The 230,686-nt window shown below is 35.7% G+C and carries 191 protein-coding genes and 1 tRNA gene (1 of these 192 cut by a window edge); 80 read left to right on the forward strand and 112 right to left on the reverse strand.

Annotated elements, in window-relative coordinates; translation table 11 throughout:
* The first annotated feature begins 233 nt into the window (after positions 1-233).
* Positions 234-1,514, forward strand: coding sequence for a dicarboxylate/amino acid:cation symporter (locus tag BLT04_RS01040; RefSeq protein WP_089752819.1), 1,281 nt, complete (start codon positions 234-236; stop codon positions 1,512-1,514).
* A gap of 168 nt (positions 1,515-1,682) precedes the next feature.
* On the opposite strand, the gene BLT04_RS01045 is transcribed toward BLT04_RS01040, so the two are convergent.
* The 8 genes from BLT04_RS01045 to gyrB form a co-directional block, all read right to left on the reverse strand.
* Positions 1,683-2,534, reverse strand: a complete 852-nt coding sequence (locus BLT04_RS01045) for a diacylglycerol/lipid kinase family protein (protein ID WP_089752821.1) — start codon at positions 2,532-2,534, stop codon at positions 1,683-1,685.
* A gap of 43 nt (positions 2,535-2,577) precedes the next feature.
* Complete coding sequence (locus BLT04_RS01050; protein WP_089752824.1) at positions 2,578-3,357, reverse strand: DUF3298 domain-containing protein; 780 nt, start codon at positions 3,355-3,357, stop codon at positions 2,578-2,580.
* Between the two features lie 171 nt (positions 3,358-3,528).
* A complete protein-coding gene (locus BLT04_RS01055) occupies positions 3,529-4,353 on the reverse strand; it encodes an RsiV family protein (RefSeq protein WP_089754160.1) in 825 nt (274 codons plus the stop codon).
* 118 nt (positions 4,354-4,471) lie between these two features.
* Positions 4,472-6,406, reverse strand: a complete 1,935-nt coding sequence (locus BLT04_RS01060) for a transglutaminase domain-containing protein (protein ID WP_089752826.1) — start codon at positions 6,404-6,406, stop codon at positions 4,472-4,474.
* Between the two features lie 2 nt (positions 6,407-6,408).
* Positions 6,409-8,301, reverse strand: a complete 1,893-nt coding sequence (locus BLT04_RS01065) for a DUF3857 domain-containing protein (RefSeq protein WP_089752828.1) — start codon at positions 8,299-8,301, stop codon at positions 6,409-6,411.
* A gap of 236 nt (positions 8,302-8,537) precedes the next feature.
* A complete protein-coding gene (locus tag BLT04_RS01070; RefSeq protein WP_089752830.1) occupies positions 8,538-9,800 on the reverse strand; it encodes a hypothetical protein in 1,263 nt (420 codons plus the stop codon).
* 484 nt (positions 9,801-10,284) lie between these two features.
* On the reverse strand, positions 10,285-11,400 hold the full coding sequence (locus BLT04_RS01075) for a hypothetical protein (protein WP_089752832.1): 1,116 nt from the start codon (positions 11,398-11,400) through the stop codon (positions 10,285-10,287).
* A 325-nt stretch (positions 11,401-11,725) separates the two neighbouring features.
* Positions 11,726-13,660 carry a DNA topoisomerase (ATP-hydrolyzing) subunit B gene (gene gyrB, locus BLT04_RS01080; RefSeq protein WP_089752833.1) on the reverse strand — a complete coding sequence of 645 codons (1,935 nt, stop codon included), beginning with the start codon at positions 13,658-13,660 and terminating at the stop codon, positions 11,726-11,728.
* Positions 13,661-14,081: 421 nt separating this feature from the next.
* Between gyrB and BLT04_RS01085 the strand changes: the two genes are divergently transcribed.
* Positions 14,082-15,425 carry a cytochrome ubiquinol oxidase subunit I gene (locus tag BLT04_RS01085; protein ID WP_089752835.1) on the forward strand — a complete coding sequence of 448 codons (1,344 nt, stop codon included), beginning with the start codon at positions 14,082-14,084 and terminating at the stop codon, positions 15,423-15,425.
* On the forward strand, positions 15,422-16,426 hold the full coding sequence (locus BLT04_RS01090; protein WP_089752837.1) for a cytochrome d ubiquinol oxidase subunit II: 1,005 nt from the start codon (positions 15,422-15,424) through the stop codon (positions 16,424-16,426). Before BLT04_RS01085 ends, BLT04_RS01090 begins: the two co-directional genes overlap by 4 nt.
* Positions 16,427-16,470: 44 nt before the next feature.
* Here BLT04_RS01090 and BLT04_RS01095 read toward each other — a convergent pair whose 3' ends face one another.
* The 5 genes from BLT04_RS01095 to BLT04_RS01115 all read right to left on the reverse strand — a co-directional run bounded on the left by BLT04_RS01095 (position 16,471) and on the right by BLT04_RS01115 (position 20,724).
* Positions 16,471-17,292: an OmpA family protein gene (locus BLT04_RS01095; protein WP_089752839.1), complete on the reverse strand. Its 822-nt coding sequence runs from the start codon at positions 17,290-17,292 to the stop codon at positions 16,471-16,473.
* A 106-nt stretch (positions 17,293-17,398) separates the two neighbouring features.
* A complete protein-coding gene (gene lysS / locus BLT04_RS01100) occupies positions 17,399-19,099 on the reverse strand; it encodes a lysine--tRNA ligase (protein WP_089752840.1) in 1,701 nt (566 codons plus the stop codon).
* A 112-nt stretch (positions 19,100-19,211) separates the two neighbouring features.
* Positions 19,212-20,138, reverse strand: coding sequence for a 23S rRNA (adenine(1618)-N(6))-methyltransferase RlmF (rlmF, locus tag BLT04_RS01105; protein ID WP_089752842.1), 927 nt, complete (start codon positions 20,136-20,138; stop codon positions 19,212-19,214).
* Positions 20,139-20,140: 2 nt separating this feature from the next.
* A complete protein-coding gene (locus tag BLT04_RS01110; protein WP_089752844.1) occupies positions 20,141-20,506 on the reverse strand; it encodes a c-type cytochrome in 366 nt (121 codons plus the stop codon).
* Entirely contained in the window at positions 20,506-20,724 is a 219-nt protein-coding gene (locus tag BLT04_RS01115) for a hypothetical protein (RefSeq protein ID WP_089752847.1), read from the reverse strand. Before BLT04_RS01115 ends, BLT04_RS01110 begins: the two co-directional genes overlap by 1 nt.
* A gap of 133 nt (positions 20,725-20,857) precedes the next feature.
* Between BLT04_RS01115 and BLT04_RS01120 the strand changes: the two genes are divergently transcribed.
* The 12 genes from BLT04_RS01120 (at position 20,858) to BLT04_RS01175 (ending at position 31,761) form a co-directional block, all read left to right on the forward strand.
* On the forward strand, positions 20,858-21,502 hold the full coding sequence (locus BLT04_RS01120) for a hypothetical protein (RefSeq protein ID WP_089752849.1): 645 nt from the start codon (positions 20,858-20,860) through the stop codon (positions 21,500-21,502).
* A gap of 239 nt (positions 21,503-21,741) precedes the next feature.
* Positions 21,742-23,169, forward strand: a complete 1,428-nt coding sequence (locus BLT04_RS01125) for an anthranilate synthase component I family protein (RefSeq protein WP_089752851.1) — start codon at positions 21,742-21,744, stop codon at positions 23,167-23,169.
* Between the two features lie 10 nt (positions 23,170-23,179).
* Positions 23,180-23,782 (forward strand): anthranilate synthase component II, encoded by a 603-nt coding sequence (locus tag BLT04_RS01130; protein WP_089754162.1) that lies wholly within the window; start codon positions 23,180-23,182, stop codon positions 23,780-23,782.
* Between the two features lie 36 nt (positions 23,783-23,818).
* Positions 23,819-24,805, forward strand: a complete 987-nt coding sequence (trpD, locus tag BLT04_RS01135; RefSeq protein WP_089752852.1) for an anthranilate phosphoribosyltransferase — start codon at positions 23,819-23,821, stop codon at positions 24,803-24,805.
* A gap of 117 nt (positions 24,806-24,922) precedes the next feature.
* Positions 24,923-25,159 (forward strand): GIY-YIG nuclease family protein, encoded by a 237-nt coding sequence (locus BLT04_RS19160; protein WP_394331108.1) that lies wholly within the window; start codon positions 24,923-24,925, stop codon positions 25,157-25,159.
* Positions 25,160-25,219: 60 nt separating this feature from the next.
* A complete protein-coding gene (gene trpC, locus BLT04_RS01145) occupies positions 25,220-25,996 on the forward strand; it encodes an indole-3-glycerol phosphate synthase TrpC (RefSeq protein WP_089752854.1) in 777 nt (258 codons plus the stop codon).
* On the forward strand, positions 25,993-26,631 hold the full coding sequence (locus tag BLT04_RS01150) for a phosphoribosylanthranilate isomerase (RefSeq protein ID WP_089752856.1): 639 nt from the start codon (positions 25,993-25,995) through the stop codon (positions 26,629-26,631). Before trpC ends, BLT04_RS01150 begins: the two co-directional genes overlap by 4 nt.
* A gap of 67 nt (positions 26,632-26,698) precedes the next feature.
* Complete coding sequence (gene tnpA, locus BLT04_RS01155) at positions 26,699-27,151, forward strand: IS200/IS605 family transposase (protein ID WP_089754164.1); 453 nt, start codon at positions 26,699-26,701, stop codon at positions 27,149-27,151.
* 88 nt (positions 27,152-27,239) lie between these two features.
* Positions 27,240-28,421 carry a tryptophan synthase subunit beta gene (gene trpB, locus BLT04_RS01160; protein ID WP_089752858.1) on the forward strand — a complete coding sequence of 394 codons (1,182 nt, stop codon included), beginning with the start codon at positions 27,240-27,242 and terminating at the stop codon, positions 28,419-28,421.
* A 182-nt stretch (positions 28,422-28,603) separates the two neighbouring features.
* Positions 28,604-29,338, forward strand: coding sequence for a tryptophan synthase subunit alpha (trpA, locus tag BLT04_RS01165; RefSeq protein WP_089752860.1), 735 nt, complete (start codon positions 28,604-28,606; stop codon positions 29,336-29,338).
* A 31-nt stretch (positions 29,339-29,369) separates the two neighbouring features.
* Entirely contained in the window at positions 29,370-30,131 is a 762-nt protein-coding gene (gene lipB, locus BLT04_RS01170) for a lipoyl(octanoyl) transferase LipB (RefSeq protein ID WP_089752862.1), read from the forward strand.
* Between the two features lies 1 nt (position 30,132).
* The gene (locus BLT04_RS01175) at positions 30,133-31,761 is read left to right on the forward strand and encodes a TIR domain-containing protein (protein ID WP_089752864.1); all 1,629 of its coding nucleotides are present in this window, start codon (positions 30,133-30,135) and stop codon (positions 31,759-31,761) included.
* A gap of 91 nt (positions 31,762-31,852) precedes the next feature.
* Here the strand turns inward: BLT04_RS01175 and BLT04_RS01180 are convergent, their stop codons facing one another.
* The 8 genes from BLT04_RS01180 to BLT04_RS01215 form a co-directional block, all read right to left on the reverse strand.
* Positions 31,853-32,482: a peptide deformylase gene (locus tag BLT04_RS01180; RefSeq protein ID WP_089752866.1), complete on the reverse strand. Its 630-nt coding sequence runs from the start codon at positions 32,480-32,482 to the stop codon at positions 31,853-31,855.
* A gap of 89 nt (positions 32,483-32,571) precedes the next feature.
* The gene (locus BLT04_RS01185) at positions 32,572-33,444 is read right to left on the reverse strand and encodes a ChaN family lipoprotein (RefSeq protein ID WP_089752870.1); all 873 of its coding nucleotides are present in this window, start codon (positions 33,442-33,444) and stop codon (positions 32,572-32,574) included.
* Positions 33,445-33,632: 188 nt separating this feature from the next.
* Positions 33,633-34,661, reverse strand: coding sequence for a hemin-degrading factor (locus BLT04_RS01190; protein WP_089752872.1), 1,029 nt, complete (start codon positions 34,659-34,661; stop codon positions 33,633-33,635).
* Positions 34,662-34,763: 102 nt separating this feature from the next.
* Positions 34,764-35,534, reverse strand: a complete 771-nt coding sequence (locus BLT04_RS01195; protein ID WP_089752874.1) for a heme ABC transporter ATP-binding protein — start codon at positions 35,532-35,534, stop codon at positions 34,764-34,766.
* Positions 35,531-36,574 (reverse strand): FecCD family ABC transporter permease, encoded by a 1,044-nt coding sequence (locus BLT04_RS01200; protein WP_089752876.1) that lies wholly within the window; start codon positions 36,572-36,574, stop codon positions 35,531-35,533. The genes BLT04_RS01195 and BLT04_RS01200 overlap by 4 nt, the downstream gene beginning before the upstream one ends.
* On the reverse strand, positions 36,558-37,436 hold the full coding sequence (locus BLT04_RS01205) for a heme/hemin ABC transporter substrate-binding protein (protein WP_089752878.1): 879 nt from the start codon (positions 37,434-37,436) through the stop codon (positions 36,558-36,560). Before BLT04_RS01205 ends, BLT04_RS01200 begins: the two co-directional genes overlap by 17 nt.
* 23 nt (positions 37,437-37,459) lie before the next feature.
* Complete coding sequence (locus BLT04_RS01210; RefSeq protein WP_089752880.1) at positions 37,460-38,542, reverse strand: HmuY family protein; 1,083 nt, start codon at positions 38,540-38,542, stop codon at positions 37,460-37,462.
* Between the two features lie 10 nt (positions 38,543-38,552).
* Positions 38,553-40,697, reverse strand: coding sequence for a TonB-dependent receptor plug domain-containing protein (locus BLT04_RS01215; RefSeq protein WP_089752882.1), 2,145 nt, complete (start codon positions 40,695-40,697; stop codon positions 38,553-38,555).
* Positions 40,698-40,792: 95 nt separating this feature from the next.
* Here BLT04_RS01215 and BLT04_RS01220 point away from each other — a divergent pair, with 95 nt between their 5' ends.
* Together BLT04_RS01220 and BLT04_RS01225 are read left to right on the forward strand one after the other, a co-directional pair.
* Positions 40,793-41,596, forward strand: a complete 804-nt coding sequence (locus BLT04_RS01220; protein ID WP_170828406.1) for a T9SS-dependent choice-of-anchor J family protein — start codon at positions 40,793-40,795, stop codon at positions 41,594-41,596.
* 197 nt (positions 41,597-41,793) lie between these two features.
* Positions 41,794-43,068, forward strand: a complete 1,275-nt coding sequence (locus BLT04_RS01225) for a T9SS type A sorting domain-containing protein (RefSeq protein WP_089752886.1) — start codon at positions 41,794-41,796, stop codon at positions 43,066-43,068.
* Between the two features lie 204 nt (positions 43,069-43,272).
* Here BLT04_RS01225 and BLT04_RS01230 read toward each other — a convergent pair whose 3' ends face one another.
* The 3 genes from BLT04_RS01230 to BLT04_RS01240 all read right to left on the reverse strand — a co-directional run bounded on the left by BLT04_RS01230 (position 43,273) and on the right by BLT04_RS01240 (position 45,043).
* Positions 43,273-43,563, reverse strand: coding sequence for a putative quinol monooxygenase (locus BLT04_RS01230; protein WP_089752888.1), 291 nt, complete (start codon positions 43,561-43,563; stop codon positions 43,273-43,275).
* Between the two features lie 86 nt (positions 43,564-43,649).
* Complete coding sequence (locus BLT04_RS01235; protein WP_089752890.1) at positions 43,650-44,537, reverse strand: sulfite exporter TauE/SafE family protein; 888 nt, start codon at positions 44,535-44,537, stop codon at positions 43,650-43,652.
* 98 nt (positions 44,538-44,635) lie between these two features.
* Positions 44,636-45,043, reverse strand: a complete 408-nt coding sequence (locus BLT04_RS01240; RefSeq protein WP_089752892.1) for an RrF2 family transcriptional regulator — start codon at positions 45,041-45,043, stop codon at positions 44,636-44,638.
* Positions 45,044-45,236: 193 nt separating this feature from the next.
* Between BLT04_RS01240 and BLT04_RS01245 the strand changes: the two genes are divergently transcribed.
* The 8 genes from BLT04_RS01245 to BLT04_RS01280 all read left to right on the forward strand — a co-directional run bounded on the left by BLT04_RS01245 (position 45,237) and on the right by BLT04_RS01280 (position 50,846).
* A complete protein-coding gene (locus BLT04_RS01245; RefSeq protein ID WP_089752895.1) occupies positions 45,237-45,665 on the forward strand; it encodes a DUF4268 domain-containing protein in 429 nt (142 codons plus the stop codon).
* A gap of 2 nt (positions 45,666-45,667) precedes the next feature.
* Complete coding sequence (locus tag BLT04_RS01250) at positions 45,668-45,979, forward strand: hypothetical protein (RefSeq protein WP_089752898.1); 312 nt, start codon at positions 45,668-45,670, stop codon at positions 45,977-45,979.
* Positions 45,980-46,038: 59 nt separating this feature from the next.
* Positions 46,039-46,608, forward strand: coding sequence for a Crp/Fnr family transcriptional regulator (locus tag BLT04_RS01255; RefSeq protein WP_089752899.1), 570 nt, complete (start codon positions 46,039-46,041; stop codon positions 46,606-46,608).
* A 76-nt stretch (positions 46,609-46,684) separates the two neighbouring features.
* Positions 46,685-47,422: an SDR family oxidoreductase gene (locus tag BLT04_RS01260; protein ID WP_089752901.1), complete on the forward strand. Its 738-nt coding sequence runs from the start codon at positions 46,685-46,687 to the stop codon at positions 47,420-47,422.
* A gap of 899 nt (positions 47,423-48,321) precedes the next feature.
* Entirely contained in the window at positions 48,322-49,161 is an 840-nt protein-coding gene (locus tag BLT04_RS01265; protein WP_089752903.1) for an SDR family NAD(P)-dependent oxidoreductase, read from the forward strand.
* Positions 49,162-49,336: 175 nt separating this feature from the next.
* Positions 49,337-50,251 (forward strand): helix-turn-helix domain-containing protein, encoded by a 915-nt coding sequence (locus tag BLT04_RS01270; RefSeq protein WP_089752905.1) that lies wholly within the window; start codon positions 49,337-49,339, stop codon positions 50,249-50,251.
* A gap of 50 nt (positions 50,252-50,301) precedes the next feature.
* Positions 50,302-50,538 (forward strand): hypothetical protein, encoded by a 237-nt coding sequence (locus BLT04_RS01275; RefSeq protein ID WP_089752907.1) that lies wholly within the window; start codon positions 50,302-50,304, stop codon positions 50,536-50,538.
* Positions 50,529-50,846 (forward strand): type II toxin-antitoxin system RelE/ParE family toxin, encoded by a 318-nt coding sequence (locus BLT04_RS01280; RefSeq protein ID WP_089752910.1) that lies wholly within the window; start codon positions 50,529-50,531, stop codon positions 50,844-50,846. Before BLT04_RS01275 ends, BLT04_RS01280 begins: the two co-directional genes overlap by 10 nt.
* Before the next feature lie 46 nt (positions 50,847-50,892).
* Here the strand turns inward: BLT04_RS01280 and gldG are convergent, their stop codons facing one another.
* The 13 genes from gldG to BLT04_RS01345 all read right to left on the reverse strand — a co-directional run bounded on the left by gldG (position 50,893) and on the right by BLT04_RS01345 (position 70,036).
* The gene (gldG, locus tag BLT04_RS01285; RefSeq protein ID WP_089752912.1) at positions 50,893-52,560 is read right to left on the reverse strand and encodes a gliding motility-associated ABC transporter substrate-binding protein GldG; all 1,668 of its coding nucleotides are present in this window, start codon (positions 52,558-52,560) and stop codon (positions 50,893-50,895) included.
* A gap of 4 nt (positions 52,561-52,564) precedes the next feature.
* A complete protein-coding gene (locus tag BLT04_RS01290; RefSeq protein ID WP_089754166.1) occupies positions 52,565-53,293 on the reverse strand; it encodes an ABC transporter permease in 729 nt (242 codons plus the stop codon).
* Positions 53,294-53,376: 83 nt separating this feature from the next.
* Positions 53,377-53,925 carry a CopD family protein gene (locus BLT04_RS01295; RefSeq protein WP_089752914.1) on the reverse strand — a complete coding sequence of 183 codons (549 nt, stop codon included), beginning with the start codon at positions 53,923-53,925 and terminating at the stop codon, positions 53,377-53,379.
* Positions 53,926-53,997: 72 nt separating this feature from the next.
* Positions 53,998-54,531, reverse strand: a complete 534-nt coding sequence (locus BLT04_RS01300) for a hypothetical protein (RefSeq protein WP_089752916.1) — start codon at positions 54,529-54,531, stop codon at positions 53,998-54,000.
* Positions 54,532-54,552: 21 nt separating this feature from the next.
* The gene (gene kbl, locus BLT04_RS01305; RefSeq protein WP_089752918.1) at positions 54,553-55,749 is read right to left on the reverse strand and encodes a glycine C-acetyltransferase; all 1,197 of its coding nucleotides are present in this window, start codon (positions 55,747-55,749) and stop codon (positions 54,553-54,555) included.
* A gap of 197 nt (positions 55,750-55,946) precedes the next feature.
* Positions 55,947-57,875 carry a M1 family metallopeptidase gene (locus BLT04_RS01310; protein WP_089752920.1) on the reverse strand — a complete coding sequence of 643 codons (1,929 nt, stop codon included), beginning with the start codon at positions 57,873-57,875 and terminating at the stop codon, positions 55,947-55,949.
* A gap of 80 nt (positions 57,876-57,955) precedes the next feature.
* Entirely contained in the window at positions 57,956-59,428 is a 1,473-nt protein-coding gene (gene dacB, locus BLT04_RS01315) for a D-alanyl-D-alanine carboxypeptidase/D-alanyl-D-alanine endopeptidase (protein ID WP_089752922.1), read from the reverse strand.
* A gap of 159 nt (positions 59,429-59,587) precedes the next feature.
* A complete protein-coding gene (priA, locus tag BLT04_RS01320) occupies positions 59,588-62,035 on the reverse strand; it encodes a replication restart helicase PriA (RefSeq protein WP_089752924.1) in 2,448 nt (815 codons plus the stop codon).
* A 304-nt stretch (positions 62,036-62,339) separates the two neighbouring features.
* Positions 62,340-63,248 (reverse strand): AEC family transporter, encoded by a 909-nt coding sequence (locus tag BLT04_RS01325; RefSeq protein WP_089752926.1) that lies wholly within the window; start codon positions 63,246-63,248, stop codon positions 62,340-62,342.
* A 112-nt stretch (positions 63,249-63,360) separates the two neighbouring features.
* Positions 63,361-65,841 carry a beta-mannosidase gene (locus BLT04_RS01330; RefSeq protein ID WP_089752928.1) on the reverse strand — a complete coding sequence of 827 codons (2,481 nt, stop codon included), beginning with the start codon at positions 65,839-65,841 and terminating at the stop codon, positions 63,361-63,363.
* A 172-nt stretch (positions 65,842-66,013) separates the two neighbouring features.
* Entirely contained in the window at positions 66,014-66,676 is a 663-nt protein-coding gene (locus BLT04_RS01335) for a copper homeostasis protein CutC (protein WP_089752930.1), read from the reverse strand.
* Between the two features lie 58 nt (positions 66,677-66,734).
* Entirely contained in the window at positions 66,735-67,727 is a 993-nt protein-coding gene (locus BLT04_RS01340) for an isoaspartyl peptidase/L-asparaginase family protein (protein ID WP_089752931.1), read from the reverse strand.
* A gap of 56 nt (positions 67,728-67,783) precedes the next feature.
* Positions 67,784-70,036, reverse strand: coding sequence for a glycoside hydrolase family 20 protein (locus tag BLT04_RS01345; RefSeq protein WP_228421883.1), 2,253 nt, complete (start codon positions 70,034-70,036; stop codon positions 67,784-67,786).
* A gap of 106 nt (positions 70,037-70,142) precedes the next feature.
* On the opposite strand from BLT04_RS01345, the gene BLT04_RS01350 reads away from it, so the two are divergent.
* Positions 70,143-70,955 carry a DUF4197 domain-containing protein gene (locus BLT04_RS01350; protein WP_170828407.1) on the forward strand — a complete coding sequence of 271 codons (813 nt, stop codon included), beginning with the start codon at positions 70,143-70,145 and terminating at the stop codon, positions 70,953-70,955.
* A 255-nt stretch (positions 70,956-71,210) separates the two neighbouring features.
* Here the strand turns inward: BLT04_RS01350 and BLT04_RS01355 are convergent, their stop codons facing one another.
* Entirely contained in the window at positions 71,211-71,864 is a 654-nt protein-coding gene (locus tag BLT04_RS01355) for a CoA transferase subunit B (RefSeq protein ID WP_089752934.1), read from the reverse strand.
* A 424-nt stretch (positions 71,865-72,288) separates the two neighbouring features.
* On the opposite strand from BLT04_RS01355, the gene BLT04_RS01360 reads away from it, so the two are divergent.
* A complete protein-coding gene (locus BLT04_RS01360; RefSeq protein ID WP_089752937.1) occupies positions 72,289-74,094 on the forward strand; it encodes an ABC transporter ATP-binding protein in 1,806 nt (601 codons plus the stop codon).
* Between the two features lie 61 nt (positions 74,095-74,155).
* On the opposite strand, the gene BLT04_RS01365 is transcribed toward BLT04_RS01360, so the two are convergent.
* Positions 74,156-74,857 (reverse strand): CoA transferase subunit A, encoded by a 702-nt coding sequence (locus BLT04_RS01365; RefSeq protein WP_089752938.1) that lies wholly within the window; start codon positions 74,855-74,857, stop codon positions 74,156-74,158.
* A 180-nt stretch (positions 74,858-75,037) separates the two neighbouring features.
* Positions 75,038-77,779 (reverse strand): fibronectin type III domain-containing protein, encoded by a 2,742-nt coding sequence (locus BLT04_RS01370; protein ID WP_089752940.1) that lies wholly within the window; start codon positions 77,777-77,779, stop codon positions 75,038-75,040.
* 289 nt (positions 77,780-78,068) lie between these two features.
* Here BLT04_RS01370 and rplS point away from each other — a divergent pair, with 289 nt between their 5' ends.
* Positions 78,069-78,425 (forward strand): 50S ribosomal protein L19, encoded by a 357-nt coding sequence (rplS, locus tag BLT04_RS01375; RefSeq protein WP_089752943.1) that lies wholly within the window; start codon positions 78,069-78,071, stop codon positions 78,423-78,425.
* A 571-nt stretch (positions 78,426-78,996) separates the two neighbouring features.
* Here rplS and BLT04_RS01380 read toward each other — a convergent pair.
* The 5 genes from BLT04_RS01380 to rpsA all read right to left on the reverse strand — a co-directional run bounded on the left by BLT04_RS01380 (position 78,997) and on the right by rpsA (position 88,551).
* Positions 78,997-79,992 carry an alpha/beta fold hydrolase gene (locus BLT04_RS01380; protein ID WP_089752945.1) on the reverse strand — a complete coding sequence of 332 codons (996 nt, stop codon included), beginning with the start codon at positions 79,990-79,992 and terminating at the stop codon, positions 78,997-78,999.
* Between the two features lie 82 nt (positions 79,993-80,074).
* A complete protein-coding gene (locus tag BLT04_RS01385; protein ID WP_089752947.1) occupies positions 80,075-81,055 on the reverse strand; it encodes an EamA family transporter in 981 nt (326 codons plus the stop codon).
* 122 nt (positions 81,056-81,177) lie between these two features.
* Positions 81,178-83,790, reverse strand: coding sequence for a T9SS-dependent M36 family metallopeptidase (locus BLT04_RS01390; RefSeq protein WP_228421884.1), 2,613 nt, complete (start codon positions 83,788-83,790; stop codon positions 81,178-81,180).
* 149 nt (positions 83,791-83,939) lie between these two features.
* A complete protein-coding gene (locus BLT04_RS01395) occupies positions 83,940-86,540 on the reverse strand; it encodes a T9SS-dependent M36 family metallopeptidase (protein WP_185114301.1) in 2,601 nt (866 codons plus the stop codon).
* A gap of 220 nt (positions 86,541-86,760) precedes the next feature.
* The gene (gene rpsA / locus BLT04_RS01400; protein ID WP_089752953.1) at positions 86,761-88,551 is read right to left on the reverse strand and encodes a 30S ribosomal protein S1; all 1,791 of its coding nucleotides are present in this window, start codon (positions 88,549-88,551) and stop codon (positions 86,761-86,763) included.
* A 663-nt stretch (positions 88,552-89,214) separates the two neighbouring features.
* On the opposite strand from rpsA, the gene BLT04_RS01405 reads away from it, so the two are divergent.
* Positions 89,215-90,522 carry a DEAD/DEAH box helicase gene (locus BLT04_RS01405; RefSeq protein ID WP_089752955.1) on the forward strand — a complete coding sequence of 436 codons (1,308 nt, stop codon included), beginning with the start codon at positions 89,215-89,217 and terminating at the stop codon, positions 90,520-90,522.
* 75 nt (positions 90,523-90,597) lie between these two features.
* On the opposite strand, the gene BLT04_RS01410 is transcribed toward BLT04_RS01405, so the two are convergent.
* Positions 90,598-91,491 (reverse strand): SMP-30/gluconolactonase/LRE family protein, encoded by an 894-nt coding sequence (locus tag BLT04_RS01410; RefSeq protein ID WP_089752957.1) that lies wholly within the window; start codon positions 91,489-91,491, stop codon positions 90,598-90,600.
* 176 nt (positions 91,492-91,667) lie between these two features.
* On the opposite strand from BLT04_RS01410, the gene BLT04_RS01415 reads away from it, so the two are divergent.
* Both BLT04_RS01415 and BLT04_RS01420 read left to right on the forward strand, forming a co-directional pair.
* The gene (locus BLT04_RS01415) at positions 91,668-92,012 is read left to right on the forward strand and encodes a MerR family transcriptional regulator (protein ID WP_089752959.1); all 345 of its coding nucleotides are present in this window, start codon (positions 91,668-91,670) and stop codon (positions 92,010-92,012) included.
* A gap of 92 nt (positions 92,013-92,104) precedes the next feature.
* On the forward strand, positions 92,105-93,391 hold the full coding sequence (locus BLT04_RS01420) for a ComEA family DNA-binding protein (protein WP_089752961.1): 1,287 nt from the start codon (positions 92,105-92,107) through the stop codon (positions 93,389-93,391).
* Positions 93,392-93,539: 148 nt separating this feature from the next.
* On the opposite strand, the gene rluF is transcribed toward BLT04_RS01420, so the two are convergent.
* The 6 genes from rluF to BLT04_RS01450 form a co-directional block, all read right to left on the reverse strand.
* A complete protein-coding gene (rluF, locus tag BLT04_RS01425) occupies positions 93,540-94,262 on the reverse strand; it encodes a 23S rRNA pseudouridine(2604) synthase RluF (RefSeq protein ID WP_089752963.1) in 723 nt (240 codons plus the stop codon).
* Positions 94,262-94,756, reverse strand: a complete 495-nt coding sequence (locus BLT04_RS01430; protein ID WP_139166198.1) for a hypothetical protein — start codon at positions 94,754-94,756, stop codon at positions 94,262-94,264. Before BLT04_RS01430 ends, rluF begins: the two co-directional genes overlap by 1 nt.
* Before the next feature lie 80 nt (positions 94,757-94,836).
* On the reverse strand, positions 94,837-95,535 hold the full coding sequence (truB, locus tag BLT04_RS01435; RefSeq protein ID WP_089752967.1) for a tRNA pseudouridine(55) synthase TruB: 699 nt from the start codon (positions 95,533-95,535) through the stop codon (positions 94,837-94,839).
* Between the two features lie 60 nt (positions 95,536-95,595).
* Positions 95,596-96,414, reverse strand: a complete 819-nt coding sequence (locus tag BLT04_RS01440; RefSeq protein WP_089752970.1) for an undecaprenyl-diphosphate phosphatase — start codon at positions 96,412-96,414, stop codon at positions 95,596-95,598.
* Between the two features lie 171 nt (positions 96,415-96,585).
* Positions 96,586-96,882: a DUF3098 domain-containing protein gene (locus BLT04_RS01445; RefSeq protein WP_089752972.1), complete on the reverse strand. Its 297-nt coding sequence runs from the start codon at positions 96,880-96,882 to the stop codon at positions 96,586-96,588.
* 3 nt (positions 96,883-96,885) lie between these two features.
* Complete coding sequence (locus BLT04_RS01450; RefSeq protein WP_089752975.1) at positions 96,886-97,785, reverse strand: cell division protein FtsX; 900 nt, start codon at positions 97,783-97,785, stop codon at positions 96,886-96,888.
* 91 nt (positions 97,786-97,876) lie between these two features.
* Here BLT04_RS01450 and rsmA point away from each other — a divergent pair, with 91 nt between their 5' ends.
* Positions 97,877-98,647 carry a 16S rRNA (adenine(1518)-N(6)/adenine(1519)-N(6))-dimethyltransferase RsmA gene (gene rsmA, locus BLT04_RS01455; RefSeq protein WP_089752977.1) on the forward strand — a complete coding sequence of 257 codons (771 nt, stop codon included), beginning with the start codon at positions 97,877-97,879 and terminating at the stop codon, positions 98,645-98,647.
* 71 nt (positions 98,648-98,718) lie between these two features.
* Here the strand turns inward: rsmA and BLT04_RS01460 are convergent, their stop codons facing one another.
* From BLT04_RS01460 to BLT04_RS01495, 8 genes are all read right to left on the reverse strand, one after another.
* A complete protein-coding gene (locus BLT04_RS01460) occupies positions 98,719-101,076 on the reverse strand; it encodes a choice-of-anchor L domain-containing protein (RefSeq protein ID WP_089752979.1) in 2,358 nt (785 codons plus the stop codon).
* A gap of 106 nt (positions 101,077-101,182) precedes the next feature.
* Entirely contained in the window at positions 101,183-104,764 is a 3,582-nt protein-coding gene (locus BLT04_RS01465; RefSeq protein ID WP_089752981.1) for a choice-of-anchor L domain-containing protein, read from the reverse strand.
* Between the two features lie 173 nt (positions 104,765-104,937).
* The gene (locus BLT04_RS01470) at positions 104,938-107,304 is read right to left on the reverse strand and encodes a choice-of-anchor L domain-containing protein (protein ID WP_089752983.1); all 2,367 of its coding nucleotides are present in this window, start codon (positions 107,302-107,304) and stop codon (positions 104,938-104,940) included.
* A 236-nt stretch (positions 107,305-107,540) separates the two neighbouring features.
* Complete coding sequence (locus BLT04_RS01475) at positions 107,541-108,071, reverse strand: DUF1003 domain-containing protein (RefSeq protein WP_089752985.1); 531 nt, start codon at positions 108,069-108,071, stop codon at positions 107,541-107,543.
* A gap of 10 nt (positions 108,072-108,081) precedes the next feature.
* Positions 108,082-108,852 (reverse strand): TIGR02757 family protein, encoded by a 771-nt coding sequence (locus tag BLT04_RS01480; protein WP_394331103.1) that lies wholly within the window; start codon positions 108,850-108,852, stop codon positions 108,082-108,084.
* A 4-nt stretch (positions 108,853-108,856) separates the two neighbouring features.
* Positions 108,857-109,771 carry a ribonuclease Z gene (locus BLT04_RS01485; protein ID WP_089752987.1) on the reverse strand — a complete coding sequence of 305 codons (915 nt, stop codon included), beginning with the start codon at positions 109,769-109,771 and terminating at the stop codon, positions 108,857-108,859.
* Between the two features lie 328 nt (positions 109,772-110,099).
* Positions 110,100-110,675 carry an RdgB/HAM1 family non-canonical purine NTP pyrophosphatase gene (gene rdgB, locus BLT04_RS01490; protein WP_089752989.1) on the reverse strand — a complete coding sequence of 192 codons (576 nt, stop codon included), beginning with the start codon at positions 110,673-110,675 and terminating at the stop codon, positions 110,100-110,102.
* Positions 110,676-110,788: 113 nt separating this feature from the next.
* A complete protein-coding gene (locus BLT04_RS01495) occupies positions 110,789-111,619 on the reverse strand; it encodes a CPBP family intramembrane glutamic endopeptidase (protein ID WP_089752991.1) in 831 nt (276 codons plus the stop codon).
* 157 nt (positions 111,620-111,776) lie between these two features.
* Between BLT04_RS01495 and BLT04_RS01500 the strand changes: the two genes are divergently transcribed.
* The 3 genes from BLT04_RS01500 (at position 111,777) to BLT04_RS01510 (ending at position 115,915) form a co-directional block, all read left to right on the forward strand.
* Entirely contained in the window at positions 111,777-112,970 is a 1,194-nt protein-coding gene (locus BLT04_RS01500) for an MFS transporter (RefSeq protein ID WP_089754172.1), read from the forward strand.
* Between the two features lie 147 nt (positions 112,971-113,117).
* The gene (locus BLT04_RS01505; protein ID WP_089752993.1) at positions 113,118-114,713 is read left to right on the forward strand and encodes a peptide chain release factor 3; all 1,596 of its coding nucleotides are present in this window, start codon (positions 113,118-113,120) and stop codon (positions 114,711-114,713) included.
* A gap of 233 nt (positions 114,714-114,946) precedes the next feature.
* Entirely contained in the window at positions 114,947-115,915 is a 969-nt protein-coding gene (locus BLT04_RS01510) for a DUF4349 domain-containing protein (RefSeq protein ID WP_089752995.1), read from the forward strand.
* Between the two features lie 170 nt (positions 115,916-116,085).
* On the opposite strand, the gene BLT04_RS01515 is transcribed toward BLT04_RS01510, so the two are convergent.
* Positions 116,086-116,451 (reverse strand): hypothetical protein, encoded by a 366-nt coding sequence (locus BLT04_RS01515; RefSeq protein ID WP_089752997.1) that lies wholly within the window; start codon positions 116,449-116,451, stop codon positions 116,086-116,088.
* A gap of 22 nt (positions 116,452-116,473) precedes the next feature.
* Positions 116,474-117,613 carry an acyl-CoA dehydrogenase gene (locus BLT04_RS01520; RefSeq protein WP_089752999.1) on the reverse strand — a complete coding sequence of 380 codons (1,140 nt, stop codon included), beginning with the start codon at positions 117,611-117,613 and terminating at the stop codon, positions 116,474-116,476.
* 253 nt (positions 117,614-117,866) lie between these two features.
* Between BLT04_RS01520 and BLT04_RS01525 the strand changes: the two genes are divergently transcribed.
* On the forward strand, positions 117,867-119,645 hold the full coding sequence (locus BLT04_RS01525; protein WP_089753000.1) for an AMP-dependent synthetase/ligase: 1,779 nt from the start codon (positions 117,867-117,869) through the stop codon (positions 119,643-119,645).
* 462 nt (positions 119,646-120,107) lie between these two features.
* On the opposite strand, the gene BLT04_RS01530 is transcribed toward BLT04_RS01525, so the two are convergent.
* Together BLT04_RS01530 and BLT04_RS01535 are read right to left on the reverse strand one after the other, a co-directional pair.
* The gene (locus BLT04_RS01530; protein WP_089753002.1) at positions 120,108-120,884 is read right to left on the reverse strand and encodes a zinc ribbon domain-containing protein; all 777 of its coding nucleotides are present in this window, start codon (positions 120,882-120,884) and stop codon (positions 120,108-120,110) included.
* 2 nt (positions 120,885-120,886) lie between these two features.
* A complete protein-coding gene (locus BLT04_RS01535; protein ID WP_089753004.1) occupies positions 120,887-121,984 on the reverse strand; it encodes a Nif3-like dinuclear metal center hexameric protein in 1,098 nt (365 codons plus the stop codon).
* Positions 121,985-122,046: 62 nt separating this feature from the next.
* Between BLT04_RS01535 and BLT04_RS01540 the strand changes: the two genes are divergently transcribed.
* Together BLT04_RS01540 and BLT04_RS18830 are read left to right on the forward strand one after the other, a co-directional pair.
* Entirely contained in the window at positions 122,047-122,874 is an 828-nt protein-coding gene (locus BLT04_RS01540) for an ion transporter (protein ID WP_089753006.1), read from the forward strand.
* A gap of 43 nt (positions 122,875-122,917) precedes the next feature.
* Positions 122,918-123,076, forward strand: a complete 159-nt coding sequence (locus tag BLT04_RS18830) for a hypothetical protein (RefSeq protein ID WP_170828408.1) — start codon at positions 122,918-122,920, stop codon at positions 123,074-123,076.
* A gap of 79 nt (positions 123,077-123,155) precedes the next feature.
* On the opposite strand, the gene BLT04_RS01545 is transcribed toward BLT04_RS18830, so the two are convergent.
* The 5 genes from BLT04_RS01545 to dnaE form a co-directional block, all read right to left on the reverse strand.
* Positions 123,156-123,926: a T9SS-dependent choice-of-anchor J family protein gene (locus BLT04_RS01545; RefSeq protein WP_089753008.1), complete on the reverse strand. Its 771-nt coding sequence runs from the start codon at positions 123,924-123,926 to the stop codon at positions 123,156-123,158.
* Between the two features lie 406 nt (positions 123,927-124,332).
* On the reverse strand, positions 124,333-126,303 hold the full coding sequence (locus BLT04_RS01550; RefSeq protein ID WP_089753010.1) for a T9SS type A sorting domain-containing protein: 1,971 nt from the start codon (positions 126,301-126,303) through the stop codon (positions 124,333-124,335).
* A gap of 136 nt (positions 126,304-126,439) precedes the next feature.
* Entirely contained in the window at positions 126,440-129,085 is a 2,646-nt protein-coding gene (locus BLT04_RS01555; protein ID WP_089753012.1) for a fibronectin type III domain-containing protein, read from the reverse strand.
* Between the two features lie 178 nt (positions 129,086-129,263).
* Positions 129,264-131,603 (reverse strand): T9SS type A sorting domain-containing protein, encoded by a 2,340-nt coding sequence (locus BLT04_RS01560; protein ID WP_089753013.1) that lies wholly within the window; start codon positions 131,601-131,603, stop codon positions 129,264-129,266.
* A gap of 349 nt (positions 131,604-131,952) precedes the next feature.
* A complete protein-coding gene (dnaE, locus tag BLT04_RS01565; protein ID WP_089753015.1) occupies positions 131,953-136,611 on the reverse strand; it encodes a DNA polymerase III subunit alpha in 4,659 nt (1,552 codons plus the stop codon).
* Between the two features lie 284 nt (positions 136,612-136,895).
* On the opposite strand from dnaE, the gene BLT04_RS01570 reads away from it, so the two are divergent.
* The 3 genes from BLT04_RS01570 (at position 136,896) to BLT04_RS01580 (ending at position 142,289) form a co-directional block, all read left to right on the forward strand.
* Positions 136,896-139,013: a S8 family peptidase gene (locus tag BLT04_RS01570; protein ID WP_089753017.1), complete on the forward strand. Its 2,118-nt coding sequence runs from the start codon at positions 136,896-136,898 to the stop codon at positions 139,011-139,013.
* Positions 139,014-139,088: 75 nt separating this feature from the next.
* The gene (locus BLT04_RS01575) at positions 139,089-141,161 is read left to right on the forward strand and encodes an alpha-ketoacid dehydrogenase subunit alpha/beta (protein ID WP_089753019.1); all 2,073 of its coding nucleotides are present in this window, start codon (positions 139,089-139,091) and stop codon (positions 141,159-141,161) included.
* Positions 141,162-141,257: 96 nt separating this feature from the next.
* On the forward strand, positions 141,258-142,289 hold the full coding sequence (locus BLT04_RS01580; protein WP_089753021.1) for a bestrophin family protein: 1,032 nt from the start codon (positions 141,258-141,260) through the stop codon (positions 142,287-142,289).
* Between the two features lie 332 nt (positions 142,290-142,621).
* Here the strand turns inward: BLT04_RS01580 and BLT04_RS01585 are convergent, their stop codons facing one another.
* From BLT04_RS01585 to BLT04_RS01595, 3 genes are all read right to left on the reverse strand, one after another.
* Complete coding sequence (locus BLT04_RS01585) at positions 142,622-143,626, reverse strand: glycosyltransferase family 2 protein (RefSeq protein WP_089753022.1); 1,005 nt, start codon at positions 143,624-143,626, stop codon at positions 142,622-142,624.
* Positions 143,627-143,848: 222 nt separating this feature from the next.
* Entirely contained in the window at positions 143,849-144,238 is a 390-nt protein-coding gene (locus BLT04_RS01590) for a branched-chain amino acid ABC transporter substrate-binding protein (RefSeq protein ID WP_139166199.1), read from the reverse strand.
* Positions 144,239-144,318: 80 nt separating this feature from the next.
* Positions 144,319-145,482 (reverse strand): THUMP domain-containing class I SAM-dependent RNA methyltransferase, encoded by a 1,164-nt coding sequence (locus tag BLT04_RS01595; protein ID WP_089753026.1) that lies wholly within the window; start codon positions 145,480-145,482, stop codon positions 144,319-144,321.
* 136 nt (positions 145,483-145,618) lie between these two features.
* Between BLT04_RS01595 and BLT04_RS01600 the strand changes: the two genes are divergently transcribed.
* Both BLT04_RS01600 and BLT04_RS01605 read left to right on the forward strand, forming a co-directional pair.
* On the forward strand, positions 145,619-146,344 hold the full coding sequence (locus BLT04_RS01600) for a class I SAM-dependent DNA methyltransferase (RefSeq protein WP_089753028.1): 726 nt from the start codon (positions 145,619-145,621) through the stop codon (positions 146,342-146,344).
* Complete coding sequence (locus tag BLT04_RS01605; RefSeq protein ID WP_089754174.1) at positions 146,344-147,072, forward strand: ZIP family metal transporter; 729 nt, start codon at positions 146,344-146,346, stop codon at positions 147,070-147,072. The genes BLT04_RS01600 and BLT04_RS01605 overlap by 1 nt, the downstream gene beginning before the upstream one ends.
* A 94-nt stretch (positions 147,073-147,166) precedes the next feature.
* Here BLT04_RS01605 and BLT04_RS01610 read toward each other — a convergent pair whose 3' ends face one another.
* Both BLT04_RS01610 and BLT04_RS01615 read right to left on the reverse strand, forming a co-directional pair.
* Positions 147,167-148,543, reverse strand: coding sequence for an OmpP1/FadL family transporter (locus tag BLT04_RS01610; RefSeq protein ID WP_089754176.1), 1,377 nt, complete (start codon positions 148,541-148,543; stop codon positions 147,167-147,169).
* A 54-nt stretch (positions 148,544-148,597) separates the two neighbouring features.
* Entirely contained in the window at positions 148,598-149,623 is a 1,026-nt protein-coding gene (locus BLT04_RS01615; protein ID WP_170828397.1) for a prolyl-tRNA synthetase, read from the reverse strand.
* 177 nt (positions 149,624-149,800) lie between these two features.
* On the opposite strand from BLT04_RS01615, the gene proS reads away from it, so the two are divergent.
* The 5 genes from proS (at position 149,801) to dnaJ (ending at position 156,487) form a co-directional block, all read left to right on the forward strand.
* Positions 149,801-151,276 carry a proline--tRNA ligase gene (gene proS, locus BLT04_RS01620; RefSeq protein WP_089754178.1) on the forward strand — a complete coding sequence of 492 codons (1,476 nt, stop codon included), beginning with the start codon at positions 149,801-149,803 and terminating at the stop codon, positions 151,274-151,276.
* 128 nt (positions 151,277-151,404) lie between these two features.
* Positions 151,405-152,709, forward strand: coding sequence for an OmpA family protein (locus BLT04_RS01625; RefSeq protein WP_089753033.1), 1,305 nt, complete (start codon positions 151,405-151,407; stop codon positions 152,707-152,709).
* A 112-nt stretch (positions 152,710-152,821) separates the two neighbouring features.
* On the forward strand, positions 152,822-154,156 hold the full coding sequence (locus BLT04_RS01630; protein ID WP_089753035.1) for an Nramp family divalent metal transporter: 1,335 nt from the start codon (positions 152,822-152,824) through the stop codon (positions 154,154-154,156).
* A gap of 574 nt (positions 154,157-154,730) precedes the next feature.
* Positions 154,731-155,267: a nucleotide exchange factor GrpE gene (locus tag BLT04_RS01635; protein WP_089753037.1), complete on the forward strand. Its 537-nt coding sequence runs from the start codon at positions 154,731-154,733 to the stop codon at positions 155,265-155,267.
* A gap of 101 nt (positions 155,268-155,368) precedes the next feature.
* A complete protein-coding gene (gene dnaJ / locus BLT04_RS01640; RefSeq protein WP_089753038.1) occupies positions 155,369-156,487 on the forward strand; it encodes a molecular chaperone DnaJ in 1,119 nt (372 codons plus the stop codon).
* Positions 156,488-156,575: 88 nt separating this feature from the next.
* Here the strand turns inward: dnaJ and BLT04_RS01645 are convergent, their stop codons facing one another.
* Together BLT04_RS01645 and BLT04_RS01650 are read right to left on the reverse strand one after the other, a co-directional pair.
* On the reverse strand, positions 156,576-157,472 hold the full coding sequence (locus tag BLT04_RS01645) for a DUF808 domain-containing protein (RefSeq protein ID WP_089753040.1): 897 nt from the start codon (positions 157,470-157,472) through the stop codon (positions 156,576-156,578).
* 176 nt (positions 157,473-157,648) lie between these two features.
* Complete coding sequence (locus BLT04_RS01650) at positions 157,649-159,307, reverse strand: hypothetical protein (protein ID WP_089753041.1); 1,659 nt, start codon at positions 159,305-159,307, stop codon at positions 157,649-157,651.
* Between the two features lie 378 nt (positions 159,308-159,685).
* On the opposite strand from BLT04_RS01650, the gene BLT04_RS01655 reads away from it, so the two are divergent.
* Positions 159,686-160,555 (forward strand): alpha/beta hydrolase, encoded by an 870-nt coding sequence (locus BLT04_RS01655; RefSeq protein ID WP_089753043.1) that lies wholly within the window; start codon positions 159,686-159,688, stop codon positions 160,553-160,555.
* 46 nt (positions 160,556-160,601) lie between these two features.
* Here the strand turns inward: BLT04_RS01655 and BLT04_RS01660 are convergent, their stop codons facing one another.
* From BLT04_RS01660 to BLT04_RS01675, 4 genes are all read right to left on the reverse strand, one after another.
* Entirely contained in the window at positions 160,602-161,312 is a 711-nt protein-coding gene (locus BLT04_RS01660; protein ID WP_089753045.1) for a DedA family protein, read from the reverse strand.
* Between the two features lie 73 nt (positions 161,313-161,385).
* Positions 161,386-162,498, reverse strand: a complete 1,113-nt coding sequence (gene prfB / locus BLT04_RS01665; RefSeq protein ID WP_089753047.1) for a peptide chain release factor 2 — start codon at positions 162,496-162,498, stop codon at positions 161,386-161,388.
* A gap of 75 nt (positions 162,499-162,573) precedes the next feature.
* Complete coding sequence (locus tag BLT04_RS01670) at positions 162,574-163,680, reverse strand: NAD(P)/FAD-dependent oxidoreductase (protein WP_089753048.1); 1,107 nt, start codon at positions 163,678-163,680, stop codon at positions 162,574-162,576.
* A gap of 126 nt (positions 163,681-163,806) precedes the next feature.
* Complete coding sequence (locus BLT04_RS01675; protein WP_089753050.1) at positions 163,807-165,168, reverse strand: AAA family ATPase; 1,362 nt, start codon at positions 165,166-165,168, stop codon at positions 163,807-163,809.
* A gap of 202 nt (positions 165,169-165,370) precedes the next feature.
* On the opposite strand from BLT04_RS01675, the gene BLT04_RS01680 reads away from it, so the two are divergent.
* Together BLT04_RS01680 and BLT04_RS01685 are read left to right on the forward strand one after the other, a co-directional pair.
* Entirely contained in the window at positions 165,371-166,282 is a 912-nt protein-coding gene (locus BLT04_RS01680) for an ABC transporter ATP-binding protein (RefSeq protein ID WP_089753052.1), read from the forward strand.
* Positions 166,275-167,114: an ABC transporter permease gene (locus BLT04_RS01685; protein WP_089753055.1), complete on the forward strand. Its 840-nt coding sequence runs from the start codon at positions 166,275-166,277 to the stop codon at positions 167,112-167,114. Before BLT04_RS01680 ends, BLT04_RS01685 begins: the two co-directional genes overlap by 8 nt.
* 154 nt (positions 167,115-167,268) lie before the next feature.
* Here the strand turns inward: BLT04_RS01685 and msrB are convergent, their stop codons facing one another.
* The 4 genes from msrB to BLT04_RS01705 all read right to left on the reverse strand — a co-directional run bounded on the left by msrB (position 167,269) and on the right by BLT04_RS01705 (position 169,758).
* Positions 167,269-168,369, reverse strand: coding sequence for a peptide-methionine (R)-S-oxide reductase MsrB (msrB, locus tag BLT04_RS01690; RefSeq protein WP_089754181.1), 1,101 nt, complete (start codon positions 168,367-168,369; stop codon positions 167,269-167,271).
* A 20-nt stretch (positions 168,370-168,389) separates the two neighbouring features.
* Complete coding sequence (locus BLT04_RS01695; protein WP_089753057.1) at positions 168,390-168,842, reverse strand: DUF417 family protein; 453 nt, start codon at positions 168,840-168,842, stop codon at positions 168,390-168,392.
* A gap of 79 nt (positions 168,843-168,921) precedes the next feature.
* The gene (locus tag BLT04_RS01700; protein WP_228421886.1) at positions 168,922-169,173 is read right to left on the reverse strand and encodes a hypothetical protein; all 252 of its coding nucleotides are present in this window, start codon (positions 169,171-169,173) and stop codon (positions 168,922-168,924) included.
* A gap of 33 nt (positions 169,174-169,206) precedes the next feature.
* Entirely contained in the window at positions 169,207-169,758 is a 552-nt protein-coding gene (locus BLT04_RS01705; RefSeq protein WP_089753061.1) for a sigma-70 family RNA polymerase sigma factor, read from the reverse strand.
* Between the two features lie 756 nt (positions 169,759-170,514).
* Between BLT04_RS01705 and alaS the strand changes: the two genes are divergently transcribed.
* From alaS to BLT04_RS01735, 5 genes are all read left to right on the forward strand, one after another.
* Positions 170,515-173,118, forward strand: a complete 2,604-nt coding sequence (alaS, locus tag BLT04_RS01715) for an alanine--tRNA ligase (protein ID WP_089753065.1) — start codon at positions 170,515-170,517, stop codon at positions 173,116-173,118.
* A gap of 80 nt (positions 173,119-173,198) precedes the next feature.
* Positions 173,199-173,951: a hypothetical protein gene (locus BLT04_RS01720; RefSeq protein ID WP_139166200.1), complete on the forward strand. Its 753-nt coding sequence runs from the start codon at positions 173,199-173,201 to the stop codon at positions 173,949-173,951.
* Positions 173,951-174,634: a hypothetical protein gene (locus tag BLT04_RS01725; protein ID WP_089753069.1), complete on the forward strand. Its 684-nt coding sequence runs from the start codon at positions 173,951-173,953 to the stop codon at positions 174,632-174,634. Before BLT04_RS01720 ends, BLT04_RS01725 begins: the two co-directional genes overlap by 1 nt.
* 131 nt (positions 174,635-174,765) lie before the next feature.
* Positions 174,766-177,195, forward strand: a complete 2,430-nt coding sequence (locus BLT04_RS01730) for a DUF5686 family protein (protein WP_089753071.1) — start codon at positions 174,766-174,768, stop codon at positions 177,193-177,195.
* Between the two features lie 11 nt (positions 177,196-177,206).
* Positions 177,207-177,443 carry a hypothetical protein gene (locus BLT04_RS01735; protein WP_089753073.1) on the forward strand — a complete coding sequence of 79 codons (237 nt, stop codon included), beginning with the start codon at positions 177,207-177,209 and terminating at the stop codon, positions 177,441-177,443.
* Between the two features lie 27 nt (positions 177,444-177,470).
* Here the strand turns inward: BLT04_RS01735 and folP are convergent, their stop codons facing one another.
* The gene (gene folP, locus BLT04_RS01740) at positions 177,471-178,355 is read right to left on the reverse strand and encodes a dihydropteroate synthase (RefSeq protein ID WP_449384764.1); all 885 of its coding nucleotides are present in this window, start codon (positions 178,353-178,355) and stop codon (positions 177,471-177,473) included.
* Positions 178,356-178,612: 257 nt separating this feature from the next.
* On the opposite strand from folP, the gene BLT04_RS01745 reads away from it, so the two are divergent.
* The 4 genes from BLT04_RS01745 (at position 178,613) to tpiA (ending at position 181,591) form a co-directional block, all read left to right on the forward strand.
* The gene (locus tag BLT04_RS01745; RefSeq protein ID WP_089753076.1) at positions 178,613-179,179 is read left to right on the forward strand and encodes a DUF1599 domain-containing protein; all 567 of its coding nucleotides are present in this window, start codon (positions 178,613-178,615) and stop codon (positions 179,177-179,179) included.
* Between the two features lies 1 nt (position 179,180).
* The gene (locus tag BLT04_RS01750) at positions 179,181-180,311 is read left to right on the forward strand and encodes a BT_3928 family protein (protein WP_089753078.1); all 1,131 of its coding nucleotides are present in this window, start codon (positions 179,181-179,183) and stop codon (positions 180,309-180,311) included.
* 77 nt (positions 180,312-180,388) lie between these two features.
* Positions 180,389-180,736, forward strand: a complete 348-nt coding sequence (locus tag BLT04_RS01755; protein ID WP_089753080.1) for a tellurite resistance TerB family protein — start codon at positions 180,389-180,391, stop codon at positions 180,734-180,736.
* 96 nt (positions 180,737-180,832) lie between these two features.
* Entirely contained in the window at positions 180,833-181,591 is a 759-nt protein-coding gene (gene tpiA, locus BLT04_RS01760) for a triose-phosphate isomerase (protein ID WP_089753082.1), read from the forward strand.
* 172 nt (positions 181,592-181,763) lie between these two features.
* Here tpiA and BLT04_RS01765 read toward each other — a convergent pair whose 3' ends face one another.
* The 3 genes from BLT04_RS01765 to dnaG all read right to left on the reverse strand — a co-directional run bounded on the left by BLT04_RS01765 (position 181,764) and on the right by dnaG (position 186,470).
* Positions 181,764-183,023: an esterase-like activity of phytase family protein gene (locus BLT04_RS01765; protein ID WP_089753083.1), complete on the reverse strand. Its 1,260-nt coding sequence runs from the start codon at positions 183,021-183,023 to the stop codon at positions 181,764-181,766.
* Positions 183,024-183,745: 722 nt separating this feature from the next.
* Entirely contained in the window at positions 183,746-184,435 is a 690-nt protein-coding gene (gene clpP / locus BLT04_RS01775; protein WP_089753087.1) for an ATP-dependent Clp endopeptidase proteolytic subunit ClpP, read from the reverse strand.
* Between the two features lie 52 nt (positions 184,436-184,487).
* Positions 184,488-186,470, reverse strand: coding sequence for a DNA primase (dnaG, locus tag BLT04_RS01780; protein WP_089753088.1), 1,983 nt, complete (start codon positions 186,468-186,470; stop codon positions 184,488-184,490).
* Between the two features lie 347 nt (positions 186,471-186,817).
* Here dnaG and BLT04_RS01785 point away from each other — a divergent pair, with 347 nt between their 5' ends.
* The 9 genes from BLT04_RS01785 (at position 186,818) to BLT04_RS01825 (ending at position 196,520) form a co-directional block, all read left to right on the forward strand.
* Positions 186,818-188,614, forward strand: a complete 1,797-nt coding sequence (locus BLT04_RS01785; protein WP_089753090.1) for a T9SS type A sorting domain-containing protein — start codon at positions 186,818-186,820, stop codon at positions 188,612-188,614.
* 159 nt (positions 188,615-188,773) lie between these two features.
* Positions 188,774-189,181: a tRNA (adenosine(37)-N6)-threonylcarbamoyltransferase complex ATPase subunit type 1 TsaE gene (tsaE, locus tag BLT04_RS01790; protein ID WP_089753093.1), complete on the forward strand. Its 408-nt coding sequence runs from the start codon at positions 188,774-188,776 to the stop codon at positions 189,179-189,181.
* Between the two features lie 69 nt (positions 189,182-189,250).
* Complete coding sequence (locus BLT04_RS01795) at positions 189,251-190,444, forward strand: alanine dehydrogenase (RefSeq protein ID WP_089753095.1); 1,194 nt, start codon at positions 189,251-189,253, stop codon at positions 190,442-190,444.
* The gene (locus tag BLT04_RS01800; RefSeq protein ID WP_089753097.1) at positions 190,444-190,815 is read left to right on the forward strand and encodes a DUF4258 domain-containing protein; all 372 of its coding nucleotides are present in this window, start codon (positions 190,444-190,446) and stop codon (positions 190,813-190,815) included. Before BLT04_RS01795 ends, BLT04_RS01800 begins: the two co-directional genes overlap by 1 nt.
* A 202-nt stretch (positions 190,816-191,017) precedes the next feature.
* Positions 191,018-191,788 carry a sensor histidine kinase gene (locus tag BLT04_RS01805; protein ID WP_089753099.1) on the forward strand — a complete coding sequence of 257 codons (771 nt, stop codon included), beginning with the start codon at positions 191,018-191,020 and terminating at the stop codon, positions 191,786-191,788.
* Positions 191,766-192,476: a LytR/AlgR family response regulator transcription factor gene (locus BLT04_RS01810; RefSeq protein ID WP_089753101.1), complete on the forward strand. Its 711-nt coding sequence runs from the start codon at positions 191,766-191,768 to the stop codon at positions 192,474-192,476. Before BLT04_RS01805 ends, BLT04_RS01810 begins: the two co-directional genes overlap by 23 nt.
* A gap of 110 nt (positions 192,477-192,586) precedes the next feature.
* Positions 192,587-192,976 carry a hypothetical protein gene (locus BLT04_RS01815; protein ID WP_089753103.1) on the forward strand — a complete coding sequence of 130 codons (390 nt, stop codon included), beginning with the start codon at positions 192,587-192,589 and terminating at the stop codon, positions 192,974-192,976.
* 95 nt (positions 192,977-193,071) lie between these two features.
* Positions 193,072-195,357: a cation:proton antiporter gene (locus BLT04_RS01820; RefSeq protein WP_228421887.1), complete on the forward strand. Its 2,286-nt coding sequence runs from the start codon at positions 193,072-193,074 to the stop codon at positions 195,355-195,357.
* Between the two features lie 317 nt (positions 195,358-195,674).
* A complete protein-coding gene (locus BLT04_RS01825; RefSeq protein ID WP_089753105.1) occupies positions 195,675-196,520 on the forward strand; it encodes a prephenate dehydrogenase in 846 nt (281 codons plus the stop codon).
* Positions 196,521-196,715: 195 nt separating this feature from the next.
* Here BLT04_RS01825 and BLT04_RS01830 read toward each other — a convergent pair whose 3' ends face one another.
* The 8 genes from BLT04_RS01830 to BLT04_RS01865 all read right to left on the reverse strand — a co-directional run bounded on the left by BLT04_RS01830 (position 196,716) and on the right by BLT04_RS01865 (position 204,741).
* Positions 196,716-198,134: an L-serine ammonia-lyase gene (locus BLT04_RS01830; RefSeq protein ID WP_089753107.1), complete on the reverse strand. Its 1,419-nt coding sequence runs from the start codon at positions 198,132-198,134 to the stop codon at positions 196,716-196,718.
* A 229-nt stretch (positions 198,135-198,363) separates the two neighbouring features.
* Complete coding sequence (locus BLT04_RS01835) at positions 198,364-199,707, reverse strand: ammonium transporter (RefSeq protein ID WP_089753109.1); 1,344 nt, start codon at positions 199,705-199,707, stop codon at positions 198,364-198,366.
* 108 nt (positions 199,708-199,815) lie between these two features.
* Positions 199,816-200,457, reverse strand: coding sequence for an alpha/beta hydrolase (locus BLT04_RS01840; RefSeq protein WP_089753111.1), 642 nt, complete (start codon positions 200,455-200,457; stop codon positions 199,816-199,818).
* 62 nt (positions 200,458-200,519) lie between these two features.
* Positions 200,520-201,296 carry a hypothetical protein gene (locus tag BLT04_RS01845; RefSeq protein ID WP_089753112.1) on the reverse strand — a complete coding sequence of 259 codons (777 nt, stop codon included), beginning with the start codon at positions 201,294-201,296 and terminating at the stop codon, positions 200,520-200,522.
* A gap of 293 nt (positions 201,297-201,589) precedes the next feature.
* A complete protein-coding gene (locus BLT04_RS01850) occupies positions 201,590-202,216 on the reverse strand; it encodes a YceI family protein (RefSeq protein ID WP_089753114.1) in 627 nt (208 codons plus the stop codon).
* Positions 202,217-202,294: 78 nt separating this feature from the next.
* Complete coding sequence (locus tag BLT04_RS01855; protein WP_089754187.1) at positions 202,295-202,861, reverse strand: YceI family protein; 567 nt, start codon at positions 202,859-202,861, stop codon at positions 202,295-202,297.
* 147 nt (positions 202,862-203,008) lie between these two features.
* Entirely contained in the window at positions 203,009-204,064 is a 1,056-nt protein-coding gene (locus tag BLT04_RS01860; RefSeq protein WP_089753116.1) for a glucokinase, read from the reverse strand.
* A gap of 113 nt (positions 204,065-204,177) precedes the next feature.
* On the reverse strand, positions 204,178-204,741 hold the full coding sequence (locus tag BLT04_RS01865; protein WP_089753118.1) for a hypothetical protein: 564 nt from the start codon (positions 204,739-204,741) through the stop codon (positions 204,178-204,180).
* A gap of 284 nt (positions 204,742-205,025) precedes the next feature.
* Here BLT04_RS01865 and BLT04_RS01870 point away from each other — a divergent pair, with 284 nt between their 5' ends.
* Together BLT04_RS01870 and BLT04_RS01875 are read left to right on the forward strand one after the other, a co-directional pair.
* Positions 205,026-206,405, forward strand: coding sequence for a DUF1800 domain-containing protein (locus BLT04_RS01870; RefSeq protein ID WP_089753120.1), 1,380 nt, complete (start codon positions 205,026-205,028; stop codon positions 206,403-206,405).
* An 88-nt stretch (positions 206,406-206,493) separates the two neighbouring features.
* Positions 206,494-207,678: a DUF1501 domain-containing protein gene (locus BLT04_RS01875; protein WP_089753122.1), complete on the forward strand. Its 1,185-nt coding sequence runs from the start codon at positions 206,494-206,496 to the stop codon at positions 207,676-207,678.
* A 60-nt stretch (positions 207,679-207,738) separates the two neighbouring features.
* Here the strand turns inward: BLT04_RS01875 and BLT04_RS18835 are convergent, their stop codons facing one another.
* From BLT04_RS18835 to BLT04_RS01885, 3 genes are all read right to left on the reverse strand, one after another.
* A complete protein-coding gene (locus BLT04_RS18835) occupies positions 207,739-207,876 on the reverse strand; it encodes a hypothetical protein (RefSeq protein WP_170828410.1) in 138 nt (45 codons plus the stop codon).
* A gap of 50 nt (positions 207,877-207,926) precedes the next feature.
* Positions 207,927-208,955 (reverse strand): helix-turn-helix transcriptional regulator, encoded by a 1,029-nt coding sequence (locus tag BLT04_RS01880; RefSeq protein ID WP_089753124.1) that lies wholly within the window; start codon positions 208,953-208,955, stop codon positions 207,927-207,929.
* A gap of 183 nt (positions 208,956-209,138) precedes the next feature.
* Positions 209,139-209,471 (reverse strand): HopJ type III effector protein, encoded by a 333-nt coding sequence (locus tag BLT04_RS01885; protein ID WP_089753126.1) that lies wholly within the window; start codon positions 209,469-209,471, stop codon positions 209,139-209,141.
* Positions 209,472-209,569: 98 nt separating this feature from the next.
* Here BLT04_RS01885 and BLT04_RS01890 point away from each other — a divergent pair, with 98 nt between their 5' ends.
* The 3 genes from BLT04_RS01890 (at position 209,570) to BLT04_RS01900 (ending at position 212,579) form a co-directional block, all read left to right on the forward strand.
* Complete coding sequence (locus BLT04_RS01890) at positions 209,570-210,952, forward strand: RtcB family protein (protein WP_089754190.1); 1,383 nt, start codon at positions 209,570-209,572, stop codon at positions 210,950-210,952.
* Between the two features lie 186 nt (positions 210,953-211,138).
* Positions 211,139-211,888: a nucleotidyltransferase domain-containing protein gene (locus BLT04_RS01895; protein WP_089753128.1), complete on the forward strand. Its 750-nt coding sequence runs from the start codon at positions 211,139-211,141 to the stop codon at positions 211,886-211,888.
* A gap of 82 nt (positions 211,889-211,970) precedes the next feature.
* Positions 211,971-212,579, forward strand: coding sequence for an AAA family ATPase (locus tag BLT04_RS01900; RefSeq protein ID WP_089753130.1), 609 nt, complete (start codon positions 211,971-211,973; stop codon positions 212,577-212,579).
* Positions 212,580-212,657: 78 nt separating this feature from the next.
* On the opposite strand, the gene BLT04_RS01905 is transcribed toward BLT04_RS01900, so the two are convergent.
* Positions 212,658-213,509 (reverse strand): hypothetical protein, encoded by an 852-nt coding sequence (locus tag BLT04_RS01905; protein WP_089753132.1) that lies wholly within the window; start codon positions 213,507-213,509, stop codon positions 212,658-212,660.
* Between BLT04_RS01905 and BLT04_RS01910 the strand changes: the two genes are divergently transcribed.
* Positions 213,484-213,912 (forward strand): hypothetical protein, encoded by a 429-nt coding sequence (locus BLT04_RS01910; protein ID WP_228421888.1) that lies wholly within the window; start codon positions 213,484-213,486, stop codon positions 213,910-213,912. The genes BLT04_RS01905 and BLT04_RS01910 overlap by 26 nt on opposite strands.
* A gap of 59 nt (positions 213,913-213,971) precedes the next feature.
* On the opposite strand, the gene BLT04_RS01915 is transcribed toward BLT04_RS01910, so the two are convergent.
* The 4 genes from BLT04_RS01915 to rpsO all read right to left on the reverse strand — a co-directional run bounded on the left by BLT04_RS01915 (position 213,972) and on the right by rpsO (position 217,938).
* Positions 213,972-214,325 (reverse strand): hypothetical protein, encoded by a 354-nt coding sequence (locus BLT04_RS01915; RefSeq protein ID WP_089753134.1) that lies wholly within the window; start codon positions 214,323-214,325, stop codon positions 213,972-213,974.
* Between the two features lie 134 nt (positions 214,326-214,459).
* Positions 214,460-214,891 (reverse strand): cold shock domain-containing protein, encoded by a 432-nt coding sequence (locus BLT04_RS01920; protein ID WP_089753136.1) that lies wholly within the window; start codon positions 214,889-214,891, stop codon positions 214,460-214,462.
* A gap of 351 nt (positions 214,892-215,242) precedes the next feature.
* Complete coding sequence (locus tag BLT04_RS01925) at positions 215,243-217,435, reverse strand: polyribonucleotide nucleotidyltransferase (protein ID WP_089753138.1); 2,193 nt, start codon at positions 217,433-217,435, stop codon at positions 215,243-215,245.
* A 233-nt stretch (positions 217,436-217,668) separates the two neighbouring features.
* Positions 217,669-217,938, reverse strand: coding sequence for a 30S ribosomal protein S15 (gene rpsO, locus BLT04_RS01930; protein WP_089753141.1), 270 nt, complete (start codon positions 217,936-217,938; stop codon positions 217,669-217,671).
* Between the two features lie 172 nt (positions 217,939-218,110).
* Here rpsO and BLT04_RS01935 point away from each other — a divergent pair, with 172 nt between their 5' ends.
* The 3 genes from BLT04_RS01935 (at position 218,111) to BLT04_RS01945 (ending at position 220,909) form a co-directional block, all read left to right on the forward strand.
* Positions 218,111-218,662 (forward strand): pyruvate decarboxylase, encoded by a 552-nt coding sequence (locus BLT04_RS01935; RefSeq protein WP_089753143.1) that lies wholly within the window; start codon positions 218,111-218,113, stop codon positions 218,660-218,662.
* Between the two features lie 160 nt (positions 218,663-218,822).
* Complete coding sequence (gene mgtE / locus BLT04_RS01940) at positions 218,823-220,145, forward strand: magnesium transporter (RefSeq protein WP_089753145.1); 1,323 nt, start codon at positions 218,823-218,825, stop codon at positions 220,143-220,145.
* Between the two features lie 26 nt (positions 220,146-220,171).
* Positions 220,172-220,909: an ABC transporter substrate-binding protein gene (locus BLT04_RS01945; protein WP_089753147.1), complete on the forward strand. Its 738-nt coding sequence runs from the start codon at positions 220,172-220,174 to the stop codon at positions 220,907-220,909.
* Positions 220,910-221,115: 206 nt separating this feature from the next.
* Here the strand turns inward: BLT04_RS01945 and BLT04_RS01950 are convergent, their stop codons facing one another.
* Positions 221,116-221,565 carry a GAF domain-containing protein gene (locus BLT04_RS01950; RefSeq protein ID WP_089753149.1) on the reverse strand — a complete coding sequence of 150 codons (450 nt, stop codon included), beginning with the start codon at positions 221,563-221,565 and terminating at the stop codon, positions 221,116-221,118.
* 14 nt (positions 221,566-221,579) lie between these two features.
* Positions 221,580-223,007 (reverse strand): nicotinate-nucleotide adenylyltransferase, encoded by a 1,428-nt coding sequence (locus BLT04_RS01955; protein ID WP_089753151.1) that lies wholly within the window; start codon positions 223,005-223,007, stop codon positions 221,580-221,582.
* 54 nt (positions 223,008-223,061) lie between these two features.
* Here BLT04_RS01955 and BLT04_RS01960 point away from each other — a divergent pair, with 54 nt between their 5' ends.
* Both BLT04_RS01960 and BLT04_RS01965 read left to right on the forward strand, forming a co-directional pair.
* The gene (locus tag BLT04_RS01960) at positions 223,062-223,829 is read left to right on the forward strand and encodes an MBL fold metallo-hydrolase (RefSeq protein WP_089753153.1); all 768 of its coding nucleotides are present in this window, start codon (positions 223,062-223,064) and stop codon (positions 223,827-223,829) included.
* Positions 223,830-223,907: 78 nt separating this feature from the next.
* Positions 223,908-223,987: transfer RNA gene (locus tag BLT04_RS01965), tRNA-Leu, on the forward strand.
* Positions 223,988-224,233: 246 nt separating this feature from the next.
* Here the strand turns inward: BLT04_RS01965 and BLT04_RS01970 are convergent.
* The 6 genes from BLT04_RS01970 to BLT04_RS01995 form a co-directional block, all read right to left on the reverse strand.
* The gene (locus BLT04_RS01970; RefSeq protein WP_089753155.1) at positions 224,234-225,031 is read right to left on the reverse strand and encodes an HAD family hydrolase; all 798 of its coding nucleotides are present in this window, start codon (positions 225,029-225,031) and stop codon (positions 224,234-224,236) included.
* A gap of 82 nt (positions 225,032-225,113) precedes the next feature.
* A complete protein-coding gene (locus BLT04_RS01975; RefSeq protein ID WP_089753157.1) occupies positions 225,114-226,190 on the reverse strand; it encodes a UDP-glucose--hexose-1-phosphate uridylyltransferase in 1,077 nt (358 codons plus the stop codon).
* Entirely contained in the window at positions 226,150-227,337 is a 1,188-nt protein-coding gene (gene galK, locus BLT04_RS01980) for a galactokinase (protein WP_089753159.1), read from the reverse strand. The genes BLT04_RS01975 and galK overlap by 41 nt, the downstream gene beginning before the upstream one ends.
* A gap of 71 nt (positions 227,338-227,408) precedes the next feature.
* Positions 227,409-228,062, reverse strand: a complete 654-nt coding sequence (gene fsa / locus BLT04_RS01985) for a fructose-6-phosphate aldolase (protein WP_089753161.1) — start codon at positions 228,060-228,062, stop codon at positions 227,409-227,411.
* A 46-nt stretch (positions 228,063-228,108) separates the two neighbouring features.
* Positions 228,109-230,142, reverse strand: coding sequence for an alpha-glucuronidase (locus BLT04_RS01990; RefSeq protein ID WP_089753163.1), 2,034 nt, complete (start codon positions 230,140-230,142; stop codon positions 228,109-228,111).
* A gap of 144 nt (positions 230,143-230,286) precedes the next feature.
* Positions 230,287-230,686 carry the end of a glycoside hydrolase family 43 protein gene (locus BLT04_RS01995; protein ID WP_089753165.1) on the reverse strand. Its footprint extends 569 nt past the window's final position, so 400 of the gene's 969 nt are visible here — the last part of the coding sequence; its start codon lies off the right edge, out of view; the stop codon is at positions 230,287-230,289.

Consider the following 230,686-nt stretch of genomic DNA (forward strand, 5'->3'; position numbering starts at 1 on the left):
ATCCTCGACTCCGCTCAGGATGACATCTCTAATGCTATCTGCTAAATTATGCATTCAATTTTTAGCGATGTCAGGCTGAGCGGAGTCGAAGCCTTTTAAATAAAAATCTTAAATTAATTATATCGATTAATTTCGGCGGGGCTTTCAGCCCCGCCGAAACTTTTCATGACAAATATCATATTATCAGGATAATTTTCTTATTTTTCGTGCTTTAAAAATCAAAAACTTTTCTTTTGAAAGCAAAAAAAATCTATCAGCAGCTTTATTTTCAGGTTATTATAGCAATTATTGCGGGAATTCTTTTAGGCAGATTCTATCCTGAACTCGGAGAAAAAATGAAGCCTTTGGGTGATGGTTTTATCAAATTGGTAAAAATGATCATTGCTCCGGTCATTTTCATTACACTGACTTTGGGAATTGCACATATGACCGATCTTAAAAAAGTGGGCAGAATTGCTGTTAAAGCAATGATTTATTTCTTTACCTTTTCAACTTTAGCATTAATTATAGGTTTAATTGTCGGAAATATTTTACAGCCCGGACATGGCTTGAATATCGATCCGGCAACACTTTCCGGAGATGTTTCACAATACCAGCACAAAGCTCATGAATCGACATTAACGGGTTTTATGATGAATATTATTCCTGAAACACTATTTAGTCCGTTGGTTGGAGAAAATATTTTACAGGTGCTTTTAGTTGCTATTCTGATGGGAGTTGCCTTGGTTTTAACGAAAGAAAAAAGCCAGAAAGTAACTGACTTCCTTCAGGATCTTTCAACTCCAATTTTCAAGATTGTGCATATGCTCATGAAGCTGGCTCCAATCGGGGCTTTTGGGGCCATGGCTTTTACCATCGGAAAATACGGGCTCCATTCTGTTTTAAATCTGATATTTCTGGTCGGGACTTTTTATATCACCTCTATCCTATTCGTTGTTTTAGTTTTGGGAGCGGTGGCCTGGTACAATGGTTTCAGCATTTTTAAACTGATGTATTATCTTAAAGAAGAGCTGCTTCTTGTTTTAGGAACCAGCTCATCAGAATCTGCACTCCCCGGAATTATGGAGAAAATGGAGAAAGCCGGCTGCTCAAAAGCAATTGTAGGTCTTGTGGTTCCGACGGGATATTCTTTCAATCTTGACGGGACCAACATTTATATGACGCTGGCTTCTTTATTTATCGCTCAGGCTTTGAATATTCATCTTCCGCTTGAAAAACAGCTGATGCTTCTTTTGGTTGCGATGTTGAGCTCAAAAGGTGCTGCAGGAGTTACGGGAGCAGGATTCGTGACGTTGGCGGCGACTTTGGCGGTCGTTCCTGAAATTCCAATTGCGGGAATGACTTTAATCTTGGGAATTGATAAATTTATGAGTGAATGTCGCGCTTTGACCAATGTTATCGGAAATTCTGTAGCCACTGTGGTTGTAGCTAACTGGGAAAAACAATTAGATAAAGAACAACTGCATTTTTGTTTGAATCATCCTAATGAAGTTGAAAAGAAACTGGAAGTTTGATTTTTGCATTAAAAAAAAAATTCTCCTTGTTTTTCTAAAATTAAACACTCATTTTGTCATTCCGTAGGAATCTCAATAATACTATTAAAAACTTAGTCTGGATTCCTACGGAATGACAAATTATCCGCTAGATTGCGTCATCATTTCCGACTACGTTCTTCGCAATGACTAAATCAAAATATTCAAACTTGAAGGTTGAACTTTGACATGAATCGGGGATTTTATTTTATTGAATTCTCCGTCAAGATGCCAGTTTTTAGTATTAACTTTAAATTCGATTTCTGAAACAGGAAGATAAGTGATGTAATCGTCGTCTTTCAGCTTTTTTGTAAACATCCTGAATGCAAAAAGCGGTGAGTAGGTCAACGGAAATTTTTTAACTAAAACCATATCCACCAAACCGTCACTTTTACTGGCTTGCGGGGCGATGTAAGCATTATTCCCGAATTGACGGGTGTTTGCGATGTTCACCATTAAATATTTACCATTGTACTGCTTATACTCTTCAGTAAAAAATTTAAGCTTAATGGGTTTATAGCTAAAAAATGTTTTTAGTGAAACTTTGATATAATTTTTGAATCCGCGCGTGGTTTTTTCAAATTCTTTTACCACTTTTCCGTCAAAACCTGTGCCCGAAACATTGATGGAAAGCTTGTCATTGACTGTAAAAGTGTCAATTTTCCTGGATTTTTTTGCTTTTATCTTCTCTAATAATTCATCTAAATTTTTGCTGAACTGTGTTTCATTAGAAAAACCATTTCCCGAGCCTGCCGGAAAAATCGCCAAAATTTTCACTGTATTAATTAAATTCTTTGCAACGGTTGAAATTGTTCCGTCTCCGCCAATTGCCACAAAAATATCTACTTCATTAAAATGTTTTTGTATAAAATCATCCGTTCCCGGAATAGATTCTGAGACATAATATAAAGGATTGTCAACTTTAGTTTTAAGTTCGTTAAGAAACGGCTGATAATTCTTTTTCGCTGAAAAAGGATTGATGATAAAAGCTACTTTTTCCATTATCGCAAAAATAGAAAATGCTTCTGATCTGGAAGCATTATTGTTAATTAATTTTCATTCTTTCTTTAAATTCAGGATTCAGAGTGCCTTTTAAATCTTGCCATGAAGCCGGGACAACGATGTCACCCATAGGATATCCAGGCATAAAAACATCAAGATTATAATGGAAATAGAGGTTTTTTTCGTCAAAATAAAAATTTTTGTTCGGAGAAATAGACTGAATTGTAAGATCAGAAAATTTTAATCCTTTTTTATTGTTATCAAAATTTTTCTTCAGAATTTCCGATAATTTTTCTTTAGATATTAAAGTAATATCTTTCAGCTGTAGTTTTTTATTATCTTTTATATCAAAAGCCCTTTCAAAATAATTGTAGCGTCCGTGAGCACCTCCATCAATTGTTTTTTTGTAATACTGAATTTGTAAATAATCATTTTTTAAAGACTTTATCCTCATATCAGAATAATTTTCCCAAGTCTGAGCATAATAAATATCCGCGTTTTTCTTTTCTTTTTTCACGAAATCGTAATATTCTTCTTTTTCTTTTTTGAGAAAATTAATCATTTGACTTTTAGAAAAATCTGTCATTCCTTTTTTATCAAAATAAATACTGTCAAGTAATTTTTTATCTTTTAAGGTTGGAAAAATCAACAATTTCGAAGAATATTTCATCGTTACCGAATCAAAAACTTTTACGGATTCATGAATGCCGATTGAATCAATTGTAAAATTTTCTTTGTTAGAAAGTTTTTTGTTTTCTGATTTTTTACAGCTAAAAATTAAAAATAAAGAACAAATTGAAATTATTCTAATATAGTTTTTCATTTGAATGTTTTTATTTTTCAAGCAAAATACATTCCGTAAAACTTCATTCTCATTATTCAAAAGAATGGTTAATTTATTAATTTAAAGCAATTTAAAGCCTATTCAAAAATTAATTACATATAATCTAATCATCAATTAAAATTAAATTACAAAATTATGTTTTTAGAATATTTATTTAATTTTCATTCTTTCTTTAAATTGAGGATTCAATGTACCTTTTAAATCTTCCCATGAAACAGGAATTACGATATCACCAGCTGCAAAAGCGGCAATTTCATACGGACTGTAATGAAAATACAGGTTTTTCTCATCAAAATAAAAATTTTCCGTTGCTGGAATTACATCAACTAAAAGCATTTCGGAATTATTGACCGTTCCGTTTTCATCTGTCGTTCCGCTGTTCATTTTATTGATATTTTTCATTAAAAGCTGTTCAATTTTCTTTTTTGGAATTGAAGTAATATCTTTTAACTCTACTTTTTTATTATTCTTTAAATCAAAAACCCTTTCTGAAAATCCGTAATTGTCATGAGCTCCGCCTTCATAAGAACTTCCCAGATATTCGATATGCATATAATCATTATAATTTGATTTTAGATTAATATCTGAGCTTGTATACCATTTTTGAGCGAAATTAATGGTAGATAACCAATCTTTACTATCATTTTTTACAGATGCAAAATAATCGTTTCTGTCTTTTTCTAAAAATGTTTTTAATCCCTGTTTTGAAAAATCTTTAATTCCTTTGTGGTTAAAATAAATGCTGTCTAACAGTTTTTTATCTTTCAAAGTAGGGAAAACAAGCAATTTTGAGCTAAAACCCAGGCTTAATGAATCTCCTAATTTTATAGAATCATCGACAGTAACAGAATCAACGACAAATTTTTGAACTGTTAAAGTTTCAGTTTTCATAGATTTATTGGTAGTTTCAGGCTTTTTACAGGCCGTAAAAACGAAGAAAGAGGAAAGTGCAAAAACAGCAACCGTATTTTTCATAATTTTGATTTCCTGTATAAATGCAAAAACCATTCAAAAGATGAATGGTTTTGTAATAATTCTGAAACTTTAATTAATTAAGCAATTAATTAACAACAAAATCTTGATCTTTAGCTGATTACTTTTTAATCAAGCTGATCACCTGATTTTCCTGTTTTGAAGCAACACCCCAAATTTGTTTAAAAGCAGGATAATAATCTTTAGGATAATCTGCACTTGCAACCTTTGTTGTGGATACAATTTCTATTTTATTTCCTTTTTGCTCGGCAACATAGCTGTACTCAATTTCTTTGTCATCCGTTACAATCTTTTTATTTTTCGGCATTTCTTCGATCGCATATCCTTCTGGAATTTCCAAAACAATCTTTTTTGTTCTTACATAAGGTGAAATAAAGTCGATGGTGTATTTTCTTTCCTCGGTCTGGTCAAATTCATTAGAATTTTTGTTTAAAAACAACATCGGGTTGATAATCATCTTTTTTCCTATTTTATCAATCAAATTGTCTGAAGAAAAATTCATCGTACTCTCAAAATCACCGTTTTCGAGAACTTTAGAATCTATTCCGGTGAAGTCTATTGCAAAATTTTCTTTGTACTGCTTTTTATATTTTTCGGCATTATCGTCATAGTTTTCTTTCGCAAACATTGCATAACCACCGGTATCTTTATCAGAATATGTTCCGGAAATACTTCCGTCTCCATTGATTTTTGCATTAGCTGTAAGATAAGTGAAACTTGGTTTTGCGTTGGTCATTTGCAATTGTTTTACTTTCTCTTTTGACAGTAAAATCCCGAATTGATTCCAGTCCTGCGGAGGCAGCTGATCTACGGAAGACTGCTTTGAAGTAGCATCATATAAGTGATAGCCTTCTTTTGTATCAACGGCTGCAATGACAAAATTCATATTCGAAACATTTGGAGAAGCAATATTAATTACACCGTTGCTTACGGTAGAAATCAGAAGTGGATCGGCCTTAATACCGGCCTCACGAAGCATCATTACCAAGAAAAGATTGATTTCCGCACCATTTCCTGTTTTTGTTTCTAACAATTTTTTAATTCCATCCTCAGTATAAATTCCTCTGTCGTTGTTCCAGGTAAAAGTTTTTTGCACATATTTGAAAATCGCATCTGCTTTTTGAGATTCCTCTTTTAAGTCCGAAATACCAGCAGGCATATTTTCCTTTGCCAACTTTGATTTTTTCAATTCGCCGCCAAAATCTTCATTTTCATAAAGCCTTTTCATGATCTGTTCCCAAGATGATGAATATAATTTTAATTCTTTAAAATTGGTTGAATGTACCTCGGCACTTATTTTTGTTCTGTAATTTCTGTCATTTTTTACAAATTTTTCGGTCTTAAAGCCCTTTAGATTTTCATAGGCAAATCTGTACGTTCTGTATTGCGTTCCGTACAATGTTTTTTCTTCGGCAATTCTGTATTTAGGATCTAATGATCCGGTGTAATTGATATTATATGAGATATTTAGAGGATTATCCAAAACATATTCCGTATAAAGAGAAGGGGTATCCATTTCAATCAAAATCTCGGGAATTCTGAATAAAAAAGGAGAAATAACTTCATACTGATATTCTATCACAGAGCCGTCTTTTACGTTTGGAAAGGCAAATTTTGTCATCTGCACATATTTACTTTCCTTACTTTTATATTTAGAGCTTTTATCCACTTTTGTCGCAACTGCAGCTCCGTTTTCAAGATTATATGTAAAAGCTTTCATCTTATTCAGCAATTCTTGTTCGCTGCCACTGCCCTGATATAAAGGGATTTCAAGATTTAACCAATCTTCTGCTTTATCTTTATTATAAATTTTAATTCTGTAAAAATAGTTCTTATGGAGATTTCCAGTAGAAGCGTCAATCATAAAATGTACGGATCTGTAAAGGATTTCAGCCGGCGCATTCTCATCTAATGTTGATTTTTTCTTGGATAAATCTGCATCATTAAATTTCGGAGGTTCAAGAAATTCATGTTTTTGAGCATCAATAAGGGTTAAATTTATTATACAAAAAGTGAATAATAAGAGTTTTTTCATGCTTAGATTTTAGTAATTAAAATTTTTGAATTGTCGATGTTGATTGTTTTTTTTCTGAAATTAACATAGTCATTATATTTTTCCTTTGGATAAAGGCCTTTATTAATTCTGATGGTTCTGTTTACTTTCAATTCATCACCATTTTTTACAAAACTTAATTTATATAAGCCAAATTCGGAATTTAGGGTAACATTTTCCGGAATTTCGTCTATTTTATAGTTTTTAGGAATGGTAAAATTGATTTCATATTCATCTTCAAAAGACTGTCTTAGTTCAAAAGGAAGCTCTCTGTTTTCTTCATTTTTATAAACATTATCTGAAAAAATAGGAACAGCTCTGAAAATAATGCTGTTTCCAGCGTTTTTAGAATAATTATTGGCTTTAAAATCAAGATCAAATTTTGCAATTGCATTGTCTCTGTCATTAAGAAAATTTTTCATTTCAATTTTTTCAAAATGCAGCACATCCAGAAGATTTTTTACGGCCTCATTTCTGTCTTTTGGTGAAAGATTGGTCAAAGCCATATTATTGTCATACTGAATTCCTGTAAAAGAAAAATTGCCTTCTCCCAGAATACTGTTGTCTTCATTAAGCTTGATTTTAAGAAGCTGCTTTTCTTTATTTTGTTCTGCAGAATAAATAGGGGTATCAATAAGCTCGATCCCGTTTTTCCTGATAGACAATACATTTCTGTCTGTTGTGGTGTAATTTAAATGATTAAAAGCAACCTGTTGTGAAGTGTTTTCCAGCCAGATATTTCCTTTTTCTGTCGGAATCATCAAAATAACGTGATTCCCACCCATTTTTGGAAAAGCCGGATCAAAAGAAATCGGCGACGCGCTGGAGTTTATCACCGAATAATAAGAAGGGATTCCGGCCTCATCGAGCAACGTTTTCATATAATTGGTAAGACCTTTACAATCTCCGTAGCCTTTTTTATCGACCTCATCCGGCAACATCGGCTGCCAGCCACCAATTCCCAATGCTACAAAGATGTATCTTGTTTTTGTCTGCATGTACTGATACAGCTTTTTCACTTTTTCTTCGGTTGTCCCCTGTAAATTAAGGGCTGCCACCTCAGCTTTAATAGCAGGAGTCGACACAGAAACAGGCTGTAAAATACTGTTATAATACCAGGATCCGAATTCTCCCCAGTTATTCATGCTTCCCTGCTTGCCTTCAAGATTAAATTTTGTTAACGCAAAACTCACTTTCGGTAAAATTTTTACAGGTTGTGGCAATAAAAATGCGTCATCGATTGCAGGAACGTTTTTATAAGCATATGTTTTTTCTGTTCCGTTATCACTTTCAATGACAGAAGTATAGTTGTATTTTGAAGGATAAGTCTTGGTTTTAAGCTCTATTCCTGATTTATTAATGATTTTTATCTGAGCTTCTTCCAATGAAGTATTGGTAGACTTAAAAGGAATAAAATCCGGCAGGAAAACCGTATTTTCCTCTCCAATCTGGTAAGAAAATTCAACTGTATAAGGATATTGTGTAGGTGTAAACGATAAGGCCATTACCCTGTTATCAGAATAAAATGTACCTTGGGAATTGTTGGCGAAGTCCCCAAAATCAGATTTTGAATAGGATTTTAGTTTTTTTCCGGCTTCATCATAGATATTTACCTTTACATCTGAGATACTGTTTCCTTTTTCGTACGGAATATATATTAATGCTTCAGAATCTCCATCTTTATTTAAAACGGTGGTTGCTGTGTAATATTGATATTTGATATCATCAATTTTATTAATCAGAATAGTTGTAAGATCCTTTCTGATAACGGCATTTGCATTTTTCTTAAGATTTTCAGGAATTGCAGAGGCCGGATAAGTCTGTGCATAATAAAGCGAAGCAACGGTCAGGGCTCCAATACAAAGTATTTTCATCATGGTCATTAAAATTAGGCAAAAGTAGTGAAATCTTAATAACTGTTAAAATTAAATTTTATTGCATAAGAAGAATTTCATTTTTAATCCTATGAAAATAGAATTCGTAACATGTTTAAAGGATCAGCTTCAACTTAATTATAACAACAAAATAATCAGCATTGCCAAAAAAGCAACACTGATTACCGAAGATATTAAACACTTATTTAAATATTATTTGAATTTAGAATGTAATTAAATTATTTTAAACGTTTTACTGAAAATACTGTAATCGGTAAAGCAACATTACCCGTAGCAGCAGTATTCTCAGTACCCCTCATTACAATAACTCCCTGTGATCCGGGATTTCTCTGGACAGCGAATGTATATGTTCTTCCGGCTACTAAAGACAGTGTTCTGTTGCTTGACAAGTTTATTACTTGCCCCGTTTTAATATCAGCCAACGTCTCCATGGCATACCCTACCCAAGCACCTGTAGCAGCATCATAAACTCCGAAACGGAAATTCCCGGTAGCAGGACCACTACTTGCCTGTAATGAAAAATTCATAGATACATAATAAACACCATCACTTTCAACCGTAAAAGTATTGGTAGTTGCAGAACCTGTAAATTTATTTTTGTTGTCAATTATCTCATCAGTCATTTGTTGAATTGGGGCTAGCTCACTACTTACAGCAACTGGTATAGTCCAGTTATCGACCAATCTGGTAACAATTTCCTGTGCGATCTGAAGTTGCCCGTTAATAGCAATTACCGTCCCTACATCACTCGGTATTACAGGAATAACTCCTGCAGTATTCCATGTGGGAGCTGCTCCCGGGCCGTTTGAAGTAAGAACCTGGCCTGCAGTTCCTGCTCTTCCTGCAGTAGTTGCATTTCCTCCTACATTTAATTCATTCGTAATCTGTAAAGCACCATTTACATGTAATGTTTTTTGAGGTGTTGTTGTCCCGACACCCATATTACCATTTGGTAACATTGTAGCCACAGTAGCCAATGTCTGACCATCACCATAATTACCTGAAGGATTAGATCCTACATTAAACTGTAATCCCTGCTCTGCACCAGATGTATTAATAGAAGTTGTATTTTTTGTGATATTAAACCATATATTGTCCCAACCACCATAATCTGTACCACTTCTCATTCCAAAAGAATTGCCTATAATATCAAGCTTTATTAATGGGGCACTTGTTGCAATACCTACATTCCCTGTCCCTTTTATACGCATCAGCTCATTAGAAGCAGTAGCGCTTGCAGCAGAAAAAAAGGCATGATCTGAAGTTGCAGCATCTGTCTGATACCGTAAAACACCGGGATTTACTCCGAAACCATAAACCTGATGGTCATTATTTGCTGTTTCGTACATAACTATTTTACGATTTACAGTTTCATTTTGAAATTGCAAAGGAGCATGAGGAGTAGTTGTGTTTATTCCAACTTGTGCGTCTATTGTTGCTGATAATAACGTAACAACAATTGAAAACGTAATTTTTTTCATCGTTTTTAATAATGTTTCTGTTTTAAGCTAAAGTGTTTTTAGAATCGTATTTTACGTCACAAAGAGAAAGAAAAATTGAACCAACTGCCAAAAAAAGGGTATACTATTTATATACCACTTTCATATAAAAAACTGATATACAGATAATTAAATTTGATTCTAAAGCGTAAAAAAAACACAAAAAAATTCGATAAAAATTTAGAAAAATTAATTATATAATATAAATTGATTAATAATATTATGAATACATTTTATTTAGTAAAATAAAAATACTACAATAATAAATTACAATGTATATAATTTATTCATACCATTATTATTAACAAATCAAATATAAGTGATGAGGTTTTTGTTTTAAATAAATTGAGACTGCTATTAAGCGGCATCGTTTTATTATTATTTATAAAATGTGATTAAAAAAAAGCCAGAGCAAAAACAGCCTGACTTTCATTTGTGTAAATAGAATCCGATTTTTTTGAATGAATTAATTAATTCTGGTGAGGACTATCGTATAAGCTTTCGTAATATTTCCATTATTTGTAACATTAATTGTCCCTGCAGAAGGAATCGTTAATGTATAATTGAAAGAGGTTGGATTATCACCTCCTGCACAGCCCACTTTACCTGTCCAAGTAACTGTAATGGTATTTCTGTTGACTTGATTGAAAGCAGGAGATTTATTAGTTCCACCGCTACTTAGCAATCCTCCTAACCCATTAATAGAGAAATAACTATTGGAAGAAATATTATTTACATAAAATTCTGCTGTTCCAATATCTGCACAGGCATCACCTACTATAACAACAGCTTTATATATCCCACCATCAACCATCCCCGTAATCACCGTACCGGTAGCACCGCTAAGTATATTACCTGAAGTATTTGAAGTCAATCCCCCATAAGTAGCAGAGGGCGATGCTTTAACCAAGACCCCGTTTGCATCAGAATATACGGGTGTCACAACTGTTGCACCGGAAACAGGAGTTATTGTTCTTACTCTTGTGGTGCCGTTTACATCCAATTTGTTAGTGGGTGTTGTTGTGCCAACCCCCATATTTCCGGTGGCTAGCATCGTGGCAACTGTTGTTAATGTCTGACTGTCTCCATAGGCACCGACACTGTTAGATCCTACATTGAACTGTAGTCCTGATTCTGCACCGGATGCATTAATCGACGGAATACTTGGCGTTACATTAAACCATAAATTATCCCAACTTCCGGAGGTCACAGAATTCCTTATCCCAAAAGTAGTTCCTATAATATCTAGTTTTGCCAAAGGTGCACTGGTTGCAATACCTACATTTCCTGTACCTTTTATACGCATCAGCTCATTAGAAGTTGTAGCACCCGTACCTGCAAAAAAAGCATGGTCAGTGGCCGTAACATCTGTCTGATACCGTAAAACACCAGGATTTACACCAAATCCATAATATTGGTTGTCATCATTTACTGTCTCGTATAATACTATTTTACGATTAACAGTTTCATTTTTAAATTGTAAAGGAGCATGTGGAGTGCTTGTATTAATCCCCACTTGAGCAATAACGGTCGAAAAAAGACCTGTTAATGCAATTAAAAAAAATAAAAGTTGTTTTTTCATCTTATTTTATATTTACGTTAATATTATTTCAAAGAAATTATATATCACTATGTAAAAATATAAAAAATACCAATACAACGATAAAAAATTTACATAAATATAATATTACACAAAATTCATTATTACATTTTTAAATTTTCATTAATTTATTTAAATAAATATTAATCCATAATAAGTGAATAATAACATGAAATTTACATTATTTATAAAGGAAATTGATATTTTATAAGAAATTGTTAGTTCATAAATTTAATCACTGTTCAAAGCTGCTACAAAAAAAAGACTTCATTGCTGAAGTCTTTCAATTTTATTTAAACTAAATCAATTATACATCGATCTTAGCATATTTTGCATTCTTTTCGATAAATTCTCTTCTTGGCGGCACCTCATCTCCCATCAACATTGAGAAAACACTGTCTGCTTCCACTGCATTATCAATAGTAACCTGTTTAAGAATTCGGTGTTCAGGATTAAGTGTTGTTTCCCAAAGCTGTTCAGGATTCATCTCTCCAAGACCCTTATAACGTTGAACTTCAACACCTTTACCATCCGGAGACATATCTAAAGTAAATTCTTCACGTTCTTTTTCGTTATAAGCATATACTTTTTTGTTTCCTTTTTTCAATAAATACAAAGGCGGTTGGGCAATATAGATATATCCGTTTTCAATTAATTCTTTCATAAATCTGAAGAAGAAGGTAAGAATCAATGTTGAAATGTGAGATCCGTCAATATCGGCATCGGTCATGATCACAACTTTGTGGTATCTCAACTTCGCCATATTCAATGCTTTACTATCTTCTTCTGTTCCTACAGAAACTCCAAGAGCAGTATAAATATTCTTGATCTCTTCGTTATCGTAGACTTTATGAAGCATAGATTTCTCTACATTCAAAATTTTACCTCTTAACGGAAGAATAGCCTGAAAATGTCTGTCACGGCCTTGTTTAGCCGTTCCGCCTGCGGAATCTCCCTCTACTAAAAACAGTTCAGATTCTGCCGGGTCTTTAGAAGAACAGTCAGATAATTTCCCTGGAAGTCCTGAACCGCCCATTGGAGATTTTCTCTGAACCATTTCACGGGCTTTTTTCGCTGCCTGTCTTGCTTTTGCTGCTAAAACCACTTTCTGAACGATGATTTTTGCCTCGTTAGGATTTTCTTCCAGGAAATTAGAAAGCATCTCCCCTACGATTTTATCAACTGCACCGGAAACTTCAGAGTTTCCTAATTTTGTTTTTGTCTGACCTTCAAATTGAGGTTCCATCACTTTTACAGAAATCACGGCAGTTAATCCTTCACGGAAGTCATCACCTGTAATTTCTACTTTTTCTTTCTGAGGAATCCCCAAATCATCAGCATATTTTTTCAAAGTTCTCGTCAAAGCACGTCTGAAACCTGCCAGGTGAGTACCTCCTTCATGGGTATTGATATTGTTGACATATGAATGAAGATTTTCACTAAATGACGTATTATAACGCATTGCAACTTCCACCGGAATATCATCTCTTTCAGCTTCCATGAAAATTACATTTTCCATGATAGACTCACGGTTTCCATCGATATATTCTACGAATTCTCTCAGCCCGCCTTCAGAATGGAAAATTTCTGTAGGAAAAGAGCCGTCCTCGTTAGGCTCTCTCTCATCGATAAGAGTGATGGTGATTCCTTTATTAAGGAAAGCCAATTCTCTTAATCTCGTTGCAAGAGTGTCGTAATTGTAAACCGTTTCCTGGAAAATCGTAGCATCCGGCTGGAAGAAAACATCTGTCCCTCTTTCGTCGGTAGTTCCTATTTCGGCAACATCGGCCAATGCTTTCCCTTCTGAATATTTCTGTTGATATAATTTACCGTTAAGGCTTACCGTAGCGACCAATAACGTTGAAAGCGCATTCACACACGAAACCCCAACCCCGTGAAGACCACCGGAAACCTTGTAAGAATCTTTATCAAATTTTCCTCCGGCTCCGATTTTGGTCATTACTACTTCCAGAGCAGATTTTTGTTCTTTTTCGTGAAAATCTACGGGAATACCTCTTCCGTTATCTTTTACAGAAATACTTTCACCTTTATGAATTGTTACTTTAATCGTGTCACAGTATCCTGCTAAAGCCTCATCAATAGAGTTATCTACTACTTCATAAACCAAATGATGGAGACCTCTAACTCCTACATCTCCAATGTACATAGATGGTCTTAATCGAACGTGTTCCATCCCTTCTAAGGCTTGGATACTACTAGCTGTATATTGTTTTTGACTCATATAAAAATTGATATTTTTGCCTAATGCAAAGACTTACAAATATCGTGATTTTTTTCGACTTATGAAAGTTAAAATGTGTCAAAAAACATGATTTTAACATAAAAATGCAGACTAAAATATGTTTGGATTTATTTATTTCAAAATCAGTTTTTTACTGATCTGTATTAAATAACTGTATAAAATTCTCTAATTAATTTAATAATGCAAATAAATTATTTAAACAGAGAAATATTCATTTTATTTTATGATTATCTCTTACCATTCTTGATATTAAATCAACAAAACCGTTATCCGACAAAATCTTGCTAACCGCAATAAAAAAGATCAAAGTTAAAGTGTATAATTTAAACTATAACTGTCTTAAATCATGTAAAAACATCTTTAATTTATACGTAAATTTATTTACTCAAAATTTGATATTATGGACGATTTTCTTGCCGCCCGTGCGCAAATGGCCATGTCTCTCGGTTTTCACATTATTTTCTCCTGTGTAGGTATGGTGATGCCTTTTTTAATGGCTTTTGCCCACTGGAAATATCTGAAAACCGGAAATGAAATGTACAAAGGACTCACCAAAGCATGGAGCAAAGGAGTTGCTATTCTTTTTGCAACCGGAGCCGTGTCCGGAACGATGCTTTCTTTCGAGCTCGGACTTCTCTGGCCTGCCTTTATGAAGCACGCAGGCCCGATTTTTGGAATGCCTTTTTCACTGGAAGGAACCGCTTTTTTTATTGAAGCCATTGCCATCGGATTTTTCCTGTATGGCTGGGACAGATTCAATAAATGGTTTCACTGGTTTTGCGGGTTTCTGGTTGGTTTAAGTGGATTAGCGTCAGGAATTTTAGTTGTTGCCGCCAACGCCTGGATGAATTCTCCGGCAGGTTTTGATTATGTGAACGGACAGTACATTAATATAGATCCGATTAAAGCAATGTTTAATGACGCCTGGTTTCCACAGGCTTTACATATGACAGTGGCAGCTTTTTGTGCGACCGGATTTGCGGTGGCTGGCGTTCATGCTTATTTAATTATGAGAAAAAAAAATGTGGAATTTCATACAAAAGCCTTTAAAATTGCAGCAGGATTTGCTTTGATCGGAGCTTTTGGAGCTCCTTTGAGCGGTGATGTCGCTGCAAAATCGGTTGCGGAAAGACAACCCATCAAATTAGCCGCAATGGAAGCCCACTTTGAAACAGAAAAAGGAGCAGCTTTTGTGATTGGCGGAATTCCTGATGAAAAAAAAGGTGAAATAAAATACGCCCTCAAAATTCCAAAAGTACTGAGCTTTCTGGTAAGTAATGATTTTAATGCCGAAGTAAAAGGCTTGAAGGATTTCCCAAGAGATAAATGGCCTCCAATCTCGGTTGTACATTACGCTTTTCAGATTATGATCTTCTTCGGAGTTGTCATGATATGTATCGGAATTGTGTATTTATACGCAACATTTTTCAGGAAAGAATGGCTGAATAAAAACTGGCTGTTAAAAACATTTTTATTCGCAACACCTTTCGGATATATCGCATTGGAAGCAGGCTGGACAGTAACAGAAGTCGGTCGACAACCCTGGATCATTTACGGAATTATGAGAACGGTCGACGCCGTTACTCCAATGCCGGGAATACAGTATTCTTTCTACTTTTTTACGGCGATTTTCGTTTCATTATCATTGATTATTATTTTCCTTTTGAGAAGACAGATACAGATGGTTCCGAAACTTTACGACCCTACCGATATTCAGTTTAACGATAAAAACAAGAAATCATGATCTACGTTGTAATAGGCTTTCTCTGGCTATCAATTTGTTTGTACGTGATCTTGGGCGGAGCTGATTTCGGAGCCGGAATTGTAGAGCTTTTCACCAAGAAAAAGAATCGTCCTAAAACGAAAACCATTATGTATGAATCGATTGCGCCCATTTGGGAAGCAAATCATATGTGGCTGATTATTGCGATCGTAATTCTTTTTGTCGGTTTTCCTGAAATTTACACTACGCTGTCAACTTACCTTCATATTCCGTTGGTTTTAATGCTTGTAGGAATCATTGCGAGAGGAACGGCATTTACTTTCAGACATTATGATGCTGTAAAAGATGACTGGCAGCAGGTTTATACGCAGATATTTTATTTTTCAAGTTTATTGACACCGTTTGTCTTAGGATTAATCGCTGCTGCGACGGTTTCACATTCTATCGATACGGATGCGACAAACTTTTTAGATTTATATATTTTCAGCTGGCTGAATTGGTTTGGAGTGGCTGTAGGATTATTTACCGTCTCCATTTGTGCTTATCTGGCTTCTATATTTGCTTTAAGAGAAACCATCGACCGTGTAGAATTAGGTTTAATGATTAAAAAATCAAAACAAACCATGATTTTTGTTGTCATTACAGGAATTTTAGTGTTTTTAACGGCTTACATTTCTGATATTCCGCTTGTTATGTGGGTTTTCTCAAAACCATTGGGAATTATGGCTACGGTTTTTGCAACGATTTGCCTGCTATTAATTTTAAGAGCAATGAATAATCGCAAACTACTTCCTGTACGAGCTTTGGCAGGTTTTCAGATTATTATGATTTTAGTGGCTGCGACGTATCAGCATAATCCAAATATTATTTTGTTTGCTAACGGACAGCACCTTTCTTTACTCGAACATGTTGCCGCTCCGAAAACAATTTCAGCGTTGGGCTGGGCATTGATGTTGGGTTCTTTATTTATTTTACCGTTTTTATTTTACCTGATGTTTTCTTTCAGCAGACAGAGAAAATAATATTTTACCATACAAAACCCGTTAAAATTTGACGGGTTTTTATTTTATTTTTTAAGTAAAACCAATTCCACTCTTCTGTTCCTGATGCGATCAGCTTCCGTATTTTCAGGATAAATTGCCGGATTAAGATGACCGAGCCCGATTACTTTTATCCGCTTAGAATCAATTCCCTGTTTTTGTAGAAATTCTTTAATGGCATTCGCTCTCGTCCATGAAAGATTGAATGTTCCTAAATCAACATCTTCTCCATCAAAATTCTCATAATCACAGCAGATATGACCTTGCAGCTCAACCTCCAATGTAGGGTTATCATTTAATATTTTAAAAAGTTGTCTAAGCCTTGCATTGCCGCTCTGAAGCCAGATATGACGATTTCCGATAAAATTGATATCGGGAAGTGAAAAAGTATCTTTCACTTTCATTTCAGAAATTTTTGTAGTAAAAAAGCTTGGTAAGGTTTTCTGTGAAATCTTTTCTCCCGCAACCAACGTTCTTTCAATAAATATATCTACTCTCCTGTTTTTTTCGCGTAATTCTTCTGTGTTGTTATCATTAATCTGTTTTTTTTCACCCAAACCGGCTGTACTTTCCAGTTTTATATTATTTCCGATTTTTTTCTGTAAATATTTACTCACAGCGTTGGCGCGTTTTTCTGATAAAATCTTATTAAATTCATCACTTCCGGAAGGATCGCAGTTCCCGAAAACCCTGAAAGTAAGATTGGTTTTTAATTGAGCCAGACTATCTAATTTATGTTTAGACTTTTCGTTAAGATCAAAACTATTATGTAAAAAATAAACAGATGTAATCATTTGTGCATGAATTCCGACAAACAAAAAAAGCAGGCAAAAAAGAAAAAGTTTCATCGATTGTAAGTTTTCTTTAAAACGGGAAATATGAATTTATAGTTTATAAAAACAAAAAAATTCCTGAAATTGTTCAGGAATTCTATTTATTGGTTGTGATTAATATTTAAGCTAATTTCATTAAAATATTCTCATCAATCTTCTCAACTTTCACTAAATTATTTTTAGTTAAAGTTTTAGAAGCTTTATCCCATTTTTTACCGGATAACTGACTTCTTTCTTTCACTTCAGCTAAAGAAAACGGCTCTTCTTGTGAGTTTAAGATTTCAAGAATTACCTTTTCGTCTTCTCCCAATTCAATTTGAGGAACGGTTTTTTCCGGTCTCATTTGAGGGAAGAATAAAACTTCCTGAATCGAAGCGTTGTCCGTTAAGAACATGATCAATCTGTCCATTCCGATTCCTAAGCCTGAAGTTGGCGGCATCCCGTATTCAAGGGCTCTTAAGAAATCTTCATCGATAAATTGCCCAGCTTCATCATCCCCTTTTTCAGATAATTTTAACTGATCTTCAAAACGCTCTCTCTGATCAATCGGATCATTTAATTCTGAATAAGCGTTGGCGATTTCTTTTCCGCAAACCATTAATTCAAAACGTTCCGTAAGGCCTTCTTTGCTTCTGTGTTTTTTCGTTAAAGGCGACATTTCGATCGGATAATCTGTGATAAAAGTCGGCTGAATAAAGTTTCCTTCACATTTTTCACCGAAAATTTCATCGATTAATTTTCCTTTACCCATCGTTTCATTGACTTCAATTCCGATAGATTTTGCGAAATCGAACAATTCCTGCTCAGATTTTCCTGTAATATCAAAACCTGTGAATTTCATGATCGCATCGGTCATAGAAATTCTTGGATAAGGTGCTTTCCAGCTTATTTTATGTTCTCCGAATGTGGATTCAGCGTTTCCGTTGACCTGGGTTGCACAGAATTCTAATAATTTTTCCGTGAAATCCATCATCCAGTTGTAATCTTTGTAAGCTACATAGATTTCCATGGCTGTAAATTCCGGATTGTGGGTTCTGTCCATCCCTTCATTTCTGAAATTTTTCGAAAACTCATAAACCCCGTCAAAACCACCAACGATCAATCTTTTCAGATATAATTCGTTCGCAATTCTTAAATATAATGGAATATCTAAAGCATTATGATGGGTAATAAACGGTCTTGCAGCCGCACCCCCGGGAATCGACTGTAAAATTGGCGTTTCAACCTCAAAATATCCTGCATCATTAAAGAAAGTTCTCATCGCGTTGAACAGTTTTGTTCTTTTCACGAAAATTTCCTTGATATGAGGATTCACCGTTAAATCAACATAACGTTGTCTGTATCTTAATTCTGCATCATTAAAACCGTCATGCACGACTCCGTTTTCGTCAGTTTTTGCCTGGGGAAGCGGTCGTAAAGCTTTGGTAAGAAGTGTAAAATTTTTAACTAAAACTGTTTTTTCTCCAACCTGTGTAGTAAACAGATCTCCTTCAATACCGATGATATCACCGATGTCTAAAAGATGCTTGTACACTTCATTATATAACGTTTTATCTTCTCCTGTACAGATTTCGTCTCTGTTAAAATATACCTGAATTTTACCTGTAGAATCTTGCAACTCAGCAAAAGAAGCCTTTCCTTGAATTCTGCGGGACATCAATCTACCAGCGATCTTCACCTGTTTACTTTCAGCGAAATCCTGTTTTATAGATTCTGTAGTATCTGTAATTTTGTATTCCTCCGCCGGGAATGCGTTGATCCCCATTTCAACAAGCTTATTCAGCTTTTCTCTTCTAATGATTTCTTGTTCTGATAATTGCATTTCTTATTTTTCTAAAAGCGTACAAATTTAGTAAATATTTACAAATTTTTAGCGTAAAATATTCCTTAATAATATGATATAAAATTCAATTTAAATTATAGTGAAATCTAAATTATAAGAACCAATCTTTACGATTTTGTTGAGGAATAAATGTCCAGGCCAATATCCTGCTTATTTTCTGACCTTGAGCCATATCAATGATTTTGAAATCAATTGCTTTGACTTTCTTTAAAAGTGCTGTTAATTTATGTAAATTGTCCTTTTTAGAAACCAGGCACGTAAACCACAGAACCTGTGTTGAATACAAAACACTTTCATGAATCATTTTTGTGATAAAAGCTATTTCACCACCTTCACACCATAATTCAGATTGTTGCCCGCCAAAGTTAAGCAGAGGTTTTTGAACTTTGGATTTATTGATATTTTTTGTTTTCCTAAGATTTCCTTTTAATGCAGATTCCTCCGAATCATGAAAAGGAGGATTGCACATCGAAAATGTAAACCTATCTTTTGGATTAATAATATTTTTGAAAATATGATCTGAATCTGGCTGCTTCTCTAAGTGAATTACATCTGATAAATCCGGATTATGATCTAAAATTTGCTGAGCATTTTCCAAAGAATCCTGATTGATATCTGTTCCCAGCATTTTCCAGCCGTAAGATTTGTGGGCAATTAAAGGATAAACAAGATTTGCGCCTGTTCCGATATCCAATCCTGAAATAGAAATTCCTGTAGGAATTTTACCGTGCTCTTCAGCTAATAAATCTGCAATATAATGCACATAATCTGCCCGTCCCGGAATTGGCGGACAAAGATTAGCGTCAGGAATATCCCAATTTTTAACTTTATAAAAGTGCTGCAACAAAGCTTTATTAAGCAATTTCACCGCCTTAGGAAGACTGAAATTAATGGTTACCGTCTGATAAGCATTAATAAAAACATACTGTTTCAATTCCGGCACACAAGAAATAAGCTGCTCAAAATCATAAGGATCGCGATGCAGATTTCTTGTGTGCAGACTTGATTTTTCAGTCATATTTATTTTTTCTGACTCAGAATATATTCTACCATTTTTTTGGCATCTTCTTTAGAGACCTGCGGATGGGGCGACATCGGCACATTTCCCCAGACTCCGCTTCCGCCTTCTATGATTTTCGAAGCCAGCAGCTCAACATCTTTTTCGGAATATTTCCCCGCAATCTCCTGATAAGAAGGCCCTATCATTCTCTCATTAGTTGCATGACATCCCGTACAGTCAAGAGTTTCAATGATTTGCTGTCCGGTAAGATTACTCGCAGCAGGTTTTGAAACATCAGAATGAGAAGACACAACCGATGGATCTTCTTTTTTAGAACAGGAAACAATAAATAAGCCTATTAATCCTGTCAAAAATAATTTTTTCATTATTTCTTTGCTGTAGAATCTATTTTAGCAGCTTCAGGAGTTGGTGTTGCAGCTGTTGCAGCCGGAGTAACAGCAGGTTTTGCCGTAGAATCAACCACTGTTGGCGCTTCCGGCTCTTCCATCATTGTATTGCTGTCTTGTAAGTCATGATTAGGCTTCTTTGAGCAATTAACTACAAATAAACTTCCGATAAACGCGATTGCTAATACTTTTTTCATTGTTTTCTAATTTGGAGCAAAAATATAAAAAATAAACTTTTAAAAGACTGACATCTGCCCTTTTTTAATCATATTTTAAAGAATATTTATTATTAATAATGATTATATTTAACTTCATTTTTAAATTCAAGCTATGGTCAGCCTTTCAAAAATCCTGTTTTTCACAAGCCATCATGGTTTTTATACTGTGATTATTCTGTTTTTAGTCTTTGGTTTGCTTGCAACGGTGACTAAAAAGCCCTTGTTTTTGATTCCTATTATTCCCCTAGCGATATTAAATGGTTTTGCCGGACAGTTTTTAAATGCTTGGTTCTTAAATAAATATGGTATTGAAAGCACTGCAATTATTACTTCTGATGTTGAAACCAATTCTACGTTGAATGATCAGTATATTCATGATTATGAAGCCATTGTCAAGAAACAGGACGGAAAATATGTTTCGACTTCCTTTTCAACGATGTCTGCTGCGATTTATCCTATAGAAAATGCCATCAGAATTCCACAGGTTGACAAGCCTTTTCCTGTAAAATATATTCCGGGATATGAAAAAAATATTGTCATTCTTTACGATCAGTCGGATGAAGGTAAAATCCTTCAAAAGTATGAATTACAGGCTCCTGTAAATTCAGCAAAGATTAAATATGATGCTGATCCTGGCAATAAAGAATTTGTGGAAGAATATATTGCTGCACTTGAAAATTATTTAAAAAATTACGACGATCCGAAATACAAAATGAAGCTTGATGAACTGAAAAAACAAAACAAAATGAAAAAATAAAAGATTTTAAGTTTTTTTAATTTCAGAATTATTTGTTTTTGTATAAAAAAAATTTCTACATTTGTCACATGTTTACAATGAACAACAATAATTGGTGGTGGCTTTCAAACTCTTCGTCGGGTCTGGAGGTATTGTCATGTTGTTAATCAGCAGAAATAATATTCAAAATATATACAAGACTTTGACGAAATTCGTTAAAGTCTTTTTTATTTATAAATTCATCTATAATAAAACTACAAATGTTTAACAAAAAGATAAAAATAAAAACCGTTTCCAAAAAAACATTGGGTGACCTTCAAACCCCGATGAATATGTATTTACAGATCCGTGACAAATTCAGGGATACCATTCTTTTGGAAAGTGCTGATTCTAAAAATATTGACAATAATTTTTCATTTATCGCTATCAACGCTGTTGCAGGTATCGAAATTAAGAATTTAAATGAATTTGAAATAAAGCTTCCCAGACAAGAGCCTATCAGACAATTCATTATCGAACATAAAATTGCGGATGTTTTTGAAAATTTCACCAATATTTTTGAATGTGAAAAAACAGATGATCCTGTAGAGCAAACGGCTCAAAGCCTTTTCGGATATACGAGTTTTGAAGCGGTACAATTCTTTGAAAATGTGAAATTTAAACCACAAAGTCCGGAAGTTGAAATCCCGATTCTCCGCTACAGGTTGTACCAATATGTCATTGCGATCAATCATTATAATGATGAAATGCATATTATTGAAAATCAGCTTGAAGATGTAAAATCCGAGTTATATTTGCTTGAAAGCATCATTAAAAATCAAAATTCCGTCATTTATCCTTTCCAAAAAAACGGAAAAGAAACTTCGAATCTTACGGATGAAGAATACATCAAATTGGTAGAAACTGCGCAGAAACACTGCATGAGAGGCGATGTTTTTCAATTGGTGCTGAGCAGAAGATTTGAACAGAAATTCCAGGGTGATGAATTCAATGTTTACCGTGCCTTGAGAAATATCAATCCGTCACCCTATTTATTCTTTTTTGATTACGGAAATTATAAATTATTCGGATCAAGCCCTGAAAGTCAGTTAATTATAAAAAATAACAAAGCAATTATTCATCCGATTGCCGGAACTTTTAAAAGAACCGGGCATTTTGAGACTGATTTACAGTCTGTTGAAGAATTAAAAGCCAATGCTAAAGAAAATGCCGAACACACCATGCTGGTCGATTTGGCCCGAAATGACTTAGGGAAAATCGGAAAAAATGTGACGGTTACCAAATTAAAAGAAATCCAGCTTTTTTCACACGTTATTCATATGGTAAGCGAGGTTACTGCAGAATTACCCGAAAAAACCAATCCGTTTGAAATGGTTGCCACAACCTTTCCGCAAGGGACTTTGAGTGGTGCTCCCAAACATAGAGCGCTACAGTTAATCAATCAATATGAAAAAGATTCGCGTGGATATTACGGAGGCTGCATCGGAATCATCGGTTTAAATGGTGAATGCAATCAGGCCATTATGATCCGCACATTTTTAAGTAAAAACAACACCTTATATTATCAGGCTGGAGCAGGCTTGGTTGCAAAATCCAATCCCGAAAGCGAGTTGCAGGAAGTTAACAACAAATTAAATGCACTGAAAAAAGCTGTTGAAAAAGCAGAAAAACTGGTTTATAATCATTAAAATTAAAAAAATGAACAATAATATACAACATACAAATCCTGAAACTAAAGTTTTAGTTTTTGATAATTATGACAGCTTTACCTATAATCTCGTGCAGATTATAGAACGGATTTTAAATGAAAAAGTGGACGTAATCAGAAACGATGAAATTACTTTGGAAGAAATTGCAAAATATGATAAAATTATCCTTTCCCCAGGCCCGGGAATTCCTGAAGAAGCGGGTATTTTATTAGATTTGATTAAAAAATATGCGCCCACAAAAAGTATTTTGGGAGTTTGTCTTGGTCAGCAGGCGATTGCAGAAGCTTTTGGAGGAAGTCTGATTAATCTTTCTGAAATTTTTCACGGGGTGGCAACTTCCGCAGACTTTGTAAAAAATGATACTAAAATTTTTAAAAATCTGTCCTCCGGAATGGAAGTCGGAAGATATCACAGTTGGGCAGTAAATCCGGAAGATTTTCCAAACGAGCTGGAAATCACAGCAATAGACAAAGACGGAATGATCATGGCATTGCAGCACAAAACATATGATGTGCACGGCGTCCAATTTCATCCTGAAAGTATTTTAACACCTGACGGAGAAATTATCATTAGAAACTTTCTTTTAAATTAAATAAAAGGGTGTTTATTATCTATAAAAACTATACAAATGAAGGAAATATTACAATATCTTTTTAATCATCATACTTTGTCTAAATCTGAGGCAAAAGCAATTATGATTGAAATTGCCCAAAATAAATTCAATGTTATTGAAGTTACCGCGTTTATAAGCGTTTTTTTGATGCGAAATATCACGCTAAAAGAGCTGGAAGGTTTCCGGGAGGCTCTTTTACAGATGGCAATTCCCGTAATTTTAGAAACGAATGATGCTATAGACATTGTCGGAACCGGAGGCGACGGAAAAAATACGATCAATATTTCAACGCTGGCAAGCTTTGTGGTCGCCGGAGCCGGCCAGAAGGTGGTTAAACACGGAAATTACGGAGCTTCAACCATTACCGGATCGTCAAATATAATGGAAGAATTAGGCTATATTTTTAAAAATGATTCCGAAATGTTGAATAAAGACCTCGAAAAAACCAATATCTGCTTTCTCCATGCGCCTTATTTTCATCCCGCTTTACAATCGGTCGGCGCTCTGAGAAGATCTTTGGGATTGCGAACTTTTTTCAATTTGCTTGGTCCGTTAGTCAATCCCGCGAAGCCTCAGTTTTCAATGATCGGAGTTTATAATTTAGAGATCGCCCGAATTTATCAATATCTCCTGCAGAAAGAAAATAGGGACTTTATTTTAGTTCATGGCTTAGACGGATATGACGAAATCAGCTTAACTCATGACACTAAAATCATCACTAAAAAGGGTGAAGAAGTTTATTCAACTGAAGATTTAGGCTTTGATTCCATTACCCCTGAAAGTATAAAAGCGGGCGAAACAACTCAGGAAACAGCAAAAATTTTCATGAATATTTTACAGGGAAAAGGAACAAAACAACAAAATTCTGTTGTGTTGGCGAATGCCGCAGTCGCACTTCATCACACTAATAAATTTGGGAGTTATGATGACTGCCTTTTATTGGCTAAGGAAAGTCTGCAAAGCGGGAAAGCATTGAAAAGCCTGGAATTGCTGTTGGAATAGATTAAAATTATCAGTTATAAATGAATTTTTATTTCCTGTCTTGTCATTCAGAACGAAGCGCAGTGGAGTGAAGAATCTATTTTAAACATCATCATAAAACAGTTCTTTATATAGGGCATAACAAACGATTTAAAAACCAGATTATATTGGAATAAAAATCCCGTAGTAGAAGATAAATTTCATTTCACAACAAAATATAAATGCTTTTATCTAATTTATTATGAACATTTTCAGGATGTTGAACAATCAATTGCTCGAGAAAAACAAATTAAAGGCTATTCAAGAATAAAAAAAGATAAATTAATAAATAATTTTAATCCAAATTGGGACTTTTTAAATGAAACAATAGAATAGATTTCTCACTCCACTACGTTTCATTCGAAATGACAATATAAATAAAAAACACAGATACAAATGACAATTTTAGATAAAATTACAGAAAGAAAAAAAGAAGAAATAACTTTCTCAAAATCAAAAATCTCTATTGAAAATTTAAAAAAATCAGCCTTTTTTGAAAGAGAAAATTTTTCATTAAAAGAATCCATAAAAAATAAAAACGGAATTATTGCCGAATTTAAAAGGCAATCCCCTTCAAAAGGAATTATTAATGATAAAGTTTCTTCTTTGGAAGTGGTTTCAGCCTATGAAAAATACGGAGCAAGCGGAATTTCAATTCTTACTGATAAAGATTTTTTTGGAGGAAGTTTTCAGGATATTTTAAATGTAAGAAATTATATCAATATTCCTATTCTGCGAAAAGATTTCATAATCGATGAATATCAGCTGTATGAAGCAAAAAGCATCGGGGCGGATGTCGTTTTGTTGATTGCTGCGTGTCTTTCTCCCAGTCAGGTTCAGGAATTTACGGAATTTTCGCATGAATTAGGATTAGAGGTTTTACTGGAAATTCATACTGAAGATGAACTGAAACATTTTAACCAAAAAATTGATTTAGTAGGAATTAATAATAGAAATTTAAAAGATTTTAAAGTTGATTTACAACATTCCGTCAATTTAAAAAATCTTCTTCCGAAAGGTGTTTTATCAGTTGCCGAAAGCGGAATTTATTCTATTGAAGATTTTAATTATTTAAAAGAAAAAGAATTTGACGGATTTTTAATGGGCGAATATTTCATGAAAAATGAAAATCCGGCAAAAGCTTTCGAAGAATTCACAAAAGTTGTATTATGAAGTTAAAGGTCTGCGGTTTAACACAAATTGATCAAATCCATGAATTAATTTCTATGGAAACAGATTTTCTTGGATTCATTTTCTATGAAAAGTCACCAAGATATGCTTTAAATCATCTGAGCCTGGAAGATATTTCAAAACTAAACCATAAGGGAAAAATTGGAGTTTTTGTGAATGAAGAATTAGATAAAATTATAGAAATAGCAGGAAAAGCAAATCTGAATTTTATACAGCTTCATGGCGATGAAGACGAAAATTTTATTTCAGAATTAAGAGAAAAATTAAAACCGGAAACGGGAATTATCAAAGTTATAAGGATTGGAAACCGGACGTTAGAAGCAGGAAATGAAATTCAACAAAAAGTCAACCAGCAACTCAAAACCAGCAACTACTTTCTGTTTGACACCGATTCAAAAGCGTTCGGAGGAACAGGAAAACAATTCGACTGGACTTTATTAAACGAAATTGAAATTCCTCTTCCTTATTTTTTAAGCGGCGGAATTTCAGATGAAAATATCGATCAAATTAAAATTTTAACCCAAAAACCTTTTGCATTAGATATCAATTCAAAATTTGAAATTGAAGCAGGTTTTAAAGATGTTAATAAAATAAGAGAATTTAAAAAATACATATAAAAAGGAGTCCCGAAGGGACGATTTAATACAGGATTGGATGCAGTCCAATTATAAAAAAACACAACAGATGCCACAATCATTAGTAAAAAACTACGTCCATATTATTTTTAGCACAAAACATAGGGAAGATTTTATCGATGAAAGTATTGAAAAAGAATTATTTGCCTACATCGCAATACTTTGTAAAGATTTTGAGAGCACAGCCCTGCAAATTGGAGGAACAGATAATCACATTCATATTCTCTGCTTACTTTCCAGAAAGATAGCTTTGATGAAATTGGTTCAGGAAATTAAGGCACATTCATCAAAATGGATAAAAACAAAGGGAAGGAAATATGAAGATTTCTTTTGGCAGGAAGGGTACGGAGCTTTTTCTGTCAGTGAAAAAAATATTTTCCCGACGATTAATTATATAAAGAATCAACGGAAACAACATCAACAACAAAGTTTTAAAGATGAATTGCTCGAAATTTTAGAAAAACATAGAATTAAATATGATGAGAAATATTTATGGGATTGATTGTTCGATATATGTTTAATTGGATTACATCCAATCCTGTATTAAATCGTCCCTTCGGGACTCTTTCTTAACATTTAAAAATTGTAAAATGAATTATAAAAACCCTGATAAAAACGGATATTATGGCGAGTTTGGAGGTGCTTTCATTCCCGAAATGCTGTATCCAAATGTAGAAGAGCTGCAGAAGAATTATCTTGAAATTATCGAGTCGGAAGATTTTCAACGAGAATATCAGGATTTATTAAAAAATTACGTTGGACGCGCAACTCCTCTTTACTTTGCTAAAAATTTAAGTAAAAAATATAACACAAAAATATATTTAAAAAGAGAGGACCTCAACCATACCGGAGCTCATAAAATCAACAATGCTTTGGGACAGGTTCTATTGGCAAAACGACTGGGGAAAAGTAGAATTATTGCAGAAACAGGTGCCGGTCAACATGGGGTAGCAACAGCAACGGCGTGTGCTTTGCTTAATTTGGAATGTATCGTTTATATGGGAGAAATTGATATCCAAAGACAAGCTCCGAATGTCGCAAGAATGAAAATGTTGGGTGCTGAAGTTATCCCCTCAACTTCAGGTTCAAAAACATTGAAAGATGCTGTAAACGAAGCATTAAGAGACTGGATAAACAACTCAACAACAACTCATTATGTGATCGGAAGTGTGGTTGGCCCACATCCTTTTCCTGATCTGGTGGCGAGATTTCAGAGTATCATTTCAAAAGAAATTAAAGAACAGCTTTACGAGCATATCGGAAGAGAAAACCCTGATTTTGTAATCGCCTGTGTTGGTGGCGGAAGCAATGCAGCAGGAGCTTTCTACCATTTTGTGAATGAAAAAAACGTACAACTCATCGCTGCAGAAGCGGGCGGTTTTGGTGTTGATTCCGGGAAATCGGCGGCGACCACTTTTCTGGGAACTTTGGGCGTTTTGCATGGAAGCAAAAGCTTGGTAATGCAGACAAAAGACGGTCAGGTTATCGAGCCGCATTCAATCTCTGCCGGGTTGGATTATCCGGGAATCGGGCCTTTTCATGCTCATTTATATAAAGAAAAACGTACCGAATTTTTCAGTATTAATGATGACGAAGCTTTGAAATCTGCGTTTGAGCTGACAAAATTGGAAGGCATCATCCCGGCGTTGGAAAGTGCTCATGCTCTTGCGGTTTTGGATAAGAAAAAATTTAATGAAAATGATATTATTGTGATTTGTCTGAGCGGCCGCGGCGATAAAGATATGGAAACGTATCTGAAGAATTTGCAATAATATTTGGGCGATAAATTCCGTCTTCCACTCCCGCTTTTTTATTGCGCTTTGCTTCATAAAAAGAGCTCCGTTCAAGCCGGATCGCATATTTGACATCAAAACAACTTTGTTATTTCAAAGACTTTTAGAAAAGAAAATTTTTAATCTAGAAATTTATTTTCCTTTAATTTTAAATAATTTAAATGAAAAAATTAAACATTTACTTCACAGCAGGAATTCCGCAACTGGAAGATACTCTCGATATTATAAAATTAATACAGGATTCCGGAGCTGATATGATGGAAATAGGAATGCCTTATTCTGATCCCGTTGCGGACGGACCCGTCATTCAGAAAGCCCACGAACTGGCGTTAAAAAACGGAATGACAATTGAAAAACTTTTTTCTCAATTACAATCAATTAAAAATGAAATCAAAATTCCGGTTATTTTAATGGGATATATTAATCCTGTTTTGAGTTTTGGCTTCGAAAAATTCTGTGCAAAATGTTCCGAAATCGGGGTTTCTGGGTTGATTATCCCTGATCTTCCGCCCATTGAATTTGAGAAAAATTACCAGAAAATTTTAGAAAAATACACTCTGAATTTCACTTTTTTGGTAACTCCTGAAACTTCTGATGAAAGGATTTTGTATTTGGATGCTCTGAGTTCGGGGTTCTTATATGCTGTAAGTTCTTCATCCACAACAGGAAATGAAAATACAGTACTTAAAAATGAAAACTACCTTTCAAAATTAGCATCTCTTCCTTTAAAAAACCCCGTAATGATCGGTTTTGGAATTAAATCAAAGCAGGATTTTGAAAACGTCACCGAAAAAGCAGACGGCGGAATCATCGGAACTGCCTTTGTGAATATTTTACTACAAAATAGAGATTGGAAGAAAAAAGCTATAGATTTTGTCCATTCCATAAGAGCATAAAAATCACTAAATTTGTATATCAAAAAATGGTATGAATACAAATCAAAATAAAGCAGTAGAATTCGAAGATTTAGGTATAAAAGAATATCAGCCATCCTGGGATTATCAGGAAAAACTGATGAAAGATATCATCGACATCAAAATTAAAAATCGAGAACTACCTGCTGAACAACATATTACAACTCCCAACCATTTTCTTTTAGTAGAGCATCCTCACGTTTATACCTTAGGAAAAAGCGGCCATGAAGAAAATATGCTGGCCGGAATTGACCAGTTAAAAGAAATTGATGCAACCTTCGTGAAAGTCAATCGTGGTGGCGATATCACCTATCACGGTTACGGGCAAATTGTTGGTTATCCGATCTTAGATCTTGAAAATTTCTTCACGGATATTCATAAATATATGAGAAATTTAGAAGAAGTAATCATCCGGACAATTAATGAATACGGCCTTAAAGGTGAGCGTTCTCCCGGAGAAACAGGCGTTTGGCTGGATGTTGGAAAGCCTTACGCCAGAAAAATCTGTGCGATGGGTGTAAAAGCTTCCCGTTGGGTAACATTGCACGGTTTTGCATTGAATATAAACACTGATATGCGGTATTTTGAGTATATTATCCCTTGCGGAATCAAAGATAAGCAGGTGACTTCTTTAAAAAGAGAGCTTGAAAGAGACTTGACTCCCGAAGAAATGGAAGATATCAAAGCCAAAATCAGAAAGCATTTTGCGGATGTTTTTGAAGCGGAATTGGTGAATAATAGATTTAAAAGCAATAATAATAAAGCTATTAAATAAAATGAACCAATCAAAAGTTGAAAAAACCATTTTTATTTCATATTCATGGCAAGACTTTGAAGTCGCTGATAAAATTGAAAATGATTTAAATTGTTCAGGTATAAAAATTGTCAGAGATGTTAAATTGGAATATAAAGATAACATCTTTGATTTTATGAAACGAATCAAAAATGAAGATTATGCATTGTTATTAATAAGTAATAGTTATTTAAATTCTGTCAACTGTATGAGAGAAGTTTTAGAAATAATAACAAACCAACAAGAGTTTTCAAAAAAAATTTTACCTGTCATACTACCTAACACAAAATTATTTAAGGCTGAAGATCGCATCGATCTCATCAAAAATTGGGAAAAAAGAATTGAAGATTTAAATATTAAACTTAAAAGTCTTAACAACTTATCTAATACAGAAGAAATCATTAAGACAATTGGAGATTATAGTAAGATAAGAGATTCTATCGACATCTTTACACAAACAATAACACAGCTTAACTGTAAAAGTTTTCAAGAACTCGACAATGCAAATTATCAACCTTTATTAGAACACATTGGAATTTTAAAAGACGATTTAATAAATCTTATAATTAGAATTTCTCAAATTAAAGATTTATTAGAAAGAGAAATAGAAATCGATAAACTTTTAGAAAAAAATCCTAATCAGGAAAGCTTTATTTTTTTAAAAGCTAATATTGCACTTAATGAATCAAAATATGAAAAAGCAAAATTACTATTTAATAAACTTTTAGAAAAAAATAAACATCCTATTATTTATAATAATCTAGGAATTTGTTTACAAAATCAAGGTTTAATAGATGAAGCAATTATTGAATACAAAAAGGCTATCGAAATAGATACACAAGAATCTAGTCTTGCTTATACAAATTTAGCTCTTCTTCAACATGAAAAGTACAAACTTTATGATGAAGCTGAGAAAAATTATTTGAAAAGTTTAGAATATTACTATACGTGTTCGGTAGCTCACGCAAATTACGCAAATTTATTAGTCGAAATGAATAATTATTCTAAGTCAATTTTTCATTATGAAGAAGCTTTAAAATACTATTCACCTAATGAAAGTAATATAGAACTTTATTCAATATATTATTCTTTATCATTTGTATTTCATACAAAAATTAAAAATTTTGACGCAGCGAAAAAGAATTATTTAGAATGTTTAAGGCTAAATTCAGAAAATTTTAAAGCTCATTGCAATTTTGCTGTACTACTAATTCATGAGTTTAAAGATTTTAATCAAGCCGAATTTCATTATAAAGAAGCATTAAAAATAAATCCTAAAGATCATATTACATTGAATAATATTGGGAATTTTTACATGAAACAAATGGATAATGAAATCTTAGCTGAACATTATTATAATGAAGCTATTAAATTTAATAATTTATATACACAACCGTATATAGGATTAGGAATATTAAATTTTGAAAAAGATATTTTGAAATCTAAATTATTTTTTGAAAAAGCTTTAGAAATAGACCCAAAATTCTCACAAGCTCATTTTTATTACGCAAAATTACTTTCAAGTAAATTCAATGATCCTGAAAATGCTAAAATTCATTATATAACATCTGAAATATTAAAATTAGAAAATCAAGATAGTAATATCAGATAAATTTATCTTAAAAAATGAGAATAATAGTCTTAAACTGTCTGCTTTATTAAGGGAGCTAAAATACAGTATTTATTTTTCTAAAATTCTTTAATTATCTCATCTTAGAATCACTTTTCTTAAAAGCATCAACTTTTAAATAAGAATCATTTTTCTCTTTTTCTTTTTTATCTGAAATTAAAATCCCGAAAAGATGGTCAATTTCATGCTGAAAAATCACGGCTGTAAAGCCTTCTACAATTTCTGAATACTTCTGACCTTTTAAGTCAATATATTCCAATTGAATGACCTTACTTCTGTAAAACTGGTCTCTAAAATCAGGAATTGATAAATCACCTTCCGGACCAAGATTCTGTAGTTCGGATCTCCACACAATTACAGGATTGATAAAATATTCTAACGGTTCACCCTCTTTATCAAAACGTTGCACCCAAATAATTTTCCGGTTAATTCCGACTTGTGGCGCAGCAATGCCTACTCCGCCGTCGGTTGACAAGAGAGATTCTTTCATTCTTTTAACCAAAGTTACAGTGTTCGGATCTGCAGGATCAATTTCCGTGGAAAGGGTTAAAAGTGTTTTATGCTGATTGTCATCGGTTGTCTGAAAAATGGGCAACGCTGAATTTTTATCACCTTGATTAATGATTGCAATTTCGGCAGAAGTTAATTTCTGAGCATTAATTATACCAACGAAAAGTATGAATAAAAGGGATAGTTTTTTCATTTTCTGATGAATGTTTTACAAATATAATTAATGTGATTTAAAATGTGAGGGCTGAGCGGATCCGAAGCCTTCATCATAAATTATAAACCTTAAAAAGTCTTCGTCATATCACTCGGAATGATCAGATTAAAATTAGTTGGAATATACTCTTTTTCAGGAACTTTTAATTCAGGATCTTCCGATTCAAAAACAGAAATGACCGCCATTTTCAGGTTTGGGTTTTTCTGTTTGATATACCAATAAATTCCACCGAATTCCTTGCTGTGATAATTTCCGTTATAATGAATAAAAGTTTTTCCAACCTGAAAATTTTTCAGAATAGATTCGGCCATTGTTGCGTCTTTTATAGCTTGTGCCGAGATAAAATTCATGACCTTTGTTCCTTCTGCATGATCTCCCATCATGGCTTTCATTTCAGGATAACCGGGAGTTTCCAGCGTTACTTTTATGGGCAATTGAGCGATGTAATTTTTCTCTTTTGAGGGCAAGTTTTTCAACGATTCCAAGCCTTCTTTTGCGGTCTGGGAAGCATATTTCCTGGGAATATTGGTTGCTATAAAATTCAGTTTTTTAGCTTTAGCGAAATCAACCAACGGCTTGTAATCTGTGGTATAATTATTCCATAAACGGGCAGAGTCTTTCAATGTTTTAGCATCAAATTTCCCGTCCAAATATTGGTTTAATGGAGGCTGATTATCTCTTTCAAACATTTCGGCTCCTAAAATAAGCTGTCCGTTTTTCTTTTCAAACAATGCTTCCGTAATTTTAAGCTGCAGCCAGTGATTGATGGAATTATTATGATTTTCACCAAAGAAAACAACATCGTATTCAGCCAGTTCTTTGATTAATTTATCGGTCTTAATTTCCTTTCCTTTTTGATCATAAAATTGATAGGCTTTAAAGTTTTGAGCATTGATAACATTGAAACTTATCAATAATATGGCTAAGAAAATATTTTTCATTTTTATTTATTTAATGAATTTTTTAAACACTAATGTCACGAATTGTTTTCACAAATATCACAAATAATAGTAAACATAGCTTTAAAAATTAGTGTGATTAGTGAGAAAATATTTGTATTAATTGTGTTTAAATGAAAAAAAAGCCGCCCTGCAAAAAACAAAACGGCCTTCTAAAATCATCTAACTATTTATTTTCCCAATTCTGCTACAAGGTCTTTCCACTCTCGTAATTCAGGAATTCCGGGCTTTCTTTTTCCGAAGAACTGCACGATGAAGTCACCTTCTTTGTTGAAGACTTCAATAGCTGTAACTTCACCGTCTTCGGTTGGTTTTTTGACAATCCAGGCTTCTGCAATTTTCGTTACATCAAGGTGTAAATTAAAATCAGGATCCATTACGTTAAACCACTGCTGGTGCCAAAGTGTTTTCTTTATTTCTCCCGTGTGGATTTGGATAATTCCTCTGTTTCCGACAAAAATCATGATCGGAAGGCCCTTTTCAGAAGCATCTTCCAAAACATTTACCACTTTTGCGTTATCAATTTTTGTAGCAAAACCTTCCGGAGCCAATCTCAACGCCTGGGTTCTGCTTACTCCGAATTTTCTTGTCATCATAAAGAAATCGTGCGTATCCTTCAATTCTGTCCATGCTTTTTTAAAACCTTCAGAATCGATTTCGGAATCAGCTTTTTCAGGAGCTTTTGGGGCAGCTGCTTCAAATTCAAAAGCCTGATTTTGATCTTCAGCCTTGAATTTTTCAACAATAATATCAAAAGCAGCCTCATTGCTGTCTTTTGTCAAATAAATTTTATGTAAAGCCAAACCGTCTTTTCCGAAAAACTGAAGGCTTTTTTTATCACCTTCAACCACAGCAAAAGCAAATTTCCAGTGATTAAGGAAAATTCTCAAATCAATGTCTTCACCTACAAAAAGCTGCGCATGCGGGCTGCTGAAATCTCCGTTCAGGTAAGTTCCTTTTCTCTCATGAACGCATTCGTCGTTGCGTGTAAGTGCCATCACTTTTCCTAACTGCTCAGTTTCAGTCAGGATGTTTTGAAACTCGGGCTTCAGGGCCGTTACGCCTTCCCCAAGGTTTGTTAATAATAATTCAGCCTCGCTTACACCAAGCTCTACCGCTGCATTTCTTATTCTTACATGTGGATTTTCTGCTTTAAGAGCTTCCCATTTTCCTTTTAGATCGTTTACTAATGTGCTCATTTATTTTATTTTTTTATGGTTAAAACTGTATAATTTCTTGTTATTGTTTCATTTCCGGTTTTAATTTTCACTTCTTCCTGCATTTCGGTGATTTACTCCATATTATCCAAAAATAATCATTGGGTTATGGGTGATCGGGTGATCGCAGATGGTGCAGGGAAAATTGTAGGCTGCGCTGATATTTTCAGCAGTAAAAACTTCCTGTGGTGTTCCATAAGCGGAAACCTTTCCTGATTTCATTAATAAAATTTTATCTGCATATTGTGCGGCTAAGTTCAGATCATGAAGAACAACAATAGCTGAATTGGCCTTTTTAGTGAAATTTTTAATAATATCTAAAGCTTTATATTGATGTTTAATATCTAAATTATTCAATGGTTCATCTAAGAAAAGCAGTTTGTGGGCAATTTCGTTCTGCAGTTGCGCCATGACTCTCGAAAGGTGAACACGCTGTTTTTCTCCACCCGACAATGTATTGTATTCTCTGTCTTTTAAATGAAAAACATCTGTTTCATACATCATATTATTCATGGCTTCAAGGTCTTCTTTTCTTGGCTGGGCATCGAAATACGGATAACGGCCCATCATAACGACATCTTTCACTTCCAAAGGAATATCGTTGCTGTTGTGTTGTGAAAATTTTGCTTTATTTTTAGATAACTCTATTATTTCCCAATTATTCAGGTCTTTATTTTTAAACAAAATATTCTGTGCTGATTTTATTTCATTCGCCAAAACACTCAGTAAACTTGATTTTCCGGCTCCGTTTGGGCCGACAATTGCCAAAAATTCACCATATTCCAAATGAACATCAATACCATCCAGAATGTGAAATTCTTTATGCTTATAACTGATTTGATGCGCTTTAATCATGAAAGTGATTTTTTAAACTTAATTAAAATAGCAATAAAAATCGGGCCTCCTATCACTGAAGTTAAAATACCGATCGGCAACTCCGAGGGTGCGACAATACTTCTGCTGAAGGTATCGGCAATTAACAGTAACACACTTCCTAAGATCGCTGACAACGGTAAAATAAAGGTATAATTTGATTTAAATAAAAGCCTTAAAATATAGGGTACAATAAGGCCGACAAAGCCGATTGTTCCTGAAAACGCCACGCAAGTACCTATCATCAAAGAAGTTATGATTATAATCTGTCTTTTTAATTTTTCAACATTAATTCCTAAATGCTGTGCGTCTCTTTCGCCTAACATCATGGCATTCAAAGCTTTCCCTTTTGGGAGTATAACAATATAGGAAACGGTTAAAACAATTGCCAGCACTGCGTTTTTCGTCCATGTTGCTCCGGCAAGGCTTCCCATATTCCAGAATGTAAGATCCCTTAGCTGCTCATCCTTAGATATATAAATTAAAAATCCTGTAATTGAAAAACCGATTGATGTAATTGCGACTCCGCTCAGCAGCATCATGACGACATTTGTTTTTCCTACACTTGTAGAAATTCTGTACACGAGCATCATGGCCAGTAAAGCTCCTAAAAAAGCAGAAATTCCTGTGAGTGAAAATTGCACCATTTCAGGAAGATATTGCTTAAAATGCCCTCCTAAAACAATCGCAATTGCCGCCAGTAATGTTGCTCCTGAGGTAAGACCAATCGCTTCTCCCGTTGCCAGAGGATTTTTAAACAATCCCTGTAAGCTGGTTCCCGAAACAGCGAGCATGCTTCCGATGAGGATTCCCATGATAATTCTTGAGGCACGAACGTCCCAAACCACATATTTATCACTTAAAGATAAATCGGAATCTCCCTGTATTACTTTCCTTAAAACTTCAAATGCGGATTGACCGCCAAAGTCATAAACGCCAGTATTAAGTGACCATACCGCAATGATAATCAGCAGTATGGCACTTATTATAATGTAAAAGTAAAGTTTACTTTGTGTTTTCAATTAAAAGTTTGTTTAATCCTACGGCAGCTTCTCCTAATCTTGGTCCGAAACCTGAAACCAAGCCTCCGTCCATTGCAATAATTCTCTTATTTTTACCTGCATTTGTCTGCGAAACGCCAGGCATTTTTAGGGCGCCCTCATTTCCTCCGGCACCTTGTAAACCGCTTGTGAAGAAGAATAAAACATCAGGATTTGCTTTTACAACGGCTTCCGGTGTTAAAGGTTTGAAATCTTCGAAATCATTCACCGCGTTTTCACCTCCTGCAAGACCGATCAAAGCAGCCATTGGTGTGTTTTTTCCTGAAACCATCAGCATATTTCCTCTTGCATAGATGAACAATACTTTCGGTTTTTTGGCGATGGGCTTGATTTGTTTTAAATCAGCATCGATTTTATCATTCAATTTTTGATAATCTGTGCTACCGATTGCTTTTGCTACGTCAGCGATTAATTTCTTGGTTCCGTCAACTGTAAATTCCTGTTTAAAAATTTCAGTCTGAATTTTTGATTCCTGGATTTTTTTCATTAATTCAGGGTTGATGTCTTTGTCAGAAGCTAAAATTAATGTCGGGGAAACCGCCATGATCGGCTCAATTGTCATTGATCTTACGTGACCTAAATCTTTAGCTGTAGCTTTCAATGATTCCGGGTAAGTGCTTGTCACATCGGTTCCTACGATCTCTTTTTCGTGACCTAAAGCGGCTACGATTTCTGTAATTCCACCATTAAGTGTAACGATTTTATGAGTAGATTTTGGAGCTTCAGAACTTACTTCTGTTGTATTTTCTTTTTTAGCACCATCTTCTTTTTTGCAGGAGTACACTGCAACAAGCACAGAAGCTGCAAGAATGAATTTTTTCATGATATACTATTATTTGATTTATTTTATAAAGGTTTGTATTCGAACTGAGGCCTTCCTCTTTCTCCCGCGGCATCCGTTAATCTGGTAAATCTTAGCTTAAAGTAAAAGCCTTCCGCGTCTTTAACAATATAAAAACGATCGCCATATACCTCAAGACCGTTTGTTCCAACAGGATTTCTCCAGTTTGCACCAATAACACGCTGGTCATTATAGATAAATTTAGACTGATTGATATCCGAAGCTTTAAAATTATTGTAAGCTTCAACTCCAGATCCTGAAGTCACCACTACCTCGTACGCCCCGGCCCCGCCAACAGTATTGACGTTCACAAAATCAGCATAAATATAGCTTCCGGCACCTGTAATGATGTTTGTAAATACCGTAAAGCAGATATCCCATTTCTTTTTTTCAGGCTGAATTGTGACTTCTTTATTATTTTTTAAGCTAATGAAATTATAATTATAGGCTGCATTTTTTGCAATCGTTAATTCTTTATGTGTGGTTGAATTAAGCTCTGCATATTTCACTTTATAACCGTCTCCGAATCTTACAACCTGTACCTTCATCCAACCTCTGCTGTCTCCTCCAGTCGCGACAGAACCGGTTGCGACAGTTCCTGTGAAGATTTCTTTCCCCATATTTACAAGGTAAATCCCATTTTCAGAATCGTCTGCTTTTATTTCTCCGATTGCGGTATAGCCTGCCGGGAAATTACCGTTTACATCATCAATATAAGCCTCATTAGCCGGATTAAAATTAGCTACCTGAACCTGATCTTTCAAAGTCGTAAGGCTTGCTTCCGTTACCAGATCTATATTGGTAGCATTGGGAATTTTTCCGGCAGCCATCATAATTGATGAATTTAAAACTACCTTAAAAGCACTTCCCGAATACAATGCAAGATCCCAATCTGTTCTTTTAGTAACAGTCTCATTATCAGTTCCCAAATCAATCCAAACCTGATTAGGCTGTGTAGCACCGCCAACATTAGGGTCTACCCTTGCGCCGTCTGAAGGAGCAACAATCACAGGATCTTCGTTATCATTAATACAAGACTGCGAAATAAAAGAAGCTCCTATTAAAAAGCAAAAAAGTATTTTTTTCATTTTTAAATCTTTAAAAATTATAATTTAATCTGGCAAAATAGCTTCTGCCGTAAAATAGGTTCTGTTGATCTGATGCAGCATTGTGGCTGTCTCCCGACTGAATGGTATTTCGTACGCTGGAGACATCAAAAATATTTTTCACCCCGGCACTGATCTCAAAATGATTCTTAAAAAACGGCTGGCTTACTGTAAAATTCATCATGCTGAAATCTCCGAGCTCACCCAAAACATATTGCCCCGGATCCTGCGGATCACTGGCGTTTGCCTGGTGCGTATATCGTTTTTGAGTTCCTGAATATTTATAATAAAGAGCAAATAAGGTCTTGGTGGAGGGCAGCGTGTAATTTGCGGCTACATTGGCTTCAGTATAAAAATTAAAATCATCGGGCGAGGTGATATTCCCGGTATTTAAGATCTGTGAAATCCCAACAACCGAAACTCCCGTATTAAAGGTAAAATCCCCTTTTCTTATGTTTATCCCGCCTCCGAATAGGATTGATTTATAGTTATCTACGTTTAAATAAGTCAGCTTCAACGGGCTGTTGCTGATTACAACATCTACAATTCTGTCTTTTACATCAAGGTACATTCCGGAAGCGCTGAAATTGAATTTCCAGTCATTTGAAGATTTTGTATTGTAATCCCAGAAAATTCCTGCCGAATAGCCGGTTTCGGGCTTAAGATTTTCATTTCCTCTTATATCATGGTTGAAATCAACCCTCATGGTATATAATTCGTCATAAACCGGAAATCTGTTTGCCGAACCAAAAATGAAACGGAGATCAGACTTTTCAGTGGTTTTAAATCTTGCTGTTACTGAATAATTATATTGGGAATCAAACTTGTTACTTAAGGCTAATCTTACACCGGGACGCAATGAAAACCAACTGTTTACATTCCATTCTGCGGATAAAAAATTAGCATAATTAAAAATAATTCTGTTGATGTCTGTATTTTCGCCGGTTGTCCCAAAATTTCCGTCAATATTGCTGGCAAAGCCTTTTGTACGGTCTAATTCATATCCCAATTGAAAATTAATTTTCTCACTATCCAGAAAATTGCTGAACATCCCTCTGGAATACATGACTTCAGATTTATAAAATGTCTGATTTTGCCCTCTGGAAAGCTCTTGTCTGTTGGGAACATCGTATTTATAATCCTGAAAATCCCTTTCCTGGGTCTGATATGAAAAATCACCGCTGTAATTGATTCTCGAGCCTAATTTTGTCTGAATATTAAACTGATGGATCCATCTTTTTGTAGTATAATCCGTATCATTAGAAGTGTATGTTCTATTGCCGGCGCCTAAATATAATTCTTCAACAATCGGATTATACGAATTAATTTTCTCCGTAAGAAAATTCACTTTATAGAAAAAGCTTGTATTATTTTTATTATAGCGTATTACGCCATTTGTCGTCAGCTGATCTTTTGGCATCCATTCATATCCGCGGTTTCCGTCATTATTTTCGGTGAAATATTTATAACCGCCGTATTTCCCTTTATATCCTTGAAAATCATTATGATTGATATCTGCCGAAACCGACCATCTGTCATTAATTTTATATCCCACATTTAAAAACTGAATATGTCTTCCATTTCCTTTTTTAAACCAATCATAATCTTTATTTACTGTTTCTTCCTGTAAAGAAGCCTGCGCTGTGAATTTTTTACCGTAATTTTTCTTTGTAATAATATTAATTACACCAGCAACGGCATTATTTCCGTATTCAACACCCATTGAGCCTTTTACGACTTCAATACGCTCAATATTATTAACATTTATTTTTGTGAGATCGACTAAGTTTCCCATTCCCTGGTCGCTTACGACAGGAATGTTATCAATAAGAATTTTAGTGTATTCACCGCTTAATCCCATGATATTCGCGTTTGAATCACCGCTTCCTCTATTCGGCTCAATAAGAATATTAAGATTTTGATTAAGAACTTCCGCTACATTGGTAACCGCCATATTCTTAATCTGTTGCGCATCAATAACTTCAACTTTATAAATAGATTTATTAATTGACTGCTGCATATATTGCCCTGTGATGACAATCTCTTCTATTTTTTTCTGATTAAGAGAATCTTTTTCCTGTGCATTCATCCAAAAAACAGTGGATAAAGAGAGAATGGAAAGCACTTTCTTCTTCATAGATGCAAAAATTTTCGACAAATATAATGCTTTATTTAGAACAATTAAAAATAAATTATTACTTTTGTGGAATAATTCTAAATAAAAATAACGTTATGAAATTAAGACTACTTCTTGGAACTCTAATGCTTACGGCTATTACGGCAAATGCACAAGTAGCCACGATCAACGAAAATTTTGACGGCTTTACTTCCGGTAATAATACTTTTCCACAAAACGGATGGAGCACAATAATGGCTGCAAACCCAATGCCTTTTCCTCCTGCCCCATTAATGATCGTTACAACGGATGCTAATAAAGCTATTCAGGCTTATTCCGGAAACAATACAAATGCCCCATCGTACTTAGTTACACCTCAGATTGTAGCACCTTCAGGAGATAAATCCGTATCTTTTACCGTTACTCTTGCATCTCCTTCGCCTGGCCCAGGAAGCGTACAGGTCGGTCTGGCTTCTAATCCGGCTGATATGACAACATTTGTGCCGGTAGGAAATTCTACAACTTTATCTACGGTTGGTGCAATTCAAAATATTACCGTTCCAATTCCTGCTTCAGCTTCACAATATATTGTATTCAGATTTACCCCTACAGCAGCTCACGTTGCGATACAAATTGATAATGTTGTGTACAACACGACTGCTTCATTAGGCACAACTGATACAACAAAATCATCAGAAAATGTTAAATTTGCTGTAAATTCTGACAACACAGCATTACAGTTTGTAGCTAAAAAAGAACCGAAAAACATCCAGATTTTCTCTGCTTTAGGGCAAAATGTTGCCGAAGGTAAATTAAACGGACAAAAATTTGATATAAGCGCTCTTCAGACTGGCGTTTATTATATTATTATTGAAACTGCAGAAGGTTCGGTAATAAAATCAAAATTCATTAAAAAGTAAGATTTATTAGACTAAAGCTTATCTTAAAGGCTGATTTATGAAATTCATGAGTCAGCTTTTTTTATTAAAAAACATCTGATATTTGATACTTACTAAAATTTAAAACAAGACAAATGTCATGTTTTTATTTAGAACAATTAAAAATAATTTAATAGTTTTGTAGAATCATTCTAAATAATAACTAACATTAAGATATAATGAAAACAAAACTACTTCTTGCTTCAGTCTTTGCTTTGAGCGTGCAACAAACCGTAATTGCTCAAACAGATACAAACGGATACACAACGGTAAACCTTACAACAGGGCCTAATTATCAGAACCGAGTTTTTTTTGATTTTAGTGCTAATAATATTGTTTCTCAACCCGCAGACGCTTGGGATATTGCATTTTACAGAAATTCAAGCATGAGCTTCGGAACAAGGATTAATGATGCGCAAAATGTTGAAGTCTATCAGGCTTCTAATGTTTCTACGGACTGGGATGCTATTAATATCGCAAATATTGCATCTTGGGGAAACGCTTTGTACAATCCGGATCAGACGACAACTCTTCAGGAAGGTGCCTTCGAACAAGGAACTGCGTCTTACGGATGGGGAGATTATAACCCAGGAACTCACCATATTGAAGGAAAAGTAATTTTTGTTTTAAAATACTTAAACACAAACACTTATTATAAATTTATGATCACTGATTATTTCGGCGGTTATACATTCAAGTATTCAAAATGGAACGGTACAACATGGGATGCCACTCAGACAAAAACCATCGCCAATGGTACTGATGATGCGTTTTTCAACTATTTTTCTTTCACAACAGGAGATAAAGTTGCCAACCTTGAGCCGCCAAAAGCAAACTGGGATTTAATGTTCACCAGATACTGGACTTTCTACGGCGGAATTATGATGTACAGACTGTCCGGAGCGATCCAAAGCCCAAATATTTCCGTGGCAAAAGTACAGCCGGAAACTCAGGAAACAGCTGCTGCTACTCTTCCTGTTTCAGGATCATTTTCCAACAACATTACCACCATCGGCCACTCCTGGAAGCCCACAACCGGAGTTTATAACGATGTCGTCTATTATGTAAAACAGGGATCTGATTATTATAGGATGTATTTTACGCAAAATGGCGGCGCAGGTACAGGAAATATGTATTTCAAATATAAAAATATAACATCAGTTTTAGGGGTTACTGATATTGCCAACAAAAAAGCATCTTTCGGAATCTATCCGAATCCAACTACGGCTGATAAGCACGTTACCGTTTTATTTGATATTAAAGAAAAAGTAAACAACAAAGGCCATGTAGAAGTTTACGATCTATCGGGTAAAAAAGTGTATTCAGCGGAATTGACCAATCAGGCAGGTTTTTACAAACAGGATTTAAATTTATCTCAGCTTCCTTCAGGAAATTATCTAGTGAAAATCACTTTCGGCGGAAGCACAGAAACGAAGAAATTAATAGTGAAATAAGTGAAAAATTGAATGGTGAAATGTGAATTAACTTCGTTGTCAAATTTTAAAAATTGAATATTCACGATTAACAATTCACTTTTTTGACCATTCACAAAAATAAATTTTAATACTTTCTATTTTTTCTAATAAAAGGCTGCACACAAATTGTGGACAGCCTTTTAGCATTTATTTTAAGTTAGAAGCTAGATATTAGAAATTAGCTTACAAAATCTTCGATCCTTTATAAATTTGTGTTGAGCTTTCAAGCATTTTTGAGACATCGCGTCTGAAATCCAGAAGATGATCCTGCCCGTTGTGGCGGTTCAGGTGCTCTTCACTTTCCCACAATTCAACCATAAAAAAAGTACCTTTATTATTTTTATCTTCAATAAGGTCATATTGCAGGCAACCCTCTTCTTTTCTGGTTTCTCTTACCAAAATCTGAAAACGTTCCACTGCTTCCATCAGATAATTTTCATTAAATTTAAAAAGCGCAACTACATATAAATTCATATAATTTTTTTATGACGTAAAAGTAAAATATTTTTAAAACCGAAAATATTTTTATCTCTTTTATTTTTCCACAATTGAAGAAAATTTTATTTAAAAACTGATTTATAGATCGTTATCAGGCTCATTAAGATGACTAAAATTCCGATGATGAGAAACATCTTTTTAACAGGAAGTTTTGCGGTAAGCATTGCAGAAAAAGGAGCTGTTATAATTCCGCCGATTAAAAGTCCGAGAATTATATTCCAATGTTGGATTCCTAATGTAAAAAAGAAAGTGATTGCAGCACTTATGGTTAAAATAAATTTGGCGACTGTTGAGCTTCCGACCGCAAATCTTGGCGTAAAAGCATTTTTAATTAAAGTTCCTGTCACCAACGGGCCCCATCCTCCACCGGCGAAAGAATCGATAAAACCACCGATAATGCCTAATCTTACGAGGTTTGTCTTCCTTTTTAATGCTTTATTCTGTTTTGGCTTAAATGCATTCGATAAAATCTGAATCCCGAGATACAACGTGTAAAAAGCAATAGCTGCTTTTGTAATTTTTGAATAATATTCACCTAAATAAGTCAGTGCCAAAGCCCCGAGGATGGCCCCAATCACTGCCGGGACCGCTAGTTTTTTTACTAAACTTTTGCTTACATTTTTAAGCTTGATATGACTGATGCTTCCCGCTGCCGTTGTAAAACTTTCTGCAGAATGAATGCTTGCACTCACAATATGCGGCGGAATATTCAGGAATAAAAGGGTCGTCGTACAAATTACTCCGTAGCCCATTCCCATTGATCCGGCGATAATTTCAGCTAAAAAACCCACCAAAAGCATCCAGTAAAAAATATAATTGTCTTTTGCTAAAATGGTTAAAAGCTCATCAAGATATCCGACTTCATACATAGTAAAAACCACGATGAACAATACCGCAACCGTCGCAAAAAATATATTAAGCCTGAGTTGAACTTTATTTGAAATCACCATATCAAAATCATTACAATTTCATTTGAAATCATGCAAATATCTTAATAAAACATTATCCCACAAAATAAGTGGACTAATAATTTCAAAAAAGGATCAGATCAATCGATCAAATCCAGTAAAGTTTTTTCTTCTAAAATTTTAAGTGAAGCATCTCGGACTTCGATCAGCACATCATGTAAACTACAGTGCTCTTCGTTGCAGTCGTCACATTTTTCGTAAAAATTAAGACTTACACACGGCAGCAACGCAATTGGGCCGTTAACCAGACGAATAATCTTTGCAAGCTTCACATTTTCAGGGTTTTCTTTAAAAAAATAACCGCCTCCTTTTCCTTTTTTACTATCCAGGATGTCGGCTTTTTTTAATTCAAGCAGGATATTTTCTAAAAACTTTAAAGGAATTTTCTTGTGTTCCGCAATCTGGGAAATAAGAATCGGGCCGTCATTCCTTTTTTCCACGAGATATGACAGTGCCTTAAAAGCATATTGAGATTTTTTCGATAGCATTACAGCAAATTTAAGAAAATAGTTTGAATATTTTTTTAATACAAATTATACTGTTTTTTTTCACTAATTGCACAAATAATAAGTCTTTAAAACCTGCATTTTTAAGGATTTATAATATGAAAATATTAAGTTTTTGTATTCAGTCACAATTTCTAATTTTGCGATTTTCCTCTTAATTGATTAAGTTTGTCCCATGTTCAGTAAACAGGAAGCGCAACAATTAAAAAAAGAGTTTTGGACGGCCTTTGGAAAGTCTTTCCCAAGAAAATGGCTATTATATGATACCAAAGTCAAGGATTTTTCATTTAAATTTAATGCTGATAACAAAAAAGCGGAAGTTTCTTTAGATATAGAAATGAAGGATGAAGTTTTCCGAAATGCATATTATGAGAAGATCTGGTCTCTGGAAGATATTCTGAAAGATTTTATCGGAGACTTTCAGAAAGAAGAATATTTTACCCTGGAAAACGGAAAAATTATCGCTAAAATCTGGGTTGAAAAACATGGCGTTTCTATTTTTAATAAAAATACCTGGCAGGAGATTTTCGAGTTTTTTGTTGAGAAAATGGATGGTTTTGAAAGGTTTTATTATGAGTATGAGGATTTTATAAAGGATGTTTAATTATGAAAATCAGATATTGTTGGCGTTGTAAAATGGATGTTCCTATGCTTGATGAGGAAGAAGGGAACATTGCATCACAATTATATACAGAAGGTTTTCAGGAAATTAAGAAAACTAAAAAGCATACTGTGGAAAATTTCAAAAAACTCCTCGATTATTATAAAGATTTAACTGGTTTTGAAGAAACAAATCCTAATGCAATTATGCACCATTTTATTGATATGTATGGTCCCAATTGCGAAAATTGCGGGAAACCATATAGAACGAAAACAGCGACTTTCTGTCCGAAATGTGGAAATAAAAGAAAATTTTAACAGATCACTTTTTACCAAATGGCAAATGCCACCACACTTACATTCATTAACTTGCATTCATGAAAGAATTATTTGATTTTATATTAAGGTTTGGAAATCTCAATCAACAACAGATAGATTTTATTGCAAGCAAGGCTCAGGAAATTGACCTTCCGAAGGATCAATATTTTTCTGAAGCCGGAAAAATTGCAAAGCAGGTCGGATTCATTGTAGATGGAATTCTCCGGGTTTGCTATTACAATAATCAGGGTGAAGAAATCACAAAATATTTCATTGAAGAAAATAATCTGGTTGTAGATCTGGAAAGTTTTGATAATCAAATCTGTTCGAGCGCTTATGTTCAGGCTGTTACAGATTGTAAGCTCATCGCTTTTCAAAGAAAAGACTGGCTGGAGCTTTTACAAACGATTGTTGGATTTGATGCGATTGTACATAAAATTATTTCAAGAGCGCTGATGCAAAAAGTAGAAAGAAGAAGCCCGCTCGTTTCGGAAGATGCGACGACACGGTATTTAAAATTTTTAGAGATCTATCCTACTGTTGTCAATCGGATTCCGCTTTCGTATATTGCTTCGTATTTGGGCGTTACACAGTCTTCTTTAAGCAGAATCAGAAAAAATATCCGTTAAATTTCTCTTTTTGCCAAATGGCAAATGGTTTCTTGTTTAATTGGCGGAATTTTACATCATCAATTAAAACAAAGAAATGAAAACAGTATTAATTACAGGGGCCAACAGAAGCATTGGGCTTGAAACAGCAAAACAACTTTCAGAAAAAGGATTATTCGTTTACCTCGGAAGCCGCAACCTTGAAAACGGTGAACAAGTCGTAAAGGAATTAACCGAAAAGGGCTTTCAGAATATTAAAGCGGTAGAAATAGATGTTACCAATCCGGATTCAATTTCAGCAGCTAAAAGTAGTATTGAAAACGAGCAGGGAAAACTGGATATTCTCATCAACAATGCCGGAATTCTGGGAGTAATCCCTCAAACGACAACTGAAACTCCGGTTAAAGACATTCAAGATGTTTTTGACACCAACTTCTTTGGTGTAATTCGCGTTACTCAGGCTTTTTTAGATTTGCTTAAAAAATCGGACAGCCCGAGAATCAGCAATATCACTTCCGGGCTTGGTTCATTAACATTACACAGCGATCCGAACTGGAAATATTACCATGTAAAAAACGCGGCGTACGGACCGTCAAAATCCGCTTTAAATGCTTACACAATCGCTTTAGCGTATGAATTACGAGAAATGCCGTTTAAAGTAAACGTTATTGATCCAGGTTATACGGCAACGGATTTCAATGCGCACAGCGGTCCGGGTTCCGTAGAAAGTGCCGCTTCTTTTATCATTAAGCATACTTTGACTGACGACAGTGCACCGTCCGGACAATATTATAGCAATGATATTGAGGATGAAACGGGAATTAGTCCGTGGTAAGATGGTGAATTGTTAATTGGTAATTGTGAATTCTGTCATTTGTAAATTGGGCATTTTATTACCAGTATCTTTTTTCAATTACTAAACCTTATAGGTTTTAAAAATCTATAAGGTTTGATCACTACAATTTTCCACATCGTTTGTTTTCTCTTATTGATCCAGGCTCGAATCTTTCCAGATTAATTTAAAATTTTGCTTAGATCCCTACGGGAAGACAAATGGTGTGGTTATTTGACTATTTAAATAAATGACTGCAACCCTAGCCCCGATTGAAGCTTTGTTTGAGCTCATTTTCGGGGTATTTTTTTCGGCTGCGGCGGCAAAGCCGCCGCAGCCGAAAAAAATATCCCCAAAATAGCGAGTGCGGAAAGCGGGAAAAAGCTCCAAATAAAAATTAAAAACAACTGTTCGATGTAATCAAATTGCTCCTTAAAATAAAAATTTACAATTCGACGAAGTCAAAAAGCTCCAAATAAAAATTAAAAACAACTTTTCGATGTAATCAAATTGCTCTTTAAAAAACAAAAAACGATAATCCAGAGCTTCAGAAGCTCTCAACTACTGTCAATTTTTGCCGGCGGAACATCAGAAAGTCTCAAACTATATTAATTCTTTCCGCCGGAACTTCCGACAGAGCAAACCTATTTCGATTTTCTTCGTCGGACATTCAGAAAGTGTCAATCTGTTTGGATTTTCATTGTCGGAACTTCCGACAGCTCAAAACAATGTAAGCTCGAGTTGTCGGAAGTTCAGACAGGAGAAAAGTTTTTATACGATCTGAAAACCAGACAAAATTTTAAATTCACGATTCGATTACATCATTCGTTGATTGGGCTACTTTTACGATTCGGCATCTTCCCATCTTTGTACCATCATTAACAACAATAAAATATTTAAAAATGGAAACAAAAAAAGTATGGTTCGTAACAGGAGCCTCAAAAGGTTTAGGATTAGCTTTAATTAAAAAATTATTAGAACAAAATTACCGCGTAGCCGCGACAACCAGAGATGTACAGGCTTTAATCTCTGAAATTGGAGAAGCATCGGACGTATTTTTACCGCTTGAAGTAAGCTTAACGGATAATGAAAATGTAAAATCTGCCATTGCAAAAACAGTTGAACATTTCGGACAATTGGATATCGTGGTGAACAATGCCGGTTACGGTCAGCTCGGTACATTGGAAGAACTTTCTGACAAAGAGGCAAGAGCCAATTTTGATGTCAACGTTTTCGGAACGCTGAATGTGATCAGAAACGCAATGCCTTACCTTCGTGGGCAAAAATCAGGACATATTTTCAATATTTCTTCCATTGGAGGTTATTCGGGAAATTTTCCGGGATGGGGAATTTATTGTTCCACAAAGTTTGCTGTGGCAGGCTTGACAGAAGCTTTGGCAGAAGAAGCTAAAGATTTCGGAGTAAAAGCAACCGTTGTTTATCCGGGATATTTCAGAACCGATTTCTTGTCGAAAGAGTCTGTAAGAACACCCGAAAACTCGATTCCGGAATATGAAGCGGCAAGAAATTCTGAGCAGGCCCATCTTGATGAAATTAACGGAAACCAGCCCAACGATCCTGAAAAAGGCGCTGAAGCAATTATTACGATCAGTGAAGCGCAAAATCCGCCCGTACATTTCTTATTGGGAAGCGGTGCATCAGAGTTTTTAGACACTAAAATAGCTACGATTAAAGGAGATGCCGATAAGTGGGAAAGCCTTACGTTATCGACTGTGATTTAATTTTTAAAAAGCTTTAGAGATCCTTCGACAGGCTCAGGATGACATTCTGCTAATACTAACCGTTTAATCTAGACGCAAAGTTTTACACGTGTCATCCTGAGCCTGTCGAAGGATCTCAGTCTAAAATATTTTTACATCCAAAATTAATTTCAAAATAATTAATAACTTAGTCATTATGAAACAGACATTTCGTTTTAATTCTATTTCTGAATTTCATGCTTTCTGTAGTCTTCCGAATCCTGAGCATCCGTTGGTCAGTCTGATAGATTACAGCAAAGTACGATATCCTGTAGACGACAGCGAATTGAAATGGATCCAGAATTTCTATTCGATCGGCTTGAAAAGAAATGTGAATGCTAAGTTCAATTATGGACAGCAGGAGTATGATTTTGATTCCGGGGTATTGTGTTTTGTTTCTCCGCTTCAGTTTTTGAGCCTTGAAATGAAGCCCGGTGTTGAAGTGGAACCAACCGGATATTTACTGCTGATTCACCCCGATTTCCTTTGGGGAACTTCTTTAATTAAAAAAATAAAATCTTACGAATTTTTCAGCTATCAGATCAATGAAGCTCTTTTTCTTTCGGATAAGGAAGAGAAAATAATCGTTGACCTCTTTAAAAATATTGAAAAAGAATATCAGACGAATATCGATAAATTCACCCAGGAACTGATTGTTGCCCAACTGGAACTGTTCCTGATTTATGCCGAACGTTTTTACGAGCGTCAGTTTTTTACGCGAAAAAAATCAAGTCACGAATTGCTGGCAAGATTTGAAGAAGTTCTTTCCCAATATTTTGAAAACGGAAATCTCATCGAAAACGGTATTCCTTCCGTGAAAACCATTGCTGAACAGATGAATATTTCACCCAATTATTTGGGAAGTCTGCTTCGTATTCATACCCAACAAAATACGCAGCAGCATATTCAAAATAAAATCATTGACACCGCAAAAGAACGCCTGAGTACAACTAATCTCTCCGTAAGTGAAATTGCTTATGAATTGGGATTTGAGCATCCGCAGTCTTTTAGTAAGTTGTTTAAACAAAAGGTGAAGCAGTCGCCGGGGGAGTTTAGGAGGTTGTTTAATTGAGATCCTTTCTTTAAAAATTAATTTGTAATTTTGATTCAAATACATCAGTCGTGGATATTCAAACCAGAAAATTAAATTTAATAACCTATCTTGCTCAACTTCAGGACGAAAGTTTCTTTGAGAAAATTGAGGAATATATTTTATCAAAATTAGATAAAGAAGATCATACTAAACCGTTTTCAGTTGAAGAACTAAATAAACGAATTGATCAATCATTAGAAGATTCTAAAAATGACAAAGTTATTGAGTCGAATGATTTACTTTCTGAAATTAAGCAATGGCAGTAAAGATATTCTGGACAGATTTTGCAAAAGAGCAATTAAGGAACATCTTTGATTATTATAAATTAAAAGCGAGTCCTAGAATTGCTAAAAATCTTGTTATCGGAATTGTTGAAAAGACAAATACTCTGGATTTTCAACAAGAAATAGGACAAAAGGAAGAATTGCTTTTATCAAGAAAAGAAAATTTCAGATACTTGATTTACAAAAACTATAAAATCATTTATTGGTTTAACGAAGAAAAGAACCAAATTGAAATTAGTGATGTTTTTGATGCAAGACAAAACCCTGTTAAAATTCAAGAAAGACAATAACTTAAATAACAAAAAAAGAGAAGCTCACACTTCTCTTTTTCTATTTCTATCCAAACTTCCTCTTCCTCAACCAGAAGAACAATCCTCCCAAAATACCAATAATGGCTAAAGGAAGCAGCAAATTAAACCATTGCCAGTAATTTCGTTCTTCACCAATCAGGTATCGGTCGAGAAGTCTTTCTTCGATATTACGGTTTCTTAATTCCATCAGATTGCTGTCATCCAAAAGATAATCTAAAGCATTTTTTAAGAACTGTTCGTTTCCGAAACGTTCCTGTGTAAGGACATCCATTCCCAGAGGTAACGGTTTTCCTTTTACGACTTTATTTCTTCCGACGTCTCCGTCTGCGATGACGATCATTTTATTTTCAGGACTTGAAGCTTTAAAGCCTGGATACGATTTTCTTTCAATTCTTGAAGCGTAAGCCGAAGTAAATTTCCCTTGTAAGGCAACCGCAAAAATCTTAGGCGTGCTTGGTTTTTCCATTTGTCCGAGACTGTCGACGCTGTTGATTTCCTCTAGGCTGACATAATTCGGAACCTGCTTCAGCAATGTTCTTTCGCTAGATTCAAAGAGAACATTGGTCTTAATATTTTTTCTTCCCAGCGTATCAATCGAAGTCGGAAATTCAAATTTAACAGGATTAATATTTTTCGTTATCGGATTATCATTTTCTGCAATTCCTAAAGGAAAATAAGGCCACGGCTGTGTAGAATATTGTGCATTTCCGGCAACTTCCCCTGCGACAAACTTTAATTTAGCAAATTTCTTTACATCTTTTACCAAAGCCGGATTTATTCTTAATCCATAATTGAAAAAGAAGTCTGTCATATTAAGATCTACGGGGAAAGGCATCAGTTTTTCTGATCTCATCAAAGTATCCATCTCGGCGTTTACTGCATCGATCATCCAAAGCGTTTTCCCTCCATTCATGATGTATTGATCCAAGATCACTTTTTCCTGATCTGTAAATGCTTTTCTCGGTTTTGCAATCACCAAAGCGCTCATCTGTTTCAGCAATGGAACATCAGCCAGACTTAATTCTTTCTGATTTTTAGGAATAATGGGTCCCGCATTGTAATTTTCCAGGGCAAGGCTCATGAATCCCTGAAATTCTCCCGGACTTAATTCATCCTGATTGACCAATACACCAACTTTTTTGAAGCTTTCATTGGTTGCAATTTTAAGCCTGGAAACTAAATTATATTCTAAATTTTCAATAGATTTATTAAGCAATTCAGCATTATCGGCATAATTTTGTTCTACGATAAGTGGTACGGTGACTTTATTTTTTCCGTTTTTAATAAGAGCATAAGGATAAATTTCTATTTGTGATGTTTTACCGCTTTTTCGATCGTCCAGCACAGAAGGGAATATTCCTCTTGCCAATAAAGTGTCTTTCGGAATTTTTGATTCAATAGGATTAACAAACTGAAAATCAACATTTGGATTTACTTTTCTGAAGTTTTCCAGCATGAATTTCGTTTCACTCTGAAGCTGCTTAAAATCTGCAGGAAAATCTCCCTCCAAATAAACATCGATCATAAAAGGTTTTTTAACCGATTCCAATACCTTAATTGTGCTATCGGAAAGGGTATATCTTTTTTCTTTTGTTAAATCTAATCTGATTCCCAAAACGGCAAGAATGATGGCCAATGGCAAAATAACATACAGTAAAATTCCGAATGGCGATTTGAATGGTATCTTCTTCATAATTCTACTTCTTTTTATTGATAAAATGGTTGGACAAAATTAACGTAACACCGATGATAAAAACAAAATAAGCGACATCTTTAAAGTCGATAAGACCTCTCGTAAAGCCCATAAAATGTTGATAAAAACCAATATTCTGCAAAATAAAATCTACACCGCCTAATAATTTATAGCTTGCTAATTGTTCGATCCCAAAATACATAATGAAACACATGAAAACGCCCAACAGATAAGCCATAATTTGGTTTTGAGAAAGCGAAGAAGCTAAAATCCCGACGCCCGAAAAAGCAGCGATCAGAATAATCAATCCGAAATAACTTCCGAATGTCATTCCCATATCGATATTTCCTGCCGGAACGCCCAAAACATAGACTGTATAAAGGTAAATCAGTGACGGAATCAGGCATAAAATCCCAACGGTCCAAACTGATAAAAATTTTCCGAGAATCAAATCTGAAACTTTCAACGGTTGTGAAAAAAGCCAGTTTAATGTTCCGGTCTGCTGTTCTTCCGCAAAAGTTTTCATAGATAATGCCGGAATAATGAACATCAACAACCAGGGAACCAAAACGAAATAACTCTGTAAAGAAGCCATTCCGATATCAAAAATGTTGGAATCATTCTCGAAAAAAAATAAAAACAATGTCGTTATCAGGCTGAAAGCTGCGATGATAATCCACGCGCTCCAGTTCCCGAAATAACTCCAAAGTTCTTTTTTAAAAATTGCAATCATAGTTTTTAAATTTGCAGTAAGCAATATGCTATAAGCAGTAGGCAAAAGTTTATCGCTTACTGCCTTTAGCCTAAAGCAATTATTTATTTTTTCTTGTTTTTATTAACCAGCTTAACGGTCATCATGATCAAAAATACCAAAACGAAAAATCCTGTGATTAACTGCCACCAGTATTCAATAACTCCATTTTTCAGAATCACTGTAAAGACGACCAAAAACAGAATAAAAGTTGCAATTTCGTTCGCCTGTCTTAATTTTATATTGGCAGTTTCAAGGGTATTTCCCTTAAGTTCTTTTAATTGTAAAACTTTTTTCCAGCACCAGTAATGATAAATTGCCAGTCCGACCAGAAAAGTTAATTTTAAATGAAACCAAGGTGTTTTCATTAAGCCTGAATTCATGAAAATCATTATTATTCCGCACACCGCCATGATAATTCCGGCGGGAACAGTAATGATATTCCAAAGTCTGCGAGCCATAAACGCATATTGTTCTCTTAAAATCTTCTTCTTTTCCTCTGCAAATTCATCGGTATCTTTATAGTAAACAAAAATCCTCACGAGATAAAAAATTCCCGCAAAATAACTTACCATGAAGATAATATGTAAAGCTTTTATTATCGTGTAAAGCATTTATCAACCTTTTTGAATATTATGATTTCAAATTTTTTATCCTAATATCTAGATTTAAAAATCATCTTTAAATTATTGGGCCACTGAAGTCTCCATAATTGATTGATCAGGTTTCAGCTGAATTCTTTTTGCACCCAAATTGGTGTAATATTTTTCCAGCTTATTTAAATGATCGTCGCTTGTTTCCTGACCTTTTATCTGATAACCATAATCGCTCCAGATGCGTATATAAAACACATCTTTTACTAAAACCCGGTAATTTGACTGCTCAAAATTCTTGGTAAGATAATTATCTAAGTCTTTTTTAGAATTAAATTGATAGACAAAAACGCCTCCGTCATGCAATTCATCTTTAGGATTATCATAAATAAAACTATAGATTTTTTTAACTTTAGACGCAATTTCTTTATTGGCAATTTTGGAAATAACATCAGGATTATCCGTTACAAATGGCATGTGGGTAATGCCGATATTTTTCATTTCCTGATTTACTTTTACAGGTTGCATTCCCTGCAGCGTAACATTTTTAAGATCAAAATCCATAATGTTTTGTGCAAAAAAACTTTGAAAACAAACAAAACCAATGATCAGCAATATTTTTTTCATAAACCTGATTTTTATATTTAATTAAGAAATTACTCCAAGCTCCTTTCCTACTTTTTCAAAAGCAACAATTGCCTTATCCAAATGCGCTCTTGTGTGAGCCGCGGAAAGCTGAACTCTGATTCTCGCTTTTCCTTTCGGCACAACCGGATAGAAGAATCCGATCACGTAAATCCCTTCATCCATCAGCTTTTCAGCCATTTTCTGAGCTAAAGGTGCGTCGTACAGCATTACCGGAACGATCGCAGCATCACCATCAGGAATATCAAAACCTTTAGCCTTCATTTCTGCTCTGAAATATTCTGCGTTTTCCATTACCTGGTCACGAAGCGAAGTGTCATCTGAGATCATATCCAACACTTTTAAAGCTGCACCCACGATTCCCGGAGCCAAAGAATTGGAGAATAAATACGGTCTTGAACGCTGTCTCAACATATCGATAATCTCTTTTTTACCGGAAGTAAATCCTCCCAAAGCACCACCAAGGGCCTTTCCTAGCGTAGAAGTAATGATGTCTACTCTACCCATCACTTCGTTGGCCTCGTGTGTTCCACGGCCTGTTTTTCCAATGAAACCAGTTGCGTGAGAGTCATCAACCATCACCAAAGCATCATATTTATCCGCTAAATCGCAAACTCCTTTCAAATCTGCAACGATGCCGTCCATTGAGAAAACTCCGTCTGTCACAATAATTTTGAAACGGTGATTTTTTTCAGAAGCTGCAATTAACTGAGCTTCCAAATCCGCCATATTATTGTTTTTGTAACGGTATCTTGCTGCTTTACAAAGACGTACACCGTCGATGATTGAAGCATGATTTAATTCATCCGAAATAATTGCATCTTCTTCCGTGAACAAAGGTTCAAAAACACCTCCGTTGGCGTCAAAACAAGCGGCGTAAAGAATAGTATCTTCAAGACCTAAAAATTCAGCAATTTTTTTTTCCAACTGCTTGTGAATATCCTGAGTTCCGCAGATAAAACGAACGGAAGACATTCCGTAACCATGAGATTCAATCATGTCCTGAGAAGCCTTCATCACCTCCGGATTGTTTGATAATCCCAGATAATTGTTGGCACAGAAGTTCAACAGCTTTTTTCCGTTGGCTTCTATTTCCGCACTTTGCTGAGAAGTAATGATTCTTTCTCTTTTGTAAAGTCCGTCATTATCAATATTTTGTAGTTCGTTCTGTAAATTTTCAAGATACTTTTTAGAGATCATTTTAGATAATTTTTTGGATGCGCTAATTTAATAAAAACGCTGTAAACTATTCGCTTTTATGATGGTTTATTATAAAATTTTGATTTATATCTATAATTTCAGCACATTATCCTTTCTGGCAATGTGAATGATGATTTTTTTCAAGAAGAATATATTCAAAATAAAAAAGCCTCCAAAAATGAAAGCTTTATAATTATTTAATGTTTGAGAAATTTGATATTCTTATCCTTAATTGAAAAAACGTAGGTTCCGGGAATCAACTCTGAAATATTGATCGGTTTTCCAGGCCGGTATTTTTCTTTTCGGACTAATTTTCCGTCACTGAAATAAATCGTAAATTCAGTTTCCTTTTTTATTCCTTTCAGATACAATTCATTTCTGGCAGGATTTGGATATAAAGTGAATTCTTCAAGATTTAAATCTGCCACAGACAAAGTATTATCCTGTGTTACGGTAGAATTTTTTTCCAGCATCTGATATTCATAATTAAATTCAACACTTGCTACCGGAAAAGGAACAGTTTCTGTGAAATACTGATTATTTGTCGTATTATTTAATGCAAAATAAGCAACCTGACCGCCTGTTCCGTTCACTTTTATGGGCAAAGGCATTTCAAAGAAGCTTACTGTCGGGCTGCTTTGAGTCTGTGAAGCCTTGAATGCAATTTGATTACCTACCTGCTTCCATCTGATATCATAAGTCGGATAACCTTCTCCATATACCCAATCATTGAAAAATTCTGTAAAATCTTTTCCTGTAGACTGTAATAAAGACGCGCTTAAATCCGTACTTTTTGCGTAATTATACGCCAGATTCGGTCTTGAATGATATTCTTTAATGGCCTGATAAAAAGCCGTATCGCCTAGCACCCATTTAATCATTCTTACAATATATCCACCTTTAGAATAAGACAATCTTCCGCTGAAAATAGCTCCGATATTGCCTAAATTGCTATCTGCCACATAAGTGGTGCCTCCTGGAGAACTTGTGATATAGTTTTTTTCATTTAATAAGTAAGTCATGAATTGTGCGTTACTCATTAAAAGTTTTTCATTAGCCAGGTGTTCTCCAAATGTTGCAAACCCTTCATTCAGCCAAATGTCATTCCAGGCACCACAGGTTACTTTGTCTCCAAACCATTGATGTGCAAGCTCATGAGCGATAACCGGTCTTCCCCAGGCACTCATTGACGACATCGTTTGATGCTCCATGCAAACTCCGCCATAATTAAATTCCATGTGGCCGTACTTTTCATTTCTAAACGGATAAGGGCCGAAATAGGTTTCAAAAGTATTCATAATCTGCTTGGTCCATTCAATATCAGACATTGCAGAAGCATTGTTGATCGTTGACGGATAAAGATAATTCACAAAAGGGAAAGGTGGATTTCCCATCGTATCATTGAGCTTGACAAAATTTGTAACTGAAAGAGCAACCAAATATGCCGCTGTTGGATACATTGTTCTCCAGAAAGTCAGTTTTTGGCCACCCGGAAGAGCTGTTTCAGACATAAATTTCCCGTTTGCAGCAACACTATACTGTGAAGGCGTTGTAATTTTAAAATCAAATTGATCGATCTTATCATTCATACTTTGCTTCGTCGGAAACCAGTCTTGTGCTCCGTAAGGTTCACTTAAAGTAGAAACAATTGCTGTTCCGCTCTGTGAGCCCGTTGAAAAAGCATCATTATCTAACGCAGGTGGCCCTGAATAAGTTATCGTTAAAGAATCCAGGACATTTGCTGGAAGAGGTGACTGAAAATCAATCTTCACCTCTTTTGTCGGAAGCTGTTGAAAAACCAATGTATTCCCGTGATACTGAACCTGAGAAACCGTTAAAGTATTAGCCAGATCAAAATAAATGCTGCTCATACTCTGTGTCGGCTTAAAATGAGAAGTCACCGAGCCTGAGATATTATAAACAGACGGATCCAAAGTGACATCCATTCTCTGATACTGCAGATCATAGTTTAAAGTATTGGGATTGAGGTTGTAAGCAGTCATTTTATTGGCAAAAGATTGCGCTTCCTTTGCGATCATCATTCCTTTTTTCTCAATATTTTCATTTTGAGCATGAAAGGAATGAAATATAAAAACACTTACAACGAGAAAGTATAGTTTTTTCATAATAACATATTATAATCAAAGATAAAAAAAACCTTCTAATCATTGATTAAAAGGTTGTTATAATAATAAAATAAATATTTTTAAAGATCTAATGCCGGCTCTAGAATTTTTTCCATTCTTTTCTTCACCATATCAACAGATCCTGCATAATTATTAACCATTAATGAAAAAACTAAAGTTTTCCCTGAGTTAGTTTTTAGGTATCCTGCCAAGGCTTTAACTTTATTTAACGTTCCTGTCTTCGCAAAAACCTGTCCGTTTCCTGTTCCTACAAACATTCTCTTCAATGTTCCAGATTGTCCGCCAACCGGTAATGAGTTTAAATAAGTCTTATAATATTTTTCATCCATTAAAGATGTTAAAAATTTTGCCTGAGAAATCGGTGTAACATTATTACTTCTTGAAAGCCCGCTTCCATCCATATAATTTAAACCAATCATATCAAAACCTTCATCCTTTAAGTGACTGGTAACCACTGCTCTTCCTGATTCAGAAGTCTGATCACCCAATTTCTGGAAACCAACTGTTTTTAACAATGCTTCGGCTAAAGAATTGTCACTATGCTGGTTTGTATAGAAAATAATATCACCCAACGTAGGAGATTTATAGGAAGAAACCAACTTCCTGCTTTCCAAAGCATTGTCTGTCATTTTAGGCATTACTTTTCCTGTAATTGACAATCCGCTTTTGATCATTGTTGCTCTTAAAGTATTTGCTAAAAAGGCAGGCGCATCGGGAATTTTTGTTGTTAAAATTCCGTCACCTTCGTACTTTTCAGCATACACCATTTGGCTGTTGTAAGGCGAAACGTAGAAATATTTCTTTTCTGCAGAGAAAGTGCTTCCTTTTTTTACGATCAGCTTTTCGTTGGCAGGATTGATCTCACGGGTAGTACCAACCGGCAAATAGTAATTATTGTTTTCTAGCCACACAACATTTTCCGGAAGTCTTGAAATATTACCTTTGAAAAGCGCTGTCTGAATAATAATATCACCATTTACCTTTTTGATTCCCTCGCGAGAAAGTCCGCCGATGAAGTCTGAAACGATATCCCTGTAAGACCAGGCTCCAGCTTTATTTGTCCCTAAAGATGGGTCGCCGCTGCCTATTACATAAAGATTTCCGTTCAAAACACCGTTTTCATCTACACTTCCTGAATACTCCAGCTGGGTCATCCAACGATAATTTTCCCCTAACAGATTCATTGCCGTTTCGGTGGTTAATAATTTCGTTGTAGAAGCCGGAACCAAAGGAGTGTTTTCATTGTACGAGGAAATTACTTTCTTCGTTTTCGGGTCATACACTACGAATCCCCAGGTTGCATTTTTCAGCACAGGGTCGGTCATCATTGTGTTTACATTGATATCTACCAGTTCTTTGGGCGACAAAATAGCTTTTTCTACCGCCGAAGTAATCGGGGAAGGTAAGTTTAAACTACTTTTTTGATTGTCATAAGCCTGAGAATAAAGAACGGTAGAAACGGTAGATTGGGCAAGGATAAAACCAGTGGCCAACACCGTAATACCTGAAATATATTTTCTGAAATTTACCATCTATTTTGTATTTACTTATATTTTTGATCCGTTAAAAATCAATTAGTTAAATCGATAATTAAAAGACCAAACATATAATCAACGTTCAAAAGTAGAAATTATTGCTATAAGTTGGTTACTTCCGATATAATAAAGTGCTATAAAGTTTGTTAAAAATTGTTAAATATCCACAAAAACGTCTTTTTTAATGCTTTGATAGGCAGTGATTTCTTCAAATTCTTTTAGACTTATCAAAACGAGCTTCTTGAATTCCTCATACTTTTTTCCTCGTGGAAGCTTCAGCATGATCTGAAATTGATACAAATTATTCAACCTTGCAATCTGAGATTTTTCCGGACCCAAAACACAATCTTCTGGCAAATATTTCCGTAAAACCGAACCTAAAAACTGTGACGCACGGTTTACTTTATCTTCACGCCTGTGCTTCATTTCGATCATGATTAATTTTGTAAAAGGCGGATAATGAAATTTTTGGCGTTCCTTCAAGAAATATTCATAGATTTTTGAGACTTCATTCATTTTAATTAACTGGAAAACAGAATGTCCCGGATTAAAAGTCTGAATCACAACTTTTCCATTTCCGGAAACCCTTCCCGCTCTTCCGGAAACCTGAGTGATAAGCTGATAAGCCCTTTCTTCCGCCCTGAAATCCTGGACATATAACATAGAATCTGCTTTTGGTATCGCAACCAATTCGATATGGTCAAAATCCAATCCTTTGGAAATCATCTGAGTCCCTACAATAATATCCGTTTCGCGGTCTTCAATTTTTTCGTATAATTTTTCGTAGGCAAATTTTTTCCGCATCGAATCCACATCCATTCTATCTACTTCATTATCAGGAAATATTTTAGAGACTTCTTCGTGAATCTGCTCTACGCCTACTCCTCTTTCATTCAGATTTTCGGAATGGCATTTCGGACAGGTTTTTGGCTTTGAAGCCCGTTGACCGCAATAATGGCATTTCATTTCATTGGCAGCTTTGTGATAGGTCAGAACGACGTCACAATTGGAGCAATAATTGACGTAGCCACAGGTTTCACATTCCACGACATTGGCATAACCACGGCGGTTGTGGAGAATTATAGTTTGATTTTTCTCGTCTAAATTTTTCTTAATTTCTTCAATTAATTTTAATGAAAAATTTCCGGAAATTTTCTTGGAATCCTGAGCCTCTTTAAAATCAATCAGTTCAAATTCAGGAAGTTTCACATTTCCGAACCTTTCATTCAGGAAAACATATCTCAATTTATCCTTTTGGGCTAAATAATAGCTTTCCACAGAAGGGGTTGCAGAACCTAAAATCACTTTTGCATCATAGAAATTTGCAAAGACCAATGCAGAATCTTTTGCATTAAAATAAGGTGAAACTTCTCTCGGTTTGTAAGCAGAATCGTGCTCTTCATCAACAATAATCAACCCTAAATTCTGATAAGGCAAAAATAAAGCATTCCGCGTTCCGATCAGGATTTGAATATCATTTTGCTTGATTCTTCGCCAAACTTCAACACGTTCAAAATCAGTTAATTTCTGATGATAAAAACCAAGCTGGCGGCCGTATTTTTTTTCTAATCTTTGGGTAATTTGTTTGGTTAAAGAAATTTCGGGAAGTAAAAACAGTACATTTTTCCCTTCATTAATGCATTCTTCAATTTTATCTAAATACAAATGCGTTTTCCCTGAAGAAGTTACCCCGTGAAGCAGCACATTTTTGCCTTCATTAAAAGCTTCGTCAATCTCAATTTTCGACTGCTTCTGAGGCTCGGAAAGGTCTTCTATTTCTTCTGTTTCACCGTTATAACTTTCAATCCTGTCTTTCTGAATATAATATTCTTCAATCAATTCTTTATCTAAAAGTGGCTTAAAATGCGACTGTGCAAAATGACCTTCTGCAAAAACATCCGATTTTTTTATAAAATTCTCCGGATTATCAGATTGTCTGGATAAAATAGATAAGAAAAGCTCTTTCTGCTTTGGAGCTTTATCCAGTTTTGAAAGGATTATCGTAAGATTCTCATTGCTTAAAAGCTTCTCATTAATTTTAACGTAAGCAACTTCTTTTGCTTTATATTTTTCCGTTATTTTTTCATCAATTTCAATGTATTGAAGATCAATCAGTGAATTGATGGTTTTGATAATATCTTTTTTAGGAATAAATGCTTCAATATCCGTCAAATTGATTAATTGGCGTACTTCCAGAGCCTGAACCATGTACATTTCATTGACATCCAGGATCTCAAAATCAATAACCGCGTTTGGCTTTAATTTTAAATAGGTTTCACTTTCCAGCTTTAAAGAAGACGGAAAAGCAAAACGGTAAATTTCGCCCAAATTACACAGATAATATTCTGAAAGCCAGTTCCAAAAATGAATCTGCTCACTCGGAAGGATCGGCTGATCGTCCAAAATACTAATTACTTCTTTTACAACGAAATTTTCAGGCGTCTGATTATGGATTTCAAAAACAATTCCGGTATAAATTTTCTTCCCGCCAAAAGGTACCAAAACGCGCATTCCTGCTTGAATAACAGACACAATCTCATCAGGAATTCTGTACGTGAAAGTTCCTCGTAAATTTAACGGTAAAACAATTTGAGCGTATGGCAAGGGAAATATTTAAAGTGTAAAATTAGATCTTTCTTTAGAGAATTGCAATATTTTGTTTAGTCCATTGCGAGGAATGACAAAAGCTGAAAATAATGACTTCAGTCCTAGCCCGGATTGCAACGACATCCTTTTTGGTTGCGGGCGGAGCGAAGCGGAGCCCGTAACCAAAAAGATATAGTAGAAAGCCGGAAAAAGCTTCAAATAAAAAATAAAATAGCTTTTCGATGTAATCAAATTGCTCCTGAAAATAATTCGTGATAAATTGGTAATAATAGATTTCTGATTTTGAATGACAAATCTATATTCAGAAAAAGAATTCAATAATTTTATACCAGACCGCCGAAGTAAAAAGTCCAATAATGATGCTGAATCCGATGGTTAAATTTGTAAGTTTCGTATTCAATCTGAATTGTTCTGCAATGATGCTCGAAGTAAGAACGGCCGGCATTGCAGATTCAAAAATGGTGATTTTTGCAATGTTTCCCTTTATTCCAAGCAATAAAGCCAGCCCTAATGTGATAGCAGGCGCTACAATTAATTTATACAACATTGAAACCGACATTTGAGGGATCAATTTTTTCCAGCCATTGAATTTTAACTGTAATCCGACTGAAAATAAAGCTAATGGACTGACTGTCGCTGCCAGTTTATCAAAAAATGGTTCTGCTGAAGTGAAATCCATGAACTGAGATAAAATCAATGCCGCAATACAACCAATAAGCGGCGGAAAAGTGATTAATCTTTTTAAAATAAATCCTGCACTTATTGTTCCTGATTTGCTTCCTCCTTTTAAAGCGGCAATAATTCCTAATGTTGAAAGCGAAAAAAACATAGTCTGATCACAAATGATGGCAATACTTAAAAAACTTTCGCCATAAAATGCAGCAACCAGCGGAAAACCGACAAATGAAGTATTACTATAACCGCTCACCAGCTCCAGCGTACTTCTCGACCGTCTTGAATATCCCTTGCTTCTGCTGTAAAACATCATGAAGAAAAAACAGAAAACGGACGTCAAAAAAGTAGCGATAATCGGGAAAAACATTTCTGTCGTCCAATGAACTTTCGGTAAATATTTAAATGAAACCGCAGGAAGCGCCAAGTAAAGAATCCATGTATTGATGCCTTTGTGAGCTTCGGGATGGATCGATTTTGTCGCTCTCAGAATCATTCCGGCCAAAATACAGACTGCTATCAGAACAAAATTTACCATATGCGAGAAATAAGAGTCAAATTTACGCCGATTTTCCAGTTGAGAATAAAAACTGATATTTTTTACATAGTTTTTACTGCTTCAAATAAGGAAAATTAAAATGTTAAACATATTAATTCATTGTATCCCAAAGACTCATCACCTCAACTTTTTCCAAAGGTTTTGAAAGTCTAATTCTTTTTGATGTTTTTGGAAGCAGATCAAAGAAATTGTCACTGAAATGAGTATCCCCCATTAAATAAACATCTTTTGCTAAAACGTCTGTGGAAATTTCAATTTCTGTCGGAGAAATTTTCTTGATTTTGATATTAGGCTTTGGAAGCTTTAAATCTTTCGGTTGTACAAAAAAATGATTGTTTTGAGCGATAATTTTGTTATTTGCCTCTTTTAAAGTTAATCGTAAAAAGACTTCATCTTTATTTGAATTAGAAAGTAAATTTTTAATTTCAATTGGTTCAAATTTTACAATTTCTTCTAAATTTTTTCCGCTTGAAACCATTTTTTTATTTAAAATTTCACCATTAAATTTTATAATCTGAATTTCCAAATTAACATTTTTAAAATCTTTCAACTCATCATTAATGGCGTAAAAATTCAGAATTCCATCTTTTTCTTCTGTCAAAATCACTTGATTTTCAAAACTTCTTTTAATCTGATAATGCAGCGCTTTCCAGTTTCCCAAATAATCAATCGAAGACCATGAAACCACTGGCCAGCAATCATTTAACTGCCAATATAAAGTTCCCATATTGTAAGGTTTTGCTCGGCGGTGGGCTTCAATCGCAATCTGCATTCCGCGGGCTTGCAACAATTGAGAGACATAATTATATTTCACAAAATCTGTCGGAACATTATAATCACGTTTTATATAAGAATTGATGATTTCCCAGCCTCTTCCGTGTTTTTCGTGAGCTTTTATGGTTCCGTTTTCTAAGTTTAAGTCCGGATTTCCTGAAAACATTGATTTCGTAGTTTCCAATGTTGGCATTCCCTGAAAACCGTATTCAGAAGCAAATCTCGGGATTTTTTCATTAAAAATTTCAAACGGCTGCTCTCCCCACCAAACGCCCCAATAATGGGAATCTCCTTCTGTCAGGCTTTCTTTGTGTCCCCAACCAATTGATGGCGAACTTGGCCAGTACATATTTTTATCAGCCGTCAGATTTTCTTTTAACGTATTGGGAATCAATTCATGGAAAACTTTTTTATAATCTTTCCAAACCTGCAGAGAATCTTCTTTTGAATATTTGAGCTGCTTTTGATAACCCCAGTTGACAATCGCTTCATCCACTTCATTATTTCCGCACCACAAAGCAATTGACGCATGATTTTGAAGTCGGTTGACCTGATCTTTTACCTCTTCTTTTACATTGTTTAAAAATGCTTCATCGGATGGATAAAAACTACCCGCAAACATAAAATCTTGCCAAACCAAAATTCCGTTTTCGTCACAGGCTTTGTAAAATTCATCGTCTTCGTAAATTCCGCCGCCCCAGACACGAATCATATTTATATTCGCTTCTTTGGAATCTTTAATCAATTTTTGATATTTTTCTTTCGTAATTCTTGGTGAAAAACTGTCAGATGGAATCCAGTTTGTACCTTTTGCATACATTGGATTTCCATTGACTTTAAAATAAAAAGATTTTCCTTTTGCATCTTTTTCCTGAATTAATTCAATTGTTCTTAAACCAATTCTTTCAATTTTATCATCTATAATTTTTGAATCTTTTTGCAAAGAAATTTTTATATCATACAAATTCGGATCGCCCCAACCATTTGGCTGCCAAAGCTTTGGATTATTAATTGTAAAAGGAATCTCAATTGTGTTTTCCCCTTTTTTTAATTGGAAGCTTTTTGATTGATTGTTAATGGAAACAGCATATTTGCCTTCTTTTTCAGCAATGATCTCGGTATGAATACTTAATTCCGCTTTTTGTTTCGTTAAGCTTTTTTGTTCAATTTTTATATTTTCAAGTTTGGCATTATTCCAGAAACTCAGTTTTAAATCTTTCCATATTCCGGCTGTAACCAGTCTCGGTCCCCAATCCCATCCGAATTGATATTGCGCTTTTCTCACAAAACTTCTTGGAGATTCAGGCATTGTAAAAGGAACTTTTTTTGCCAGTTCTTTTCCGACATTTACGGCAGATTTAAATTTAACCTGTAAAATATTTTCACCAGGTTTCAAATTTTGCTTAACCGGAATTTCCCATTTTCTGAACATATTATCTGTTTTTCTCAACAGTTTTCCGTTCAGATAAATTTCTGAAAACGTATCCAATCCATTAAAAATCAAATCAATATTTTGATTTTCTAATTCTTTTGGTGAAATTGTAAATGAAGTTTGATAATCCCAGTCTTCATTTTCTATCCATTGCACTTTCTTTTCATTCTCATCTTTGTAAGGATCGGGAATAATTTTATGGTCCATCAAATCCAAATGAACCGTTCCCGGGACCGAGGCGGTCATCCAAGAATTTTCTTTTGCATTTTTGAACTGCCATTTTTCAGAAGATAAATTTCGTTCTGAAAACTGCGCAAATAGTATATTCTGAATGAAAAGGAAAGCAAAAAGGATAGTTTTGTTCATTAATTATTGTATTTAAATAGCGTTACGTTTGTCATTCTGACGAAGGAAGAATCTCTACACATATAAATAAACCACTAAGTTTTAAGTTAAGCTTTTAAGAATATTAAGTTGAGATTCTTCACTCCACTTTGTTGCGTTCTGAATGACAAACAAACCGTTTTTTTAAGAAAAATTATTTACTCTTCAAAGCAACAACCTCATCTGCATTCGCAAAAGAACCACCATCCGTAATCGCAGAAGAATGGAAATATCCAGCTTTTGTAACCTCTCTAATTTCTTTAATATTTTTTGAACGAAGCCCGCCGCCAACAAGAATTTCGATTCTTCCGTTGGATAATTCCACTAGTTTTTTAAGGTTTTCTTTACCTTCAGAAACGTTTGACTTTTGACCTGAAGTAAGAATGGTTTTAAAGCCACATTCAATTACTTTTTCTAAAGAATTTTCCAAATCTTTCGCTCTGTCAAAAGCTCGATGAAAAGTACACGGAAGAGGATTTGCCAATTCAACTAATTCTTTATTTTGCCCCATATTTACCTCATCATTTTCATCTAAAATTCCGAAAACAAAACCGTCAACATTTAATGATCTTAACTGAATTAAATCCAATTTCATCTGCTCAAATTCAGCATCAGAATACGTAAAATCTCCACCACGAGGACGAATCATAATGAAAATCGGGATGTTTATTTTCTCTCTAAGTTGTTTTGCGATTTCAAAGCTTGGCGTTGTTCCGCCTTCGCTTAATCCGTCGCATAATTCTATTCTGTCTGCTCCGCTTTCAAAAGCAATGATTGCTGATTCGGGGTTGAAGCAGGCTATTTCTATTTTTGACATTTGGGTTTAGGGTTTAGGGTTTAGGGTTTAGCAAAATTAATTTCTAATTTCTAACTAATTATTTTAAAGCAAATTCCGGTTTTTCCAAGCGGTTTCCTTTTTGGTCATAAACGGCATAATTAAATCCGTCCTGAATACAATACGAACCATACTCACCCTTTTTATTCAGAGCAATAAAACCAACCTGAATATCTTTTAAATTCTTATTTCTTCTCTTAGTAATCTGTACAATTCTTTCAACTGCTTCTTTACAAGCCTGTTGCGGACTTTTACCTTGTCGCATCAATTCAACCACAAGATGAGTTCCTACCATTCTGATCACTTCTTCACCATGACCTGTTGCCGTTGCTGCACCTATCTCATTATCAACAAATAAACCTGCTCCGATAATTGGAGAATCGCCTACTCTGCCGTGCATTTTAAAAGCCATTCCGCTGGTTGTACAAGCTCCGGAAAGATTTCCTTGCGCATCCAAAGCGATCATTCCGATTGTATCGTGATTTTCAATGTTGACGATAGGTTGGTATTTGCTGTCTTTTAACCATTCTTTCCACTCTTTTTCAGATTCGGCAGTCAGAATACTTTCTTTCTTAAAACCTTGAGAAACTGCAAATTGCAAAGCTCCATCGCCCACTAACATTACGTGTGGTGTTTTTTCCATCACGGCTCTTGCCACAGAAATCGGATTTTTAATGTTTTCAAGACAGGCAACCGAGCCGATATTATAATTTTCATCCATAATACAGGCATCCAACGTCACTCTTCCGTCTCTGTCGGGGCGTCCGCCATATCCAACGCTTCTTTCTGTCGGATCATTTTCAACCAAACGAACACCTTTCTCCACGGCATCCAATGCTCTTCCGTTTTTTCCTAAAATCGTCCAGGCTTCTTCATTTGCCTTTAACCCGAAATTCCATGTGGAAATGACGATCGGTTTGTTGACAATTTTATTATTTTCAGGTAAGTCTTTAGCAATTAAATCCAACGGATTCAACAATAATGCTGAAGATGCCAATGCGGTGTTTTTTAGAAATTTTCTGCGTGAGTTCATTGTTTTTTAATAGGTATTAGTATTTAGGAACTAGGGCTTAGAAAAACTGTAAAAGTTTAGTTTACTCTGATTTCATCAACAAAAAGCCATGCTTTTGAATCTGCTCCCGGATTTCCGGCCGGTATAATTCCTGCGTTTTCTATTTTAATTTTAATATATTTTGAATTTTGGTTTCCTACGTTTAATTTAATTTTCCCTTTTGCATTCTGGATCTCATCTTTTCCTATTTCCTTGATCATTTTGAAATTTTTATTATCATCAGAAACAAAAATTTGGGCGGATTTTGCCATATGTATCCAACTGCCTTTATTTTCTAATGTATTAAAATAAACTTCCGTAAAATTAGTTTTATTTCCGAAATCAATTGTTGCCACAACATCTTTTCCCTGAAAACCGAGCCACGTTTTACCTAACTGCCTTTGATTTCCAATAATTCCGTCAATTAAAGTGAAAGCTCCACCGAAAGAATAATTTTCGCTCGGCTGTTGTTCTAAAGTAATATTTTTTCCTGTTGATTTTGAAATTGTAAATTGTTGAGAAGAAACTGCACTTTTTAATTGTCCGTTTTCAAAATAAGCTGATTTAACGGTCATTGATTTCGAAACAGGAATCGGGTTTTGATAAGCCTGAGAATTAGAATTCGGGTTTGTTTCATCTAAAGTATATCGGATCCCGCTTGGATTTTGTGAAGTTGAAAGCTCATAAACCACTCCATTATTTTTCGGAATTACCTTTCCTGAAACATTGTAAATGCTTTTTGCATAATTCACATTCATTTTATCCAAAACCTTGAATTCGTTGATCACTCTTCCTTCAAATTCTTTATAATTTTCCGGATCGGAAGTTCCCCAACCAACTTCTGAAAGTGCCATCAATCTTGGGAAAATCATGTACTGAACCTGTTTAAAATCTTCAATATATTCTGTCCATAAATTCGCCTGAACTCCTAAAATATATTTTGCCTGCTCAGTATTCAATTCTGTCGGAATTGGGTTGTATGAATAAACTTTATCCAAAGGCGTAAATCCACCAAAAGCATTAGGTTCCGTTGCAGGATCTCCCTGATAGTGATCAAAATAACAATAAGATCCCGGAGTCATTACAGCAAAATGATTTGATTTTGCGGCTTCAATTCCTCCGTTTACGCCCGTCCAGCTCATGACAGCAGCATTTGGCGCTAATCCGCCTTCCAGAATCTCGTCCCAGCCGATGATTTTTCGCCCTTTAGAATTGACATATTTTTCAATTCTGTGGATGAAATAACTCTGCAATCCATGTTCATCTTTTAAATTATTTTTCTTGATTAATTCCTGACAATGAGCACATTCCTTCCATCTTGTTTTCGGGCATTCATCACCACCAATGTGGATATATTTTGAAGGAAAAAGAACCATCACCTCATCCAAAACATTTTCTAAAAACTTAAAAGTCTCGTCTTTCGGGCAAAAAACATCATCAAAAACGCCCCATTTTGTGGCGGGTTCGAAAGGTCCTTTTGTACATGCCAATTCAGGGTATGCCGCTAATGCAGCCAAAGCATGTCCCGGCATTTCAATTTCCGGAACTACTGTAATATGTCGATCCTGAGCATATTTTACAACATCTTTTATCTGATCCTGCGTGTAAAAATAGGGGCCGTAAGGTTTTCCGTCAAAAGTATTGTCAACATAAGCCCCAATCATTGATTCTTTACGTTTTGAACCGATTTGCGTTAATTTCGGATATTTTTTAATTTCAATTCTCCAACCCTGATCATCTGTCAAATGCCAATGAAATGTATTTAATTTATACATTGCTAAATAATCGATATACTTTTTCACTTCCTCAACGGTGAAGAAATGACGGCAAACATCCAAATGCATCCCTCGCCAGGCAAATTTTGGCTGATCTTCAATTTTTAAGGCTGGAATTTGCTGATCATTTTTAAATTCTTCAAATAACTGAATCAATGTCTGAAGTGCTAAAAAATATCCCTGTTTTGTATAAGATTTAATTAAGATCTGTTTTGGTGTGATTTCCAGTGAGTAAAATTCATCATTTTGTGTTGAATTTTTTGATTTTGAAAGCTGCGAATAGACCAAACATGCCTTTGATTTATCTGAATTTTGAAATTTTAACCTTGAATTTAAGCTCTTTTTAAAATATTCCGTTTCTTCTTTTGGCAGGTCATTACTTAATGTAAAAACATCAGAAATAGTAAATTTTCCTTCAGAAAGTTGTAAATTTTGAGGATAAGGGATTAAATTTAGTTTTTTTTGAGAAAAAAGTACATTTGAAAACAGAATAAAAAGAAGCAGCAAATAACGCATTATTGGATATAATTAAGGTTTTGGCTAATATAATTATTTTCTGAAAACTTCTATAAGATTTTAACCTATTACATAATAAATCATCTAAATTTGCAAAAAATATAAGATGAGAAAAACTTTTTTCCTGGCTGCAGGACTATTCATTTCAGTTTCGACACAGGCACAAATTTTAGACATTATCAAATCAACCGTAAAGGATAAAACGGGAATTGATCTTACAAAACCTGTACAAACCGGCACATCGACTACGACTACGACAACAACTCCTACAAAATCAACGTCTACATCTCCTGTAAATTTAGGAAGTCTTACCTCAACACAGATTTCAACAGGGTTAAAAGATGCGCTAAGCCTCGGAGTCACAGAAGGCGTTAAAAAACTGGCTGTAACAGATGGTTTTTTTAAAAATGAAGCCGTAAAAATCTTAATGCCTGAAAAATTAAGAAAAATCGACACTACACTTCGTGCCGTTGGTTTGGGAAGTTTAGCCGATCAGGGGGTGAAATTGCTTAACAGAGCTGCCGAAGATGCTGTAACTGAAGCGACTCCGATTTTCACCAAAGCAATTACGTCTATGACCATTACAGATGCAAAAAATATTCTTTTAGGCTCTGATAATGCGGCAACAAACTATTTACAGACTAAAACTCAAAGCCAGTTATTTACAGCTTTCCAGCCAAAAGTAAAGGCTTCTTTGGGAAAAGTGGGTGCTGATTCTGTTTGGAAAAGCTTAATTTCTAAATACAATACCCTAACGGGGCAGGCTGTAAGCACCGATCTTAACGAATATGTAACCACAGAAACCATCAACGGCGTATTTAAAATGGTGGCACAGAAAGAAAGCGGAATCAGAAATAATTCTGTAATGAGAACGACGAGTATTTTGCAGAAAGTGTTTGGGGCGCAGGATGGTAAATAGTTCTTTTGTCTTGAAACAAAAGAACGAAGAATTCAAGACTTGGAAACTTTCGCTAAAAATTAAAATTTAATCCTAAAATTCCCAAAACTTGCGCGAATTTATTATTTGTTCTTCGGTTCAAAATTTGTCTCGCGCTTCAACAGTGGGAATTTTTTTAACGGATTAATTTTTAATTTTCTTAACGCTACATTTTCCTATGTCGATTAAATTACGTATAAAAAAACCTTGTCTCAATCGACAAGGTTTTGTTTTTATTTAGAATTGCATTTCAGGAATTTCTCCTTCAATGATCAGATCTGCTTCGGTAGATTTTATGATGTGTTCCACGGAAATTCCCGGTGCTCTTTCAACCAATTTAAAACCAGCGGGAGTTACGTCTAAAACTGCCAATTCGGTGACCACTCTTTTCACGCAGTTTACACCGGTTAAAGGAAGTGTACATTTTTTAAGAATTTTACTTTCTCCTGCTTTGTTGACATGCATCATCGCAACAATAATATTTTCGGCAGAAGCTACCAAATCCATGGCGCCGCCCATTCCTTTTACCATTTTTCCTGGAATTTTCCAGTTGGCGATATCTCCGTTTTCAGAAACTTCCATTGCTCCAAGAATGGTAAGATCAACTTTCTGACCTCTGATCATCCCGAAACTAAAGGCAGAATCGAAGAATGAGCCGCCTTCTAAAATAGTGATCGTTTGTTTTCCCGCGTTGATGATGTCTGCATCTTCTTCACCTTCAAAAGGGAAAGGTCCCATTCCCAACACTCCGTTTTCACTTTGGAATTCTACGGAAATACCTTCTGGCACGTAGTTGGCAACCAAAGTCGGGATTCCTATTCCAAGGTTTACATAGTAGCGGTCTTTGAGTTCTTTTGAAATTCTTTGAGCAATTTGTTCTTTTGTGAGCATATTAAAAACTTAGCCTGCAATTTAAATATTTTCACTTGAATACAAAAGGGCTTTATTATTCAAAATTATGACTATCATCCGAGTTCGGGATAAGCTTTCTTTAATAATATCTTTAGGCAAGTCTCCAGAAATAATAATAAAGCTGTTTAAACTTTTTACTTTGAACCATTAAGTTTTGATTAAGATGTTAATAGTATTAAGAACAGCTTCGCTTTTTAGCTTAAAAATAAGGATGATTAAACTTAAATTCTTAATCAAAACTTAATGGTTTAAATATTTGATATTTTTTAATAAGTTTAAACAAATTCAATGTTATTTTTAACACAAAGATTTCTTCTATTTTATGGAATGAAAGATTATTATAAAAATTATTAACACCGTTAGTCAAAATAATATTGTTAATTTTGTGCAATTATTATTAGAAATGAAAATACTTTTAAAATATCTTAAGCCTTACCAATGGCTAATCATTCTTTCTTTGTTTCTGGCAACCGTCAATCAGGTTTTTTCTTTATTTGCGCCGGCCATTACAGGGAATATCCTTGATAAATTGGTTACACATCCCAACTTTTTTGATAAAGAAAAGCTTTTACCCAGAAATATTGACCAATATTTATACGGAGACGGAATTTATCACGGTGTGTTTTACTTTTTAGGATTGCTTATCGGAACAGCGATGGTAAGCCGAATTGCCAAAGCTTTTCAGGATTATGCAGTAAGCGTGATTACTCAGAAATTTGGCGCGAAAATATTTACAGACGGCTTAAAACACTCAATGGCACTGCCTTATCAGGAATTTGAGGACCAGAGAAGTGGTGAAACGTTGTCGATTTTAACGAAAGTAAGAGAAGATACTGTAAAATTTATCACGAGCTTTATTAATATTTTCTTCGGAATTTTGGTGAGTATTATTTTCGTTTCGGTGTATGCGATCCGTTTGCATTGGTCGATTATGCCGGTGTACATCTGCGGAATTTTCCTGATTGCCTTTATTACCAATTTGTTAAGTAAAAGAATCAAAAGCATTCAAAAAAATATCGTTTCGGAAACCACAGCTTTAGCCGGAAGTACCACGGAAAGTTTAAGAAATATCGAAATTGTTAAAAGTTTAGGATTAACCAATCAGGAAGTGATCCGTTTGAATAATAATACATATAAAATTCTTGGACTTGAGCTTAGAAAGGTGAAAAGCATCCGTTCTTTAAGCTTTATTCAGGGAACGATGGTGAATTTTCTGCAGCAGATGATTACCATGACCTTATTATTATTAATTTTTAAAAACATTGTAACTCCGGGGCAGTATTTGTCACTTATGTTTTATGGATTTTTTATTTTCGGACCGATGCAGGAAATCGGGAATATCATCATTTCTTACCGTGAAGCAGAAGCTTCTCTTTTTAATTTTGATAATTTAATGAAAAAAGAAGTGGAAGAAAAACCACTTCATCCCAAACAAATTGGCGCGATTGAAGAACTGGAATTTAAACACGTTTCCTTCAAGCATCAATCGGCTCAATATAAAGCATTGAATAATATTTCTTTTGATGTTAAAAACGGTGAAACCATTGCTTTTGTCGGGCCGAGCGGTTCAGGAAAAAGTACGTTGGTAAAATTGCTTGTCGGATTGTACAGGCCTCAGGAAGGGAATATTTTTTATAATTCTATTAACGGAAAGGAATTTGATTTTGATGAATTGAGGAATCAAATAGGTTTTGTAACCCAGGATACCCAACTTTTTGCAGGAACCATTAAAGAAAATCTTCTTTTTGTAAATCCTGATGCCACAGAAGCGGAACTGGAAATTGCTTTGCAGAAATCAAGCTGTACTGCATTGCTGGAAAGAGCAGAAAAAGGCATCGAAACCGTTATCGGTGAAGGCGGACTGAAATTGAGCGGTGGAGAAAAACAGAGAATTGCCATTGCAAGAGCACTTTTAAGAAAGCCTCATTTATTGATTTTTGATGAAGCAACTTCAGCATTGGACAGCATTACCGAAGAAGAAATAACCTCTACGATCAAAGATATTTCTAAAGAAAAAGAACAAATTACGGTTCTCATTGCGCACCGTTTAAGCACGATTATGCATGCAGACCGAATTTATGTTCTGGAACGCGGACAGGTTATAGAAATGGGCTCCCACGATAATTTAATTGCTGAAAAAGGCTTGTATTACGCGATGTGGCGACAACAGATCGGGGAAAGGAAAATGCTTATTTCACCGGAAGCATAATATAAATAAAGCGCTGAAATAATTCAGCGCTTTGTTTTTATTTTAAATATTTCAAAAAAGATTAATCTCTTTTTCTTACCGTTCTCTGTTCAATTCTTTTTTCAAATTTTTCTCCCTGGAAAATCCTTTGAATCATAATTCCCGGAATGTGAATCTGATTTGGATCTAATTCTCCCGGTGCTACCAATTCTTCAACTTCAGCAATGGTAATTTTTGCTGCACCCGCCATCGGATGATTAAAATTTCTTGCCGAACCTTTGAAAATTAAATTTCCTGCATGATCGCCTTTCCAGGCTTTAACGATAGAAAAATCAGCGTCGTAGGCATGTTCTAAAATATGAGGCTTTCCTTTAAAATCTTTTACTTCCTTACCTTCTGCTACTTCAGTTCCGAAGCCTGCAGGCGTATAAAAGGCAGGAATTCCGGCTTGTGCCGCTCTGCATTTTTCCGCCAAAGTTCCCTGTGGAGTAAGCTCAACTTCTAATTCTCCGGAAAGCATCTGTCTTTCAAACTCGGCATTTTCTCCTACATACGAGGAAACCATCTTCTTGATCTGTCTTTTGTGAAGCAATAAACCCAATCCGAAATCATCAACACCCGCGTTGTTTGAAATGCAGGTAAGATCTTTTACATCGCTCTCTACCAAAGCATTAATTGAGTTTTCAGGAATACCGCAAAGTCCGAATCCACCCAACATTAAAGTCATTCCATCCTTAATTCCGTCGATGGCTTCCTTTGCATTTTTTACTCTTTTATCTATCATGAAACATTAGATTTTTCTGTTGGCTAAATTTAATAATTTTTATTATATTCTGTTCTTAATAATCAGAAAAAGCGAGAAGTTATCTTCCCGCTTTTTATTAATCTAGTCATTGTTTGATTGGATTTTATCCAATCCTGTAATAAATCGTCCTTTCGGGACTTTCTTATTATATTTTATATTTTACTGAACAATCAATTTTAATGTAAATAATTTTCTTGTGTGAACTTTCACGAAATACACGCCTTTCGGAAGATTTTCATTCACTAAAGAGAACCTTTGATTTTGAACATTATCTGATTTGTAAAGCAACTCTCCGGATGCGGAAAGCAATTCAATTTTCTCGATAGGATAATCACTTTTTATGAATGTCGGCTGTCCCGGCTTTGTAGGATTCGGATATAAGATCACATTCTTTTCTGTTGAGTTTTTCACTTCATCCGTTCCTAAGCTTGCCCCCATTACCTGGAACTGCACTCTATTTGAAACCTCTGTATATGAATCATTTGTAAACATTACCATATAATAATTCCCTGGGGTTGTCGGTAACGCTGTACCCTGCATTGTCTTTGTACCCTGTGTAATTCCGTCAAAATAGGTATAAGAAATAAAGTTATCATCCGGTGTTGTGATACTTTGAGGATAAATTCCCAGCCAGTCTTTGATAATTCCAGGAGAATCCGTCCAGGAGGCGGTGATATTTTCACCTAAAGTATAAACAGGCTTGTTGATCCAAAGCTCGGTAACGATGTCTCCCACTTTAAAGAAAACTTTTTCGCCAATTGCTGTATATCCATCTTCCAGGAAATACTGAGCATAATAATAACCTTTCGGAAGCCCTGTAAAACTCAATGTTCCCGCAGGTGTTGTCACATAACTCCATTTAATAGAAGGTGTCGGTCCCGGAACCTGACCCATTTTGTAAATTCCGATCCAGTCTTTAACCAAATTTGGTCCGTTTGTAAAATTAACTGTAACTGTTCCGCCTACAGGATAAGTATCTGCCGTTGTGGTCAATACAACTTTCGGCCCTACATAGAAATTTTTTCTTGGTGTAATTTCTGTGTATCCGTTGTTTGCGAAAAACCCTGCGAAATACTGACCTTTATTTGCAATTCCGTTCGGGAAAGTAGCTGTTCCGGCAGTTTGACCGTTTGTGTAAAGGTATGCCTGTGAAGTTACGGATGCTGGGGTTTGTCCTTTTTTATAAATTCCCACCCAATCCTGCTGATTTCCTGGACCATCTGTGAAAGTTGCGGTAATTGGCTCATTTTGTGCATATTCTGTCTTATTTAAAGTAAAAGTAGGATTTGAAACTACACTTCCTGTTACTTCAAATTGTTTTGGATCACTCCAGTCGCTCCACTCTAAATTTCTGTCTCTGTAACGAACTTTCACATAATAAATCCCGTTGGTCACTGAGTTTGAAGCAATGGTAGCTTTCGTAATATCAACGCCTGCGTTTACGTTTTTTGTAATATCGGGTGTTCCGTTTCCATCTTTTCCGAACCAGTCTTCGTAGTCGCGGTAAAATTCTTTTTCAATCACAGAAAAATCCGCTGCTTTGCTGATTAAGAATTGAGTTGTATTTAATAATTCTCCGTTTGTCGTGGAAAAAGCGCTTCCATTTAATGTTAAAGGCAAAGTAACCGGAGCTGAAAAAGTGTTTGTAACACTAGGTTTTACAGGTTTCGGCTGATTTTTATACCGGTGAAAACTATCAACCAATTCATTATATTTTTTATGATAAACTCCGCCGATCGAATAAGATTCTACGTTTACTTTTCCGTTGGTAACGTCAACTTCTACGATCTGATACGTCCAGTCAGTCAATGTTTTCTGAACATCATCAAAATCCTGCTCGTTTGACATTCCCCAATACTGATCCCAAGCCGTTCCTCCAGAAATAAGCTGATAATTCGGAGTGTCTTTCAACTGACCTCTGTGGTATAAATGATGGTGCGCTCCGACGTGCATTAAATATTTACTTGAAGTCGTCAAAAGCGGAACCGCATTGTTTCTTACCCAAGTCGAAATATCACCCACATATTGCTCTGCCTGATACGGTCTGTGGCTCAAAGAAATGATCCAATCTACGGTAGGATCGTTGTTTGCTTCATTTAAAATCTGCTGAAGCCAGGTTTGCTGAGCCGAACCTGTGTGTTCTGAGCTTAAGCTTATAAATAAAACATTTCCAGCTTGTTGAGCATAATAATTCTCATTTCCTGAAGAGATGTTTTTGTATTTAATTTCATCAATATAAAAGTGAGCATAGTAAGAATTCATTCCTAAACTTCCGTAAGTCTCGTGATTTCCAACTGTGGTCTGGATCGGAAGATAAGGTGATAATTTAATATTTTTCTTAAAATGTACATTTTCGTAGTGATCCAACGTCCCCACATCTACCTGATCTCCAACCATAAAGGTCAAAGCAACATTGTCTGACGGATCAGAATCCGGTCCGAATTTTTCTTTTAATTTTTTGTAAGCATTCAAAGTTAACGTATCATATCTCGGCTCAGCCTTAATCTGATTGTCACCCATGATCAGAAAACGGATTTTGCCGTTCGCTGTTACAGGCTGTCCCGGCAAAGGAAGGGTTCTGAAATTGTAAATTGCAGATTCTCTGTTGCCCGTTTTTATTTTGTAATAATACTTTGTGTTGGGCTGTAAATTGGCGATTTTTGCGGTGTGGTAATAATAATTGTTATTATAGCCTGTGTCTGAAAAAATATTAGTCGTTCCTGTGAAAGTAACATTTAAATTGGTTTCCGATGTTCCGTAAGTCACTGTTGTTTCGTTATCAGAAGATGTTTTCCAGTTGACGATCATCGAAGTGGGCGTCGGATTTTGCAAATAGGGAAACAACGCCTGCCCAAATGCCATCTGGACGACAAAAAAGAAAAAAAATAAGTACTGTTTCATTGTAGTTCTGTTTAAGTGTGTCTGTTTTAAAATTGTGTGTCAGGATTTGAAAAGCATTGATTGATTGCTTTTTACCATCGTGCAAAAGTAAAGTTCCCATATAAACTCAGTCTAATGGGAACTTAAAGGAAGTGTTAATTTTTGAGCAAAATTTCTCTTAAAACTTTATGTTATTTAATGTTTAATTGTTTGGAATATTTGAAAAGTATTTCATATATTTGCAACCTGTTATTCAACCTCTGACGAAGTCCGTGTAAGTTGCTTAGCCTAAACATTTTATTTATTAATAATGGATTTATTAAAGTACGTACAAGACAAGTACATTACAAAAAAAGAATTCCCAGAATTCAAAGCCGGTGATACAATCACTGTGTATTACGAAATTAAAGAAGGTCAAAAAACAAGAACTCAGTTCTTCAAAGGGACAGTTATCCAATTAAGAGGTACTGGTTCTACAAAAACTTTCACTATCAGAAAAATGTCTGGTGATGTAGGTGTAGAAAGAGTTTTCCCTATCAACATGCCTGCTCTTCAAAAAATTGAACTTGACAGAAGAGGTAAAGTTAGAAGATCTAGAATCTATTACTTCAGAGATCTTAGAGGTAAGAAAGCTAGAATCAAGGATGCTTCTTACAAAAAGAAATAATTCAGACAACAATACATACAAAAAGAGGCTGTTCATATTTGAGCAGCCTCTTTTTATTTTTGCCATTTCGAACAGACTGAAGGTGCGAATGTGGTTCAGGAGCGATGAAGTAATCTCAAACTATTTAAATTACTCATCATCGATTACTTTTTATTATTTAACTATTTGACTACGTCGAATCGTTATTTTTATTTATTTTAAGGAGCTATTTGATTACATCGAAAAGCTGTTTTATTTTTTATTTGAAGCTTTTTCCCGCTTTCCGCACTCGCTATTTTTAGGTTTCGGCGGCGGCAAAGCCGCCGCCGAAACCTAAAAATGAGCTCAGACAAATGCTACAATCGGGGCTAGGTCTTTGTTGCTTCATCAACAGCCGAAGCTTTGTCAAGGTTTAAAATTTTTACAAGACTCTCAACATAAAGGCTAAGACCTACAATAGTTGTCATAAAAATTCAACAATTTTTCTATCATTCCGTAGGAATCTCTATAAGACTTTCACGATTTGATCCCTAAAAAATAGGTTTAGATTCCTACGGAATGACAAAATGGCTGTTTAATTTTACTGTCGAAATTATTTAATAAAATCATACAAAGCATTCCAGAATTTATCATAAACCTCAATATGCGGAAGATGCCCTACATTATCAATTTCCACTAATTTTGATCCGGGAATCTGCTGCTGGGTTTTCTTTCCTAATTCCTGATACTGTCCCATCTTCGGTTGTAATTCTTTTGGTGCCCTTTCCTTTCCTATCGCGGTTCTGTCTCTCGTCCCGATGATTAATAAGGTCGGAACTTTAATATTTTTAAACTCATAACAAACCGGTTGATTATAAATCATATCCGATGTCAAAGCCGCATCCCAAGCTACTTTCGGATAATCAGGATGCAATGTCCAGCCTACAATTAAATCAAGCCACGGCTGGTATTCTGCTTTCCATTTATTGTCGTAGTAAAATTTTAACTGATAATTTTTGTAAGATTCAGCCGTATTTTTTAATTCCGACTGATAAGCCTGATCGATAGTCTGATAAGATGCAAAAGTTTTATAATCCTCCAGCCCAATTGGATTTTCTAAAATTAATTTCTGAACTTTTTCAGGGTAAAGCAATACAAACCTGGTCGCGACCATCCCTCCCATCGAGTGACCTAACACTATCGTTTTATCAATTTTCAATTCATCCAAAATCGCTTTTGTATTTTCTGCCAATTGTGAAAAAGAGAACTGATAGCTTTGAGGTTTTGAAGACTTTCCAAAGCCAATCTGATCGGGAATAATTACCCTGAAACCTTTGTCTGAAAGATCATTTGCCGTCTGTTTCCAATACGCTCCGTTGAAATTTTTGCCGTGGAGAAGAAGTATTGTTTTTCCATTAGAATTTCGGGGCTTTACATCCATATAAGCCATTTTAAGCTCCTGATTCTGAGTTTTTAAATCAAGAAAATGAACTTCATAAGGATATTGATAATTTGAAAGCTCGGCATCCAAAGGTTTTATCTGCGAAAACAATAAATTAGGAGTGATTGTTAGCATTAAAATCACAACAGCATTCTTAAAATATTTCATGAGATTTATTTTATTTATTAAAATTAAAAAACCGTTCCAAAAGAAACGGTTTTTATCATTATTTTTAATTTAATTAATATTTTTATGATGCTTCTGTCAAGATAAGCTCTTTTTTTGAAGGTAAATTCATCAAAACAATGGCGAAAAGAATTAAGGCAATTCCTATCCATTGAATAAAAACAACCTGCTCTCCCAACAAAACAAAAGCCATTGTTACAGAAACCGGAAGTTCTAATGATGAAACAATGCTTCCCAATCCCAATCCTGCATTCGGAAAACCAATATTAAATAAAATCGGCGGAATAACGGTTCCAAACAAAGAAAGAATCAGCCCGTATTTCCAAAGGATTGAGTAATCAAAAGAGTGAATATGTTGCGTATTTTCTGTAAAATGTAAGTAAAAAGATTTTAATCCGTCAAAATAAAGCGGACCGATCTGGGCAAAAAACAGAAATATAAATACTACAATCGATCCTCCGCAAAGCATAATAATACTTTTCCTGAAAACAGGAAGATGTGTCGCTAATGTATTGGATGTGAACATTGTAAGCGTATAAGATGCAGCTGCCATTAATCCCCAGAAAACACCTTTCCAATCTAGTTTGATATCAACATTAATAAGATTGGTTGCTAAAACAGTTCCTATTAAAACAATAATTACTGAGGCAATTTTTCTTGCATTAGGTAGGCTTTTAGTTAAAAAGCTTTCAACTACAACACTAAACCAAACTGACTGCATTAATAATACAATGGCTATTGAAACCGCAATATACTGAACAGCAATATAATAGAATAAACTTGTACACCCGAGAGAAGTCCCGGCCAGCAGCAGCATTTTAAACTCTTTTGAAGTCGGAGATGCCAATGTCTGTTTTGAGGTAATTGTCTGAATAAAATTCAGGACCAAAAGCCCAACCAATCCTAATATAAACTGAGAAGTTGTAACCTCTGAGGTCGTGTAGCCCTCTTCATAAGCCAACTTTACAAATGTCGCTAACATACCATATATACTAGCACCAATTCCTACAAATAAAACTCCTTTTAGTATATTTTTCTTCTTCATATCTTTTTTCGAGCCTGCAAAGGTACAATATATTCCTTAAAACATCTTAATCATCATTATTATAGATAAATAAAATCGCCGCAAGCTTTGCTTGCGGCGATTCAAATAGTATTTCAAAAAAATTATTTTTTAACTACAACTTTAGAGGCTGCTTCAATAGCAAGCCCTTTTACTTTAACCATATAGGTTCCGTTTACTAATTTATCTGTAGAAATTGCTTTTTTAGCATCAGGAGAAATTTTATCTTCTGAAGAAACTAATTTTCCGGACATATCGTAAATCTCAACACTTACTTTTCCGAGTGTATTATTCGGAAAATTGATAAAGAATTCATTTTTAGCAGGATTCGGATAGATTGAAATGGAGTTGTTAACTGCTTTTACCTCATTAGTAGCCAACAGACATTCAGATGGAACAGTAAAGTCTTCTACCTGATCATTAATATTGGTTTTACTACCCGCAGAAGCACTAACTCCCAATCCTCTTTTTGCAAAAGCTTTCCAGATCATACATTTATCTGCACCTCCAGTAGCAGCTAAATCTGCAGCCAAAATTGCATTTCTTCCATCAATAAATGTAGGGTAACATGCCTGAAGCTTTAATCCGTTTGTAACCATTTGTAATACCCTTGAACTACCATTGGTAGCATTAGCTGTTACATCAGAAGAATAACCATATTTAGCTACATATTGCCAATGCAGATCCCATAACATCGTTGCCCAAACAAAACCGATAGAGTGTACATTAGGAAGCAAAACTCCATTGGAAAGAAACTCCATTCCATTGGTGCTACCATATGTATAATTATTAACAGAAAAATCCGGTGAATATTTGGCCGGGCGTATCCCTCCACCCGTAGTTAATTGGCCGGTAGCATAAGTTCCCATTCCTCTTGGCACAGATGCATTATCACCTGGTTGATTTGTAAGCATTATAGCAAAAAAATCAGACCATCCTTCACCCATTTGTTCTTTATCGGCCGATGAGCTTAAACAGGTATATCCGTCTCCCGTCAATCTATTGGAAATACCATGGCCATATTCATGAGTAATAATACCATTATCAAAATCTCCATCAGGTGTTACACTTGTAGCCGGATCATTTTTCAAGGTAACATTTACTGTAGTTGATGCAGACAACTGACTTTTAATATATTCTCCTTCAGTATTATCAATTAGAACAGAAGGGATTGTAATAGTAGCGTCAGTTCCGCTCATTCCACCAACCGCAGCAGACGTCGGGGCATTATAGATGATGGCTGCAGTTGCTCCAGCATTTTGAGCATTTTTTACTTTAACTGTAAAAGCACATGTGCCTCTTTCCACTAAACCTATTTTTCCCGTAAGTGAACCAGCCGGCAGGGCTGTACATCCGTCTAAGACTGATGATAACTGCACATTTCCAGTAACCCCCGCTGCGTTTAAAGCAGGTCCAAACTGTGCTGTTCCTACATTTGGCTGACGCGGAACGGCTGCACCGGGTGCATTATATAAAAACATTCTATTAATGCTTGACCATAAATACATTTGCATCACTCCGTTGCCACCGTCAGCTGGTGTCCCAAAATTGGCATTATTGGTTCCTCCCCCATCTTGAGCTTCAGCTTCTACATAGTCATTTCCTACACCACCAAGTCCAAAATTATTTTGTTGAAAATTTCTTGCAGATTCCGTAAATCCAAATTTGTAAAAAACATCATGAACCTTATTATTCATATAGAATAAATTGGTAATTGCGGCGCTTTGATTAGCAGCAGGAGTTCCATTTGTACTATATGGAAAATTAAAGTTTCTGGTAGCTCCACCATCAGGAGAAAATCCAGGGGCATCAGCATCTGCGGTATCTTCATAAGCATACACATTATTTCCTCTTGTATTTGTATAATGATTTGTGCCGTCAGAATGCCATCCTTCGGGAGAAGAAGTTAAAATCCAGGGATTGCTGACAACAGATCTCGAACCAAAAGTTGGAGCTTCTATCGGCAGGGCAAATATATTATAGGAAGCGTTATCCGGAGTTAAGATAGAAAATGAAGACTTTTGTGATGCATAATTATCTAAAAATTCAGGTAAGTTTTTTTTTACGATTTCAGCATTGGAATGATCATGAGAATAAGCATCAGGATAAAAATTACATGATACTGTTAAATTATTTTTGCCAATAATTTCACCATTACCTGCATCTACTAAAATATTCCAATAATTTGAAGATTTTGGTTCTTTTAATGTAAATTCATAAGCTAAACGAAGATTTCCATTTGTGTCATTGGCATATACTAATCGTTGTTTCGCAGACTGTGAATTATTGTTATCTTGTTCGAAAAAACCTAAAATAGATAAATTTGAAATATCTTGGTTTCCCAAATCATCTGCAATTTTACTGAGAGCTGTATTTTTATTAATTACTGCAAAACCCGAGGCAGCCTGCCCATAATTTTTAACGAAATTATCGGTATAATAAACAACTTTATTATCCTTAATCAATGCTGTCCCGACGGAGCTGTATACAGGAAATCCATTGTAAGTCTGCTGAAATTTCACAACATTTCCATGTAATGATTTTGAATCATCAACATTTTCAATAATAAAATTTGCCAGATCAGATTTTTTATATTCCCTTATTTTGTTTTGAGAAATATAATCTTTAATCAATTTTTCATTTTCCTGTGAAAATAAATTTGAAGATGGCAAAACCGCAAGTGCAGCCATTAAAAGTGGTAATTGTATTTTTTTCATATTTATTTAATATATGACCAATTTACAATTACTATTCATTCAAAGGCTATTTTAATTAAATATTCAATAAAAAAATCGCCTCATATGAAGCGATTCTATAATTTTTTAATTTTAAATTATTTATTTCTAAATTTTTTAATTTTTAATGATTATTTTTTTACTATAATTTTAGAAACAGCATCAAAAGCAAGCCCTTTTATCTTAATCATATAGGTTCCGTCAACTAATTTATCTGTAGAAATTGCTTTTTTAGCATCGGGAGAAATTTTATCTTCTGAAGAAACCAATTTACCGGACATGTCGTAAATTTCAACACTTACTTTTCCGAGCGTATTGCTTGGGAAATTGATGTAAAATTCGTTTTTTGCAGGATTTGGATAGACTGAGATGGTATTTTTAACTGATTTTACCTCATCTGTAGCCAATAAGCAGTCTGCAGGCACTGTGGCATCCTCTGTCTGATCATTAATATCTGTCAAGCTTCCCGCAGCTGCATTTACACCCAGCCCTCTTTTGGCAAAAGTTCTCCAGATCATACATCTGTCTGCTCCACCTGTTGTTGCCACATCAGCAGCCAGGATCGCATCTCTACCATTGATAAACGTGGGACTACAAACCTGAAGCTTTAAGGCGTCGGTAACCAGCTGCAAGACTCTTGAGCTGCCGTTTGTAGCATTAGAAGTAACATCAGAAGCGTAACCGTATTTAGCAACATACTGCCAGTGCAGATCCCACAACATGGTAGCCCAGACAAAACCAATTGAATGTACATCCGGAACGATACCGGAACCATTATTGTATTCCATCCCGTTTGTATCACCGTAAGTAAAAGAATTAATGGCAAAATCCGGTGAATATTTTGCAGGTCTGATACCTACACCCGTAGTTCCCTGCCCGATAGGATAAGTTCCCATACCTCTTGGAACAGCAGCATTATCGCCCGGTTTATTGGTCAGCATTAAAGCAAAGAAATCGGACCATCCTTCGCCCATTTGCTCTTTATCATTTCCGGCATTTAAACAGTTATATCCTGATCCTGTCAATCTGTTTGAGATCCCATGGCCATACTCGTGAGTTACGATACCATTATCAAAACTTCCGTCATACCTTGCATCAACTCTTAAAGCAACATTTACGGTTGTAGATGCCGCTAATTTTGATTTAATATATTCTCCTTCGGCATTGGTAATTAATATAGAAGGGATCGTTATCGTGTTATCAACACCTCCCATATTTCCTAAAGTAGAACCGTTGGCCGTATTATTATAAATGATAGCGCCGATAGCTCCTGCATTCTGAGCATTTTTCACTTTTACAGAAAAACCGCATGCAGATCCGCCACCTCTTTCAATTAAGCCGATCTTCCCTGTCATTTCACCTGCAGGTAAAGCGGTACAACCGTCAATAACGCTTGCAAGTTTTACATCTCCGCTTACTCCAACATCATTTAAAGTAGGACCGAACTGCGCAACTCCTGCATTCACAAGCCTTCCGACAGCATCAGAAGGTGCGCTGTAAAACATTTTACGATTTGAAGCGAGCCATAAGTACATTTGCATAACAGGATTATAATTATCCGGATAAGGAGCAAAATTGGCATTGTTAAAACCTCCGCCATCTTGTGACTGTGCAAAAACTTCATCATCATCTAAGCCTCCGTTGCCAAAATTATTACTTTGGAAATTTCTTGCAGATTCTGTAAATCCGAATTTATAGAAAACATCGTGCACCATATTACTTATATAAAATAAGTTGGTAGTGGCAGCCGGTAAATTTGTATAAGTGAGAGCTGTCGAGCTATACGGAAAATCGAAATTTCTTGATGCTCCGCCATTCGGAGAAGTTCCAAATGTGTTTTCGTTATTATCTTTATCATCATAAGCATACACGTTGTTGCCTCTTGTGATTGTGTAATGCGTTGTCCCGTTGGAATGCCATCCTTCAGGTGAAGAAGCTAAAATCCAGGGATTGCTTACGATAGATCTTGATCCGAAAGTCGGAGATTCGATCGGTAAAGGAAAAATATTATAAGATGCGTTATCCGGCACCAAGAAAGGAATGTTTGTATTGTTATTAACACGAGCTCCTTCAAACTGAGGCAATGAAACCATTAAATTTTCATCATGCGAATAGGCATTGTCGCTAAAATTACATGAAAGGTTTAAATTAATTTTACTTAAAATCTTCCCTGTATTGGCATCAACCAAAATATTCCAGTGATTGGTAGTTTTCGGCTCATTCAATAAATATTCATAAGCCAGCCTTAGGTTTTTGTTTTCGTCGGTTGCATAAACAAGACGTTGTTTGGCAGCCGTCATTTTATTGGCCCCTTTTTCAAAAAATGCCATGATCGGCAGGCTTGAAACCTCTTCATTTCCTAAATCCGCAGCGATTTTCTGTAAAGCTGCTTCTTTGGTGATTCCTGCACCATTTGTGTCAGAAGCAACATAATCTTTTATAAATGTGTCGTTATAAAAAGCAATCTTATTATTCTTAACCAATGCTGTACCCACAGAACCATAGACCGGTAATCCGTTATATGTTTGCTGGAACTTTACAACATCTCCATTCATCGACTTTGAATGATCTGTATTGTCAATGATGAAATTGGTAAGGTCAGATTTTTTATATTCCCTAATCTTATTTTGAGAAATATAATCTTTAATCAGTTTATTATTATCTTGCGAAAATAAAGTTATAGGAAATACTGCGAATGCAGCAAATAGAAGTGGTAAAGTTATCTTTTTCATTCTTACTAATAAAGCCGCTAATTTACAAATATTATACATTAAAAAAGTTATTTAACTAATTTTAATTTAACTTAAAATAATATTAAATGTAAAATCTTTATCAAAACTGGTTTTATTAATATTCAAAAATATAAAAATTGGTGACCTTATTTTTCAATAAATCAAAATATAAAAAAAGCCACTCAAAATGAGTGGCTTACATATTTTAATGGTTCAAAGATTATTTACCTTCTTCCATTTTTCTTTTCAATTCTGCTAATGCATCGATATCTCCAAGAGTTGATCTTTCTTCGTTGTTTGAAGAAGAAGATACGTTTCTGTTAGAAGATTCTTTCACATTTTTCTTCTCTTCGTCTCTGAAGATACCTGTGTGAGAAACTACTACTCTCTTGAATTCTTTGTTGAATTCGATTACCTTGAACTGAGCTTCTTCACCTTTTTTGATTTTAGATCCATCTTCTTTCTCTAATAATCTTGAAGGGCAGAAAGCTTCAACCTCAGCATCTTCGAACTGTACAGAAGCACCTTTATCGTGTACTTCTACCGCTTTACCAGCGTGGATAGTTCCTTCAGCATATTTAGTTTCAAATTTATCCCAAGGGTTTTCAGTCAATTGCTTATGACCTAGAGATAATCTTCTAGCCTGGATATCTAATTCAAGAACGATAACGTCTAATTTATCACCTACTGCACAGAACTCAGACGGGTGCTTGATTTTCTTAGTCCAAGAAAGATCAGAGATATAAATTAATCCGTCGATACCTTCTTCTAACTCTACGAATACACCGAAGTTAGTGAAGTTTCTTACAGTTCCAACGTGTTGAGAACCTACCGGATATTTAGCTTCGATATTTTCCCAAGGATCTTTAGACAATTGTTTGATCCCTAGAGAGATTTTTCTTTCTTCTCTATCTAAAGTTAATACTTCAGCTTCTACTTCATCACCTACTTTTACGAAATCTCCTGCAGATCTTAAGTGAGTAGACCAAGACATTTCAGAAACGTGGATCAATCCTTCTACTCCTGGAGCGATTTCTACGAATGCACCATAGTCAGCAAGAACTACTACTTTTCCTTTTACTTTATCTCCAACTTTCATGTCAGCAGAAAGAGCATCCCAAGGATGAGCTTCTAATTGCTTCATACCTAACTGGATTCTTGTTTTCTCATCATCAAAATCAAGGATAACAACTTTTACAGTCTGTCCGTCCTCAAGGATTTCAGATGGGTGGTTCACTCTAGACCAAGAAAGGTCTGTAATGTGGATCAATCCATCAACACCTCCTAAGTCAACGAATACACCGTAAGAAGTAATATTCTTAACAGTACCTTCAAGCACCTGGCCTTTTTCAAGCTGCGCGATGATTTCTTTTTTCTGACCTTCGATATCTGCTTCGATCAATGCTTTGTGAGATACCACTACGTTTTTGAACTCAGGGTTGATTTTCACAACTTTGAACTCCATAGTTTTACCTACGAACTGATCGTAATCTTTAATTGGCTTAACATCAATTTGAGAACCTGGTAAGAATGCCTCGATGCCGTGTACGTCAACGATCATACCACCTTTAGTTCTTGATTTAACAAAACCGTTAACGATTTCTCCAGTTTCGTGAAGTTCGTTTACTCTATCCCAAGCTTTAAGCGTTCTAGCTTTTCTGTGAGATAACTGTAACTGACCGGTTTTGTCTTCTCTTCTGTCAACCATTACTTCCACATCATCACCTACTTTAAGGCCTGGGTTGTAACGGAATTCGTTAAGAGAAATAACACCTTCTGATTTGAAATCGATGTCTACGATAGCTTCTTTATCAGTTAATCTTACAACTTTACCAGTGATAACGTCGTTATCGTTTAAACTGCTTAAAGATCCGTTGTAGATTTCTTCTAAGTCGCTTTTTTCTTTTCTTGCGTCTGCATCAAGACCTGATTCGAAAGAATCCCAATCAAATTGTTCTGGTGCTACGTTTTGGTTTAATAAAACCTCTGCTGAATTTGTCTCTTTTGACATTTTCTAATAAAATTTGTATTCCTTCTTTTTTAAATGGTCTGAATCAATGTGGATGTAAAAAATACGGAAGTAATTAATTTTTAATAATTTACTCTTCAAACCTTTCCCACAAAAGTGGGTGCAAAGATACAACTTTTATTTAAAAGAAACAAGGATTTTAAAGCTATTAAGTTTAATTATAACTTACTAATAATCAGACAATAAATGTTTTGTCATTGCGGGGAGCGAAGCGACGAAGCAATCTTAATTAAAGCATTAAATCATTTAAAAATATTAAAATAAAAAGTTTGTCATTCTGGAAGAATCTCAACGGTATAAATAACGCCTCAAAGGATAATAAAAACGAGATTGCTTCGTCGCTTCGCTTCTCGCAATGACATACAGGCTAGTTCTCTAATACTTAATTGAAATCTTTTCAGGATGACAAACCGGGTGGATAATGAAGGTATAATATTGATACAACGACAAATACCCTAGCCCCGATTGTAGAGAAAATCCTTTTTTGAAAAAAAAGATTGCAACGGAAAGCGGGAATAGCTCCTGAAAAAGTAAGTAATGAGTAATGATAATTCTTTCACTCCGCTTTGCTCTATTCAGAATGACAGTTATACAAACTAAGCCCTAAATCCTAATTCCTCCTGCCTAATTTATTACCTTTGCAACATGGAATTAGAATCAATATATCAAAAACTGCAGATTCAGGATATGAATCAGATGCAGAAATCTACATATAAAACCACGGAAAACAATCAGGATGTCGTTTTGCTTTCTCCTACAGGTTCGGGGAAAACGCTTGCTTTTCTGTTTCCGGTTCTTCGAAATCTGAAAAAAGACGTTTCAGAAATTCAGGCTTTAATTTTGGTTCCGGCGAGAGAATTGGCATTGCAGATTGAGCAGGTTTTTAAGTCAATGGGAACGGATTTTAAAGTTTCTGTTTGTTATGGAGGTCACGATAAAAAAATTGAGGTTAATAATTTAATTGAAGCTCCGGCGGTTTTGATCGGAACTCCGGGAAGGGTTGTTTATCATTTAAGAAACAGCAATTTTGACCCAAAAACAATTCAGACCCTGGTTTTGGACGAGTTTGACAAGGCTTTGGAATTAGGTTTTCATGAAGATATGGAATTCATTTCCAATTCTCTGAAAGGCCTTTCACAAAGGATTTTAACTTCTGCGACTGCGATGGATGAAATTCCAAAATTTACCGGCTTACAAAATGAAAAGCTTGTTGATTTCCTAAAATTAAGCGAAGTAAAACCGGACATTCAGCTGAGAAAAGTAATGACCATTTCTGAAGAAAAACTGGATACTTTATTTAATTTAATTTGCAAAATCGGAAATAAAAGAACGTTAATTTTCTGCAATCACCGTGAAGCAGTTGACCGTATTTCTGAACTATTGCGAGAAAAAGGAATCGACAGGGAAACCTTTCACGGCGGGATGGAACAGGATGAAAGAGAACGTGCTTTACTGAAATTCAGAAATGATTCTGCAAGAATTTTAATTACAACAGATCTGGCTTCAAGAGGTTTGGACGTTCCCGAAGTTGAATCGATCGTTCATTATCAATTGCCGCCGAAAGAAGATGCTTTTATTCACAGAAACGGCCGTACCGCGAGAATGAATGCTAAAGGTTTTGCTTATTTAATCATGACTACAGAGGAAAATTTTCCTTTCATTAAAAATAATACGCCGGAAGAAAGTGTTGCTGGCTTCAACAAAATTCCTGAGAAAACCCCTTTCCAAACGGTTTACATCAGCGCCGGAAAAAAAGATAAAGTTAATAAAGTGGATATTGTCGGATACCTTATTAAAAAAGGACAGCTTAGAAAGGAAGACATTGGCCTGATCGAAGTAAAAGATACGACTTCGTACGTTGCCGTTTCAAGAAATAAAGTCAAAACATTATTGGATACATTGAGCGCTGAAAAACTGAAAGGTAAGAAGGTGAAAATGGAGGTTGCTTATTAATATTTAAGACTGAGGTTAAGGTTAAGGTTGATGTTAAGATTAAGAGAAGTTTTAGTCTTAATCTTAACCTTAAAATTATTTCACCCCTTTCACCTTTGTCGGTAAAATATATACCGATTTTGAGGCTGTTATGAATAAAGTTTCATTATTTTTCCCTCCAAACGTAACATTTGAAGTCCATTCTTCATCAATCGGAATGTGATAGATTTTTTTGCCTTCCCGGTTAAAAACGTGTACACCTTTTCCTGTAAGATAAAGATTCCCATTTTTATCGAGAGTCATTCCGTCTGAACCCATTTCGCAGAAAAGTCTCTTTTCAGATAATTTTCCTTCGCCTAAAATGTCATAAACGTAAGTTTTTCCGGCTTCAATATCTGAAACATATAATTTTTTAAACTTTTCACTTCCAACAATTCCGTTGGGTTGTTTAAAAGTTTCAATTTTTACAACTCCACCTTCTTTATTCCTGTAATACAAACTTTTATGCGGGATTTCCTGTTTAAAATTCTTCCAATAATCTCTTTCATATAAAGGATCTGTAAAATACATTCCGCCAGCCGCGTCATTCCAAACATCATTTGGCCCGTTAAACCGTTTTCCTTCAAAACCATTTAATAAAACCTGAATTTTTTTATCTTTTGAAATTTTCCAGATTTCACCCTGATCATCGGAACAGGTGATCAGATTATCATCCTTATCGAAATGTGTTCCGTTCGCTCTTCCCGATTTCTCTAAAAATACCTTTACCTGATTGGTTTTCCAGTCCCAAAAATAAATTTTGTCGTTAGGCTGATCGGTAAAATATACATTTCCTTCTTTATCCGAAGACGGGCCTTCCGTAAAACTAAATTTATCGGAAACTTTCTCCGGTTGTACTCCATCATAAAACATGTTGCTATAATTTACTGATTTGCAATTTACTAATGCGAAAACCAAACCAATCAGGCCTGTTTTAATAATATTTTTCATTTTATATTATTTAAAGTGCACAATTTACGAGTTCTCAGACATATTTCTCTTTTTGAGATAATAATATTTTTGGAAATTCTTTTTTAGCTGTAAAAATATCTTTCAGACATTTAACCGCCTCATTATTTGCAGTAAAACTTAAAAAATATTTATCTTTGAATTTTAGGATTTGTAAAATGAAGATAAATTTACCTGATAAACTGTATTATTCAATAGGAGAAGTGGCCAAAGCATTTGATGTAAACACCTCATTGATACGGTATTGGGAGCAGGAATTTCCGATCATCAAGCCTAAAAAGAACAAAAAAGGCAACCGCTATTTCACTCCTGAAGACATTAAAAATCTTCAAATGATTTACCATTTGGTTAAAGAAAAAGGCTATACTCTTGACGGTGCGCGTGTTGCACTGACAACAAACAGTAAAATCTCAGAAACAGTAACCATCATCGACCGCCTGGAATTTGTAAAAGCCGAACTTTTAAAGTTAAAAGATTCTTTAACAGAAAAGGATTCTGAATAATTTTTTAAGTAATTCCGCTTATTTCTATCATAAAATAATACACTTCTCCGTACACATTGCTTTGGATTTATTAAATCATTAAGTTTGCAGCGATGAAAAAAAATTACTACCAAAAAGTAACACTTTTAGGAGTGTTATTAATTTTCCTATTCGGGTTTCAAAAATATACAGGCACAGAAAATGATAACTTTCCGGCGGTAAAGTTTGCTTCTGAAAATATAAATTCAGTAACGATTTCTGAATTTGACCCCAACGAGCTTGACCAAAAACAGTGGCAAAAGCTAGGTTTCTCGGAAAAACAAACCGAAACTATTTTAAAATACAAAACAATTGTCGGCGGAAAATTTACTTCAAAAGAACAGCTCAAAAAATGCTATGCCGTTTCAGCAGATAAATTCGCAGAACTAGAGTCTTTTATCTTGCTTCCGGAAAGCAGTAAATCCGGTGATTTTAAAAGCTTTGAGAAGAAATCAATTGTTGTTGTAAAAAGGTTCAATCCCGATCAATCTACCGCTCAAGACTGGATTAAAATGGGATTTTCTGAAAAGCAGGCGGAAGCTATTTTAAAATATAAAAATTATTTAGGTGGAAGCTTTATAAGTAAGGAAAAATTCAAAGAATGTTTTATCATTAATGAAGAAAATTATCAAAAATTAGCGTCTTATTTAATTTTACCTGAAAAAACACCTGCAAATTTTAAAAGCTTTAATAAAAACTTTTCTAATGAGAAGCAAAAAATCCAATACCGCAATTTTGATCCGAATTCTTTAGATATTGATGGCTGGAAAACGCTTGGATTCTCTGATAAACAGGCAAATACAATTGTCAATTATCGTGGCCGAATTCTGAGGGGAAGCTTTAAAAATTTAGAAGACATTCAGAAATGTTTTGTGATTTCTGCGGAGAAATTTGCAGAATTAAAGCCTTTTATTAAATTAAATCAAACTTCGTCTACTAATACCGCTCAAAAAAATGAACCCAAACAAGAGAAAACCGATTTCTCAAAGCTTGATTTAAACACCATTACTTTCAGACAGCTTCTAGAATTTGGTCTGGATGAAAGAAGTGCAGGTTCTATGATCGGTTTCAGGAAAAAACTTGGCGGTTTTGTGAATAAAGAGCAGATTTTACAGACTTACAATATTGATAAGGATTTGGTCGAAAAATTATTATCCATTTGTGCGTTAAATTCATCGGGCGTGCAAAAATACACTTTGATTGATGCGCCCGAAGATTGGCTGAAAAATCATCCGTATTTTAAATATTCTGCAGATAAAATTATTTATTACAGAGTGAGTAATCCTGATGACAGAAAAATATGGAAATTGTTGAAAGTAAAACCTGAATATGAGGCGAGAATGAGGCTTTATTTGAAATGATAATTGTTTCTACTGAATGCTTCGACAAGCTCAGCATGACAACGCTAAAAAATACGTTATAATAAAACGGTTAGTAATAGAGATATCATGCTGAGCTTGTCTAAACAAAACAACTCATAACTCATCATTTATAACTCAAAACTTATAACTAATCCACCGTTTTACTGGAATCTTCCAACAGCTTATTCAATGTAGAAAGCTCATCATCAGTTAGATCTCTCCATTTTCCAATCGGGAGATCTAATTTTATATTCATGATACGGATTCTCTTCAGCTTCTTTACATCATAGCCAAGATATTCGCACATTCTGCGGATCTGTCTGTTTAAACCTTGCGTAAGAACAATCCTGAAGGTCATATCATCGATCTTTTCTACTTCACATTTTTTTGTGACCGTATCTAAAATCGGAACTCCGTTTCGCATTTTTTCCAGGAACTTTGGGTTGATCGGCTTGTCAACTCTTACTAAATATTCTTTTTCGTGATTATTTCTCGCTCTTAGAATTTTATTTACAATATCTCCGTCACTGGTTAAAAGAATTAGTCCTTCACTCGGTTTATCCAATCTCCCGATTGGAAAAATTCTTTTTGGATGATTAATGTAATCGATAATATTATCCAGTTCACGTTTCGTATCTGTTGTACAAACGATGCCGACAGGTTTGTTGAAGGCAATGTAAATAGGCTTATCCTGAGGCTCACGAATTGGTTTTCCGTCAACTTCTACAACATCTTCATCGGAAACTTTTGTTCCCATTTCAGGAACCAGACCGTTGATTTTTATTCTGCCTTCTTCCAAAAGCTTGTCCGCCGCCCTTCTTGAGCAGTAGCCAACTTCTGATAAATATTTATTGATACGCGTTTTTTCCATTAATCTATACCGTAAGCTGTATAATTTTTATTGCTGAAAATAGTAATTCCGTAACTTAATCCTATAAAAAATGGATGAGAATTACCTAGTTTATGTCCTTCAAAAATAATTCCTCCTTCCTGGCTTAGCCTTTTTGAAAAAGAAACCTGCATTCCAAGCCTTGCTCCCCAAAATTCGGAATTTGAAACTACAGAATTATTGATCTGTTTGCCGTAATTCGCTTCAATATAAAAAGGCCTGTCGCCGGGAGCGAAAATAATTTTCGGCTGAATCACCCAATACACCAAATGATAATTATCTTCTATAAAATTATATCTCAGCCCTGTTCCGAGTGCAAAGTTAGGAAGAAAATTATAACCTCCAATCGCCGTTATTCCATAAGTGAGCTTATGATCCGGTGAAGGTTGTACATATTGGGAATTGTGATCATAATTATCTTTTTCCTTAAACAGATTATATACTACATGAATTGAAGGATTAAAATAAAAATCCATTTTTGGTTTTTTATTTTCAGTATTTTGTGCTGAAAAATTCAAATAATTAATTAAAACAAAAAGTAAAGCTAATTTTTTTATCATTTATTTTCAAATCTGAAATCATTTTCAAGGAATTTTTCCGTTGCATCCTCTATTTTGTACTCTCCAATTTTAGTACGTCTCAGCTGCGTCAAATAAGCGCCAACACCCAATTCCTGACCAATATCGTGTGCAAGGCTACGAATATATGTTCCCTTTGAGCATCCCACCGTAAAACTTACCAAAGGAAGATCAATTTTAACATCTTTGATATAAAGAATTGTAGTTTTCCTCGACTTCATTTCAACCTCTTCTCCTGCTCGGGCAAGATTGTAGGCTCTTTTTCCATCGATTTTTATAGCTGAGAATACAGGCGGTTTTTGATCAATCTCACCAATAAATTTTTCTAAAGCCTCATTAATTTGTTCTTCTGTAACGTGGGAAAAATCCTGCTGTAAAATTTCGGGCTTTTCGGTGTCATAGCTTTCGGTTTGGACTCCAATTTTTATTTCTGTCCAATATTCTTTTGGAGCGTCCTGTATTTCAGGGATTTTCTTGGTGAATTTTCCGCAACATACAATTAAAAGCCCTGTCGCTCGTGGATCCAGCGTTCCCGCGTGACCTATTTTAAACTTTTTAGGAAGATTAAACTCTCTTTTAAGTTTATATTTCAATTTATTAACCGCCTGAAATGAAGTCCAATCCAAGGGTTTGTCTAATAAAAAAATGTGTCCGGATTGTAAATCTTCTGCAGTCATTGGTTATGAGTAATAAATAATGGGTAATGAATAATTTTGAGAATATTTTTCTTTTAAAGTCTATTTAAACCAATAGAAATAAATCAACAAAGCTATTCCCACAAAAATACGATACCATCCCCAAGGCCTAAAACCGTATTTATTTAAAACCCCGATAAAAGCTTTAATCGCAATTAATGCAACGATGAATGCAACCACATTTCCGACAATAAAAATCGTAATGTGATCTTGTGATGCCATGATCATTTCGTATCCTTTTTGAGGCGTTGCCGTGCCTTTTCCCCAAGTTTTCAGAAAAACCGAATAAACTGTTACCGCCAACATGGTAGGAACTGCCAAGAAGAAAGAAAATTCTGCAGCAGCTTTTCTCGTTAAGCCCTGAGACATTCCACCGATGATAGAAGCTGCACTCCTACTCGTCCCTGGCATCATGGCAAGACATTGCCAGAAACCGATTGTGATGGCTTTTCTTATCGAAATTCCTTTTTCATCATCGATTTTCGGATTTTTAAACCATTTATCTGCAAATAATAAAATAACTCCTCCCAAGACCAACACTGCCGAAATGGCAATTTGATTTCCGAGAACAGCTTCAATTTTATCATCAAATAAATATCCCAAAACCAAAGCCGGAACTACCGCAAAAGCCAGTTTATAATAAAATTTAATATTACTGAAATCAAAGAATTTTTTCCAATATGCCACTACGACAGACAAAATCGCTCCAAATTGAATGGAAACCTGAAACATTTTCAAAAATTCGTCTTCTGGCAAGCCCATCAGATTGGCGGTAAAACCCATATGTGCGGTAGAAGAGATCGGCAGATATTCCGTCAGGCCTTCTATAATGGCAATAATAATTGCTTTGATTAAATCCATAATTATTTAAATTAAAAGATTAAAAAATTTAAATACTAAAGATTAGACTACGATTAAATACTAATTAAAATATAAACCAGAGAATAAATTCATCTGTTTAATTATTACTATTTAATTCTGTAAATCAATAAATTCTTTAACTATTTAAATTTTTTAATCTTTAAATACGTTTTACTTTCTTTTTAAAATTGCGTACACTTCGATTACAAAACCTATTACCACAAATAATGGGGCAATTCTGATTCTGCGGATAGAAAAAATACCGTCATTCCAAGCGTTCGGGTCTAGTTTTCCATCGACTGTATTAGCGTCTGATCCCATCATTAAAAGGAATCCGACAACGATGAATGCTAAACCGATCAGCATCCATTTAAAGTTCTGCTGTCCGAAATAGAAAGTGCCTTCCTGCTGAACTTCAGTTTCTTTACCGAAATCTGATGCGGAAAATTTATTTGTTTTTTTGCTCATTTTTTAAGAGTAATATAAATCGTCAACGTTTGATTTTAAGAATCTCCAGGTTGCTACAACCGTGCTCAGAACCGTAATAAAAACTCCGACTCCAAAGACCAGTAACACCAGCCAGAAATATTGCTTGTTATCCTGTACGAATTCTGATCCGATTTGGCTTGTGAAGTAATACCAGACTCCAAATAATGCTAAAAGACCGATTACAGAACCAATCGCTCCCAAGATCACAGCTTCTACGATGAAGGGTTTAAGAATAAATCTTCTTTTGGCGCCCACCAACTGCATTGTTTTGATAATGAATCTTTTAGAGAATATCTTCAAACGAATTGAGTTGTTAATTAAAACCACTGCCAATACTAAAAACAGCACCGAGAATCCTAAGATCCATTTTAAAATCCTGTTCAGATTATTGTAAACTCCCACCATCAAAGTGCTGTCATTCTTCACATCTACAATCCCCGGAACAGATTTAATGATCTTTATGGCTTCATCAATTTTTGCAGGGTCAACATATTCAGGTTTTAGAGCAACTTCTATCGATGAAGGGAAAATATTTTCCTCAAAAAGCGCATCACTGTCAATCCCCATGCTTATTTTAGCTTCCTTTGCAGCAGCTTCTCTGGAGATGTAGGTCGCTCTTTTTACAGGAGCCAAAGTCTGTACTTTTTTAAAAGTTTCTTCTTCCAGTTTTACAATTTTTACGGAATCTTTAGCATCGTAATTTTGATCAAAGTATGCGTTTACCACAAGCTGTTCTTTGATATAATCGGAATATTTCTGAGCATTAATTAAAATAAGCCCCATTAATCCCAACAAAAATAACACTAAGGCGATACTAATTACTACCGTAATATTGCTAGACCTAAGCCTTTTCTTATTAAATTCATCTACAGATTTAGCCATTAATATTAAAATTTTTGGCTAAAATAGAAAAAAACTTCCGAAATTTGGGGAGAATTCCAGAAAATCATTGTTAATAAAATCATAAAAAACTTTGAGTGTAAAAGCAAAAAAACATCTTGGTCAACACTTTTTGACAGATGAAAACATCGCAAGAAAAATCGTAGAAGGCTTAAGCTTTGAAAACTACAAAAGTGTAATGGAGGTGGGACCCGGGATGGGTGTTCTTACCAAATATCTCCTTGAAAAAGATCAGGATATCTACCTTGCAGAAATTGACAATGAGTCGATAGAATACTTAAAAAAGAACTATTCTAAGATCACCGAACAGACGTTTGTAGGTGACTTTCTCAAGCAGGATTTTAATTTTATCAATGGGGAACAAATTGCTATTATTGGCAATTTCCCTTATAATATCTCTTCGCAGATCTTATTTAAAATCATTGATTATTACGGGATCGTTCCCGAAATGGTCGGAATGTTTCAGAAGGAAGTTGCGGAAAGAACGGCAGCAGTTCCGAGAACGAAAGACTACGGAATTCTCTCTGTTTTGGTGCAGGCTTACTACGATGTTTCGTATCTGTTTACAGTACACGAAAACGTCTTTAATCCGCCACCAAAAGTAAAATCGGGAGTTATCAGACTGACAAGAAATCCTAAAGAAGGCTTAGCCGGAAATGAGGTTTTATTTAAGCAGATTGTAAAAACAGGATTTAACCAAAGGAGAAAAAAGCTTTCCAATGCATTAAAATCCATGAACATTCCTGAAGCATTGAAAACCCATGAATTTATGGATAAAAGAGCGGAAGAACTGAGTGTGGCAGACTTCATCCAGTTTACCATTCTCTGGAAAGAAAATCAATAAATTTTTCGTTAAAAATTAAAAAAAGCCTTTCAATATTGAAAGGCTTTTTTGTATTTACATTATCTATTTAATTATTCTCTGTTTTTCAACATGATCCATCCGGACCAGTTCATCTGAGCTTTTGATTTTGGATATTCAAAATTAAACTTATACCAATAGGTAGCGGTCGGCAATTTTTTACCTCCTACAGTTCCGTCCCAAATTGGTGTCTGTTTTGTAAATCTGAACATCTCGGAACCATATCTGTCATAAATAGATCCTGTGAAGTTTTTAAAGTCTCCAAGAGCCGTAAGATCTAATGTATCATTGATACCGTCCTGGTTTGGCGTGATGATATTTGAGATATTCAATGTGTAGAATTCTAATGCTCCCACACAATGTGTTCCCTGAATTCTCACCTGAATATGGTACGTTGTATTATTCTGCAATCCCGGGAATACATTTGATGTCTGCCAATTAATACCTCCGTCAACGGAATATTCTAAAGTTCCCTGAATATGGTTAATCGGTGGGTTCTCAGCAGTGATTGTCAATGTATTACTTCCATAATTAATATTCGTTACGAAAGGTGATGCCGCAGCCTGAACATGTACCGTGAACGTTTTTTCACAATATCCGTTTTTAATTGTTACGGTATAAATACCCAATTGATCTACTGAAATGGTTTGTGTAACATCTCCCGTACTCCATAAATACGAGTAATTTGGTCCTGATCCCGCGTCTAATATCAACCTGTCCCCCTGACACATTTCAATGTCTTGTAATGGAGACGTGATTTCCGGTACAACTTCTACCGTGATCGTTGCAGGCTGTAAGGACTGGCATCCTTTTGCACCGATTGCGTACACTGTGAATGTTGTTGTTTGATATAACGTAACTGACTGTGTATTCCCTGTTCCCGTGAAATTATTCCATAAATAGGTAACACCACCCGTTGCTGTAAGATCTACTGTATCACCGGGACATATTTTTATTTTTGATGCTACAACGTGAGCTGTTGGCGTAGCTTCTTTTAATAAAGTTAATTTAACTAATTTGCTACAGAACCCTCCATTGGAAACCACGACATATAAAATCTGGCCGTCATTACCTACATAATTTAAAATATTCTGAATATAATTATTATTTTGGGCTACAGCATCTGCCTGATTTTCATAAAAATGGAATACCGCTCCCGGCGTTGTACTGATTGACGGCATTGCATTACTCAGGTCAAACCATGTAACATCCGGTGTCGTACAGAGCAGTAAAGAGGCATCCTGGGCGACCGGCGTCTCTCCGCCATGAATGACTATGGTTGCTTTCCCCGGACAAGGATTTCCGGGCACGCTTACTTCAATTGTATATGTTCCGGCCTGAACTGCCGTAATTGTATTGGTAGTAGCTCCCGGTACAAGAGTTCCGTTGAAATACCATTGGTAAAGCAAATTCGGATCACTTACAGAAGCTGTTAAAACTTGTGGTACATTATCACAAACATTAATATCAGAAGGCAAAGTAGCACCGGAAGGGTCTAATAATTCAACACCGATGTTGAAAGATCCCCCTTCCAGGAAAACAGCAGAATCAAAACTACTGTCCAAAGCATCTGCCAACACCATTTTGAAGTGATAAGGCTGCCCCGGAGTTACAGTTGCCGTAGCGGTAAGAGGAACTGTTCTTCCCTGAAAGTTAGTTTCAATATTCGCATTATTAATCCCTCCAAAATATTGAGCATTGATTGGTCCGCAAGAGAAACCATTCCCTGCAGGTACAATGTTGGTAACACTTACAGGTCCTGCGCCACTTGGTAAAACGGCCATATTTACATAAGGCCCACCTGATACAGGTCTCAGCAATAATGCAAATGCATCGGCATATCCTGAACACGGGAAGTTGGACGTATATTCTTCAGAAGCAAATAAATAATTAAATTTTACCTGACTTGAAGTAGGTACAAAGTCAAATTCCAGAATAACACTGTCATATAAAGTACTCGTTGGATTGGTCGCAGCTACCAGGTCAGGATCACTTCCCGTTGGAAGGTCATCACTATTAGTACCTGGGATAAAGTTATTCCCTGCATTTCTTGCATATCCTGTACTAAGAATGATTCCGTCTTTAAATGGAAAAGCTGTGGTTCCTTTATGAAAATATCCCCATGATCTGTTTTGATCGGTAGCCGGTAAATTTGGGCTTACCTGAACGTTAGAAACTTGCGGAGTCACACAAGAGTTAGTTCCTGAAGAGATCAGGACATCCTTTACCAACTGCGTAGGCGTATAAGCAGACTCAGCGTATCCAGGTGCATTCACATCAATAAAAGCACCTGCTTTCATCGTTAAAGATGAAGGCTTTGCCTGAACAGACTTTCTGGACGGTGGATTATTTTGTGCATGAAAAACTGAGGTGACTAAAAAAAAAGAAAACAATAGTAGATATCTCGTCATAATATTTTTGTTTCAACAAATTTAATTTTTTTTTGAATATACCACATACATATTTATCTTTTTTTGTGTTAAAAATTAAAGCCTCCCGAAATCAGGAGGCTTTAATTTAATTTCTATTTTTTAACAAAATCCAGCCGGTACGCAGCTCGAGTTTTTTGCTTGCAGGGTTTTCCCACTGCACTCTGTACCAATAGGTAGCTGTAGGTTGCTTTATACCCCGAATGTTTCCTCTCCAGACCGGTTCGGATTTAGTGGCCTTAAATATTTCCTGTCCGTATCTGTTAAAAATTGATCCCGCAAAACGATTATAATCACTGATTCCTGAGAAATCTATCACATCATTGATTCCGTCATCATTTGGTGTAATGGCATTACTGATCACAAAGGTGTAGTAATCTAAACCGGTGCTGCATTTTGCATCTTTCGTTCTTACTCTTAAATTATAATTGGTATTATTCAACACATTATAAAACATATTTGAAGTCTGCCACGTTATTCCCCCATCAATAGAATATTCTAATATTCCGTTGGTAGGATTGGATGCTGATAATGTTAAAACATGATTATCAAAAACAATATTGGTAAACTGTGGCAATGTAGGGTTTAATAACGAAGCTGTGAATACTTTCGAACAGGTTCCGTTGCTTATCGTCACAGAATATGGTCCCGGAATATTTGTAGAGATCGTAGGTGTCGTTGCGCCCGTGCTCCATAAATAAGTATACCCCGCAGTGAAACCTGCATCTAGAATTCCAAAGTCACCCGCACAAACGTACACATCCTGTAAAGTAGAAGTAATGGCAGGAACTACTTCAATGGTAATTGTAGCAGGATTAATTGAGCTACATCCGTTTCCGCCTAATGCATAAACAGAGTATATTGTTGTAACCGTTGGTGAAACCACCTGCGTATTACCATTACCCGGTAAACCTACCCAGTTATAGGTAATTCCTCCTCCTGCGGTTAATGTAACAGATTCGCCTGCACAGATTTTGGATTTTGAAGCCGCGATCGTGGCTGTTGGCGGACCGACAACTACTGTAACCGTCGCAGGATTTGCAGAAATACATCCATTAGCCCCAACCGCAAAAACAGTATATGTTGTTGTAACTGTTGGAGAAACTACCTGCGTATTTCCTGTTCCCGGAAGGCCGGTCCAGTTGTATGTTGCACCACCTGTTGCAGTCAATGTCACTGATTCGCCCACACAGATCTGAGGCACGGAAGAAGTTAATCCCGCCACCGGAAGCGTTGTATTTTGAGCTACCGTGACCGTTGTTGTGTAGGTACAAGTTAAATTTCCCGGTTGCGTAACATTTGAAACCGTTAAAGTATATGTTCCGCCTGCATTCACAACAGGTGTTAATGTATTTGCTCCTGAAACGATGTTTCCTCCTGTTGTCGTCCATGCGATTGTGGAGCCGGCAGGAATTACCGATGCAGAAGCATTCAGTGTTACCTGAGCTGTGGTACAGGTAATTGTCTGTGGCTGCGCAACCGTTAAGGTTGTTTCAGCGGTTCTTATTAATTGTAAATTGACTACATAGCTACAACCTCCATTTTTCACCAAAACATAAACGGTTTGTCCTGTACTTGGAAAAGTTGTGGGAGCAGCAATTGTATTGGCATTCCCGGCATTGGCATCTGCCTGACTGACATAATAAGTGAAAGTAACTCCCGGCACTGTCGTGATCTGAGGCTGAGCCGAAGTTAAATCAAATATAGTATTTCCGGCTTCGTAGCATTTTAATAATGTTGCGTTTTGCACGGTAATAGGTTGAGAAACCTCAATTGTAATTGTAGCAGGAGTCTGAGAAACACAACCATTTGCCCCAACAGCTGTTACCGTATACGTCGTTGTTGTTGTAGGTGATACAGTTTGTGTAGCCCCTGTTCCCGGTAAGCCTACCCAGTTGTAGGTTGCTCCACCTGAGGCTGTTAACGTAACGGTCTCACCATTACAGATAAGAATTTTCGTTGCCGTTAAAGTTGTTGTCGGAGGGGCACTGTTTCCTGTTACGTTCACAGTTGCCGTTCCTGTACAGGTAACATTTCCGGGTTGGTAAGTATTTGAAATCGTTAAAGTATATGTTCCTGCTGTATTCACAACGGGATTTAATGTGTTTCCGCCTGAAACAATATTTCCACCGCCTGTGGCTGTCCAGCTGAATGTAGAACCCGGAGGATATGTTGACCCCGTAGCATCTAAGGTGATTTGTGAATTGGTACAAGTTAATACCTGCGGAGGGGCAATTGATCCTGTAATTTGTGGAGCTTTCACTAAATTAAGCTCGGCAACTTTAGAACAAAAGCCACTTTTAACCAAAACATAAACCGTCTGACCTCCTGGACTGGAATACGCATTAGGAGCAGCAATGGTGTTTGCATTTCCGGCATTGGCATCCGCCTGGCTTACATAATATGCAAATGTTGCTCCCGGCGTCGTACTTATTGCGCCTTGAGCTGATGTTAGATTAAATATAGCATTTCCCGGAGCATAACAGCTTGTTAATGTAGCATTCTGTACTGTCGGAGAAGTTCCGCCGACGATGGTTACACTTGCCGTTCCCGGACAGGTATTTCCCGGCAGGAAAACCTGAACGGTATAAATTCCCGGCTGTGTTGCTGTATAGGAGCCATTGGTAGCTCCAGGGATAATTCCGTTGTTAAATAACCATTGATAGGTAGCTCCACCCCCCTGAACCGAAGCCGTTAAAACCTGAGGAGCATTATCACAAACATTAATTGATGAAGGAAGCGCTACTCCGGCAGGATTAAGGATCTCAACACCGATATCAAAAGAACCGGCTTCAAGAAAAACTGCGGAATCGAAATTTGAATCCTGAAAATCAGACAATACCATTTTGAAATGATACGTCTGCCCGGGAATTACGGTTGCTGTAGCGGTTAATGGGATTGTACGACCGTCGAAATTCGTTTCGATCTGCGGATTATTCATGCCTGCAAAATAGGCTGCGTTTTTAGGTCCGCAAGGTAAATTCGCCGGGATAATATTCGTTACACTTACAGCTCCTGCTCCAGCTGGTAAAACTGCCAGATTGGTATAAGTAGGATCCCCTACTTTTTTCAGCAATAATGCAAAGGCATCTGAAATGCTACATGTAAAATTTCCCTGATATTCTTTTGAAGCAAACAAATATCTGAAGGTCACCTTTGTAGAGCTCGGTACAAAATCAAATTCAATATAAGTGGCATCTCTAAGATCAGCATTATTTACCCCGATTGCATTAGCCAAATCTATATCTCCCGCTGAAGGCAGAGGGTCACTTAATGTTCCCTGAAAATTATTTCCTGCTTTTCTTGCAAATCCTGTTGTCAGAACGATTCCTTTTGCAAAAGGAAAATTCGTTGTTGCTTTATTGAAATATCCCCAGCTTCTGTTCTGGTCTGTGACTGCTAAATTAGGAGAAACCACTACATTGCTTACGTTCGCCGTAGTACATGTGGAGCCACCGGCAATAAGAACGTCTTTTACTAATTGTGTGATACTATAATTTGACTCCGGATATCCGGCTGCATTTACATCAATAAAAGCACCGGTCTTCATGCTTACCGCTGTAGGTGTTTTAGCTACAACAGTTCTATCCTTCCTTTGTGCAAAAGTAACGGTACTGATGAGTGCTAAAAATAAAGTCAAAAATAAATTTCTTGTCCTCCTATTTAACATTTTATATTATTTTAAACAAAAATACTATTTTTTTCGATTGAATTTCAATTCTATGCAAATTGTCTTATTACTACGATAAACTTATTTCTAATCAAATGTCAATTTCATTACTTAAAAACGAAAAAAGGCCAACAAATTGTCAGCCTTTTTCAATATATTTTTTCTTATAAATTTTATTCGAAGTTTTTCAATAAAATCCAACCTGTTTTTACAGCGATTTTCTTGGTTGCAGGATCTTCAAAACTTACCTGATACCAATAAGATGCCGTTGGAAGACGTTTACCCTGAAAATAACCGTCCCAATAAGGTCTGATTTTTTCAGCTTTAAATACTTCTTTTCCGTAACGGTCGAAGATGCTTCCTTTGAAATCTTTATACTCAACGATTCCTCTGAAATCAATGATATCATTTTTAGTATCACCATTCGGAGTAATTACATTCTGCATTACAAATGTGAAATATTCTAAGAAACCTACACAGCTTGTCTTTTTCACTCTTACTCTTATTGAAATCACAGAGTTTTTAGGAACATTATTAAAGATATTAGAATCCTGCCATGTAACTCCATTGTCCACTGAATATTCCAATGGGCCGTTACTTGGATTGCTTGCTGTAAGGATCATGGTTCCGTTATCGCTGTAATCTACTTTAATAATTTCAGGAATAATTGCCTGAATTACCTGCGTTGTGTAAACTTTCGTACAAACTCCGTTATTAATAGTTACAGTATAAGTACCCGGAGTTCCCACCGTAATCGTCTGAGTTGTAGAACCTGTATTCCAAGAATATGAATAGCTTGGCCCCGCTCCTGCGTCTAAAGTGATCTGGTCGCCTGCACAGATCATTCCGCCTTTAAGGTCGGAAACAATGGCAGGAACTACCTCTACTTTTACAGTTGCCGGAACTAAAGACTTACATCCTTGCGCTCCGATTGCATATACGGTGTACGTTGTTGTCTGAGTCGGGCTTAAAGTTCTTACAGGCCCCGTTCCTGAAAAATCATCCCAAAGATACGTTACTCCTCCACCCGCGGTTAACGTTATTGATTCTCCCGCGCAGATTCTCAATTTTGTGGAAGTAAGGGTAGCTACCGGGGTGGTTTCTTTTCTTAGCGTTAACTGTACCAATCTGCTACAGAATGAGCCGTTTGAAACCACTACATATAATATCTGGCCATCAGTCCCGTTAAAATTAGCCAATCCGGCCGTCGGAATAAAACTGCTGTTCTGGGCAACGGCATCCGCCTGATTTTGGTAGAAATAAAAAATTGCACCCGCAGTTGTGCTGATTAAAGTTTTTGCGGTATTTAAATTAAAAGTATCGTTGGAAGGTGTTGCACAAAGCTTTAATGTGGCATTTTGTGCTGCCGGGGATGTACCTCCGACAATCGTAATTGTCGCCGATCCCGGACATTGATTTCCAGGGACTGAAGCTTTCACCTCATAAACTCCCGGTGCTACAGCCGTATAAGAGATGTTTGTTGCTCCCGGAATGGCTGCTCCGTCTTTATACCACTGGAAAGTCATTCCCGGAACAGCTCCTACCTGAGCCATTAAAACCTGTGGTGTATTGTCGCACATATTAATGGTATCCGGTAAAACGACTCCGTTTCCGTCAACAATTTTAATTCCTATATCAAAAGATCCTCCTTCAATGAATACAGCAGAATCATATCCTGTATCTCTGTAATCGGATAAAACCATTTTAAAATGATAGGCAACTCCCGGCGTAACGTTTGCTATTGCCGTTAAAGGAATTGTTCTTCCTTCATAGTTTGTTACAATATTAGACGCAGAATTATATCCTGCAAAATACGTTTCATTGACAGCAGGACATCCTCCAATTCCTGGAATAGCGGGGTGAATGTTTGTCATGCTTACCGGCCCTGCCGTTCCCGGTAGAACAGCCACATTCACATAAGGACCGCCACTTACAGGCTTAATCAATAAAGCAAATGCATCAGAATACTGACATGGATAACTGCCTGTATATTCTTCGGAAGCAAAAAGATAATTAAACTTCACCTGATTGGAGTTGGGTACAAAATCAAACTCCAGCATTACATTATCATTATAATGATCGGTAGGATTGGTGATAGGAACTGCCGCAACCAGATCAGGATCGTCCATTCCGGCACCAATAACATTGGTACTTACCGATGATGCTACATTTCCTGCCTCTCTGGCACGACCTGTAGTTAAAACAATACCATCTGTAAAAGGGAAGTTTGTCGTTCCTTTATTGAAATATCCCCAAAACCTGTCATTATTCGTTACCGGATGGTTTGGAGTAATCGATACATTCGTTACGTTAGGCACCGAACAGGTCGATCCTCCGTTAATAAGAATATCTTTTACAAGTTGCTCTGGAGAATAATTAGAAGGGGCATACCCCGCGGCATTTACATCTATAAAAACTCCTGTTTTGTTGTTTGCCGATGTTATTATCGTTTTAGGAGGTTTTCTCTGAGAAAATACCGAAACTGAAACCAATAGCAATACTAAAAAGAAAAAGTAGTTTTTTAATCTATATTTTAACATTTTGTAATTGTTTATTCAAAAATAGCAAAAAATAGTTTTATACGCCTATTATTTTCTCAATTGATTCAATATAAATACATTGTATCAAATTTATCAATTCACAATAAAACTCTGATTTTTAGCAAGTATATAAACTATTTATTTAAAAATCATTAATCATACAAATAAAAAAGCCTGATAAATTATCAGACTTCAGAATTTATTTTTTTAACTTAAATCATAGATTTAACTTTAAATTAATCTTTCTTCAGCTCATTAATTTCGTTTTTAAGCTGGGCAATAATATCTTTCAGCGCTTTAATTTCGTTTTTGTTTGAGCTTACATTGCTTTTCAGTATTACATTCTTTGCTCTTTCGCTGTGGTCTTCTTCCTCTTCATCTTCGTTGATTTCTTCAATATCTTCCTGGATATCTTCAATATCTTCATTAATTTCCTCAATATCCTCGCTGATCTCTTCAATATCTTCCTGAATATCTTCAATATCTTCACTGATCTCTTCGATATCTTCCTGAATATCTTCAATTTTTTCGTGGCTTTTATTCACCGACATCTGGATAAAAATTGCCAGATAAATTGCTTCCAGAGAAACTACCGTCGTCAGAATCAGAAGCATCTTATCAAACTCTACGATATGCAATATCGGGAGAAGAAAAGAGGTAATAAAGAACAGCGTATGTGCTATTAATGATGGAATAGAACCCACCCACCAAGTAATTCCGTTGGCTATTTTCTCTAAAACATCTATTTTTTCGTCTTCTTTTTCCATTGTGCTATTTTTAAAATAATTCTTTGGTTACGCCTAATCCGAACAATGCAAAATCATATTTTGCAGGATCTTTTTCATCTAATTTTCTGATGACAATATCAAGCTCTTCCACCGTTTTCCAGTCGTTTTGCGTTCTTGAAATCAACCCCAATTTTCTCGAAATATTTCCCGTATGCACATCCAGCGGAATCGAAAGATATTTCTGATCAATATTTTCCCAAATTCCGAAATCAACTCCTCTTTTATCTTTACGTACCATCCAGCGCAAAAACATGATGATTCTTTTTGATGAAGAATTTTTATAGGGCGAACTTACATGCTTATGGCTTCTGTGTTTTTCAGTTTCCAGAAAACTTTTTCTGAATCTTTCGATGGCGTGAGAAAAATTGATTTCGGAATTTTCAACTTTAAACAATTCTTCAAAACTACTGTTTTCCTTATAAATCCGTTTAAACTGTTTGATAAAATAAGCAAAATCTTCACCATTAAAAGTTCTGTGAATGCTTTTTCCTTCAATTTGCTTTAAATCTTTCTCAGAATAATTCTGAACGAAATCATAAGGAGAATTCCCCATCATATCGAGCATTTTTTCTGCTGATTTGATGATAGCTTTCCTGTTTCCCCAGGAAATTGTCGCTGCCAGAAAACCTGCAATTTCGATATCCTGCTTCAAAGAAAAACGGTGCGGAATCTGCAGCGGATCATTTTCAATAAAATCCGGATTGTTGTAAAAATCGGCTTTTTCGTCTAAAAAACTCTTTAATTCTTCAAAATTCAGCATACATTTAAATTTTCACAGCTTCCAAAGCTTTAGGCAAAAATGAATTGGGGAAAATTGTTCTCGCTTCATCTGTAAACACCGTTAAATCACTGTATCTATTGGAAAAATGACCTAAAATTAATTTTCCGACCTGTGCTTTTTGAGCAATGGTCGCTGCTTCCAGAGCCGTGGTGTGGCCTGTATAATCTGCCATTTCTTTTAAATCATGTAAAAACGTGGATTCGTGATATAAAACAGTCACATTTTTAATGATCGGAATTACACTTTCCAAATATCTTGTATCGCTGCAGAATGCATAAGAAACTGAAGGTGCCGGCTCAACCGTTAACACTTCATTTTTAAGAACATAGCCATCACTTAAGATGAAATCTTTTCCAGCTTTAATATTGTGATAATCGCAGGTTTCGATTTCGCTGTATTTGGCAATTTCTTTCATGTCAAGATGCCTGTCTTTCGGTTTTTCCTTGAAAAGATACCCGTTACAGTAAATCCTGTGATCCAAAGGAATTGTATATACTTCAAGCCTGTTATCTTCATAAATTTTCTCAGAATAATTTTTATCCAATTCATGATAAACGACCTCAAAACCACGATGTGTTTCTGTAATTGTAAAAATGGTTTCCATCATATTTTTGATCCCTTTCGGACCGTAAACATGCAGCGGCGTATCTCTTCCCAACAACCTGAAAGATGCAATAAGCCCCGGCAGACCAAAACAGTGATCTCCGTGTAGATGAGAAATAAAAATATGGTTGATCTTCGAAAATTTCGCCTTTGCTTTTCTCAGCTGAACCTGGGTTCCTTCTCCGCAATCGATCAGGAAATATCTTTCCTCCATTTCCAAAAGCTGCGCAGTGGGTGAAGAATTGATCGTAGGAATTGCTGAATTAAAGCCTAATATCGTTAAATAAGTACTCAAATCAATAGTTTATTATGCCGACAAATGTACGACAGATTTAAGTTTAATCATAAAAAGCATCATTTTTTTCATAAATAACACTTATTCTTTTGTCTTAAAACAAAAGAAACAAAAATTCAAGACTTGGAAATTTCGGCTAAAAATAACTTCTATTCACTAAAAATTCTAAAACTCGTGCGGATTACTATTGTTACTCCGTTTCAATTTTTGTCCCGCACTCAAACAATAGAATTTTCTTAACGTTCACAGAATTTATTTTCTTAACGCCTCCATTTCCTATGTCGATTATTGAATGACAAACTAACCGTAAAATCTTTTGTGGTTAAAATTAATCTGTTACTTTCAAAAAATCCAGGAACAAATCCAAAGCCTGTTTACGGTGGCTGATCTTGTTTTTATCTTCAGGATTCATTTCAGCAAAAGTTTTTTCATACCCTTCCGGAACAAAGATCGGATCATATCCAAATCCTTTGAAACCTTTATTTTCTGTCAATAAATTTCCGTGAGCCCTGCCCTCGAAATATTTTGCACCATTTTCGTCATAATAACATAAAACCGTGATGAAATAAGCTTTTCTGTTTTCAACACCATCCATTTCGCTTAACACTTTTTGAATGTTTTTAGCAAAATCGTGATCGCCGGCATAACGGGCAGAGAAAATCCCCGGTCTTCCGTCTAAAGATTCTACGACCAAGCCGCTGTCATCTCCCAAACTTGGAATTCCCGTTTTTTCGAAGCAATATTTAGCTTTAATTAAAGCATTGGCGTTGAAAGAATCGCCGTCTTCTATAATTTCTTCGTGAATATGATAATCAGTCAGACTTTTTACGACAAATTCATCTCCTAAAATCTGCTGGATCTCTTCTTTTTTATGTACGTTGTGGGTTGCTACCAGTAATTCCATATATCAATTTCATTTTTTTATTCTTTTTAAAACATAACACTAATTTTCTAGCACAAATATCACAAATGAGAATATGTTATTCGTGAAAATATTCGTGAATTTCATATTTAGATCTAAATTTCAGAGTAATGCACTTTATATTTCTTCATAAATAAATAGTAAAACAAAGAGAAAAGTACAATTCCGATCAATAATAATGTCCATTCCGGAACTTTAAAAGCATCTGCAAAACTTTCGTTTTTGGTGTATGTTATCAATAACGTTGAGCATAAATTGTTAAAACCATGCAACAACATCGGCAATAACAAAGATTTTGTTTTATAATACACCAAACCTAAAACGCAGCCCAGCAAAACCGCTCCGACAAACTGCCAAGGATTTGCATGAACCACCCCAAAAATAATGGAAGAAAAAATAATGGCTTTCCAGGGTTTGACCCCTTTATTCATCAATCCTTTCTGAATGATTCCCCTGAAGATAATTTCTTCAAAAATCGGAGCCATAATTACGGCTGTGATAACCATTACCACGGGATCATCCGTTAACTGATTCATTAACTGATTAAAAAATTCGTAATATTTTCCAAAAAACGGACCTGTTGTAGGAATTTGTGCTGTGATAAATTCTGCAACAAACATCATCCCGATCATTAAAGGAAAAATCAATAAATAGGTGTAAAAATTTGTTGGAGAAAAATTAAAATTCAGTTTTTTCTTTGTTGAAGGCCTTACAATAAAAAAATCAAAAAACGCAATAGCCGTAAGAAATCCTGCCGCATTGGTAAGCATAAAAAACCAATCTTTATATTGCAGATTTATTTTAAAAACAAGCATCCACAAAACATTGAAAAAAGAAGTAAACATTGTTCCCACAAACAATCCTGTCAATAAAATCAAGCCTCCGATCCATGTAAAAGTAAATTTAGGATATTTGCTGTTTTCCATGCTTTTTATGTAAAAATTTATAAAAACAAAGATAGCTGATTTTATGGAATGGTAAATGATTATTGGGATTTTGAATGATAAATATTACCTTTTTAGTGGTCTTATTATTCTGTTAAGCTATTTTTATGAAGTAACTTTGCGCTTTAATTTTTTACATATGGATCGCCTAGTAAATCGGTCAGAGAATGTTAATTTATCCTTAATCACTTATGTATCTTTTACTTTCGTGGGATATTTTATCATAGGATTATCGCTGTCTGTCCTTCCCATTTTTATCAATAAAAGTTTAGGTTTCAGTTTGATTGTTGCCGGATTGGTCATCAGTCTGCAATATGTCTCCACATTTTTCCTGAGAGCCTATTCCGGGAAAATCATTGATAGAAAAGGTTCAAAACCAGCCGTATTATTCAGCATGCTGAGTTTTTCATTAACAGGAATCTTTTTAATTATTGCTTATTATTTTAAATTTTCACCTTTCATCAGTCTTTCATTTCTTGTGGTTACACGTTTACTCACAGGCTGTGCAGAAGGAATGATCGGTGCAAGCCCGATTAACTGGGCGATTATGGCGGTTGGAGAAAAACATACGGCGAAAATCATTTCATACAATGGCGTTGCCTGTTACGGAGCCCTTGCGATTGGCGCTTCATTAGGAATCATTATTGAGCATACATTCAGTCTTTACGGAATTGGAATTCTTTCGATTATCTTAGGGATATTGGGATTTCTTTTCGCTAAAACCAAAGAAAATAAAACGAATACACATTCTAAGGATTCTCAATCTTTCTGGAAAGTTTTGGGAACAGTAGCACCTTATGGAGTTTGTCTGGCATTGGGAGGTCTTGGTTTTGCGAGTATTTCTACTTTTATCACGTTGTATTATAATTTTTTTCATTGGAATAATGGGGCTTTATGTCTCAGTGTTTTTGGAGGATTATTTGTTGCAGGAAGATTGGTTTTCAGCAATGTTATCAATAATTATGGCGGAATAAAAGTAGCAATCGCCTGTCTTTTGGTAGAAACTATCGGACTTTTAATTATTGCATTCTCGACCAATTCACAAATGGCACTTATTGGCGCCGGAGTTACAGGATTGGGATTTTCATTAATTTTTCCTGCGTTGGGCGTTGTTGCCATTAAAAGTGTTTCACCGTCAAATAAAGGTTCTGCATTGGCAGGTTACGGTCTTTTCATTGATCTTTCGCTTGGCGTTGCAGGTCCGTTAATTGGTGGTGTAGCCGATATTTTTGGGATGAATTATATTTTTCCTTTTAGTGCGGCCATGGTTTTTGTGGGGCTTGGATTGGCTTTTGTCCTTAAAAGAAAATCAAGTTTAAAAATGAAACACTGATTACACAAATGTTTTCACAAATTTCCACAAATTTAATTGTGTTTTATTCGTTAATAATTAATGTTATTTGTGTTTGAATAAAAGTTTAAAAAATCAAACTTTCAGGATTCGACAAAATTCACGATTTTTGCAACTTCAAAATACGATATGTCAGACTTAATCAAAGAAATAGAGAGAAGAAAAACTTTCGGGATTATCTCTCACCCCGATGCCGGAAAAACCACCCTTACTGAAAAATTACTGCTTTTCGGAGGTGCGATTCAGGAGGCGGGTGCGGTAAAATCGAACAAAATAAAAAAAGGAGCAACCTCCGACTTCATGGAAATTGAAAGACAGAGAGGGATCTCCGTGGCGACTTCCGTGTTGGCTTTTGAATATAGAAACCATAAAATCAATATTTTAGATACTCCCGGCCACAAAGATTTTGCGGAAGATACGTATAGAACTTTGACCGCCGTTGACTCTGTAATCGTTGTCATCGACGTTGCAAAAGGGGTTGAGGAACAGACAGAAAAACTGGTTCAGGTTTGCAGAATGAGAAACATTCCGATGTTGGTTTTCATTAATAAATTGGACCGTGAAGGAAAAGATGCCTTCGATTTACTGGATGAGGTTGAGCAAAAATTAGGATTAAGCGTAGTTCCGTTATCTATTCCGATCGGGATGGGCGCTGATTTTCAGGGAATTTACAATATCTGGGAAAATAATATTCAGCTATTTTTAGAAGAGAAAAAACAGAAAGTAGGTGAAGCCATCAAATTTGATGACATCAACGATCTTACAATCGATGAAATTATCGGTGAAAAACCCGCACAAACCTTAAGAGAAGAACTTGAATTAGTACAATCCGTTTATCCTGAATTTAACCGTGAAGATTATATGAAAGGCGATTTGCAGCCTGTTTTCTTTGGTTCGGCTTTGAATAATTTTGGAGTTCGTGAATTATTGGATGCCTTTATTGATATTGCTCCGATGCCACAGCCCAAAGAAAGTGATACGCGTTTGGTAAAACCTGAAGAAAATGCTTTCACAGGATTCGTTTTCAAGATTCACGCCAATATGGATCCGAAACACAGAGACCGTTTGGCCTTTGTGAAAATTGTTTCGGGAACATTTAAAAGAAACGAAAATTATTTATTGGTAAGAGAAGGCAAAAAGATGAAATTTTCTTCACCCAACGCATTCTTTGCAGATAAAAAAGAAGTTGTGGATGAGAGTTTCCCGGGAGATATTGTAGGTCTTCACGATACAGGAAGCTTCAGAATCGGTGACACGTTGACGGGAGGTGAAAAATTGAGCTTCAAAGGAATTCCGAGCTTCTCCCCCGAACATTTCAGATATATTAATAATAATGATCCGCTGAAAGCAAAGCAATTGGCAAAAGGTATCGATCAGCTGATGGATGAAGGTGTTGCTCAGTTATTTACGCTTGAAATGAACAACAGAAAAATCATCGGAACAGTTGGTGCGCTTCAGTATGAAGTTATCCAATACCGTCTGGAGCACGAATACGGTGCAAAATGTACTTACGAACCACTTTCTATGCATAAAGCCTGTTGGGTGGAAGCGGATGAAAAATCAGAAGAGTTCAAGGAATTTGCAAGATTGAAGCAAAGATTTTTGGCCAGAGATAAATATAATCAATTGGTTTTCCTGGCTGATTCATCATTTACAATTCATATGACGCAGGAAAAATTCCCGAATGTGAAGCTGCATTTTATCAGTGAATATCAAAATAGCTAATTAAGCAAATAAGCTTTTACATAGTATAAATCCGTGGAAAAAATTTCTACGGATTTTTTATTTTCATTAAAAGATGGCATTTCAAAATGAAGAAAATCTTTTGTAAAATTTTTGTAAAATAAATCTAATTCATTGATTTTCTACTACATGTAATTTTATGGACTGAATACATTTCTTTTACAACCTTTACAAGAACTTCCCTCCTAATTTTACTTCATCAAAAAATTAATGTTATGAAAAAATTCATATTACTATTCGCTGTAACAAGCACTTTTATTATGTGTAAAAAAGGAGAAGCGACACAATCTCAGATTGAAAAGGCAGTAAATTCTGCAGACAGCAGCGCAACGGCCGCAATGGATGCGGTACATACAGCCCATGATGCCGCCAACCAGGTTTTTGATTCTGCCAATGTAAAAATCAGGGAATTTGATGATACTAAAGAAAACATCAAAGAAAAAATAGAATCAACCTCGAAAAGTATCGATTCTTTATCTGATAAAATTGCCGCCACAAAGCTGGAATCAAAAATTGAAAAGAAAGATTCTGCAGATAAGAAACCGGAAAAAATTGTGGTCAATGTTCCAGCTCCAAAAGTGATTAAGGAAACGAAGATTATTTATAAAAACAGACCAAAAAGTGAAAATTCTGAACTTATTACTACAAAAAATAAAATGGTAAAATCAGGTTTTATCTCTATCAATGTTGACAATATAGAAACCGTAAAAGAAATTGTAAAAGAAGAAATACAGAAAAACAACGGATTTATTAAAAGTGAAGAGCTCTCGTATATCGTGAATGAACCCGTAAAAAACACTCCTTCCTCTTACTCAGAAAATGATCGAAAAGTATATGAAATGCAGGTGAAGGTCCCGATCAGGAATTTTGATGATTTGATGAACGGCTTAAGCTCGCTCGGAGAAATTGAGAATAAAAACATAGAAGTTTTCGGAAATAATTATGCTGAAAATGCCATTTGCAACGTATCAATAACGGTTACAGATAAGGCAGCTTCTGAAAAAGAACCAAAGACCTTCGGTGAAAAATCTTTGGCAGCGATCTCTTCCGGGTGGGGAGTCATTACTTCTATTTTCCTGTTTATTCTTCCGTTGTGGCCCTTGATTTTAATTGGCGGAATTGGATATTATTTTTATAAAAAAAGAAGCAAAAGCCGTTCTGATAAAGATTCCCATCAAATATAAAAAAACAGCTCAGTGATAGCGTTTATATTTTAATATTATTTTAATTAAAACGAGACATTTAATGAAAATGTTCTTTATAACTTTATCATATTCAAAATAGATAATACTATTATTAATATTTTGTGGTTCGTGTGTAACGTAAAAGGCTCCCAAAAACTGAGAGCCTTTACTTATTTCATATTCACTATTTTATCTACGACGTACTTTGTGTTTCCCCTCCAAGGCAAAGCTCCGTTATATTCTTTGTAATGAAGATCAAAAGTTTTTCCACTGTTGAGTTCCAATTGCTTGAAAACTTCAGGATCAGAAACAGAAAACTCAAATTCATAACTTGTAATACTTCCCGTTTTACCTCTACCAAAACCTTCCTGAATTAATTTACCTTCATAAGTTTTGAATACATACCCTTTTTTAATTGCATAATTCAGATAACCGGATTTTACACCTTCTCCGAAAACAAAGAAAAATTTATACCAGACAAATACTCCTAAAAGCAGTAAAACAACGCCGAGAGTGACCCACAAAGATTTTTTCATAGTAATAGTGTTTTTTAGAATTTTATTTTGCGATGCTTCTTGAAATCACAATTTTCTGGATTTCAGAAGTTCCTTCGTAGATCTGAGTGATTTTTGCATCACGCATCATTCTTTCTACATGATATTCTTTCACATATCCGTATCCACCGTGGATTTGTACAGCTTCAATCGTAGTATCCATAGCCACCTGAGAGGCGTATAATTTTGCCATTGCTCCACTTTCAGAGATGTCTTTTCCGGCGTCTTTTTCCACAGCTGCTTTATAGCAAAGCATTCTTGCAGCCGTAATTTGTGTTGCCATATCTGCTAATTTAAAAGCAATTGCCTGGTGATTGATGATTTCAGTTTTGAAAGCTTTTCTTGTTTTAGCATATTTTAAAGCCAGTTCGTAAGCTCCGGCAGCAATTCCCAACGCCTGAGAAGCAATACCGATTCTACCCCCGTTTAAAACAGCCATCGCGAAGTTGAATCCGAAGCCATCTTCCCCGATTCTGTTTTCTTTCGGTACTTTTACGTTGTTGAAGATCAAAGAGTGCGTATCACTTCCTCTGATTCCCAGCTTGTCTTCTTTTAACCCGATTTCGAAACCTTCCCAACCTCTTTCAACGATAAATGCGTTGATACCTTTGTGTTTTTTCTCAGGATCAGTCTGTGCAATTACGATATAATAAGATGCCGTTCCACCGTTTGTGATCCAGTTTTTGATTCCGTTTAAAAGATAATAGTCACCTTTATCTTCAGCAGTCGTTTTTTGAGAAGTTGCATCAGAACCTGCTTCAGGCTCAGATAGCGCAAACGCACCGATTACCTGGCCGCTTGCCAGTGGGGTAAGATATTTTACTTTTTGTTCTTCAGAAGCGAATTTTTCAAGCCCTGCACAAACCAATGAATTGTTTACAGACATTACAACAGCTGCAGAAGCGTCTACCTTTGCAATCTCCTCCATTGCCAAAACGTAAGAAACACTGTCCATCCCGGCACCGCCGTACTTAGGGTCTACCATCATTCCCAAAAGCCCCATTTCTCCCATTTTCTTTACCTGCTCGGTAGGAAATTTCTGATCGCGGTCTCTTTCAATTACTTCCGGTAATAGTTCGTTTTGTGCAAAATCCCTTGCTGCCTGCTGAATCATCAGCTGTTCTTCCGATAAATTAAAGTCCATAAAAATAATAATTAGATGGTCGTAAATTTACACTTTTTGGTCAAACCTGAAAATAGAATTAGCAATTAGCGGTTATTAATTGGGCGTGGTCCAAAGATTTATGATTTTTAAATATTCATAAGATAAAGTCATCGCATGAATTATTCAATATATTATGGCTTACATTTTAGTAATTTTCAACTTATGCTTTCTAATTTCTATAATTAAAAAAAATGCTTATATTTAGATTTATTTAAAATATACTTAGAAAATCATGACGATCAAGAGATTATTCGATATACCTCATTACGCTTTAGAAAAATATCCAAAATCGGATATGTTTGTAACCAAATATCATGGCGAATGGAAAAAAACTTCTACGCAGGAGTTTATTAATGAAGCCAATAAAATATCAAGAGGACTTTTAAAGCTTGGAATAAAGCCGGGTGACAAAATCGCTTTAATCACCACCAATTCCCGAACAGAATGGGCCATTATGGATCTCGGGCTTTCCCAGATCGGAGTAGTTTCCGTGCCTGTTTACCCGAGCATTTCGCCTGAAGATTATGAATTCATTTTCAATAATGCCGAAATAAAATACTGTTTCGTTTCCGATAAAGAGCTTTTTAGTAAAGTAATGAAAGTGAAGCACAATATTTCTTCTTTACAGGGAATTTTCACTTTTGACGCAGTAAACGGTGCCGCAAACTGGAGAGAAATCCTGGATTTAGGCGAAGATGATTCAACACAAATTGAAGTTGAAGATCTTGCCAATACGATAAATTCCGAGGACCTTGCAACCATAATCTACACTTCGGGAACCACCGGAAGACCAAAAGGAGTAATGCTTACCCACCACAATATTGTTTCAAATATTTTAGGCTCGCTTCCAAGAATTCCACGAAAAAAAGGACTTGATTATAAAGATACAAGGGTTTTGAGCTTCTTACCGATCTGTCATATTTTCGAGAGAATGCTTTTTTATCTTTTCCAATACAACGGTTTTTCGGTTTATTTTGCAGAAAGTATAGAAAAAATGGGCGAAAATGTAAAGGAAGTGAAACCACACTACATGAGCGTTGTTCCGAGGCTGGTAGAGAAAGTGTATGATAAAATATATGCAACCGGTTCTTCTGCCGGAGGTTTAAAAACGAAGATTTTCTTCTGGGCTTTACAATTAATTCAGAAAAAGAAAGAAGTTTCAAAACCATCTGGGCTGCAGGAAATTATCGCTGATAAGTTAGTATTTAAAAAATGGCGAGAAGGTTTGGGAGGCGAGATCATTACGCTGGTTTCGGGTTCTGCGGCTTTGTCTACAAGATTGAATTTAATGTTTCAAAATGCCGGAATTCCGATTCTGGAAGGCTATGGATTAACGGAAACTTCACCTGTTATTTCTGTCAATGCATTCGGAAAAATGAAAATAGGAACCGTTGGTTTGCCGTTGGATAATTTACAGGTTAAAATTCAGGAAGATGGTGAAATTACCGTAAAAGGTCCTTCTATATTTAAAGCATACTTTAAAAATGATGAAATGACGAAAGAAGTCTTCACTGAAGACGGCTATTTCAAAACCGGAGACATCGGACATATCGACAACGAAGGATTTTTACAAATCACCGACCGTAAAAAAGAAATGTTTAAAACATCCGGCGGAAAATATATTGCTCCTCAAACGATTGAAAATTTAGCAAAAGCCTCGAAATTTATTGAGCAGATCATGGTGGTAGGCGATGGTGAAAAAATGCCGACAGCATTGGTTCAGCCGGATTTTGAATTTGCAAAAAGCTGGGCAATGAGAAACAATCTGAACATCGGCACAACGCCACAGGAAATCGCAAAAAGCAAAGAATTAAAAGAAAGGATCGAAAAAGAAATCGATGATATCAACGAACATCTCGGAAATTGGGAAAAAATCAAGAAAATTGAACTGACACCAGAAGTATGGAGCATTGAAGCAGGGCTTTTAACCCCTACTTTAAAGCTGAAAAGGAAAGCGATCAAGGAAAAGTTTATTGATCTTTACAATACAATGTATGAGCATCATGAATAAATAGTAAAACCGTCTGCTGAGACGGTTTTTTTGTTTTTTTGTTTAAACACTAATTGCACTAATTTTTACACAAATGACACAAACTAAACGGTGTGTTTGTCATTCAGAGCGAAACGAAGTGGAGCGTGGAATCTTTCCTGTTTTCACATGTTTTATCCATTCAGTTTGTCATCCTGAGAGGATCTAGACCGTTTTTAGAATTGCGTTGTTGAGATCCTTTCAGGATGACAAACAGAGTATTAAATTGACTGTGATAGATTGAAACAACGACAAAGACTATAGCCCCGATTGCAGTAGAAATCCTTTTTTTGAGAAAAAAGATTGGAGCGAAAAGCGGGAAAAAGCTCCTGGAAAAATGGAAGCTGATCTTTAGTCTGTATTCAGAATAACAACTATTCCAAAAAAACCATAAAAAAAAGCTGCTCCAAAATTGAAGCAGCTTTGTATTTTAAAAATCAGTAATTAAAATTTAATCACGGATTTCATTCTTTCGTTTTCTTCCATTACCAATTCATCATCAACAAGGATTTTCCCTGAATGCTCATCGATAATAATTTTCTTTCTCTGAGCGATTTCCATCTGCTTTTGAGGCGGGATTGTAAAGAAAGAACCTTTCGGAGCCCCTCTTTCCAGACCTACAACTGCAAGACCGTTGATAGAATTTGTTCTGATTCTGTTGTATGAAGCCAATAATCTGTCATCAATTTTCGCAGCATATTCTTTAGACTGCTCGATCAGATAATCTTCTTCTTTCTGTGTTTCAGAAACAAGACCGTCAAGCTCTACTTTCTTGAATTTCAAGTGGTTTTTAAGCTCAGCGATTTTTGTATTAAGATCATCTAAAGTTTCGTTTTTGTGACTGATTTTTGCCGCGAACTCTTTAATTCTTTTCTCAGCAAGCTGGATTTCAAGATCCTGATATTCAATCTCTTTACTTAAAGCTTCAAATTCTTTATTGTTTCTTACATTATCCTGTTGAGACTTGTATTTTTCAATTAAAGATTTTGCATGGTTGATTACTTCATGTTTTGTTTTGATCTGATCTTCCTGATCTTTGATATCTGCGTGAAATTTTTCAGCTCTTTTCTCAAGACCTTCAATCTCGATTTCAAGATCTTCTACCTCGATTGGCAACTCTCCTCTTGTATTTCGGATTTCATCCAATCTTGAATCAATGATCTGCAAATCGTATAAAGCTCTTAATTTCTCTTCAACTGAAATATCGTTGGTTTTTGCCATATTTAAATGAAATAATTTACTGGGTTGGTTTTCTCAATAGATTTTGAAATTGCAAATGTACTAAATTTTTGTGACAAAATTTCAAATAATTGTTGGGTTACCAATTGTTCTGATTCATAATGCCCGATATCGCAGATCAGCATCCTCGATTCAGCCAGGAAATAGTCGTGGTATTTGATGTCTCCGGTAAGATAGGCATCACATTTTTTAGACAAGGCAGACTTGATTCCACTGGCTCCGGAACCGCCTAAAACCCCTACTTTTTTAATTTTTTTATTCGTAAAATCAGAATGTTTTATGAGTTCAAGATTAAATTTTTCCTTAACTAATTTCAGGAAATCCTTTTCATCCATTTCTTCTTCAAATTCACCATACATTCCCAATCCGGAATGATGATTTTCATTGTCCAAATTATAAATCTGATGTGCCACTTCTTCGTAAGGATGCGCAGATTTCATTGCTGAAATAATCTGACTTTGCTTATATCCTTCAAAAATCACGGAAATCATGTCTTCATCGGCATTTTCACGGATATTTTTTTGTCCTGAGAAAGGGTTTGAACCTTCGATTGGTCTGAAAGTTCCGTTTCCATTCAATGTAAAGCTGCATTCGTCATAGAACCCGATATTTCCGGCTCCGGCGTCGAAAAGTGCTTCTTTAACCTGTTCAGAATACTCTTTTGGTACGAAAACGGTTAACTGCTTCAAATTATTTTTTTTAGGTTGAAGGATTTTTACCTCTTTTAATCCTAAATGATTACAAATTCCTGCATTTACCCCAAAGAAATCATTGTCCCAAGCCGTATGAATGGCATAAATGGCCACTTTATTTTCAACTGCTTTTAAAACGGCTCTTTCGACATAATTTTTTCCTGTTAAAGATTTTAATCCTGAAAAAATAATAGGATGAAAACATACTATCAAATTACAGTTTTTATGAATAGCTTCATCTACAACATTTTCCAGGGCATCGTGGCAAACAAGAATTCCGCTTACATTTCGGGTAGGAATTCCGCATAATAATCCTACATTATCAAAATCTTCTGCCTGCTGTAGCGGAATACGCTGTTCAATTTTTGAAATTACTTCGCCTATTGTCATTTTATTGTGTATGTTTGTTACGAAAATAGGGATAATTTGTTAATTTTAAAAAAACATTTGCAATGGAAAAAGAGCACAACCTGATTCCCGAAGACGCGCTCTGGAAAAGACACCTTTACAAAATTATTTACCGTTCCGATACCAAACTCGGGAAATTATTCGATATCATATTATTATCTTTAATTCTTATAAGCACTTCTATCATTATGATGGAAAGTGTTCCAAAGCTGGATAAAAGGTTTCATTATACGTTCATCATTCTTGAATGGATTATTTCCGTATTTTTTTCTGCAGAATATTTCAGCAGAATTGCGGTTGTAAAAAATAAGAGACAGTATATTTTCAGTTTTTTCGGGATTATTGATTTTTTGGCTTTGGTTCCGTTTTATTTAAGCTTTTTCTTTCCGGTTACGAAATATTTCCTGATTTTCAGAATGCTGAGAATGTTGAGGGTTTTCAGGGTTTTTAACCTTCTGGATTTTATGAATGACGGATATGTCATTGTGCGGGCATTAAAAAACAGCTCACGAAAAATTTATATCTTCCTTTTATTTTTAATTATTTTCTCGGTGATCGTTGGCTCTCTGATGTTTATGGTGGAAGGTGGAAGACCGGGCTTTGAAACCATTCCGCAGGCTATTTACTGGGCTGTGGTGACGGTAACAACGGTGGGTTACGGTGATGTGTCACCCATTACGCCGATGGGAAAATTCTTTGCAGTGATCTTAATGCTGGCCGGTTATTCGATTATTGCCGTTCCTACAGGGATCGTGACGGCTGAAATGCGAAACAAAAGACAAAACCTTGAAAAAGTCTGCGAGCAATGCGGAAATGAAGATATTGATGATGATGCGAGATATTGCAAACAATGTGGCAAGAAATTAGCTTAGTATTAAATATCAATGTAATCTATTAACTAAATACCAAAAAATCATGGAACCACAAAAGAAAAATAAGCCAAATAGTTTAGTAATTATACTTTTTGCTTTAGTTGTATTAATGGTCATCATTTATTTTATACTCGTGATGTTTTTCCCAACTGTTTTTGAGCATATGACCACAGGAGATATACAACCCGTTCCCAATAAATAATAAAGTTATATTATTTTAATACTAACAAAATAAGAGGCGACCTTTTACAGTCGCCTCTACTTATTTTATAATTTATAAGTTATTTCTTGATGGTTTTAACGGTTTGTTTAGAACCGTCTTTCATGTTAAGAATTACACTATACATTCCCTGCTTCAATTCTCCTAAGCTAAGAGCTGATGAAGGATTTTCAATTGTTTTAACCAATCTTCCGGAAATATCTGTAATCGCAACCGACTTCACTTTTGAAGCGTCAGAGATATTCAATACCTCTGTAAACGGATTTGGATATACCTTAAGATTATTCTTGTTGGCCGAAACTTCAGAAGTCGCTAAAGTAGCAGCATCTACGACAAAAGTGTCTGCATACAACTCCCATTGATCGGTATCAGTAGCATGAATAGCGATATAAACCGTTTGTCCGGCGTAGGCTGAAAGATTAAAAGTTTTCTGAGCCCAAGTTGTGGGAGCTTTTTCCATGGGTTGTAAAACTGTTGTAAATGCAGCTGCAGTCTGATTAGTTGTGGAAAGCAAAACTTCATAATTCTCCAGATAAGCAGCACTTCTGGACTTTACATAAAAAGATATTCTGTCAGCTATCCCAACTTGAACAGCGATAGCTTTAGTGATTAAATAATCATCATGTGCAGCAGTTCCATAGATAATTTTAGCAACGTTTGTCCCCGTTTGGCCTGTTCCTGTTCCCGGACTTGCGAAAACCCATCCATTTGGATCTCCACTGTTAACAACGGCCCATCCTGCGGGCATGCTGGTTGCCGTATCAAAATTTTCTGTCCATTGTCCAAAACTTGCTATCGGAAATCCCAGAATAAAAAGTAATAATTTTTTCATGTTTTTTTATTTAAAAATTCTTTACAATTATACCAACATGAAAAAAAATATCAAAATTATTTTCGAAAATAATTCAAATTACCATGAATAATCCTAACACGTTATATCTATCAAAAACAGACAATTAAGATGATAATTTTCATACATTTTATTTTATTTTAAAAATAAAAAACACTTAATATTTAAAATTGAAAAAAAAGAATTTTATAAAAAAGTTTAATCAAAAATCAATAACATTAATATTTTACTACTTATATCTGGAAAGCACTTTATTATTTTAACATCAATCACAAACAATTAAACTATAACAAACCTTTAAAAGGTAGTTAATTATATAAAATCCTTTTTTTTTAAACAAAAAAGGCGACCTTTTACAGTCGCCTCTACTTATTTTATAACTTATAAGTTATTTCTTGATGGTTTTAACGGTTTGTTTAGAACCGTCTTTCATATTAAGAATGACAATATACATTCCCTGCTTCAATTCTCCTAAGCTAAGAGCTGATGAAGGATTTTCAATTGTTTTAACCAATCTTCCGGAAATATCTGTAATAGCAACCGACTTCACTTTTGAAGCGTCGGAGATATTTAATACCTCTGTAAATGGATTTGGATATACCTTAAGATTATTCTTATTGGCCGAAACTTCAGAAGTTGCTAAAGCCGTTTTGGTAATATTGATCGTGAAAGGACCTTCCATCTCATCTGACCACTCGCTGTAATGACCTACATTTACATAGTAAGTATTTCCTGAAAGCGTAGGGATAGAAAGCATTTCCGTACCACCCTGGCCACCCATATCTACTGTATCTTCGCAAGATAAAGCTGAACAGTTTCCGCTAAATACACCGATTTGAGGATCAAATAAGCTTCCTGAAGGCATAGTCACTGTAATATAAACAGGATCTCCGTCTCCGGTAAATGTAAACCAAGTACCGTCATTCATCCCATTATTAGAGCAAGCTGTAAGCATTCCTGCATTATTGGTAGATCCTGCTGCATCTGCCTGAACATAAGTATAAGGGAAAGAAGATGCAATCAACGCTCCTGAACAGTCATCGTTTGCAGGCGGCGGCGGGAATGTTCCTACACAGATATCAAAACTCTGGTTACTTCCCTGATCTGAGTAGCTGTATACTCTCACATAATAGGTCTCACCCGGAGTTAATCCTGTAACGACACTAGATTCTGCGTCAGAGCATAAAATGCTTAATAAGCTGCCACAACCTCCACTGAATACCTGGAAATAAGTATCTGTATCTCCTACTGTGCTTCCTACCGAAACAATATTGCTTAGAGAAATCAAATGTCGTGTAGCTGTCGCTGTGAACTTATACCAAACATCATCGTCCGGATCTCCGTAGCAAGGATCAGGCACCAATCCTGAATCTGTAGCTCCGATTGTGTATCCTGAAGTAACAGTTCCGCAGTTAAGGTCTGTATTTACCGTTAAAGTAGTCGCTGTTATACATTCGTCGTTGGTAGGAGCCGGCGGCATTGTTGTAAACATAATTTCACCACAACCCGAAGATTCTCCCGCAGATCCTACGGCAACTACTTTTACGTAATAATTTGTATTCGGATTTAAAGCTACCGAAGGAACAAAATTATTGGTTGTTGTAGATTGCTGGTTGACAACATTCGTGCCTCCAGGAGTAGTTCCGATTGAGATTTTGTACCCTGTAGCTCCCGATGAATTATTCCATGTGATGCTTGGCGCCAACGGAACGAATGTCGCATTGTTAGCCGGATACGTAATCAACGGACAAGCCGGAATAGGATTTTCCACCAATCCGTTAAATGTTGTAACAGATTTAAAATCAACTAAATTTCCGTCTGGCGGTGTGTTAGGATCCGGGTTATTACCATCATTTTTATAATAAATGGCGGAATTTGGCGCTGAAGGATACACGTAAAATGCTTCATCAAAGTCATTATTATCATAACCCTGAGAATTTTCTTCTGCTGCAAGCACTAAATTATCCGAATTATTATACGGAAACGGTGTGGCAAAAGTAACTTCCACGACTCCGTTTACATTAGATACCGTTCCTGCATACACCTGTGTAAGCTGCCCTACAGGTATCCAGTCTGCATCAGAAGTGAAAGATGTTTTAGTAGTATGTCCTAAATACACTACCCAATCTGAAGAAGCTGCGAGAGACATTGCAGGGTCCAGATAAAATTTAAGTCCGGTAATATTTCCTGCAGCATTGGCATTGATTTCCTGCTTGGTAAAGATCTGCTGAACGTAGGAATATCCGTAGTACGTACTAATGGGGGCCTCGCCGACATCGGTGCTCCCCAAGCCCAAAGTGATCTGGGATTTTAAGGTCATACTTAACATGATTAAGCATGAGAGTAGAAATTTTGTCATAAACTAAAGTATTTTGCTGATTCGAGCACTAAATTAGCAATAAACTTTTAATATATATAGTTAATTTTTATTTTTTAAACAAAAAAGATAGCGACTATCAAATAGCCGCTATCCATTAGTTTTTGTAAATTAAAAATTATTTTTTGATCACTTTAACTGTCTGATTAGCACCATTTTTCATTTCCAATGTTACTAAGTACATTCCTGATTTTAATTCACCCAAATAAAGAGCTGAGGAAGGATTTGTGATTGTTTTTACCAATCTTCCCGAAATATCAGTAACTAAAACCGTCTTCACACCTGCAATATCTGAAATATTTAACACATCAGTGAAAGGATTTGGATATACTTTAATATTATTTTTAATATTTGAAGTTTCATTTGTTGCTAAGACAGAAGCATCGTAAGCAGAAATCTGGAACTGTCCGTTTGTACCTGATCCCGAAGAATATCTCCAAATGCTTACCAATAAAGTAGACCCCGGAGTCTGACCTGTTAAAGTCACTTTTGAGAAATTACCATCACCAGAATCATCATCACAAGAAACATCTGTTAAAGATCCACAAGATCCGCTGAAAACATTCATAACAGAATCGGTAAATGTAGATCCTGCCGCACCTCTTGTTTCAATTGTAATACTTCCTGAAGCAGGAACCACCACCGAATACCAAACATTATTAACTGCATTGGTCTGGCAAGCCATTGGTGTTCCATCTGTTGTTGCTCCGTTGTTTGAAGCAATGATTGCACTAGAGGCAAAATCTCCGCCTAAAGTTAAAGCAACAGGATTTGCACAGTTATCATTGGTAATTGCTGTAGAAATCAATAAAGGCCCCGCCCAAGCACTCTGGTCGCTTCCTGAGCAACGAGATCTTACCCAAACATAATAAGAAGTTGCCGGTGAAAGACCTGAGATTGTTTTAGAAGTTCCCGTGATCGCCGTATAATTCGGATTTGTTGTTGATACAGGAGCCGTATTGTTTGTGCTGTAATATAGATCGTATCCATTTGCTGGAGCTGTACCAGGCGCCGTCCAGGAAACATCAACAGATGATGTTGTCGGGTTTGCAGAAGTAATGTTGGATGGCTCCAGACAAGTAGGCGCTACCTGTAATTTGAAATCATCAACTCCCAAATACCAAGGCGAACCGTTGGACGAAACATTTACCGCAAAATAATAATTATTGGTTGTTGTAGGAGTATAAAAAACTTTATACAGCGTATAAGAACCTGTACCCTGAGTAGAAGTAATAAACGTACCCAGAGATGTTGCCGTACCTGCATTTGTAGAATTATTCACCAAAACATCTCCCGAAAACCCAACGTAAGAGCTGGTTGTACCGTTTGTATTGTAATAGAATGAAAATTCATACGTTGTACCTGCCGTTAAATTAAACCCTGGAGTCCAAAGCTGGCTTGCTGCCGTATTTCCGTAAGGGATCGACATATAATTCGGAGCAGATTTCGGTGCATTATAACTTACCGAGCTCGCATTCATAGAAGACCAGTTTGTTGTACCGACTGTTGTAGACCAGCACATTGGAACCGATCCTAAGCCTAAAGATGTTAAGCCGTCAAAATTTTCCGTCCAAGGTAATGCTGTAATTGCATTTGTACATGCTGTTGAGAAATTTCTCTCTACACAGCTTGCTGAAATATTATTTGCCGTATAAGCGTTAACTGTATAATAATATTTAGTTCCGCCAGCTAAAGGAGTTGCAAAAGTGTATGACGTGACATTTCCGATATCTGAATTATTTAAGACATCTGTACCTCCTGCCGTTGTACCAACAGAGATTTTATATCCGATTGCATCAGTTACTGCGCTCCATTCGATAGTTGGTGTTGAAGAAAGCCCTGTTGCATTTGAAACCGGCGCCGTAACAGTAGGACATCCGATATTTTTAGTCGTAAAGCTTAATGGAGAACATCCTGAAGATGAACCACCCGCGCCATAAGCATTTAAGCTGTAATAATACTGTTTTCCGTACAATAGCGGTATAGTAAATGTGTAGCTTGTAACATTTCCAAGGTCTACATTATTCATCACATCAGTTCCGCCGGGCGTTGTTCCCATTGTTAATCTGTATCCTGTTGCATTTTGAATTGAAGACCAGTTGATTACTGGCAAATTCGTAACACCGGTCGCCCCATTTGAAGGCGCAGAAACTACCGGGCAGGCAGGCAGAAGACTCTGCGTTAAACCAACAATCGTCATGTTTGACTTTTTAGACATCCTTGATCCTGTCGGTGGTGCAAAAGGATCAGGGTTATTGCTGTCGCTTGCGTAATAAATACTTGAATTCGAGCTTGAGGTATAAGAATAGAAGTTCCCTGAAGAACCTGTATTATAACCTGCTTTGTTTTCATCAACAGCAACGACAAGATTGTTAACATTATCATAGCTGAATGGTGTTGAAAAAGCCACTTCCACGATTCCGGCGTTATTGGTAACCGTTCCGGAGAAAACCTGTGTAAGCGAAGATGCGGCAACCCAGTCTGAATCTGAAGTAAAGCTTGTCTTCGCGGTTGTTCCCAGATAGATCGTCCAGCTATCGGAATTTGTTAAACTTGTGGAAGATCCGCAGTAAAATTTCAGTCCGGTGATATTCCCGGCACCATTTGCATTGATCTCTGTTTTAGGAAAAATCTGTTGTGTATACGTGTAGCCGTAATACGGATAAACCGGGAAATAACTTGTGGATGTACCACTTCCCAGTGTGATCTGTGCAGACATGCTTAGCCCAAGCATCATCAGACACATTAGTAAAAATTTTCTCATACTTAGTAAATAAAATTAGGGTTGCTAAATTAGTGATTTATTATCCAATCCAGGCGATTATTAATATTTTTTTAATCATTAATTATAATTTTGATTTATTTAATTATGAATTAGATATAAAAACAAAAAAAAATAGCGACTGAAGACAGCCGCTATTTAATTCAAAAATTAGAATGAATTATTTTTTAATTGTTTTGATCGTTTGCTTAGAGCCGTCTTTCATTTCTAATGTTACGATGTACATTCCTGATTTCAATTCTCCTAACTGAAGAGAAGAAGAAGGATTTGCGATTGTTTTCACCAATCTTCCTGAAATATCGTTAATAAGAACGTTTTTCACTTTAGAAGCATCTGAAATATTCAGCACATCAGCAAATGGGTTCGGATATACTTTAAGATCATTTTTAGCATTCGATGTTTCATTTGTTGCCAATACAGAAGCATCATATGCTGAAATCTGGAACTGGCCGTCTGTACCTGATCCCGAAGAATATCTCCAAACGCTTACTAATAAAGTAGCTCCCGGAGTCTGACCCGTTAATGAAACTAAAGAGAAATTACCATCAGCAGAAGAATCATCATCACAAGCAACAGACGTTAATGATCCGCAAGATCCGCTGAATACATTGATAACCGAATCTGTGTAAGTAGAACCTGCAACTGAATTTGTTTCAATTTTTAATGTTCCGGAAGCAGGAACCACTACGGAATACCATACATTATTAGTTGAACTTGTCTGACAAGATTGTGCTGTACCATCAGCAGTTGCCCCCACGTTTGTTGTTGTAATTGCATTAGCACCAAATGTACCTCCTACTGTTAAAGGAGTTGGGTTAGCACAGTTATCATTTGCCGGTGGTGGTGGCGGAGTTCCGATACAAATATTAAAGCTCGCGTTATATCCTGCGCCAGAATACGTATATACTCTTACATAATAGGTTTGCCCAGGTGTTAATCCACTTACAGTAGCCGTGTTAGGATCTGAACATAAAACGCTTGTCTGAGCACCGCAAGCCCCACTTAAAACCTGGAAATACATATCCGTGGTTGAACTTGTACCTGTTGAAACCACGCTTGACAAGGTCACAACATGTGAAGTACCCGTTGCCACAAAGCTATACCAAACATCATCATCAGGATTTCCGTTACAAGGCGTAGCAGCCATAGATAAAGAGGCACCCAATGTATTACCGGCTGTTGTAACTCCACATGCTAAATCCGGATTTACCGTTAAACCGATAGCACCACCACAATTATCATTAGCAGGCGGAGCCGTTGCAGTTGTTGTAAATGATCTTACCGTACATGTTCCTGAGCTTGTAGATGCATTATAAGATGTTACCGTATAATAATATACAGTAGACGGCATTAAAGCAGAAGCAAATGTGTATGAAGTAACATTACCTAAATCCACATTATTTACAATATCCGTACCTCCGGATGTTGTCCCAACAGTAAGCCTGTATCCGGTAGCTCCCGAAACCGCACCCCAAGAAATTGTAGGGATTGTGGAAACTCCTGTTGCCGCAGCTCCAGGCGAGCTTACACTTGGACAAGGCATTGCCAGCGTTGTAAATGTATTCTCTGTACATCCTGTAGCCAATCCTACAACGTTTTTAGGAATTACAGTTACGTAATACTGAGTTGAATATGATAACGGTGTTGCAGCAGGAATTGAATATGATGTAACATTTCCAACATCTACTCCATTCATGATGTTGGTCCCACCAGGTGTAGTCCCCATATTGATTACATAGCTAGACGTAATAGGTGTTGCCGACCAGGTAATTGTAGGGGTCACAGAAACTCCTGTTGCTGCATTTGCAGGTGCAGAAACTGTTGTACAAGAAGGCACTGTTGTTGGCGGCGGTACATTAGCATCAAATGCAATTACCGGTCTTCTATAGTTAGATGAAGTAAGCGTAGCCCCAAAAGTACCTGTTGTATTCACATATTTCGTAGTATTACTGTTTGAAGTATTAATACAAGGGCTGCTGTATTCATACTGCCAATAAATGGTAGATGCCTGAGCAGTAGTTTGCACATATTCCGTAAAAACTGCAAGATTGCTTCCTGCTGTATAAACGAAATTAGTAGAATGCTGAAACTGCTTAAATCCCGCGGTGCTTCCTACCGCTGTTTGAGGATTTGAATCATAAACCAATGTAGCAGTACCGGTTTCTGTTGCCCAATCAGGAGATCCTGATCCGAAATCTGTAGCAGTTGTATTTTTCAGATAAATTCTAAAATTCGCGCCTGCATTTAAGGTTCCCGAAGACGTTGATCTTTTGAAATAAGTTGACGTGATCGTACCGTTTGCGATATTATCCAATTGAGAAGCCGGAATGATAAAAGCCATTCTTTGCTTGTCATTGGCCGTCGTGTTGCTTCTCAGCACCGAATACGTGATGTTGTCAACATTTGATGAGCACGTATTGACAGGATAAGCTTGACCCTGATACAATTGACAGGTGATCAGACCCGTCAAGAGTGAAAAAAATAGAAATAGTTTTTTCATACTTAGTAAATTAAAATTAGGAGGTAAATGTAGAAAAATTATTCAATTAATATCAAAGATTTCAATATTTTTTTAAACAATAAACATATAAATCACCAAATAGTTACAAATAATCAAACGTTTATTTAATTTTTCCTAACAATTCAACAATAAATGAATTATTTATAATTAAATGATTATCAATAATTTGCCTCCCTGATCTCAACCTGGGACTTTTTAACATGTGGTATGAAAAATATTTAAATAATAGATTAAAAAAATATTAACTTTTTATTAACATCAACAAAAAAAGTGACTGAAAAGCCACTTTTTTATTATCTGTTTTTATTATCTGTTTTTATTATACTTATTAATTTAAGTAAAATTCATACTTATTGAGAAGCTGAATTTCCTTAATCAGATCACCATTTAAATCAACCGAATGCTTCATCGACTGTACCTCGATCTGAGAATCGTCCTCAATATTTTTAATGAAAAATTTTAACTTCTGATTTCCCTGATTCCTTTCAAGAACGGTTCTGAAGAATGTAAGGTCTTCCGGCCTGAAATCCATAACATCCATGACCAGAGAAATGCTTTTTGCAAATCTTTCGAAGGCTTCCTGAAGCTCGATCACATCATTTACATTCACAAAAACACGCCCGTCCTTCACCTGGGCAAATTTAATTTTAAAAATAACAAAACGCTGAACTTCAAGCTTTTCCTTCAATCTCATATAATCCCTGTCACCCAGCCTAAAAGAATATGACCCGGAATAGTCTTCAAGGGTAACAAAAGCTACTTTTTCACCACTTTTGAAACCATCCTGAACTCTATATTCGGTGATTAAACCTGCAACGGTGTATTCTTTACCGGCACCGCCATTTTCTCTTTCTTTCTGTAACGTTTTCCAGTCTTTTTTCTTTTCTTCAAATAATTCTTCCTGCTTATTGGCAAAAGCCTGCTCTTTATAAGCATCAACCTCATCAAGATTTAGGAATAAAAAATTACCTTTTGGTTCGGCTTTTTTGGTGACTTCTTCAATAATTTCCTCTTCGCCAACAGACAATTCATCAGAAACAATTTCTATAAGATCCGCCACCTCATCCACCACGTCTTTTTCAAGAATAGGAACTTCATCCGTAACCACTTTTTCTTCTTCTTTCTCCAATACCGCTTTTTTAGAAAGTTGCCCCTGCATAAACTGGTAATGATATTTAAACTCATCCAGCGGGTGCGCAGAAAGATAGAAACCAATGATTTCCTTTTCCTTATTTAACTTATGCATATTCGGCCATTCCGGACAAGGTGCTAGTTTTGGCTGCTCGATCTGAACTTCTTCCGCAAAATCTGCAAAAAGAGAATTTTCCATCTCATTTTTACTTTCCTGGAAGCTTTGTCCGTATCTTATCAATCGTTCCAAATTTGTTCTTCCCGCCATGTCAATATCAAAATACTGCCCTCTGTGGAAAGAATCCAGCTCATCAAAAGCTCCCGCCAACACTAAACTTTCCGCCACTCTTTTATTCATTTGAGAAGGCATAATTCTTTCAAAAAAATCATAGATATTTCTGAATCTTCCGTTTGCGCGTTCCCTTGTGATGGCTTCACTCGGCCCTTCTCCGATGCCTTTGATCGCTCCCAACCCAAAACGGATCTGCCCTTTTTCGTTTACCGAGAATTTATACTGTGATTCATTCACATCCGGCCCTAGAACATCAACTCCGATACTTTTACAATCCTCCATAAACATAGTAATTGAGTCTGTATTGTTGATGTTGTTACTCATTACACTTGCCATATATTCTGCCGGATAATTTGCTTTCAAATATGCTGTATGATAAGCAATTAAGGCATAACAGGTAGAGTGGGATTTGTTGAAGGCATATTCTGCAAAGGCCTTCCAGTCATTCCAGATTTTTTCTAAGCGTTCTTCATTAAGATTGTTTTTCTTTCCGCCTTCGATGAATTTCGGGTACATTTTATTCAGAACGTCGATCTGCTTTTTACCCATCGCTTTTCTTAACGTATCGGCTTCACCTTTTGTAAAGTTGGCCAATTTTTGAGATAAAAGCATTACCTGCTCCTGGTATACGGTAATTCCGTAGGTTTCCTTTAAATATTCTTCTGTTTCGGGTAAATCATAGACAATTTCTTCAATTCCATGTTTTCTGTTAATGAAATTCGGGATATATTTAATCGGACCCGGTCGATAAAGAGCATTCATCGCAATAAGATCGGCAAAAACCGTTGGCTTAAGCTCCCGCATGTATTTTTGCATTCCGGGGCTTTCATATTGGAAAATCCCGACCGTTCTTCCTTCTTTAAATAATTGATAAGTTTTGGTGTCATCCAGCGGAATCGTATCCGGATCGATGTCAACATTGTGTCTTTCTTTAACGAGTTTTAAAGCGTCTTTGATAATTGTCAGCGTACGAAGACCAAGGAAATCCATTTTCAGAAGACCTGCACTTTCCGCCACTGAGTTATCAAACTGGGAGACCAAAATGTCTGCATCTTTTGCCGCGATCGTAACCGGAACAAGATTACTCACATCTTCCGGCGTAATAATTACCCCACAAGCATGAATTCCTGTATTTCTGATACATCCTTCCATTTTCCTGGCACTCGAGAGCACGTCAAAACGCGGATCATTCGGGCTGTCAAGAACATACCGCATTTCGTCAACAAGCTGCTGTTCTTCAGGCTTTAATTTATCATATTTTGCCAAAGCTTTCGCAATATTCATTCCGGGGGTGGAAGGAATTAATTTAGCAATATTATTGGTTTCAGGAATTGAAAGATCTAAAACCCTTCCGGCATCTTTAATCGCTGATTTACCACCCAAAACCGAGTACGTAATGATCTGAGCAACCTGGCTCTGACCATATTTATCAATAACCCATTTAATAACCCTGTCACGCCCCTCATCATCAAAATCGATATCAATATCGGGCATTGAAACCCTTTCCGGATTCAAGAATCTCTCAAAAAGGAGATCATATTTAATAGGGTCAACATTGGTAATCCCGATCGTGTAAGCTACTGCAGAACCTGCCGCAGAACCACGTCCCGGACCAACCCAAACTCCCATTTTCCGGGCTTCGTTACAGAAATCCTGTACAATAAGGAAATAACCGGGATATCCTGTATTAGCAATTACATCCAATTCAAAATCAAGACGTTCCTTGATTTCATCGGTAATTACTTGGTATCTTTTTCTGGCTCCTTCGTATGTCAAATGTGTTAAATACGCCATCTCCCCTCGTTTACCGCCATCAATCTCATCTTCTGGGTTAAGAAATTCTTCCGGAATATCAAATTTAGGAAGCAAAACATCTCTTTTTAAGGTATATGGACTGAATTTTGCAAAAAACTCTTCATAAGCCTCAAAAGCATCCGGGTACGCCAGAAAAGCCTCTTTTATTTCATCAGAATTTTTGATATAATATTCTCCTGTCGCAAGGCCTCTTCTTTTTCCAAATCCTTTTCCTACAGGTGTTGTCAGCTTTTCACCGTCCTTGATACAGCTTACAATATCCTGAATATTAGAATCATCTTTATCGGTATAATAAGTCTCGTTCTGAGCTAAAATTTTAACATTATATTTATCTGCAAAATGCAGTAGAACGTCATTCAAATGCTCTTCTTCCGGTAGCTTATGGTTTTGGATCTGAACATAAAAATCATCTTCAAAAGTATCTTTCCACCATTTGAAAAGCTCCTCCCCTTTTTGCTCCCCTGTATTTAAAATCGCATCGGGAATATCTCCGTTAATCCCTGATGTTAAAGCAATTAAACCTTCTTTATATTGTGAAATTATTTCACGACTGATCCTTGGAACTCCAAAATAAAAACCTTTCAAAAATCCAATACTTGAAAGTTTTGCTAAATTTTTATATCCATTAAAATCTTTCGCCAGCAAAACAACCTGTGTTCTTCTGTCGGGATCGTCTTTTGTAAACTGCTTCTGCTCGTACCGGTCTGAAATATAAAACTCACAGCCTACAACAGGAACTAATGACTCTGAGACAGGTTCCTGCTCATTAAATTCTTCTCCATTTTCTTCTGCTTCCTGTTTTTTTGCTAAATATTCCTTGTGTTTTTTTGCTCTGTCGCTATTTGCTCCTTCAACAGCCGAGACAAATTTGAAAGCCCCCATCATATTTCCCAGATCCACCATTCCGACAGCTGGGAAATTATCGTCAGAAGCTTTTTTAATCAAATCTGAAATGCTGGAAGTCGCCATCAGCGTTGAAAAAACACTATGACTGTTGAAATTGAAATATTTCCCAAGATCAATCTCATCAATGCTTCCAAAATCGTTTTGCTTTTTCTTATTATTAAAATCGGCAACCTGCCTTCTGATAATAATCCCGAAAGGTTTGATCGGATCCGGATGCAGGGTCTTGAAATAAGCCAGCTGATCCTCTGAGGTTTTAAGAATTTCTGCAGGAATAACACCGATTCTCATCATTTCAAAGAAAACCTGGGCCGTTGCATTTACGTCGGCGGCGGCGTTGTGGGCTTCATCGAATTTATTCCCGTACAGTTTTTCATAAAGCTCTTCCAGCTTCGGAGGCTTGAATTTTCCTCCGCGGCCACCTCCAAGCTGACAAAAATCGGTTCCCAAGATCATGGTATCGGCTTTTGGCTTTTCCTGAAGATTATCTTTTATATTTTTCCTGAAAAATTCGGCTCCTACAATATTGTAGTCAAACTCGACATTGTGCCCGGAAACCACTCTTACCCGATCTAAAACTTTGGAAAATTCTTCTAAAATCTCCTGCAGATCACGGCCTTCTTCATTGGCTATTTTGGTTGTAATCCCGTGGATTCTGGCGGCATTAAATGGTATATCGTATCCTTCTGGTTTTATGATATAATCCTGATTTTCAATTAAAACCCCATTATCATCGTGCAACTGCCATGCGATCTGAACCATTCTTGGCCAGTTATCTGAATCTGAAAGCGGTGCGTTGAAATTCTTAGGTAAACCTGTGGTTTCTGTATCAAAAACTAAATACATGTATTTTCTTAGCTTTTTTAATTAAAGAGAATGTAAAGTTAGTGTAATTTTTTCAATTTTATTTAAAATGAAACAGTTGGTATCCTCCATAAACTACAATAATTTCAAATTAAATATTTAATAATCTGAATTAATTTTTTGATTATGTAATAAATACCCGAGAATGGTATTATTTAAGAATAAATTTTATTTTTTACTGATAATTTCTTATACAAAACTCTTATATTATAATTATTTTATATAAATTTGCTTCTTGTACCTAGATTTAATATTTTACTACTGTTATGAAGAAACATTTACTTCTAATAGGCACATTAGCGATTACTTTAGTAAGTGCGCAAAATAATGATGCTTTAAAAAGAGAATTTGAAAGACAAAACAAAGAGAACAGCGCAAAGTTTGACTCTTATGTTGCAAAACGTTACGGAGCCAATAAGTCTCCTGAAGTTTTAAAGGAGATTGAAGAACAAAGAGCAAATTTGGCCGGATTCAGTGGTGATGTTCCTAATTTCTATAAAGCAGATGATCAAAATCAGATTTTAAATAATAATGTTGATGCTTTAACTACTGCAGGTGGTGTAAATGGACTTACAGGTGCTTTTAAAGGTGAAAACATTAAATATACAATATTTGACGGAGGAAGGATTTATGCGGCTCACACAGCATTCAACAATGCAGCAGGAAGAATAACAAACCTGGAAGCTGCAACTAATGCATATAGCGCACACTCTACAGGTGTTGCAAGTATTATCGGAGCTAAATCTTCTCCGTTATCAGCAACAAGCAACGGAGTACAAATTACTGGAAATGCTATGGGAATTGCGTTGAACTCGACAATGGATTCTTACAGATTTGCAACGACAACATTACCGGGTAATACAACAACAAGCACGGTTTTTGATAAAATTATAGCTGCTCAGCCTAAAATTTCAAACCATTCTTATGGAGTAAATGCTGCCTGGGATTATAAAACTACAGCAGACGGATATCCGGTTAACGGATGGTACTGGGGAGGAAATTATATTTCCGGAAACAATTATGATTTGATGGGAACTTATTACGGAAATGATCAAAATTATGATGCTATCGTATATAATAACCCTTCTTATACAATTGTAAAATCCGCAGGAAACTATTTTGATTATGGCCCTGGATTTGGAGGTACTTCAACTACAGGCTATTATTATAACGGAACTGGGTTTACCGCTTATCCAGACGGGTTGGCACCTCCTACCAACTGTTCTCAAGGATTTGACTGTATCGGATATGGATCTCTGGCTAAAAATATTATTGTTGTAGGTGCTACAGACATTATTACGACTAATAATTATAGATATCAAATTCCTGATGATGTGATGAGATCTAGCTATAGCAGTGCAGGACCAAGAGATGACGGTGGTATTAAACCGGATATTGCTGCTCCGGGTACTGATATTTGGATGGCTTCAACTGCAGAAAATACCACAGGAAGTGTTGCCTGGCAAATTAACAGCGGAACCTCTATGTCTGCCCCTCAAGTAACAGGCATTATCGGTCTTTGGATGCAGATTTATAAATCATTATTCAACAATGCTGAGCTTAATGCAGCTGCAGCTAAAACATTAATGGTACATTCAGCATCAGAAGCAGGAAATGTAGGACCAGACCCATGGTACGGCTGGGGATATATCAATGCTAAAAAAGGAGCTGAATTATTAGTTGGAAAATCTAATAACACCATTATATTCAATAATGAAACTTTAACAAGTGGAACTCCAAACAAAAAAGTAGTAAAAGCTACAGGAACTGAACCTTTAAAAGTTACAATTTCCTGGATAGACCCTGAATATGTTGTTAGCTCAAACTTATGGTCAGACCTATATAACAACAGAGTTTCAAGACTTGTTAATGATTTAGATTTAAGAATTATCGATACTGTTACCAATACGGTGTATTATCCTTGGAAATTAAATGCTACAAGCCCTATGACTCCCGCAACCAAAGCAGATAATACGGTGGACAATGTTGAGCAAGTTGTAATTGACGCTCCTGTTGCAGGAAGAAACTACAGAATTGAAATTTCAAATAAGGGAACTTTAAAAAACAATACCGGCGCAAACGCTCCTCAGAACTACTCTATTATTACAACAGGTTATACAGAACAGGTTTTAGGAACAGGAGAAATCGCTAAAGATGGCGGTATCACTATTGCTCCGACTCTTACAAAAGATTTTGTAAAAGTATTGAAAGCTCCTAAAAAATCAACTTTCAACGTGTATGAGTTATCTGGTAAAAAATTACAAAGTGGCGTAATCAATAGTGATGAGGCAAGCGTAGACTTATCTTCTTACACTAAAGGAATTTACATCATCGAAGTAAAAACCGATAAAGACACTGTTTCTAAAAAAGTTATCAAAGAATAATGTATAAATAAATAGATATATTACAAAATACTAACGCTTGTTAGTATTTTGTTTTTTTATGTATATTTGCTTCCTATGGAAAATACACTTCACGAAAAAGTTTCTCAAGATATATTACTTAAGGCTTACAACCATATGATGCTTGCCAAGGCTATGGCAGACATCTACGAAGAAAATAGAAATGTTTGTAAATATGTTCATAGCACTTCAAGAGGTCATGAAGCGATTCAGTTGGCGACTGCTTATCAGCTTAAAAAAGAAGACTGGGTTTCTCCTTATTACAGAGACGAAAGCATTCTTTTAGGGATCGGTTTTGAACCTTATCAATTAATGCTTCAATTATTGGCAAAAGCTGACGATCCGTTTTCCGGCGGCAGATCATATTACTCGCATCCTTCGAGCAGAGATGAAAATATGCCTAAAATCATTCATCAGAGCTCGGCAACAGGAATGCAGACCATTCCGACAACGGGAGTTGCTCAGGGAATTAAATATATCCAGGATTTTGAATTACAGAATTTCGAAAATAATCCGGTCGTAGTTTGCAGTCTTGGGGACAATTCTGTTACAGAAGGTGAAGTGAGTGAGGCGTTACAATTTGCTGCTTTGCATCAGCTTCCTATCATTTTTCTTGTTCAGGATAATGAGTGGGGAATTTCTGTAACCAAAGAAGAAGCTAGAACGTGTGATGCTTACGATTTCGTGGCAGGTTTTGTAGGATTAGGCAGAATGAGAGTTGACGGAACAGATTTCGTTGAAAGCTTTGAAGTAATGAAAAAAGCTGTTGATTTTGTACGAACTGAAAGAAAACCTTTAGTTGTTTGTGCAAAAACAGTTCTTATTGGCCACCACACTTCAGGAGTAAGAAGAGAATTCTATAGGGATGAAGAAGATTTAACAAAACACAGAGCAAAAGATCCGGGAGAAATCCTTAGAAAGCAATTGCTTGAATCCGGTGCTGATGAAGAATTATTAAAGCAAATCACGAAAAAGGCAAGATTAGAAGCAGAAGAAGCTTTTGAAAGAGCGCAAAATGCAGAAGATCCTAAGCCTGAAACCGTAATGCAGCATATTTTCGCACCAACTCCGATCACCGAAGAAGTTGGAACCCGTGAACCTGAAGGTGGCGAAAAAATCGTCATGGTAGACGCCGCGATTCACGCGATTCAGGAGATTATGTGGAAACATCCGGAAGCCTTACTTTACGGTCAGGATGTTGGTGAAAGAATCGGTGGAGTTTTCCGTGAAACGGTGACTTTAGGTAAAAAATTCGGAAGCAAAAGGGTTTTTAATACAGCGATTCAGGAAGCGTATATCATTGGTTCTACGACGGGAATGAGCGCGGTGGGTTTAAAGCCAATTGTTGAAGTACAGTTTGCAGACTATATCTATCCGGGAATCAATCAGTTAATCACTGAAATTTCCAAATCAAACTATTTAAGCAACGGGAAATTTCCTGTAAGCAATATCATCAGAGTTCCCATTGGAGCTTACGGCGGCGGCGGACCTTACCACAGCGGAAGTGTTGAAAGTATTTTAGCCAATATCAAAGGAATTAAAATCGCATATCCAAGCAATGCAGCGGACTTTAAAGGGTTATTAAAAGCAGCCTATTATGATCCGAATCCAGTGGTAATGCTCGAGCACAAAGGTCTTTACTGGAGCAAAGTTCCTGGAACCGAAGACGCAAAAACGATCGAGCCGGCAGAAGATTATGTCCTACCTTTCGGAAAAGGAAAAATCATCATCGAAGCTGATAAAGAACAAACCGAAAAAGGCAGAACTTTATTGGTTGTCACTTACGGAATGGGGGTTTACTGGGCAAAAGAAGCTGCGAAAAGCTTTAACGGAAGAGTTGAAGTGATCGATTTAAGAACCTTAATTCCTCTTGATGAAGAATTGGTTTTCGAAAGAGTAAAAGCTCACGGAAAATGCATCGTTTTAACGGAGGAACAGTTAAATAATTCATTCGCTGAAGCCTTTGCACACCGTATTTCTAAAAACTGCTTCAAATATCTGGATGCTCCGGTAGAAACAATGGGATCTCTTGATACTCCGGCCGTTCCGATCAACTTAATTTTAGAAAAGGAAATGCTTCCAAATGCAGAAAAGCTTTCTATTAAAATTGAAGAAATGTTGAAATATTAAAATATATAAAACCAAACCTCTAAAATTTTTAGAGGTTTTTTTGTGCTCTTTTTTATAATTTTTAATAACTTGAGTCGGCAAATCCCATAAACACTTATGATTACTACAAAATATGTCAATTACAAACAGGTTTTAAACTTATCGGGGTATCATTTGATCTGGATCTCGGTTTGGTGTACGTTGATCGCTATCCTATTTTATTTTTTCAACTGGCAGTGGATGACCATTCCCTGGGTTCCGGTTGCGCTGATCGGTACGGCAGAAGCTTTTTTGGTGGGTTTTAAAAATAATCAGGCGTATGACAGACTTTGGGAAGCCCGAAAAATCTGGGGCGGAATTGTGAATTCCAGCCGTTCATTTGCAGCCATGGTTTACGCTTTTGACACCGAAAATGAGGAAATGGGCGCTTTTGAACTCGAAGACCGAAGAAAAAAAATCGTTTACAGACATATAGCGTGGTTGTACACGTTTCGTGAACAACTTTTGGTTCCTACGGAATGGGAGCACATCAGCCACGAAGATGAAAGCTTTAAAAATATCGATCATAAGCGTAACAGACTGATTAGAGCAGGATTTCCCGATTACGGAAGAACTCCTATCTTTTTACATAAATATCTTTCAGAGGAAGAATTGGAACAACAGTCTGATTATAAGAATTTTGCGACCTTTTTGATTTCAAAACAGGCAAAAGAAATTAACGAATTAAAGAACAGCAAAGTCATTTCTGATTTCAATCAAATGCAGCTCCAAAACTGTTTAAATGAGTTTTATAACTTTCAGGGACAAGCTGAAAGAATCAAAAAATTTCCTTCGCCAAGACAGTTTGCCAGTACAGCATTCGTTTTTAATATTCTTTTTATTACTTTACTTCCGTTAGGCTTAGTGAATGAATTTGCAAAATTGGGAGATTGGGGAATCTGGACCTCCATCCCTTTCTGCATCATTATCGGGTGGATTTATATCATTATGGAACTTGTGGGCGATTATTCCGAAAACCCTTTTGCAGGCCTGATGTTTGACGTTCCGATGCTTTCAATTTGCCGTACAATAGAAATTGATCTCCTTCAAATCATTGGTGAGAAAGATCTTCCAGAACCTATTTCATCTAAAAACGGAGTTTTGATGTAAGGAAGATGAATCGTCAATAAAGTGAATTGTGAATTTACATACAGCCGGAAAAAAATTGACTATTGACAATTCATTTTTTTAAATTCATTTCTCGCGTCGCTGTCATTGCGAAGAGCGAAGCGATGAAGCAATCTCATTACACTTTCATTACTACACTCTCATCCTCCACAGCGTTTGTCATTCCGTAGGAATTTAGACTCATTTTATAGAATTAATTATGTGATAATAGGTGTTGAGATTCCTACGGAATGACAAACGCTGTGGAAGCTACATGAAAAATAATGTTGAGATATTCTTTCTTCGTCAGAATGACAAACTGCATAACAGAAAAATTACTTTTTATGAAAATGACTCGGAAACGCATCCTCCGGCTTCATTCTGAAAATATTGAGCAAAATCCATGATTTTAAGAAACCATATCCGTAAGAAAACATTTGAATATACGTGGAAATCACCGCCATTCCTGCAATACTGATATTTTTAGTTACAATCAACGCATGAAAAAGAACCATAAAAGTATACAGACCATAAAGTGCCAGAATAAAGCCTCTCCCAAGTGCAAAATATTCTATAAAACCCATTACATAGCCTAATAAAAATAAGGTCGGAAAACCAAAAGATATTTTCACATAATTAGGATGTCTTTGATTCAAAATCGGTCTTGCACAGCCAAACTGATAAATTTGCTTTGAAAATTTTCCAAAATCCACCCTGCGTTTGTGATATACAGCTATATCGTCAAAAAATGCTGTCGTAAAGCCATTTTCCCAAAGCGTCATCGACAAATCGGGGTCCTCTCCTATTCTCATCTCTGAAAATCCGCCTATCTTTTCAAAAACTTCTTTTTTTACCCCCATATTAAAGCTTCGGGGCTGAAATTTTGAAACCGATTTTTTATTGCCTCTGATTCCTCCCGTTGTAAAAACCGACGTCATGGAATACGAAATTGCCTTCTGCATCAGATTAAAGCCTTTATGCGCCTTATCTGCGCCTCCAAAAGCATCACATGGTATTTTAACAATATCTTTTTTGATATTTTCAATATAATCTTTTTCTACAATAACGTCGCTGTCGACAAAAACAAGCCATTCATTTTCAGCTCTTTTGGCTCCGTAATTTCTTGTCAAACCCGGTCCGGAATTATCTTTCCGGAAGTATTTTACATTTAAAATTTCTTCAAAATTCCTGATTGTAGGTTTAAGGTCGATCAACGAACCATCATCCACGATAATGATCTCAAAATCTTTATCGGTTTGTTGGGTAAGCGAATTTAATAACTCAAAAAGCTCATCTTTTCGGTTAAAAATAGCAACGACGATGGAAATTGTTGGTCTCAAATTGAAAATTTTTCAAAATTAATTATTCGCGAAGGAATCCGCAAACAGTTTAAGATAAATTATAGAACGGAAAATTATCCAAAACAATATGCGGAAGATAAAATGGTTCCGGATTAAGAAAAAATTACTTATTTTTTATAAACCTAACTTTTATCAGCTTGAAATTTTTAAACAAAACAAATTTGGGCGAGTTTTTTCTTCGTTAAATAATGAAATGAAATTTTAAAATAATCCTGATTTAAAGTATAAACATAAAACCGAAGCAGTAAAAAAAGCAATTAATGAGGTACAGAAAAACAACATTGAAAAGAAACTTTTAAAAGAAAAAGATTCCAAAAAATATATTGCAAGACAAACTGTTGAAGTTATAAAAATACCGATCAATATAGCAATTACAATGGATTGAAAAGGATTCTGAACAGGTAAAGGATCTCTTAAAACCCAAAATAACAATCCGGAGCTTATTAAAATTAAAACCAAACTTATTTTTTCTATAACATACTTTGGCTTCTTTTTTTTGATCAGAGATTCATCCTTTTCAAAATCAGGAGCAGCATTACTGAGTAACTCTAAAGCGCTGGAAGCTGCATCGAAAAAATCAAAAAAATCCAAAGGCATAAATAAGTTTTATAAAAATTGAATATACAAAATAAAACCTTCCAACATATGGAAGGTTTTTTATTTAAATATTTCTACTGATTTTCTAGTTTATGCACTTTCTTTGTTCCCTCATACATTTCATACTGTAAAAATCTAGTTTCTAATTTTCCGTTAAAGAGCTTAATTTTTCTTGACGGGCGAAGGCCTATTTTTTTCACTGCTTCAAGATCGGAAGAAATCAACCATGCTAAAGTATTCGGATAGCTTGTTTTAAACGTATCTCCTATTTTCTTGTAAAAATCATCATCATTAATTGAAATTCTCTCATCATAAGGTGGATTAAACACCATCAATAAAGGAAAAAGTTCTTTTTTAGTCTCAAAGAAATCCTGTTTTCTTACTTCGATAATATCTTCCATTTCAGCAGCCTCAATGTTGGTTCTTGCTGCATTCAGCATTCTTGCATCGATATCGTAGCCTATGATTTTGCCTGTAAATTCTTTAATTCTGCCGATTCTTACTTCTTTAATTTTTGTAAATAACTCGTAGTCATAATTTTTCCAGTTTTGAAAGGCAAATCTTCTTCTGAAAATCTGGGCCGGAAGATCCAGCGCGATCATTGCAGCTTCAATTAAAAGCGTTCCTGAACCACACATCGGATCAAGGAAATTGCCTTTTCCGTCCCAACCTGCCAATTGCAGCATTCCGCTTGCCAGAACTTCGTTGATCGGGGCCTCACCCTGCTCTTTTCTGTAGCCTCTTTTGAATAAGGGATCACCCGAAGAATCCAAAGAAATTGTTACCAATTCTCTGTCGATGTGAAGGTGAAATTTGATGTCCGGGCTTTTCGGTTCTACATTAGGTCGTTTTTTAAATTTTTCCTGAAAATAATCCACAATTGCGTCTTTCATTTTCAAAGTTACGTATTGTGAATGCTTAAAAGTCTCGGAATTTACTGTTGCATCAATCGCAAAAGACTGATCAACATCCATAAACTGTTCCCATTCGATTTTAAAAAGCTTGTCGTAAAACTGATGCTGATTAAAGGCTTTAAATTCCAGGATAGGAACTAAAATTTTTAAAGCAGTTCGCGAAGAATAATTAATTTTATACAAAAACCCTAAATCACCTTCACAATTTACTGCGCGGTTTTTAACTTCAACATTTTTTCCGCCTAATTTTTTGATTTCTTCTGATAAAATTTGCTCTAGTCCGAAGAATGTTTTTATCTGAATCTGAATATTTTCTGTGTTCATAAGTAATAATTAAAAGATTTAATGATTTAAATATCAGAGTATTACAGACTCAATTTTTCAATTAATTGAATCTTTCAATGCTTTAATCTTTAAAATACTTTGCTTTTAACCGCACAAATTTAGTTATTTTTGCATTATGGAATGGTTTGAATCTTGGTTTGATACACCTTATTATCATTTGCTTTATAGTAACAGAGACTATACGGAGGCAGAAAATTTTATTACAAAACTTACTGCGGAGCTTCAACTGCCCCCTTCATCTAAAATTATTGATTTAGCTTGCGGAAAAGGAAGACACTCTGTTTTTCTTAATAAACTGGGCTATGATGTATTAGGGCTCGACCTTTCGAGACAGAGTATAGAATTCGACAAACAATTTGAAAATCAGACTCTTATATTCAACGTTCATGATATGCGAAATCCGATCGATGCAGATCCGATGGATGCAGTTTTTAATCTTTTTACAAGCTTCGGATATTTTGATAATGAAAGTGATGATAAAAAAGTGTTTCAATCTGTTTATAATGTTCTAAAGCCGGGAGGATATTTTGTTCTGGATTATCTGAATGAGGAATATGTGCGAAAAATAATCGCTCCGGAATCCATTATTAAACGTGGAGATATTGAATTTAAAATCTGTAAAAAAATCGAGGGCAGACACATCGTTAAAGATATTCAATTTGAAGCAGACGGAAAACCTTACCATTTCTTTGAAAAAGTAAAGCTTCACACGCTGGAAGCCATTAATTCTTATGCTACAGAATGCGGTTTTGAAAGAATAAAAATCTGGGGAGACTATCAGTTGAACGAATTTAATAAAGAAACTTCACTTCGTTGTATCAATTTATTTAAGAAAAAATGATAACAGTACTTTTACTGATTTTCAGTGTCATTGCGGGTGTATTTCTTGGAAAACATTTCGGTAAAAAAGAGAAGCTGGCGAAAAATCTCCTGATTTTAAGTGCCGGATTTTTAATTACCATTTGTTTAAATGAAGTATTTCCACAGGTTTACAATTCTGAATTGAGCAGCAGCAATCTTGGCATTTTTGTCATTGCAGGAGTGCTTTTGCAAATGATTCTGGAAGCATTGACCAAAGGCTTTGAACACGGGCATTTTCACCATCATAGCGATCATAATATCCTTCCTGTTGCTTTAATGGTGGGATTATTTGTTCATGCTTTTATTGAAGGAATTCCTTTAGCCAACGAAGAACATGCACTTTCGCCTTATCTTTTGGGAATTGTTTTTCATAATATCCCGATCTCGTTTATTTTGGGAGCATTTTTATTCAACAGAAAAGAGGGAAGCAAAACACCATCTTATCCTTCATTATTAATTGTGGCATTATTTGCGTTGGCTTCTCCGTTGGGAATGTTGCTGGGTAATTATTTTAATCCTGATTTACAACCTTATTTCTTAGCCATCGTTGGAGGTATTTTCCTGCATATTTCTTCCGTTATTATCTTTGAAAGCAATAAAAACCACAACATCGACTGGATAAAAATAGGACTGGTGATTGTAGGTGTTTCTTTAGCCTTAATGATGCATTTGTTCCATGATCATTCACAGATGGGGCATTATCATTAAATTCTTATAAATCTAAATAATTATAAAAAATAAAAGGCTCCGGATCTTCGATCCGGAGCCTCAATTTAATCACTCATTACACTAAATCTGGAGTTTAGAACTTCCAGCCAAATGTAAGAAAGAAGTTATTTCTGATATTTTTTACGTCTGATACAATGTAAGCGTCGCTTGTCATGTATTTTGTCGCTGAATAATATGCAGAATCAATTCCGTTAGCAGGATCCTGAACACCTCTCATGAAAGGATTGCTGTATTTTGATGAAATATTCTGATACGCTGCATCTACATAGAATGATTTGAAATCATATCCTATACCGAAAGACAACGCGTTTCTGTCACTTAAAATAAGGTTGTCGTAATTTTGATCAATTACATCGCCCATATCTGTGTATCTGCTGATATTAACCGCATCCAGAGGATTGGAAGCATAAGAATATCCGCCTCTCAATCTGAATTGTTTAATTCTATACTCGGCACCTACTCTCACTTCTGATTGGTTTTTTGAGAAATCTTTGAAGAAATCATTCAGTTCTCTTTCTGCCTCGCCGTAAACTTTATACTTAGATCTCGTTAAGCCAAGAGTATAATCTACATTTAATGAGAAATTTTTACTCGCTACAAACGCAGCGCTCACCGTAGCTTTTAAAGGTGTCGTAAGCTTTCTGTTTTCAAGGCCGATATCGTCGCCGAAATCAGGGTCGTTGTAGAAGTTGTAGCTTCTGTCAATATTCCAGAACGTCGGAGTTTCTAAGGCTGCTCCTAATCTGAAGTTCTTGCCTAATTTACCAATCACCCCTAATGATGCTGAAAAACCGTTCGCTCTTTCATAATAGGGAGTATTTTGTTTGCTAAAAAGCTCTGTTCCTCCTAAACTGGAAGTAAAAGCCGCAGTATCTGATTGATCAATAGATGTATTGAAGAAGTTTAATCCTGCTCCGATATAAAAGACGTGATTATAATTTGCCCCAACTCCGACACTTGTTTTAGATACACTTCCATATCTGTCATAAGCATGTCTGTTATAAGTTAAGCTCTGATCAGGATAATCATAAATCAAATTACTGTTTCCCGGAGTTTCAACATAGTTTTCAATCGATTGGTTAGAGAAGTTTACCCCAACATTGATGAATTTCCAAGCACTTTCAGTCATCAGCTGAAAAGTCATCACACCACCTACATTTCCAAGATCTCCTTTTGTGATGTCATATTCACGGGATGAGCCTGCCAGAGAAGATGTGTTTTTATTATTTAAAATAGATAAAGTTCCTGAAATTTCCCCTGAAATAGCAACCCCCAAACCTGCAGGGTTCGTCAGCAAGGAGCTTGCGTCACCTCCCAACGCTCCGTTTGCGCCTCCCATCGCATTAAACTTGGAAGAGCCCATCAGCGGAGCGTTTGAATATACATCTAAAGAATTTCTAATAATGGAAACATCTTGAGCCTGCGCAAAAAATGCGGCAGAAATACTCATTATTACTAAAGAATTTTTTAACATTATTTTTTGAATAGTTATTAAGTTTTAAAATTATCTGCCACCTCTGAAGCCACCGCCTCCACCGCCGCCGGATCTGAAACCGCCACCGCCGCCAGAAGAACCTCCTGATCTGAAGCCGCCACCGCCGCCGCTGTTAGAATTAAATCCACCTGATGATCTGAAACCACCGTCATTTCTATAATTTGGCTGCTGTTGTGGCTGTTGATAATTATAATTTTGCTGAGGTCTTCTGTAACCGGATTGATTTCTGAAACCACCATTCATGTTTCCGTTTCCTTGTCTGAAACCGCCACTGCTGTTACTTCCTCTGAAGCCTCCCTGACCTTGTCTAAAGTTGCCATTGCCCTGTCTGAAGCCGGAATTATTTGTATTTCCTTGTCTGAATCCCGAACCACCAGTTCTGAACCCTGAATTATTTCCTGTTTTATTGGTAAAACCTCCGTTGTAACTGTTGAAACCTCTTCCTGACGCACCACTTCTTCTGTAATTACCCCAGTATCCGGTACCATAATATCCACCCCAATAAGGGTATCCGTAGCCATAGCCGTAATATCCACCCCAGAACGGATCATAGTAACCGCCCCAATAAGGTGAGTATCCCCAGCCCATATTCCAGCCCCATGAATTACCCCAGCCCCATGAAAGACCAAGACCCCAGCCCCAGCCTCTGTTCATTCCCCAATATGGGCTGTAACCGTACCATCCCCAAGGTGATCCCCAGGAATTATCATAATAATTAACTTGAGAGCCTGCAAAATTACCCCAGTCTGAATCTGTGGCATTTCCGTTTCCGTTGTAATCATTCCATGAATCATATTTGCCTTCATTGGAATTGGCTTCAGCATTTTGAATAAGATTTGAATCATCCTGATAATAATCATAATATTCTCCTACTCTGTTGCCTTCGTTACCATTAATGATTACTCCTTCAGGTAGCGTATCTTTATTCGGGTCGTAATAAACCCCGTCAGTCTCACTGTACCCTCCCATTTGAGCACCACAAGACATAAGCAATAATCCGCCTGCTATTGCCAAAACCCCTTTGGATTTTAACATACCAAGCAAATTTTTATGTATATTTCTTTTCATGATAACGTAAAAATTTTTAATTTAAATTATATTTGCAATCTGTACCAAAAATGTACCAAAACACGGGTACAAAAATCTATCAAAAATAGATTTTTATTTTTAGATAACAATAATAGCAAAAAGTTAAAAAAATTAAAAAAAATAATGGCAAAATTAACCTCAAGAAGCGAAGATTACAGCAAATGGTATAATGAGTTGGTTGTAAAAGCCGATTTAGCTGAAAACTCAGGAGTAAGAGGATGCATGGTGATCAAACCATATGGCTATGCAATCTGGGAGAAAATGCGTGATGAAATGGATAAAAAATTCAAAGAAACAGGTCACGTTAATGCTTATTTCCCGCTTTTTGTGCCCAAAAGCTTGTTTGAGGCTGAAGAAAAAAATGCTGAAGGTTTTGCTAAAGAATGTGCAGTTGTCACGCATTACAGATTAAAAAACGATCCTGATAATCCCGGTAAGCTGATTGTGGATCCTGATGCTAAACTGGAAGAAGAGCTGATCGTTCGCCCTACATCAGAAGCGATTATCTGGAGCACTTATAAAAACTGGATTCAGTCTTACAGAGATTTACCTATATTAATTAACCAATGGGCAAATGTTGTACGTTGGGAAATGAGAACCCGTTTATTTTTAAGAACGGCAGAATTCTTATGGCAGGAAGGTCACACCGCTCACGCTACAAAAGATGAAGCGATTGAAGAAGCTGAAAAAATGAATAAAGTATATGCAGATTTTGCAGAAAACTTTATGGCAATGCCTGTAATCCAAGGGATAAAAACACCTTCTGAAAGATTTGCAGGAGCTGACGAAACGTATTGCATTGAGGCATTAATGCAAGACGGAAAAGCACTTCAGGCAGGAACTTCTCACTTTTTAGGACAAAATTTTGCGAAAGCTTTCGATGTAAAATTCACGAATAAAGAAGGAAAAATCGAGCACGCCTGGGCAACATCTTGGGGAACTTCAACCCGTTTGATGGGAGCTTTAATTATGACGCATTCAGATGATTTCGGATTGGTATTGCCTCCGACATTGGCACCGATTCAGGTGGTGATTGTTCCTATTTTTAAAGGGGAAGAGCAATTAGCAGAAATCAGTGAAGTTGCTTTAGATATTCAGGCTAAATTAAGAGCAAAAGGTATTTCTGTGAAATTCGACAATGATACCCAAAACAAACCGGGCTGGAAATTCGCAGAATACGAATTAAAAGGTGTTCCGGTAAGAATTGCAATGGGACCAAGAGATTTAGAAAACAAATCTGTAGAAATTGCCAGAAGAGATAATTTAACGAAAGAAACTCATTCTATTGACGGACTGGATTCTTATATCGATGAGTTATTGAAAACAATTCAGAAAGATCTTTATACTAAAGCCGCAAGCTTCAGACAAGACAACATTACCAAAGTTGACAATTTTGATGAATTTAAGAAGGTTTTAGAGGAAAAAGGAGGATTTATCTATGCTCATTGGGACGGAACTGCCGAAGAGGAAGAGCAGATCAAAGAACAGACAAAAGCTACGATCAGATGTATTCCTTTGGATGATGATATTGAAGAAGGTGTTTCTTTAATTTCGGGAAAACCATCTAAAAGACGAGTTTTATTCGCAAAAGCATATTAAAATTCAACTTGATAAAATTGATAAATCTTTAAAAATTCATGTAATTTTTAAAGATTTTTTATTTAAAAATGAGATTTGGACAGATTTTTGTTTAAATTTATAACACATTAATCTCAAAATAATTTATTATGTCTTTAAATGTCATTGATTTAATTAAAGGGCAATTAGGTCCCGCTTTGGTATCTCAGGCTGCATCGCAGTTTGGAGAAAGTGAATCAGGTATTTCAAAAGCTATTGGAGGCTTACTGCCTGCAGTTGTTGGCGGATTAGCAAATAATTCAGACAATCCGAATGTTTTGGATGCAATCTCAAATGCGTCGTCAAACGGAATGTTAGGGAATTTATTGAACGGATCAAATAATTCTGTGATCTCCGGTTTATTAGCGTCAATTTTTGGTGATAAGATCAGCGGAATTGTAAACGCTATTGCAACCTATGCAGGAATTAGCAATAATTCTTCAAGTTCTTTGCTGAATATGGTTACCGGCGCTACCGTAGGAACTATCGGAAAATATGCGGCTGATAATAACCTGGACAAGTCCGGGATTTCAAACTTATTGAATGACCAAAAAGGGATTGTTTCCGGCTTACTGCCTGCAGGACTCTCCCTGGCTTCGTTAAATATCGGAGATTGGGATTGGGCTAAAGGCTACAAGTTTGACAATGATAACGATACAATAAAAACAACTTCTCATGAAGAACCGAAAATCGAGGTTACAAGAAGCACAACACCTACAGGCACATACCCTGAAAAAAATAACGACAGCGGAGGCTCAATCTGGAAATGGTTGCTTCCTCTATTGCTTTTAATTGCCGTTGGTTATTTCCTTTGGAAGCAATGCGAGAAAAAAGAAACAACGACAACAACTACTGTTGCAGACTCATCAAAAGTAGCGACTGATACAGCGACTGCAGTAGCTCCTGCAGATACAGCCGGAACAGCGGTAACTACCTCAAAAGTTGATGAAAATATTGACTTAAACGGTACAGCTCTTAAAGGCTACAAAGGCGGATTGGAAGATCAGATGATTACATTCTTAAAGTCAGACGGCTATAAAAATGCTGCAAACGATGACGCTTTAAAAGATAAATGGTATGATTTTGACCATGTAAACTTCAAATCAGGAAGCGGAAACCAATTGGAAGCGGGATCAGAAGGCCAGTTACAGAATTTAGTTGCTATTTTAAAAGCTTATCCTGATGCCAAAATTAAAATCGGCGGTTATACAGACAAAACAGGAAATGAAGCTGTAAACTTAAAAATTTCTAAGGAAAGAGCTAATTTTATTAAAGACTGGCTAGGAAAACAAGGCGTTGGAGCTCAGGTTTTGGATGCTGAAGGATACGGAAGCCAATTTGCTAAAGTTGATGCAGCCGCATCTGATGCAGAAAGAGCGTCTGACAGAAAAATGTCCGTAAGATTTGCAAAATAATCTTTAGACTGAATAAAAATAAGTCCCGGAAAGTAATTTTCGGGATTTTTTCTTTTCATTACTGTTATATATTCATTTATTTAATTAAATTTGTTAGTCATTTCTAACATTTATGAATTTGAAATTAAAAAGCGCTTGGCGTAAAGATAAAACATCCCATTCTCTATCAGAAGTTTACTCTTCTGTCAAAGTTCCAAAAGGCGGAAGCTTTTGGAGAAAATACCTGGCTTTTGCAGGTCCCGGCTTGATGGTTGCCGTAGGTTATATGGATCCGGGAAACTGGGCCACAGATATTGCGGGAGGTGCACAATTTGGATATACTCTTCTATCTGTTATTTTAATTTCTAATATTTTTGCGATGGTTTTACAGCATTTGTCTGTAAAATTGGGAGTTGTTGCCGAAAGAGATCTGGCTCAGGCTTGCAGAGATCATTTTGGCCCGAAAACCAACTTTATGCTTTGGATTTTCTGTGAAATAGCCATTGCAGCCTGTGATCTCGCAGAAGTTATAGGTTCTGCCATTGCTTTAAATTTGCTTTTTCATATTCCGTTGACCTGGGGAATTGTAATTACAACAGTAGATGTTCTGGTTATTCTTTTACTTCAGTCAAAAGGCTTCAGATGGATCGAAAGCATCGTTGGCGGATTGATTTTCATCATTCTGGCCTGTTTTATTTATGAAATTGTAATTTCTCAGCCTGCCATCAACGAAATGCTGGGAGGATTGGTTCCAAAAGCAGAAATCATTCAAAATCCGGCAATGCTTTATATTGCCATCGGAATTTTAGGCGCGACTGTAATGCCTCACAACCTCTATTTGCACAGCAGTATTGTGCAGACAAGAGATTACACCCGTGACAGAGAGGGGAAAAAAGAAGCCATAAAGTTTGCCACTTTAGACAGTACGGTTTCTTTGATGCTGGCATTTTTCATTAATGGGGCAATTCTGATTTTAGCCGCTGCAACCTTTCATATAACAGGAAATAAACACGTTGCGGATATTCACGATGCTTATAAAATGCTTACTCCTATTTTGGGTGCTTCAATGGCAAGTATCGCTTTTGCCATTGCCTTATTGGCATCAGGGCAAAATTCTACATTAACAGGAACTTTAGCCGGACAAATCGTAATGGAAGGCTTTTTAAATATCAGATTAAAACCTTGGCTAAGGCGTTTGATAACGAGATTAATTGCCGTAATTCCTGCATTAATTGTTGCTATTTTGTATGGCGAACAGGGAACAACCGAATTACTGGTATTAAGTCAGGTAATTTTGTCGATGCAGTTGAGTTTTGCGGTGGTGCCTCTGGTTATGTTTACCAGCGACAAAGCAAAAATGGGCGAATTTGTCAACAAACCATTTTTAAAAATCTGTGTCTGGATTATTTCATTTGTCATTATTATTTTAAACCTTTATCTGTTGTATCAGACCTTTTTCGGGGAATAATTTTAAAGTGAATGGTGAATCGGCAACAGTAAATTTTACCATCACCCACGGGAAAATTGACAACAAAATGAATTGATAATTCACCATTGACTATAAAAATTAGAAGCTATTTCCCGCTTTCCGTTGCAATCTTTTTTTTCAAAAAAGGATTTTCTCTACAATCGGGGCTAGGATTTTTGTCGTCTTCTCAATCTATCTCAATTAATTAGACGTCATGTTGGGCGGTTAACTTAGTGTTTTAATATCTTTATGCGTAAAGAGATTGCCGTATCATTTTCCTAGCCCAGATTGCAGCATTTGTCTGAGCTCATTTTTTATATTTCGGCGGCGGCTTTGCCGCCGCCGCCGAAATATAAAAATAGCGAGTGCGGAAAGCTGGAAATTGCTTCTAAAAAAATAGAGTGAATTGTCAATTCTCAATTCTCAATAGTGAACAGTGAACAGTGAATAGTGAATTTAGGCCGGAAAAATTGACCATTAACAATTGGCTATTCTCTGCAAATTCTGCCTTAATGTCTCAATTTTTTCTTTGGCAGAATCTTTGACTAAGAATAGAGAAAATAAATATTGAATTATGGATAATCAGGATATCAACGAAGAAAGCATCAATAATCAAGAAGAAAACAACATTCAGAACGAAGCTCCTTCGGAAGACAATGTGACAGCTCAACCTTCTGCAGAAGAACTTTTGGCAGAAGAAAAAGACCGTTACATCAGACTATATGCTGAATTTGAAAATTATAAAAAAAGAACTTCAAAGGAAAAGATGGAATTCTTCCAATATGCAAACCAGGACATGATGGTTTCTATGCTTGGCGTTTTGGATGATTTTGAAAGAGCAATTAAAGAAATCGCTAAAAACGGAAATCCTTCTGATTTACAAGGTGTTGAATTAATTTACAACAAATTCAAAAATAAATTAACGGAGAAAGGATTAAAGCCTATGGAAGTAAGAGCCGGAGACAGCTTTAATGTAGATTTCCATGAAGCAATTACTCAAATTCCTGCACCATCAGATGATTTGAAAGGTAAAATCGTAGATGTAATCGAGACAGGATATACTTTAGGAGATAAAGTAATCCGTTTTGCAAAAGTAGTAACAGGAAATTAAAATTAAATGATAAATGATGAGAGATAATTGATAGGCAGCAAGCGATAAGCCGGAAGCAACGGTATCAATTATCATTTATCGATAATCAATTATAAAAAGACATGTCAAAAAGAGATTATTACGAGGTTCTTGAGATCAGTAAATCTGCCTCAGCCGACGAAATAAAGAAAGCCTACCGCAAAATGGCGATTAAATTTCACCCTGATAAAAATCCGGGAGATAAAGAAGCCGAGGAAAGCTTTAAGGAAGCTGCAGAAGCTTATGAGGTATTGAGTGACGAACAAAAACGCGCAAGATACGATCAGTTTGGCCATGCAGGTGTTGGCGGAAGCGGCGGCTTTGGTGGCGGAGGTTTCGGCGGCGGAATGAACATGGAGGATATTTTCAGTCAGTTTGGAGATATTTTCGGTGGTGGCGGTTTTGGAGGATTTGGTGGCGGCGGTGGCCGTCAGCAAGTGAAGGGTTCTAATTTAAGAATCAGAATCAAGCTGAACCTTGAAGAAATGGTCAACGGAACGCAAAAAACTATTAAGGTAAAAAAAATGAAGATGGCGGAAGGCGCCACTTCAAAAACCTGTCCTACCTGTGGCGGTTCCGGTGTGCAGATGAAGGTTATGAACACCATGTTCGGTCAGATGCAGACCCAGACTACCTGTGGAACCTGTCAGGGAATCGGAAAAGTGGCAGATAAAATCCCTGCCGGAGCAAATGCGCAAGGTTTGGTAAAAGATGAGGAAGAAATCACGATTAACATCCCTGCCGGAGCAAGAGACGGAATTCAATTAAATGTAAGAGGAAAAGGTAATGACGCGCCTTTTGGAGGAATTCCCGGAGATCTTTTGGTGATTGTTGAGGAAGAAATTGATAAGGTAATTAAAAGAGAAGGCGATAATCTTCATCAGGAATTATATATTTCGTATGCAGAAGCGGCGTTGGGAACTAAGAGAGAAGTTCCGACAGTTGGTGGAAAAGTAAAAATCACCGTTGATGCAGGAACACAATCCGGAAAAATCTTAAGATTGGCAGGAAAAGGTTTACCAAGCATTGACAGCTACGGCAAAGGTGATATGTTTATTCACATCAATGTCTGGACACCGCAAAAGCTTACAAAAGATCAAAAAGATTTCTTTGAAAAGCAAATGGCAAGCGGAGAAATGGTTGCAGAACCTTCCGGAAAAGAAAAAACTTTCTTTGATAAAGTGAAAGATTTATTCAACTAAAAATAGATAAAGAGGCTTTTATAAGTCTATTTATTAAAAAATATCCGGCTTCAAGAATTGAAGCCGGATATTTTATTATTATCAACTTCTATTTACGTTTAACTAAAGAAACAGCTCCTTTACCTATCGTAAAAAGAGCCACTGCTGCTAATCCTCCGGCAAGTCCAAAAATAATTTCTTTTAAAATAAGAAGGATCTCATTCGAAGACCAAGTTGGTAAAATATGATGAAGATACTCTACTCTATGGGCAAAAATGCCACCAGCTACCATAATCAGAGCAATCGTCCCGATTATGCCTAAAGCCTTAATAACAATTGGCAAAGCCTTCACTAATAGATGTCCGAGCTTTCCGAAGAATCCCTTATCATTACTTTTTCTGATTAATTTAAATCCTGCATCATCCATCCTTACGATAAGAGCAACAATTCCGTAAACTCCTACAGTAGCAATAAATGCAACTAAACTCGTTACTAAAATTTGTGTAATGAAAGGATGGCTTTCTTCCAATACTGTTCCCAAAGCAATAATTACAATTTCAATCGATAAAATAAAGTCCGTCATAATTGCGGATTTTATTTTTGATTTTTCTATTTCTTCAGAACTTTTTTCCGTATCAATTTCTTCTACCACTTCATGACCTTCTTTAGAACGGTGAAAAAGAAATTCTAGAATTTTTTCAACGCCTTCAAAGGCTAAATATAATCCTCCAAGAATCAATACATAATTAATGGCAGGAGCGTACAGCCAGTTGAGCAAAAATACAATAGGAAGAATGATTAGCTTATTAATAAAAGATCCTTTCATGATTGCCCATAAAACCGGCAATTCTCTTGAAGAAAGAAAGCCTGTGGCTTTTTCAGCATTTACTGCAAGGTCATCACCGAGTATGCCTGCTGTTTTTTGGGTTGCTATCTTACTTGTAACCGCCACATCATCCATCAAAGCTGCGATATCGTCCAAAATCGCGAAAAAACCAGATGCCATATTTTAAGATTTTTTTAATATCTGTTAAGTTTAGCAAAAATAACTATTTAATTCTTTTTTTAATAATTTTAAATTCAATGATTTTTAAATAATCAATATAAATAATCTTCTTTAATATAAAAAACGACCTTCATTTAAGAAGGCCGTCATATGGAATTTATTATTTGAAAATTTTGTTACTGTGCAGTAGCATTACAAATCACAAGTTGCGCAGCTGTGCCATTAAAAGAAGGCTGTACACTACCACCTAATGTATTAGGTAAACCATTGTGAGTAATGGTAAGCGTAGTAAAGTATGCTCCTCCTGCCTGAATTTTAAGACCTGTATTCCTTCTGACACCACTTGTAGATGCAGATACTGTATTTCCTGATATGCTGTGAGCACCCGCAGCACAATAAGCTGTTGTCGTTAATGTTGGCGAAAAAGAAGCTCCGCCCCCATTTTGAGCAGTAAATGTTACCGCCTGGCCACTATTCAATTCGCTTAAGAAAATCTCTACATCTTTTACCGGTCTGCTAAAAGTGAAAGTAGTTGTTGTAGCAGTTGCAGATCCGTTCCAGCCTAATGCCCATGAAGTTGCAAAATCTACTTGTGCTCCTCCTCCTGCACAATTTGTAATCTGGCTATTATTTGTGCTGCCAGTATGGGTTGCTGATATAGAAACATTTAACCCGCTTATTGTAAATGAATTAGGTACATCTGCAGGACCTATATCACAAATTGTCAACGGTGCAGTCCCAAAATTAATACTTCTGCCACTACAATTACTGCTTCCCAGGTTAAAATTATAATTAAAGCTTCCAGAATTTGAAGGTGTTCCTGTCGCTGTAAGAGTAATATTCTGATTTCCTAATGCCGTGAAAGTACCTGACCCACTGAAGCTGATACCATTTGCTGTATTGCTTGTAGCTGACCATGCTCCTAGCTGTGTAACATTTACAGTAAGAACAACTGTATTACTGCTATTCATGGCCATACCTTGCTGATAAGTCCCATTTAAAGTTGTTGTTGTACAATTAGTAATTGTTGCAACACCTCCTCCATTACTGTATGTTATAGGACGGGTACATGTACTGTTTCCTAAAGTATAAGTATAATTAAACGTGCCGCCACTTGAAGCTGTACCTGTTGCAGTTAACGTTATATTCTGATTTCCTAAAGCTGTAAAATTACCTGAACCGCTGAAGGTTACTCCATTCATACTATTACTCGCAGCTGACCATGCTCCCAATTGAGTAACATTTACGGCAAGAACCACTGTATTACTACTATTCATGGCCATACCCTGCTGGTAAGTACCACTTAAAGCTGTTGTAGTACAATTGGTAATTGTAGCTACCCCGCCTCCATTTGAGTTACTACAGTTTCCTATCCATTCTGTAGCATTCCAGTATTGAAGACAATGAATGTCGAGATTATAAATCACCAAACCTTCAGGCTTAGGAGTAATACCATCTCTTTGCACGGTTGACATTCTTGGAGGCAATAGCCCTTTGGATGTGCTTGCCATTTCAATTAACGCAGATGGCGATGGCGTTACAGTTCCTATTCCAAGGTTTCCTGTATTTTGTAGTACCATTGCCGGTGCTCCTGTAGGAGAAGAAGAAGCATGAAACTGAAGTGTGTTAGGGCTTATCCCAAATCCGTAGAAATAATTTCCTGATGACGTGTTATAAATGGCAAGTTTTTTACCTTTTACATCGTTAATATCAATTCCAGAGTTTGTTCCCAAATCTAGTGTGCCATGTGGTGTAGGTGTACCAATTCCCACTTGAGCATTTAAACGAATAACCGAACCTAATAATAGAAGGGTTATTAATAAAACTTTTTTCATATGTGTGTTTAAAAATAATTTTTACAAAATTACAAAAATAATGATTAATACAAATTAAATTTTGCATTATACGCAATTTATTATATACTTTATTAATTTTAATGTAATAAAAACCATAAAAAATGATTTCTTATTATAATTTTTCTTATTTCACCAATATGTTAAAAAATTTTTGATGCAAAAAAAAGATAAATAATGAAAAACATTCTCCTAAAATCATCTAAAATTATATGTCTAACTGGTAAATAAGCATAAGACTGATTAAATTAAATTCTAAAACCTATTAATTAAAGCCATCATTTATATATATTATTCAATGCTGTAAAAAGTCATCTTATATATAAATATTTTAAAGCTAATTTTTCGTAAATTTAATCTATGAAAAAGCTTATTCTCAGATATCATTTTTTTGTTTTAGGATGTATCGGCTTTTTATTAAATTCATGTAATTCAAGATTCAGAGTTTGGATGGGGACCAACAATCAGCAGAAAATTTATAATCTCAAATATGGAGAGCACAAAAGACAGAAAATGGATATTTTTCTGCCTTCAGATTATCAGAAAGAGGCTCCTGTCGTTCTGATCGTTCACGGTGGTGCCTGGAAATACGGCCGTAAGGAACATATGATACAAATTCAGAAGATGTTGTTTGAGAATAATATCCCAAGCATTAATATGAATTACAGGCTGGTTTCAACATCAAAAAAAATTACTTATAAAGAGCAATTGGAAGATATTAGTTCCGCTATTGTAAAATTTAATTCTTTGGCTGAAAAAGCAGAGCTGGAGCCCGACAATTACATTATTCTCGGCGAGAGCGCCGGCGGACATCTGGCTTTATTATATGGATACCAAAACTCTGAACAGATTAAAAAAATCATCTCTCTGAGCGGACCGACAGATTTTTATTCTCCGGAATACTTACATTCTTTTTACTCAAAATATAGTTCTCCGACTATTCAAAAAGTGGTGGGCACAAAGTTTGACAGAAAAAATTTGTCTGAAGAATTCAAAAAGGCGAGTCCGATCTACAATATTACCCATGTTCCTACTCTTTTATTTCAGGGAAATACTGACTTTCTGGTGAATCAGCATCAGGGTTTAGCTTTAGATTCAGCTTTAACAGCACAAAATATTCCTCATAAATTAATCTTCATGGAAAATACAGGTCATGCGCCAAGGTTTTTCAATAAAAAGAAAAGAGACCGTATTATTTATCCCAATATTCTTGAATGGATAAAAAAATAACCCGCTCCAAAAGCAGGTTACAGTATATTTTACATTTATTTTTAAATTATTTTTCTTCTCCGTCTCCGAAATCGTGATTTTCATATTTAGAAAAATCTTCTTTCTTCCCGAATAAAAATTTAATGATAACCGGCAACGTAGTTACTAAAACGATAACAATGATGATGAGCTCCAGCTTCTTTTTAAGGTCAATTCCAAACTGGTCCATAAATAATTTATCCAGATAATGCCCTGCAAAAATCAACAGGAAAGACCAAAGCACGGCTCCGATGATGTTATCACGTAAAAATTCTTTTTTATTCATCCTTACAATTCCTGCAACGATAGGGGTAAAAGTTCTTACCACAGGTAAAAATCTTGCCATAATAATTGCCAAAGCCCCATTTTTTTCAAAGAAATCGTGTGCCTGATAGAGATATTTCTTTTTAAATAAGAAAGAATCCTGTCTTTTATATAGTGCGGGCCCTGTTTTGTGACCAAACCAATATCCTACCTGATTCCCGATGATCGCAGCAAAAGCAATTGAGCTTGCTAAAATCGTTGTATCCAGGAAATCGCTTCCTGTAGAGCCAAAAGTTTTAGAAATAATATCTACCGCATAAATTCCCGATACAAAAAGTAAAGAATCTCCCGGTAAAAAAAATCCTACAAAAAGACCGGTTTCAGCAAAAATAATAAATAAAATAAGCCAAAACCCACCCATATTGATATAAAACTCGGGGTTTAATAAATCTTTCCAACTATTGAATCCTTCCATACGTATTGATAAGTAACAAAAATAAGCTTAATAAACTTCAAAAGGAAATTAATTATAAGATTTTAACTAAAAATTAAAGATCGAAATCATCATCCGAAACAGCCGTGCCATCCGCCATCAGGAAAGCTTTGAGAAACGGAGTAAGATTTCCGTTCATTACAGCATCGACATCTGATGTTTCGTAACCTGAGCGTACGTCTTTTACCAATTTATAAGGATGCATCACATAATTTCTGATCTGGCTTCCCCATTCGATCTTCATCTTATTGGCTTCGATCTCGTTACGGGCTTTCAGACGTTCTTCCAATTCCATTTCGTAGAGCCTTGAACGAAGCAGCTGCATCGCTTTTTCCTTATTTTGAAGCTGTGAGCGTGATTCTGAGTTTTCGATGATAATTCCTGTCGGTGCGTGGCGAAGACGCACGGCCGTTTCTACCTTGTTGACGTTCTGGCCTCCCGCTCCAGAGCTTCGCATCGTTTCAAATGAAATATCGGCAGGATTAATATTAATCTCGATTGTATCATCCACCAAAGGGTAAACGTACACCGAAACGAAACTTGTATGGCGCTTTGCATTAGAATCAAAAGGCGAAATCCTTACCAACCGGTGAACCCCGTTTTCCCCTCTCAGATACCCAAAAGCAAATTCTCCCTCGATTTCTAAGGTTACGGTTTTTATTCCTGCAACATCACCTTCCTGGTAGTTTAATTCTTTGATTTTATATCCCTGCTTTTCCGCCCACATGGTGTACATTCTCATAAGCATTGAAGCCCAGTCGCAACTTTCTGTGCCACCCGCCCCTGCCGTGATCTGAATAACAGCAGAAAGCTCATCACCTTCATTAGAGAGCATATTTTTAAACTCAAGGTCTTCGATTTTTTCAACTAACTGAGGAAATGTTTCATCCAATTCTTTCTCAGAATCGGGATCTTCTTTTGCAAATTCAATTAAAACCTGCAAGTCTTCAAACTGGCTGTTGATCTCGTCATAACTTTCCACCCACTTTTTCTTAGAACGAAGCTGTTTCAGGAAAGCTTCAGCCGTTTTTGGATTGTCCCAAAATTCCGGAGCAGCGGTTTTTTCATCATCATTGGCAATTTCTATCTTCTTTTTATCGATCTGAAGATATTTATGTAAGTCATTAATCCTGGACTGAACTTCTTTTATCTGGTCGTTGTTGATCACAAAATTTTATTTTTTACAAAAATAGCAATTTTATTCCACGAATTTCCATAGATCCTTATCATTACAAGGTTTAATTTAAATCATTTTCATAACAGCCTCCCCAATTTTCGGAGCCAGCGCAACTCCCATTCCCGATAATCGTACAGCACAAAACTGTCGCTCAGAAAGCTGTTTTACAATCGGAGTTTTTTCAGAGCCCATCGCCATAATTCCTGACCAGCGGAGGGAAATTGTAAATTGCTGATCGGGTAAAATTACTTCCTTTAAAAAATTTTCTAAATGATTTTGTAAAAACTCTGTCGTTTGAAAAGATGTTGTTTCTTCTGTTTTAAAATCCTGATTTCTTCCACCACCCAATAAAATTCTGTTTCCAAGATTTCTGAAATAATAAAATCCTTCATCATAATGGAAAGTTCCTTTTATTTTTAAATTTTCAATCGATTCGGTTAAAATAATTTGTCCGCGGGCAGGAATAATTTCTTCTTTATCTAAAAATTTTGCACTGAAAGCATTCGTACAATGAATAATCTGATCAGAATGAATTGAAAGATCTTCCGAAAGCTGAACTTCAATTTTTTCTGAATTTTCAACAACGTTTATAACTTCTGTTGCGAAAAGAAACTCAACTTTTAATTCGTGACATTTTTCTAACAATTTCTGTAATAATTTTCCCGAATGAAGGCTTCCTTCGCAAGGGTTTTCAATTAAATATTCAGATTTTCCCAATCCGAATTCTTTTAATTTCTGCTGATTTAAAGAATATGTTTTATCAATTCCGGTAACGGATTTTAATTTTTCATTAACTTCATCAATCTTCTGCAAAGACTGGTCATTATTGAGAATTTCATAGCCTCCGTTCAAATCAAAATCAATTTCTGAGCTTTTAAAATACTGTTGGATTTTCTGTAATCCTTCAAACCTCATCTTTACCAGAGCCAGTGTTTTTTCCCAGCCCATTTTTTCAGAATCGGCAATAATTTCCGTAAGACTTCCAAAACACGCAAAACCGGCATTTCTCGTCGAAGCGCCCAACGGAATAGAATTTCTTTCAATAATTAAAACTGATTTTTCAGGATATTTCTCTTTAATGGAAATGGCAGTCCACAGCCCGGTAAAACCACTTCCGATAATGATTATATTCCGTTTTCTGTAGAATGTTTCAAGCTCCCAAATGCTGTTCATGGATAATGAGTAATTTTGTGAATTGTAAATCGTCAATTAGCTGCACTTGTGAATTTTTACTTTCGTGAAATCATTAACAATTGACTTGCAGAGCAAAATTTACAAGTACAGCAAATTCACCCCAGATTACCCCTGGCTTCGCCCTTCTTCGCCTTCATTATGGTGAAAACCTATTTCTCTTGGCGGTTCTTCAACGATTCTGTAATTATCCAATTCTTTTTTTAAAGCCTGAATTCTATATTGAAAATCATCATAATTATTAACAATAGCATCGCTTAAAAACTTAGCAATCTGATCCAGATATTCTTCTGTAAGCTTTCCGCCGGCATCTCTCAACGCCCTGGTTAAAAGGTTCTGATCGATTTTAAGATTTTCATTTTTTGTTTTCTGATACTGGTTTTTAATTCTTTTTTTAAGGCTTTGGGTAAAATCGATCAACATCGTATTGCTGAAAACCTTCATTTGTGAAGAAATTTCCTGCCAGAAAGGGATTTTATCAGCCTTATTATTTTTAAGTATTTTAAAGAGTAAAGAATCCGGCTGTAAATCTTTCGTCATGGCATATAAAATGATTTCCGATCTTTCAGAAGCATTCGGCGGGAAAACAGGAATCATCACATCAAATCTTCCGGGAGCCAGAATTTCTTCATCAATTTCTGATACAGAATTTGCAGAACCGACCATCAAAAGGTCTTCTTTTTCAAATCTTCCGATATGGTGAAGAATGATCTCCTGGGTCTCAAGATTGCAGGAAGCAACATCAGTTTCGGCATTTCTCTGTTTCATAATTTCATCAAAATCATCCAGAAAAAGGAGAACTTTATCTTCATTCATCATCGTTACTAGAAAGTCATTGAAATTGGTCTTATTTCCGTCTACGAAAGACGTTCCGAGATAATGCTTTTTGACTTCTTTAAATTGATAATTAATGATTTCCGCGATTTTATTAGCCCAAAAAATCTTTCCGCTTCCGGGAGGCCCGTACAGGATAATTCCCGCAGGCTTGCTGATTCCCCAGTCTTTGATCTGCTGCGGATTTAAAAACGGTTCCAAAACACCGGAAATATAGAAAAACAAGTCTCTGTACCCTATAAAATCTCTGTGCTGAAGGCTGGTTTTATGCCCGAAATAATCGTAAACAAACTGATAATTCCCGCCTAATTTATTGTCGATCCCATAACTTGAAATAGAAGATTTAAAAAATCCGTTATCAAAAATATTAGGATTAATTTCTTTGATGGCTTTTTCTACTTTTTCCTTTGGCTGGCTGATCGTTTCAGCAATTTGTTCTACGCTTTTACTTTTATCAAGATCTTTTTCATAAAGCTTTAAAAAGTCTATATTTTCGCGGGCAAATTTTTCAAAATCCGGCTTTAAATCAAAACTTGTGCTCATACAAGCACCAAGATCAAGGTCAAAATCCTGAATAAACTGTTTTAAAGCTTCTGCCGAAACATGTAATTCTTTTGCCAAATCAATTAACTTCATAACTACCGATTAATTCTATCAAATTTAGTATTTAAAATACGAATGAGCAATACCTTATAGGCTGTAAGCTATAAGCTTTAGGCAGTAAGCTAAAAAAATTCACAGATTCACAATTCACAATTTATAATTCACAATTCACAATTCATAACTTTTTGTAACATTTCATAATTTATATAGACTACTACTATGTAAAACAAATTACATGGAAAAAATCTTATCAGTAAAGAATTTAACTAAAAAATTCAAGCGGGTTGCTGTAAACAATATTTCTTTTGATGTAGAAAAAGGAAATGTTTACGGGCTTTTGGGTCCTAACGGAAGCGGAAAATCCACCACTTTCGGGATGTTGCTTTCAACCATCAATCCTACAAGCGGAGACTGGTTTTGGTTCGGTAAAAAAGGCACTGACTCCGAAACGTTGAAAAAAATAGGGGCCATTATCGAACAACCGAATTTTTACCCTTATTTAAGCGCTGAAGTCAACCTGAAAATTGTAGCCGAAATCAAGGACACTCCTTACTCGAGAATCGAAGAAGTCCTGAAAATTGTCGGGCTTTACGAGAGGAGAAAAGATACTTTCAAAACTTATTCTTTAGGGATGAAACAACGTCTTGCGATCGCTTCTGCGATGCTGAATAATCCTGAAGTTCTGATCTTAGACGAACCCACAAACGGGCTTGATCCTGAGGGAATTATCCAGATCAGGGACATCATTACAAATATTGCCAAACAAGGCATTACCATTATCATTGCAAGCCACCTTTTGGATGAAATTGAAAAAATCTGCAGCCATGTCATTGTATTAAAAGAAGGAACCGCAATTTTCTCAGGAAGAGTTGATGAAATGACCAGCAATAAAGGATATTTTGAATTAAAAGCTGATAATAACAACCAACTTTTAACTGCTTTGGAAGAGTTAAACTGGTTTTCTTCCGTAAAGCTTGAAGGAGATTTTATTAAAGCCCATATCAGTGACAAAGTTTCTGTTTCGGCCTCAAATCTGAACCAAAAACTGGTCGAAAAAGGTATTTTCCTGTCTCATCTGAATAAGAAAAAACAATCGCTTGAAACTCAATTTCTTGAACTTGTAAAAAACACGAATAATCATGCTTAAATTATTAAAACTAGAATATTATAAAAATCTGAATTACAGACCATTCAAGGTTTTTACGATCCTTTATTTTGCTATTTTGATAGCCCTGCTTTTTATTGGACTGGTTGATATCAATATTTTCGGAAATCCGATTAATTTAAAACAACAGGGAATTTATAATTTTCCTGAAATCTGGAATTTTACGACCTATATTGTTGCTTTATTGAAAATTTTCTTAGGATTAATCATTGTTTTTTCGATTTCGCAGGAATTTACTAACAGAATGTTTAAACAGAATACTATTGACGGTTTAAGCAGAAAAGAATTTATCGGTTCAAAACTTTTGACAATCACGATTTTTACGGTTGTTTCTACTGTGCTTGTTTTTATTATCACCTTATTTTTAGGATATAATTATTCAAAAACAACAGATTCTGAACTGATTTTCAGGGAAATATTTTTTATCGGAAATTATTTTGTAAAGCTTTTTGCATTTTTCTGTTTTCTGATGTTTCTTTCCGTTTTGCTGAGAAAATCGGTCTTCGTTTTTCTTGCATTCTTCGTTTACTGGATCTTTGAAGGGATTTTAAAGACAGTGGAAAGGATTGTAACGGGACCCAATCTAAATCTCGATCAGGCAAAAGCACATGATTCATTTTATTTTACCAAACTTTTACCGCTAGAAAGCATGTCAAACCTCATCCCTAATCCGATGTTAAGACTGAATATGGCGAAAATGATCGGCCTTAAATATGAATTTCATTATCCGACTGAAAGCATGATTGCCTGTATTATCTGGTGCGGAATTTTCATTTTCGGATCTTACTGGATTCTGAAAAAGAGAGATTGGTAGGATAAGATTAAATATTAAAAGATTAAAAGATTAAAAAATTTAATATTAGAAATTAAAGTGGTTCCTTGGAATCACTTTTTTTGTTTTGATCAATTTAACCCACAATTTTTAATTAAAAATAAAAAAGGCTGCCTTTCGACAACCTTTCTTTCACTTACTTTTTATCCAGCAGAGAAATATATTCTCCATATCCTTTTTTCTCCATTTCAGCCTTCGGGATAAACTTTAAGGAGGCACTGTTGATACAGTAACGAAGTCCACCTTTATCTGCCGGGCCGTCATTGAAAACGTGTCCCAAATGGGCATCTCCGGTTTTACTTCTTACCTCAACCCTTGTCATTCCGACTGATCTGTCTAATTTTTCATCGATCAGTTTTTTAGTAATCGGTTTTGAAAAACTTGGCCATCCGCAACCTGATTCAAATTTATCTGTTGAAATAAATAATGGCTCACCAGTTGTGATATCTACATAAATTCCTTCTCTGGTTTCGTCCCAATATTCATTTTTGAAAGGCATTTCAGTAGCATTTTCCTGAGTAACTTTATATTGTTCTGGAGTCAGTTTTTCCTTTAAAACTTTTTTATCCTGTTTCTGATATTTTGTTTCGCTTTTCTTTGGGAGCGGGTTGGCATTTCTGGCCATTTCAAAAAGTCCCGGTTCGATGTGGCAATATCCGCCCGGATTTTTATCCAGATAATCCTGATGATAATCTTCAGCTCTGTAGAAATTCTTCAACGGAATGGTTTCTACCACAACCGGTTTATCATAATTTTTGGCTAATTTTTCAACTTCTGCTTTGATAACTGCCTCTGTAGCTTTATCTGTAGAATAAATTCCTGTTCTATACTGATCTCCTCTGTCATTTCCTTGCTTGTTTAAGCTTGTAGGATCGATTGTTTTAAAATAAAGATCAATAAGCAGTTTTAAATCAACCTGTTCCGGATCATATTTCACTTTTACGGTTTCCGCAAAACCCGTTGTGTGACTTACTACTTCTTCATATGTCGGATTTTGTTTGTTTCCGTTGGCATATCCCACTTCAGTTCCCACTACTCCGCGTACCTGTTGAAAAAAATGCTCTGTTCCCCAAAAACATCCACCTGCAAAATAAACTTCTTTTACATTTCTACTGTCCATAATTGTCTCATTTTCTTTTTCTTTTGTTGCTACTTTTTGTTTATTAAAAAAACCTGATTTTGTAGCAAATACTGCAATGCCCAGCACAATCCCGAGCAATATTAATATGTTTCTCATTTTTACCTTATTATTTTTATTCATTTTTTATCATTTTGAAATATCATTAATCCGAATCCTAAAAGCACTATATCTTTTAAAATAAAGAAGTCTGTTACCTGCAGTCCGTCCACCACTTTCCAGATTCCGGGAGTTGTAAACAGATAACTCAAAGTAGTAAGGAAAGTCACGATCATTCCGATGGCTGCATATCGTCTTAAGAATGCAAATTTCACACTAAACAGGAGAAGTAGAGCAATGATAATTTCTATCACTCCGATAGCATTTGACACAGCCTGAACGCTTACAAAATCATATACGAAAAAAGTGAGAAAATGGTTTTCTACCAGGTTTTTTATAGCGGCTGCTTCGGTGGGAGTAAATTTGAAGATCCCGATCCAGAGCAAAATAAGTGATGCGCCAAAAAGCGAAATATAATACCCGAGTTTATAGCTGGGATTTTGTTGGCTGATTTGTGATGCAGTTCCATTCATGACTTAAGATTTTGAATTAATACTTTATTATTTTCAAAAGTATAGTCGGCGCTATTTCAAAATCCTGACAAAGTTTTTTTTAAATATCTAAATTTTTAATTACTTTATCTTTAAATCCCTGAATTTCAGAATGATTAATTTCAATATTTTCTTTTTGAGAAAGTTTTCTTTTTAAAATATCATCTAAAATTTCCAGCTTTTCTTTATAAGCGCGGCACCATTTGCAGATCTTTAAATGCAGAGAAAGCTTCCAGTTCTCTTTTGAAGAAATGTTTTCGGCATTGCGTTTTTCCATGAGTAAAGTCGCTTCACTGCACGGTAAAAAGATCATATGTATAATTTTAGCTAACATTTTAATTCATTGCTATTTTGTAAACCAGTTAAGTTCCAGACACTCTCTGAGCTGCATTCGGCTCCTTTGGAGAATCTTCCAAAGATTAGTCGTAGAAACATTCAATTCCTGACTCACTTCCGGCGCTTTTTTTTCCTGAAGATAGTACATTTTCATGGGAATCTTCCATCTGGAGGGCAAATCTTCAATACAATCTTCCAATGTTTTATTAAAATTTTCATCATCCAAAAGCTCCGTTTCCTTGTTGAAAGCATCCCAGTCATTTAAAATATCTTTATCTTTCCATGATCCGTTTTCATCAAAAAAATGATCAAGCCTGATTTCCGGTTCGGATTTGTATTTTTTACGGTAAAAATCAGAAACCTTATAATTAAGAATGGTGTAAAGCCATGTTAAAGGTTTACTTTTTCCTTCAAAAGATTCATACGACGAAAAAGCAGCAATAAAAACCTCCTGTACAACATCTTCCGCCTCTGTTTTATCCGAAAGCAGATAAACGGCTCTTCTCAGCAATGGCTCGGAGTATTGTTCTATCCAACTTTTCAGGGTTTCATTTTTCGTCATGTTAAAACTTTATCTTTTCAGATTGTAACGAAGATAATAAGTTAAAGGGAAAGGTGCAAAGTTTTGTTTACCATATTATAAACATCCTGTTTGTCATCCAAAAAGGATCTCAATAATAGTATTAGAAAACTAATTTAAGTCATTGCGAACAGACTGAAGGTCTGCGAATGCAGTTCAGAAGCAACGAAGCAATCTATTCAGATTTAAGAGTTAAATATACATTATCATTATCCACAGAGCTTGTCATTCTGTAGGAATCTAGACAATGATTTTCACAATCCAATCTCTACAAAATTAGTTTGGATTCCTACAGAATGACAAAGTGGCGGTTATGTCATACTGTTGAAGAAACGACTGCAACCCTAGCCACGATTGCAGCATTGTTTGAGCTCATTTTTTTATTTTCGGCGGCGGCAAAGCCGCCGCCGAAAATAAAAAATAGCGAGTGCGGAAAGCGGGAAAAAGCTTCAAATAAAAATAAAACAGCTTTTCGATGTAATCAAATTGCTCCTTAAAAATAAAATAAGAATTACAATTCGACGAAGTCAAATAGCTTCTAAAAAGAAATGAAGTTGCAAGAGGATGTTGGAAGTTTATATGATTGAGAATAATAGATTTCCACTTATCGAAATGACGATATTCAAACTACAAGTCTACAAATAGCTTAAAACGTAAAACTATGTTTTTACATTGCTTTAAAAACATTAAATTTGCATCTTATCAAAAATTTGTAAAAAAGCAAGCAATACATATACTATGACATCACAAGAGATACGTCAAAAATTTTTAGATTATTTTAAAAGTAAAGGCCACCTTATCGTTCCTTCGGCTCCAATTGTGCTGAAAGACGACCCTACCTTAATGTTTTCCAACTCCGGAATGACGCAGTTCAAGGATTTTTTCTTAGGCTACAAAACGCCTACCGCCCCAAGAATTGCCGATACACAGAAGTGTCTGAGAGTTTCAGGGAAGCATAATGACTTGGATGATGTAGGTAGAGATACTTACCACCACACCATGTTTGAGATGTTGGGGAACTGGTCTTTTGGTGATTATTTTAAAAAAGATGCTATTGCTTTTGCCTGGGAATTATTGACGGAAGTTTACGGAATTCCGAAAGAAAACCTGTATGTAACGATTTTTGAAGGAGACGCTTCCGAGAATCTTGAAAGAGATCAGGATGCTTATGACTTCTGGAAATCTCACATTTCTGAAGACAGAATTATCAACGGAAATAAGAAAGATAATTTCTGGGAAATGGGTGAAAGCGGACCTTGCGGACCGTGTTCTGAAATCCATGTTGACTTGAGAACTCCAGAAGAAAAAGCTAAAGTTTCAGGATTGGAATTGGTGAACAACGACCATCCACAGGTTGTTGAGGTCTGGAATCTAGTTTTCATGGAATTCAACAGAAAAGCTGACAAATCGTTGGAAAAACTTCCTCAACAGCACGTTGATACAGGAATGGGCTTCGAGCGTCTTTGTATGGCGCTTCAGGGGAAATCTTCCAATTATGACACAGACGTTTTCACACCGTTGATTGCTAAAGTTGAAGAACTTTCAGGTAAAAAATATACAGGAATTTTAGAGGACGAAAAAGATATTGCCATCCGTGTTGTGGTGGATCACATCAGAGCAGTTTCATTTGCGATCGCAGACGGACAATTGCCTTCAAACGGAGGCGCCGGTTATGTAATCAGAAGAATTTTAAGAAGAGGAATTTCTTATTCTTACAGATTTTTGGATATGAAAGAACCTTTCCTTTTTGAATTGGTTGCTGTTCTAAAAAATCAGATGGGACCATTTTTCCCGGAATTGGAAAAACAAGGAAAATTAGTAACTGAAGTAATTAAAAGTGAAGAAGAATCATTCTTAAAAACCATTGAAAACGGGTTGATCAGAGTTGAAAAATTAATTCAGCAAACAATTGAAAGCAACTCAAAGGTTTTACCAAGTGAAGAAGTTTTCGAATTATATGATACATACGGTTTCCCGGATGATTTAACAAGAATTATCGCAGAGGAAAAAGGGTTGACCATTGATGAAGCAGGATTTAATGCAGAAATGGAAAAGCAAAAACTTCGTTCAAAAGCTGATTCTGCTCAAAAAGTATATGATTGGGTAACATTAGAAGAAAGAGACGAAAACTTCGTTGGTTACGATCAAATCGAAGCTGAAACCTACATTACAAGATACAGAAAAGTAGAAAATAAAGACGGTGAATTTTATCAGGTTGTGTTGAGCAACTCTCCTTTCTACCCTGAAGGTGGTGGACAGGTTGGTGATAAAGGCGTTCTTGAAAATGCTGTTGAAAGTTTCGAAGTATTAGAAACAAAAAAGGAAAACGGATTGATTATTTCTTTAATCAATGGTCTTCCAAAAGATGCCGGAGCACTTTTTTATGCTAAAGTAAATGCAACAGAAAGAAAAAATTCTCAGGCAAATCACTCGGTGACTCACTTGTTACATGAGGCTTTGAGAGAGGTTTTAGGAACTCACGTTGAACAGAAAGGTTCTTACGTTGGTCCTGATTATCTGCGTTTTGACTTCTCTCATTTCAATAAAATGACGGAGGAAGAATTGGCTTTGGTTGAAGAAAAAGTGAATGCAAAAATCAAAGAAAGCATTGCTTTACAGGAATTCAGAAATATCCCGATCCAGGAAGCAATTGACAAAGGTGCAATGGCTTTGTTCGGTGAAAAATATGGTGACAGCGTAAGAATGATCCAGTTTGGAAGCTCAAAAGAACTTTGTGGTGGAACTCACGTGAAAAATACGATTGAAATCGGTCATTTCAAAATCACTTCCGAAAGCTCTGCAGCAGCAGGAATCAGAAGGATTGAAGCGATTTCAGGAGATAAATCTGATGAATATTTCAAAGGTTTAGAAAAGCAAATTACAGAGCTTTCTCAATTGTTGAAATCTAAAGACGTTGTAAGATCCATCGAGAAATTAATCGAAGAAAACGCTTCTTTAAAAACAGAAATCGAAGCTTTCAAAAAAGAAAAAGCAAAAGGCGAAATCGGCGACTGGAAAAATGCTTATGAGCAAAAAGGCGACAAACAGCTTTTAGTGAAGAAAACCTCTCTGGACGCGGGTTCCGTGAAAGACATCGTCTTCCAGTTGAAGAAAGAAATTCCGACTTCTGTGACGATCATTCTGTCCAATGCAGACGACAAACCGATGATCACGGTTGGGGTTTCTGACGATTTGGCATCAAGCTATCAGGCCGGAGCTATCGTTAAAGATTTAGCCAAAGAAATCCAAGGCGGAGGTGGCGGAAACCCAGGTTTTGCAACTGCGGGAGGTAAAAATCTTGACGGTTTAGAAAATGCTTATCAGAAAGCCTTAAATATTTAATTAAAAATCAATTTATAATTAAAAAATTAAACAGAGACTTTCGGGTTTCTGTTTTTTTATTATCTTTCAAAAAAATTATCATGAAAAAACTCTTAATTATTTGTTTTACGTCTATTTTATTATTGTCTTGCCAATCAAAAAGTGATAAAATTCACAGTTTTGTTGATATGTATAACAGATCTTCATCAATGATGACAAATTATATGATAAAATCAACCAAAGCAATTCCTACAGGTCCGGATGAAATTACCATTGAGGTCAATACTGCGAATCAGGGAACGGACGAGCTGGAAAGCGGGCTTATTACTTCATCATTTCCGGAACTTATCGGACAGGCAATTAAAAGTGAGAAATTAGGACAGGAATTACTTGACAGCGGCGTAAAATTTAACCTAAAAATATACAGCGCAGACGGAAAAGTAATCGCCAACGAAGCTATTGACAAAAATAAGCTGAAAGGCAATGCCCCGGAGGATTTAAAAGCCATTACATCAGGCAATGCCTCTACTTCTCAGCTGAATTCCGTTCTGGAAGTTTTCAATAAAAACCTCCCGATGGAAGATAAAGCTACAGGAACAAAAATCATGAGCATAAAAGCTGATGAAAACAACAATATCGTTTATACAAACGAAGTTCCGGACAGCTATAAAACAATGCTTGAAGTAGATGGCGCAGAACAGATCATAAAGGATGAAATGTTGAGAATGCCGCAAATCAGAGAAATATTTTCCAAAACAGAAGTCCTTGGCGTAAGAAATCTTAAATACATTTACACAGACAAAAAAGGAAAAGTCATTAAAGAAATTACAATCACGAAAGAAGACTTAAAATAATGGATAACAAACCCGTTTGGAGAACAATTCTGAGCGTTGCTTTCGGTCTTTTTGCGTTGGTCAGGCTTGCTTTGACATGTAACAAAATGTCTGATAATTCCTCTTCAGATAATTATCAGACACAATCTTATAACCGTATGAGCTCTGCCATTGAAGCAAGCAAAAACAATTATCAAAATAATATTCAGAATATATCAAATGATATTTTTTATGAAAGCTACGACAGCATCAGTAAGCTCGGCGATTCTGAAATGGCAATTTATCATATCAAAAAAGTGAAAAAAGACACCCTTTTACCATTGGATCTTACCGCAAAAATAAATGTTGACGCCAACAGTTATATTCAAAAAAATTACGATGATTCATTAAAGCTTGCGGTAAAACTGCCCGACAATACGTCTATTTTTATGCACAGCTATGAAGCTAACAGCGGTGATGCCCTGGAAAATCTAAAAGCTTTAAAAAAGAAAAAAGGCATCCAGAATATTGCATTAAAAATGGATGAGCCCAATTCTAAATTTGTAAGCTACAATTACAGACAGAACGGCAAAAAATACAACGGCTATGCACTGATCTCAAAAGAAGACAGGCAGTACACCTCCATAGAATTTGAAAATAATAAGCTCTCGAAAGACGAGCTTGAAATGAAGACATTCCTGTTCTTGGCACAACTTACAAAATAAAAAACGCCCGAAAATTTCCGGGTGTTTTTTATTGATTATTAAAATTTTCTGTTAAAAATCACATCAATATCTATGGTTAAAACTTTCTTGGAAACAATAAAAATTTACTACTTTTGACGTAGTTTTTTTACATGAAAAGGGTTTTACTGTTTATATTTTTTCTGATGTTTATTTTTGGTTTTTCACAATCAAAAATAAAAGTGGTAGACGATGCTGATAAAACTCCTGTTTCCGGCGCCAAAGTCTTTTGCAATGATATGCTTTTAGGCGAAACAGACGCTCAGGGTGTTCTGGAATTTAAAACAAAATGCCGGAGTATTACCGTAGAAGCCAATAAATTCCAAAAAGAAACCTCATTGGTAGAAAGCAATATGACGGTTTCTTTACTTAAAAAATCTTCAAAAACAACCTCGATTGAAGAAATCATCATTCAGGATAAAAGTGACCCGAGAGCATTGGAAATTCTGAAAAAAGTCAATCAGTTATTCAAAGAAAACAGTCCGAAAAGCCTTCCGTCTTATACTTATAAGTCATATGAAAAGATTTCTTTGGACATTGATGAAGACAGCATTTCTCAGTTCACCGAATTTTTTGAGAATAGTGATCTTTTTAAAAAGAAAAGAAAAAAAGATTCGTTAAATAATATTTCTGCACGAAAAATATTTTCCAACAGTAAATTATTCCTTTGGGAAAGAGCCCAGGAATTTCTATACTCAAAAAAGTTTGGCGAAAAGATCAATATCCTGGACAACAGGATTTCGGGGCTTAAACAGCCCATTTACGAAATGATCGCCCTTCAGCAAAGCAACAGAGACAAAATCCCGAATCAGATCAAACAGGAAAACAGAGGTCTTTACAGATTTTTTCTTACCGATACGATCGAGCTTGACGGAAGAAAAAATTTCGTCATCCGTTTCCGTGAAGTGAATTATAAAAAACCCGATAAAAAAAGAAAATACAACGGCGCTATTTATATTGACACTGAAACTTACGGGATTAAAAAAATCGAAAATTTCAGCAAAACAAAAAACGACGGAATCATTACCAGCACATGGATTTTTTACAACAGCAAGTGGTTCCTTGCTCATGAAAAGGTAAAGCTTAAAATGAGCAATATGGCGATGGAAGAAGAAGAAAAAGATAAGAAAAATCTATCTGAAGAAGAAAGGAAACAGGAAAGAAAAGACAAAAAAAGTTTCGGAACGTATGCTTTTCTTACCTCTAAATATTTTGATTTTCAATCCCCTGTCGAGGAAAATGCCAGCGATTTCAAAGGCTATACGTTCGCAGTAAAAAATGCAGACGGAAAGACTTTAGACCAATACAGAACCGAGCCCTTAACCGCGCGGGAAAAAAACACCTACACGACCATAGACAGTCTCGGAAAAATTTATAATATTGACAGCAAAGCAAGGGTTTTAACAGGATTAATTAACGGGCAGATCCGAGTGGGAGCTGTGGATTTCGCAGTTGATGAAATCGTGAATTATAACTTATATGAAGGCTTCCGGGTTGGCTTAAAAGCTAAATTAAATGAAACTTTCAACCCTTATATTTCACCCGATTATTATTTTGCCTACGGTTTTAAAGACGACAGATGGAAATACGGAGTAGGGCTTGATATTAAGACAACTTTAGATAAAAACGAATTTTTCCGTGTTGAATATTACAATGATGTAACCTCATCAGGTGAATTTTACAGACGGCTCTGGAATTTCAAAATGAGAATGATGAATTACGGAAATAACATCAACAACGACAAATATTTCCACTACAGAGGTGCTTCCGTTTCTTATCTGAATGACATCAGCAACGGTCTTACCCTGGTTTTTGCGGCAAAAAGAAACTATGAAGAAGCCATGTTTGATTATCAGTTTAAAAACAAAGGTCCGGCTTTTGAAAATTTCAATACCTTATTTACTCTAAAATATTCTCCGAATTCTACCAATATCATGACGCCTCAAGGAAAATCGATTATTGACCAGAAATATCCCGAGCTGTATTTTAATTATGAGCAGAGCTTTAAAGTCTTCGGCGGAGATTTTAACTATACCCGATTTGATGCGCTTTTTGTGCATAATTTTAAGTCCATGCTCGGAACCACAGGCGTGAGATTGTATGGCGGAATGGTTTTCGGGGACGCCCCGATCTGGAAAAATTTCACGATGAACGGGTTGGCTTCTCCCAAAAGAGATTTTAACTTTAACCTTACTTCATTTCTTGGATTTGCAACGCTGGAAGGTGGAAAATTTTATAATGATAAATTTATCGCCTATTACCTGACCCATAAACTTCCCTGGTATTTTAAAAGCTTCGGGCAGAATATTTCTAGCTTTGACTTCGTTTTACGAGGAACGATCGGTGATATGACGCATCCGGAATACCATCAGTTCCAGTTCAGAAAGCTGGATCATTTATATCAGGAAGTTGGCTTAGAATGGACGAATTTTCTTTCCAGCTATTTTAATTTAGGATTATTTTACAGAGTCGGGTACTACACTACTCCGAATTTTAAACAAAACTTTGCGATTCAGTTTAAACTTAAATTATTAGAATTTTAACGTATAATACAATGAAAACAATACAAATAAAAGCAGAACAGTTTTTTGAATTATTAAGACTAAAAGACACCCCGATGTGGGAAATTTTTGCACAAATGATTGACGGAGAAGAAAAAGAAATTATTTTTTTAGACAACGAAGACAAAATACTTTTCAATTATATTTTACCTTCAAATCCGGAAAAATTAGAGGAAGACAGAAAAGAATTTTCAAAACAGTTTTCAGAAAAACTGGCTCATTTTAATTAATATTTATCATAAAGCCAAACCCGTATTTTAGTTAGAAATAGAGTTTAAAAAATTATCTAGAGTTATTTTTGCTTCCGCAACATCATGTACCCTTAAAATTTTGGCGCCTTGCTTCAAAACTTTCATGTGCAGCTTTTGTGTTTCTTCATTAATGTCTAACGCCGATTTTCCTAATGGTTTATAAATGAAAGATTTTCTTGAAATTCCAATCAACAGAGGAAATTTTTCAAAACCTAAAAATTTTACCTCATCAATCATTTTCATCTGGTCTTCCACCGTTTTTCCAAACCCGAAACCAGGATCAAGAATAATATCATTGACGCCTTTTTGTAAAAGCTCATTGGTTTTCTGAGAAAAATACCCGTTTTCAGCCAAAATAATATCATCAAATTTCAACTTTTTATGCATCGTTTCATATGATGAATTTACGTGCATTAAAATATACGGAAGCCTTGTTTCTGCGACTGTATCAAACATTTTTCGATCATATTGTCCGCCCGAAATATCATTAATAATGTCAATTCCTTCATTAAAGCCGAATTTCACCGTTTCAGCATAAAAAGTATCCAAAGAAATCAATGCTTCCGGAAATTCTTTTTTAATTGATGAAATTACATTGGCCAACCTTGAAATTTCCTCTTCACTACTCAGAAATTCAGCATTCGGACGGGTAGATTGCGGCCCGACATCAATGATTTCTGCGCCTTCATTCAATAATTTTCCGGCATGTTTTAACGCTGATTTTTCATCATTAAATTTCCCGCCGTCTGAAAAAGAATCCGGAGTAAGATTCAGGATTCCCATGATTTTAGGAATCGTTAAATCAACTAATCTTCCGTTGCAGTTGATGGTGTGTGAGGGTTTGGGTATCGGAGGGTTTGAGGATTTGAGAGTTTGAGAGTTTGAGAGCATGCAAGTTGGGTTGTAATTTTAAATCTATTTATTTATTGAAATACTTCCAATAGCTTTACAAAGATAAAAACTATAAATTATCAATTCAAAATATAAAAACAAATTCTTCTTAAACTCTAAAACACTCCGACTCTAAAACACTCAAACTCGCAAACCCTAAAAACGCTCAAACCTTTTCACTGTCAAACCCTAAAACTCTCCTACCCCAATCCCTCTCAAACACAAAATTTCGTATATTTGAAAGATTAAGAGAATTTATGTCAGAAACATCAGTACAGTTCGGAAAAGTTATTGGTCAGTGTCGCGAATTATTCAGTAAAAAACTACAGGATTACGGCGCGGCCTGGAGGGTTTTAAGACCAAGCTCGATTACAGACCAGATTTATATTAAAGTCAACAGAATCCGCACGTTACAGATGACCGACAAAAAAATGGTGGACGAAAGTGAAGAAGACGAATTTATCGCGATCGTAAACTATTCAATCATCGGGCTCATTCAGCTTGAAAAAGGCTTTTCCAATGATTTTAACGAAAATAAAGAAGAGATTTTAAGTCTTTACGATAAATATTCCTCCGAAGCTCAAGCTTTAATGGAAAGAAAAAACCATGATTACGGCGAGGCCTGGAGAGATATGAGAATTTCTTCTATTACAGATTTAATTTATCAGAAGGTTTTAAGAACAAAACAAATTGAAGATAATCAAGGTGTTACCATTGCTTCCGAAGGGTTGGATGCCAATTATTTTGATATGCTGAATTATGCCGTTTTCTGCCTGATAAAATTCTCCGAGAAACAAGATAAGTTCGAACCCAAAACTATTTAATATGAAAGGTTTATTATTTTTTATAAAAGAATTATTACGTTTAGCTGTTGCTGTAATTTTTATTTTATCCGGCTTTGTAAAAGCGGTTGATTTGGTTGGCTTTTCTTTCAAAATGGAAGAATATTTTTCACCTGCCGTTTTCAATATGCCTTTCTTTGAAAAGTTTGCTTTATTGTTTTCGATTATCGTAGTCGTTCTGGAGCTTTTGCTTGGTTTTATGCTTTTACTAAAGCTGAAACTTAAGTTTACCCTTTCGGCATTAATTACGCTTTGTATATTCTTCGGCTTCCTTACGTTCTATTCGGCGTACTTCAATGTGGTAACGGATTGCGGATGTTTTGGGGATGCTATAAAATTTACACCTTGGCAGAGTTTCCTTAAAGATATTATCCTTTTAGTCGGGCTCATTATTGTGTTTATCCTTTACAGAAAAGACTTTAAGAAAAAAGATGCTTACAGCTACAGCGGTGAAAAAGATTCTTCAGGCAAGTTTAAATATATTCTTTTAGGCGTATTTTCTGTAGCAATGATCTACATTATGGCTCATGGGATTATTCAGGAGCCTGTTATTGATTTCCGTGATTATAAAATCGGGACAGATCTTAAAGCTGAAAAGGAAAAAATTAATAAAAACCCATCAGAATACAAAACTTTTTACTCTTTAAAAAATCAAAAAACAGGTGAAGTTTTAAAAGTAAACCAAGACGATTATATTAAAAAAACAGAATATTGGGCAGAAGGCTCACCCTGGAAAATTGAGGACGGCAAAAATGAATCTGTTTTGGTGAAAGAAGGCTATAAATCGGAAATCGTGAAGTTCAAAATTGAAGATCCGACCGGGCTTGAAGTGACCGAACAGGTAATCAACGCACCGAAAGCTATTCTGATCTTTTCTTATCATCCGAAAGAGGTTTCACCTGAATTAATTCAAAAAATTGAGGCTAAAGCCAAAACCGAAAAAGGAGCATTGGTTTACGGAGTTTCAACCGATCCGAATACTTTTAAAACTATTAAAAATATGATGATGGATGGGACTGCTATCAAAACTATTGCAAGAAGCAATCCTTTTGTTTTAATTTTACAAAACGGAAAAATTGTAGATAAATTTCCTGCAAAAGACTATGTTAAGTAGCCAATTGTGAATGGTCAATTGTAAATTTAAATCAATAAAAACATTAAATACTCAACTTTAAAACTATAAATTTAATAATGCAAAAATCAAATAAATCTATCGCCGGTTACCATCTCTTAATGATTCTTTCATCTGTAGACGGAGAATTTGCACCTGAAGAAGGAATGCTTGTTCAGCAATATTTGGCAGATGAATTTCCTTTCAAAATGGATTTGGATAATGAGCTTGAAGTGATCGCTTTGCTTCAGCCGGAAGAATGGAAAGGTCATTTTGAATTTCATGCTCAATGTTTCTTTGATGATTCTACGGAACAAGAGCGCCTGAATTTTATTCAGTTTGCTAAAACGCTGATCAAAGCTGACAATATTGTTACCGACGAAGAGCATACTTTTTATACTCTTTTGAAAAACCTTTGGAAAATATAATTAATTGAGAAATTGGATATTAGACGTTAGAAATTAGCTTAAACTTGTGTATTCTAACTTCTAGCTTTTAATCTCTAACTTTTAAAATAAAAATCTATGAGAAGAAAAATAGTTGCAGGAAACTGGAAAATGAACAAAAATGTAATTGATGCCCAACAATTAATGGTTCAATTACTAAGCTATAAAAACAATCACGCGACGAACTGTGAAGTTTGGATCGCACCGCCTTCTTTATATTTAATGATGGCAAAAGATATCTTCGAAAAAGATGAGATCGGCGTATTTTCCCAGGATATGAGCGAGCATGAAAGCGGAGCTTATACAGGAGAAATTTCTGCAGATATGCTGGAATCCATCGATGCGACAGGTTCTCTGATCGGGCACTCTGAAAGAAGACAATATCACGGCGAAACAGATTCTCACTGCAACAGAAAAGTAAAACTGGCTTTAGATAAAGGTTTAATTCCTGTTTACTGTAACGGTGAAACTTTGGAGCAAAGAAAAGCAGGACAGCATTTTGAAGTGGTAAAAAATCAAACTGAAGTAGCTCTTTTCACGCTTTCTGCAGAAGAAATTAAAAAAGTGGTCATCGCTTACGAACCCGTTTGGGCGATCGGAACCGGTGAAACCGCGACTCCTGAACAGGCTCAGGAAATTCATGCTCATATCAGAAGCATCATTGCTGCAAAATACGGACAGGAAGTGGCTGACGAAGTTTCTATTCTTTATGGAGGTTCTGTAAAGCCGGACAATGCAAAGGAAATTTTCTCACAACCAGATATTGACGGTGGTCTGATCGGCGGAGCGGCTTTAAAATTAGAGGATTTTTCTAAAATTATTGAAGGTTTCAATTAATTTGAATTAAAATATTTATATAAAGATCGTCGTTGGACGATCTTTTTTATGTTTTGGCTAAAGCCAATATTGGAAAACTATTTTTTAAACGGGCTAAAGCCCGCTCCTATTGATACAAATAAAAAACAAAAGCGGCGGCATCTCCGATGCCGCCGCTTTTTACAAAATCTAATTATTGAATATCGACTATATACATTGTTCCTTTATCCTGTTTCCCTGTTTTAGGCAGAATTTTGGTCTTCGGATTTCCGTTTCCGTCATCTGCAACCCCAAAATCATCATCATTAAAAACAGCCAGCTTGTTATTTCCTAAATATACAATTCCTTCGAATTTATCGTGTTCATACCCTATTTTTGCAACCAGATCAACGGCCAGCGTTTTTGTAACAGCTTTGTAACCGGCAGTGGTAATTTCATCCCAGGTACACTGTTCAAGGGCTTTATTATTGATTTTTAATCCGTCAACTGCGGTAAGATCTGCTCCACTTACGTCTGAAGCACCTGAAAGATTAATTCTGTAGACTTTTTTAAGTCCGCCAAGAGACCCGAAATTTCCGTCCCTTTCAATGACTAAAAATTCGGTGTTGCTGATTGGTGTAATGTCACAAACAGAATCAGAAGCACCGCCGTCCTGTTTATATAAATATTGTTTGGTCTGACCTGTTGCAAGATCGAAGGTTACAATTCTTGTTAATGTTGTATTTGTTGCCAAAGCCTTTGTCGGAACATACATCATTGACTGCATCGTACCTACCAGCATTTTTCCGTCCGGCGTCATGCACATTCCTTCCATTCCTCTGTTAGGTCTTCTTTTTCCGAAAACGGCAGGAAGCTTTCTCGTTCCGGTATTCACACCGATCGGACTGATTCTTTCCAATTCAACGCCATCAGCATTGTAATGAACAATGTGCGGACCGTATTCATCAGAAACCCAAAATGTACCGTCTGGTGCGGCAACAATACTTTCGCTGTCTAAGCCATAATTATCCGTTCCTAAAATACTTCCGTCAGCAGCATATGCAATTTCCCCTGTACTTCCCATTCCGACTGGGTTTGGAAGACCAGTAATCGGCTGTCCTGAAGGGTTTTTAAGCTTAATATATTTAATAACTTCAATATTTCCTTCTGCATTGATCTTAAAATGCATAATGGTCGGTGTAAAATTAGGAACCAGAATCTTGATTCCATTTTGATAGGCTACATTCGGGCCACGGTCTGTAATGGCGTAAAATTCACCTTTCTGAGTCGGATGCGCTGTAGCTCCCGAACCAAAACCTCCGTTGATTATATCTACCCCGTTTAAAGTTGTCAGTTTTGAGAAAGGAAGTTCCTGTGGAAGTTTAGAATAATCGATATTTTGAATATTGTTGTCATCATTATTACAAGCAGCCAAGGCTATGATGGCAAAAACAGATACTAAGACTTTTTTCATAATTACTTTTATGGCTGCGAAAGTAAATATTGAATGTAAACTGATCTTGAATAGAATAATAAATGTGTTTTAAATCTTTTCTGTTACAATTATTAATTACTTATATTTTTCAGAAGCTTTTTCCCGCTTTCCGTTGCAATCTTTTTTTTCAAAAAAGGATTTTCACTGTAATCGGGGCTAGGGTTTTTTCAGGTATTTCAACGGCACAACATTACCATCCACTTTGTCATTCCGTAGGAATCCAGGCTTATTTTGTAGAGATCGAATGGTGAAAATTTGGTCTGTTAGCAATGATGGTCCTAATACGATGTTGAGATCCTTTGACTATGTCGAACCTAAAGGTTTCAGCGTGACAAACTGCGGGTTAAATTGGCTGTGTAGATAAGGTTGAATTGGCTGTGAAAGATTGAATTAAAGACAAAAACCCTTAGCCCAGATAGAAACGGTTACCCCACAGCAGGCGAAGGAAAAAGCGGCTGCGCGAGGAGTAAAAGTGGATAGCTGGAAAAAGCTTCAAATAAAAAAAATAAAATAGCTTTTCGATGCAATCAAAAAGCTTTTGAAAAATTTAAGTAATTAATAATTGATAATGATCGTAATTTTTGAGATTTGAGATTCTTCCTTCGTCAGAATGACAAACTGATGTAAATGGGATTTTTCTTATGCTATAAAACAAAAAAACGCGCCAAAATTGGCGCGTTTTTATTATTCTTTAAAGAAAATTATTTTTTCTCTTTAGAAGATCTCTGTAAAACTTCATCTACCATTCCGAAGTCTTTTGCTTCAGTAGAGGTCATCCAGTAATCTCTGTCAGACGCTTTTTCTACCCATTCGTACGTTTGTCCGGAATGTTCAGAAATAATGTCATATAATTCTTTTTTCAGCTTCAACATCTCTCTTAAATTGATCTCCATATCAGAAGCTACCCCCTGTGCACCTCCTGAAGGCTGGTGAATCATTACTCTTGAGTGCTTAAGCGCAGAACGCTTGCCTTTTTCACCTGCAACCAACAAGACAGCACCCATGGAAGCCGCAATACCAGTACAGATTGTCGCTACATCAGGCTTAATGATCTGCATCGTGTCATAAATTCCCAATCCTGCGTAAACGCTGCCACCAGGTGAGTTGATGTAAATCTGAATATCTTTTGAAGGATCTGCACTTTCTAAGAATAAAAGCTGTGCTGTTACGATATTGGCAACCTGATCGTCAATTCCTGTTCCCAGGAAAATGATTCTGTCCATCATTAAACGGGAGAAAACGTCCATCTGGGCAACGTTCATTCTTCTTTCTTCCATGATGTACGGCGTAAGATTCGTTGGACCATACATTCCCATATACTGATCGGTAGCAAGACCGCTGTTTCCTAAATGCTTTACAGAGAAATCTCTGAATTCTTTTTTAATGTCCATATTTCTATTTGTATTATTAAATATTTCGAAGTTTAAATTACAACTTTTATTCCTAAAATTTTATAGGACTTTTTGTCACAGGCGACCAGCCTAATTTGTCGATAAGATGTATAGAAAACTCGTTCAGCATCATAATTTTTTTGATTGATTCAAAATATTTTTCCGGATCCGTGTCGCGATGTTCCTCGAGCTCTGCCGTTACCTGCTTGATCATCAGATGAATATAATAATATTTATGAATTAAAATATTGGCTTCCACTTCATCCGCAATATGATCACCAAGAGCCGGCGGGAAAATATTTCTCGTGGCCCAATCGCTTAATTCGTCCGGAACCATTAATGCATCTGCCACTTTTGACGTAATATCTTCATCCATCAAGGTAATGAAAAAATTTCCGGCGCGGAGCTCATCATTTTCAATTCCTTCTTTGATATTCTGAATGATCTTTTTATTTGTTTCTATCTGAAATTCATACTGTTCGTCTTCAAAATGATGAAGAATTTCTTCAATAACAGTGATTTCGTACTGCTCTTCTTTTTCGTTTTTTCTTTGAAGAACCATATCTCCGAACATCAACATCGTGTCAATCAGCTTATTTTCCTGATGAAGAATATTAAACTGCACCGAATCAATTTCTAATTCAGGCTGTTTAGGGACAATTTCTAATTTGGCAGGCTTATTATTTTCTTTTTGCTGCTGACTGTGCTGGGTCTGATTTTGAGTAACCTGTCTTTGAACATCCAATTCATTGAATAAACTCTGCTCAGACAAGCCGAATTTATTGGAAACTTCTTTAAGATAAACCTCTCTTTTTAAAGCATTCTGAACAAAAGAAACCGATTTTACGATATCCCTAATCGCTTCAGCTTTTTTAATCGGATCATTTCCTATTTCCTTGAAAAGAATTTCAGCTTTAAAATCAATAAAATCCAAAGCTTCATTCTCAATGAATTTTTCGACATAATCCTGCGGATGCTTTCTGGCAAAAGAATCGGGATCATCACCATCCGGAAACAAAAGAACACGAATGTTCATCCCTTCGGTCAATAGCATATCGATGCTTCGGAAGCTGGCTTTAATTCCTGCATTATCGCCGTCAAACAAGATCGTTACGTTTTCCGTAAGTCTTTTGATCAGTTTAATTTGTTCGGTCGTCAAAGAAGTTCCGGAACTTGCTACAACATTCTCAATTCCGGACATATGAAGTGAGATCACATCCATATACCCTTCCACCAAAAGACAGACATTTTTTCTTGAAATTGACTGTTTGCTTTGATTTAATCCATAAAGAACATTAGATTTATGATAAATTTCCGTTTCCGGAGAATTGAGATATTTTGCTGTTTTAACGTTACTTTTCAGAATTCTGGCTCCAAAGCCCAATACCCTTCCTGAAAAGCTGTGGATCGGGAAAATTACCCTTTCCCGGAAACGGTCGATTCCTGCGGGAGAATTTTCAGGGAAAATGGAAAGTCCGGATTTCTCTAAAATTTCTTTTGTGTAGCCTTTTTCCAAAGCAAAAGCCGTAAAAGCATTTTTCTTTTCAGGAGAATATCCAAGCTGGAATTTTCTGATAATCTCATCTTTCAGTTCACGCTCCTTAAAATAGGCTAAACCAATTGATTTGCCTTCCTCAACCTCCCAAAGGAAATTTTGATAATAATCATTGGCAATTTCATGGATTTTATAGAGTAATTCTTTCTCAGACTGAGCATTTTTAGCTTCTTCGGAATATTCGCGCTGATCTTCTTCAATTTCAATCCCGTATTTTTTTGCGGCATGACGAAGTGCTTCAGGATACGTAAAATTCTCAATTTCCATTAAAAATGAAATAGCTGTACCTCCTTTTCCCGTTGAGAAATCTTTCCAGATCTGCTTGCTCGGTGACACTACAAAACTTGGGGATTTTTCATCATGAAACGGGCTGAGCCCTTTAAAATTAGACCCTGCCCTCTTCAACTGTACATATTCTCCAACAATTTCTTCAACGCGAATGGTTGAAAAAATCTTGTCTATGGTCTGTTTGGAAATCATAGTGTAAAAATAAGTTTTTTATGCTAAAATAAAAACGGAAAAATCTAAACAGGCTTATATCATTCTTCCTAAAAAATACAATTTCAAAAAATATTGTAATCAAATATTTTAATAAAATATCTATGACGGTATATCATGAATTCGATACAATATATAAACATTTGATAATCATAAACTTAAGTATAAAAATAATTCCCATCCCAATTTACACTGTTTTTTTGATAAGAAATTATCAATAAATTCACTTAATACATAACAATTAAACATTATATCGAATAATTAAATAAAATAAATAGATATACACTTAATTATTCATAAATTTTAAATCAACCTTTAAAACCACAATTATGAAAAAAAATAAAACCCTCAGAAAATGGGTAATGTTATTCTTTTGCTTTATCATAAGCAATAATTTTGCTCAGATCAGCCATAAAGATCAAGATTCTTATTCGTTAGGAAAAAATGCTGATTTTTTAAGAATATTAGAGTCACAACTGACCACAAATCTTAAAAAAGAGAATCAAAAATATCCTGAAATACAATTAGCCGTATCAAACTCTGACATTCTTGATGCAAAAATAAATTACCAGGAGAAACAGTCTGCCCATTCCATACATTGGGAAGGAGAAATATTGGGAAACCATTCCGGAACTTTCAGTATAGAATTAAAAAACAACAAGTTAGAAGGGAGAATCATTCTTTTAAAAAGTAGAAAAGCATATATTTATTATTCCGATGAAGCCGGAAATGCTTTTATCAAAGAAATTGATATCAACAATATTATTTGCACAGATCTTTCCAGTCCGCCCCCTCATCTAAAAGGAAAAAAAACAACAAATTCAGGAAAAAGCGTGAATAATATTAACGTTTATAATCTTCAGAGCTTTCCCGGCGCATCCGGTTGCTTATTGCTGGATTTTGACGGCCATACTGTCTTGGCAGGCAGCGGATGGAACGGCGGAAACCCCATTATTGCTGCTCCTTCCGGCATGTCTGACGCTAATATTCTGGAAACCTGGGAGATTGTCGCCGAAGATTTCCGACCTTTTAACTTAAATATCACAACGGATGAAAATGTTTTTAACACGTATCCGCAAAATAAAAGAAAAAGATGTGTCATTACGCCTACAGATATCGCATCTCCCGGTGGCGTAGGTTTAGCGCTTATCAATAGCTTTTCTTCCCCGAGCGACCTGCCATGCTGGGTTTTCACCTCCGCAGCGGGCACTTCCGCGCAGATTGTAGGCGAAGTCGCATCTCATGAGCTAGGCCATACTTTTGGGCTAAAGCATGATGGCTTATCCCAATATTCCTATTACAGCGGTCATGGTGACTGGGCCCCGATTATGGGATCAAATTATTATAAAAAAGTAACACAGTGGAGTAAAGGCGAATATACAAATGCCACCAATCATGAAGATGATGTATCAATCATAAGCAGCTCCACAAACGGAATAGGCTACAGAACCGATGCTCACGGCGATACTTTTGCCACAGCCACAATACTGAATAGTAGCGGAGCACAGATTTCAGGGTCACAGAATCAAGGGATTATTGAACAAACCGGCGATATCGATATGTTTAAATTTAACACAAACGGCGGAAATACAGCAATAAATATACAAGCTGTAGAAAGGCACAGTGATTTACGTTTAAAAGTTTCTTTGTATGATGAGAAAAATGTTTTAATCGTTTCCTATAACGCAGATCCTGCTGATCTCAGCGCACCGATTACCATAAATGTCAACCTTAGTGCAGGAAATTATTATTTAGCTGTCACAAACGCAGGAGACGGCAATGCAGACACCGGTTTTACTCATTACGCCTCTTTGGGAGCTTACAATATTTTTGGTTCTGTTTCTTCTTTCAGCCCTGCTTTGGGAACGATTGAAACCACTAAAAACGATCAAATCCGCATTTACCCAAATCCTACAAGGGATGAGTTGACGATTGATTTCGGATCTTTTTCAGGAAATCATCAGGTGGAAATTATCAGTGCCGTACAACAAATAATCTACAAAACAACCACTTCAGAGAAAATATTAAAAGTTTCTATTGCCGATAAATCTCCGGGAATTTATTTTGTCATTGTTAAAAACAAATCAACCGGTTTCAACAAAAGTTTCAGCATCATAAAACAGTAAATTTTTAAACATTTAATCAACAAAAGCGAGAATTTTACAGTTCTCGCTTCTGTTTTTAATCATAAATTACAATAATAAAGAATTAGACTTTTAGAATGTATTTTCAAGTTTTATTTTACTTATTTTTGAAAATTAATTATCGCTAATGATTCATTAAAAATGAAAGTCACCATCAATAAACTGGAAGACTGGCAGGAAGTTACCGATCAGATCATTCCACAATTAAAACATCATATTTTTCTGTTAAAAGGAAATCTCGGCGCCGGAAAAACTACTTTCACCCAATTTTTACTAAAAAATCTGGGAAGTGAAGATGAAGTGAATTCTCCAACCTATTCTATTGTTAATGAATACAATACACCGAAAGGGAAAATTTACCATTTTGATCTTTACCGCTTAAAAAATATTGAAGAAGCTTACGATATCGGCATCGAAGAATATCTTGACAATGCCTTTTTGTGCATTATAGAATGGCCGGAAGTGTATGAAGATGAGCTTTACGGCCTTAATTATCACACCATGAGCATTAACAACAACGGAGAAAGCAGAGAAATAACATTCGACTAAATATTATGTATCTTTGCGTAATGAATTTAATTGTAAAATAATTTCTGTAAGACATAACTTAACCTAAGAATGAGTACTACAAACATATTTACTCCTTTTACTGAAGAGGAATTGATGCCTAAAGAAGAAAAACTTGAGGTGATCAAAAAAGGTAAACAATTCAGCATAGGAGTTCCCAAAGAAACCTGTCTGAATGAGAAAAGGACTTGTATAACACCTGATGCAGTTCAGGTTCTGGTAGAGCACGGTCATGAAATCATCATAGAATCGGGAGCCGGCGAAGGCTCATATTTTACAGATTTACAATATTCTGAGTCGGGCGCAAGGATTACGAATGACCCGAAAGAAGCTTTCGGACAGGATTTAATTCTTAAAATAAACCCTCCGACAGAAGATGAAATTGATTTTATGCGACCGAATACTTATTTGGTTTCCGCACTTCAGATCAATTTAAGAGATAAAAATTATTTCCTCAAACTTGCCGACAGAAAAGTCAATGCCATCGCTTTTGAATTTATTGTTGATGAATACAAGCAACTGGCTTTGGTAAGATTAATCGGTGAAATTGCAGGAACGGTTTCCATATTATACGCTTCTGAATTATTAGCAGAATCAAACGGATTAATGCTTGGCGGAATCACAGGCGTAAGACCCGCCGAAGTTGTCATTCTCGGCGCCGGAATCGTGGGAGAATTTGCCACAAAAGCCGCCATCGGATTGGGGGCAAGCGTAAGGGTTTTCGACAATTCTCTTTCAAAACTGAGAAGACTTCATACACTGGTCGACAGCAGAGTTCCGACCTCGATTATCGATCCTAAAGAATTAACCAAGGCTTTAAGACGTGCTGATGTGGTGATCGGAGCACTTCCTAGATTAAATATGACACCGATCGTAACCGAAGAAATGGTGGCCAGAATGAAAAGCGGAAGCGTAATTATCGATATCACCATCGACAACGGAAAAGTGATAGAAACTTCCGAATTGACAACCATGGACAAGCCTTTTATTATCAAACATGATGTCATCCATTGCGGACTTCCGAATTTGACATCAAGAATGCCGAGGACGACCACAAAAGCCATCTCCAACTTCTTCCTTTCATACATTTTAAATTACGATGAAGAAGGCGGTTTTGAAAATATGCTGATCCGCAAAAACGAAATGAAGCAGAGTCTCTACATGTATAAAGGCAGACACACGAAAAAAGTTATCTGCGACCGTTTCGGGCTTACTTATCACGATATCAATCTTTTAATTTTCTAATGAAAAAACTTAAATTCTACTTAATTGGTCTCATTCCGGGACTTGCCATCGTATTTTTTGTATTGAATAAAAAGGGAGCAAGCTGCAGCGGTTATTTACCCAACAGCCGCGTTATCGCAGAAACGCTTTCCAAAGATTTTAAGTATTCTGAGAATTTTAAAACTGAAATGGATACATTGAAAATCGATGAAAAATTCCTGAAAGACAGCATTATCACCAACGGAAAAGTAGATTTTGACAGAAGCCATGCGCAGAAAAAACCTTGTCCGGATTACGTTTTGGTCTATCCGAAAGACAATCCGAGGTACGAAATTATGTTTGAAAAATGCGAGGAAACGGCAACATTGAATTCTTTGAAAAAGCTGAAATAAAATGCTTTAAACGTAAAGATTTATTTAATGGAACATAAAAACGACCGCTTCGAGAAGCATTGATGCCTTTGTTCACTTAAAATTAGAATTATCTTTAATTAATAAACTTTGCGTTAAATAAAAATAGAGATGCTTCGACAAGCTCAGCATAACATCACTAATACTAAACGTTTAAAGAAATAAGCAAAATAGATTATAATTAATGGAAGGCAATTACTACATGATTCATGATTATCTGATATTCATTGGAGTATTTGCGATTTTCTTTTTTTTAACGGTAAGCATTTATTTATTTAGCCAAAATCAAAAATTTAAGATAAAAAATACTAAGCTTTCCGAAGCCAATAAAATCATCGAGCAAAGGTTAAATGAAGTTCAGCTGGAGCATATCGGTACAAAGCTGAATCCTCATTTGTTTAAAAATATTTTAAATTCCGTTCAGTCACACGCCTATCAGACATATATGTCGCTGGATAAGCTGGCCAATGTTCTCGATTATATTTTATACGAAAGCAATAATAAATTCGTCAGTCCAAAAGAGGAATTAAATTTTGCCTTAAGCTTAATTGAGATCAATAAAATTAAGATAAATCCACTTTTTGACTTTAGAATTAAATCAAGAATTGATAAATCTGATACAGTTTATGAAGAGAAAGTTTTCGCACCGTTAATTTCCGTTGATTTAATTGAAAATGCTTTTAAACACACCGATTTCCTGGCACAGGATTCGTTCATTTCAATCCAATTGGAACTTGAAGACGGGATTTTCACAATGAAAGTCAGCAATAAAGCATCTCTAAAAAATGTCCTGGAAAAAGAGAAAAGCGGTTTCGGAAGCCAATCTTTCGATCAAAGGCTGAAAATGATCTACAATAATCATTATTCACTTCATAAAAGTTCAAAAAACGGTATCTTCACAGCAGAATTAACAATCAATTTGAGAGAATTCTATGATAAAATGCGTTATTCTTGATGATGAATTATTGGCGATAAGCTATTTAAAACTTCTGTGCGAACAAATTGAAAACGTGGAAGTTGTAAAAGCATTCAACGATCCTAAGATATTTTTAAATGAAATTGACAATATCGATTGTAACGTCTGTATTTTAGACATCGAAATGCCCGGAATGACAGGCCTTCAGGTTGCCGAACTGATTTCGCATTCAAAAAAAATCATCTTTACAACCGCTTACAAAGAATATGCAGCCGAAGCTTTTGATTTGAATGTTGTAGATTATGTCAGAAAACCGATCAAGAAAGAAAGACTGATTCAGGCGTTTGAAAAAGCAAAAGAACTGGTTCAGACTCCGCAGAAAAAAGATTTTATCGAATGGAATACCAATATTGGGAAAACCATTATCTTCACCGAACAAATCGCTTACATCAAGACCTCTGAAATCGACAGCCGCGACAAAGAAATCATCCTCAAAGACAGCACAACCATTGTTTTAAAAAACTTAAGCTTTAAAACACTTTTGGAAATGCTTCCTTCTAAAGATTTCGCGCAGGTCAACAAAAAAGAGATCATTGCTTTATCATCAATTAAGGTATTTTCAACAAACGAAATTATTACTACAGTTTATACCGAAGGAGAGAATTTTTTAAAGCTACAAATCGGAGAAACTTACAAAAACTCTTTAATGGAGATGTTTGGAAAGTAGATTTTTCAAAGGTTTCAAGTTTCGTTACAAAATTCAGCCACTTTATTACATTACACCATTTTAAACCATTTAGCCAGCTTATTTTTGCGTCCTGATTAAATGATTTTATAATGAAAAAACTTCTTTATATTGGTGGGATTCTGATTTCCGGCGTTTGTTTTTCACAGCAAACAGATTCTAAAATCAAAGCTTCTTTTTTTGACGGAATCACAGTTGCCGGATATGTAGATCACGGGGCTTTTATCAATTTTACTGGGCCAAATGTGAGTGTAAAACATAAAGATTTTAAATTCATCCTAGGAATGCTTCCTTCTTTACGAATCAGAGAAGATAAATCTGAAGGGACAAAAAACAGCGCGATCACTCCGAATTTAGGAGCGGGATTTACGGTAGCTTATAAAAAGATCGCTTTACAGATTCCGTTTTATTACAACACCAAAACTTCCACTCAAAATGGAGCCTGGAAAATGGGAATCGGTTTGGGATATTCTTTTAAATAGGCTTTCGTTACATTATTTATGACCTTTATTACATTTTATAAAAAATATTATGGTCATAACTTTATTCTTATCAACTTTGCAAAAATATTGGAATTATGAATTTGGGGAAATATAAAAACATTATTTTTTACATCAGCACCATTGCATTTTTTTCGTGCCTGATGTATTGGTTTTTTGTTGAAGGGAAAACCTTGGAAATAGGAGAAAATATTGCTCCGGGCAAAGCTACAGGCTCTACAATGTGGGAGAATTTTGCCGATTCATTTATGACGAATCTTCATCATCCTCTGGCGCTTCTCCTTGCTCAGATTGTTACCATTATTATGGTGGCAAAACTTTTCGGATGGGTTTGCGTAAAGCTGAAACAGCCTTCAGTAATCGGTGAAATGATTGCAGGTATCGTTTTGGGGCCATCACTTTTCGGACTCTATTTTCCGGAGCTTTCTGCCTTTATTTTTCCTAAAGAATCGTTGCCCAATTTACAGTTTTTAAGCCAAATCGGGTTAATTCTCTTCATGTATATCGTAGGAATGGAGCTGGATTTGAGCGTATTAAGAAAAAAAGCTCATGATGCGGTTGTGATCAGCCATGCAAGTATTATCATTCCTTTTACGTTGGGTGTCGGGCTTTCTTATTTCATTTATAAAGAATTTGCACCGGACGGGATTAACTTCAGTTCGTTTGCTTTGTTCATAGCTATCGCCATGAGCATCACCGCATTCCCTGTTTTGGCAAGAATTGTCCAGGAGCGAAATCTTCACAAAACAAAAATAGGAACCGTGGTTATAACCTGTGCCGCCGCAGATGATATTACAGCATGGTGTATTCTGGCAGCCGTTATTGCCATTGTAAAAGCAGGATCTTTTTCAGGATCGGTATTTGTGATTTTAATGGCGATTCTTTATGTTTTTATAATGATAAAAGCGGTACGGCCATTTTTAAGCAGAATTGCCGAAACACAAAAAGGCAAAGGTTTCATCAACAAAGCGATGGTTGCCGTATTTTTCCTGATATTGATTATCTCTTCCTACGCAACAGAAGTTATTGGGATTCATGCCCTTTTCGGAGCGTTTATGGCGGGTGCGATTATGCCTGAAAATGTAAAATTCAGAAATCTTTTCATAGAAAAAATTGAAGACGTTGCTTTGGTATTATTACTTCCCCTATTCTTCGTATTTACGGGTTTAAGAACTCAAATCGGATTATTAAATGATCCGCATCTTTGGAAAATAGGAGGATTTATCATTCTTACAGCTGTAATAGGAAAATTCGTCGGAAGCGCACTTACGGCAAGATTCCTGAAAATAAGCTGGAAAGACAGTCTCACCATTGGTGCCTTGATGAATACAAGAGGGCTTACAGAGCTTATCGTGCTGAATATCGGCTATGATTTAGGCGTTTTAGGCCCCGAATTGTTTGCAATGCTTGTTATTATGGCATTATTTACAACGTTTATGACCGGACCTTGTCTTGACTTCATCAATTATCTTTTTAAAGGTAAAAAATCAATGACAGAAGATGATGTAGAAGAAAATGATGCCAAATATAAAGTTCTTTTATCTTTTGAAACTGCTAAATCCGGAAGTATTTTATTAAAGCTTGCAGATAATTTTACCCGTAAAATGAACGGAAATAAAAGCGTGACAGCAATGAATATCGCTCCCGTTGATGAGCTTCACGCCTTTGATATTGAAGATTATGAAAAAGAGCAGTTTAAAAACATTATCGAAACTTCTCATGACCTTAATCTTGAAGTCACTACCCTTTTCAAAGCATCCACCGATATTGAAAATGATCTTACAAATATTACCAATAAAGGCAATTACGATTTGCTTCTCATTATGCTCGGAAAATCAATGTATGAAGGAAGTTTATTAGGAAGATTGCTAGGTTTTACCACAAAAATCATCAATCCTGAAAAGCTTTTAAATACCGTAAAGGGCAAAGGAAATATTTTTAATAACTCTCCTTTTGACGATTTTACGTTGCAGATTTTGGATAAAACAAATATTCCGGTCGGGGTTTTGGTTGAAAAAAAATTCGAATCCGCGGATAAAGTATTTGTTCCGATTTTTAATTTAAGTGATTTTTATTTGCTTGAATATGCGAAAAGGTTAATCAATAATAACAATTCTCAAATCATTATCCTTGATGTTGCCGGGCAGATAAGAAATAATATTGAGGTTAAAGAACTCATCAGAAGCATCGAACAGGTTGCGCCCAACCATATCACTTTATATAACGAGAAAAAAATTGAGAAAGAATTTTTGGATTCGCAAGACTTAATGCTGATCAGCAGCAAAAGCTGGAAAAACCTGATTGACACGAAAAGCCTTTGGTTATCAGACATTCCGTCTACGTTAATTATCTCAAATCCATAAATTTGTTTTTGAATGCGAATGGTGAGTTTTGCTCCGAAAGTCAATTGTTAATCTTTAAATCCACAATGAAATTAATTGACAGCAAAGTGAATTGACAACAAAGTTAATTGACTTTAAAAATTGACTTGCGCAGCAAAACTCACCATTCACTTTTTAATCTCCGATTAAAAAAAATGCCTATCTTTGCGTTGTGATTACAAATAACGGAACATATTATTATAGAATTTTCAGCTCAGATTTGGGATAGAGATTCTTTATAAATATAATTTAAACCTCGTCCTTTGGCGGGGTTTTTTGATTTTTAAAACTTAAAAAAGATGAAAATAAGTATAATCGGTGCAGGCTTAATCGGTGGTTCGATCGCTTTAAAATTAAAGCAAAAAGGTATTGCAGATTTTATATATGGAATTGATAACAATAATGAGCACCTCAACGAAGCGTTAAATTTGAAAATAATTGATGCTAAGGTTGATTTAGAATATGGAATCAAAAATTCCGACTTAATTATCATTGCTATTCCTGTAGATTCCGCAAGGAAAATACTGCCTCATGTCTTGGACTTACTCTCTGATAATCAAACAGTAATGGATGCAGGCTCTACAAAGGCAGGAATTGTAAACGCAGTAAAAAATCATCCGAAACGATCAAGATTCGTAGCTTTTCACCCGATGTGGGGAACGGAAAATAATGGTCCGAAATCCGCTACTTCAGACAGTTTTTCAGGAAAAGCAGGAGTAATCTGCAATAAGGAAGAATCTGCAGAAGATGCTTTACAATTAGTCGAAAAAATTGTTGAAAATCTCGACATGCATTTAATTTACATGAATGCAGAGGCTCACGATGTACATACGGCTTATATTTCTCATATTTCACACATTACGTCGTATGCTTTAGCCAATACCGTTTTGGAAAAAGAGCGTGAGGAAGAAACTATTTTCCAGTTGGCGAGTTCTGGTTTTTCGAGCACAGTTCGTCTGGCAAAATCTCATCCTGAAATGTGGGTTCCGATTTTTAAGCAAAATAAAGAAAATGTTTTAGACGTTTTAAATGAACATATTTTTCAGTTAAAAAAATTCAAGGCTGCACTTGAAAAAGAGAATTTTGAATATCTGGAAGAGCTGATTTCTAATGCCAATAAAATTAGAGGAATTTTGGATAAGTAGGTGCATTTCTTTTGTCTTAAAACAAAAGAAACAAAAGTTCAAGACTGGAAACTTCCGCTAAAAATAAGTTCTGTAGAATTTTCTTAATGTTCACAGAACTTATTTTCTTAACGCTTCAGTTTCCTAGGCTATTTCCAGTCGTAATCAGAATTTGTGGACGTAATACAAATATTACTCATTACCAATTACTTATATTTAGCATTCCGGGACATTGACAGCAATCGCCAAGCCACCTTCCGAGGTTTCTTTAAATCTGTCACTCATCGATAAAGCGGTTTCCCACATGGTTTGAATAACCTCATCTAAGCTCACTTTAGCTTTTGAAGGATCACTTTCAAGGGCGATATTTGCGGCTGTAATTGCTTTAATGGCACCCATCGTATTTCTTTCAATGCAAGGGATTTGCACCAATCCTTTGATGGGATCGCAAGTTAATCCCAAATGATGCTCCATTGCGATTTCTGCCGCCATCAAAACCTGGCCAACGCTTCCGCCAAGAATTTCCGTTAAACCTGCCGCCGCCATTGCTGATGAAACCCCGACTTCAGCCTGACAACCACCCATCGCCGCTGAAATAGTGGCGTTTTTTTTAAATAAAGTTCCGATTTCTCCCGCCACCAATAAAAATCTTACGATATCATCCTCACTTGTAAAAGGTGTAAAAGCCTGGGAATACATCAAAACCGCCGGAATTACACCACTTGCACCGTTGGTAGGAGCCGTAATAATTCTTCCGAAAGCTGCATTTTCTTCATTCACGGCCAATGCAAAACATGCAATCCATTTATTGATATTGGTGAAATTTTCTTCAGCATCCACAACTTGTTGGAACCATTCATCTTTATTTTTATAGATTTTTTCACCCAACAATTTTCTGTTCATTCCTGCAGCTCTGCGGGAAACATTCAAACCACCCGGTAAAATTCCTTCTTTATTAACGCCTTTATAAATACATTCTTTGATCTGTTGCCAAATGTAAAGCGCTTCTTTTCTGGTCTCTTCCTGCGTCCGCCAGCTTTCTTCATTAATTAAAATTAAATCTGAAATTCTATTAAACCCTAACTTTTCACAATACCTCGCAATATCCGAACCGTGATGACAAGGGTAAAGTGTTCTTATACAGTCTTTTTGGATCGAATTTTTTTCCTGACTTGCGATAAAACCTCCACCCACAGAATAAAAATCCTGGATAAGCTCGGTTCCGTCTTCGAAAATCGCTTTGAAAATCATTCCGTTGGGATGAAAATCAAGAGATTTCTGCATATTCAGAACAAGATGATGACCATAAATGAATGGTATTTCCTTTTCTCCGCCCAGATTAAGAATCTGAGTGGTCTTTATTTTTTCTATTTTCTCATCAATTTTTGATGTATTGATTGTTTTAAAATCTTCACCATTCAAACCCAGCATTCCGGCAATATCTGTTCCGTGCCCGATTCCTGTTTTTGCCAGGGAGCCGAAAAATTCAAGAAAAACTTCCTTTACTTCTGCAATTGATCTTTCTCTTTTTATAATTCTGATAAATGCTGATGCGGCATTCCAAGGTCCCATTGTGTGTGAACTGGACGGGCCTATTCCTACTTTAATAATCTCAAAAACCGATATTGATTCCATATAAATGATTAATCATTTTCCTTTTACAAAGATACGTGATAAATCGAAACGCAAAAGCCGGAGATGAAAAATCACCTCCGGCTCACTAATTAAAACTATATGAACGCAATATGAATATTTTAGGGTTAATTGTCAATGCAAATAGTCAATTGTTAATGGTCAATTCGCTTCGCGGTCAATTTTAAAATTCACTTGCGAAGCAAAATTCACCATTAACTATTCACTTTTTTCAGCAAAGGCTTTCCTCATGCTGAGATCTGTCAAGTCCCATTTCCTCTGATTCTTCAGAAACTCTTAATGTAATAATGCTGTTTGTCAATTTATATAAAAGTAATGAACCAAAAAAAGCAAACAACGAAACAAAAACCAATGCCATCATATGATGAGCAAAGACCTCAAAACCGCCATGAAGCAAACTGGCGTTTTCTCCGTGTGCAAAAATTGCGGTCAGGATCATTCCCATAATTCCGCCAACGCCGTGACAGGCGAAAACATCCAACGTGTCATCGATTTTCTTTAAAATTTTCCAGTTGACCATCAAATTAGAGACAATCGCGGAGATAAATCCTATAAAAAGGCTTTCAGGAATTGAAACAAACCCACAACCAGGTGTAATGGCCACCAAACCGACAACTGCACCGATACAAGCTCCCAAAGCGGAAATTTTTCTTCCGTTAATTCTATCAAAAAATATCCAGGTCATCATTGCAGAACCGGAAGCAATCGTTGTTGTTCCAAAAGCCATCGCTGCTGTTGCATTTGCACTTAAAGCCGAGCCTGCATTAAAACCAAACCATCCGAACCAAAGCATTCCCGTTCCCAATAAAACATAAGAAATATTGGAAGGCTCGTGATGCGGATTTCTCCTGTTTCCTACCACTAAAGCTCCCGCTAATGCTGCAAAACCGGCACTCATATGAACGACCGTTCCGCCCGCGAAATCTTTAATCCCAAAATATTTGTTTAAAAGACCTTCCGGATGCCAAACCATATGACAGAGCGGCGTATAAATAAAAATACTGAAAAGCACCATGAATAAAAGATAAGAAACGAAACGCACTCTTTCCGCAAAAGAACCTGTGATTAAAGCTGGTGTGATGACGGCAAATTTCATCTGAAATAACGCAAAAAGCACAAAAGGAATCGTTGGAGCCATCATTTTATGAGGTAAAACCCCCACACGGTTAAAAAACGGATAACTTAACGGATTTCCGATGATTCCGTAATGTATTCCATTAATTGTAAAGCCTAAAGAATCGCCAAAAGATAAAGAAAAGCCGATCACCACCCAAAGAATCGAGATGACTCCCAATGCGATAAAGCTTTGCAGCATGGTTGATATAACGTTTTTTTTACCGACCATTCCGCCGTAGAAAAATGAAAGTCCGGGTGTCATGAGAAGGACAAGTCCGGCCGCCGCAAGAATCCATGCAACATCTGCGCCGACGATTTTATCTTCACTTAAAAATTCGCCTGTATTTGGAAAATCTGCTAACGGGCTCCAGAATAAACCACCAATGGCGACTAGTGTAATAATGGAAAATGAAACTATCCATTTCAATCCTATTTTCATAAAATTTAGCTTTACCCTATCAAAAGTAGTAATAAATTTTATAAAAAACATATTTTTTTAATTCAAACCCCTAAAATTTTTAATATTAATTTTAAAAATTATAAAATATCAATCAAAAACTTCTTTTAAAATTTTTGAAACTTCTTTGTATTTTGTTGCAGGGAAAAGATGAGTTCCGCCTTTAATAATGTAATTAGGTTTAGAATTTTTAATCGGAAAAACAATATCCCGGTCTCCCAATATCTGAATAACATTGGGATCTTCTTCAAATTTCCAGTCTGAAATTTTTTCAACTGACCATTTTAGATAATATGGATCTCTTACCCTGAAATATTGCATTACCCTGGGATTTTTAGGATCAAAGAATTTTCTTACCACAGAATATATATTGGCAGCTTTATCATTAAAAAAATGAAGAGGTAAAACCTTGGGAATCCTGGTGATTTGGCCCGCCCGGATTAATTTAGACTTTTCCTTATCCGATTTTATACTTCCTAAAATCACTACTTTCCGGGCAGGCTTTATTTTATTAATTTCCTGAACCATAATGCCTCCGAAAGAATACCCCAATAAATGAAAAGGCTCAGAATCATCAATTTTTTCCGCCATTCTTTCAACATATTTAGAAAAATCTTCATTTTGCCGGGGGATCAGCCAGTCTATAAAAACAATCTCGTATTTGTCGGAAAGCTCAATTCTTTCCAGCACTTTGTAATCTGCACCCAGCCCGCTTACTACATAAATTTTCATCTTACTAAAATAAAAAAAAAGCACCATTTGGGATGCTTTTTATTGTTAAATTAAGAGTAAAATCAGTCTTTGTGATAGGAAATCCTGGTTACACTGTCGATGGACAATGATGTGATATCATCTGAACCGATCCATTCTAAAACATAACCATTACCCGTTCCCAATGGCGCAGGTAAACTGGCACCATCAGCAATAGTATTAAAGCTATACACCAAAATCCCGCTTGTTTTGCTGGAGGGAATAACCCCACTTACCTCAGCTCTAAAGCCGGACAAAGGATTTCTCAGAATAAATCTAATATCCTGGCTTAAAATATTGGAGCTTTTGGTATAGTTTACGATCAATCTCCAAAGGTGAACCTGTCCTAAAACGCCATTTTCGATAAATTGATTTCCGTTGTAAATACGGGAATCAGCGATCGTTGAATTCTCAGGCCAGCTTGTAGTAGGTGATGAAGCATAGACTAATGGCAAAGAAAAAACCACCTGTTTTGTGGTATTAGCCGGAACATTTGCCCAATTGGGCTTGGTTCCTGCACCTGCTCCTCCTGCATTTATTTTTACGGCTCCTTCATTGGCTTTTGTCTGCTTTTGACTGTAAAAAAGTGTACTCCAGGCGGTACCATCATAATACCGTATTGTTTTGTTGGTAGAATCATAAGCCAACATACCCTCTACAGGCGCAACAATCGTCTGAGGATTTGGCAACCGCGGAATAACCATAGCCGATGTTGTCGATACAATATCTAACACCCCTTTTGGAGAAGTTGTATTGATACCGACCTGAGAGCATACTCTTGAAAAACAGACAAGAGTGAAAATGATAATTTGTTTTTTCATAAAAGCGTATTTGTAATAGTTACATGTACACCTTCATAATATTAAGTTTAGCAAATATGAGAAAAATAATCATATTAAATATAAATAATTCAATAAATTATTTAAAATTCACAAACAATACATAAAAAATACATTTATTTTATGCAAATAATTTAAAATAAAACAAAATAACATTCTAAACAAACAGTAAAAATCGAAATTTAATGCTGAAAATATTTAATCTTAATTAAAAATATTCAAACAAAAAAAAGAGCGATTAAAAAATCACTCTTTCAGGTATATAAAAATTTATTTTATTTCTTTTTTACAGGTGTTCTGTTTTCGTTATCCAACTTTTCTGTTGAAATTTTAAACTGAATATCCATTTCGTTTTTGATGAAATAATCTTTTAATGAAGACTGATAGAATACTTTAAAATCTCTTCTGTTTAGAGAGAATTTCGCAGACTCAATTACTACCGTAAACTGCGTTACATAGACGTTTGCCGGGAAAGTAATCGTTTTTCTTACGCCTTTGATCGTGACATCACCATACACGGTAGAATTGTATTCGCTGTTTGCCAGAGGAATAATTTTAGTTAAATGAAATTTTGCAAGCGGAAATTTTTTAACATCAAAGAAATTAGGACCTTTAAGATCATTCGTTAATTTGATCTGATCTTCTTCCGAAACATCACCTGCCATTAAGCTTCTCATATCAATGACAAACTCACCATCAACCAATACGGTATGATCAAAATTGAACTTTCCACTTTTCAATTTTATCGTTCCTGAATGCGATGAAGCAACCGTTTTTACAACTTTATATCCCCACCATCTGATCTCTGATGAAGTAACTTTTACCACTTTATCCCCTTTCTTCTGGGCAAAAACAAATGATATGCTTACACACATCATAGCAAACAATAGTAATCTTTTCATTCTTTTTTATTTACAATTCAACAAAAATAAAAAAAAGTGTAGAACTTCTACACTTTTAACAATCTTTTTTTGATTAAATTATTTAGCAGTCACTTTTACAAGCATATCGATGTCATCTTTCACAAAAACATCCTGCATTGTAGACTTATAAGCAACGTCGAATTTCTGTCTGTCGATCGTGAATTTGTTTGATACCAAACTTACCACTCCTTTGCTGTAAGAAATTTTAGCAGGGAAAGAAATTGCTTCAGTTTTTCCTTTAACTGTAAGATTTCCTGTTACTAAGCTGCTGTAGATTTTATCATTATTTTTCTTAACACCTGTAATTTTGAAAGTAGCAGTAGGAAATTTTTCAACTTCGAAGAAATCTCCGTTTTTAAGATGACCGTTTAATTTAGTCTGATATTCCCCTGTAAGGTCAGTTGAAGTGATCGTAGTCATATCTAAAACAAAAGTACCTCCAACCAATTGGTTTCCTTTCATTACCATATCCCCGGATTTTACTTTTACAGTACCATCATGAGAGCTTGCCTCAGATTTTGCCACTTTGTATCCCCACCAGTGAACGTCCGATGCTACCACTTTTTTAGACTGTCCGAAAGCTAAACCGCTAGCTACAACTGCTAATAAAAATATTTTTTTCATTTTAAATAAGTTATTTACTTGTTTGTTATTTACTGATGCAAATGTAGTCATCTCGTTTGATAGATTTCGTTGATGTACATCAATAAAACAATTATTTTTATAAATAATCTTGGGCATAAAAAACTCCGAATTTCTTCGGAGCTTTTTTTATTCTTGATAATAAGCAGTATAGAGTGCTACACCATTTAATCCCGTACTATCTGTCCTGATGAGATAGATTGGGGTATTTCTCAGCATATCTTCCATTTTATCGCTTATCTTATACTTTTCGTAAAACTTATCTTTATTAATATAAGCTCTCATCATCTGAGGAATATCTCCTGAAATCAATAAACCTCCTGTTGCCTTAAGCTTCAAAGTAAGGTTATTTGCCTCTCTTGCCAAAAATTCAAGGAAAGTATCCAAAGCTATCTTACAGATCAGCACATCGTCTTCTACAGCAGCTCTGTAAAGTTCCTGTGCGAAGTTTCCGTTGGCATTTGAGAAACGTTCTGCCAGCCATTCCGGCTCCGGATGTCTTTTTACGTCTCTTAAAAATCTATAGATATTGAATAATCCTGTTTTTGAAAGTACATTTTCCCAGCTTACAATTCCGTAAATGTTGTTTAAGAATTGATAAAACTCAACCTCAACATTTGTTCTTGGTGAGAATTCTGAGTGTCCTCCTTCCGTTGCGAAAGGTCTAAGGAATTTACCGTCAAAGAAATATCCTGCTTCTCCCAAACCATTTCCAGGCGCAAGGATGGCTACATTTCCTTTTTCAAGATGGCCGCTTGTATAGATCGGATCAAGATCGCTGTCTTCCAGCAATCCCATTCCGTAGGCAGAGGCTTCAAGGTCATTAAGCATTTCTACTCTTTCAAACCCAAAATCTCTTTTGAAATCTTCTACATCAAGATTCCAGCCAAGTCTTGCGGGATTACTTTTCCCTTGAAGAACCGGTCCCGGAACTGCCATTCCCAAACGTTTCACATTCTCAATCTGATTTTCGTCGATAAATTTTTTCAACATCTCAGAAAAAGAAGAATGCTCTTTGGTAGGATAATTTTTTTGTACTTTTATTTCAAGACCACCATTTCCGGATATAAAATATGCCAGAGTGGAAATATCTTCACGAAGGTTTGCCCCGATGATAGAAACATTGTCATTATTACCGTTCTTCACTCCCGGTAAATAAAGCGGAAATTTTGGATTTAAGTTCATAATCGCAAATTTTATCAAATATAATAATTGTTTTCGGAAATTATACAGGGAAAGAAAAAACCTTTTCACTTTTTTGAAAAGGTTTGGCTAATAATTGTTTATATTAAATTTAACTACTTCCCTAATGGAATATTGTAAGAGAATCCGACACCAATGTTCCCCACATTGTAGTCCTGATTTGGCAAATCACCTTTATCTCCTACGAATACTTTCTGATACTGCACAAAGAAATTCCAGTCTCTGTTGTGATATCCGATTTCCGGCTTGATGTAGAAACCGCCGTCCGGTCTGTCAACCGTGCTGTTGGCAGCTACTTTATCATCACCCACAAGAAAACCATATCCTAAGTCAGTCCCGAAATAAAAACCGGTCTGTTTTGGATAAATTCTGATCAAAGCACCTACAGGAACCACTCCAACGTCATTATTATCATATCCGTTGGCACTTTTCCCGAAGTAATGAGTGTAACCAGTCGCAATACCTAGCCCAAATCCGGGTGTGATAAGGTTTTGATACGCAACATCTACACCAACCGAAGCAGAAACGTTATCCGAAGGAACCGCCAAACCAGCATTTGCCCCCACCTTAATCATATTGTTCATCTGTGCACTTTGAGCGCTCACTACGCCTGCCGTTAAAATTCCGGCCAGCAAGATTGCTTGTTTAAACATTTTCATAACTCTGATTTTTAAATTTTACTATGTGATTAGATGTAAAAATCATGCCAACAAAGGCTATTTCTCTCATTTTAACATTCATAATATTCACAAAATAATGAATATCAATTAATTAAATTAACTTCAATTTTAAATGTCTGTTTAAAAAATAAGAGTCTAGATTTTTAGATATTAGAAGTTAGATATTTACTAAAGACCATCTATCAACGGCAATATTAATAATTGTTAATCCGTTTTAATTTTAACCTTCTTTCCTAATTTGCATCAAAAATAAAAATTCGGGTATGATGAATTCTTCATTGATAAATAATAAGCATCTCCTTTGGCGGGCGGGTTTCGGGCCGGGAATCAACCAATTTGCAGATCTGGAAAATAGAGACAAAAAAGCTTTACTTAATGAATTATTTAAAGAAGAACCCTTTGTGGAAGTCAATTATGACACTCCGGATGTCGAAACCATTGATTATATGAATGACAAAAGCCCGGCAGAAAAGCGAAAGGAAATCCAAAAGATCAACAGAGATCAAAATAATGAATTAAACCTTAATTTTCTCGACAGAATGGTTAACAGCAAAGATCAGCTGAGAGAAAAAATGGCCTTTTTCTGGCATGGGCATTTTGCATCAAGAGTTCAGAATCCGAAATTCAACAGACAGATTTTAAATGTCATCAGGAAAAATTCTTTAGGCAATTTTAAAGATCTTCTTTTTGCAGTAAGCCAGGCTCCCGCAATGCTTAATTTTTTGAATAATCAACAGAATAAAAAAGATCATCCCAACGAAAATTTTGCCCGTGAAGTCATGGAACTTTTCACCATGGGACGCGGAAATTACACTGAAAAAGACATCCGGGAAGGCGCCCGAGCTTTTACAGGATGGGGTTACGATAAAGAAGGAAATTTTGTAGAGCGAGTAAAACAGCATGATGAAGACATAAAAACATTTCTCGGAAAAACAGGAAATTTTACAGGAACCGACGCTTTAAATATTATTCTTGAACAAAAAGCCACTGCCAAGTTTATCACAACTAAAATTTATAAATTTTTCGTCAATGAAAATGTTGATGAAAATATAGTCAATAAATTAAGCGAAAACTTCTACCAATCAAATTACGATATTAAAAAACTGATGAATGAAATTTTTTCAAGCCCATGGTTTTACGACAAAAAAAATATCGGCAAAAAAATAAAATCCCCCATAGAATTGATGGTCGGAATGATGCGAACGCTCCCCATGAATATTCAAAATCCTGAAAATCTCATCGTTTATCAGAAATTATTGGGGCAAATGCTGCTTTATCCACCCAATGTCGCGGGCTGGCCGAACGGAAAATCATGGATTGACAGCTCGACTTTAATGCTGAGGCTGCAAATTCCACAAATTTGGTCGGGTTTACGGCCTTTAGAATACACGCCTCGACAAGACGACGATATCGATATGGGAATGAAATCGCGCGAAACCGCTTTAAATAAATCTTTTAAAAATCCAAATATCACGATCGACTGGGCACGTGTTGAAAAGACGTTAAGCAATAAAAAAGTTGAGGATTATTTAATTCAAACCCAAAATTCTTTGGATATGAATACGGTCAACAATTTTTCAGATAAAAGCGTGAAAATGAATGTCATCAATCTGATGTCAACCCCTGAATATCAGTTAATGTAGATTGAGGGATTAGATTTTAGGGCTTAGGATTTAGACTAAAGCTATCCTAAAACTATCAACTAATCCTTTAATACTAAAACCTAAGATTATGCTAATTAAAAGAAGAGAATTCCTCAAAATAAGTTCATTGGCTACCGCATCGCTTTTGATGCCTAATTTCCTGAAATCAATGACTTTAGACGAAGCTTTGGAGCCAGGCCGAAAAATACTTGTAGTGCTGCAGTTTACAGGTGGAAATGATGGTTTAAATACCATTATTCCTACAAAAAATGATATTTATTTTAAAGAAAGAAATAAAATTGCGATAACCGATTCTTTACCCTTGAATGATGAAGCGGGGATCAATCCTGCGCTCTCCTATTTCAAGGAACTTTTTGACAACGGAGAACTTTCAGTTATGAATAATGTCGGCTATCCGAATCCTGATAAATCCCATTTCAGAAGCATGGATATCTGGCATTCCGCAAGTAAAAGCGACGAATATTTGGAAACCGGCTGGTTGGGTCGTTTTCTGGATGAAGAATGCTACAGATGTGATCATCCGACGCAGGCTTTGGAAGTTGATGATATGCTAAGTTTAGCTTTAAAAGGTGAAAATAATAAAGCATTTGCCTTTAAAGATCCCAAAAGATTATATCAAACCAGTCAGGAAAAGTATTTCAAATCATTGTACGACCATCATCATGATGATGAAACGGTTTCCTATTTGTACCAGACTTTAGGCTCAACAATCAATAATGCAGACTATATTTTTGAAAAAAGTAAAGCAAAAAAGAGCGAACAAACCTATCCTAATTCTCAGTTGGGAAAAGATTTCAAAACTGTTGCATCGTTGATAAAATCTGATATTAACACGCAGGTTTATTATCTTTCGGTAGGAAGTTTTGATACTCATGTCAATCAAAATGAAAGGCAGCAAAAATTGTTTAATGACATTAATGAAGCCGTAAAATCTTTCGTCGCCGATATGAAAAGTAATGGGCTTTTTGAAGATATTTTATTGATGACTTTCTCGGAATTTGGCCGCCGCGTTGCCCAAAATGCCAGCAACGGAACCGATCACGGAACTGCCAATCAGATGTTTTTCGTGAGTGGCGGATTAAAAAAGAAAGGCCTTTTAAACCAACTTCCTGATTTACAGAATCTGAATGAAGGAGATTTAATTTATACCGAAGATTTCCGAAAAGTATATGCTACCATTCTTAAAAACTGGCTAAAAGCGGATTCTTCTAAAGTCCTCGGCTGGAAAAACGGAATTTACGACTTTGTATAATATAAAAGAGACTGTTGCAGATTGAACAGTCTCTTTTTATAATTTCAAATTTAAACTACTTTAATTAGATGCGGGAAGCTGCTTGGGTTCAGTTTCCGGTTGTTTTTTATCCAATTTTTCTGATATTTTTTTAATAACAAATTCTATTACTAAAGGTGCCAAAACGGCAATTACTGTTTTTAATATTCTTGATTTCATAATGTTGGATTTGGAATAACAATTACAATTTTTAAGCCACAAGACAAAAATTATGAATTATTTTCATCATCAGGAATGACTAAATTTTGATAATTACGGCTTCCGGATTTAAATTTTTCCTCCATTCTCAAACGCAATTTTCTGGGTTTATGAACGATCAGGCAGTCTCCAAAGCCTAGCAAGAGCCTTTCCAGTTCATAATTGATCTGAACACAAATTTTGAAAACCGTTCCTTCTTGCGTTTCACTTACGATTTCCTGGCTTTTATGCAAAGGCTTGGTTTTGACATAAGGCGCATTAGAAGAATCGACAAAAAAAATGACATTTCGCGGCGCCATTGTTTCTGAAACGGTAACACCGACAATATCTTTAAAATATTCGTCACCATCCAGATTTTTGTCAATATATTTTATTTTTTCTTCAATCTGAATGTTTTCCATTCTATCTAAAGCCAAATTGTATATTTTTCCTTTATAAAGACAGATAAGAAACCAACGGTTATTAAATTCCTTCAGCAATTGCGGATGCACTACAAAATTGTTTGATTCTCTTGCCGTAAAACTTTTATAAAGAATATGTAAAACTTTTTTGTTTAAAATCGCATCATATAGAATATCAATATATTCCAACCCTTTCAGCTGCTCATTTTTATCTAAATGAATGATCGATTTCTGATTGGTCGCATGAATAGAATCCTCTAATTTCTGAATCACGCCATTCATCTCTTTAAACATTGAAAAATCCTTGAATTGCTTTAAAATCTGTACCGCATTATTCATCGCCTTCAGATCATTTTCATTGACAGAAATATTATGAATACTGTAATTCGGATCGCTGTATCGGTAAAATTTTTTGTTGTAAACCTCAATCGGAGCCTCATACCCGAATTTTTCACTGCGCATATTCTGCAGGTCAAGTTGCACGGTTCGTTTGCTTACAAAGGATTCTTTGCCTTCAAATTCAAACAAAGCTTCGGAACATTCATCGATCATATCTTCCAACGTGTATTGCCGATATTTGTTTTTAAGGCATTTATCTAAGGTCTTGTAGCGGATAAGAGCGTTTTTGTTGGAGGACATACAGTGAGGTTAAGTTTAAGATTGAGGCAAGAAAATTCCCTTTGGAGAGGTGGCGAGATTCGTGAATTTTTGATTGGGTGGTTAAAAAGTAAGAGCCATTTTGTCATTCCGTTACAATTAATCGCTTAGATTCCTACGGAATGACAAAATTGTGATTAGTTTGACGATTTGTTTCCACGAAAATTATTTTCTCTTCAAAGCTTCACCTTCAAAAGAAATCCCGTCCCAGCCGAATTCGATGAAGTTTCTGATGTTTTGATGATCTGTTCCTTCAGGATTTTTCAAAACGTCTTCTCTATAAAAATCTCCAAAAAGATGTAAAACCTCTTCTTTAGATAGGGCATTCAACTTTCCAAAACTGAAAACTTTGCAAGAACCATTATTTTGATCTGCTTCATTTACCGTAGTTCCGTTGGTGAATTTTGTCGGAGTAAAATCATAATGTTCATCAATAAAAGCAATAACATCTTTAAACTGAATTTCCTCCGCTGATTTTTCTAATTGTTCAAATAACATTCTAAATATTTTCATCAAAAATAATTAAAATAATTTTATCTACGCAAAAACATTGCATACTTGTATTATTACTTTGCATCAACAAAATGAAAAAACATATGGAATTTAACGGAAATAACTTAATAGAATTAGGCTACAGATCAGCAAAATGGTTCAAAGAAGCCATCAATTATATCAACGAAAATAATTTAGATGAAAATCAAATTACTGCCTATTTGGAGAAATTTAAACAACCAGAATTGATTCCGCTTTATGAAAAGCCGAAAGATTTTATCATCAACATCAGAGCTGAACACGAAAGCGAAAATGATAACGTGGAAAAAGTAATCAATACGATGAAAGTTTTGATGAAAACTCCAACTTTGATTGAAGGCGCAATCATGCCTGATGCGTGTCCGACAGGTCCTGAAGGTCATATTCCTGTTGGTGGAGTTGTTGTGGCGAAAAATGCCATTCACCCCGGATTTCATAGCGCAGATATCTGTTGTTCGGTAATGCTGACCGATTTTGGAAAAGCTGATCCTAAAGAAGTTTTGGATACAGCACATTCAATTACGCACTTTGGATACGGAGGAAGACCGAGAGGTGAGCAAATGGAAATGTCTCAGGAATTAATGGATGCTTTCAGAAAAAATGATTTTTTGAATGATGAAAAATTAATCAGCATCGCGCGTTCGCATATGGGAACTCAGGGAGATGGAAATCATTTCCTGTTCGTCGGAATTTCAAAAAATACGGGAAATACCATGTTGGTAACGCACCACGGATCAAGAGCTCCGGGAGCCGCATTATACGATAAAGGAATGAAAGTCGCGAATAGATTCAGACAGGAAATTTCTCCTGAAACATTAAGAGAAAACGCCTGGATTCCGTACGAAACAGAAGAAGGAAAATCCTATTGGGTAGCCTTGCAATTGATAAGAACCTGGACAAAAGAAAACCATACTTCTATTCACGATGCGGTTTTACATAAAATGAATATCAAAAAAGAAGATCGATACTGGAACGAACATAATTTCGTATTCAAGGATGGGGATTTGTTTTACCATGCAAAAGGGGCGACTCCGCTTGATGATAAATTTATGCCTGATATTACGGGACCAAGATTGATTCCGTTGAATATGTCAGAACCTGTTTTGATCGTTCAGGGAAAAACCAATGAGAGAAATCTTGGTTTTGCGCCACATGGAGCAGGAAGAAATTTCAGCAGAACGCAGCATAAAAAATCACTGGCTCATAAAACCATTGAAGAAGTTTTTGAAGAAGAAACCAAAGGATTAGATATCCGTTTTTTCTCGAATGAAATTGATATTTCCGAGCTTCCGACCGCTTATAAAAGCGCCAAAAACGTGAGAGCGCAGATTGAAGAATACGGACTTTGTGAAGTGTTGGATGAAGTGATGCCTTACGGATGTATTATGGCTGGGGATGTTCAGAAGAATGCGCCTTGGAAGAAAAAGAAGAAATTTAGAAAAGCATAGTTTGTTTTTATTGAAAGACATTATTTCAAATTATGTGCTTTTAATATCCATCCACTTTGTCATTCCGAAGGAATCTAAATATAGTTTAATAATAAGAGTTTAGATTCCTTCAGAATGACAAAGTTTATGCTTAAGGTTTAAAAGTAAACGAAAAAAACAGCGTTTTATAATTAAAAAACAAAAAAAATGACACCTAAAATATTAGAAAAATTAAAAGAAATAGAGGCAGAAAGAAACATAGAAATACTTCTTGCCGTAGAATCAGGAAGCCGAGCCTGGGGTTTTGCGTCTCCTGACAGCGATTACGACATACGTTTTATCTATCGACACGAAAAAGACTGGTATCTGTCGCCGTGGGATAAAGATGAAACGATAGAATTCATGACCGAAGATGATCTGGACGGTTCCGGATGGGACTTGCGAAAGACTTTTCACCTCTTATTAAAGTCGAATGCGGCTTTATTGAGTTGGTTCTACTCTCCTATCGTTTATGTGAAAAACGAAAAGTTTTATGAACTTTTTAAACCTTTAGCAGATTCCTGTTTTTCTCCGATAGCGGTTTCTTACCATTATCTGAGCATGAGCAAAAAATATCTCGAAACCTGCAGAACCGATGAAGTAAAACTGAAAAGTTATTTCTACTGCCTTCGAACGGCTTTGACAGGAAAATGGATAGCAGAAAAAGGAACTGTTCCGCCAGTTTTGTTCAGTGAATTGTTGGTTTTAGTCGATGATTTTACAAGAACGAAAATAGAAAATCTTGTTGCCTTAAAAGCTACAAAAGGAGAATCTTATGAGCATGCAAATGATTGGGAACTTTTTGGATTTTTAGAGGAGATGGTGAGAGATAATGAGGAGAGAGCGAAAAGTTTATCAGCGGGAAAGACTGACAAAAATGAGATGGAGAGGGTTTTTAGGGAGATATTAGCAATATAAATTGAGCGATTACGGAAATCCGTAGTCGTTTTTAGGTACATTCACATTATATTTACCATAAACTAATAACAATCTTCAACTTATGATAACAAGAATTAAACTCAATCAAGTTGCTTCCTATAAAAATCCGGTTGAGATAAACGATCTTAAAAAGGTGAATTTCTTTTTTGGAAATAATGGTTCTGGAAAGTCAACAATTGCTCGTCTATTTTACAACCTTTCTCAAAATGAAGTTGTTTCAAGTCCCTTCAATAATTGCTCGATTGATGGATTTAATCGAAGTGAAGAAGAAATAATTGTATTTGATTCCGACTTTGTACAAAATAGCTTTTACATCAAAACTGAATTATCTGGAATTTTTTCATTGGATGAAAAGAACGAAGAAATTGATGAAAATATAAAAAATGAATATCTAATATTACAAAACATTGAAAAATCAATTTTAGATAAAGATGAAGAAAAACAAAAGCTTGAAGTTTCAAAAAATCATGATTATGAGAATATTTTAAATGAATGTTGGACATATAATAAACAATTTCAGGAAAACTTTAACAAAATAAAATTAAAAGGGAAAAGAGAATCTTTTTATGAAAAGCTTGTTGAAATAAGTGAAACAGAACATTCTTCAAAAAATATAAATTATATTTCTGAAAAATATAAAAAATACTATTTATATAATCGCCAAAACTAATTGTAAAGATTAATCTAAGCGAAATGTAAAGAAAAAACACACACGCACATAAAAAAAAGCCTTTAAAAAGGCTTTTTTTTATTTCTTCTTAATCGGTTCTTTTGGTACTTCTTTATGAATATATTTATCTGCAAAAGCATCAATTTGTTTCTTTTTTTGCCTTATATCTTCAATCTCATATCTGTTCGGTTCGACATTCATTTCATTCAAATTGCCTTTATTAATAACTGTAACAACATCATTATTTTTATTTAAAACAAAGATATATTGAGAAGTTTCTCCAATAAATTTATGCTTATTATCTCCTGTATATATCTTATCGGTTTTTATAACCTTAGAACTGTAACTGTTACTAACGTCAGAAGCTTCTGAATAGCCCCAATAACAGTAAGATCCCAGCAAAATAATAAAAAGCATTACGCCTAAAACAGATGAAAAAGTTTTATCGGATTCTCGATTTTCTTTAGGTATTATTTTGTAAGTACCATAAATTAAATTAGGTAATAAGATCAGTAAAAAATAAAACTTATCATCAAAAATATAAATACCTGCAACCATTGTAATAAACAGCAGAATAAATGTGTAGAAAGGTCTTACTTTTTCAACCGAATATTTAAAATAACGATCAACACGTTTCTTTTTTTGTTCAGTCATTCTGTCGTATTTATTTTTATTTTTCGCTCTCGTTAAAAACTTTGCTGAAAACAAATCGTAAATAATATCCAAAGTCACATTAATTAAACAAAATATAACTGCTGACTTTAAAACATTACCTATTGATTGAAAAATAATATCAGTTAAAGCAACATAGTATTGTATTTTAATATCAAAATATTGATAATAGCAATACTGGTAACTAAACCCAAGTATATAAAACAGTAAAATTATTGCAGATAAATGTTCGGTGTATTCCTTAAAATATTTTTTCATAAAGTTTATAAAATTCTTTACTGCAAAGGTACAAATTAAGTATTTTCATTTTAGTTTTGCTTATTTAGTAAACTGGATTTCCGAAAGAAATGAAGACCGCTACAACGTTAATCAGAACCACGGACAAAACTACGACAGCAAAAATATGATGCACACGATTCGTCTTTTGCAGTCTTGTGAACAGATTTTCAAAACCGGTTTGCTGAACATTCGGGTAGAAAACCGGGATGAATTATTAGACATCAAAGCCGGAAACTGGCCGTATGAAGCCGTCATGCAAAAAGCGGAAGATCTGATACAGTCTATCGAGCATTATCACGCTGTTTCCACGCTTCCGGATTTTCCTGATGTGGAGAAAACAACGAAAATTTTGATTGAAATCAGAGAGAATTTATATCATTAAAACATTGTAAAACCACTGAAAATTTCGGTGGTTTTTTATTAATTAAAAATTACAATCTATTATTTATTTTTCTTTAAAATATAGTAAATCGCCTGATCTTTTTCATCATTAGTCGTATATGCAAATTGGAAGGCATATCCGTTGGCAGACATAAAATTAAGGGCATCCATCATAGAATTGAATTTGATATTTCTTCCTCTTTCGTCTTTAATACTTGTTCCGTTTTTAAAAGAAATGGATTTTGTTTCCTGCCCGAAATCAATTTCCACATTTACTTTTGTGCTTAAAGAACGCCCGGTTCCGATGATCTGTACATAATCTACGTCAATATCTTTCAGGGGAACATCATTTACGGTTTGAGCGAATGTAAAAGCAGAAAAGCTAAGAAGCGACAAGAGCAACAGTTTTTTCATATGTTTTTTTGTTTAAATATAAATAAATTTATGAAAATAGATAGAAGAATGAATTGCATAAAAAAAGCCCCTTTCTAGGAGCTTTTTCTATATTTTTTAATGTTTCCTGAAAACGTATCTCCAGAAACATTTGATTATTTGATTAATTTAATACCTACTGCAGAAAAACCTTTAGGAGATTTTTCCTTTTCAAATGATACCTTATTACCTTTTTTAATCTCGTCAATACAGTTATTGGTGTGAAAGAAAAGATTTTCCTTCGTTTTATCTTCTGTGATAAATCCATAACCTTTGTCGCTAAAAAATGTAACGATCCCGGATTTTACAACTTCTTCAGCCTCAATAGGAGCTGCCCCAAGCTGTATTTCTTCAGGATTGATTTCATAAGCAACATTATCAGGAGGTGTCGTCGTGAGCTGACCGTTTGAGTCTACATACATAAACATTTCGTCAAGACTTTTTCCTTTGTCATTGCTTGATTTGCGCTCTTCACGACGCATTACTTTTTCCTTTTGTTTTTGAACTTTTTTCTTAAAATTTTCTTTTTTAGAGAAAGAATCCGCCATATATTTTTTAAAATTTAATTGTTTCTGAAGTTATTTTACTTTAAAGATAGGTAATAAAACCTTACAATGAATACCTCTTTATAAAAAGAGATGCAAAGTTTCTTAATTGCTTTTATTTGTCTGAGTTGATTGTTCAGAGAACTGAAAAAAATTGAAAACTGAGAAAATTGTATTCTAAATAATCACAACACTGCAAAGCAGAGAATATCTTTAAGCAACAAATATACGTAAAATATCTATACAAAACAAGTGCTTGCCGAGATAAATAATTGAATCTCAATATATTTTAAAGACCTTAATAGTTTCTGTTTTAAATAAAAAAACCACCGAAAATTTCGATGGTTTATATTTTTAAGCCTGTTCTGTCGGTTTATCACCTTCAGGTCTGGCCTGTTGTTGTTCCTGTCTTGGCTTTTGCTCCGGTCTTGGAGGTCTTGGCAACAAAACTTTACGGGAAAGCTTCATTTTCTTACGGTCATCATAACCCATGAATTTCACCTCTACTTCATCACCTTCTTTATAAGGTACTTTATCTAGGCGTGCCCATTCAATTTCAGAAATGTGAAGTAAGCCTTCCGTTCCTTTTGCAATCGCTACAAAAGCACCGAAATCCATCACTTTCACCACTTTTCCTTGGTACACTTCACCTACTACAGGTACGAAAGTAATTTCGTTGATTTTTGCAATAGCAGCGTTGATCTTCTCTCTGTCTGTTCCTGCAATTTCGATACGTCCGATTTCACCAACTTCTTCAATGGCAATAACTGTATCTGTATCTTTTTGTAACTGTTGAATGATTTTTCCACCAGGTCCGATTACCGCACCGATAAAATCTTTAGAAATCTCCAGTACAACCATTTTCGGAGCGTGAGGCTTCACATCCGGTCTTGGTGCAGAGATTGTTTCTGTGATTTTATTTAAAATGTGTAATCTTCCGTCTCTTGCCTGCATTAAAGCTTTTTCCATGATGTCCATAGAAAGTCCCTGGATTTTAATATCCATCTGGCAAGCCGTGATCCCGTCTGCAGTTCCCGTTACTTTAAAGTCCATATCCCCCAAGTGATCTTCATCTCCTAAGATATCAGAAAGCACGGTGAATTTACCTGATTTTGTATCCGTGATCAATCCCATTGCAATCCCTGAAACCGGTTTTGTAATCTGTACACCCGCATCCATTAATGCTAATGTTCCTGCACAAACTGTTGCCATTGAAGACGAACCGTTTGATTCTAAAATATCAGATACAATTCTGATCGTGTATGGGTTTTCAGCAGGAATAACTGCCTGTAAAGCTCTCTGGGCCAAGTTTCCGTGTCCTACTTCTCTTCTTGAAGTTCCTCTTAAAGGCCTTGCTTCACCTGTTGAGAATGGAGGGAAATTATAATGCAGGAAGAATTTTTCGTCGTAATTTGCCATTACGCTGTCTACCATGTTTGCATCTTTTACAGAACCTAATGTTACAGCCGTTAAAGACTGAGTTTCACCTCTTGTAAACACTGCAGAACCGTGAGCTCCCGGAAGATAGTCAATTTCTGACCAGATCGGGCGGATCGTTTGAGGATCACGACCATCAAGACGGATATTGTCTTCTAAGATCATCTGACGCATGGCTTCTTTTTCTACATCATGATAATATACTTTTACGAAAGGAGTTACTCTTTCCAATTCTTCTGGATTATCAACATACTGCGCTAAAAATTCTTCACGTACCGCTTTGAATTTTTCTCCTCTTTCTTCTTTACCGGAAGGAGTTCTTGCTACTTCATATACTTTATCGTAAGTTTCTTTCCACACTTTTTCACGGATCGCTTCATCGTGATTTTCGTGAGAATATTCTCTTTTTGGTAAAGATTTGCCTACTTTTTCAGCTAATCTTTCCTGAGCTTCGATTTGTTTTTTAATTTCAGCATGACCGAAGATGATTGCTTCCAGCATTTCCTGCTCAGAAATCTCCTTCATCTCCCCTTCCACCATTACGATTGAATCTTTAGTCGCTCCAACCATAATATCAAGCTCTGAATTTTTAAGATCTTCATAACTTGGGTTAATAGAAAGCTGACCGTCGAATCTTACCACTCTTACCTCAGACATTGGCCCGTTAAAAGGAATATCCGTGATTGCGATCGCAGCAGAAGCCGCTAAACCGGCTAAATCATCAGGAATAGACTGGCCGTCATAAGAAATTAATGAAATCATTACCTGAACTTCCGCGTGGAAATCTTCAGGGAAAAGAGGGCGTAGAACTCTGTCTACCAAACGCATTGTTAAAATTTCCTGATCTGAAGGTCTTGCCTCTCTACGGAAAAAGTTTCCGGGAATTTTACCTCCAGCATAAAATTTTTCTCTGTAATCTACTGTTAATGGTAAAAAATCTACACCAGGATTTGCTTCTTTATTGGCCACAACTGTTGCTAAAAGCATTGTTCCGCCCATTTTTACTACCACAGATCCGTCAGCCTGCTTAGCCAGCTTCCCTGTTTCAATTGTGATTTCTCTGCCGTCTGCAAGAGTAATCGTTTCTGTAAACGCTTGAGGTATACTCATAAATTTTCGTCTCTTGTACTCCGTATGAGTACGATTAATATTTAAACTATTTAAATTTTCGTTTGCAAAGGTAATATATTATAACGATTTTTTAAATTTTTAGCAGTAAAATATCAATTAATGACCTTAAATTTTATCAAAAACGAAGTATAAATTATGTATTTAAAATTAAACAGCCGAAAACAAAAAAGCAACCTCTTTCGAAGTTGCTTCTATTTGAAAATCTTTGTAGATTATTTTCTTAAACCTAATTCAGCAATAATTGCTCTATATCTTGCGATATCTTTTTTCTTAAGATAATCCAATAAGCTTTTTCTTTTACCTACTAATTTTACCAAAGATCTTTCAGTATTGAAGTCATGACGATTAGCCTTCAAATGCTGAGATAAGTGATTGATTCTGTAAGTAAAAAGAGCTACCTGTCCTTCAGCGCTCCCTGTGTCTTGTGCAGATTTTCCGTGCTTTGCGAAAATTTCCGCTTTTTTTTCTGTTGTTAAGTACATTCCAATATTGTTTAATGATTATTATGTAACGGCTGCAAAATTACAATTATTTTTCGATTCCGCAAACATTATTGATTCCGTATATTGAATTTAATAGAAAAAAATGTTAAAAAGTTCTTAAAAAAATTATGCCATCCGATTAAAAGACAGTAATTTTGCAAATGAATTACAAATGAGGAAAGTTTTAATTTTTACAGCATTTACTTCTCTCTTATTGGTCGGTACAATTTTGATAAAAGCTCAGAAAAACATCGATAATAAGACCAAGAAAGTCCTATACTTCAATCCTGAGGTAAATCCCGATATTGAGGAAATCAAAGAGCCTACGAATAATGCCTTTTTCAGTGCCGTTTCCGATAATTTGAGCGGCAGAAAAAATAAAATGCTGAAAACTGAAGTTCAGGTTTCTTTTGACAGCATTGACAAACAGACCATTGTGGATTACTGCATCAATAATGACGCTGATTTTGCCGTAGTTCCAAAAGTGAAATACTTCAAAGTAGGAATCGGCAAATACGTTTTCTCCAACCAGGTTGTGGTAAGCATGAAACTTTTTGACGCCGAAGGAAACCTTTTAACACAAACCGATTACGATACATACCGTAAAAATATCCGGTTGCTCGGCTCAACGGTAAATTCCGTGAAAATAGGAACCAACGGAGCTATTAAAGATATTCTTAAAAAATTGAGAAAAATAAAACCTTCTTCCGAGATTGGGTTTTAATTCAGTTCAATATTAATATTTTTAGTGTAATAACTAAAAATTGACAATTCGTTATTATCAATTCAGGATTTACGTTACGCTTAATTAATCCTTAAATTTCGCACATCATTCGCCAGTCTTAAAAATTTGGGTTATTTTTGCATATCAAAAAAATGACGTTTTGAATTCCAGAGACGAACTTGTTTTCAACCCTGCCGATATTGCCGAAACTCTCAGTGCCCTTCATGCTGACGAGAGACTGTTGGCATTCCTGAAAGTTCCGAAAGAATACAAAGCGGAAGTTTTTTCTCATCTAGATCCTGATTTCCAGGAAGAAACCATAAGAAGTATCGGAAGCGATGAAGTTTCCGAGATTTTGAATGCGATGACTCCCGATGACAGGACCGCATTGTTTGAGGATTTCCCGGATGAACTGATTAAATATTCAATTAATCATCTTAACCCGCAGGAAAGAAGGATTGCTTTAAAATTGTTAGGCTATAATTCGGATTCCATTGCGCGTTTGATGACTCCTTATTATATCCAGATCAGAAAAGAATGGACGGTCAAAAGATGTCTCCAGCAGATCAAAAAAGTGGGAAAAAGAGTGGAAACAATGAACCATCTTTATGTGGTTGACGAAAGAAACCGCCTGATCGATGATATTGCTTTGGGAAGCTTATTATTGGCAGAAGAAGACACTTTGATTTCGGATATGACTGACAATCATTTCGTTGCCATTACCACTGTTACTTCAAAAGAAGATGCCGTTACGTATTTTGAAAAATACGACAGAACTGCCCTTCCGATCATCACAGAAGCCGGAGTTTTGGTAGGAATCGTAACAATTGATGACATTCTCGATCAGATTGAACAACAAAATACCGAAGATATTCAAAAATTCGGGGGTCTTGAAGCCCTGGATCTGCCTTATACACAGACTTCTCTTATCGAAATGGTAAAAAAGAGAGGAATGTGGCTGATTATCCTATTTTTCTCTGAAATGTTGACCGCCTCTGCAATGGGTTATTTTGAAGATGAAATTCAAAAAGCGGTTGTTTTGGCTTTATTTGTTCCGTTGATTATTTCAAGCGGAGGAAATTCCGGTTCACAGGCTGCAACACTGATTATCAGGGCGATGGCGCTTCAGGAAATTGGCTTAAAAGACTGGTGGTACGTCATGAAAAAAGAGATTTTTACAGGATTATTTCTTGGTGGAGTTCTCGGAATCATTGGTTTTTTAAGAATCATGATCTGGCACGAAACAGGAATCTTTAATTATGGAATGTATTGGCCTTTTGTAGGCTTAAGCGTGGGCGTTTCTTTAGTATTGATCGTACTTTGGGGAACACTTTCAGGTTCAATGGTTCCATTTATATTAAAAAAATTAAAACTTGACCCTGCGACTTCTTCCGCACCATTTGTAGCAACTTTGGTAGACGTTACGGGTTTAATTATCTATTTCTCAGTGGCCGGACTTTTCTTAACCGGAAAACTTTTGTAATTTTAAGCAACATCTAAAACCGTAAAATGAAAGTTGTTTCTCTTGTACCCTCGATTACCGAGGCATTATTCGATTTGGGCTTAACTGAAAATGAAGTTATCGGAAGAACAAAATTCTGTATTCATCCTGAAGAAAAAGTAAAAAACGTAGCCATCATCGGTGGAACGAAAAATATTAATATTGATAAAATTAAAGCATTACAACCGGATGTAATTCTTGCCAATAAAGAAGAAAATGTTAAAGAACAGGTTGAGGCTTTAATGCAGGATTTTAAAGTAATTGTCACGAATGTTGAAAATATTGAAGACAATTATTATTTGCTGAAAAATTTAGGGAAAATCTTTAATAAAGAAGAAAAAGCGCAATCATTCAACCTTAAAATTTATGATGTTCTGAATCAGGCAAAAATTGATTCACCAATAAAAGTAGCTTATCTGATCTGGAAAAATCCTTATATGACGATCGGTTCGGATACTTTTATTCATAAAATTTTGACGGAAATCGGATTTGAGAATATTTTTAAAGATAAAAAACGTTATCCTGAAATTCAGGTTGAAGATCTGGCTGAAGCTGAACTGATCATGCTTTCTTCCGAACCTTTTCCTTTCAAAGAAAAACATATTGAAGAATTAAGAGAATTTTATCCCGATAAAAAGATTATGATCGTGGATGGAGAGGCTTTTTCCTGGTATGGGACGCATATTGCGAAATGTGGGGATTATTTCAAAGGATTGATTTCTGAGGTAGAATCAATTTCTTTTTAAACACAAATTCCACAAATATTTTCACAGATAGCACCAATATTTTGATAGTTTAAGTTTTGGCTAAAGCCGATTGATTGTTAATTATAAAACGGGCTAAAGCCCGTTCCTATTGATAAAATTCTAGTAAAATTTCTTCGATAAACATAAAAAGACTCCGGCTCTTCGAGCCGGAGTCAATATTTTAAATAACTTTTATAAGAATTTAATTATAAAATCTTGGAAACTTCGTTACAAAGCCATTCCAGTAATTCTCTGTCTTCAGCTGTAAAAGGATCAATTGTATGAGAATCAATATCAATCTGCCCGATGTTTTTTCCGTCTTTGAAGATCGGAACTACGATTTCAGCTTTTGTATCGATGGAGCAGCTTAGATAATTATCCTGCTGATGAACATCCGGAACCACAAATGTTTCATTGGAAACCGCAACCTGTCCGCAAATCCCCTTTCCATAAGGAATAATATCGTGATCTGTCGGTGCTCCAACGTATGGCCCGAGCTTTAACTCATCTTTATCGCCGTTTTTGAAATAGAAGCCTGTCCAGTTGAAATAAGATATTTCCTGATCCAGCAAATGGCAAACTTTCTGAAGTTTTTCTTCTGTATTATGTTTCGGACTTTCAAGGATTGACGAAAGTCTTTTCTTTAATTCTGACATTTTTATTATTGTTTTTAAGAGAATTGTTTTAGTGAAAGCTCTTCTTTGTAGCCGAACATTCCACGCTCTTTTATCATCTCTGCAACACCTTCAGGAACCTGATTTTCCCAGCCTTTGATGTTACAGGCTATTTTTCTCAAAATCTCTCTTGAGTATATTTCCAGGAATTCCGGATTGTGATTTTTAATGTCAACAATACGATTGTTATGCTTGAAATATTTATAAAGCTCTTTCAGGTTTTCTTCGACCTTAAGATTATCAGAATCCAGCAATTCGTGAGTTTCAGGATCTTTGTAAGGATACAAATAGACTCTCATTCCGTTTCTGAAAAACTTACCGAAAGCCTCCAGAATTCCACCAGATAAATTTTTATAATATTTTTCATCAAACACCATCAACAGGTTATTTACTCCCATTGCAACTCCGATATTTCCACTTGTATAGGAAGCAAAATAATCAATAAGTCGGTAATATTCAGAATAATTTGAGACAATTACGGTATATCCTAATTTTCCGAGAACATCCACCCTGTCCAGGAAATCACGCTCATCAATATCCCCGTCTGCACGAAGGTTTGAAATGGTAATTTCAATTAAAACTTCCGTTTCTTCCTGTGTACAGGCTGCGTCTTGCATGAACATTTCAAGGCCGTTTTGGAGCATGTCGATATTCACTTTTGTTACGGGCCTGAAACTACCTCTTACCGCAAAAATATTTTTCTTATATAAAATATCCGCAGGAAGCATATTGTTTCCCTGAGAATTAAAAATCACCGCATCAGTCATTCCATGTTTTACCAACTGTAACGACATCAGCCTGTTATCAACATAGGCAAAAGCCGGTCCGCTGAAATCGATCATATCAATTTCAAGGTTATCGGTTGCCACATCATCGTAAAGAGACTCGATCAGTCTTCTTGGGTTATCGAAATAAGTAAAAGCTCCGAAAATAAGGTTTACCCCAAGATTCCCGAGAGTTTCCTGCTGTAAAGTCGCATCATTTTCATTGAATTTTACGTGGATTACAATTTCGTTATAATCTTCATTTTCTTTCACCTGAAAACGGATTCCTACCCAGCCATGACCTCTTACCGTCTTGTCGAAATTAATGGTAGTAACCGTATTTGCGTAAGAAAAAAACTTTCTGTTCGGGTTGTTTTCTCTGGAAATCCTTTCTTCAATTAAAGCAACTTCATAGCGAAGCATTTTTCGAAGTCTGTTTTGGGTAACGTATCTGTTTTTAACCTCTTTTCCGTAGATGGCATCACTAAAATCTTTGTCGTAAGCAGACATCGCCTTAGCAATTGTGCCAGAAGCTCCCCCTGCTCTAAAAAAATGCCGAACAGTCTCCTGCCCTGCTCCAATTTCCGCGAAAGTACCATAAATAGTAGGATCTAGATTAATTGTTAATGCTTTTTGTTTAGGAGTTAGTTTCTGATACATTAGGACATTAAATTTTTCGTAAATTTACCAAAATTAAACCAACCTCAAAAGAAAATGAAGTTGAAATTTTTAGGAACGGGAACTTCCCAGGGCGTACCCGTTATTGGCTGCACTTGCGAAGTATGTACATCAAAAAATCCCAAAGACAATCGTTTTCGCTCTTCCGCGATGGTAACTACGGAAGAAAACAGAAAAATATTGATTGATTGCGGACCTGATTTCAGGCAGCAAATGCTTTTAAATCATGAAAGCAACATAGATATTGCTCTGCTCACGCACGAACACAACGACCATGTGATCGGGCTTGACGATATGCGCCCGCTTATTTTTAAGAGTGGAAAAAATATGCCTCTTTATTGTTATCAAAGGGTTGGCCATGAGGTTAAAAACCGTTTTCCATACGCTTTTACAGACGTAAGATATCCGGGAGCTCCGGCATTTGACCTTCATGAAATTGAAAACGAAACTTTCACTGTTTTAAATACGGAAATTACTCCGATTGAAGTAATTCATTATAAAATTACTGTTTTCGGATATAAATTTAAAAATATGGCTTACATCACAGATGCCGGCTTTATTTCTGACACGGAAAAGAAAAAATTGAAGAATTTGGATGTTTTAGTTTTAAACTGCATTCGAAAATTTGATCCTCATCCTGCGCATTTTATTCTTCCGGATGTGATTAAGCTATTTGAAGAGCTGCAGCCTAAGCAATTATTTTTAACTCACATCAGCCATCATTTAGGATTACATGATGTTGAAGATAAACAACTTCCGACCGGAATGCACCTTGCTTACGATGGTTTGGAGATAGAATTTTAAAAATTTTTCATCAAAATATTTTTGAGTATTAAGAAAAGTTTATATATTTGCACACCAATTAAAAGCGTGGTAACACCAGCCCAGGTGGCGGAATTGGTAGACGCGCTGGTCTCAAACACCAGTTCTTAGGAGTACCGGTTCGATCCCGGTCCTGGGTACAAAACCGGAAAGATGTGATAATTCACTTTCTTTCCGGTTTTTTTTAACTCCTAACGCATTTGTTATTTGCATATTATTCCTTATGTTTAGTTTAATTCATGAAAATGGATTGAAGACTCTACGTCAATATCTTCTGTGTTATCGTTGAATCTTATAAACTGTAATTTTTTCTAACTCTTTCATCAATTAAAGTTAAAAAATAAGGTCTTTTAACGCAGCAAATTGCATTTGTCACAATTCTGGAATTAGATACTTAAATATTCACTAATCGTTTTTAAGACTCCAAAATCGTCATTTGAAAGTGTAGAAAAGCTGGCGGCAATTTTTACAGAAGGATGAGCATTTTCCATTGCGTAAGAATATTTTGATCTTTCAAGCATTGTGATATCATTCATGTAATCTCCGAAAGACATGGTCTGGGAGGGCGAGATATTCAGAAGATTCTGCAACTTTTGCAGCGCATTGCCTTTGTTGATGTCTTTATTCATTATATCAAGCCAGTATTTCCCGGATACAACTACTTCCAGATTATTCTCCCGGAATTTCTTAAGGAAAGGGTAAAGATTCTTTTCAGAACCCTCAGGATGATAAACTGCAATCTTGAATACATCATCATCAACTTCTTCTCCCAGGTCATTTACTTTTTGATTTTCAGTATAATATTTTGTAAAATACTCTACAAACTGCTGATCATCACTTTCATAATAAGCTTTCTTTTTTGCAGACAAAACAGCCCTGGCACCAGGAATTTCACGAATGGCCGCGGTAATATCAACAATAAATGCATGTTCTAACTTATCTGCAAAAAGTTCTTTATTTTTATAAATAACATATCCTCCATTTTCTGCAATAAAACCGATGTCATTCTTAATGTCTTCAAAATATTGGGTAATCCCCGGCATTTGTCTGCCACTCGCAGGCACAAATAAGATATTTCTTTTTTTCAACTCCTTAAAGACAGCAGAAAAGTCAGGACTCACTTCATAATGTGAATTGAGAAAGGTACCATCCATATCCGTGACAATCAATTTAATATCTCTCATAATAGTATTCTTTACACATAATTCCCCTGAAATCTCCCGAGGGTAAATCAATTAAAATGTAGGATGCAAAGTTAAGTTCTTTTTATTTATCACTTTTGTAATGTACAACCGAAAGATTCTGCAATATTTCTGCGCTCTGTTCCGGCGTGATATCACGTTGCGGTTCGGCAAGCATTTCATAGCCGACCATAAATTTTTTCACCGCTGCATTCCGTAATAAAGGCGGATAAAAATGCATATGAAAATGCCATTCAGGATGAGATTTTCCATCTGTTGGCGATTGATGGATTCCTGCAGAATATGGAAAAGAAATTTCAAAAAGATTGTCGTATTTTGTGGTTAAATCTTTCAATATTCTTGCTAAGGAAAGTTTTTCCGAATCAGAAAACTGCAGAATATTTTCAGCTTTTCTCTTGCTGACAACCATTGTTTCATAAGGCCAGATTGCCCAAAATGGAACTAAAGCCACAAAATCCTCATTTTCAAGAACGATTCTTTCTTTTACTTCCAATTCTCTTTTGAGATAATCTTCCAGAAGCGAGCTTCCATTTTTTTCAAAATACTTTTTAAGATTTTCCTGTGTTTTCAAAACTGTCGACGGAATTGAAGCCTGTGCCCAGATTTGGCCGTGAGGATGCGGATTGCTGCATCCCATCACACTTCCCCGGTTCTCAAAAATCTGAACGTGATTGATGTAATCTTCAGAACCTAACTCTTCGTATTGTTCCTGCCACACATCCACAACTTTTTTAATATCATCTGCTTCCATTTCCGGTAAAGTGAGACTGTGGTTTTCCGAAAAGCAGATCACTCTGTTAATCCCGCGTTCCGGTTTTAATGTAAAAAAATCCGACTTTTCATCAGAAAATTCAACATCATCTTTCATTAGGGAGCCAAAGTCGTTGTCAAAGACATAAACACCGGTGTAATCAGGATTTTTTTCACCATTAACACGCAGGTTTCCCGAACATAAATAACAATTTTCATCATGTGCCGGAAGCTGGTCTTCGGTAACTCTTTCAGTCTGTCCCTGCCAAGGTCTGTTGGCCCGTTGCGGAGACACCAGAATCCATTCATCCAAAAGAGGATTGTATCTTCTGTGAGGATGTTTTTTCTGATTAAATGACGAATTCATTTCTTTTATATTCTTTGATTCCATCTGATATTTTTACACGGTACACCTTCATTTCGATGTTAAAATACATTTTGTATTTCGCACTGATATTTTTAATAACTTCATCAACATTTTCATCCTTAATAAGATTGATGCTGCATCCGCCAAAACCGCCGCCCATTATTCTTGCGCCTGAAACGCCGTCTTCTTTTAAAGTTTCCTCTACCATAAAATCCAGTTCCTTGCAACTCACTTCAAATTCAGTAGAAAGCCCTGAATGTGTTTCGGTAAGAAGCTCACCCAGATATCGTGTATCTCCTTCTGACAAAGCTTTGGCGGCTTTTTCAACTCTCTTGATTTCCTTTAAAAGATAAAGGCATCTTTTGTAGGATATCTCTCCTATTTCTGGCCTCACTTCATCCAACATTGAAAAACTGAAATCTCTGAACTTCTCTATTTCCGGAAATTTCTCCCATAATTTCTTTTTTCCTTTATCAACATCTTTTCGTCGGTCGTTATAGCCGGAAGTGAGATGTGTATGTTTTACGCAACTATCAAAAAGAACCAGACTGTGACCCTCGAGATTAGCCTCAAAATACTGATGCTCCAGAGAATTGCAGTCCAGCATTATCACCTGATGTTCTTTGCCGAAAACAGAGGCAAACTGGTCCATAATTCCACATTTAACCCCAACAAAAGTGTGTTCGGATTTCTGACCAATGAGCGCTAAATCTTTTTTAGATAAATTTAAATTAAAAATTTCGTTGAGGATAAAAGCAAATCCGCATTCCAAAGCTGCTGAAGACGACAAACCTGAACCCATCGGAATTGTACTGCTGAAAGCAATCTGCAGTCCTCCGATAGCTTTTCCGCTTTCCTGAATGGCATTGAAAACACCCAATAAATAATTAACCCAGGTCTGTGAAACCGGAGTTTGTTTTTGGTTGGTATTAAAGCTAAAAGAATCGTTAAAATCTACAGCAAAAAAAGTGCAGCTTTCTGAGTTATTTAGCTTTTTTACAGCAAAACAGATATGTTTGTCGATAGCGGCCGGAAGTACAAAACCATCGCTGTAATCAACGTGTTCGCCAATAATATTAATTCTTCCCGGGGCCAGAAAAATTCGTTCCGGGTCAGATTGAAAGGCTGATAGAAACGCCTCCTTCGTATGTCTGATTAATTTCTCCTGCATAGATGACTGCAATTTATGCTTTTTTTCATTAATAAATCAGAGACAATTTAAATTCATATTGTGCTGCATAATTATTTCAATTTTTTTGAATCTTTAATAAACTGCTCCAAACCGCTGTCTGTCAATGGATGTTTCAGCAATGACAAAATCGGAGGCAATGGACAAGTCACAACATCGGCACCGATTTTTGCACAATTAATGATGTGCATACTATGTCTTACAGAAGCCGCTAAAATCTCTGTCTCGAAGCCATAATTATCGAAAATAAGACGGATTTCTTCAATAAGATTCAAACTGTCAGTCGAAATATCATCCAATCTTCCCAAAAACGGAGAAACGTAACTCGCTCCTGCTTTTGCTGCCAAAAGTGCCTGACCTGCGGAAAAAATCAGGGTACAATTGGTTTTGATTCCTTTATCGGAAAAATATTTAAGAGCTTTTACGCCGTCTTTTATCATTGGGATTTTCACAACGATATTCGGATGAATGGCTGCAAGAGTTTCACCTTCTGCAATCATTTCTTCGTAGGTTGTAGAAAGGACTTCGGCTGAAATAGCACCGTCAACAATTTCACAGATATCTTTGTAATGCTGCAAAATAGCTTCTGTGCCGCTGATTCCTTCCTTCGCCATCAATGATGGATTGGTCGTAACGCCATCCAAAATTCCGAGATCATTAGCTTCTTTTATCTGCTCTAAATTGGCGGTATCAATAAAAAATTTCATAAAATATAATGTTAAAATTATTTAAGTTATTTCAAGTTGGAAAATCTTAATTATGATGTCCCATATCAAGTTTGATCTTCTTCAAATCTTCCAGCTCGTGAACCGGTCTTTCAATATCATAAGGAATCGGCATCTTTGAAAAAGTCTGGAAATATAGAAGACAAGCATCTTTCCACCAGACAGCATCTTTTGACTGAATTTTTAATTTTGACTGAATATGCTGAAATCGTTCCTCATCCACATAAGACTGCATTTTGTCCCAGATTTTTTGATATTCGCGTACGTTTTTTACGCCTGTATCATATTTGTATGATAATTCTTCCCATAAGGTTTTTCCGTCTTTCATCTGATAATCCCATGGAACGTGTTGAAACCAGAGAATAAGGTTTTCCGGACAGGTTTTGATATTTCCGTAGATGTCATTAAGTGGAGGAAAATATTGTGACACGGCATTACTTCCTGATTTTGTTCTGTCAAAACCAAGTCCATTTTCATTAGCTTGATGATAATACACTGGTGACCAATCAGGTCTTCCGCCTTTGTAATTGCCCCACGGTTCCGGCCCATAATGATGTCCACCTGCGAAAATATGATGAAGACCAAGCGGCATCATATAATCTACCGCTGTTTCTCTTGAAGTGAGCATCATTTCTTTTACTGGATTAAGGAATTTTTCATTATCGTTAAAAGTCATTTTAATCCATTCATCAGCAATCTGTTCCGAAGTCAAATCGTGGTTCCAGGCCAAACGTCCGAAAGCATACCAATTGGCTTGGGCAAAATGATGACCCGTCCAGTTTTTATCTTCACCAATGTTTGCAACAGCAGAAATTGCGGTTAATTTTGCTGGTCTTAAAGTTCCGTCCGTAATTTTGGCAATCGTGGAACCTTTTCCGTCAGAATAAGTATCGCTGTCTAAAGTTTCCTTAAACAAGGGCGCAAGATAAACCAGATGATTGGCTTGCCCTAGATATTCCTGAGTAATCTGGAATTCAACCATTTCGAGAGTTTTTTTTAAGGCTCCAAAAAGCGGATTAAAAGCTTCACGAGGCTGAAAATCAACGGGTCCGTTTTTGATTTGAATAATAACATTATCTTTAAATTTACCATCAAGAGGCATAAATTCAAGATAAGCCTGTTTCGCACGGTCATCTTTGCTCGGACTGTAGACAAATGCTCTCCACATCACAATTCCACCGTAAGGTTTCAGAACATCGGCCATCATATTGGCCCCGTCCGCGTGCGTTCTTCCATAATCTTGTGGGCCCGGTTGGCCTTCAGAATTGGCCTTTACCAAAAAACCACCAAAATCAGGAATTAATTTATAAATTTCGGAGGCTTTATCCTTCCACCACTTCTGAACTTCCTTATTTAAAGGATCTGAATTTTGCAATCCTCCTAAAACCTTCGGCGATGAGAAATTAACAGATAGATAAACTTTGATTCCGTAAGGTCTGAAAATATCTGCCAACACTTTGATTTTTTCCAGATAATCTTTTCTGAGCATATTTGGAGATGCATTCACATTGTTGAGAACGGCCGCATTAATTCCGATGGATGCATTTGCTCTTGCATATTCTTCATATCTGGGCGAAATGGTATTAGGTAAATCTTCCCATTTCCAAAGCGAATGCCCGGCATAACCGCGCTCAATGGTTCCGTCCAAGTTATCCCAATGGTTAAGAATTCTCACATCGTAGGAAGGTTTTTCAGTAATATTCAGATTTGTTGTCGCAGAATTGGTTTGCTGTAAACGCAGAATATGATAAACGCCATACAATAATCCGATTTCTTTTTCAGCAGAAATAACCAATTTATTCTGAACTGATTTTATGGTATAACCGCCTTTCAGATTTTTTAATGATTTATCGGTTCGAAGTTCAATTTCCTGACCTTGCCAATGATTTATCAATTCTTTTTTAGCAATATTCAAGGTAGGATTATTTCCTTTGGAAATGATTTTATCTGCCGTAACTCCATTTTTTGCCGGAAACCGAAGCCAAAGCTGACTTCCGTCTTCTGCGAAAACTGCAAACGGAATCATTAGAAATACTAAAATATAAAGTCGGAATTTTTGCATTGAAAACTTTTTTATGGTTATACCTACATTTAATGATGTTGAACCTTTCGGGTTTTGTGTATTCTATCTCACATTTTTCCATAGGTTTTCACCTATGGCTATTCATATTGAACCCTTCCGGGTTCTTTGGAACTTTTTTATAGATTAATCATCCAATCCTTCAATGGTTTTTATTTTACCATTTTCATCATATTCCAATTCGATTACTTTCATACTTCTGAGCCAGGTTTTTCCTTCGCTTGGAACTGAATCATGGAAGAACAAATACCATTTTCCTTTAAATTCAACAATGCTGTGATGGGTTGTCCAGCCTACAACAGGTGTCAGAATTTCTCCCTGAAAAGTAAATGGCCCGTACGGGTTGTCGCCGGTTGCATAGCAAATTAAATGCGTATCACCGGTAGAATATGAAAAGTAATATTTATCATTGTATTTATGCATCCAGGAGGCTTCAAAAAAGCGGTGCTTGTCGCCATGAAGCAAAGGATCTCCATTTTCGTCAAGGATTAAAAGGTCTTTTGGTTCTTCACCAAATTCAAGCATA

The organism is Chryseobacterium soldanellicola, assembly GCF_900100115.1.
In the GTDB taxonomy this organism is placed as follows: Bacteria; Bacteroidota; Bacteroidia; order Flavobacteriales; family Weeksellaceae; genus Chryseobacterium; species Chryseobacterium soldanellicola.

Coding starts and splice junctions, on each gene's coding strand:
- BLT04_RS01520 (WP_089752999.1), bottom strand. CDS start 117,613: ATGGACTTTAATTTATCGGAAGAACAGCTGATGATTCAGCAGGCAGCA.
- alaS (WP_089753065.1), top strand. CDS start 170,515: ATGACATCACAAGAGATACGTCAAAAATTTTTAGATTATTTTAAAAGT.
- BLT04_RS01895 (WP_089753128.1), top strand. CDS start 211,139: ATGACACCTAAAATATTAGAAAAATTAAAAGAAATAGAGGCAGAAAGA.
- BLT04_RS01270 (WP_089752905.1), top strand. CDS start 49,337: ATGAAACAGACATTTCGTTTTAATTCTATTTCTGAATTTCATGCTTTC.
- BLT04_RS01835 (WP_089753109.1), bottom strand. CDS start 199,707: ATGAAAATAGGATTGAAATGGATAGTTTCATTTTCCATTATTACACTA.
- BLT04_RS01505 (WP_089752993.1), top strand. CDS start 113,118: ATGTCAGACTTAATCAAAGAAATAGAGAGAAGAAAAACTTTCGGGATT.
- BLT04_RS01245 (WP_089752895.1), top strand. CDS start 45,237: ATGTTCAGTAAACAGGAAGCGCAACAATTAAAAAAAGAGTTTTGGACG.
- BLT04_RS01825 (WP_089753105.1), top strand. CDS start 195,675: ATGAAAATAAGTATAATCGGTGCAGGCTTAATCGGTGGTTCGATCGCT.
- BLT04_RS01355 (WP_089752934.1), bottom strand. CDS start 71,864: ATGCTCACAAAAGAACAAATTGCTCAAAGAATTTCAAAAGAACTCAAA.
- BLT04_RS01805 (WP_089753099.1), top strand. CDS start 191,018: ATGGAAGGCAATTACTACATGATTCATGATTATCTGATATTCATTGGA.
- BLT04_RS01850 (WP_089753114.1), bottom strand. CDS start 202,216: ATGAAAAGATTACTATTGTTTGCTATGATGTGTGTAAGCATATCATTT.
- BLT04_RS01095 (WP_089752839.1), bottom strand. CDS start 17,292: ATGAAACTTTTTCTTTTTTGCCTGCTTTTTTTGTTTGTCGGAATTCAT.
- galK (WP_089753159.1), bottom strand. CDS start 227,337: ATGCAGGAGAAATTAATCAGACATACGAAGGAGGCGTTTCTATCAGCC.
- BLT04_RS01630 (WP_089753035.1), top strand. CDS start 152,822: ATGAATTTGAAATTAAAAAGCGCTTGGCGTAAAGATAAAACATCCCAT.
- BLT04_RS01195 (WP_089752874.1), bottom strand. CDS start 35,534: ATGATTAAAGCGCATCAAATCAGTTATAAGCATAAAGAATTTCACATT.
- BLT04_RS01695 (WP_089753057.1), bottom strand. CDS start 168,842: ATGAATGGAACTGCATCACAAATCAGCCAACAAAATCCCAGCTATAAA.
- BLT04_RS01730 (WP_089753071.1), top strand. CDS start 174,766: ATGAAAAGGGTTTTACTGTTTATATTTTTTCTGATGTTTATTTTTGGT.
- BLT04_RS01560 (WP_089753013.1), bottom strand. CDS start 131,603: ATGAAAAAACTATTTCTATTTTTTTCACTCTTGACGGGTCTGATCACC.
- BLT04_RS01650 (WP_089753041.1), bottom strand. CDS start 159,307: ATGAAAAAAGTTTTATTAATAACCCTTCTATTATTAGGTTCGGTTATT.
- BLT04_RS01430 (WP_139166198.1), bottom strand. CDS start 94,756: ATGGATTTTTATTTTAATCCTTCAATTCATGTAGTATATAATCTGTTT.
- BLT04_RS01255 (WP_089752899.1), top strand. CDS start 46,039: ATGAAAGAATTATTTGATTTTATATTAAGGTTTGGAAATCTCAATCAA.
- trpD (WP_089752852.1), top strand. CDS start 23,819: ATGAAGGAAATATTACAATATCTTTTTAATCATCATACTTTGTCTAAA.
- BLT04_RS01975 (WP_089753157.1), bottom strand. CDS start 226,190: ATGGAATCAAAGAATATAAAAGAAATGAATTCGTCATTTAATCAGAAA.
- BLT04_RS01945 (WP_089753147.1), top strand. CDS start 220,172: ATGAAAGTTGTTTCTCTTGTACCCTCGATTACCGAGGCATTATTCGAT.
- BLT04_RS01350 (WP_170828407.1), top strand. CDS start 70,143: ATGAGAAAAACTTTTTTCCTGGCTGCAGGACTATTCATTTCAGTTTCG.
- BLT04_RS01855 (WP_089754187.1), bottom strand. CDS start 202,861: ATGAAAAAAATATTTTTATTAGCAGTTGTAGCTAGCGGTTTAGCTTTC.
- BLT04_RS01060 (WP_089752826.1), bottom strand. CDS start 6,406: ATGAAAAAACTCTTATTATTCACTTTTTGTATAATAAATTTAACCCTT.
- BLT04_RS01460 (WP_089752979.1), bottom strand. CDS start 101,076: ATGACGAGATATCTACTATTGTTTTCTTTTTTTTTAGTCACCTCAGTT.
- BLT04_RS01110 (WP_089752844.1), bottom strand. CDS start 20,506: ATGAAAAAATTATTTTTGACAGGATTAATAGGCTTATTTATTGTTTCC.
- BLT04_RS01395 (WP_185114301.1), bottom strand. CDS start 86,540: ATGAAAAAGATAACTTTACCACTTCTATTTGCTGCATTCGCAGTATTT.
- BLT04_RS01370 (WP_089752940.1), bottom strand. CDS start 77,779: ATGAAACAGTACTTATTTTTTTTCTTTTTTGTCGTCCAGATGGCATTT.
- BLT04_RS01205 (WP_089752878.1), bottom strand. CDS start 37,436: ATGAAAAAATTCATTCTTGCAGCTTCTGTGCTTGTTGCAGTGTACTCC.
- BLT04_RS01500 (WP_089754172.1), top strand. CDS start 111,777: ATGGATCGCCTAGTAAATCGGTCAGAGAATGTTAATTTATCCTTAATC.
- tpiA (WP_089753082.1), top strand. CDS start 180,833: ATGAGAAGAAAAATAGTTGCAGGAAACTGGAAAATGAACAAAAATGTA.
- trpB (WP_089752858.1), top strand. CDS start 27,240: ATGAATTATAAAAACCCTGATAAAAACGGATATTATGGCGAGTTTGGA.
- BLT04_RS01515 (WP_089752997.1), bottom strand. CDS start 116,451: ATGAAAAAATCTTTGTGGGTCACTCTCGGCGTTGTTTTACTGCTTTTA.
- gyrB (WP_089752833.1), bottom strand. CDS start 13,660: ATGAGTCAAAAACAATATACAGCTAGTAGTATCCAAGCCTTAGAAGGG.
- BLT04_RS01875 (WP_089753122.1), top strand. CDS start 206,494: ATGCTAATTAAAAGAAGAGAATTCCTCAAAATAAGTTCATTGGCTACC.
- BLT04_RS01470 (WP_089752983.1), bottom strand. CDS start 107,304: ATGTTAAAATATAGATTAAAAAACTACTTTTTCTTTTTAGTATTGCTA.
- BLT04_RS18835 (WP_170828410.1), bottom strand. CDS start 207,876: ATGAAATCAAGAATATTAAAAACAGTAATTGCCGTTTTGGCACCTTTA.
- BLT04_RS01570 (WP_089753017.1), top strand. CDS start 136,896: ATGAAGAAACATTTACTTCTAATAGGCACATTAGCGATTACTTTAGTA.
- lysS (WP_089752840.1), bottom strand. CDS start 19,099: ATGCAATTATCAGAACAAGAAATCATTAGAAGAGAAAAGCTGAATAAG.
- BLT04_RS01365 (WP_089752938.1), bottom strand. CDS start 74,857: ATGATAGATAAAAGAGTAAAAAATGCAAAGGAAGCCATCGACGGAATT.
- BLT04_RS01310 (WP_089752920.1), bottom strand. CDS start 57,875: ATGAAAAAACTATACTTTCTCGTTGTAAGTGTTTTTATATTTCATTCC.
- BLT04_RS01210 (WP_089752880.1), bottom strand. CDS start 38,542: ATGAAAAAAATACTTTTTTGCTTTTTAATAGGAGCTTCTTTTATTTCG.
- BLT04_RS01885 (WP_089753126.1), bottom strand. CDS start 209,471: ATGTTATTTGAACAATTAGAAAAATCAGCGGAGGAAATTCAGTTTAAA.
- BLT04_RS01250 (WP_089752898.1), top strand. CDS start 45,668: ATGAAAATCAGATATTGTTGGCGTTGTAAAATGGATGTTCCTATGCTT.
- BLT04_RS01390 (WP_228421884.1), bottom strand. CDS start 83,790: ATGAAAAAAATACAATTACCACTTTTAATGGCTGCACTTGCGGTTTTG.
- BLT04_RS01725 (WP_089753069.1), top strand. CDS start 173,951: ATGGATAACAAACCCGTTTGGAGAACAATTCTGAGCGTTGCTTTCGGT.
- BLT04_RS01880 (WP_089753124.1), bottom strand. CDS start 208,955: ATGTCCTCCAACAAAAACGCTCTTATCCGCTACAAGACCTTAGATAAA.
- BLT04_RS01120 (WP_089752849.1), top strand. CDS start 20,858: ATGGTCAGCCTTTCAAAAATCCTGTTTTTCACAAGCCATCATGGTTTT.
- BLT04_RS01935 (WP_089753143.1), top strand. CDS start 218,111: ATGAGGAAAGTTTTAATTTTTACAGCATTTACTTCTCTCTTATTGGTC.
- BLT04_RS01765 (WP_089753083.1), bottom strand. CDS start 183,023: ATGAAAAAAGTCTTAGTATCTGTTTTTGCCATCATAGCCTTGGCTGCT.
- BLT04_RS01260 (WP_089752901.1), top strand. CDS start 46,685: ATGAAAACAGTATTAATTACAGGGGCCAACAGAAGCATTGGGCTTGAA.
- BLT04_RS01625 (WP_089753033.1), top strand. CDS start 151,405: ATGTCTTTAAATGTCATTGATTTAATTAAAGGGCAATTAGGTCCCGCT.
- rplS (WP_089752943.1), top strand. CDS start 78,069: ATGGATTTATTAAAGTACGTACAAGACAAGTACATTACAAAAAAAGAA.
- BLT04_RS01655 (WP_089753043.1), top strand. CDS start 159,686: ATGAAAAAGCTTATTCTCAGATATCATTTTTTTGTTTTAGGATGTATC.
- BLT04_RS01185 (WP_089752870.1), bottom strand. CDS start 33,444: ATGAAAAATATTTTCTTAGCCATATTATTGATAAGTTTCAATGTTATC.
- BLT04_RS01685 (WP_089753055.1), top strand. CDS start 166,275: ATGCTTAAATTATTAAAACTAGAATATTATAAAAATCTGAATTACAGA.
- BLT04_RS01240 (WP_089752892.1), bottom strand. CDS start 45,043: ATGCTATCGAAAAAATCTCAATATGCTTTTAAGGCACTGTCATATCTC.
- rluF (WP_089752963.1), bottom strand. CDS start 94,262: ATGGAAAAAACGCGTATCAATAAATATTTATCAGAAGTTGGCTACTGC.
- BLT04_RS01410 (WP_089752957.1), bottom strand. CDS start 91,491: ATGAAAAATATTATTAAAACAGGCCTGATTGGTTTGGTTTTCGCATTA.
- BLT04_RS01380 (WP_089752945.1), bottom strand. CDS start 79,992: ATGAAATATTTTAAGAATGCTGTTGTGATTTTAATGCTAACAATCACT.
- BLT04_RS01280 (WP_089752910.1), top strand. CDS start 50,529: ATGGCAGTAAAGATATTCTGGACAGATTTTGCAAAAGAGCAATTAAGG.
- BLT04_RS01345 (WP_228421883.1), bottom strand. CDS start 70,036: ATGCGTTATTTGCTGCTTCTTTTTATTCTGTTTTCAAATGTACTTTTT.
- BLT04_RS01510 (WP_089752995.1), top strand. CDS start 114,947: ATGAAAAAATTCATATTACTATTCGCTGTAACAAGCACTTTTATTATG.
- BLT04_RS01815 (WP_089753103.1), top strand. CDS start 192,587: ATGAAAAAACTTCTTTATATTGGTGGGATTCTGATTTCCGGCGTTTGT.
- BLT04_RS01325 (WP_089752926.1), bottom strand. CDS start 63,248: ATGGTAAATTTTGTTCTGATAGCAGTCTGTATTTTGGCCGGAATGATT.
- BLT04_RS01925 (WP_089753138.1), bottom strand. CDS start 217,435: ATGAGTATACCTCAAGCGTTTACAGAAACGATTACTCTTGCAGACGGC.
- BLT04_RS01575 (WP_089753019.1), top strand. CDS start 139,089: ATGGAAAATACACTTCACGAAAAAGTTTCTCAAGATATATTACTTAAG.
- BLT04_RS01360 (WP_089752937.1), top strand. CDS start 72,289: ATGAAAATACTTTTAAAATATCTTAAGCCTTACCAATGGCTAATCATT.
- BLT04_RS01090 (WP_089752837.1), top strand. CDS start 15,422: ATGATCTACGTTGTAATAGGCTTTCTCTGGCTATCAATTTGTTTGTAC.
- rpsA (WP_089752953.1), bottom strand. CDS start 88,551: ATGTCAAAAGAGACAAATTCAGCAGAGGTTTTATTAAACCAAAACGTA.
- BLT04_RS01645 (WP_089753040.1), bottom strand. CDS start 157,472: ATGGCATCTGGTTTTTTCGCGATTTTGGACGATATCGCAGCTTTGATG.
- BLT04_RS01660 (WP_089753045.1), bottom strand. CDS start 161,312: ATGGAAGGATTCAATAGTTGGAAAGATTTATTAAACCCCGAGTTTTAT.
- BLT04_RS01335 (WP_089752930.1), bottom strand. CDS start 66,676: ATGTCAAAAATAGAAATAGCCTGCTTCAACCCCGAATCAGCAATCATT.
- dnaJ (WP_089753038.1), top strand. CDS start 155,369: ATGTCAAAAAGAGATTATTACGAGGTTCTTGAGATCAGTAAATCTGCC.
- BLT04_RS01115 (WP_089752847.1), bottom strand. CDS start 20,724: ATGAAAAAAGTATTAGCAATCGCGTTTATCGGAAGTTTATTTGTAGTT.
- BLT04_RS01595 (WP_089753026.1), bottom strand. CDS start 145,482: ATGAACACAGAAAATATTCAGATTCAGATAAAAACATTCTTCGGACTA.
- kbl (WP_089752918.1), bottom strand. CDS start 55,749: ATGATCTCTAAAAAGTATCTTGAAAATTTACAGAACGAACTACAAAAT.
- BLT04_RS01225 (WP_089752886.1), top strand. CDS start 41,794: ATGAAAACAAAACTACTTCTTGCTTCAGTCTTTGCTTTGAGCGTGCAA.
- BLT04_RS01755 (WP_089753080.1), top strand. CDS start 180,389: ATGCAAAAATCAAATAAATCTATCGCCGGTTACCATCTCTTAATGATT.
- trpA (WP_089752860.1), top strand. CDS start 28,604: ATGAAAAAATTAAACATTTACTTCACAGCAGGAATTCCGCAACTGGAA.
- BLT04_RS01795 (WP_089753095.1), top strand. CDS start 189,251: ATGAGTACTACAAACATATTTACTCCTTTTACTGAAGAGGAATTGATG.
- BLT04_RS01175 (WP_089752864.1), top strand. CDS start 30,133: ATGAACCAATCAAAAGTTGAAAAAACCATTTTTATTTCATATTCATGG.
- dnaE (WP_089753015.1), bottom strand. CDS start 136,611: ATGTATTTAGTTTTTGATACAGAAACCACAGGTTTACCTAAGAATTTC.
- BLT04_RS01215 (WP_089752882.1), bottom strand. CDS start 40,697: ATGAAGAAGAAAGTGCTTTCCATTCTCTCTTTATCCACTGTTTTTTGG.
- BLT04_RS01295 (WP_089752914.1), bottom strand. CDS start 53,925: ATGCTTTACACGATAATAAAAGCTTTACATATTATCTTCATGGTAAGT.
- BLT04_RS01545 (WP_089753008.1), bottom strand. CDS start 123,926: ATGAAAAAATTATTACTTTTTATTCTGGGATTTCCGATAGCAAGTTTT.
- BLT04_RS01785 (WP_089753090.1), top strand. CDS start 186,818: ATGAAAAAAAATAAAACCCTCAGAAAATGGGTAATGTTATTCTTTTGC.
- tnpA (WP_089754164.1), top strand. CDS start 26,699: ATGCCACAATCATTAGTAAAAAACTACGTCCATATTATTTTTAGCACA.
- folP (WP_449384764.1), bottom strand. CDS start 178,355: ATGCTCTCAAACTCTCAAACTCTCAAATCCTCAAACCCTCCGATACCC.
- trpC (WP_089752854.1), top strand. CDS start 25,220: ATGACAATTTTAGATAAAATTACAGAAAGAAAAAAAGAAGAAATAACT.
- BLT04_RS01420 (WP_089752961.1), top strand. CDS start 92,105: ATGAAAAAAAATTACTACCAAAAAGTAACACTTTTAGGAGTGTTATTA.
- BLT04_RS01235 (WP_089752890.1), bottom strand. CDS start 44,537: ATGGTGATTTCAAATAAAGTTCAACTCAGGCTTAATATATTTTTTGCG.
- BLT04_RS01870 (WP_089753120.1), top strand. CDS start 205,026: ATGATGAATTCTTCATTGATAAATAATAAGCATCTCCTTTGGCGGGCG.
- BLT04_RS01415 (WP_089752959.1), top strand. CDS start 91,668: ATGAAGATAAATTTACCTGATAAACTGTATTATTCAATAGGAGAAGTG.
- BLT04_RS01960 (WP_089753153.1), top strand. CDS start 223,062: ATGAAGTTGAAATTTTTAGGAACGGGAACTTCCCAGGGCGTACCCGTT.
- BLT04_RS01130 (WP_089754162.1), top strand. CDS start 23,180: ATGAACAATAATATACAACATACAAATCCTGAAACTAAAGTTTTAGTT.
- BLT04_RS01530 (WP_089753002.1), bottom strand. CDS start 120,884: ATGGCAAAAACCAACGATATTTCAGTTGAAGAGAAATTAAGAGCTTTA.
- BLT04_RS01555 (WP_089753012.1), bottom strand. CDS start 129,085: ATGAGAAAATTTTTACTAATGTGTCTGATGATGCTTGGGCTAAGCATG.
- BLT04_RS01600 (WP_089753028.1), top strand. CDS start 145,619: ATGGAATGGTTTGAATCTTGGTTTGATACACCTTATTATCATTTGCTT.
- gldG (WP_089752912.1), bottom strand. CDS start 52,560: ATGAAGAAGATACCATTCAAATCGCCATTCGGAATTTTACTGTATGTT.
- rlmF (WP_089752842.1), bottom strand. CDS start 20,138: ATGACTGAAAAATCAAGTCTGCACACAAGAAATCTGCATCGCGATCCT.
- dnaG (WP_089753088.1), bottom strand. CDS start 186,470: ATGATTTCCAAACAGACCATAGACAAGATTTTTTCAACCATTCGCGTT.
- BLT04_RS01735 (WP_089753073.1), top strand. CDS start 177,207: ATGAAAACAATACAAATAAAAGCAGAACAGTTTTTTGAATTATTAAGA.
- clpP (WP_089753087.1), bottom strand. CDS start 184,435: ATGGACATTAAAAAAGAATTCAGAGATTTCTCTGTAAAGCATTTAGGA.
- BLT04_RS01065 (WP_089752828.1), bottom strand. CDS start 8,301: ATGATGAAAATACTTTGTATTGGAGCCCTGACCGTTGCTTCGCTTTAT.
- BLT04_RS01810 (WP_089753101.1), top strand. CDS start 191,766: ATGATAAAATGCGTTATTCTTGATGATGAATTATTGGCGATAAGCTAT.
- rpsO (WP_089753141.1), bottom strand. CDS start 217,938: ATGTACTTAACAACAGAAAAAAAAGCGGAAATTTTCGCAAAGCACGGA.
- BLT04_RS01230 (WP_089752888.1), bottom strand. CDS start 43,563: ATGAATTTATATGTAGTTGCGCTTTTTAAATTTAATGAAAATTATCTG.
- fsa (WP_089753161.1), bottom strand. CDS start 228,062: ATGAAATTTTTTATTGATACCGCCAATTTAGAGCAGATAAAAGAAGCT.
- BLT04_RS01190 (WP_089752872.1), bottom strand. CDS start 34,661: ATGAGCACATTAGTAAACGATCTAAAAGGAAAATGGGAAGCTCTTAAA.
- BLT04_RS01330 (WP_089752928.1), bottom strand. CDS start 65,841: ATGAACAAAACTATCCTTTTTGCTTTCCTTTTCATTCAGAATATACTA.
- BLT04_RS01580 (WP_089753021.1), top strand. CDS start 141,258: ATGATTACTACAAAATATGTCAATTACAAACAGGTTTTAAACTTATCG.
- BLT04_RS01915 (WP_089753134.1), bottom strand. CDS start 214,325: ATGAAAAAACTGTTGCTCTTGTCGCTTCTTAGCTTTTCTGCTTTTACA.
- BLT04_RS01405 (WP_089752955.1), top strand. CDS start 89,215: ATGGAATTAGAATCAATATATCAAAAACTGCAGATTCAGGATATGAAT.
- truB (WP_089752967.1), bottom strand. CDS start 95,535: ATGACTGCAGAAGATTTACAATCCGGACACATTTTTTTATTAGACAAA.
- BLT04_RS01745 (WP_089753076.1), top strand. CDS start 178,613: ATGTCAGAAACATCAGTACAGTTCGGAAAAGTTATTGGTCAGTGTCGC.
- tsaE (WP_089753093.1), top strand. CDS start 188,774: ATGAAAGTCACCATCAATAAACTGGAAGACTGGCAGGAAGTTACCGAT.
- BLT04_RS01450 (WP_089752975.1), bottom strand. CDS start 97,785: ATGGCTAAATCTGTAGATGAATTTAATAAGAAAAGGCTTAGGTCTAGC.
- BLT04_RS01385 (WP_089752947.1), bottom strand. CDS start 81,055: ATGAAGAAGAAAAATATACTAAAAGGAGTTTTATTTGTAGGAATTGGT.
- BLT04_RS01615 (WP_170828397.1), bottom strand. CDS start 149,623: ATGTTAAAATCCAAAGGGGTTTTGGCAATAGCAGGCGGATTATTGCTT.
- BLT04_RS01845 (WP_089753112.1), bottom strand. CDS start 201,296: ATGAAAAAACAAATTATCATTTTCACTCTTGTCTGTTTTTCAAGAGTA.
- BLT04_RS01675 (WP_089753050.1), bottom strand. CDS start 165,168: ATGAAGTTAATTGATTTGGCAAAAGAATTACATGTTTCGGCAGAAGCT.
- BLT04_RS01125 (WP_089752851.1), top strand. CDS start 21,742: ATGTTTAACAAAAAGATAAAAATAAAAACCGTTTCCAAAAAAACATTG.
- BLT04_RS01475 (WP_089752985.1), bottom strand. CDS start 108,071: ATGGAAAAAGAAGACGAAAAAATAGATGTTTTAGAGAAAATAGCCAAC.
- dacB (WP_089752922.1), bottom strand. CDS start 59,428: ATGGTAAATTTCAGAAAATATATTTCAGGTATTACGGTGTTGGCCACT.
- BLT04_RS01750 (WP_089753078.1), top strand. CDS start 179,181: ATGAAAGGTTTATTATTTTTTATAAAAGAATTATTACGTTTAGCTGTT.
- BLT04_RS01550 (WP_089753010.1), bottom strand. CDS start 126,303: ATGACAAAATTTCTACTCTCATGCTTAATCATGTTAAGTATGACCTTA.
- proS (WP_089754178.1), top strand. CDS start 149,801: ATGGCAAAATTAACCTCAAGAAGCGAAGATTACAGCAAATGGTATAAT.
- BLT04_RS01480 (WP_394331103.1), bottom strand. CDS start 108,852: ATGCTGAATTTTGAAGAATTAAAGAGTTTTTTAGACGAAAAAGCCGAT.
- BLT04_RS01680 (WP_089753052.1), top strand. CDS start 165,371: ATGGAAAAAATCTTATCAGTAAAGAATTTAACTAAAAAATTCAAGCGG.
- BLT04_RS01990 (WP_089753163.1), bottom strand. CDS start 230,142: ATGCAAAAATTCCGACTTTATATTTTAGTATTTCTAATGATTCCGTTT.
- BLT04_RS01075 (WP_089752832.1), bottom strand. CDS start 11,400: ATGAAAAAACAACTTTTATTTTTTTTAATTGCATTAACAGGTCTTTTT.
- BLT04_RS01720 (WP_139166200.1), top strand. CDS start 173,199: ATGAAAAAACTCTTAATTATTTGTTTTACGTCTATTTTATTATTGTCT.
- BLT04_RS01300 (WP_089752916.1), bottom strand. CDS start 54,531: ATGAAAAAAATATTGCTGATCATTGGTTTTGTTTGTTTTCAAAGTTTT.
- BLT04_RS01290 (WP_089754166.1), bottom strand. CDS start 53,293: ATGATTGCAATTTTTAAAAAAGAACTTTGGAGTTATTTCGGGAACTGG.
- BLT04_RS01705 (WP_089753061.1), bottom strand. CDS start 169,758: ATGACGAAAAATGAAACCCTGAAAAGTTGGATAGAACAATACTCCGAG.
- BLT04_RS01955 (WP_089753151.1), bottom strand. CDS start 223,007: ATGTATCAGAAACTAACTCCTAAACAAAAAGCATTAACAATTAATCTA.
- BLT04_RS01340 (WP_089752931.1), bottom strand. CDS start 67,727: ATGAACTCACGCAGAAAATTTCTAAAAAACACCGCATTGGCATCTTCA.
- BLT04_RS01150 (WP_089752856.1), top strand. CDS start 25,993: ATGAAGTTAAAGGTCTGCGGTTTAACACAAATTGATCAAATCCATGAA.
- BLT04_RS01890 (WP_089754190.1), top strand. CDS start 209,570: ATGGAATTTAACGGAAATAACTTAATAGAATTAGGCTACAGATCAGCA.
- BLT04_RS01535 (WP_089753004.1), bottom strand. CDS start 121,984: ATGACAATAGGCGAAGTAATTTCAAAAATTGAACAGCGTATTCCGCTA.
- BLT04_RS01180 (WP_089752866.1), bottom strand. CDS start 32,482: ATGAAAAAACTATCCCTTTTATTCATACTTTTCGTTGGTATAATTAAT.
- BLT04_RS01540 (WP_089753006.1), top strand. CDS start 122,047: ATGGAAAAAGAGCACAACCTGATTCCCGAAGACGCGCTCTGGAAAAGA.
- BLT04_RS01085 (WP_089752835.1), top strand. CDS start 14,082: ATGGACGATTTTCTTGCCGCCCGTGCGCAAATGGCCATGTCTCTCGGT.
- BLT04_RS18830 (WP_170828408.1), top strand. CDS start 122,918: ATGGAACCACAAAAGAAAAATAAGCCAAATAGTTTAGTAATTATACTT.
- BLT04_RS01635 (WP_089753037.1), top strand. CDS start 154,731: ATGGATAATCAGGATATCAACGAAGAAAGCATCAATAATCAAGAAGAA.
- msrB (WP_089754181.1), bottom strand. CDS start 168,369: ATGAGAAACATATTAATATTGCTCGGGATTGTGCTGGGCATTGCAGTA.
- BLT04_RS01950 (WP_089753149.1), bottom strand. CDS start 221,565: ATGTCAGAATTAAAGAAAAGACTTTCGTCAATCCTTGAAAGTCCGAAA.
- BLT04_RS01800 (WP_089753097.1), top strand. CDS start 190,444: ATGAAAAAACTTAAATTCTACTTAATTGGTCTCATTCCGGGACTTGCC.
- BLT04_RS01900 (WP_089753130.1), top strand. CDS start 211,971: ATGATAACAAGAATTAAACTCAATCAAGTTGCTTCCTATAAAAATCCG.
- BLT04_RS01220 (WP_170828406.1), top strand. CDS start 40,793: ATGAAATTAAGACTACTTCTTGGAACTCTAATGCTTACGGCTATTACG.
- BLT04_RS01865 (WP_089753118.1), bottom strand. CDS start 204,741: ATGAAAATGTTTAAACAAGCAATCTTGCTGGCCGGAATTTTAACGGCA.
- BLT04_RS01465 (WP_089752981.1), bottom strand. CDS start 104,764: ATGTTAAATAGGAGGACAAGAAATTTATTTTTGACTTTATTTTTAGCA.
- BLT04_RS01905 (WP_089753132.1), bottom strand. CDS start 213,509: ATGAAAAAATATTTTAAGGAATACACCGAACATTTATCTGCAATAATT.
- BLT04_RS01445 (WP_089752972.1), bottom strand. CDS start 96,882: ATGAGCAAAAAAACAAATAAATTTTCCGCATCAGATTTCGGTAAAGAA.
- BLT04_RS01840 (WP_089753111.1), bottom strand. CDS start 200,457: ATGAAAATTTATGTAGTAAGCGGGCTGGGTGCAGATTACAAAGTGCTG.
- BLT04_RS01860 (WP_089753116.1), bottom strand. CDS start 204,064: ATGAACTTAAATCCAAAATTTCCGCTTTATTTACCGGGAGTGAAGAAC.
- BLT04_RS01970 (WP_089753155.1), bottom strand. CDS start 225,031: ATGAGAGATATTAAATTGATTGTCACGGATATGGATGGTACCTTTCTC.
- BLT04_RS01920 (WP_089753136.1), bottom strand. CDS start 214,891: ATGGCGGATTCTTTCTCTAAAAAAGAAAATTTTAAGAAAAAAGTTCAA.
- lipB (WP_089752862.1), top strand. CDS start 29,370: ATGAATACAAATCAAAATAAAGCAGTAGAATTCGAAGATTTAGGTATA.
- BLT04_RS01440 (WP_089752970.1), bottom strand. CDS start 96,414: ATGGATTTAATCAAAGCAATTATTATTGCCATTATAGAAGGCCTGACG.
- BLT04_RS01265 (WP_089752903.1), top strand. CDS start 48,322: ATGGAAACAAAAAAAGTATGGTTCGTAACAGGAGCCTCAAAAGGTTTA.
- BLT04_RS01525 (WP_089753000.1), top strand. CDS start 117,867: ATGACGATCAAGAGATTATTCGATATACCTCATTACGCTTTAGAAAAA.
- BLT04_RS01055 (WP_089754160.1), bottom strand. CDS start 4,353: ATGAAAAATACGGTTGCTGTTTTTGCACTTTCCTCTTTCTTCGTTTTT.
- BLT04_RS01495 (WP_089752991.1), bottom strand. CDS start 111,619: ATGGAAAACAGCAAATATCCTAAATTTACTTTTACATGGATCGGAGGC.
- BLT04_RS01045 (WP_089752821.1), bottom strand. CDS start 2,534: ATGGAAAAAGTAGCTTTTATCATCAATCCTTTTTCAGCGAAAAAGAAT.
- BLT04_RS01610 (WP_089754176.1), bottom strand. CDS start 148,543: ATGAGTATTTCTGCCGCATTTTTTGCGCAGGCTCAAGATGTTTCCATT.
- BLT04_RS01830 (WP_089753107.1), bottom strand. CDS start 198,134: ATGGAATCAATATCGGTTTTTGAGATTATTAAAGTAGGAATAGGCCCG.
- rdgB (WP_089752989.1), bottom strand. CDS start 110,675: ATGGAATTACTGGTAGCAACCCACAACGTACATAAAAAAGAAGAGATC.
- BLT04_RS01050 (WP_089752824.1), bottom strand. CDS start 3,357: ATGAAAAACTATATTAGAATAATTTCAATTTGTTCTTTATTTTTAATT.
- BLT04_RS01700 (WP_228421886.1), bottom strand. CDS start 169,173: ATGATCTTTTTACCGTGCAGTGAAGCGACTTTACTCATGGAAAAACGC.
- BLT04_RS01070 (WP_089752830.1), bottom strand. CDS start 9,800: ATGAAAAAAATTACGTTTTCAATTGTTGTTACGTTATTATCAGCAACA.
- BLT04_RS01820 (WP_228421887.1), top strand. CDS start 193,072: ATGAATTTGGGGAAATATAAAAACATTATTTTTTACATCAGCACCATT.
- BLT04_RS01670 (WP_089753048.1), bottom strand. CDS start 163,680: ATGAACAGCATTTGGGAGCTTGAAACATTCTACAGAAAACGGAATATA.